This is a genomic window from Pseudomonas lini (assembly GCF_964063345.1).
GTDB lineage: Bacteria > Pseudomonadota > Gammaproteobacteria > Pseudomonadales > Pseudomonadaceae > Aquipseudomonas > Aquipseudomonas lini_B.
In genome coordinates this window covers 4762459-4993144 of record NZ_OZ061318.1, presented here as the reverse complement: position 1 = coordinate 4993144, position 230686 = coordinate 4762459, and the positions used below count along the sequence as shown (strand labels likewise).

The 230686-nt window shown below is 59.0% G+C and carries 203 protein-coding genes, 4 tRNA genes, 2 pseudogenes and 1 riboswitch (2 of these 210 running past the window's edge); of the genes and pseudogenes, 87 read left to right on the top strand and 122 right to left on the bottom strand.

Going from position 1 to position 230686, the window contains the following annotated elements; all coding sequences use genetic code 11:
* Both AB3226_RS22585 and AB3226_RS22580 read right to left on the bottom strand, forming a co-directional pair.
* Positions 1 to 600, bottom strand: partial view of an L-threonylcarbamoyladenylate synthase gene (locus AB3226_RS22585; RefSeq protein WP_367374677.1) — the 5' portion only. It extends 30 nt beyond the left edge of the window; 600 of the gene's 630 nt are visible here — the first part of the coding sequence; the start codon lies at positions 598 to 600; its stop codon lies off the left edge, out of view.
* A gap of 13 nt (positions 601 to 613) precedes the next feature.
* Positions 614 to 1477, bottom strand: a complete 864-nt coding sequence (locus AB3226_RS22580) for a PHP domain-containing protein (protein ID WP_367374676.1) — start codon at positions 1475 to 1477, stop codon at positions 614 to 616.
* 87 nt (positions 1478 to 1564) lie between these two features.
* Here AB3226_RS22580 and AB3226_RS22575 point away from each other — a divergent pair, with 87 nt between their 5' ends.
* The 6 genes from AB3226_RS22575 (at position 1565) to AB3226_RS22550 (ending at position 5949) form a co-directional block, all read left to right on the top strand.
* Positions 1565 to 2161 (top strand): septation protein A, encoded by a 597-nt coding sequence (locus AB3226_RS22575; RefSeq protein ID WP_367374675.1) that lies wholly within the window; start codon positions 1565 to 1567, stop codon positions 2159 to 2161.
* Position 2162: 1 nt separating this feature from the next.
* Positions 2163 to 2462: a YciI family protein gene (locus AB3226_RS22570; RefSeq protein ID WP_007984134.1), complete on the top strand. Its 300-nt coding sequence runs from the start codon at positions 2163 to 2165 to the stop codon at positions 2460 to 2462.
* Positions 2463 to 2572: 110 nt separating this feature from the next.
* Positions 2573 to 2986: a translation initiation factor 2 gene (locus AB3226_RS22565; RefSeq protein WP_258620642.1), complete on the top strand. Its 414-nt coding sequence runs from the start codon at positions 2573 to 2575 to the stop codon at positions 2984 to 2986.
* Between the two features lie 7 nt (positions 2987 to 2993).
* Positions 2994 to 3671, top strand: a complete 678-nt coding sequence (locus tag AB3226_RS22560; protein WP_008010984.1) for a response regulator transcription factor — start codon at positions 2994 to 2996, stop codon at positions 3669 to 3671.
* Between the two features lie 219 nt (positions 3672 to 3890).
* On the top strand, positions 3891 to 4340 hold the full coding sequence (locus AB3226_RS22555; protein WP_367374674.1) for a Spy/CpxP family protein refolding chaperone: 450 nt from the start codon (positions 3891 to 3893) through the stop codon (positions 4338 to 4340).
* 268 nt (positions 4341 to 4608) lie between these two features.
* The gene (locus AB3226_RS22550; RefSeq protein WP_367374673.1) at positions 4609 to 5949 is read left to right on the top strand and encodes a sensor histidine kinase; all 1341 of its coding nucleotides are present in this window, start codon (positions 4609 to 4611) and stop codon (positions 5947 to 5949) included.
* Between the two features lie 107 nt (positions 5950 to 6056).
* On the opposite strand, the gene AB3226_RS22545 is transcribed toward AB3226_RS22550, so the two are convergent.
* Positions 6057 to 6623 (bottom strand): NAD(P)H nitroreductase, encoded by a 567-nt coding sequence (locus AB3226_RS22545; protein WP_367374672.1) that lies wholly within the window; start codon positions 6621 to 6623, stop codon positions 6057 to 6059.
* A gap of 122 nt (positions 6624 to 6745) precedes the next feature.
* Between AB3226_RS22545 and AB3226_RS22540 the strand changes: the two genes are divergently transcribed.
* Positions 6746 to 8200: a TrkH family potassium uptake protein gene (locus tag AB3226_RS22540; protein WP_367374671.1), complete on the top strand. Its 1455-nt coding sequence runs from the start codon at positions 6746 to 6748 to the stop codon at positions 8198 to 8200.
* Here AB3226_RS22540 and AB3226_RS22535 read toward each other — a convergent pair.
* Positions 8157 to 9218, bottom strand: coding sequence for an AraC family transcriptional regulator (locus AB3226_RS22535; protein WP_367374670.1), 1062 nt, complete (start codon positions 9216 to 9218; stop codon positions 8157 to 8159). The two genes, AB3226_RS22540 and AB3226_RS22535, sit on opposite strands and share 44 nt — an antisense overlap.
* A gap of 158 nt (positions 9219 to 9376) precedes the next feature.
* Here AB3226_RS22535 and AB3226_RS22530 point away from each other — a divergent pair, with 158 nt between their 5' ends.
* Together AB3226_RS22530 and AB3226_RS22525 are read left to right on the top strand one after the other, a co-directional pair.
* Entirely contained in the window at positions 9377 to 9688 is a 312-nt protein-coding gene (locus AB3226_RS22530) for an Mpo1-like protein (protein WP_367374669.1), read from the top strand.
* A gap of 98 nt (positions 9689 to 9786) precedes the next feature.
* Complete coding sequence (locus AB3226_RS22525; protein ID WP_367374668.1) at positions 9787 to 10377, top strand: HD domain-containing protein; 591 nt, start codon at positions 9787 to 9789, stop codon at positions 10375 to 10377.
* A gap of 142 nt (positions 10378 to 10519) precedes the next feature.
* Here the strand turns inward: AB3226_RS22525 and AB3226_RS22520 are convergent, their stop codons facing one another.
* Positions 10520 to 11335 (bottom strand): UDP-2,3-diacylglucosamine diphosphatase, encoded by an 816-nt coding sequence (locus tag AB3226_RS22520; protein WP_367374667.1) that lies wholly within the window; start codon positions 11333 to 11335, stop codon positions 10520 to 10522.
* A gap of 136 nt (positions 11336 to 11471) precedes the next feature.
* Between AB3226_RS22520 and AB3226_RS22515 the strand changes: the two genes are divergently transcribed.
* Together AB3226_RS22515 and AB3226_RS22510 are read left to right on the top strand one after the other, a co-directional pair.
* Positions 11472 to 12230 carry an AraC family transcriptional regulator gene (locus AB3226_RS22515; RefSeq protein WP_367374666.1) on the top strand — a complete coding sequence of 253 codons (759 nt, stop codon included), beginning with the start codon at positions 11472 to 11474 and terminating at the stop codon, positions 12228 to 12230.
* Between the two features lie 177 nt (positions 12231 to 12407).
* Positions 12408 to 13301, top strand: a complete 894-nt coding sequence (locus tag AB3226_RS22510) for a DMT family transporter (RefSeq protein WP_367374665.1) — start codon at positions 12408 to 12410, stop codon at positions 13299 to 13301.
* On the opposite strand, the gene AB3226_RS22505 is transcribed toward AB3226_RS22510, so the two are convergent.
* Positions 13295 to 13582 carry a SelT/SelW/SelH family protein gene (locus AB3226_RS22505; RefSeq protein ID WP_192345668.1) on the bottom strand — a complete coding sequence of 96 codons (288 nt, stop codon included), beginning with the start codon at positions 13580 to 13582 and terminating at the stop codon, positions 13295 to 13297. The two genes, AB3226_RS22510 and AB3226_RS22505, sit on opposite strands and share 7 nt — an antisense overlap.
* 71 nt (positions 13583 to 13653) lie before the next feature.
* On the opposite strand from AB3226_RS22505, the gene AB3226_RS22500 reads away from it, so the two are divergent.
* A complete protein-coding gene (locus tag AB3226_RS22500; protein ID WP_367374664.1) occupies positions 13654 to 15843 on the top strand; it encodes a patatin-like phospholipase family protein in 2190 nt (729 codons plus the stop codon).
* 111 nt (positions 15844 to 15954) lie between these two features.
* Here AB3226_RS22500 and AB3226_RS22495 read toward each other — a convergent pair whose 3' ends face one another.
* From AB3226_RS22495 to recQ, 3 genes are all read right to left on the bottom strand, one after another.
* Entirely contained in the window at positions 15955 to 17772 is a 1818-nt protein-coding gene (locus tag AB3226_RS22495; protein WP_367374663.1) for a FimV/HubP family polar landmark protein, read from the bottom strand.
* A gap of 128 nt (positions 17773 to 17900) precedes the next feature.
* Positions 17901 to 18335: a MarR family transcriptional regulator gene (locus AB3226_RS22490; protein WP_007895007.1), complete on the bottom strand. Its 435-nt coding sequence runs from the start codon at positions 18333 to 18335 to the stop codon at positions 17901 to 17903.
* A gap of 119 nt (positions 18336 to 18454) precedes the next feature.
* Entirely contained in the window at positions 18455 to 20584 is a 2130-nt protein-coding gene (recQ, locus tag AB3226_RS22485; RefSeq protein ID WP_038979494.1) for a DNA helicase RecQ, read from the bottom strand.
* A gap of 421 nt (positions 20585 to 21005) precedes the next feature.
* Here recQ and AB3226_RS22480 point away from each other — a divergent pair, with 421 nt between their 5' ends.
* The 4 genes from AB3226_RS22480 to lapD all read left to right on the top strand — a co-directional run bounded on the left by AB3226_RS22480 (position 21006) and on the right by lapD (position 24924).
* Positions 21006 to 21593 (top strand): YecA family protein, encoded by a 588-nt coding sequence (locus AB3226_RS22480; protein WP_038979493.1) that lies wholly within the window; start codon positions 21006 to 21008, stop codon positions 21591 to 21593.
* 10 nt (positions 21594 to 21603) lie between these two features.
* Positions 21604 to 21999 (top strand): YbaN family protein, encoded by a 396-nt coding sequence (locus AB3226_RS22475; protein ID WP_367374662.1) that lies wholly within the window; start codon positions 21604 to 21606, stop codon positions 21997 to 21999.
* A 254-nt stretch (positions 22000 to 22253) separates the two neighbouring features.
* Positions 22254 to 22961, top strand: a complete 708-nt coding sequence (gene lapG, locus AB3226_RS22470; RefSeq protein WP_367374661.1) for a cysteine protease LapG — start codon at positions 22254 to 22256, stop codon at positions 22959 to 22961.
* Positions 22962 to 22983: 22 nt separating this feature from the next.
* Complete coding sequence (gene lapD / locus AB3226_RS22465) at positions 22984 to 24924, top strand: cyclic di-GMP receptor LapD (RefSeq protein ID WP_367374660.1); 1941 nt, start codon at positions 22984 to 22986, stop codon at positions 24922 to 24924.
* A gap of 87 nt (positions 24925 to 25011) precedes the next feature.
* Here lapD and AB3226_RS22460 read toward each other — a convergent pair whose 3' ends face one another.
* The 5 genes from AB3226_RS22460 to AB3226_RS22440 all read right to left on the bottom strand — a co-directional run bounded on the left by AB3226_RS22460 (position 25012) and on the right by AB3226_RS22440 (position 29318).
* Complete coding sequence (locus AB3226_RS22460; RefSeq protein WP_367374659.1) at positions 25012 to 26067, bottom strand: AI-2E family transporter; 1056 nt, start codon at positions 26065 to 26067, stop codon at positions 25012 to 25014.
* A gap of 68 nt (positions 26068 to 26135) precedes the next feature.
* Positions 26136 to 26942, bottom strand: coding sequence for a DUF4892 domain-containing protein (locus tag AB3226_RS22455; RefSeq protein WP_367374658.1), 807 nt, complete (start codon positions 26940 to 26942; stop codon positions 26136 to 26138).
* 8 nt (positions 26943 to 26950) lie between these two features.
* Positions 26951 to 27610: a glutathione S-transferase family protein gene (locus AB3226_RS22450; protein WP_367374657.1), complete on the bottom strand. Its 660-nt coding sequence runs from the start codon at positions 27608 to 27610 to the stop codon at positions 26951 to 26953.
* A 50-nt stretch (positions 27611 to 27660) separates the two neighbouring features.
* Positions 27661 to 28515 carry an alpha/beta hydrolase gene (locus AB3226_RS22445; protein WP_367374656.1) on the bottom strand — a complete coding sequence of 285 codons (855 nt, stop codon included), beginning with the start codon at positions 28513 to 28515 and terminating at the stop codon, positions 27661 to 27663.
* Positions 28512 to 29318: an alpha/beta fold hydrolase gene (locus tag AB3226_RS22440; RefSeq protein ID WP_367374655.1), complete on the bottom strand. Its 807-nt coding sequence runs from the start codon at positions 29316 to 29318 to the stop codon at positions 28512 to 28514. Before AB3226_RS22440 ends, AB3226_RS22445 begins: the two co-directional genes overlap by 4 nt.
* Before the next feature lie 224 nt (positions 29319 to 29542).
* On the opposite strand from AB3226_RS22440, the gene AB3226_RS22435 reads away from it, so the two are divergent.
* A complete protein-coding gene (locus AB3226_RS22435; protein WP_367374654.1) occupies positions 29543 to 32344 on the top strand; it encodes an RHS repeat-associated core domain-containing protein in 2802 nt (933 codons plus the stop codon).
* A gap of 40 nt (positions 32345 to 32384) precedes the next feature.
* On the opposite strand, the gene AB3226_RS22430 is transcribed toward AB3226_RS22435, so the two are convergent.
* From AB3226_RS22430 to AB3226_RS22410, 5 genes are all read right to left on the bottom strand, one after another.
* Positions 32385 to 32828, bottom strand: coding sequence for a hotdog fold thioesterase (locus tag AB3226_RS22430; RefSeq protein ID WP_367374653.1), 444 nt, complete (start codon positions 32826 to 32828; stop codon positions 32385 to 32387).
* Positions 32829 to 32860: 32 nt separating this feature from the next.
* Positions 32861 to 34528 (bottom strand): AMP-binding protein, encoded by a 1668-nt coding sequence (locus AB3226_RS22425; RefSeq protein WP_367374652.1) that lies wholly within the window; start codon positions 34526 to 34528, stop codon positions 32861 to 32863.
* Positions 34529 to 34722: 194 nt separating this feature from the next.
* Positions 34723 to 35175, bottom strand: a complete 453-nt coding sequence (gene sixA / locus AB3226_RS22420; protein WP_367374651.1) for a phosphohistidine phosphatase SixA — start codon at positions 35173 to 35175, stop codon at positions 34723 to 34725.
* A complete protein-coding gene (locus tag AB3226_RS22415) occupies positions 35172 to 35519 on the bottom strand; it encodes a DUF4389 domain-containing protein (protein WP_367374650.1) in 348 nt (115 codons plus the stop codon). Before AB3226_RS22415 ends, sixA begins: the two co-directional genes overlap by 4 nt.
* Before the next feature lie 30 nt (positions 35520 to 35549).
* On the bottom strand, positions 35550 to 36575 hold the full coding sequence (locus AB3226_RS22410) for an NAD(P)H-dependent glycerol-3-phosphate dehydrogenase (RefSeq protein WP_367374649.1): 1026 nt from the start codon (positions 36573 to 36575) through the stop codon (positions 35550 to 35552).
* Positions 36576 to 36771: 196 nt separating this feature from the next.
* On the opposite strand from AB3226_RS22410, the gene AB3226_RS22405 reads away from it, so the two are divergent.
* From AB3226_RS22405 to AB3226_RS22380, 6 genes are all read left to right on the top strand, one after another.
* Positions 36772 to 38895, top strand: a complete 2124-nt coding sequence (locus AB3226_RS22405) for a TonB-dependent receptor plug domain-containing protein (protein WP_367374648.1) — start codon at positions 36772 to 36774, stop codon at positions 38893 to 38895.
* Between the two features lies 1 nt (position 38896).
* Positions 38897 to 39829 carry an ABC transporter substrate-binding protein gene (locus tag AB3226_RS22400; protein ID WP_367374647.1) on the top strand — a complete coding sequence of 311 codons (933 nt, stop codon included), beginning with the start codon at positions 38897 to 38899 and terminating at the stop codon, positions 39827 to 39829.
* A complete protein-coding gene (locus tag AB3226_RS22395) occupies positions 39826 to 41727 on the top strand; it encodes an ATP-binding protein (protein WP_367374646.1) in 1902 nt (633 codons plus the stop codon). The genes AB3226_RS22400 and AB3226_RS22395 overlap by 4 nt, the downstream gene beginning before the upstream one ends.
* 247 nt (positions 41728 to 41974) lie before the next feature.
* The gene (gene fabA, locus AB3226_RS22390) at positions 41975 to 42490 is read left to right on the top strand and encodes a 3-hydroxyacyl-[acyl-carrier-protein] dehydratase FabA (protein WP_007899046.1); all 516 of its coding nucleotides are present in this window, start codon (positions 41975 to 41977) and stop codon (positions 42488 to 42490) included.
* An 11-nt stretch (positions 42491 to 42501) separates the two neighbouring features.
* Positions 42502 to 43722: a beta-ketoacyl-ACP synthase I gene (gene fabB, locus AB3226_RS22385; RefSeq protein WP_367374645.1), complete on the top strand. Its 1221-nt coding sequence runs from the start codon at positions 42502 to 42504 to the stop codon at positions 43720 to 43722.
* 389 nt (positions 43723 to 44111) lie between these two features.
* Positions 44112 to 44300: a hypothetical protein gene (locus tag AB3226_RS22380; protein ID WP_367374644.1), complete on the top strand. Its 189-nt coding sequence runs from the start codon at positions 44112 to 44114 to the stop codon at positions 44298 to 44300.
* 165 nt (positions 44301 to 44465) lie between these two features.
* On the opposite strand, the gene AB3226_RS22375 is transcribed toward AB3226_RS22380, so the two are convergent.
* The 7 genes from AB3226_RS22375 to AB3226_RS22345 form a co-directional block, all read right to left on the bottom strand.
* The gene (locus AB3226_RS22375; RefSeq protein WP_367374643.1) at positions 44466 to 45008 is read right to left on the bottom strand and encodes a DUF2058 domain-containing protein; all 543 of its coding nucleotides are present in this window, start codon (positions 45006 to 45008) and stop codon (positions 44466 to 44468) included.
* 28 nt (positions 45009 to 45036) lie between these two features.
* Entirely contained in the window at positions 45037 to 45870 is an 834-nt protein-coding gene (gene mazG / locus AB3226_RS22370; protein ID WP_367374642.1) for a nucleoside triphosphate pyrophosphohydrolase, read from the bottom strand.
* A 142-nt stretch (positions 45871 to 46012) separates the two neighbouring features.
* Positions 46013 to 48256: a GTP diphosphokinase gene (relA, locus tag AB3226_RS22365; protein WP_367374641.1), complete on the bottom strand. Its 2244-nt coding sequence runs from the start codon at positions 48254 to 48256 to the stop codon at positions 46013 to 46015.
* Positions 48257 to 48383: 127 nt separating this feature from the next.
* Positions 48384 to 49736, bottom strand: coding sequence for a 23S rRNA (uracil(1939)-C(5))-methyltransferase RlmD (rlmD, locus tag AB3226_RS22360; protein ID WP_367374640.1), 1353 nt, complete (start codon positions 49734 to 49736; stop codon positions 48384 to 48386).
* Positions 49736 to 50638, bottom strand: a complete 903-nt coding sequence (gene cysM, locus AB3226_RS22355) for a cysteine synthase CysM (RefSeq protein ID WP_367374639.1) — start codon at positions 50636 to 50638, stop codon at positions 49736 to 49738. The genes rlmD and cysM overlap by 1 nt, the downstream gene beginning before the upstream one ends.
* A gap of 128 nt (positions 50639 to 50766) precedes the next feature.
* A complete protein-coding gene (locus AB3226_RS22350; RefSeq protein WP_367374638.1) occupies positions 50767 to 52233 on the bottom strand; it encodes a histidine kinase sensor domain-containing protein in 1467 nt (488 codons plus the stop codon).
* Positions 52220 to 52942 (bottom strand): response regulator transcription factor, encoded by a 723-nt coding sequence (locus tag AB3226_RS22345; protein WP_367374637.1) that lies wholly within the window; start codon positions 52940 to 52942, stop codon positions 52220 to 52222. Before AB3226_RS22345 ends, AB3226_RS22350 begins: the two co-directional genes overlap by 14 nt.
* 216 nt (positions 52943 to 53158) lie before the next feature.
* On the opposite strand from AB3226_RS22345, the gene AB3226_RS22340 reads away from it, so the two are divergent.
* Together AB3226_RS22340 and AB3226_RS22335 are read left to right on the top strand one after the other, a co-directional pair.
* Positions 53159 to 55909: a response regulator gene (locus AB3226_RS22340; RefSeq protein ID WP_367374636.1), complete on the top strand. Its 2751-nt coding sequence runs from the start codon at positions 53159 to 53161 to the stop codon at positions 55907 to 55909.
* A gap of 74 nt (positions 55910 to 55983) precedes the next feature.
* Entirely contained in the window at positions 55984 to 56973 is a 990-nt protein-coding gene (locus AB3226_RS22335; RefSeq protein ID WP_367374635.1) for a 2-hydroxyacid dehydrogenase, read from the top strand.
* A gap of 5 nt (positions 56974 to 56978) precedes the next feature.
* On the opposite strand, the gene AB3226_RS22330 is transcribed toward AB3226_RS22335, so the two are convergent.
* Positions 56979 to 57365 carry a hypothetical protein gene (locus AB3226_RS22330; RefSeq protein WP_367374634.1) on the bottom strand — a complete coding sequence of 129 codons (387 nt, stop codon included), beginning with the start codon at positions 57363 to 57365 and terminating at the stop codon, positions 56979 to 56981.
* Positions 57366 to 57499: 134 nt separating this feature from the next.
* Between AB3226_RS22330 and AB3226_RS22325 the strand changes: the two genes are divergently transcribed.
* Together AB3226_RS22325 and AB3226_RS22320 are read left to right on the top strand one after the other, a co-directional pair.
* On the top strand, positions 57500 to 57934 hold the full coding sequence (locus tag AB3226_RS22325; protein WP_007899088.1) for a hypothetical protein: 435 nt from the start codon (positions 57500 to 57502) through the stop codon (positions 57932 to 57934).
* The gene (locus tag AB3226_RS22320; RefSeq protein WP_367374633.1) at positions 57934 to 58338 is read left to right on the top strand and encodes an META domain-containing protein; all 405 of its coding nucleotides are present in this window, start codon (positions 57934 to 57936) and stop codon (positions 58336 to 58338) included. Before AB3226_RS22325 ends, AB3226_RS22320 begins: the two co-directional genes overlap by 1 nt.
* A 159-nt stretch (positions 58339 to 58497) precedes the next feature.
* Here the strand turns inward: AB3226_RS22320 and AB3226_RS22315 are convergent, their stop codons facing one another.
* The gene (locus tag AB3226_RS22315) at positions 58498 to 58965 is read right to left on the bottom strand and encodes a TlpA family protein disulfide reductase (protein ID WP_367374632.1); all 468 of its coding nucleotides are present in this window, start codon (positions 58963 to 58965) and stop codon (positions 58498 to 58500) included.
* A gap of 114 nt (positions 58966 to 59079) precedes the next feature.
* On the opposite strand from AB3226_RS22315, the gene arsC reads away from it, so the two are divergent.
* From arsC to AB3226_RS22300, 3 genes are read left to right on the top strand one after another with little or no spacing between them, the layout of a single operon-like run.
* The gene (gene arsC / locus AB3226_RS22310; RefSeq protein WP_367374631.1) at positions 59080 to 59433 is read left to right on the top strand and encodes an arsenate reductase (glutaredoxin); all 354 of its coding nucleotides are present in this window, start codon (positions 59080 to 59082) and stop codon (positions 59431 to 59433) included.
* Positions 59430 to 60026 carry an NAD(P)H:quinone oxidoreductase gene (gene wrbA, locus AB3226_RS22305; RefSeq protein ID WP_008011647.1) on the top strand — a complete coding sequence of 199 codons (597 nt, stop codon included), beginning with the start codon at positions 59430 to 59432 and terminating at the stop codon, positions 60024 to 60026. Before arsC ends, wrbA begins: the two co-directional genes overlap by 4 nt.
* A gap of 1 nt (position 60027) precedes the next feature.
* On the top strand, positions 60028 to 60453 hold the full coding sequence (locus tag AB3226_RS22300; RefSeq protein WP_192345640.1) for a DUF2069 domain-containing protein: 426 nt from the start codon (positions 60028 to 60030) through the stop codon (positions 60451 to 60453).
* Between the two features lie 114 nt (positions 60454 to 60567).
* Here the strand turns inward: AB3226_RS22300 and AB3226_RS22295 are convergent, their stop codons facing one another.
* A complete protein-coding gene (locus AB3226_RS22295; protein WP_007899094.1) occupies positions 60568 to 61242 on the bottom strand; it encodes a DNA-3-methyladenine glycosylase I in 675 nt (224 codons plus the stop codon).
* Between the two features lie 178 nt (positions 61243 to 61420).
* Positions 61421 to 62245, bottom strand: a complete 825-nt coding sequence (gene ttcA, locus AB3226_RS22290) for a tRNA 2-thiocytidine(32) synthetase TtcA (RefSeq protein ID WP_367374630.1) — start codon at positions 62243 to 62245, stop codon at positions 61421 to 61423.
* Between the two features lie 432 nt (positions 62246 to 62677).
* On the opposite strand from ttcA, the gene AB3226_RS22285 reads away from it, so the two are divergent.
* Both AB3226_RS22285 and AB3226_RS22280 read left to right on the top strand, forming a co-directional pair.
* The gene (locus AB3226_RS22285; protein WP_030131100.1) at positions 62678 to 63280 is read left to right on the top strand and encodes a Yip1 family protein; all 603 of its coding nucleotides are present in this window, start codon (positions 62678 to 62680) and stop codon (positions 63278 to 63280) included.
* Positions 63281 to 63438: 158 nt separating this feature from the next.
* A complete protein-coding gene (locus AB3226_RS22280; RefSeq protein ID WP_008011643.1) occupies positions 63439 to 63933 on the top strand; it encodes a SprT family zinc-dependent metalloprotease in 495 nt (164 codons plus the stop codon).
* Positions 63934 to 64069: 136 nt separating this feature from the next.
* Here AB3226_RS22280 and AB3226_RS22275 read toward each other — a convergent pair whose 3' ends face one another.
* Complete coding sequence (locus AB3226_RS22275; RefSeq protein WP_367374629.1) at positions 64070 to 65251, bottom strand: CaiB/BaiF CoA transferase family protein; 1182 nt, start codon at positions 65249 to 65251, stop codon at positions 64070 to 64072.
* 147 nt (positions 65252 to 65398) lie between these two features.
* Positions 65399 to 66733: a dicarboxylate/amino acid:cation symporter gene (locus AB3226_RS22270; RefSeq protein ID WP_367374628.1), complete on the bottom strand. Its 1335-nt coding sequence runs from the start codon at positions 66731 to 66733 to the stop codon at positions 65399 to 65401.
* A 340-nt stretch (positions 66734 to 67073) separates the two neighbouring features.
* Between AB3226_RS22270 and AB3226_RS22265 the strand changes: the two genes are divergently transcribed.
* A complete protein-coding gene (locus AB3226_RS22265; RefSeq protein ID WP_367374627.1) occupies positions 67074 to 68078 on the top strand; it encodes an AraC family transcriptional regulator in 1005 nt (334 codons plus the stop codon).
* A 320-nt stretch (positions 68079 to 68398) separates the two neighbouring features.
* Here the strand turns inward: AB3226_RS22265 and AB3226_RS22260 are convergent, their stop codons facing one another.
* A complete protein-coding gene (locus tag AB3226_RS22260; protein WP_367374626.1) occupies positions 68399 to 68758 on the bottom strand; it encodes a DUF6124 family protein in 360 nt (119 codons plus the stop codon).
* Positions 68759 to 69194: 436 nt separating this feature from the next.
* The gene (locus tag AB3226_RS22255; protein WP_367374625.1) at positions 69195 to 71954 is read right to left on the bottom strand and encodes a hypothetical protein; all 2760 of its coding nucleotides are present in this window, start codon (positions 71952 to 71954) and stop codon (positions 69195 to 69197) included.
* A gap of 226 nt (positions 71955 to 72180) precedes the next feature.
* Between AB3226_RS22255 and AB3226_RS22250 the strand changes: the two are divergent.
* Positions 72181 to 72300: pseudogene (locus tag AB3226_RS22250) on the top strand (helix-turn-helix domain-containing protein); the annotation flags it as partial.
* Between the two features lie 321 nt (positions 72301 to 72621).
* Here AB3226_RS22250 and AB3226_RS22245 read toward each other — a convergent pair.
* The 4 genes from AB3226_RS22245 to AB3226_RS22230 all read right to left on the bottom strand — a co-directional run bounded on the left by AB3226_RS22245 (position 72622) and on the right by AB3226_RS22230 (position 76409).
* The gene (locus tag AB3226_RS22245) at positions 72622 to 72981 is read right to left on the bottom strand and encodes a DUF6124 family protein (RefSeq protein ID WP_367374624.1); all 360 of its coding nucleotides are present in this window, start codon (positions 72979 to 72981) and stop codon (positions 72622 to 72624) included.
* A gap of 520 nt (positions 72982 to 73501) precedes the next feature.
* Complete coding sequence (locus AB3226_RS22240) at positions 73502 to 74848, bottom strand: ATP-binding protein (protein WP_367374623.1); 1347 nt, start codon at positions 74846 to 74848, stop codon at positions 73502 to 73504.
* Complete coding sequence (locus AB3226_RS22235; protein WP_367374622.1) at positions 74845 to 75522, bottom strand: response regulator; 678 nt, start codon at positions 75520 to 75522, stop codon at positions 74845 to 74847. The genes AB3226_RS22240 and AB3226_RS22235 overlap by 4 nt, the downstream gene beginning before the upstream one ends.
* Before the next feature lie 284 nt (positions 75523 to 75806).
* On the bottom strand, positions 75807 to 76409 hold the full coding sequence (locus tag AB3226_RS22230) for a porin family protein (RefSeq protein WP_218394119.1): 603 nt from the start codon (positions 76407 to 76409) through the stop codon (positions 75807 to 75809).
* 147 nt (positions 76410 to 76556) lie between these two features.
* Here AB3226_RS22230 and AB3226_RS22225 point away from each other — a divergent pair, with 147 nt between their 5' ends.
* Together AB3226_RS22225 and AB3226_RS22220 are read left to right on the top strand one after the other, a co-directional pair.
* A complete protein-coding gene (locus AB3226_RS22225; RefSeq protein ID WP_367374621.1) occupies positions 76557 to 77348 on the top strand; it encodes a dienelactone hydrolase family protein in 792 nt (263 codons plus the stop codon).
* 215 nt (positions 77349 to 77563) lie between these two features.
* The gene (locus AB3226_RS22220; protein ID WP_367374620.1) at positions 77564 to 78289 is read left to right on the top strand and encodes a 4'-phosphopantetheinyl transferase; all 726 of its coding nucleotides are present in this window, start codon (positions 77564 to 77566) and stop codon (positions 78287 to 78289) included.
* Positions 78290 to 78429: 140 nt separating this feature from the next.
* Here the strand turns inward: AB3226_RS22220 and AB3226_RS22215 are convergent, their stop codons facing one another.
* Positions 78430 to 80040 carry an ATP-binding protein gene (locus AB3226_RS22215; RefSeq protein WP_367374619.1) on the bottom strand — a complete coding sequence of 537 codons (1611 nt, stop codon included), beginning with the start codon at positions 80038 to 80040 and terminating at the stop codon, positions 78430 to 78432.
* Positions 80037 to 80750: a response regulator gene (locus AB3226_RS22210; protein ID WP_367374618.1), complete on the bottom strand. Its 714-nt coding sequence runs from the start codon at positions 80748 to 80750 to the stop codon at positions 80037 to 80039. Before AB3226_RS22210 ends, AB3226_RS22215 begins: the two co-directional genes overlap by 4 nt.
* 736 nt (positions 80751 to 81486) lie before the next feature.
* Here AB3226_RS22210 and AB3226_RS22205 point away from each other — a divergent pair.
* Positions 81487 to 84381 carry a ribonucleoside-diphosphate reductase subunit alpha gene (locus AB3226_RS22205; RefSeq protein WP_367374617.1) on the top strand — a complete coding sequence of 965 codons (2895 nt, stop codon included), beginning with the start codon at positions 81487 to 81489 and terminating at the stop codon, positions 84379 to 84381.
* 288 nt (positions 84382 to 84669) lie between these two features.
* Here AB3226_RS22205 and flgE read toward each other — a convergent pair whose 3' ends face one another.
* The 6 genes from flgE to AB3226_RS22175 form a co-directional block, all read right to left on the bottom strand.
* Positions 84670 to 85983, bottom strand: a complete 1314-nt coding sequence (gene flgE / locus AB3226_RS22200; RefSeq protein WP_367374616.1) for a flagellar hook protein FlgE — start codon at positions 85981 to 85983, stop codon at positions 84670 to 84672.
* 31 nt (positions 85984 to 86014) lie between these two features.
* The gene (gene flgD / locus AB3226_RS22195) at positions 86015 to 86704 is read right to left on the bottom strand and encodes a flagellar hook assembly protein FlgD (RefSeq protein ID WP_367374615.1); all 690 of its coding nucleotides are present in this window, start codon (positions 86702 to 86704) and stop codon (positions 86015 to 86017) included.
* Positions 86705 to 86719: 15 nt separating this feature from the next.
* On the bottom strand, positions 86720 to 87163 hold the full coding sequence (flgC, locus tag AB3226_RS22190; protein ID WP_007937507.1) for a flagellar basal body rod protein FlgC: 444 nt from the start codon (positions 87161 to 87163) through the stop codon (positions 86720 to 86722).
* 3 nt (positions 87164 to 87166) lie between these two features.
* On the bottom strand, positions 87167 to 87574 hold the full coding sequence (flgB, locus tag AB3226_RS22185; RefSeq protein ID WP_008071783.1) for a flagellar basal body rod protein FlgB: 408 nt from the start codon (positions 87572 to 87574) through the stop codon (positions 87167 to 87169).
* A 367-nt stretch (positions 87575 to 87941) separates the two neighbouring features.
* Entirely contained in the window at positions 87942 to 88769 is an 828-nt protein-coding gene (gene cheR / locus AB3226_RS22180; protein WP_367374614.1) for a protein-glutamate O-methyltransferase CheR, read from the bottom strand.
* Between the two features lie 46 nt (positions 88770 to 88815).
* Positions 88816 to 89748 (bottom strand): chemotaxis protein CheV, encoded by a 933-nt coding sequence (locus AB3226_RS22175; protein ID WP_095051642.1) that lies wholly within the window; start codon positions 89746 to 89748, stop codon positions 88816 to 88818.
* An 80-nt stretch (positions 89749 to 89828) separates the two neighbouring features.
* Between AB3226_RS22175 and flgA the strand changes: the two genes are divergently transcribed.
* From flgA to AB3226_RS22155, 4 genes are all read left to right on the top strand, one after another.
* Positions 89829 to 90590, top strand: a complete 762-nt coding sequence (gene flgA, locus AB3226_RS22170; protein WP_367374613.1) for a flagellar basal body P-ring formation chaperone FlgA — start codon at positions 89829 to 89831, stop codon at positions 90588 to 90590.
* 167 nt (positions 90591 to 90757) lie between these two features.
* Complete coding sequence (gene flgM, locus AB3226_RS22165; RefSeq protein ID WP_367374612.1) at positions 90758 to 91084, top strand: flagellar biosynthesis anti-sigma factor FlgM; 327 nt, start codon at positions 90758 to 90760, stop codon at positions 91082 to 91084.
* Between the two features lie 47 nt (positions 91085 to 91131).
* A complete protein-coding gene (locus AB3226_RS22160) occupies positions 91132 to 91599 on the top strand; it encodes a flagella synthesis protein FlgN (protein WP_008071798.1) in 468 nt (155 codons plus the stop codon).
* A gap of 88 nt (positions 91600 to 91687) precedes the next feature.
* Positions 91688 to 92434, top strand: a complete 747-nt coding sequence (locus AB3226_RS22155; RefSeq protein WP_367374611.1) for a flagellar brake protein — start codon at positions 91688 to 91690, stop codon at positions 92432 to 92434.
* A 65-nt stretch (positions 92435 to 92499) separates the two neighbouring features.
* On the opposite strand, the gene AB3226_RS22150 is transcribed toward AB3226_RS22155, so the two are convergent.
* The 4 genes from AB3226_RS22150 to AB3226_RS22135 form a co-directional block, all read right to left on the bottom strand.
* The gene (locus AB3226_RS22150) at positions 92500 to 93882 is read right to left on the bottom strand and encodes an MFS transporter (protein WP_367374610.1); all 1383 of its coding nucleotides are present in this window, start codon (positions 93880 to 93882) and stop codon (positions 92500 to 92502) included.
* A gap of 71 nt (positions 93883 to 93953) precedes the next feature.
* A complete protein-coding gene (locus AB3226_RS22145) occupies positions 93954 to 95195 on the bottom strand; it encodes a glutamine synthetase family protein (RefSeq protein WP_367375832.1) in 1242 nt (413 codons plus the stop codon).
* Positions 95196 to 95428: 233 nt separating this feature from the next.
* Positions 95429 to 96121 (bottom strand): sensor histidine kinase, encoded by a 693-nt coding sequence (locus AB3226_RS22140; RefSeq protein ID WP_367374609.1) that lies wholly within the window; start codon positions 96119 to 96121, stop codon positions 95429 to 95431.
* Positions 96118 to 97722: a response regulator gene (locus AB3226_RS22135; RefSeq protein ID WP_367374608.1), complete on the bottom strand. Its 1605-nt coding sequence runs from the start codon at positions 97720 to 97722 to the stop codon at positions 96118 to 96120. The genes AB3226_RS22140 and AB3226_RS22135 overlap by 4 nt, the downstream gene beginning before the upstream one ends.
* A 952-nt stretch (positions 97723 to 98674) precedes the next feature.
* Between AB3226_RS22135 and AB3226_RS22130 the strand changes: the two genes are divergently transcribed.
* Positions 98675 to 110467, top strand: a complete 11793-nt coding sequence (locus tag AB3226_RS22130; protein WP_367374607.1) for a VCBS domain-containing protein — start codon at positions 98675 to 98677, stop codon at positions 110465 to 110467.
* A gap of 83 nt (positions 110468 to 110550) precedes the next feature.
* On the opposite strand, the gene AB3226_RS22125 is transcribed toward AB3226_RS22130, so the two are convergent.
* A tRNA-Arg gene (locus AB3226_RS22125) sits at positions 110551 to 110627 on the bottom strand.
* 292 nt (positions 110628 to 110919) lie between these two features.
* Here AB3226_RS22125 and AB3226_RS22120 point away from each other — a divergent pair.
* Both AB3226_RS22120 and AB3226_RS22115 read left to right on the top strand, forming a co-directional pair.
* Positions 110920 to 111153 carry a hypothetical protein gene (locus AB3226_RS22120; RefSeq protein ID WP_367374606.1) on the top strand — a complete coding sequence of 78 codons (234 nt, stop codon included), beginning with the start codon at positions 110920 to 110922 and terminating at the stop codon, positions 111151 to 111153.
* 22 nt (positions 111154 to 111175) lie between these two features.
* Positions 111176 to 111355, top strand: coding sequence for a PA3371 family protein (locus AB3226_RS22115; RefSeq protein WP_007904756.1), 180 nt, complete (start codon positions 111176 to 111178; stop codon positions 111353 to 111355).
* Here AB3226_RS22115 and phnN read toward each other — a convergent pair.
* On the bottom strand, positions 111330 to 111902 hold the full coding sequence (gene phnN, locus AB3226_RS22110) for a phosphonate metabolism protein/1,5-bisphosphokinase (PRPP-forming) PhnN (RefSeq protein ID WP_367375831.1): 573 nt from the start codon (positions 111900 to 111902) through the stop codon (positions 111330 to 111332). The genes AB3226_RS22115 and phnN overlap by 26 nt on opposite strands.
* Positions 111903 to 112290: 388 nt before the next feature.
* Between phnN and AB3226_RS22105 the strand changes: the two genes are divergently transcribed.
* On the top strand, positions 112291 to 112617 hold the full coding sequence (locus tag AB3226_RS22105; protein ID WP_003178899.1) for an Arc family DNA-binding protein: 327 nt from the start codon (positions 112291 to 112293) through the stop codon (positions 112615 to 112617).
* A gap of 101 nt (positions 112618 to 112718) precedes the next feature.
* Here AB3226_RS22105 and mgtE read toward each other — a convergent pair whose 3' ends face one another.
* On the bottom strand, positions 112719 to 114161 hold the full coding sequence (mgtE, locus tag AB3226_RS22100; protein ID WP_367374605.1) for a magnesium transporter: 1443 nt from the start codon (positions 114159 to 114161) through the stop codon (positions 112719 to 112721).
* 321 nt (positions 114162 to 114482) lie between these two features.
* Between mgtE and AB3226_RS22095 the strand changes: the two genes are divergently transcribed.
* Positions 114483 to 114998: a cell envelope protein SmpA gene (locus tag AB3226_RS22095; protein WP_367375830.1), complete on the top strand. Its 516-nt coding sequence runs from the start codon at positions 114483 to 114485 to the stop codon at positions 114996 to 114998.
* 19 nt (positions 114999 to 115017) lie between these two features.
* Here AB3226_RS22095 and AB3226_RS22090 read toward each other — a convergent pair.
* The 7 genes from AB3226_RS22090 to ltaE all read right to left on the bottom strand — a co-directional run bounded on the left by AB3226_RS22090 (position 115018) and on the right by ltaE (position 120982).
* Positions 115018 to 115094, bottom strand: a tRNA-Arg gene (locus AB3226_RS22090).
* A 71-nt stretch (positions 115095 to 115165) separates the two neighbouring features.
* A tRNA-Arg gene (locus AB3226_RS22085) sits at positions 115166 to 115242 on the bottom strand.
* Between the two features lie 107 nt (positions 115243 to 115349).
* A tRNA-Ser gene (locus AB3226_RS22080) sits at positions 115350 to 115440 on the bottom strand.
* Between the two features lie 62 nt (positions 115441 to 115502).
* A complete protein-coding gene (gene csrA / locus AB3226_RS22075; RefSeq protein WP_002554426.1) occupies positions 115503 to 115691 on the bottom strand; it encodes a carbon storage regulator CsrA in 189 nt (62 codons plus the stop codon).
* Positions 115692 to 115877: 186 nt separating this feature from the next.
* Positions 115878 to 117119 carry an aspartate kinase gene (locus AB3226_RS22070; RefSeq protein WP_367374604.1) on the bottom strand — a complete coding sequence of 414 codons (1242 nt, stop codon included), beginning with the start codon at positions 117117 to 117119 and terminating at the stop codon, positions 115878 to 115880.
* A 90-nt stretch (positions 117120 to 117209) separates the two neighbouring features.
* On the bottom strand, positions 117210 to 119831 hold the full coding sequence (gene alaS / locus AB3226_RS22065) for an alanine--tRNA ligase (protein WP_367374603.1): 2622 nt from the start codon (positions 119829 to 119831) through the stop codon (positions 117210 to 117212).
* 146 nt (positions 119832 to 119977) lie between these two features.
* Complete coding sequence (gene ltaE / locus AB3226_RS22060; protein ID WP_367374602.1) at positions 119978 to 120982, bottom strand: low-specificity L-threonine aldolase; 1005 nt, start codon at positions 120980 to 120982, stop codon at positions 119978 to 119980.
* 301 nt (positions 120983 to 121283) lie between these two features.
* Positions 121284 to 121454, top strand: a riboswitch (FMN riboswitch).
* Positions 121455 to 121569: 115 nt separating this feature from the next.
* On the opposite strand from ltaE, the gene AB3226_RS22055 reads away from it, so the two are divergent.
* Positions 121570 to 122079 carry a 6,7-dimethyl-8-ribityllumazine synthase gene (locus AB3226_RS22055; RefSeq protein ID WP_008071834.1) on the top strand — a complete coding sequence of 170 codons (510 nt, stop codon included), beginning with the start codon at positions 121570 to 121572 and terminating at the stop codon, positions 122077 to 122079.
* 124 nt (positions 122080 to 122203) lie between these two features.
* On the opposite strand, the gene astE is transcribed toward AB3226_RS22055, so the two are convergent.
* The 7 genes from astE to AB3226_RS22020 all read right to left on the bottom strand — a co-directional run bounded on the left by astE (position 122204) and on the right by AB3226_RS22020 (position 130111).
* Positions 122204 to 123214 carry a succinylglutamate desuccinylase gene (astE, locus tag AB3226_RS22050; protein ID WP_367374601.1) on the bottom strand — a complete coding sequence of 337 codons (1011 nt, stop codon included), beginning with the start codon at positions 123212 to 123214 and terminating at the stop codon, positions 122204 to 122206.
* 12 nt (positions 123215 to 123226) lie between these two features.
* Complete coding sequence (locus AB3226_RS22045; protein ID WP_030131779.1) at positions 123227 to 123517, bottom strand: hypothetical protein; 291 nt, start codon at positions 123515 to 123517, stop codon at positions 123227 to 123229.
* A 54-nt stretch (positions 123518 to 123571) separates the two neighbouring features.
* The gene (gene astB / locus AB3226_RS22040) at positions 123572 to 124918 is read right to left on the bottom strand and encodes an N-succinylarginine dihydrolase (RefSeq protein WP_367374600.1); all 1347 of its coding nucleotides are present in this window, start codon (positions 124916 to 124918) and stop codon (positions 123572 to 123574) included.
* 169 nt (positions 124919 to 125087) lie between these two features.
* Entirely contained in the window at positions 125088 to 126557 is a 1470-nt protein-coding gene (gene astD, locus AB3226_RS22035; protein ID WP_367375829.1) for a succinylglutamate-semialdehyde dehydrogenase, read from the bottom strand.
* Entirely contained in the window at positions 126554 to 127579 is a 1026-nt protein-coding gene (gene astA, locus AB3226_RS22030) for an arginine N-succinyltransferase (RefSeq protein WP_367374599.1), read from the bottom strand. Before astA ends, astD begins: the two co-directional genes overlap by 4 nt.
* Before the next feature lie 87 nt (positions 127580 to 127666).
* Positions 127667 to 128686, bottom strand: a complete 1020-nt coding sequence (gene aruF / locus AB3226_RS22025) for an arginine/ornithine succinyltransferase subunit alpha (protein WP_007904685.1) — start codon at positions 128684 to 128686, stop codon at positions 127667 to 127669.
* Between the two features lie 204 nt (positions 128687 to 128890).
* Positions 128891 to 130111: an aspartate aminotransferase family protein gene (locus AB3226_RS22020; protein ID WP_123721870.1), complete on the bottom strand. Its 1221-nt coding sequence runs from the start codon at positions 130109 to 130111 to the stop codon at positions 128891 to 128893.
* A gap of 286 nt (positions 130112 to 130397) precedes the next feature.
* Between AB3226_RS22020 and AB3226_RS22015 the strand changes: the two genes are divergently transcribed.
* Entirely contained in the window at positions 130398 to 135239 is a 4842-nt protein-coding gene (locus tag AB3226_RS22015; RefSeq protein WP_367374598.1) for a dermonecrotic toxin domain-containing protein, read from the top strand.
* Position 135240: 1 nt separating this feature from the next.
* Here AB3226_RS22015 and argR read toward each other — a convergent pair whose 3' ends face one another.
* The 9 genes from argR to acs form a co-directional block, all read right to left on the bottom strand.
* On the bottom strand, positions 135241 to 136221 hold the full coding sequence (gene argR, locus AB3226_RS22010) for a transcriptional regulator ArgR (protein ID WP_367374597.1): 981 nt from the start codon (positions 136219 to 136221) through the stop codon (positions 135241 to 135243).
* Positions 136222 to 136467: 246 nt separating this feature from the next.
* Positions 136468 to 137232 (bottom strand): ABC transporter ATP-binding protein, encoded by a 765-nt coding sequence (locus AB3226_RS22005; RefSeq protein WP_007904680.1) that lies wholly within the window; start codon positions 137230 to 137232, stop codon positions 136468 to 136470.
* 27 nt (positions 137233 to 137259) lie between these two features.
* A complete protein-coding gene (locus AB3226_RS22000; protein ID WP_367374596.1) occupies positions 137260 to 138372 on the bottom strand; it encodes a M14 family metallopeptidase in 1113 nt (370 codons plus the stop codon).
* A 1-nt stretch (position 138373) separates the two neighbouring features.
* Positions 138374 to 139072: an ABC transporter permease gene (locus AB3226_RS21995; protein ID WP_038979418.1), complete on the bottom strand. Its 699-nt coding sequence runs from the start codon at positions 139070 to 139072 to the stop codon at positions 138374 to 138376.
* Complete coding sequence (locus tag AB3226_RS21990) at positions 139069 to 139758, bottom strand: ABC transporter permease (RefSeq protein ID WP_007951063.1); 690 nt, start codon at positions 139756 to 139758, stop codon at positions 139069 to 139071. Before AB3226_RS21990 ends, AB3226_RS21995 begins: the two co-directional genes overlap by 4 nt.
* A 91-nt stretch (positions 139759 to 139849) precedes the next feature.
* Positions 139850 to 140623 carry an ABC transporter substrate-binding protein gene (locus AB3226_RS21985; RefSeq protein WP_030131768.1) on the bottom strand — a complete coding sequence of 258 codons (774 nt, stop codon included), beginning with the start codon at positions 140621 to 140623 and terminating at the stop codon, positions 139850 to 139852.
* A gap of 647 nt (positions 140624 to 141270) precedes the next feature.
* On the bottom strand, positions 141271 to 142107 hold the full coding sequence (locus AB3226_RS21980) for an IS3 family transposase (RefSeq protein ID WP_367372336.1): 837 nt from the start codon (positions 142105 to 142107) through the stop codon (positions 141271 to 141273).
* Positions 142104 to 142409, bottom strand: a complete 306-nt coding sequence (locus tag AB3226_RS21975) for a transposase (protein ID WP_229801896.1) — start codon at positions 142407 to 142409, stop codon at positions 142104 to 142106. The genes AB3226_RS21980 and AB3226_RS21975 overlap by 4 nt, the downstream gene beginning before the upstream one ends.
* Positions 142410 to 142659: 250 nt before the next feature.
* A complete protein-coding gene (gene acs / locus AB3226_RS21970) occupies positions 142660 to 144615 on the bottom strand; it encodes an acetate--CoA ligase (RefSeq protein ID WP_367374595.1) in 1956 nt (651 codons plus the stop codon).
* 468 nt (positions 144616 to 145083) lie between these two features.
* Here acs and AB3226_RS21965 point away from each other — a divergent pair, with 468 nt between their 5' ends.
* The 4 genes from AB3226_RS21965 (at position 145084) to AB3226_RS21950 (ending at position 148525) form a co-directional block, all read left to right on the top strand.
* Complete coding sequence (locus AB3226_RS21965) at positions 145084 to 145347, top strand: DUF2790 domain-containing protein (protein ID WP_367374594.1); 264 nt, start codon at positions 145084 to 145086, stop codon at positions 145345 to 145347.
* 186 nt (positions 145348 to 145533) lie between these two features.
* Complete coding sequence (locus AB3226_RS21960) at positions 145534 to 145809, top strand: hypothetical protein (RefSeq protein WP_367374593.1); 276 nt, start codon at positions 145534 to 145536, stop codon at positions 145807 to 145809.
* Positions 145810 to 146329: 520 nt separating this feature from the next.
* Entirely contained in the window at positions 146330 to 147580 is a 1251-nt protein-coding gene (locus tag AB3226_RS21955) for a ribonucleotide-diphosphate reductase subunit beta (RefSeq protein ID WP_048394159.1), read from the top strand.
* Between the two features lie 411 nt (positions 147581 to 147991).
* On the top strand, positions 147992 to 148525 hold the full coding sequence (locus tag AB3226_RS21950) for a Bro-N domain-containing protein (RefSeq protein ID WP_367374592.1): 534 nt from the start codon (positions 147992 to 147994) through the stop codon (positions 148523 to 148525).
* Between the two features lie 206 nt (positions 148526 to 148731).
* On the opposite strand, the gene AB3226_RS21945 is transcribed toward AB3226_RS21950, so the two are convergent.
* Positions 148732 to 149553, bottom strand: a complete 822-nt coding sequence (locus AB3226_RS21945) for a restriction endonuclease (RefSeq protein WP_367374591.1) — start codon at positions 149551 to 149553, stop codon at positions 148732 to 148734.
* Between the two features lie 263 nt (positions 149554 to 149816).
* Between AB3226_RS21945 and AB3226_RS21940 the strand changes: the two genes are divergently transcribed.
* Positions 149817 to 150806 (top strand): hypothetical protein, encoded by a 990-nt coding sequence (locus AB3226_RS21940; protein ID WP_367374590.1) that lies wholly within the window; start codon positions 149817 to 149819, stop codon positions 150804 to 150806.
* A 102-nt stretch (positions 150807 to 150908) separates the two neighbouring features.
* On the opposite strand, the gene AB3226_RS21935 is transcribed toward AB3226_RS21940, so the two are convergent.
* The 3 genes from AB3226_RS21935 to bglX form a co-directional block, all read right to left on the bottom strand.
* A complete protein-coding gene (locus AB3226_RS21935) occupies positions 150909 to 151598 on the bottom strand; it encodes a DUF6933 domain-containing protein (protein WP_367374589.1) in 690 nt (229 codons plus the stop codon).
* Between the two features lie 32 nt (positions 151599 to 151630).
* Complete coding sequence (locus AB3226_RS21930; RefSeq protein WP_367375828.1) at positions 151631 to 151993, bottom strand: hypothetical protein; 363 nt, start codon at positions 151991 to 151993, stop codon at positions 151631 to 151633.
* Positions 151994 to 152276: 283 nt separating this feature from the next.
* Positions 152277 to 154580 carry a beta-glucosidase BglX gene (bglX, locus tag AB3226_RS21925; RefSeq protein WP_367374588.1) on the bottom strand — a complete coding sequence of 768 codons (2304 nt, stop codon included), beginning with the start codon at positions 154578 to 154580 and terminating at the stop codon, positions 152277 to 152279.
* Positions 154581 to 154858: 278 nt separating this feature from the next.
* On the opposite strand from bglX, the gene AB3226_RS21920 reads away from it, so the two are divergent.
* A complete protein-coding gene (locus tag AB3226_RS21920) occupies positions 154859 to 155176 on the top strand; it encodes a helix-turn-helix transcriptional regulator (RefSeq protein WP_305505149.1) in 318 nt (105 codons plus the stop codon).
* Positions 155177 to 155224: 48 nt separating this feature from the next.
* Here the strand turns inward: AB3226_RS21920 and AB3226_RS21915 are convergent, their stop codons facing one another.
* Complete coding sequence (locus AB3226_RS21915; RefSeq protein ID WP_367374587.1) at positions 155225 to 156283, bottom strand: MBL fold metallo-hydrolase; 1059 nt, start codon at positions 156281 to 156283, stop codon at positions 155225 to 155227.
* A 214-nt stretch (positions 156284 to 156497) separates the two neighbouring features.
* Between AB3226_RS21915 and AB3226_RS21910 the strand changes: the two genes are divergently transcribed.
* Together AB3226_RS21910 and AB3226_RS21905 are read left to right on the top strand one after the other, a co-directional pair.
* Positions 156498 to 157106, top strand: a complete 609-nt coding sequence (locus AB3226_RS21910; protein ID WP_367374586.1) for a TetR/AcrR family transcriptional regulator — start codon at positions 156498 to 156500, stop codon at positions 157104 to 157106.
* A 140-nt stretch (positions 157107 to 157246) separates the two neighbouring features.
* On the top strand, positions 157247 to 157792 hold the full coding sequence (locus tag AB3226_RS21905; RefSeq protein WP_367374585.1) for a DUF1003 domain-containing protein: 546 nt from the start codon (positions 157247 to 157249) through the stop codon (positions 157790 to 157792).
* Between the two features lie 6 nt (positions 157793 to 157798).
* On the opposite strand, the gene AB3226_RS21900 is transcribed toward AB3226_RS21905, so the two are convergent.
* Positions 157799 to 158740: a LysR family transcriptional regulator gene (locus tag AB3226_RS21900; RefSeq protein WP_367374584.1), complete on the bottom strand. Its 942-nt coding sequence runs from the start codon at positions 158738 to 158740 to the stop codon at positions 157799 to 157801.
* Positions 158741 to 158755: 15 nt separating this feature from the next.
* On the opposite strand from AB3226_RS21900, the gene AB3226_RS21895 reads away from it, so the two are divergent.
* Positions 158756 to 159463: a CTP synthase gene (locus AB3226_RS21895; protein WP_367374583.1), complete on the top strand. Its 708-nt coding sequence runs from the start codon at positions 158756 to 158758 to the stop codon at positions 159461 to 159463.
* Positions 159460 to 159783 (top strand): antibiotic biosynthesis monooxygenase, encoded by a 324-nt coding sequence (locus AB3226_RS21890; protein ID WP_367374582.1) that lies wholly within the window; start codon positions 159460 to 159462, stop codon positions 159781 to 159783. Before AB3226_RS21895 ends, AB3226_RS21890 begins: the two co-directional genes overlap by 4 nt.
* Before the next feature lie 145 nt (positions 159784 to 159928).
* Here AB3226_RS21890 and AB3226_RS21885 read toward each other — a convergent pair whose 3' ends face one another.
* Positions 159929 to 160255: a DUF2025 family protein gene (locus tag AB3226_RS21885; RefSeq protein WP_367374581.1), complete on the bottom strand. Its 327-nt coding sequence runs from the start codon at positions 160253 to 160255 to the stop codon at positions 159929 to 159931.
* A 229-nt stretch (positions 160256 to 160484) separates the two neighbouring features.
* Here AB3226_RS21885 and AB3226_RS21880 point away from each other — a divergent pair, with 229 nt between their 5' ends.
* The 3 genes from AB3226_RS21880 (at position 160485) to AB3226_RS21870 (ending at position 163446) form a co-directional block, all read left to right on the top strand.
* The gene (locus AB3226_RS21880; protein WP_367374580.1) at positions 160485 to 161612 is read left to right on the top strand and encodes a glycerophosphodiester phosphodiesterase; all 1128 of its coding nucleotides are present in this window, start codon (positions 160485 to 160487) and stop codon (positions 161610 to 161612) included.
* Positions 161613 to 161801: 189 nt separating this feature from the next.
* Positions 161802 to 162107, top strand: coding sequence for a PepSY domain-containing protein (locus tag AB3226_RS21875; RefSeq protein WP_367374579.1), 306 nt, complete (start codon positions 161802 to 161804; stop codon positions 162105 to 162107).
* 160 nt (positions 162108 to 162267) lie between these two features.
* Positions 162268 to 163446, top strand: a complete 1179-nt coding sequence (locus AB3226_RS21870; protein ID WP_367375827.1) for an ATP-binding protein — start codon at positions 162268 to 162270, stop codon at positions 163444 to 163446.
* Here AB3226_RS21870 and AB3226_RS21865 read toward each other — a convergent pair.
* Together AB3226_RS21865 and AB3226_RS21860 are read right to left on the bottom strand one after the other, a co-directional pair.
* Entirely contained in the window at positions 163443 to 163877 is a 435-nt protein-coding gene (locus AB3226_RS21865; protein ID WP_367374578.1) for a hypothetical protein, read from the bottom strand. The genes AB3226_RS21870 and AB3226_RS21865 overlap by 4 nt on opposite strands.
* A gap of 111 nt (positions 163878 to 163988) precedes the next feature.
* Positions 163989 to 165614 (bottom strand): methyl-accepting chemotaxis protein, encoded by a 1626-nt coding sequence (locus tag AB3226_RS21860; protein WP_367374577.1) that lies wholly within the window; start codon positions 165612 to 165614, stop codon positions 163989 to 163991.
* Between the two features lie 275 nt (positions 165615 to 165889).
* On the opposite strand from AB3226_RS21860, the gene AB3226_RS21855 reads away from it, so the two are divergent.
* The 3 genes and pseudogenes from AB3226_RS21855 to AB3226_RS21845 form a co-directional block, all read left to right on the top strand.
* Positions 165890 to 166912, top strand: a complete 1023-nt coding sequence (locus AB3226_RS21855; RefSeq protein WP_367374576.1) for a transporter — start codon at positions 165890 to 165892, stop codon at positions 166910 to 166912.
* A gap of 279 nt (positions 166913 to 167191) precedes the next feature.
* Complete coding sequence (locus AB3226_RS21850; RefSeq protein WP_367374575.1) at positions 167192 to 168808, top strand: inorganic phosphate transporter; 1617 nt, start codon at positions 167192 to 167194, stop codon at positions 168806 to 168808.
* A 125-nt stretch (positions 168809 to 168933) separates the two neighbouring features.
* A pseudogene (locus AB3226_RS21845) lies at positions 168934 to 169020 on the top strand (short-chain dehydrogenase); the annotation flags it as partial.
* 67 nt (positions 169021 to 169087) lie between these two features.
* On the opposite strand, the gene AB3226_RS21840 reads toward AB3226_RS21845, so the two are convergent.
* Positions 169088 to 169525 (bottom strand): multidrug/biocide efflux PACE transporter, encoded by a 438-nt coding sequence (locus AB3226_RS21840; RefSeq protein WP_367374574.1) that lies wholly within the window; start codon positions 169523 to 169525, stop codon positions 169088 to 169090.
* Positions 169526 to 169614: 89 nt separating this feature from the next.
* On the opposite strand from AB3226_RS21840, the gene AB3226_RS21835 reads away from it, so the two are divergent.
* Positions 169615 to 170469: a LysR family transcriptional regulator gene (locus AB3226_RS21835; protein WP_367374573.1), complete on the top strand. Its 855-nt coding sequence runs from the start codon at positions 169615 to 169617 to the stop codon at positions 170467 to 170469.
* Between the two features lie 139 nt (positions 170470 to 170608).
* Here the strand turns inward: AB3226_RS21835 and AB3226_RS21830 are convergent, their stop codons facing one another.
* From AB3226_RS21830 to AB3226_RS21815, 4 genes are all read right to left on the bottom strand, one after another.
* Positions 170609 to 171844, bottom strand: a complete 1236-nt coding sequence (locus AB3226_RS21830) for an RNA polymerase sigma factor (RefSeq protein WP_367374572.1) — start codon at positions 171842 to 171844, stop codon at positions 170609 to 170611.
* A complete protein-coding gene (locus AB3226_RS21825; protein ID WP_367374571.1) occupies positions 171844 to 172335 on the bottom strand; it encodes an SRPBCC family protein in 492 nt (163 codons plus the stop codon). Before AB3226_RS21825 ends, AB3226_RS21830 begins: the two co-directional genes overlap by 1 nt.
* 26 nt (positions 172336 to 172361) lie before the next feature.
* The gene (locus tag AB3226_RS21820; RefSeq protein WP_123360371.1) at positions 172362 to 172706 is read right to left on the bottom strand and encodes a YciI family protein; all 345 of its coding nucleotides are present in this window, start codon (positions 172704 to 172706) and stop codon (positions 172362 to 172364) included.
* A 116-nt stretch (positions 172707 to 172822) separates the two neighbouring features.
* Complete coding sequence (locus AB3226_RS21815; RefSeq protein ID WP_007898742.1) at positions 172823 to 173248, bottom strand: nuclear transport factor 2 family protein; 426 nt, start codon at positions 173246 to 173248, stop codon at positions 172823 to 172825.
* A gap of 141 nt (positions 173249 to 173389) precedes the next feature.
* Between AB3226_RS21815 and AB3226_RS21810 the strand changes: the two genes are divergently transcribed.
* The 3 genes from AB3226_RS21810 (at position 173390) to aqpZ (ending at position 175453) form a co-directional block, all read left to right on the top strand.
* Positions 173390 to 173875: a GNAT family N-acetyltransferase gene (locus AB3226_RS21810; RefSeq protein WP_367374570.1), complete on the top strand. Its 486-nt coding sequence runs from the start codon at positions 173390 to 173392 to the stop codon at positions 173873 to 173875.
* Positions 173876 to 173893: 18 nt separating this feature from the next.
* A complete protein-coding gene (locus tag AB3226_RS21805) occupies positions 173894 to 174499 on the top strand; it encodes a pyridoxamine 5'-phosphate oxidase family protein (protein ID WP_367374569.1) in 606 nt (201 codons plus the stop codon).
* A 255-nt stretch (positions 174500 to 174754) separates the two neighbouring features.
* Entirely contained in the window at positions 174755 to 175453 is a 699-nt protein-coding gene (gene aqpZ, locus AB3226_RS21800) for an aquaporin Z (protein WP_367374568.1), read from the top strand.
* A gap of 20 nt (positions 175454 to 175473) precedes the next feature.
* Here aqpZ and AB3226_RS21795 read toward each other — a convergent pair whose 3' ends face one another.
* The 7 genes from AB3226_RS21795 to aceK all read right to left on the bottom strand — a co-directional run bounded on the left by AB3226_RS21795 (position 175474) and on the right by aceK (position 186639).
* A complete protein-coding gene (locus AB3226_RS21795) occupies positions 175474 to 176598 on the bottom strand; it encodes a GNAT family N-acetyltransferase (RefSeq protein WP_217856798.1) in 1125 nt (374 codons plus the stop codon).
* A 151-nt stretch (positions 176599 to 176749) separates the two neighbouring features.
* The gene (locus AB3226_RS21790; RefSeq protein ID WP_367374567.1) at positions 176750 to 178093 is read right to left on the bottom strand and encodes an OprO/OprP family phosphate-selective porin; all 1344 of its coding nucleotides are present in this window, start codon (positions 178091 to 178093) and stop codon (positions 176750 to 176752) included.
* Between the two features lie 231 nt (positions 178094 to 178324).
* The gene (locus AB3226_RS21785) at positions 178325 to 178561 is read right to left on the bottom strand and encodes an anti-sigma factor (RefSeq protein WP_008071928.1); all 237 of its coding nucleotides are present in this window, start codon (positions 178559 to 178561) and stop codon (positions 178325 to 178327) included.
* Positions 178555 to 179169, bottom strand: a complete 615-nt coding sequence (locus AB3226_RS21780; RefSeq protein WP_367374566.1) for an RNA polymerase sigma factor — start codon at positions 179167 to 179169, stop codon at positions 178555 to 178557. The genes AB3226_RS21785 and AB3226_RS21780 overlap by 7 nt, the downstream gene beginning before the upstream one ends.
* Positions 179170 to 179356: 187 nt before the next feature.
* Positions 179357 to 180478, bottom strand: coding sequence for a beta-ketoacyl-ACP synthase III (locus tag AB3226_RS21775; protein WP_367374565.1), 1122 nt, complete (start codon positions 180476 to 180478; stop codon positions 179357 to 179359).
* 306 nt (positions 180479 to 180784) lie between these two features.
* Positions 180785 to 184696 (bottom strand): ATP-dependent RNA helicase HrpA, encoded by a 3912-nt coding sequence (gene hrpA, locus AB3226_RS21770; protein WP_367374564.1) that lies wholly within the window; start codon positions 184694 to 184696, stop codon positions 180785 to 180787.
* Positions 184697 to 184917: 221 nt separating this feature from the next.
* Positions 184918 to 186639, bottom strand: a complete 1722-nt coding sequence (gene aceK, locus AB3226_RS21765) for a bifunctional isocitrate dehydrogenase kinase/phosphatase (RefSeq protein WP_367374563.1) — start codon at positions 186637 to 186639, stop codon at positions 184918 to 184920.
* Positions 186640 to 186768: 129 nt separating this feature from the next.
* On the opposite strand from aceK, the gene AB3226_RS21760 reads away from it, so the two are divergent.
* The gene (locus AB3226_RS21760) at positions 186769 to 187677 is read left to right on the top strand and encodes a DMT family transporter (RefSeq protein ID WP_367374562.1); all 909 of its coding nucleotides are present in this window, start codon (positions 186769 to 186771) and stop codon (positions 187675 to 187677) included.
* A 267-nt stretch (positions 187678 to 187944) separates the two neighbouring features.
* Here AB3226_RS21760 and AB3226_RS21755 read toward each other — a convergent pair whose 3' ends face one another.
* Positions 187945 to 188808 (bottom strand): DMT family transporter, encoded by an 864-nt coding sequence (locus AB3226_RS21755; RefSeq protein ID WP_367374561.1) that lies wholly within the window; start codon positions 188806 to 188808, stop codon positions 187945 to 187947.
* Between the two features lie 445 nt (positions 188809 to 189253).
* Between AB3226_RS21755 and AB3226_RS21750 the strand changes: the two genes are divergently transcribed.
* Positions 189254 to 189799, top strand: a complete 546-nt coding sequence (locus AB3226_RS21750; protein ID WP_367374560.1) for a hypothetical protein — start codon at positions 189254 to 189256, stop codon at positions 189797 to 189799.
* Positions 189800 to 189834: 35 nt separating this feature from the next.
* Positions 189835 to 189996, top strand: a complete 162-nt coding sequence (locus AB3226_RS21745) for a hypothetical protein (RefSeq protein WP_367374559.1) — start codon at positions 189835 to 189837, stop codon at positions 189994 to 189996.
* Positions 189997 to 190053: 57 nt separating this feature from the next.
* On the opposite strand, the gene AB3226_RS21740 is transcribed toward AB3226_RS21745, so the two are convergent.
* The 4 genes from AB3226_RS21740 to cysK all read right to left on the bottom strand — a co-directional run bounded on the left by AB3226_RS21740 (position 190054) and on the right by cysK (position 193561).
* Positions 190054 to 190992 (bottom strand): aspartyl/asparaginyl beta-hydroxylase domain-containing protein, encoded by a 939-nt coding sequence (locus AB3226_RS21740; protein WP_367374558.1) that lies wholly within the window; start codon positions 190990 to 190992, stop codon positions 190054 to 190056.
* Between the two features lie 249 nt (positions 190993 to 191241).
* Entirely contained in the window at positions 191242 to 192078 is an 837-nt protein-coding gene (locus AB3226_RS21735; protein ID WP_367372336.1) for an IS3 family transposase, read from the bottom strand.
* A complete protein-coding gene (locus AB3226_RS21730) occupies positions 192075 to 192380 on the bottom strand; it encodes a transposase (RefSeq protein ID WP_229801896.1) in 306 nt (101 codons plus the stop codon). The genes AB3226_RS21735 and AB3226_RS21730 overlap by 4 nt, the downstream gene beginning before the upstream one ends.
* A 206-nt stretch (positions 192381 to 192586) precedes the next feature.
* On the bottom strand, positions 192587 to 193561 hold the full coding sequence (gene cysK / locus AB3226_RS21725) for a cysteine synthase A (RefSeq protein WP_367374557.1): 975 nt from the start codon (positions 193559 to 193561) through the stop codon (positions 192587 to 192589).
* Positions 193562 to 193687: 126 nt separating this feature from the next.
* Here cysK and AB3226_RS21720 point away from each other — a divergent pair, with 126 nt between their 5' ends.
* Positions 193688 to 194764 (top strand): DUF748 domain-containing protein, encoded by a 1077-nt coding sequence (locus AB3226_RS21720; protein ID WP_367374556.1) that lies wholly within the window; start codon positions 193688 to 193690, stop codon positions 194762 to 194764.
* Here the strand turns inward: AB3226_RS21720 and AB3226_RS21715 are convergent.
* Complete coding sequence (locus tag AB3226_RS21715) at positions 194761 to 195264, bottom strand: DUF2442 domain-containing protein (RefSeq protein ID WP_367374555.1); 504 nt, start codon at positions 195262 to 195264, stop codon at positions 194761 to 194763. The genes AB3226_RS21720 and AB3226_RS21715 overlap by 4 nt on opposite strands.
* Positions 195252 to 195482: a DUF4160 domain-containing protein gene (locus AB3226_RS21710; RefSeq protein ID WP_367374554.1), complete on the bottom strand. Its 231-nt coding sequence runs from the start codon at positions 195480 to 195482 to the stop codon at positions 195252 to 195254. The genes AB3226_RS21715 and AB3226_RS21710 overlap by 13 nt, the downstream gene beginning before the upstream one ends.
* Positions 195483 to 195685: 203 nt before the next feature.
* Between AB3226_RS21710 and AB3226_RS21705 the strand changes: the two genes are divergently transcribed.
* Positions 195686 to 196531, top strand: a complete 846-nt coding sequence (locus AB3226_RS21705) for a MoxR family ATPase (RefSeq protein WP_007898718.1) — start codon at positions 195686 to 195688, stop codon at positions 196529 to 196531.
* Positions 196532 to 196542: 11 nt separating this feature from the next.
* The gene (locus AB3226_RS21700; protein ID WP_367374553.1) at positions 196543 to 197721 is read left to right on the top strand and encodes a VWA domain-containing protein; all 1179 of its coding nucleotides are present in this window, start codon (positions 196543 to 196545) and stop codon (positions 197719 to 197721) included.
* A 116-nt stretch (positions 197722 to 197837) separates the two neighbouring features.
* Here AB3226_RS21700 and AB3226_RS21695 read toward each other — a convergent pair whose 3' ends face one another.
* From AB3226_RS21695 to AB3226_RS21680, 4 genes are all read right to left on the bottom strand, one after another.
* On the bottom strand, positions 197838 to 198764 hold the full coding sequence (locus AB3226_RS21695) for a biotin-dependent carboxyltransferase family protein (RefSeq protein ID WP_367374552.1): 927 nt from the start codon (positions 198762 to 198764) through the stop codon (positions 197838 to 197840).
* Complete coding sequence (gene pxpB, locus AB3226_RS21690; RefSeq protein WP_367374551.1) at positions 198761 to 199465, bottom strand: 5-oxoprolinase subunit PxpB; 705 nt, start codon at positions 199463 to 199465, stop codon at positions 198761 to 198763. Before pxpB ends, AB3226_RS21695 begins: the two co-directional genes overlap by 4 nt.
* Complete coding sequence (locus AB3226_RS21685; protein WP_367374550.1) at positions 199462 to 200214, bottom strand: 5-oxoprolinase subunit PxpA; 753 nt, start codon at positions 200212 to 200214, stop codon at positions 199462 to 199464. The genes pxpB and AB3226_RS21685 overlap by 4 nt, the downstream gene beginning before the upstream one ends.
* A 78-nt stretch (positions 200215 to 200292) precedes the next feature.
* Positions 200293 to 201576 (bottom strand): MFS transporter, encoded by a 1284-nt coding sequence (locus tag AB3226_RS21680; RefSeq protein ID WP_123360390.1) that lies wholly within the window; start codon positions 201574 to 201576, stop codon positions 200293 to 200295.
* Positions 201577 to 201723: 147 nt separating this feature from the next.
* On the opposite strand from AB3226_RS21680, the gene AB3226_RS21675 reads away from it, so the two are divergent.
* The 4 genes from AB3226_RS21675 (at position 201724) to AB3226_RS21660 (ending at position 208005) form a co-directional block, all read left to right on the top strand.
* Positions 201724 to 202653, top strand: a complete 930-nt coding sequence (locus tag AB3226_RS21675; RefSeq protein ID WP_367374549.1) for a LysR family transcriptional regulator — start codon at positions 201724 to 201726, stop codon at positions 202651 to 202653.
* A 111-nt stretch (positions 202654 to 202764) separates the two neighbouring features.
* Positions 202765 to 204687, top strand: coding sequence for an IucA/IucC family siderophore biosynthesis protein (locus AB3226_RS21670; RefSeq protein ID WP_367374548.1), 1923 nt, complete (start codon positions 202765 to 202767; stop codon positions 204685 to 204687).
* The gene (locus AB3226_RS21665; protein ID WP_367374547.1) at positions 204677 to 205897 is read left to right on the top strand and encodes an MFS transporter; all 1221 of its coding nucleotides are present in this window, start codon (positions 204677 to 204679) and stop codon (positions 205895 to 205897) included. The genes AB3226_RS21670 and AB3226_RS21665 overlap by 11 nt, the downstream gene beginning before the upstream one ends.
* The gene (locus AB3226_RS21660; protein WP_367374546.1) at positions 205894 to 208005 is read left to right on the top strand and encodes a TonB-dependent receptor; all 2112 of its coding nucleotides are present in this window, start codon (positions 205894 to 205896) and stop codon (positions 208003 to 208005) included. The genes AB3226_RS21665 and AB3226_RS21660 overlap by 4 nt, the downstream gene beginning before the upstream one ends.
* A 103-nt stretch (positions 208006 to 208108) precedes the next feature.
* Here the strand turns inward: AB3226_RS21660 and AB3226_RS21655 are convergent, their stop codons facing one another.
* The 3 genes from AB3226_RS21655 to AB3226_RS21645 are packed head-to-tail and all read right to left on the bottom strand — an operon-like array spanning position 208109 to position 209973.
* A complete protein-coding gene (locus AB3226_RS21655; RefSeq protein ID WP_008067554.1) occupies positions 208109 to 208651 on the bottom strand; it encodes a DUF2937 family protein in 543 nt (180 codons plus the stop codon).
* A gap of 14 nt (positions 208652 to 208665) precedes the next feature.
* The gene (locus AB3226_RS21650; RefSeq protein WP_007898710.1) at positions 208666 to 209442 is read right to left on the bottom strand and encodes a class II glutamine amidotransferase; all 777 of its coding nucleotides are present in this window, start codon (positions 209440 to 209442) and stop codon (positions 208666 to 208668) included.
* Positions 209443 to 209475: 33 nt separating this feature from the next.
* Positions 209476 to 209973: an MFS transporter gene (locus tag AB3226_RS21645; RefSeq protein WP_367374545.1), complete on the bottom strand. Its 498-nt coding sequence runs from the start codon at positions 209971 to 209973 to the stop codon at positions 209476 to 209478.
* Positions 209974 to 210275: 302 nt separating this feature from the next.
* Between AB3226_RS21645 and AB3226_RS21640 the strand changes: the two genes are divergently transcribed.
* Both AB3226_RS21640 and AB3226_RS21635 read left to right on the top strand, forming a co-directional pair.
* Positions 210276 to 212330, top strand: a complete 2055-nt coding sequence (locus tag AB3226_RS21640) for a S9 family peptidase (RefSeq protein WP_367374544.1) — start codon at positions 210276 to 210278, stop codon at positions 212328 to 212330.
* Positions 212331 to 212544: 214 nt separating this feature from the next.
* Positions 212545 to 213018 (top strand): cyclic nucleotide-binding domain-containing protein, encoded by a 474-nt coding sequence (locus AB3226_RS21635; protein WP_095051527.1) that lies wholly within the window; start codon positions 212545 to 212547, stop codon positions 213016 to 213018.
* A 158-nt stretch (positions 213019 to 213176) separates the two neighbouring features.
* Here the strand turns inward: AB3226_RS21635 and AB3226_RS21630 are convergent, their stop codons facing one another.
* Entirely contained in the window at positions 213177 to 213467 is a 291-nt protein-coding gene (locus AB3226_RS21630; protein ID WP_095920352.1) for a hypothetical protein, read from the bottom strand.
* Between the two features lie 96 nt (positions 213468 to 213563).
* Between AB3226_RS21630 and AB3226_RS21625 the strand changes: the two genes are divergently transcribed.
* From AB3226_RS21625 to AB3226_RS21610, 4 genes are all read left to right on the top strand, one after another.
* The gene (locus AB3226_RS21625; protein ID WP_007898703.1) at positions 213564 to 214250 is read left to right on the top strand and encodes a spermidine synthase; all 687 of its coding nucleotides are present in this window, start codon (positions 213564 to 213566) and stop codon (positions 214248 to 214250) included.
* Between the two features lie 49 nt (positions 214251 to 214299).
* A complete protein-coding gene (locus AB3226_RS21620) occupies positions 214300 to 214671 on the top strand; it encodes a YajD family HNH nuclease (protein ID WP_007898702.1) in 372 nt (123 codons plus the stop codon).
* 209 nt (positions 214672 to 214880) lie between these two features.
* The gene (locus tag AB3226_RS21615) at positions 214881 to 215351 is read left to right on the top strand and encodes an RNA methyltransferase (RefSeq protein ID WP_123721923.1); all 471 of its coding nucleotides are present in this window, start codon (positions 214881 to 214883) and stop codon (positions 215349 to 215351) included.
* 92 nt (positions 215352 to 215443) lie between these two features.
* The gene (locus AB3226_RS21610) at positions 215444 to 215821 is read left to right on the top strand and encodes a DUF2892 domain-containing protein (protein WP_367374543.1); all 378 of its coding nucleotides are present in this window, start codon (positions 215444 to 215446) and stop codon (positions 215819 to 215821) included.
* A 230-nt stretch (positions 215822 to 216051) separates the two neighbouring features.
* Here the strand turns inward: AB3226_RS21610 and AB3226_RS21605 are convergent, their stop codons facing one another.
* Together AB3226_RS21605 and AB3226_RS21600 are read right to left on the bottom strand one after the other, a co-directional pair.
* Positions 216052 to 217281 carry a hypothetical protein gene (locus AB3226_RS21605; protein ID WP_367374542.1) on the bottom strand — a complete coding sequence of 410 codons (1230 nt, stop codon included), beginning with the start codon at positions 217279 to 217281 and terminating at the stop codon, positions 216052 to 216054.
* A gap of 136 nt (positions 217282 to 217417) precedes the next feature.
* Positions 217418 to 217867: a YcgN family cysteine cluster protein gene (locus tag AB3226_RS21600; protein WP_038979355.1), complete on the bottom strand. Its 450-nt coding sequence runs from the start codon at positions 217865 to 217867 to the stop codon at positions 217418 to 217420.
* A 278-nt stretch (positions 217868 to 218145) separates the two neighbouring features.
* On the opposite strand from AB3226_RS21600, the gene AB3226_RS21595 reads away from it, so the two are divergent.
* Positions 218146 to 218739 (top strand): nitroreductase family protein, encoded by a 594-nt coding sequence (locus tag AB3226_RS21595; protein ID WP_367374541.1) that lies wholly within the window; start codon positions 218146 to 218148, stop codon positions 218737 to 218739.
* A gap of 192 nt (positions 218740 to 218931) precedes the next feature.
* On the opposite strand, the gene AB3226_RS21590 is transcribed toward AB3226_RS21595, so the two are convergent.
* From AB3226_RS21590 to AB3226_RS21565, 6 genes are all read right to left on the bottom strand, one after another.
* Entirely contained in the window at positions 218932 to 219864 is a 933-nt protein-coding gene (locus tag AB3226_RS21590) for a D-2-hydroxyacid dehydrogenase (RefSeq protein ID WP_367374540.1), read from the bottom strand.
* A gap of 120 nt (positions 219865 to 219984) precedes the next feature.
* Positions 219985 to 220278, bottom strand: a complete 294-nt coding sequence (locus AB3226_RS21585) for a YcgL domain-containing protein (protein ID WP_253551560.1) — start codon at positions 220276 to 220278, stop codon at positions 219985 to 219987.
* Positions 220275 to 221408, bottom strand: coding sequence for a ribonuclease D (rnd, locus tag AB3226_RS21580; protein ID WP_367374539.1), 1134 nt, complete (start codon positions 221406 to 221408; stop codon positions 220275 to 220277). Before rnd ends, AB3226_RS21585 begins: the two co-directional genes overlap by 4 nt.
* Positions 221409 to 221586: 178 nt before the next feature.
* The gene (locus AB3226_RS21575; protein WP_367374538.1) at positions 221587 to 222249 is read right to left on the bottom strand and encodes a class I SAM-dependent methyltransferase; all 663 of its coding nucleotides are present in this window, start codon (positions 222247 to 222249) and stop codon (positions 221587 to 221589) included.
* 73 nt (positions 222250 to 222322) lie between these two features.
* Complete coding sequence (locus tag AB3226_RS21570) at positions 222323 to 223972, bottom strand: phosphoethanolamine transferase (RefSeq protein WP_367374537.1); 1650 nt, start codon at positions 223970 to 223972, stop codon at positions 222323 to 222325.
* Between the two features lie 167 nt (positions 223973 to 224139).
* Complete coding sequence (locus AB3226_RS21565; protein WP_367374536.1) at positions 224140 to 225522, bottom strand: glutamine synthetase family protein; 1383 nt, start codon at positions 225520 to 225522, stop codon at positions 224140 to 224142.
* Between the two features lie 477 nt (positions 225523 to 225999).
* On the opposite strand from AB3226_RS21565, the gene AB3226_RS21560 reads away from it, so the two are divergent.
* A complete protein-coding gene (locus AB3226_RS21560; RefSeq protein ID WP_367374535.1) occupies positions 226000 to 227187 on the top strand; it encodes a cyanate transporter in 1188 nt (395 codons plus the stop codon).
* A gap of 51 nt (positions 227188 to 227238) precedes the next feature.
* Positions 227239 to 228150 (top strand): DMT family transporter, encoded by a 912-nt coding sequence (locus tag AB3226_RS21555; RefSeq protein WP_367374534.1) that lies wholly within the window; start codon positions 227239 to 227241, stop codon positions 228148 to 228150.
* A gap of 6 nt (positions 228151 to 228156) precedes the next feature.
* Here AB3226_RS21555 and AB3226_RS21550 read toward each other — a convergent pair whose 3' ends face one another.
* On the bottom strand, positions 228157 to 229572 hold the full coding sequence (locus tag AB3226_RS21550) for an amidase (RefSeq protein WP_367374533.1): 1416 nt from the start codon (positions 229570 to 229572) through the stop codon (positions 228157 to 228159).
* Positions 229573 to 229574: 2 nt separating this feature from the next.
* Positions 229575 to 230686: the 3' portion of an aspartate aminotransferase family protein gene (locus AB3226_RS21545; RefSeq protein WP_367374532.1), read on the bottom strand. The gene runs 229 nt beyond the window's last position; the window shows 1112 of its 1341 coding nt (coding positions 230–1341); its start codon lies beyond the right edge, outside the window — the gene reads right to left on this strand; it ends in the stop codon at positions 229575 to 229577.

Below are 230686 nucleotides of genomic sequence, written 5' to 3'. Positions count from 1 at the left end.
GCCGCAACCGACGCGGATGACTTCCGGTTCGCCGTCGGCGAGGCTGATCACGGTGGAGGCCTTGATCCCGCCGAAACCGCCGTCGATGATCAGGTCGACCTGATGCTCGAGCAACTGGCGCATTTCGTAAGGATCGCTCAACGGATCGGTGTCGCCAGGCATGATCAGGGTCACGCTCATCAGCGGCTCGCCGAGTTCTTCCAGCAATGCCAGGGCAATAGGATGGCTTGGCACACGCAGGCCGATGGTGCGTTTTTTCGGGTGCAGCAACAACCGCGGGACTTCGCGGGTGGCGTTGAGAATGAAGGTGTAAGGGCCAGGCAAGTGAGCCTTGAGCACCCGGAAGGTGCCGGTGTCGATCTTGGCAAACAGCCCCAACTGCGACAGGTCGCTGCAGATCAGCGCGAAGTTATGCTTATCATCCAGCTGACGTAGCCGGCGCACGCGCTCCACGGCGTTTTTGTCGCCGATCTGGCAACCAATGGCGTAGGAAGAGTCTGTGGGATAAATCACCACCCCGCCGTTGCGGATGATCTCGACAGCCTGTTTGATCAGGCGCGCTTGCGGGTTTTCCGGATGAATCTGGAAAAATTGACTCACATTTTCTACCTGTTCAGACGACGGCAATAATTGGGTCATGTTTGAATCGACACCACAGTGGTGGCAGATCCTCCGGGAGCGGGCGGTATTCACCGATCTCGGACCAGCCTCCAGGGCCATGAAAATCACTGCCGGCGCTGACCAGCAGACCAAACTCACGGGCTAGAATCGCCAGGCTGCCCACCTGTTCGGCGGGTTGATGGCCATTGACCACTTCTATCGCGTGGCCCCCTGCTTGAATATAGTCGGCAATCAGGCGACGACGCTTGCTGCGAGTGAAATCGTAGTGCCAGGGATGCGCCAGGCTGACCCAGGCACCCGCGGCGCGCAGGGTTTCGACGGTGTCTTCCAGGGTCGGCCAGTGTTGTTTGACGTCTCCCAGTTTGCCGGCGCCCAGCCATTTGCGGAACGCTTCGGCGCGATCCTTGACGAAACCTTCGCGCACCATCCAGTCGGCGAAGTGCGGACGGGCCGGCGCATTACCGCTGTCGCCCAGCTCCTGTTGAATGGACCGGGCGCCGTCAAGCGCCCCCGGCATGCCTTTCAACGCCAACTTGCGGCTTATTTCTTCGGACCGTAACCAGCGGCCATCGTGCAATTTTGCGATGGCCTCGACCAATGGCGGCGCATTGACGTCGAAACCGTAGCCCAAAACGTGAATGGTCGCCCCACCCCAGGTGCAGGACAATTCGACGCCATTAACCAGTTGCATCCCCAGCGCCGTCGCGGCGCTGCGGGCCTCGTCGAGGCCTTCAAGGGTGTCGTGATCGGTCAAGGCCAGGACTCGCACGCCTTTCTCGAACGCACGCGCAACCAGTACCGCAGGCGCCAGGGCGCCATCGGAAGCCGTGCTATGGCAGTGCAAATCAACATTCACAGGACTGTGTAACCTCAAATCAGCTGACGCTATCGCGCGTCAATATGTTTGTTATTATGCCGCCACATCCTGCTTCTGGCTGCCACTGTGAAACAATTCATCGACTTCATCCCGCTTCTGCTGTTTTTCATCGTCTTCAAAATCGATCCACGGGTCGTCGACATTGGCGGTCATCAACTGACTGTCGGTGGTATTTACAGTGCCACCGCAATGCTGATCATCAGTTCGCTGGTGGTTTACGGCACGCTATTCATCAAGCAGCGCAAGCTGGAGAAGAGCCAGTGGCTGACCCTTATCGCTTGCCTGGTCTTCGGCAGCCTGACCCTGGCGTTCCACAGCGAGACCTTCCTGAAATGGAAAGCCCCGGTGGTCAACTGGCTGTTCGCTCTCGGGTTCATCGGCAGCCACTTCATCGGTGATCAACTGCTGATCAAACGCATCATGGGCCACGCACTGACTCTGCCGGAGCCGGTCTGGACCCGTCTGAACATCGCCTGGATCGGGTTTTTCCTGTTTTGCGGCGCCGCCAACCTGTTCGTTGCGTTCACGTTCCAGAACTACTGGGTCGACTTCAAAGTCTTCGGCAGCCTGGGCATGACGTTGCTGTTCCTGGTCGCCCAAGGCATTTACCTGTCCCGCCACCTGCACGACGCCGACACCACAACGCCAAAAACCGAGGACTGACATGCTTTACGCAATCATTGCCACAGACGTCGCCAACTCCCTGGAAGCCCGCCTGGCCGCACGGCCTGCGCACCTTGAGCGCCTGCAAGTGCTTAAAGGTGAAGGTCGTATCGTATTGGCCGGTCCGCACCCGGCGGTCGACAGCAATGATCCGGGCGCGGCGGGTTTCACCGGCAGCCTGATCGTTGCCGAATTCGATTCGCTGAGCGCCGCACAGGCCTGGGCCGACGCCGATCCGTACATTGCCGCAGGCGTCTACGCCAACGTTTTGGTCAAGCCGTTCAAGCAAGTCCTCCCGTAAAGCTCTCCCGCGCGATGAGCCTTGTCGGTTCATCGCGCGTTCAATCGCTCATTATTCTCGTTTATCGGCCGACAACCTGCCCAATACTCGTATTGGAATCAGGAGTTGCGATGCGCAAAGGTCCGTTGTGTCTGATGCTGGTGACGTTGTCGATCATGGCGCCCGCCCATGGTGAAGAAAGCGCCAATGGCGGTAGTTCGACGCCGCTGTCCTTGAGCGCCGGCAGCCAGATCACCGAGTTGCAGCAGCGCTTGAAGGCAAGCGAACAGCAACGAGAAGAATTGAGTAAACAACTGCAAAATACCGATGGCGAACGCGAAAGCGCCCAGCTGAGCCGGTTGCGCCAAGAGAATCAGCGCCTGAAGCTGCAACTCAAGGAAGCCCAGGCCAGCAGCCCGTTGCCGCGCCTGCTGACAGATCAGCAGCAATGGTTTGTTATCGGTGCCGCAGTAGCGCTATCGGCCCTGCTCTGCGGTATCTTCGCCAGTGGTGCAACCAGAAAACGTCGGCAATGGCTAAATTGAGTGAGTCATGAGCGAGCTGTTATTAATTGATGATGACCAGGAGCTGTGTGAGCTTCTGAGCAGTTGGCTGAGCCAGGAAGGCTTTCAGGTCCGCGCCTGCCACGACGGCCAGAGTGCTCGTCGCGCACTGGCTGAAACGTCCCCCGCGGCCGTGGTGCTGGACGTGATGCTGCCGGATGGCAGCGGCCTGGAACTGCTCAAGCAACTGCGCAGTGACCATCCGGATTTGCCGGTGCTGATGCTTTCGGCCCGTGGCGAACCGCTGGACCGCATTCTCGGCCTGGAACTCGGTGCCGATGATTACCTGGCCAAACCGTGCGATCCGCGGGAACTGACAGCCCGCCTGCGCGCGGTGTTGCGCCGCAGTCATCCGACGGCAGTTTCCAGCCAGCTCGAACTTGGCGATTTGTGCTTCAGCCCGGTGCGTGGCGTGGTCAGCATCGATGAACAGGAGTTCACCCTCACCGTCTCCGAAAGCCGTCTGCTCGAAGCCCTGCTCAAGCAGCCCGGTGAACCGCTGGATAAACAGGAACTGGCGCAAATCGCCCTCGGTCGCAAACTGACCCTGTACGACCGTAGCCTGGATATGCACGTGAGCAACCTGCGCAAAAAAATCGGCCCGCACCCCGATGGTCGTCCACGCATCGTTGCCCTGCGCAGTCGCGGTTACTACTACAGCCTGTAAGAACCGAGAAAGAACTGGATAAGCGCCACCTGTGGCGAGGGAGCTTGCTCCCGCCGGGCTGCGAAGCGGCCCACCACAGACTGGTAGCTGTGGAGTTTTGTCAGCAAGGTAGAAAATCGTCTTTACCCAAGCTTTACGCTCCGCTGACCGCCGCTGACCTAGATCTCCGTAATCTGCACACATCCGGAACGTACCGGGAATGAGACAAGGAGATACACCATGCGCAAGACTCTTATCGCTCTGATGTTTGCTGCCGCCCTGCCGACCGTTGCCATGGCCATGCCTGAAGGCGCGGGTCCGATGGGTGACCACATGGACGGCTCACGCCACGGCGGTCAGATGCACGGCATGCACGGTAAAGGCCCTTACAGCCAGCTGGACCTGAGCCGCGAACAGCGCGAGCAGATCCGCAAGATCATGGGCGAGCAGATGCATGAGCGTCAGCAATTGGTCGACAAGTACCTGGAAAAACTCTCGCCAGCCGATCAGAAAGCCCTGAAAGACGAGATGGAGGCCAAGCACAAGAAAGCTGACGCCGATGTTCGCGCACTGCTGAAACCGGATCAACAGAAGCAATTCGACGAGATTCAGCAGAAAAAAGCTGAGCGTCGCGCCGAATGGGCCGAGTTCAAGGCCTGGAAAGCGCAGCAAGCGCAAAAAGCGCAATAATGCGCTAACCCTGGACCCAACGGCTAAACCCCGTTGGGTCTGTTGCCATTTAAAATGTGGGAGCAGGCCTGTGTGGTGAGGGGGGTTGCCTGTGGCGAGGGGGCTTGTCGGAACGCCGCATCGCCCCGTTGGGTCGCGAAGCGGCCCCGGCATTTCAAAGTTAAACCGCAGGTAACGGGTTTACGACTGCTTCGCAGCCGAACGGGGGCAAGCTCCCTTACCACACAGGCCCGCTCCCACATGAATTTGCGCTAGTTGAGGATTTTCTGTGCGCTCATTGTTCTGGCGTATCCTGGCCAGCTTCTGGCTGGCCATTGCTCTGGTTGCGGGCCTTTCCATTCTGCTCGGGCACATGCTCAACCAGGATGCATGGATTCTCAGTCGCCACCCGGGCCTTAACAACCTGCCCGAACAGTGGACGCAAACCTACGAAAGCCAGGGCGAAGAAGCCGCCCAGGACATTCTGGAGCAGCGCAAGCGCCAGTATCACATCGACGTTCAGGTGCTCAATGAGACCGGTGACCCGGTGGTACGCGGCACCTTCCCTCGGCGGGCGGCGGCGTTCGAGGCACGGCAGCAAAACGATGATCGGCGCCTGCCATGGCGGCGCCTGACCGATGAATACACCAGCGCCAAGACGGGCGACACCTACCTGCTGATCTACCGCATTCCGCACCCGGAACTGGATGCCTGGCACCGTGAAAGCCTGCTCTGGCCGTTGAGTGCGCTGGGTATCGCGCTGGTGGTGCTGACCCTGTTCAGCCTGCTGGTGACCTTTTCCATCACCCGACCGCTGAGCCGTTTGCGCGGTGCGGTGCATGACCTCGGGCAGACGACGTATCAACAGAACAGCCTGGCGCAACTGGCCAACCGTCGCGATGAGTTCGGCGTGCTGGCCAACGACTTCAACCGCATGGGCGCGCGCCTGCAAAGCCTGATCGGCAGCCAGCGGCAACTACTGCGGGACGTGTCTCACGAGTTGCGTTCACCCTTGGCCCGACTGCGCATTGCCTTGGCACTGGCCGAGCGGGCGAATCCTGAGGAGCGGGAAAAACTCTGGCCGCGCCTGACCCGTGAATGCGATCGACTGGAAGCGCTGATCAGCGAAATCCTGGTACTGGCGCGCGTCGATGCCGACAATGCCAGCGCCGAAGAAGTCGATCTAAACGCGCTGCTCAATACCCTGCAAAAAGATGCGCAGCTGGGCTCGCCCGAGCAGAACGTGCGCCTTGAGGCCGAGCCGCAACTGAACCTCAAAGGCTGGCCGACCATGATCGAGCGTGCCGTGGACAACCTGCTGCGTAATGCCCAGCGCTTTAACCCGATCGGGCAACCGATCGAAATGCAGGCGTTGCGCCAGGGCGACAGGATTGTGGTCAGCGTGCGCGACCACGGCCCCGGCGTAGAGGCCGAGCATTTGAATCAGCTGGCTGAACCGTTCTATCGGGCACCGGGGCAAACAGCGGCCGGACATGGCCTCGGGCTGGCCATTGCGCGTAGAGCGGCGGAGCGGCATGGCGGCAGTCTGGTGCTGGCCAATCATCCGGAGGGCGGGTTTATTGCCAGCCTGGAGTTGCCTCTAGTACCGGGGGCCGTGGTTCAACCCTGAACCCTGTGGGAGCGGGCTTGCCCGCGATGGCGGCGGCACATTCAACATCTCAGTGCCTGACACTCCGCTATCGCGGGCAAGCCCGCTCCCACAGGGGAATCGTTTCCTCAGTTACTACCCGGCCAGGCGCTAACGAACTCGGTCAAATCAACTTTCTCCGCCACACGCGGTTCTTTCTGCGGCGTGCCAAGGTAAAGAAACGCAATCACCTCTTCCCCTTCCGCCAATCCCAAGCCTTTAGCCACATGCGCTGAATAAGCCAGCTCACCGGTGCGCCACACCGCGCCAATGCCTTGCGCATAGGCCGCCAGCAAAATCCCGTGAGCTGCACAACCGGCCGCCAAGAGTTGCTCGGACTTGGGATACTTGTCGTGCTCCTGCAAACGCGCAATCACCACAACCACCAGCGGCGCACGCAACGGGCCGTTGCGCGCCTTGTCCAGCAAGGCCTCGGACACATCACTGTCTTGCAGCTTCGCCGCTTCGGCCAGCAACTCACCCATTTGCTCGCGCGCCGCGCCTTCGACTGTCAGGAAGCGCCAAGGCTGCAAGTGGCCATGGTCTGGCGCGCGCATCGCGGCGGCAAACAACACTTCCCGTTGCTCGGCGGTTGGCGCCGGATCGAGCAGTCGTGGGACGGAAACACGGTTGAGCAAAGCGTCGAGAGCCTCCATCGGCCACCTCCTGTAGAAATTGTCTGGCTATTCTAGCGTCAACTGTCGCGACGGCGTCGGTTTACATGCCCTGCCCCGCAGGTAGAATGGCGCCCTTCTTACTATTAGCCCGAGCGGACTTCATGGCGTTGCCGACCTTACGGATCATTGGTTTCATCATCGGCATCTTCCTGATCACGCTGGCCATCGCCATGGTCGTGCCCATGGCCACGCTGGTGATCTTCGAGCGCACCAGCGACCTGCCGTCGTTCCTCTGGGCGAGCATGATCACCTTTGTCGCCGGCCTCGCTCTGGTGATACCCGGACGCCCCGAGCACATCCATCTGCGCCCGCGAGACATGTACCTGCTGACCGTCAGCAGCTGGCTGGTGGTGTGTATCTTCGCCGCCCTGCCGTTCCTGCTGACCCAACACATCAGCTACACCGACTCGTTCTTCGAAAGCATGTCCGGCATCACCGCCACCGGTGCGACGGTGCTCACTGGCCTGGACAGCATGTCTCCCGGCATCCTGATGTGGCGCTCATTGCTGCACTGGATCGGCGGCATCGGTTTTATCGGCATGGCGGTAGCGATTTTGCCATTGCTGCGCATCGGTGGCATGCGGCTGTTTCAGACCGAGTCGTCGGACCGTTCCGAAAAAGTCATGCCCCGTTCGCACATGGTGGCGCGTTTGATTGTTGCGGCCTACGTCGGCATCACCATTTTCGGCAGCCTGGCGTTCTGGTGGGCCGGGATGAGCCCATTCGATGCAATCAATCATGCGATGTCAGCGATTTCCACCGGTGGTTTCTCGACCTCCGACCTGTCTTTGGCCAAATGGCCGGAGCCTGCGGTGCATTGGGTCGCCGTCGTCATCATGATTCTCGGTGCCCTGCCGTTCACCCTGTACGTGGCGACGCTGCGCGGTAACCGTCGGGCCTTGATCAAGGATGAACAGGTTCAAGGCTTGCTCGGCATGTTGCTGGTGACCTGGCTGGTGCTCGGCACCTGGTACTGGTGGACTACTCAGCTGCACTGGCTGGAGGCCTTGCGGCATGTGGCGCTGAACGTGACGTCGGTGGTGACCACCACCGGTTTTGCACTGGGGGACTACAGCCTCTGGGGTAACTTCTCACTGATGCTGTTCTTTTACCTGGGGTTTGTCGGCGGCTGCTCGGGGTCGACCGCTGGCGGGATCAAGATTTTCCGGTTCCAGGTTGCCTATATTCTGCTCAAGGCCAACCTTAACCAATTGATTCACCCGCGCGCGGTGATCAAGCAGAAGTACAACGGCCACCGTCTCGACGAAGAGATCGTGCGCTCGATCCTGACCTTTTCGTTCTTCTTCGCCATCACTATTTGCGTCATCGCGTTGCTGCTGTCGCTACTGGGCGTGGACTGGATGACCGCGCTTACCGGCGCGGCCGCCACGGTGTCTGGCGTAGGCCCGGGGCTTGGCGAAACGATTGGCCCGGCGGGTAACTTCGCCAGCCTGCCGGATGCCGCGAAGTGGATTCTCTCGTTCGGCATGCTGCTGGGCCGACTGGAGATCATTACGGTGTTTGTTCTGTGTATCCCGGCGTTCTGGCGTCACTGATCGGCAGGGGCGCTTCCATCAGCCGCGTCCGGTATTCGCCGGGGGTGGAATCGAACCAGCGTCGGAAGGCGCGGAAAAAGTTGCTCGGATCGGCAAACCCCAGCAGGTAGGCGATTTCCAGCAGGGTCATGTTCGGTTGCGCCAGGTATTGCTCGGCCAGTTCACGTCGGGTGTCATCCAGCAACGCCTGAAAACTCGTGCCCTCTTCCTGCAAGCGGCGCTGCAAGGTGCGTTGCGACAAGTGCAGCGTCTGGGCCACCGCATCGCGTTTGGGTTCGCCCTGGGGCAGCAGACGGCATAACACCTGCCGCGCTTTGTGAGTCACGCGGGTCTCGGAAAACCGCGCCAGGTATTCGCCGGCAAACCGGTCGTGCAACCGCGCCATCGCCTCGTTGGCGGTGGGCAGCGGTGCCTCCATGTCGACGCGCTCGAAGATCAAGGCGTCATACGGCGCGTTGAACATCAACGGGGCATGGAAAGCTTGTTTATAAGGTTCAAAATCAACGGGCTCATCGCCTTGCAGCAAGACTTTGCGCGGCTGGAGCGCGCGGCCGGTCAGCCAGCCGCAAAGTGCCAGGGCGCAGGCCATTGATGCTTCGGCACTCTGCCGGGTCGGTGGCAGGTGATCGCCATGCACCGTCAGAATCAGCGCATACCCCTCATCCAGCAATCGAAAACTCAAGTCGGCACTTTCGGCGATGATTCGCTGATAACGCACCAGACGTTGAAAGCCTTCAGCCAGGGTCTGGCTGGACATCAAGGCATAACCGGCGACATGGAAGGACGCCGGTCGCACGACCTTGCCCATGTTCAGGCCGATCGCCGGGTTGCCGGACAGCTCGACCGCGCGCTGCCAGAGCCGCGTCATGGAATCTTGCGGGAAGCGCGCATCCGGATCATCCAGTGCCGCATAGTCGAGCCCTAGCTGCTTGAACAGAACCCGGCAATCCAGGCCGTCCATTTCCAGTGCTTTGACAATCCCCATCGCCCAGCTTGCAGAAGTCGTTCGTTCGCTCATGGCGTTTACTACGTGATGGCCGCATGCCACGACCCAATACCCAAGGATACTAAAGTGGCGCCTATTGTCACTGGCTGATACCAATGATCACTCTAGACTTAAATAAGCTACCCGCAGAACAACTTGTCGCGTGAACAGCCACCACAGAGACCGCAGTCGTGGAAAACATCAAACGCTTCAACAACTTCGCTGAGTTTTACCCGTATTACCTCAGCGAACATCGCAACAGCACTTGTCGACGATTGCACTTTGTCGGCACCTCGCTGGTTATTTTCATTCTGGTGCTGACCATCGGCAACGGCGCATGGTGGATGTTGCTGGCCCTGCCGCTGGCTGGTTACAGTTTTGCCTGGGTCGGGCATTTCTTCTTCGAGAAGAATCGTCCTGCCACCTTTCAGCATCCTCTTTACAGCCTGCTCGGCGATTTCGTCATGTACCGCGACATGATTCTGGGTCGTGTGGCGTTCTAGGCTCCATTGGCCACAAAAGCGTCTTGGGCAGCCAGTGCAGCCTTGGATCCAAGTCCTACACTCAAACATCCCTTTCGATCAGAACAAGAGGATAGCCGATGAATGCCCATGCCCGTTTTACCCATATGCAGGACGGCACGCAGGAAGACTGGGCGATCATCGCCGCAGATTTCAGCGCCTATGCCCGGCAATTGCCCAAACGGATCGTGGCGCACCTGAAGTTACTGGAGGGGGATTTCGGTGGTTTCCCGGTGGATCGTCTGACCCACTCCCTGCAAACCGCCAGCCGCGCGTGGCGTGATGGTCGCGACGAAGAATACGTAGTTTGCGCCCTGCTCCATGACATTGGCGACACACTAGGCTCCTACAATCACCCGGACATCGCCGCAGCGATCCTCAAGCCGTTCGTCAGCGCCGAGAACCTGTGGATGGTGGAGAAGCATGGGATTTTCCAGGGTTATTACTTCTTTCATCACCTGGGCATGGACCGGCATTTGCGCGAGCAATTCAGCGGTCATCCGCAGTATCAGGCGACCATCGAATTTTGTGCCCGGTACGATGCAGCGGCGTTTGATCCTGCGTACGACACACTGCCGCTGAGCTTCTTCGAACCGATGGTGGAGCGGTTGTTTGCGCAGCCGAAGCATTCGATTTACAAGGCGGCGATGGAAGAGCACGCGCCAGCCTGACAGGTCTCAGGAGACCGCTTCGCGGTCCATCGCGGGCAAGCCCGCTCCCACAGGTTTTTGCAGTGTTCAAAAAAGTTGTGCACCACCACAACCCCGTGGGAGCGGGCTTGCCCGCGATGGGGTCGGCCAATACACCTGATTTTTAAGCCGGCTCCGCAACCTTCACCGTCTTCAACTCGGCCTCCCGCGCTTGGGCATCGGCCAACCGATACAGCTCGATCGACCCATCCCAATGCTCGATCAGCGCCGTGCACGACTCCACCCAATCCCCACAATTGAGGTAATCCACCCCACCGACCTTGCGAATCTCGGCATGGTGAATGTGCCCGCACACCACCCCGTGCAACTCGCGTTTGACGCATTCGTGGGCGATGGCTTCTTCAAAATCGCTGATGAAGCTGACGGCGGTCTTGACCTTGTGCTTGAGGTACGCCGACAGCGACCAGTAGCCGTAGCCATAACGGGCACGCCAATGGTTGAGCCAGCGGTTGAGCGTCAGGGTGAATTCGTAGGCCGAATCGCCGAGAAAAGCCAGCCAGCGATGGTAACGGGTGATCACGTCGAACTGGTCGCCGTGAATCACCAGCAGATGACGGCCATCGGCGGTCACGTGCACGGCTTCGTCCACCAGTTGGATATTGCCCAGCATCAGCTTCGAATAACGGCGCAGGAATTCATCATGGTTGCCGGTGACGTAGATCACCTCTGTACCGCGCTTGCTCATGGTCAGCAGGCGACGAATCACATTGGTGTGCGCCTGGGGCCAATACATACCACTGCGCAGTTTCCAGCCGTCGATGATGTCGCCGACCAGGTAGATCTTGTCGGTGTGGTAGCCCTTGAGAAACTGCGACAGATGTTCGGCCTGGCAATCCCGGGTGCCCAAATGCACATCGGAAATCCACAAGGTCCGTACACGTTGCTTACGGCTGGGTTTGGCGAGCTCGGCGCTGGTCATGGGCAACCCTCAGGACAAGTTTTGGCAAGCTTGCGCCGGTCGGGTGAATTGCCCATGACAGTGGCAAGTCAGTCGTGTGACAGCGCGAGTCGGGCCGCGCCCGGTGTAGACTGGCGACCTGCCCAGGAGACCTGCGATGAGACCGATCCTCACGCTACGCCAGTACACCCACGACCTGATCGTCCATAGCCACGACCATGCGCAATTGGTGTTCGGGCTGTCGGGCGCGCTGGATTTCGAGGTCGAGGGGCATGGTAGTCAGGTGGTGCAGCAGAGTTTCGTGGTGGTGCCGTCGGGGGCACATCATGCCTGCGACAGCGCCCATGGCAGTCGTTGCCTGGTGCTGGATGTGCCGAGCGACCAGTGGGTTTCGCAGTCCCTTGGCGATCACGCCGAAGCCAGTCGCCGCTTGCTCGACAATGCCGGGCGCCTGTCGCTGGACGCAGGGCAAAGCCAACTGGTGAGTTGGCTGGCGGGCAGTCAGATCAGTGATCCGCTGATTGCCCAGCAAGGCGCGGTGCTGTTGCTGGCCAGCCTGAACAACGCCAAACCCGACAGCGTGGGCGGTCGACGTCTGCCTTATGCAGCACTGAATGCGCACATCGATCAATACGCGGCCTATCCACTGCAAGTCGCCGATCTGGCGCGCATCGCCGGCTTGTCCAGCGCTCGGTTGCATGCACGGTTTGTGGCGGAATGCGGGCAAACGCCGATGGACTACATTCGCAGTCGTCGGCTGCACATTGCCGTGAGCCTGTTGCGCGATTCAGCGTTACCCATTGGCGAGATCGCCTGTCGGGTTGGTTACAGCTCGCAGAGTGCCTTCGCCGCGGCGGTGCTACGCGAGTTCGGTGCCTCGCCCGGTAAATTGCGCCGAGAGGCTGGCGACAAATGACGCGAGTCTGGCGACAGACATAACCGGCTCAACGCGATTCAATGTAGGAGCTGGCGAAGGCTGCGATCTTTTGATCTTGATCTCCAAAAGCAAGATCAAAAGATCGCAGCCTTCGGCAGCTCCTACAGGGGCCGACGATGTTGTCGGCCGGACTCGATTCGTTTATCAAGGATTGCAATGACTCCCCGTACCGCCCTTGGCGCTCTGCATATCGGTGCATTGATGTTCGGCCTCACTGGCGTATTCGGCAAACTCGCCGCTGCCTCGCCGGCCATCATCGTGTTCGGCCGTGCCGCGTTTGCCGTCCTCGCCCTGGCGTTTTTCGCACGGTTCGCCAGTAATACCCGTTGGCAGAAACTCGATGCAGTGGACCTGCGCCGCCTGCTGCTTAGCGGCTTGCTGCTGACTGGGCACTGGGTGAGTTTCTTCATCGCGGTGAAGGTCGCCGGGGTGGCGATCGCGACCCTGGGTTTTGCCAGTTTCCCGGCGTTTACCGTGATCCTCGAGGGGCTGATTTTCCGCGAGCGCATCCGCGCCAATGAAATCCTGCTGGTGGTGCTGGTCAGTATTGGACTGGTATTGGTCACGCCGGATTTCGATCTGGCCAGCGGTGCCACCATCGGCCTGTTGTGGGCGGTGGCGTCCGGCTTGTTGTTCGCCCTGCTGTCCCTGACCAACCGCGCCAGCTCCGGACGAATTCCGCCGGTGCAGGCGGCTCTATGTCAGAACGTGGTGGTTGCGATTTGCCTGCTGCCGGTGGCGGTGCCGCAGTTGAGCGAAGTGCGCGCCATCGACTGGCTGTGGATCGGTCTGCTCGGGGTGTTCTGTACCGGCGTCGCCCATAGCCTGTTCGTCGCCAGCCTGGCGGTGATCAAAGCCCGGACTGCGTCAGTGGTGTTTGCTCTGGAACCGGTTTACGGCATCACCCTGGCCTGGCTGCTGTTCGATGAAAACCCGACCCTGCGCATGCTGATCGGCGGCGCACTGATCATCGTGGCTATCGTGGTCTCGAGCCGGTTGTCCGGCAGTTCAAGCAAGAACGCTGTAGCGGCACAAGCCCCGTCTCACTGAGGGCGGTCGTTGTGGCCCAGGTCGCGGTCCGGATCGATCTGATCGCGGACCCGCTGCTTGAGCACCTTGGCCTCGGGAAAACCGCCATCGGCCTTGCGCTCCCAGAGCTGCACATCGTCACAGAAAATGTGAAAAACCCCGCCGGTGCCGGGCACCAGGGACACTTTGCCCAGGTCATCGCCGAAGGTGCTGAGCAGTTCCTGGGCCAGCCAGGCGGCGCGCAACAGCCATTGGCATTGCGTGCAGTAGGTGATGACGATTTCCGGTTTACGTGCGGTCATGATTGGCAAAACTCCTGTGCCAGAGGGGCTCGCTATAATAGCCGCCTTTATCGCTCGCCCCGAGATCCATGATGCGCCGTTTGCTGTCCTGCCTGTTGCTGTGCCTCTTCCCCTTGATCGTGCAAGCCGTCGAAGCCCCTCGACCAAAAATCGGTCTGGTGCTGTCCGGTGGTGCCGCCCGTGGCTTGGCCCACATTGGTGTGCTCAAGGCACTGGAAGAACAAGGCATCAAGATCGATGCGATTGCCGGCACCAGCATGGGCGCGGTGGTCGGCGGCCTGTATGCCTCGGGCTACAAGATCGATGAACTGGAAAAACTCGCCCTGAGCATCGACTGGCAACAGGCGCTGTCCGACGCCCCGCCTCGGGAAGACGTACCGTTTCGACGTAAACAGGATGACCGGGATTTCCTCGTCAAACAGAAACTCAGTTTCCGTGACGACGGCAGCCTCGGCCTGCCACTTGGCGTGATTCAAGGCCAAAACCTGGCGCTATTGCTGGAAAGCTTGCTGGCTCATGCCAGCGATACCCGCGATTTCGACAAACTGCCGATTCCGTTCCGGGCGGTGGCAACCGACATCGCCAGCGGCGAAAAAGTGGTGTTCCGCAAGGGCCACCTGCCTCAGGTGATTCGCGCCAGCATGTCGATCCCGGCGGTGTTCGCGCCGGTCGAGCTCAACGGCCGCTTGCTGGTGGACGGTGGCATGACCGACAACATCCCGCTGGATGTGGCGCGGGAGATGGGCGTCGACATCGCCATCGTGGTCGACATCGGCACGCCGCTGCGCAATCGCAAGCAACTGACCACAGTGGTCGATGTGTTGAACCAGTCAATCACCCTGATGACCCGGCGCAACTCCGAAGAACAACTGGCCACCCTGCACAAAGACGACGTATTGATCCAGCCACCGCTGGCGAGTTTCGGGGTTACCGATTTTGGTAAAGCCCAGGAAATGATCGACGCCGGCTACCGCGCAACCAGAATTCTCGACGCGCGTCTGGCGCGGCTCAAACCTGCACAACCACTGGACGCCGAACTGACCGCCGCCCGGGCGCCGAGCCAGCGCACGCCGATCATCACTGCGATCAAAGTGGAAAACGACTCGAAGGTTGGTGACGATGTAATCCGTTACTACATTCGCCAGCACATCGGCGAACCGCTGGACCTTGGCCGTCTACAAACTGACATGGGCACGTTGTACGGCCTCGATTACTTCGAGCAGGTGCAATACCGCGTGGTCCATAAGGGCGCCGATCACACTCTGGTAATCAGTGCCCGCGGCAAACGCAGCGGCACCGATTACTTGCGGGTGGGTTTGAACCTGTCGGACGATATGCGCGGCGACAGTGCTTTCAACCTGGGCGCCAGTTACCGGGTCAACGGCATCAATCGCCTCGGTGCCGAATGGCTGACCCGAGCACAGCTCGGTGACAAGCAGGAACTTTACACCGAGTTCTATCAGCCACTGGATGTCGGCTCGCGCTACTTCATCGCGCCTTATGCGGCGTTCGAAGCGCAGAACGTCGAAGCGATTCTGGACAACGATCCGATCGCCCAATACCGCGTCGAACGCTATGGTTTGGGCCTGAACATCGGCCGGCAAATCGGCAATAGCGGCGAAGTGCGCTTTGGTGTTGGGAAAGCCTGGGGCAAGGCTGACGTGCGCATCGGCGATCAGGATTTGCCGAGTGAAAACTTCAACGAGGGTTTCTATGAGCTGAAGTACTCGTTCGACTCGCTGGACAATGTCTATTTCCCTCATGAAGGCCAGGACATCGGCCTGTCGTTACGCCAGTTCGAACCGGGCTTGGGTTCGGACAAACGCTATCGCCAATGGGAGTTCAAACTGGACAAGGCCCTGAGCAGCGGCCCGGACACCTTCATCCTCGGCGGGCGCTACGGACGCACACTGGATGAGGCCAACGTGGTCACTTCCAGTTTTCTGCTCGGCGGCGCGCGACAGTTGTCGGGCTTTAGCGAGGATGCGATCTCCGGGCAGAACGTCAGCCTGATGCGCGGTGTTTACTACCGCCGCCTGACGCCGCGCTCGTACCTGCCACTGGACTTCCCGCTGTACATCGGCGGCTCGCTGGAACGCGGCCGGGCTTGGAACAATGACAATGAGTTCGACAGCGGCTACATCAATGCAGCCAGTATGTTCATCGGTTTCGACACGCCGCTGGGACCGCTGAACTTCAGTTACGGCATCAACGATGCGGATGAACAGGCGGTTTATCTGAACCTGGGGCAGACGTTCTAACCTCTGCCCCTGTAGGAGCGAGGCTTGCCCGCGAAGAACGATAATGCGGTTATTCTGATAAACCGCGCCGTCTGATTCGCGGGCAAGCCTCGCTCCTACAGAGGCCAGGTGTTATCGGATACCGGCCAACAGAGTCCGGGCCGTCTCCTTGAGCGGTTCGTCGCCGTCCTTGAGTAGCTCGTTAAGCAGCACGATGGCGCTATCCAGATCGCCGTCGTCGATGCAGGTCTGGGCCTGTTCGAGTTTGCCCGCGCTGCTCGGCCCGACCGGTTCAAGATCCATCAATTCGGCATTCAGCGGCTCAAGTTCCAACGGTTGGGCAGGATCGCTGAACTCGTTGAGAAAGGTATCGTCCAGAGATTGAGCGTCAGATTCGGCGATCCATTCAAGCTCGGGCTCGTCCAGCGTCGGCTCCTCGGGCATTTCGAAGACATCGGGCAACACATGCAGGTTCGAGGTGAACCCGGGGTCGTTTGCCTGCTCTGGCTCATTCGACGGTTTAGCGCTGGATGATGAGTTTTCGAAGGGGCTGATCAGGTCCCAATTCGAATCCATCGACAGGTCATCGAGGTTCAACTGGAACTCATCGCTCGGTGCCGCTTCAGGGATTGCAAGCGTAGGAGGAATCACTGCCACGGCGGCGACCACCGGTGCGGCGCTGATCAGTTTCGGATGGCGGGCGCGGATGTCTTGAAGCTGCTGTGCATCGAACCCGGCGTCTCGCAGGCTGCTTTCCTGCGCGTCATAAGCTTGCACGTCGCCCTGTTTACCGAGGACTTCCAACAGCTGCACGGCCAGATCGGTGCGCTGGGGTTCCCTGACCAACGCATCTCGCAACAAACCGGCCGCCTCGGACAAACGGCCATACGCCAGGTAGATACCAACCCCTTCCAGCACGTCGCCTGCGGGAGTCTCTTCGGCCGATCCGGCTACCGGTTGCGGCTGGGACGCCGGCTTGATCGGTTCTGCTGTGCGGTTGAGTACCGGTTCATGGCGCGACGGCAGCACGGGTAACGGTTCGGGCTGGACCTGAGCCTGAACCTGAACCTGCTGTCGTTGACGGCGAATGAACACACCGAGCAACGCCAACGCCACCACTGCCAGCAACCCGATGATCAGCAGCCACGGAGTCGGTTCAGACTCCTCTGCTACAACGGGCACCGGTGCCGTCACCTGGGGCACGACCGGCTCTAACGATGCCTGTTTGACTTCCGCCAATCGGGTTTGCAGTTCGATCACCTGCTTTTTCTGGCCGGCGATCTGCTCGTCCTGAGCCTGAAGCTTCGCATTGAGTTCATCGAGGTTTTTTTGCAACTGTTGGTTCTGCAGCACGCTGGCGGCCAGTTGTTCGGCAACAGCATCATTCGCAGGCGCGGCAGCTGGTTTATCGACATCAGGCTTGGGCGCCGCCGCCTTCGCAGCAGGTGGCGGTGCAACAGCCGGTTCGACGGACGGGAACGCGGAAGACTGAGGGCGCGGCTCGGGCTCGTCGTTGATGGGAACAATTCCCGGCGAACCCGGCGGATCGATCAGCACTGTGTACTCGTGCAGCAAACGCCCGTTGGGCTGATTAATCTGCACCAGAAAATTCAGGAAGGGTTCCTTGACCGGTTTGCTGGAAGTCACCCGGATCAGGCTGCGGTTGCCCCGCAGGATCGGTGTGAACTTCAGGTCGTTAAGGAAGAACACCCGCTCAACGCCGGCGCGGCTGAATTCGTCCGCCGTCGCCAGGCTGACCGATAACTCGCCCTCCTCCAGACCACCGGCGTCCACCAAGGCGATGTCGGCATTGAATGGCTGATTCAACGCCGAATGCTGGGTGATCTCACCCAACCCGAGCGCAGGGGCCAATGCCGAGTAAGTGACGGCACCACCGACCAGCAGCAGCCTGGTGCAACACCGCAATACAACGTGCCAACTCTCGAGCATGAGCATCCCTTAGATAACCAGAACCAACCTGTACGTGTTCGCACATCCGGTACGAACACGATATTGCCTAGTAGTTCTTTATAGTCTGCCCAACGGAGTATCTCAAAAGTCCGGCGCGAGGTTGTGCCTCAAGATTTTTCCAGGTTGGCCAGAATGTGCCCGTGGACCCGCATGCAGACCTTCAAATCCGCCTCATCAACGCCCTCGAACAGTTCGTGGCGCAATTGAGTGGCGATGGTTTCAATTTGTTCGATCAAGGGCCGAGCCGGGGCACACAGGACGATTTTTTTCGCCCGACGGTCTTCCAGTACGGATTGGCGCTGCACCAGGCCCTGACTTTCCAGGCTGTCGAGCAATCGAGCCAGGGTGGGCCCTTCGACGCCGACGCTTTGCGCCAGTTCGCGTTGAGTGGGGGCATCATCGAAACGCGCCAGGTGCAGCAGCACCAGCCAGCGCGCCTGGGACAGACCCAGGCCAGCCAGTCGGCGGTCCAGTTCGGCACGCCAGCCCCGAGACATCTGGGCCAATTGCATGCCAAAGCGGTGTTGATCGGTTAACGGCATAAAACACTCATGATTAGACTGAAATAGAGAAAAACTAATTATTAGTCAGCTAAGCATGACCTTTGGCTATAGGCAAGGTTTGCTCTGTACTGAATCGTTACATCTATGCCGCAGGTCATTCAGACTTCGAATTCCGACTGCAGGGCGGCACGAACGCAATACAAAACACCTTCCGGAACTCTCCCTGCGAACAGCGCGGCAATCTCCGACACGGGGGGCAGTTCGCCTTCGCCGTCGAGGAATGCATCCTGGACTTCGCCCATCAACTCTTCCGGCAGGTCCAGCGCCTGCTCAAGCGATAACTGCTGCTTGCCGATCGCCTCGGCGAGCATCGCGTAGACGTTCTTTTCCGAGCATTGCAACTGACCGGCGATTTGCAATGGTGTCATGCCGGCCCGGGCCAGAGTGATCAGCTCATGGCGCACATCGGCCACCACTTTCGGCGCCTCGACCTGACCGCCGAGCACTTCGAGGAAGGCCTCGCCATAACGCTCCAGTTTTCGCGCACCAACGCCGCTGACCGTGGCCATTTCCGCCAGCGAGGTCGGCTGGCTGCGGAGCATTTCCAGCAGGGTTGAGTCGGGGAAGATGACGTACGGCGGCACGCCATGCTCTTCGGCCAATTTGCGACGCAGGGCACGCAAGGCTTCCCACTGTTCGCGCTCTTCACCGCGAACCAGTTGGCTGGCCGGGCTCTTGCTGGCGGTCTTGGCTGTGATTTGTGGCTTGAGATCGCGGCGCAATTCCAGGGTCACTTCGCCCTTGAGCAGCGGTCGACAGGTGTCGCTCAGGCGCAGCCCGCCGTAGCCTTCAAGATCGATGTCCGCCAGACCACGGGCAACAAGCTGTCGGAACAAGGAACGCCACTCGCTCTCCCCCATCGCTTTGCCTACGCCGTATACCGACAAATGCTGATGACCAAAGCTGCGAACCTTTTCGTTGTCCTTGCCCAGCAACACGTCGACCAAATGACCGACGCCATAACGCTGACCGGTGCGGTAGATCGCCGACAGTGCCTGACGGGCCGGCTCGGTGGCGTCCCAGGTTTGCACACCGTCGACGCAGTTGTCGCAGTGGCCGCAGGGCTCGGGCATGTCTTCGTCGAAGTACGCGAGCAGGGTCTGGCGACGGCAGCGGGTTTCTTCGCAAAGCGAGAGCATCGCGTCGAGCTTGTGCTGCTCCAGACGTTTGTGGCGCTCGTCACCTTCGGAGTTTTGCAGCATCTGCTTGAGCATCACCACGTCTTGCAGGCCGTACGCCATCCAGGCATCCGCCGGCAGGCCATCACGACCGCCGCGACCGGTTTCCTGGTAATAGGCCTCAAGGGACTTCGGCAAATCCAGGTGAGCGACAAAACGTACGTTAGGCTTGTCGATACCCATGCCGAACGCCACGGTGGCGACCATGATCAGCCCTTCCTCGTTAAGGAAGCGCTTCTGGTGGTGAGCCCGGGTGTCGTTGGGCAGACCGGCGTGGTACGGCAGCGCGGGGAAACCTTGCTCACTGAGGAACACCGCTACTTCATCAACCTTTTTGCGCGACAGGCAGTAAACGATACCGGCATCGCTACGCCGCTCGGCGAGGAACGCCAGCAACTGCTTGCGTGGCTGTTCCTTGGGCACGATGCGATAGAAAATATTGGGGCGGTCGAAACTCGAGAGGAAGCGCTCGGCATCCTGCAAATGCAGACGATCGACGATTTCTTCGCGGGTGCGCTTGTCGGCCGTTGCGGTCAGGGCAATACGCGGGACGTTGGGGAACAATTCCGCCAATTGACCCAATTGCAGGTATTCCCGACGGAAATCGTGACCCCATTGGGACACGCAATGCGCTTCGTCGATGGCGAACAGGGCGATTTCAAGGCTTTGCAGAAACGCCAGCATGCGCGGCTGAACCAGGCGCTCGGGCGCCAGGTAGAGCATTTTTACCTCGCCGCGCTTGATCCGCGCCGCCAGGTCACGCTGTTGCTCAGCGCTCAACGTGGAGTTCAACGCCGCCGCCGCAACGCCCAGCTCTTCGAGGGTGGCAACCTGATCGTCCATCAGTGCGATCAGCGGTGATACCACCACCGCCAGGCCTTCGCGCAGCAGTGCCGGCACCTGGAAGCACAAGGACTTGCCGCCACCGGTAGGCATCAGCACCAGGGCGTCGCCGCCACTGGCCACGCGCTCAATGATTGCACCCTGACGGCCACGGAAACTGTCGTAGCCGAAGATGTCCTTGAGGACGCGTTGAGCCTGTTCGAGCATAAAAACTCCAAAAATCACCGAAACATCCCTGCAAGGCTGGTTCAGAATCACCAAAGCTGCACCGACAAATCGTAAGTGCGCATTGCATGACGCTTCATATCTCAGCCGTGACGCCAGCAGGGCATCACAAAACGCGCGAGTATACCCGACGCCTGTCCAGCAAAGGGCGCCGCTGAGAAGACACATGAAAGCCAATGCAATACAGGCCCTTGTGGGAGCGGCTTGCTCGCGAAAGCTGGGTGTCAGTCGACATTAATGCTGCCTGACACACCGCTTTCGCGAGCAAGCCCGCTCCCACAGGGTTTTCTATTGCCCCAACCGCAGATTCCATCACAAGGGTTCAAATACACCGCGCGGCTGGCCCAAGCGCTCAAGAAGGCCTAGAATTCGCGCATCGTATATTCCCCAAGGTAGCCCTTTAATGTCCTTCGCTGAGCAACTAACCCGCCTGCAAGTCTTCCTCGACGCCGACGAGCTGCATGACGAGGCGCTGGACTACGTGGCCGCCCACGGCTACCTCACCGCGCTGTCGATTTGTTCCGAGAGCGTTCCCGACCGTGAATGGATCGACGCGCTCTTCGCCGAAGAGCCGCATTACGCCGACGACACCGAGCGTGAAGCGATCGAATCCACTCTGTTGCTGCTCAAGGCGCACATCGCCCGCCAACTGGCGTCCGACGAAGAGTTCGAGCTGCCGTGCGACCTCGACCTGGGCGAAGAGCCGGATGACTCCGACCTGCGCGGCTGGTGCATCGGTTTCATGGAAGGCGTATTCCTGCGCGAAGCCGCCTGGTTCGAAACCGCCGAAGACGAAGTCAGCGAAATGCTGCTGCCGATCATGGTCGGTTCCGGTCTGTTCGACGAACAGCCAGAGTTCGAAGACATAGCCAAAGACGCCAACCTGATGGACGACATGATCGTGCAGATCCCGGAAGCCCTGACCGCGCTGTACCTGCTGTGCCAGGCGCCAGACGAAAAACCGGCGATTCTCAAGCCACGTCACCACTAAGGTTTTGCCTATGGACAACCCCATAGGCAACCGCTCCCTGATGTTGCGCTACGTGCTGCTGGCCATCGGCTGGCTGAGCGTAGCGCTGGGGGTGATCGGGATTTTCCTGCCGGTGCTGCCCACCACACCGTTCCTGTTGCTGGCGGCCGCCTGTTTCGCCCGTAGCTCACCGCGTTTCTATCAGTGGCTGGTTGAACATCCACGGCTTGGGCCGTGGGTTCGCGACTACCTGAGCGGCAATGGCATTCCCCTCAAGGGCAAGGTCTACGCCATCGGGTTGATGTGGGCGAGCATCCTGCTTTCCTGCTATCTGGTGCCCCTGCCGTGGGCGCGCGGGTTCATGCTGACCAGCGCTGTGTTGGTGACGGTTTATATCCTCAAGCAGAAAACCCTGCATAAACCCTGATCCCCATTTGTGGCTCAGGGGCTTTTGTGGCGAGGGAGCTTGCTCCCGCTGGGTTGCGAAGCGACCCCAAAACCAGGCACCCAACTTTTCCTGATATACCGCACTTACTGGTTTTGCGACTGCTGCGCAGCCGAGCGGGAGCAAGCTCCCTCGCCACAAAAAGCAATCCGCCGACGTCCATTCGTCCGACGACCTGCCCTTCCTCGCTGAAAACACCGCCTAGACTTCAGACATCTGCACCCGAGCAGCCAGACATGTGCCGCAGTCCGCGTAGTCCAGGATGGTCAACGCTCCGACTTCGGTTCGGCGGATGGCTGCTGCTGACGACTTTTCTGCTGGCAGGGTTGGGCAGCGTATGGGCCGACTGGGACTTTGCGCAGATTCTGCAAACGGCCGAAAAACGCTACGGCCCCCTTGGCCTGGCCCGGGGACGGATCGAGGCCTGGAGTCAAATGCTGCAAAGCGAACGCAACCAGCCTGAGCGCGAACAACTGAACGCGGTCAATCGCTTCTTCAATCAACAACTGAGCTTCCAGGACGACACGCGTATCTGGCGTCAGACCGATTACTGGGCCACGCCAGTGGAATCGCTGATCAAGGCTGCGGGCGACTGTGAAGACTACGCCTTGGCGAAATATTTCAGCCTGCGACACCTCGGAATTCCCAGCGAAAAACTGCGCATCACCTACGTCAAGGCACTGACCCAGAACCAGGCGCACATGGTCTTGACCTTCTACAGCAGCCCCACGGCCGAGCCGCTGGTGCTGGACAATCTGATCGGCGAGATCCGCCCCGCTTCCCAACGCAAAGACCTGTTGCCGGTGTACGCCTTTAACGCCGAAGGCCTGTACTTGCCGGGAGCCAATGGCGGCAAACGCAGCAGCGACTCGAAAAAATTGTCGCGTTGGCAAGACGTGTTGAAAAAGATGCAATTTGAAGGGTTCGCCGTGGGCGAAGGCTAGCCGCTACTGCAAGGAGCGTTTTATGTCACTGCGCAAACAATTGTTTCTCGCCATTTGCCTGTTCTTGCTGGTGGCCTTCGGCGGCAGTTTTTTTGTCAGCCTGGAAAGCTCTCGCGAACAGATGCTCAGCCAGTTGCGCTCCCACGCCCAGGACGCCGCCACGGCGCTGGGCTTGTCATTGACAGCCCAGATCGACGACCCGGCGATGATCGAGTTGATGGTCAGCTCGATTTTCGACAGTGGTTATTTCAGCAGCATTCGGGTCGTCAATATTGTGGATGAACGAGTGTTGGTGGAACGCAGCGCACCGCCGCAAATCGAGGGTGTTCCCGGCTGGTTCATCAGCCTGGTTAACCTGCGCCCACAGGGTGGCGATGCTCTGATCATGCGTGGTTGGGAGCAAGCGGCGCGGGTCGAAGTGTTAAGCAATCCGCAGTTTGCCTTGGCCAAACTCTGGGACAGTACCCTCGGCAGCCTGATCTGGTTGCTGATTTGCGGACTGCTCAGCGCTGTGTTTGGTGGCTGGCTGTTGCGCCGGCAATTGCGCCCGCTCGACAACATGGTCAAACAGGCTGAAGCCATCAGCAAACGCGAGTTCCGCAGTTTGCCGAAACTGCCGCGCACGCCGGAACTCAAACGCGTGGTGCTGGCCATGAACCAAATGGTCGAGAAGCTCAAGGCGTTGTTTGCCGAAGAAGCCGCGCGCAGCGAAAAACTGCGCTCCGAATCTTATCAGGACAACCTCACGGGCCTGGCCAACCGACGCTTGCTGGATGAACAACTGGCCGACCAATTACTGGTTTCCGAGCAAAGCCGCGACGGCCATTTACTCATGCTGCGGATCAATGACCTGATCGGCCTCAACCAGCGTCTGGGCGGCCAGCGCACCGATACCCTGATTGGCGCCGTCGGCGAATTGCTCAAACGCCTGACGCAGCTACCCGAACGTCGAACCTGGCTCGCGGCGCGCAATCGCGGTGGCGAATTCAGCTTGCTGACCCCGGGCCTGGACAGCAAGGATGCTGCACGCCTGGCTTCCGAAATCAGCGCCACCCTGGAAAACCTGCGCCTGACCGGTGCCAGCGACTGTATGCCCGTGGCACATCTGGGCGTGGTCGCCTATCACCCCGGAGAACCGGCGAACGACGTGCTGGTGCGCCTCGATCAAGCGCTGACCCAGGCCCGGCAACACCCCGAGCGGCCGTGGATACACATGACCCATTCCGATACCCCGCCGAACCAGTCCCAACACGACTGGCGCAGCTGGATCGACGACGCGCTGACCGAGGGCAAGATGCAGCTGTATTTTCAACCGGTGGTGCAGTGCGCCGATACCAGCCAGGTGTTGCATCACAAAGTCCTCGCGCGCCTGCTCGACCCGCAAGGCGAGGCGATTGCCGCCGGGCATTTCCTGCCGTGGATCGAGCGCCTTGGCTGGTCGGCGCGATTCGATCTGGCGATGCTCGAAACCACTCTCGAATATCTGGCCGCCAACCGTTGGCCCCTCGCGTTGAGCCTGTCCGGCAGCACTCTGCGCGATCAGACCCAGCTAAAACTGATCTGCGACATACTTGAATCACTGCCGGAACTGGCGCCGCTGCTGACCCTGGAAATCGACGAACGCCAACTGCCGCCCCCCGAAGAACTGCAACGCCTGAGTCACAGTCTGCTCAACACCGGTTATCGCATCGGACTGCAGCACTTCGGCGGCAGCTTCAGCCAGATCGGTAACCTGACGCAGTTGGGGCTGGCTTACCTGAAAATCGACGGAGCCTACATTCGGGGTATCGATGAACAGACTGACAAGCGCCTGTTCATCGAGGCGATTTTCCGGGCGACCAACAGCATTGATTTGCCGTTGATTGCCGAGATGGTGGAGACGCAGGGGGAACTGGAAGCGATTCGGGAGCTGGGGTTGTTTGGGGTTATGGGGAGACTGATTGGGCCGCCGGAGCCGATGTGAGTCGCAAGGCCCGCACGATCAGATACACCGCGTCATCGTTCATCGCGAGCAAGCTCGCCCCCCCCAAAGGTGTTCAGTGCCGACGCCTCAGGGCCGGCGATCCTCGACCCGAGCCTGACTCTTGCTCCAATCGGTCAGCAGGCTATAAGCCACGGCCAACAACGTCGGGCCGATGAACAGACCGATAAACCCAAACGCAATCAACCCGCCAAACACCCCGAGCAGCACAATCACCAACGGCAAGTTCCCGCCCCGACTGATCAGGTACGGCTTAAGCACGTTGTCGACACCGCTGATGATGAACGTCCCCCAGATCCCGAGGAATACCGCCATCCCGTACTCGCCCTTCCAGGCCAGCCACGCCGTGGCCGGAATCCACACCAACGGCGGCCCCATCGGAATCAGGCTCAGCAAAAACGTCACAATCCCCAGCACCAACGCCCCAGGCACGCCGGCAATCAGGAAGCCGATCAACGCCAGCACTGCCTGAGCCGCCGCGGTGCCGATCACCCCGTTGACCACCCGCTGTACGGTGCCCGCTACCAAATCGATGTAATAGCCTGCGCGGTCACCGATCAACCGTTCCAGCAACCCATGGACAAACACCGCCAACCGCGGCCCGTCCCGGTAGAAAAAGAACACAAAGACAATACTCAGCGTCAGCTCGAGGATGCCGCCGCCGATCTGCGCACTGCGCGCCAGCAACCAGTTGCCGACCTGCCCCAGATAAGGCTTGATCGCCAGCATCATCGCCGCGCCTTGCTGATCGATGCTGTTCCAGATACCCACCAACCGCTCGCCGACCAAGGGAATACTGCCCAGCCAGGTCGGTGCTTCAGGCAGACCATCGACTTGCACATCCTTGATGAACGCCGTGGCATCGCGTACATGGTCCGCCAGGTTGAAACCCAGCCACACCAGCGGTGCTGCCACCAGCAGCATCCAGCCCAGCGTCAGTAACAGCGCCGCCAGGGATTCACGGCCATTTAGCCAACGGGTCAACAAACGCATCAACGGCCAACTGGCAAACGCCAGCACCGCGCCCCAGAACAGCGCCGACCAGAACGGCGCCATCACCCAGAAGCTCGCGCCAAACAGCACCAGGAGCAGAATCTGCACCAACAGCCGATCGTTATTGGGCATGTAATGTCTCGAAAAAGTCAGTCAGCAAAGAGTAGGCGAACGCGCGAAACGCGCTCGCCCAATGAAGCTTATCGCAACAGCTCGAAGTGCAGGCCAGAGCCTTCGACGTTGCCGGTTTCCATCCGTGCCGACCGCACACCCTGGCCGATCAGCGCCTGGCGCCAGACTTCGGCATTGGGCCCCGACACATTGACGCGCAATGTGGTGTCCAGGTTGAGACCTCGAGAAATCAAACGCAGCCAGGTGTCGTCAGGGTCGCCGTTGAGTTTGGGGAAATCGAGTTCACCAGTGCTTTTGAGCTGTCGCAGCAAGGTCGCGGACGTTGGCAGCAAATCGCCCAATGGTGCGGCAGCGTCGAACTGCTCGACGTGCAGATAGGCTTTGCGATTGCCGCGAGTGATGCTGTAAAGCGCCACCAGCGTGTTGTCTTGAGGGGCTGCAAGACGCAGCAGCAAATAAGCCTGCTGGTTATCGGCGCCATACAGCTTGGCGTTGCCGAAGACTTCATTGGCCCACAGGCTGCTTTCGCCGCAATCACGTGCCTGACACCAGAACAGCAACTCGGCGCCCTGCTTTTGCAAGGCTTCGCGGGCGGCGGTAAAGGCATCGGTAGAGGAATGCTCCGGTGGCAGCTCGTAGGTCACCGAGGTGGCGTGCCCACGGGCGCTGACCTGACCGTCGAAGCGCAACTGACCGCTGATCTTGCGGATAGAACCCAGCGGGTAGATCCGCTCAAGCTCGACAGCCGGGCGATAGTCCACGATCTGCGCATCGGCCATACGCGGCACGATCGGCAGGTCCTGACTGCCAGGGATATCAGCAGCAAATAGAAGAGGACTGAAACAACACAGCGCCAGCAGAGTGAGTGAACGCATGGATAGACTCATCGAATCAGCATGGCCTGGGCACCCTTGATGACACTGGCGTCATCGATGCGCTCGGGCACCAATAAACCGCGTTGTACCGCAGGGCGCGCCTCCATGGTCGCCATCCAGCGCTGCAGGGCTGACAAGCCTTCCACCGCGACACCGGACCATTCATGGCCACGGACCCACGGATAAGTGGCAATGTCGGCAATGCTGTACTCGCCCGCCAGAAACTCTACGGCTTGCAGACGCGTGTCGAGCACTTCATACAGGCGCCGGGTTTCATGTTGATAACGGTCGATGGCGCCCTGAAGTTTTTCCGGGAAATAGCGGAAAAACACGTTCGCCTGGCCCTGCATCGGGCCGATTCCGCCCATCTGGAACATCAGCCACTGCAACACCACCGAGCGCCCCTTGGGGTCCTGGGGCAGCAGTTTGCCGGTCATCTCGGCGAGGTAAATCAGGATCGCGCCGGACTCGAACACGGCGAAATCGCCATTGGCACGGTCGACAATCGCCGGAATCCGCCCATTGGGATTGATCTTGAGGAAGCCCTTGGACTTCTGTTCCTTTTTGTCGAAACTCAAAGCATGCACCGTATAGGGCAGGCCGAGTTCCTCGAGCACGATAGAGACCTTGTGGCCATTCGGGGTCGCAGCGGTGTACAGATCTATCATGGTTGTCTCCCATTTCAACCCGCCCAGCCTCGACAGTTGCCGGGCGCAAGTCAAGGAACGGCGAAGAACCGATTGAAACAGTCTGCGACAAGGTCGGCACCGGGTTCGTCATTCAGGTGCAAATGATGGCCGCCAGGCAACTGTTCACGGCTAAAGGGTAGACGTTCCAGCAACTCGGGATGTTTGGCCAGCATGCCGTCAGCCGCAACCACCAGGTGTGCAGGACAACTGACACGCTGGACGAAGGCCATCGCCTGTTCAGTGGTCAGACGTAGCGGCGACGGCAGGGTCAGGCGGTTGTCGGTGCGCCAGGTATAACCGCCCGGCACCGGCATCAAGCCGCGTTGCGCCAGCAGTTCGGCGGCTTCACGACTGACCGCCACCAAGCCTTTCATTCGCGCCTCGATGGCGCGGTCGAGGGTGCTGTAGACCGGTTTTCGTTTTTCCCGCAGATCCAGCTGCGCTTGCAGGGCCATGCCCATGCGCTCGGCGGCGTTTTCGCCTTTGTCTGTAGGAGGAATGATGCCGTCGATCAAGGCCAGATGAGTTACCCGTTCCGGCAACGAACCGGCCAGCACCAGCGAGACGATTGCCCCCAGGGAATGCCCCAGCAGTGCAAAACGCTTCCATCCCAACTGCTCGGCCACTTGCAGCACGTCGTGCGCGTAGTCCCACAGCGCGTAACCGGCGCCGTTCGGTCGATGCCCCGAGTGACCATGCCCGGCCATGTCCAGTGCGATAATGCGCAAGCCCTTGAGCTTGGGCGCCAGCCGGGCAAAGCTGTTGGCATTGTCCAGCCAGCCATGCAAGGCGATCACCGGCAAACCGTCCTCGGGACCGAACAGGTGCGCCGCCAACTCGATATGCGGCAGGCTCAGACGAACTTCTTCGACAACGTTGCTCATGCGCAATCCTGTTGACTGCGACCTTCCCAGCGGCTGAACAGATTCTTCAGCAGGGTGGCCGTGTCTTGTGGACGTTCGAGGGGAAACATATGCCCGCCGGGCATGGTCAAGGACTCGCCCAGGGGCATGCGCCCGACGGATCGGGCGTGATGGCGCATCACCACGCGGCTCTTGTGGCCACGGACCACCGCCAGCGGCACTTTCAACTGCCGTGCACGACCGGGGCTGGTGTGGGGCACGCCACGATAGATGCTGATTTCCGTGGCCGGATCGAAACGCAGGCGCAGCTTGCCGCCGACATTGTGCAAACCATGTTGCAGATAGGCGTCGAAGCATTCTGGATCGAAGCCACGAAACAGGGTTTTACCGGCGAAATACAATCGGGCCGCGTCCAGATCGGCAAACTCTTCCCGTCGGCCCAACGTACGGCCGGCCGGGGTCAGCCGATCGATGAAACCGAAGCGCTTGGCGGCACGGATCACCCATTGATCGGCGCGGGTCAGTACCGGTGAATCGAGCATTACCACGCCGCGATACAACTCAGGGCAACGCAAGGCTGCGTGCAGGTGCAGCACGCCGCCAAAGGAGTGACCGACGCCCCAGACCGGCTCGGGCTGCTGCTTGAGGTGATGAATCAGCTCATCCACCAGATTGTTCCAGTTGTCGTCCGCCGGAAAACGCGGGTCGTGGGCGTGCTGCTCCAGATGCGTCACCTGATACTCGGGCGCCAGCGCCGCGAACAACTTGCCGTAGGTTCCCGAAGGAAAGCCATTGGCGTGGGCGAAAAATATCTGTTGCGACATACCTGCAAATCCATGAGCGAGAACGGAGGTTGATTGTCCGTAAGACCGTGTCCTACAGCAATGACCGTAACTGACAGGAATGATGACAGCGTCGTTTCATCGATGGAAAACAATCCGGGCATTCTTCGAACGCCTCACTTACCTGTTATTTCTGACAGTTGACACGTCGGGAGCAACCGAGAATAACTGTGCCCGACACGAAGCTGTTTCAGGAGCCTGCTTCCATGCACAGAAAAACCCCGACAGTCTCCGTGAAGGATCCGCGAGGGCTCAATGTCGCCACTGTGTCCTACTACCGCGACACACTCGGCAAGCCAGCAGAGCCTCGAATTTACCGTCAATCCTATAATGCCGCAGGTCGCCCGACGATCAGCCGCGACCCTCGTCTGTACAAGCTGCTTGAGACCGAGCCAGACGCCCGGCCAAACCTGCTGACAGTTTTCAGCCTCACGGGTGCGCCCCTCTACAGTGATAGTGTGGACGCGGGCAGTCGGCTGGCCTTGTTCGGCATGGCTGGTCAAAATCTCATGAGTTGGGACAGTTTGCTCACTCAAGTCAGGACCGACTATGACCTATTGCTGCGCCCCGTCAAAACTGTCGAGCAAGCTCCAGACAAACCAGCCAGAACCCGTGCCTTTTACACCTATGGTGACGCGACCCAGGAAACTGCCTCACGCAATCAATGCGGTCAGCTGATCCGTCATGATGACAGTGCCGGCACCGTGCATTTCACAGCCTACGCGCTGACCGGTGGAATCAACTCGCAGGTCCGGCATTTTCTCAAAAAATTAGACGAACCAGACTGGCCGATTGATGAAGCCGAAAGAAACCTGTTGAACGAAACAGGTATCGGCGCGATCACCCGCAATCACTACAACGCCCTAGGGTTCGCCATCAGCCAGGAAGATGCCCGAGGCAACGTCCGGTTCTCACACTTAAATATCGCCGGCCAACTCAGAGAGACAGGTCTGAAACTCGTCGCACAAACACAAGAGAAATCACTGCTGAGCTTCATCGACTACAACGCTTTTGGCAGCATCGAGCGGCAGATCGCCGGCAATGGCTTGATCAGCGAAGCCTGTTACTCCCCACTCGACGGCCGTTTGCTTGAGTTCAAGACCCGACTGCCCGGCAAATCATTGCTGCAACACTTCAGTTACAAGTACGACCGGGTCGGCAATATTCTCAGCATCAATGATGCGGCACTGCGCACCTATTTCTTTCGCAACCAGAAAGTCGAACCAACCCGTACCTTTGCCTATGACTCGTTATATCAACTGATTGAAGCAAAGGGCTGGCAGCGGGCCAACAGCCAGATGGGTCCACAACCGCCAGACTTCGAGTCACCACCTGACCCCGGGCAATTGGAAAACTACTGCCAGACCTACACGTACGATGCAGGTAGCAATCTGACCAAGCTGATTCACAGCGCTGCCAGCCGCAGTCAGACGCAGCGCATAGGCCTCTCCAAATACAGCAATCGGGGCCTGCCGCAAAAGGACAATGGCGAATTACCCACCGAGAACGAAATAGCCGCAGGATTCGATGCCAACGGCAATAAGAAACTACTGCAGCCAGGTCAGAATCTGACCTGGAGCTTGAATAGCCGTCTGCAGCAAGTCGATCAGGTGGTACGCGAGAACGCTCCAAATGACACCGAAATCTACATTTATGACGAAGCCGGTCAGCGTCAACGGAAAATCCGCATCGCTTCCGCCGGCACTTTAACGCGTACTCACGAGACGCGATTTTTACCGGGGTTGGAAATCCGCACGTCGGCTGATGAAGTTTTGCACGTTATCTCTGTGCAGGCCGGATGCTGCACAGTGCAAGTTCTGCATTGGGAAAAAGGCGGGCCATCAGCCGTTGCGCAGAATCAATATCACTACAGCCTGAATGATCACTTGGGTTCCAGCACTCTGGTATTGAACGATCAGGCAAAGCTGATCAGCCTGGAAAGTTACTATCCGTACGGAGGGACTGCATGGTGGGCCGGAAACGACAAAATTGAAGCCAGTTACAGAACCATTCGCTACAGCGGTAAGGAGCGCGATGCTACCGGCTTGTATTACTACGGTGCCAGGTACTACTCGCCTTGGTGGCAACGCTGGCTCAATCCGGATCCTGCCGGAACCGTTGATGGTCTGAATCTTTATCTGTTTGTCCGAAGTAATCCTGTGACCTTTGTCGACTCTGATGGTCAGGCGCTCACAGACGCTATAGAGGCTTTCGATCACATGTTGCGCAATGGGTCAGCATGGAAGCAGATTGATAACGGGCAAGACGGCCTGACTACCTTCCAGCAACAGTCCAGGAAAAATATCAGGCAACTTGAAGAGCGCCTTGGCGAATCAATCGAACTGGACTCTGCCGAGACTCTTTTTCTCCAGGAATTCAGCGAGAGCCCATTCCATATCGTTCACTTTTCCAACCAGGATCTGCGCAATAACGATGTGGTCGAACTCTACTCCAGAAAACAACTGATCGAACGGCAGTTGGTATTCAATGAAAACAACACAGCGGAGGGAGACTTGACCTCATTGGGAACTGACGATTTTGTTTTCTTTTCATTGGAAGCACAAAACGAGCCGGCCAAACCCAGCAGCCGGTTCGGTGACAAGCGCTACAGAGCACCCTTTTCAATGCTGCAGGAAAGCGGTCAGGCCGAGCATTCCATGCTCCAGAGTCTCGATATCATATTGCCTACAAGCAGACCAAGGGCAGCCCCTGCCTGGGTAAAAAATGCCCACGCGTACGGAAGAGACTTCGCGTTGAGGGACAACGAGAATGAAGATACCCAACGTCACGGAGCGATGTTCGTGGGGCAGCAAGACATGATTCGCGGAATGGGACTCAACGTCATGATTGATGTTTTAACCTACGCGGAAGAGCCGGGAGACACACTCTATGACGTGTCTGCCGACGCCTTGATGAACTCCCTTTATCGCCCTCAGGTGTTGGTTCCAAACAAAGTCCGATTGAAACCGTCTCAATACAGCTATCAACAAACACGCAAGCCGCCTTGAGTCTCTACACCCGAGGTCTCTTTCGCTGGTGCAATGATTCTCACCGTGCTGGCGGTTGTTCCCCCAATGGAACAACCGCCATGGTCAGCCGCGACACGCAACTGGCCTTGCCCTCATCGCTGGTGAGGCGGATATCCCAGACATGCGTCGTGCGCCCGATGTGAATCGCCTTGGCCACCGCCGTCACTCGCCCACTGCGCAGGCCGCGCAAATGGTTGGCGTTGATTTCCAGGCCCACGCAATAAAACTTGCTGGCGTCGATGCACAGGTAACTGGCCATCGAGCCAACGGTTTCGGCCAGCACCACGGAGGCGCCGCCGTGCAACAAACCATAGGGCTGGTGCGTGCGATGGTCGATGACCATGCTGGCGGTCAGGGACTCGTCATCGAAGGCTTCGAAGCGAATATCCAGCACTTCGCCGATGGTGTTTTTCTGGATTGCGTTCAACTGCTCGACGTTGGGAGTGGTGCGCCACAGACTCATCGTTACGTTCCTTTGTTGGAGTTGTTCGTGGCTCAATCCTGCCACAGCACCGCCTCGCTGCGCTCGCTCCATTCTGCAAACCGAGCACCGTAAGCCGCTTCGATCATGTTGCGCTTGATCTTCAGGGTCGGTGTCAGGAAGCCGTTTTCCACCGCCCAGCTGTCCTTGACCACCACCAGCCGACGCAAGCGCTCATGCCTGTCGAGAACGCCGTTGACCTCCTCCAGCAGTTTTTCCAGGCTTGAATGCAAACCCGCCCGGGCCGATCCCTTCGCGTCCTGTTGACCGACCGCCGACAACACGCATAAACCCAGTGGCGCGCCCAGCCCATCGCCGACCACGCACACCTGTTCAATCCGCGAATGCACTGCCAGGCGATTTTCAATCGGTGCAGGGGCAACGTATTTGCCTTTGCTGGTTTTGAAGATTTCCTTCAGGCGCCCGGTCAGGCGCAGATTGCCTTCGGCGTCTTCCTCGCCCTTGTCACCGGTACGCAAGAAGCCATCCTCGGTGATGGTTTCGGCGGTTTTCCCGGGTTCCTTGAAATAGCCGAGCATGGTCGCGCCGCTGCGCACCAGCACTTCACCAGACGGTTCGATACGCACTTCGACTTCCGGGCATGGCTTGCCGATCCAGCCGGGTTTGTTCTGACCCGGCAGGCCGATGTGGGAATAACCGCAACTTTCGGTCATGCCGTACACCTCCAGCACATCCAGCCCCAGTTTTCGGTACCAGAGCAGCAACGTCTGCGGCACGGGCGCAGCACCCGACAAGGCGATGCGCAAGGCGTCCAGTCCCAGCCCGGCGAGAACTTTGTGCCCTACTCGCTTGCCGATGAAGGGCAGGCCGAGCAGGAAGTCGAGGCGTTTTTCCGGGATCTTGCTGTAGACGCCCATCTGGAATTTTGTCCATATCCGCGGCACGCCGAACAGCGCGGTGGGCCGGGCACGTTTTAAATCAGTGAGGAAGGTATCGAGGCTCTCGGCGAAGAACACCGTTTGCCCGGTGTAGATCGACGCCAACTCGACGAACATCCGCTCGGCGACGTGGCACAGCGGCAGGTAGGACAGCAGGCGATCCGACTCATTCAGGCCGAATAACTGCGTGCCGCGAGTAGTGGCAAATCCCAGCGTGCCGAAACTGTGCATCACGCCTTTGGGCTGGCCCGTGGTGCCGGATGTGTAAATGATGGTCGCCAGTTGATCGGCGGCGGGTTTGGGGTCGTCCTGAATCGGCGAACTGCGTTGCAGATCGGCCCAGCTGAAATCGAAGTTGCCGGCCGGGCACAGCGGCAGGCTGATAGTTGGCAGGTCGGGGCTGACCCCGGCGGAGATGCCCGGCCAGTCATCCAGCTTGCCAATGAACACCAGCGCGGCTTCGGAATGATTGAGCACCTGGGCGACGGAATCGGCGGTCAGATTGGGATACAGCGGCACCGAGACATGCCCGGCCATCCAGATTGCCAGGTCGGCGATGATCCAGTGGGCGCAGTTTTTCGAAATCAGCGCGATGTGGCTGCCTTGTGGCAATTCGCGAGCCCGCAGCCAGTGGGCGGCACAGCGCGCCTGATGGCCGACGTCGGCCCAGGTCAGCGTCTCGACCTGGCCGCCTCCCATTGGCTGGACCAGAAAACGCTGACGGGGATGACGCGCTTCACGCTCGTAAAAGGCGTCCAATGGCAAACGGGAAGCAGCAGACATGCGACTTGCTCCTTTATTTTTTGTCTGGAGCAAGCGTAGTCAACCAAGCAAGTGCTTGGTTGACTATTTCACACAAAAAACAAGAATGCCGCCGCCCCTGTGGGAGCGTGGCTTGCCCGCGATGGCATCAACGCGGTTTCACCGAGACACCGTGGTGTCTGCATCGCGGGCAAGCCACGCTCCCACAAAAACGGTCAAGGGTGCTTGATGCCCTTGAGCTTCATCGCCCCGACCAGCAGTTCGTCGCCCTCAAGCTCCGCCAACCCGGCAGTGCCGACTTTCTCCGGGTCCTGCACATGACCATGCTGCAAATAGCCCAGCAGGTTACCGACCAGCGGGTTATGGCTGACCAGCAGCGCGTGATCCACGGACACCAACTGCTCCGCCACTGCTTGCGGATAGTTGTCGGGCTTGAGCCAGTCGACCGTGCGGATCTCCGGCGCGAAACCCAGCGCCGTACGCACAATTTCTGCCGTCTCCTGCGCTCGATGATAAGGACTGGCATAAATGGCGGTTAACGGCTGGCCGATCAATTGAGCGGCAGTGCGCAACACCTCTTCACGCCCCTTGACGGTCAATGCCCGCTCGGAGTCGGGGCGAGTACCGTGAGGTTCGGCTTCACCATGACGCAATACCCAGAGTTTCATAGCTTCGGTTCCTCATCTCGGGCCGGATGCGGTGCTGGCGCCACAACGTGCGGGGCTTCACCTTCCGGTGTACGCGGCGTCGGCCAGTCGGCGAACGGCCAGGGTTTCTGGTCGCTGTGAAAGCTGCCGAAACGACCGATCTGCGCCAGAAACTGGCTCAGGCTGTCGCCGAAATTCATCAAGCTGGCGCTCGGTGCGCCATAAATCAAACGATAGATCAGCTGCACAAATACCACCGCACCGAGGATCAATTGCGTCACTTGCCAGACCAGCACATAGACAATCATCCACAGCACTCGCAGCAGGATGGATTCGTACTTGGCTTCTACTTTCTGATCGTTCATGTCTCACTCCGTTCCTGTTGAGTAGAGGGTTCAGTTGAAACCGCTGGTTGAAATAAAGTCGACGTCGGTTTTCGGCTCGCCACGCATCAGCAGTGCGATCACCTGATCAAGCGTGCGTCCTTCGAACAGAATCGCATGCAATCCAGCGACCAATGGCATATACACGCCCGCATCCTGAGCCTTGGCCTTGAGTACCTTAAGGGTGTTCACGCCTTCGGCGACTTCGCCCAGACGCGTCACCGCGTCCTCCAGGCTCAAGCCCTGACCGAGGGCAAACCCGACTTGGTAGTTGCGGCTTTTCGGCGACGAACAAGTGACGATCAGATCGCCGACACCTGCCAGGCCGAGGAAAGTCATCGGGTTGGCGCCCTGATTCACCGCGAAGCGGGTCATTTCCGCCAGCGCCCGGGTGATCAGCATGCTCTTGGTGTTTTCACCCATGCCCAACGCCACCGCCATGCCGGCGATGATTGCGTAGACGTTTTTCAGCGCCCCGCCCAGCTCCACGCCAAAGCGATCAGCGCTGGCGTACACGCGAAAGGTCCGGCCATGCAGTGCTTCCTGAACCTGCTGGCAAAGCTCTTCGTCTTCACTGGCGACCACGGTGGCGGTCAGCGCGTGTTCGGCGATTTCACGGGCCAGATTCGGGCCCGACAGCACGCCGATGCGCGCTTGCGGGGCGATTTCTTCGAGGATCTCGCTCATCAGTTTGAACGTATGGGCTTCGATGCCTTTGGTCAGACTCACCAGCAATTTGCCGCTCAAACGTTCGGCGTGAGGAACCAATACCGAGCGCAGCGCGCTGGACGGCAGCGCGACAAAGCACAGGTCGCAGGCCTCCAGGGTGGCTTGCAGGTCCGTGACCGCCTCCACCGCCGGAAGAATCTTGATGCCTTTGAGGTAACGCGGGTTCTCACGATTGATCCGAATGGCCTCGGCCTGTTCGGGGTCTCGCATCCACAGCCGGACCTGATGCCCATTCTCGGCCAGCAGATTAGCCACGGCGGTACCAAAACTTCCGCCTCCCAGGACCGCAATCGGGCGCTGTTCAGTCATATGCAATCCGTTAATCCATACCAGTGGCGATGTCGGCATTATACGGAGCAGCCCGGTGGCGGCCAGCCCCAGCATCAATTACCGACACTTGTAGGAAGAAGACCAAGAAAACCGAGGAAAATGCCCACAACGTGACTGGAAAAGTCTTTGCCCTCGGTTAACATGCGCGCCAACTAATCGCTATCAAGGCCGTGCCGTGTCTTTTGGCTTTCCCCGTCCTCGCTCGCCGCTGGTATTGGCGCTGATCTTTAGCTCGCCATTGCTGGCCGACGACCTGTTCCTCGACAATGATCCGTTGCCGCAAGTGCTGACGGCGACGCGCTTGAAGCAGTCGCCTGCGGCCGTGCCGGGGAGCATGACAGTGATCGACAGCGAACTGATCAATGCCAGCGGCGCGCGGGACATCAGCGAGTTGCTGCGGCTGGTGCCGGGAATGATGGTCGGTAATATCAGCGGCAATCAGGCGGCGGTGAACTACCACGGCACCAAGGCCAGCGAAGCGCGGCGCATGCAGGTGTTGATCGACGGCCGCTCGGTGTACCGCGCAGGCCTGGCCACGGTGGACTGGAGTGATATTCCGGTGGCCATGGAAGACATCGAGCGCATCGAGGTTTTCCGTGGCCCGAACACCGTCAGCTACGGCGCCAACGCGCTGATGGCTGTGGTCAATATCATCACCCGTAAACCCGCCGACAGCCACGGCACGCGGCTGAAAGTCACCCGTGGCCAGCGCGGTATCAACGATTTCTACGCCAGCCAGGGCATGGGCTGGGACAGCGGCGATTTGCGCCTGTCGTTGTCTGGCCAGCAAGACGACGGCTTCGACTCGGACCGCACCGGCACCGATTACCGCGACAGCCGTCGCTTGAACCGCTTCAGCCTCGCCGTCAGCCAGACGCTCAATGAAAACCAGAGCATCGACTGGCAACTGAATGCCAAGGACGGGACTAACCAGCGGCCCTATACCTACCGTCCGGTGTTCTCGGGGATTACCGCCGCCGGGGACAATTCTGACGTCATCGCCAAGGACTATGCCGGCTCGATGCGCTGGAACCTGGACATCAATCCCGATCACAGCCTTTATATTCAAGGCTCGGCGCAACACTGGGATCGCCAGCAGACGTGGCGCGCCTGCGATGCCGAGGTCTCGTTCAGCCCGGAGCTGACCCAACTGTGGCAACTCAACCCCAATTACACCGAACGTCTGGCGCGTAACATGCTGCGCTACACCGGTTCCGGCGCACCGGCGGGCACTGAGGCGGAACGTGCGCTGGGCAATCAGGTATTGAGGCAATGGCAAAACGGCGCCCGGCAAACCCTCTGCGGCGACATTGACCAGAGCGCCCGGGAATCGCGCTACGACCTCGAACTGCAAGACACACTCAGCCTGTCCGACAGTCTGCGGTTGGTCAGTGGCATGAATTATCGTTACGACCGGGCAAATTCAGAGACCTACTTCAATGGCACGCTCGACGACACGACCTGGCGAGCGTTCGGCCAACTCGAGTGGCGAGCCACCGAGCACTGGTTGCTGCAGGGCGGGGTGATGTACGAAGACTCACAATTGACCGGCAACTCGCTGACCCCGCGGGTGGCGGTCAATTACCTGATCAATCCGCGCCATGGCTTGCGCGCGGTGTATTCGGAAGCCATCCGTTCGCCGGACATGTTCGAGAACAACGTCAACTGGAGCTACCAGGTAACCAACTTGCGACCCAGTGCGTACGGCCAGACCAGCGCCCGCTATTTCGTCAAGACCCGCGGCCCGGGCGACCTCGAACAGGAACGCATGCGCTCCCGGGAATTGGGCTATAACGGTTACTTCGCCGAATGGGGGCTGGCGGTCGACGTGAAGCTGTTCTATGACGAAATCACCGGCATGATCAGCGAACCGCTGCGCAACAACCAGTACATCGCCAGCAACTCGAACAGCTCGCGCTTCACCGGGACTGAAACCCAGCTGGATTGGCGCCTCAGCAGCGCCGATCGTTTGCGCCTGACCTATGCCTATGTCGATGCCGAGGCGAGCAACCCGCTGGATGCACAACAGACTGCCCGCAACAGCGGCTCAGCCGGTTGGCTACGCAGCTGGGGCCATGGCTGGAACAGCGCGCTCTTCTACTATGGAGCCGACGCTCTCAACGGTTACCGCTTCGAACGGGTCGACACCCGCATCGCCAAACGCATCGGTTTGGGCAAGGCCAATCTGGAGCTGGCCGGGGTCCTCCAGCAACGCCTCGACAATCAGCCCACCACCTTCGTCGACAACCATTACGACGAACGCCGGGTGCTCTACTTCAGCGCGGAGCTGGAGTTTTAAGATGCAGCATCGCCCGTCACCGAAGACGCCAACCCTTGGCCGCCTGCTGGCCGGGTTGTGCCTGGTGTTTACCTGTTTGCTGTGCAGTCTGCCGGCACGGGCCGCCGACATTCTGCTGACGGGTGCCGAGGACAGCCCCGGCGTGGAGTCTTTCGTTCAGGCCCTCAGTGAATTGCGCCCCACCGACAGCGTGCGCTTCCAGCCTGTCGCCAGCCTGCCGTCCCCAGGCCAACTGCCCGTCGACATCCGCCTGGTTCTGCTCGACTTGCCCAGCCTCGACTGGCGCCTGCAAGACCCTCAGGGCCCGGCAACGCTGGTGCTGCGCATCAGCCGCCTGCAAGCCCGCCAACGCTTGGGCAACGACCTGCCCCCGCACCTCAGCCTGCTCTGGAGCGATCCGCCGCTGGATCGACAGTTGCGCCTGACCCGACTGCTCCTGCCTGAGGCCCGGCGGGTCGGTGTGCTTTTCGACAGCCACAGCGAATTCCTTTTGAAAGAACTGCGCCAGGCCGCCCTGCCCCTGGGCCTTGAAGTGGTCACCGAGCGTTGGGATAACACCCATGACAGCCGCCCCTTACAGGCCCTGCTGAAACGCAGCGATGTGCTGCTGGGCCTGGACGACCCTGATCTGTATAACCCGAAAACCGTGAAAAACTTGCTGCTCAGCAGCTATGCGCGGCAACTGGCGCTGATCGGTCCGAACGCAGCCTTTGTCAGGGCCGGCAGTCTGGCCAGTACTTACAGCGACCAGAACGATTGGCTGAAGATTCTCGACGAGCTGCTCGACCGCCCCTCGAACACCTGGCCACGCGCACTTTATCCGCAACACTTCAAGGTCTTAAGCAATCCGCAAGTGGCTCGTTCACTCAGTATTGAACCGATGAACGAAGCCTCTGTCGCAACACAGCTGGCCGAAGGAGAACGCCGCCCATGACCTTTCGTCGCGGTTGGGACATCAATACCCGCACCCAGATCATCAGCCTCGGCCCGGCCCTGCTGCTGACGTTGCTGCTGATCAGTTTTTTCACCTTCGTGCGAATCCAGGACTTGCGCCAGGAACTCAATCACACCGGCCAGCTGATTGCCAATCAACTGGCGCCGGCCACTGAATACGGGGTAATTTCGGGCAACAACGAAGTGCTCGAAAGTTTGCTCAAGGCCACCCTGGCGACGCCTAACGTACGTTTTCTGGAAGTACAGGACAGAGCCAACCGGATTCTGGTGTACGTCGAGCAACCGTCGCAAGCCCACAACCGCTCGCATCAGGTCGAAGTGTTCCAGGCACCGGTACGCCTGCAACGCATCGCGCTCAACAATGACTTTTTCCAGAACAGCCGTACCGTCGCCAGCGCGCCGGGCGAGGATTATCTGGGCCGGGTGATCGTCGGCCTGTCCAATGACGCCTTCAACCAACGCCAACAGGAAATCCTCTTCAAGGCCGGGATCCTGGCCTTGTTCGCTCTGTTATTTACATTTTTGCTGGCTCGGCGCCTGGCCGGCAGCCTGTCGCAACCGATCCACGACATCGGCAATGCGGTCAAGGCGATCCAGAAAGGCGACTACAAAACACCCCTGCCGATTGTCGACGACACTGAACTGGGCGCCCTGTCGCAACACATCAACAACCTTGCCCAAGGCCTTGAACAAGCCAGTCGCGAACAGCATCAGGCCATGGCCCAATTGATCCAGACCCGCGAGGAAGCGGAAAAGGCCAACAGCGCCAAATCCAATTTCCTCGCAATGATGAGTCACGAATTGCGCACGCCGATGAATGGCGTGCTGGGCATGCTGCAGCTGCTGGAAACCACGACGTTGACCGAGGAGCAGATCGAGTACGCGGCGCTGGCCTCGGAATCCACCGAACACCTGCTCAAAGTGATCAACGACATTCTCGATTTCTCGCGCATCGAGCGTTCGGAACTGGAGCTGGAGCACATTCCGTTCAACCTCGCGGACCTGATTGGCAGTTGCGCCCAGTCATTCCAGCACAGCGCGGTGCAACGCGGGCTAGAACTGCAACTGCGGGTACCCGAGGACATGCGCGCCCTTCAGGTTCAGGGCGATCCGACGCGGATCCGGCAGATTCTGGTTAATCTGATCGGCAACGCGCTGAAGTTCACCGAACGGGGCAGCGTCGCGATCGAACCGCAGTGGCAGTCCCTGGATCACCAACTGCTGTGGTTCACTTGCTCCGTGCGCGACAGCGGAATCGGCATCCCGCCCGCAAGCCTGGAATTGATGTTCAATGCGTTCCAGCAGGCCGACAGTTCTATTTCAAGACGCTACGGCGGCACAGGATTGGGGCTGCCGATTGCCCGCACGCTGGCTGAGCGGATGGGCGGCACCTTGCGCGCTCAGAGCGAAGAAGGCGTTGGCTCGGTGTTCACCCTGGAAATCCCGTTGGCTCTGTATAAGCAGCCACTGCCGGTGCGGACCCCGAGAGGTCATACCGGCAATGACCACGGCGAAGGTCGCAATGTGCTGCTGGTGGAGGACAATCCGGTCAACCGCACTGTTGTTGAAGCAATGTTGCGCAGTCTGGGCTTTACTGTCAGCGTCGTCACCGATGGTGCACAAGCGGTGCGTAGTGCCGAGAGCCTGATTTTCGAAGCGATTCTGATGGACTGCCGACTGCCGGTCATCGACGGCTATGAGGCCACCCGACAGATTCGCCGACTGCCCGGCTGCGCTGACGTGCCAATCATCGCTCTGACGGCCAACGCCTTGCAGGGCGACCGCGAAGCCTGCTTATCGGCGGGAATGAACGATTACCTGGCCAAGCCCTTTAAACGCACTGATCTACAGCAAATTCTGCAGCGATGGGTGCAGTAGTACAGGCCTTTCGGCTATCTGCGACTGGCGTGAACGACGAAAGTGCGGCAGTCTTAGGCACCCGAACAGGCCCGAAAAGGGGCTTGAATAATAATTTCAGTGCACAAGTGTACATTCATGTCCTTGGTGCTGTGACTTTCACCACAACGCAATAGTCTATGAGTAGGCTGCTGACTCGAGGCATGAACGCTTCGATCGGCCGGGAAGATTCGCCCCACCCTGCCGCATGGACTATTGAGGAGCTCGCATGACCAAACAAAACGCCTTTACCCGGGAAGACCTGCTGCGCTGCAGTCGCGGTGAGCTGTTCGGCCCAGGTAACGCGCAACTGCCCGCCCCGAACATGCTGATGGTCGATCGCATCACCCATATCAGCGAAGAAGGTGGCAAGTACGGCAAAGGTGAATTGGTCGCCGAGCTGGATATCACTCCAGACCTGTGGTTCTTCGCCTGCCACTTCGAAGGTGATCCGGTGATGCCGGGCTGCCTGGGCCTCGATGCCATGTGGCAACTGGTCGGTTTCTTCCTCGGCTGGCAAGGTCTGCCGGGCCGCGGTCGCGCCTTGGGTTCGGGCGAAGTGAAATTCTTTGGCCAGGTACTGCCGACCGCCAAGAAAGTCACCTATAACATTCATATCAAACGCGTCCTCAAGGGCAAGCTGAACATGGCCATTGCCGATGGTTCGGTGACCGTCGACGGTCGCGAAATCTACACCGCCGAAGGCCTTCGGGTCGGCGTTTTCACCTCCACTGACAACTTCTAAGGGTTATCCGCATGCGCCGCGTCGTTATCACTGGTCTGGGCATCGTTTCGTGCCTGGGCAATGACAAAGAGACCGTCTCCGCTAACCTGCGTGCAAGCCGCCCTGGCATCCGGTTCAATCCGGAATATGCCGAAATGGGTCTGCGTAGCCAGGTTTCCGGCTCCATTGACCTTCCCCTCGAAGAACTGATCGATCGCAAGATCTTTCGCTTCGTCGGCCACGCGGCGGCTTACGCCTACCTGGCCATGAAAGATGCCATCGCAGACTCCGGCCTGACCGAAGAGCAAGTTTCCAACGTGCGTACCGGCCTGATCGCCGGCTCCGGTGGCGCGTCGACCTTGAACCAGATGGAAGCGCTGGACATCCTGCGCGAGAAAGGCGTCAAGCGCGTCGGCCCGTACCGCGTCACGCGGACCATGGGCAGCACCGTCTCAGCCTGCCTGGCCACGCCGTTCAAGATCAAGGGTGTGAACTACTCGATCTCCTCCGCTTGCGCCACCAGTGCTCACTGCATCGGTAACGCCATGGAACAGATCCAGCTGGGCAAGCAGGACATCGTTTTCGCCGGTGGTGGTGAAGAAGAACACTGGAGCCAATCGTTCCTGTTCGACGCCATGGGCGCCCTGTCCACCCAGTACAACGAAACCCCGGAAAAAGCTTCCCGTGCCTACGACGCCAAGCGTGACGGTTTCGTCATTGCCGGCGGTGGCGGCATGGTCGTGGTCGAAGAGCTGGAACACGCTCTGGCCCGCGGCGCGAAGATCTACGCGGAAATCGTTGGCTACGGCGCGACCTCCGACGGCTACGACATGGTCGCCCCAAGCGGCGAAGGCGCCATCCGCTGCATGCAGATGGCCATGTCCACCATCGACGCACCGATCGACTACCTGAACACCCACGGCACCTCGACTCCGGTCGGCGACGTCATGGAAATGAAAGGTGTGCGCGAAGTGTTCGGCGACAAGGCTCCGGCCATCAGCTCCACCAAGAGCCTGTCGGGTCACTCCCTGGGCGCCGCTGGTGTTCACGAAGCGATCTACTGCCTGCTGATGATGGAAGGCAACTTCATGGCGGGTTCGGCCAACATCGACGAACTGGACCCGGAAGTGGCAGACATGCCAATCCTGACCAAGACTCGCGAAGACGCCACCATCAACACCGTGATGAGCAACAGCTTCGGCTTCGGTGGCACCAATGCCACGCTGGTACTGAAGCGTTGGGCAGGTAAGTAATTACCCGCTGCTGAGCCGCACATGAAAACGCCCCGACTGGTTCGGGGCGTTTTTTTTGGGCCTGAAATAATTGATCGGGCACGGCACGAAACCTGTGGGAGCTGGCTTGCCAGCGATGGCGGTGGGTCAGTCGACATCAATGTGGAATGATAAATGGCTATCGCAGGCAAGCCAGCTCCCACAGGTTATGCGGTATCACAAACATGAAACATTTGTCATGAAACTCAATGGCCTGCGACTGAATGTCGCGTATTTCGCGGGCTGCAGGACTTTTGCCGATTCTGCAAAAATGGGTTGCCGAACTCTGCCATTTACTTAGCCAGCTAACAAAATATATAACAAAGGCCTGCACACGCCTTGCTGCAGATAACAGAGATGGGAGCTAGCAGATGACTGTAAAAGTAACTGAACGCGACGATTCACACATGTCCCATGAAGGCATCGCCGCCGGTATCCGCATCTGGGATGTACATCAACAAGACCTGCTGGTCGGGATGTTCCAGTCCGAGACCGAAGCCCACCAATACAAGGCCGAACTGGAAACACTGGAGCAGCAGCGCGAAGCGCGCTCTGCATAATTCACCGCATTGCCCTTGAATCAGTAAGAACCTGTGGCGAGGGAGCTTGCTCCCGCTTGAGTACGTAGCACTCACAAAAATCGGCAATTGCTGGCAGATTTTAAGGGCCGCTACGCAGCCCAACGTCGGAACGCCGCCCGGAGCAAGCTTGCTCGCCACAAAGGTTTACCACATCAGATCATCAGGGATCTGATAGGCCGCGTACGGATCGTCTTCGACGCTGACTTCTTCGGTCTTCACATTCAGCTGCACGATGCGCTGTGGATCGCGTTCCTGGATCTTCAGGGCCGCCTCACGCGGGATCACTTCATAACCGCCGGCGTGGTGCACGATCGCCAGGAAGCCATTGCTGAGCTGGTTGCGCATCAGGGTATTGACGGAGATGCGCTTGACCTTCTTGTCATCGACGAAGTTGTAGTAGTCCTCGGTGGTCAGCTTGGGCAGGCGCGAGACTTCGATCAATTGCTTGATCTGAGCGGCGCGGGCTTTCGCTTCGGCCTTCTCCTGCTGCTGGCGGTTAAGCTCCTGGTCGCGCTTGACCTTCTCGGCCATGGCTTCCTGAGCGGCACGCTGCTGGGAGTCATCAAGTTCGATCTGACCTTTGTGGGCCAGACGTTGCTGCTTCTGCTTCTCTTTGCCGACCTGTTTGGCCTGCTTTTGATTGACCAGCCCTGCTTTGAGCAACTGGTCGCGAAGGGAAATGCTCATGGTGCTTATTTCTCACTTAGGCAACTGCTCAACCGCAGCTGGGCAAATTCTTTTCCTGACGTTTGGCTTCGCCCCACAAGGCGTCCAACTCTTCGAGGGTGCAATCTTCTATGGGACGGTGGGTGTCGCGCAATGCCTGTTCGATAAATCGGAAGCGTCTTTCAAATTTTGAGTTCGCGCCGCGCAGTGCGGTTTCCGGATCGACCTTAAGATGTCGCGCCAGATTGACCACGGAAAACAGCAGGTCGCCGACTTCATCGGCAATCGCTACCGAGTCATTGTCGGCCATGGCTTCGAGCACTTCATCGAGCTCTTCGCGAACCTTGTCGAGTACCGGCAAGGCGTCCGGCCAGTCGAAACCGACCTGCCCTGCGCGCTTCTGCAGTTTTGCCGAACGGGACAGCGCCGGCAACGCGGCAGGCACGTCGTCGAGCAAGGATAACTGTTCCGGCGCCGAAGACTTCTCGGCGCGCTCTTGCGCCTTGATCTCTTCCCAGCGTTGCTTGACCTGTTCTTCATTCAAACGCGGGATGTCCAGCGGCGCATACAGATCACCGGTGGGGAACACGTGAGGATGACGGCGGATCAGCTTGCGCGTGATGCTGTCGACCACGCCATCGAACTCGAAGCGCCCTTCTTCCCTGGCCAGTTGGCTGTAATAAACCACCTGGAACAGCAAGTCGCCCAACTCACCCTGCAGATGATCGAAGTCCCCACGCTCGATCGCGTCAGCGACTTCGTAGGCTTCTTCCAGGGTATGCGGGACGATGGTCGCGTAGGTTTGCTTGATGTCCCACGGGCAGCCGTACTGCGGGTCGCGCAGACGGGTCATCAAGTGCAGCAAGTCTTCAAGTGAATACATCTTTTATCAATCTCTGCGAGAACCTGTGGGAGCCGGGCTTGCCCGCGATGGCATCACCTCGGTCATCCTGAGAAACCGAGGGGATGCCATCGCAGGCAAGCCAGCTCCCACAAAAGCCCGGCGACCACAAAAAATGGTCGCTTTACGGCGTGCGGTTACGGCGGGTTTCGATGATGTTCGGCAACTGGGAAATCCGCCCCAGCAACCGCCCCAGCGCATCCAGCCCCGGAATCTCGATGGTCAGGGACATCAACGCCGTGTTGTCCTCTTTGTTCGAACGGGTGTTGACCGCCAGCACATTGATCCGCTCGTTGAGCAGCACCTGCGACACGTCACGCAGCAGACCGGAACGGTCGTAGGCGCGAATGATGATGTCCACCGGATAGGTGAGCACCGGCACCGGCCCCCAACTGACCTGGATGATCCGCTCCGGCTCGCGCCCGGCCAGTTGCAGCACCGAGGCGCAGTCCTGACGGTGAATGCTCACGCCACGGCCCTGGGTGATGTAACCGACGATCGCATCTCCCGGCAGCGGCTGGCAGCAGCCGGCCATCTGGGTCATCAGGTTGCCGACGCCCTGGATCTGAATGTCGCCACGCTTGCCCGGTTTGTAGCCGGTGGCTTTGCGCGGGATCAGTTCCAGCTGTTCGTTGCCGCGTTCCGGCTCGACCAGTTGCTGCGCCAGGTTCACCAGTTGCGCCAGGCGCAAATCGCCTGCGCCCAATGCGGCGAACATGTCCTCGGCGGTCTTCATGTTGGCCTTCTCGGCCAGCTTGTCGAAGTCCACCTGCGGCAGACCGAGGCGATTGAGTTCGCGCTCGAGCAAGGTTTTACCGGCCGCGACGTTCTGATCGCGCGCCTGCAATTTGAACCAGTGAACGATCTTCGCCCGCGCCCGCGAGGTGGTGATGTAACCCAGGTTCGGGTTCAGCCAGTCGCGGCTCGGAGTACCGTGCTTGCTGGTGATGATCTCGACCTGTTCACCGGTTTGCAGGCTGTAGTTGAGCGGCACGATGCGCCCGTTGATCTTGGCGCCGCGGCAGTTGTGACCGATTTCGGTGTGCACGCGGTAGGCAAAGTCCAGCGGTGTCGCGCCCTTCGGCAAGTCGATGGCGTGACCGTCCGGGGTAAAGATGTAGACCCGGTCCGGCTCGATATCGACCCGCAGTTGTTCGGCAAGGCCACCAATGTCACCGAGCTCTTCGTGCCACTCGAGGACCTGACGCAGCCAGGAAATTTTCTCCTCGTAGTGATTGGAGCTGGACTTGACGTCGGTGCCTTTGTACTTCCAGTGCGCACACACCCCCAGCTCGGCTTCTTCGTGCATCGCGTGGGTGCGGATCTGCACTTCCAGCACCTTGCCTTCAGGGCCGATGACCGCGGTGTGCAGCGAGCGGTAGCCGTTCTCTTTCGGGTTGGCGATGTAGTCGTCGAATTCTTTCGGGATGTGCCGCCACAGGGTGTGGACGATGCCGAGCGCGGTGTAGCAATCGCGCATTTCCGGCACCAGCACGCGAACCGCACGCACGTCGTAGATCTGGCTGAACTCCAGACCCTTGCGCTGCATTTTGCGCCAGATCGAATAGATGTGTTTGGCCCGGCCGCTGATGTCGGCATCGACGCCGGTGGCCTGCAACTCTTCTTTGAGTTGGGTCATCACGTCGGCGATGAAGCGCTCGCGATCCAGCCGTCGCTCGTGGAGCAACTTGGCGATCTGCTTGTACTGGTCGGGCTCAAGGTAGCGGAAGGACAAGTCCTCCAGCTCCCACTTGATGTGACCGATACCGAGGCGGTGGGCCAGCGGCGCGTAAATGTCGAAGACTTCACGGGCGACGCGGTTGCGCTTCTCGTCGTCAGCGGTTTTCACCGCGCGGATCGCACAGGTGCGCTCGGCCAGTTTGATCAGCGCGACGCGCACGTCGTCGACCATGGCCACGAGCATTTTGCGCAGGTTTTCGACCTGGCCCTGAGTGCCCAGCACCAGCGATTGACGGGGGCTCAGGCTGGCGCTGATCGCCGCCATGCGCAACACGCCGTCGATGAGTTTGGCGACCACCGGACCGAAACGCTGGCTGACCGCCGGCAATTGGATCTGGCCTTCGCGCACGCCGCGGTACAGCACGGCTGCGACCAACGAATCCTGGTCGAGTTTGAGGTCGGCGAGAATCTCGGCGATCTCAAGGCCCGTGCGGAAACTCGAGGTCCCTTCGGACCACAGATTCTTCGCCGCATTGGCTTGCTGTTCGGCCTCGCGAGCGTACTCGCAGGCTTCCTTCAAGGCTTCGCGATCCAGTGCCAGATCGACACTGACCGCATGATCGAGCCAAGCCTCGAGGTTGATACTGCCGTCAGTATTGATCGGCTGGTGTGCTCTCACCTGTACCATCTTGCTTTACCTTCCCTACGACGCAGATTCAATGCGTCAAATCGCTGACCTTCGCTGCCCGTGTGCGCTCGCGGGGCTAAGACGAATGCATGTGCACGGGCGGGTCAGTCGGACCAGACGAGCCGTCCTAGCTCGCTTCAAATAACGCCATGGCCTCGACATGTGCCGTCTGAGGAAACATATCGAGAATCCCGGCACGTTTTAACCGGTAGCCCTGCTTGATCAATTCGACCGTGTCGCGCGCCAGCGTTGCCGGGTTGCACGACACATACACCAATCGTTTGGCGCCCAGGGACGCCAGCTTGCGCACCACCTCAAAAGCGCCGTCGCGAGGTGGGTCCAAGAGTACCGCACAAAAGCCTTCATCGGCCCATTCGGCATCGGCCAAAGGCCGGGATAAATCGGCCTGAAAAAACTTCGCGTTATGCAGATTATTGCTGACAGCATTCGCGGCGGCACGCTCGACCATCGCCTGCACGCCCTCCACCGCCACCACTTCGCGAACGGTTTTGGCCAGCGGCAAGGCAAAGTTGCCCAACCCACAAAACAGGTCCAGAACCCGTTCATCAGATTTCGGCGCCAGCCACGCCAACGCCTGGGCGACCATCGCTTCGTTGACCTCGGCGTTGACCTGGATGAAATCTCCCGGCCGATACGCCAGGTTCAAGTCCCACTGCTCAAGGCGATAACCCAGCGACTGATCGGCCTCGACCGGTTGTGGCTCGCCGTCACCATGCAGCCACAACTGAGCTTCATGGAACGCGCAGAATTCCTTGAGGATGGTCATGTCGGCTTCGGACAACGGCGCCATGTGCCGCAGCAACACCGCCAACGACGAACCGCTGAACAACTCCACATGCCCCAGCGCCTGAGGTTTGCTCAAGCGCCGCAGCATCTCCGGCAAGCGGCTCATGATCGGTTGCAAGGGCTGTACCAGCACCGGGCATTCGTTGATGGCGACGATGTCCTGACTGCCGGCAGCGCGGAAGCCGACTTCGAGTTTTTTCGCTTTCATGTCCCAACGCACCGCCACTCGGGCGCGACGGCGGTAACCGAATTCCGGACCGCTCAACGGCGCTGCCCACTCTTCAGGTTCGACACCGGCAACCCGCGACAATTGCTCGGCGAGCATGCGCTGTTTCAGGGCGAGCTGTTCGTTGTGGGGCAAATGCTGCACGCTGCACCCGCCGCAGCGAGCGGCATGAGCGCACGGTGCCGGGCGACGCAAATCACTGGCCTGGAACACGCGCTCAGTGCGCGCCTCGACCACTTTGCCGTGGGCACCCAAGACTCGCGCCTCGACGTCTTCACCGGCCAATGCGCCGATGACGAACCAGGTGCGACCTTCGAAAAACGCGATACCGCGACCGTCATTAGCCAGGCGCTCGATGGTCAAGCGCTGCTTTTTGCCGGTCGGGACTTGCGGTGCCTTGCTGCCGCCCGTGGGCTGGAAGCGCAGGCCTCTCTCTTGCTTGGCCATCAGTTGGGCGCGTCGAAAATGCCGGTCGACAAGTAACGGTCGCCACGGTCGCAGATGATCGCGACGATCACCGCGTTTTCAACTTCTTTGGACAGACGCAGCATCGCCGCCACGGCACCGCCCGAAGACACGCCGCAGAAGATGCCTTCTTCGCGCGCCAGACGACGCGTCACGTCTTCGGCTTCGCTTTGCGCCATGTCGACGATCCGGTCTACGCGATCGGCCTGATAAATCTTCGGCAGATATTCCTGCGGCCAGCGACGGATGCCCGGAATCGCCGAGCCTTCCATCGGTTGCAGGCCGATGATCTGAACGTTGTCGTTCTGCTCTTTCAAGTAGCGCGAAACGCCCATGATGGTGCCGGTGGTGCCCATCGAGCTGACGAAATGAGTGATGGTGCCTTCGGTCTGCCGCCAGATTTCCGGACCGGTGGTGGTGTAGTGCGCCTCGGGGTTGTCACCGTTGGCGAACTGATCCAGCACCTTGCCGCGGCCTTCGGCTTCCATTCGCTGGGCGAGGTCGCGGGCGCCTTCCATGCCTTCTTCCTGGCTGACCAGAATCAGCTCGGCGCCATAAGCCGTCATGGCGGCTTTACGCTCGGCGCTGGAATTGTCCGGCATGATCAGGATCATCTTGTAACCCTTGATCGCGGCAGCCATCGCCAGGGCGATCCCGGTGTTGCCCGAGGTCGCTTCGATCAGCGTATCGCCGGCGTGGATCTGCCCGCGCAATTCGGCGCGGGTGATCATCGACAGCGCAGGACGGTCCTTGACCGAACCCGCCGGGTTGTTCCCTTCAAGCTTGAGCAAAAGGGTGTTGCTGGTGGCGCCAGGCAGGCGCTGCAAACGGACCAGCGGAGTGTTGCCGACGCAATCGGCGATGGTTGGGTACTGCAAGGTCATGGCGTATTCGCAATCCAGACTGCGGGGGCGCCTATCATACCGGCAAACGCGCGCAGGCCATATCACGCAAAGTAAGGGGCTTATGGCGAATGGGAATAAGGGTTGGTTTCGTATTGAATGTGAGGGCCTCATCGCGGGCAAGCCCGCTCCCACAGGGTTTGGGGTTGATCACACAATTTGTGGCAGACAGATATCAACTGTGGGGGCTTGCCCGCGATGGCGTCATCACTAACACCGTTATCATCCGCCAATAACCGCATATTCAGCCGCAACCCTGCCCCGCTATTCTCCGCCCACAACCGCCCACCCTGGCGCTGCACCGCATTCCTCGCGATGCTCAAACCCAATCCGAATCCACCATCCCCCGGCCGCGAACCATCGAGCCGGATAAACGGCGAAAAAATCCGTTCAAGATCCTCGTCAGCCACCCCGCCGCCCTCGTCTTCCAGCCACAAGTGCCAGAAATCGCCATCACGCCGACCACCGAGCGTCACGACACCGCCCTTGGGTGAATGACGAATGGCATTGCGCAGAATGTTTTCCAGCGCCTGGGCCAGGGTATTGAGATGGCCACGCACCCAGCAGGATGCATCCACTGCACAGTGCAACTGACTCGCCGGCCAGCCACTTTCATAGCAGGCGTTTTCCGTGAGCATTTCCCACAAGGCCTGGACCTGGATCGCTTCATCGGGCAACCGCGCGCGCTCGGTGTCGAGCCAGGCCAGTTGCAGGGCGTCCTCGACCAAGCGCTGCATGCCGTCGACTTCCCGGCCAATCCGTTCGCGCAGTTGCCCCAGGTCTTGCTCGCTTTCGCTGGCTACCCGCAGCCGGCTCAGTGGTGTGCGCAATTCGTGGGACAGGTCGCGCAGCAGTTGCTGTTGCAGGGCCACCGTGCCTTGCAGACGCTCGGCCATGTGATCGAAAGCCCTGCCCAGTTCACCCAATTCATCCGAACGATTGGTGGTGCGACTCGATAAACGCACAGTCAGTTGGTCGGCGCGCCAGGCGTTGGCCTGCTCGCGCAAGCTGTTCAATGGCACGACCAACAATCGATACAGCCCCACGCACAGCAGCAGGGTGAACAGCCCGGGAATCACCCCATTGGTGATCACCCGCCAAAACACCCGGTAGCGTCCGGGCATGAAACGTTGAGGCAACTCGATCACCAGGCTGCCGGCAGACGGGTCGTTGGGAAATGGAATTTTCAGCCACGGCAGGCCTTGGTGACGCCGACTGACTGGCCAATCCAGACCGCGCAAAAAGGTCAGGCGCTGGATTTCCTGGTTGGCCAGCGGATGATTACTCAGCGATTGCAAGTCGGCGCCGATGACACCGACCCAAGTCGACTCACGCTGGCGGACACGCTGCAACCAGGCATCTATGCCTGCACTCTGCTGTTCGTTCCACGCCCGCTCCGCCTCGGCGGCGTAGCGCATCAGGGTGCCCCGGGCCTCGTCGGACAGGAACAGGTTTTTCTTTTCCATGTAGCGGCCCCAGGACCAGCTCAACCAGATCATCAGCAGACAGAACGCCACCAACAAGCAAGCCAGTTTCCAGAACAGTGAATGCCTGCCCGGCACGTCAGACCATTTCATCGGCCGCACTCAAGACATACCCCTTGCCCCAGACCGTACGCACTTCACGCTCGGTGTAACCGATGGCCTTGAGTTTGCGGCGAATCTGACTGATGTGCATGTCGAGGCTGCGGTCATGGGGCGCATAACCGCGCTGCAACACCTGCTGATAAAGGAACGCCTTGCTCAGTACTTCATCGCCGTTGCGATTCAATGTATCCAGCAACCGATATTCGCTGCGAGTCAGGCCGGCCGCGTGCCCGCCCAAAAAGACCTCGCACCGCTCATCGTCGAAACGCAGGCTGTCCATCGCAGGAGTAATCGGTGCCGGCGCCGGCCGCCGGTCGAGCGCCACCCGCCGCAGGATCGCCTCGATGCGCACTCGCAACTCGGCCATGCTGAAAGGTTTGGGCAGGTAATCGTCGGCGCCGAGGCGAAAGCCACTGATGCGATCCGCCTCCGCGCCCAGCGCCGACATCAGCACCACTGGCGTGGAATGGCTCTGGCGCAGTTGGGTCAGCACCGCCAGGCCATCCAGCCCCGGCAGCAGAATATCCATCAACACCACATCGAAGGCTTGCTGGCGGGCAATGGCCAACCCTTCCTGACCGTTCTGGCACCAGGTCACCTGAAAACCGCAGCGCCCCAGATGCTCATGGACATAAGCACCGAGCACCAGATCGTCTTCGATGGAGAGGATTCGGGGATGGCCAACAGAGATGGGAGTCATGAGTATCTGCAAATAATTCTCAGTCGCCGATTATTCAAGATTGCCTCGACAGGGGCAAGCCAAGGTTTGCCCCTCCGCGACCAAAGCATTGAACTGGCCGACGAATGACGACATCAATTTTACGAAGATTGCCCGCATGCAAATCGCTACACTGCGCAGGTGGCGCGTGCCGGACGCATGTGCAGGTCAATAAACAGCTGGATGCGGGAGAGATGCGTGCTCAAGAAACTGGGAATTAAAGGCCGCGTGCTGTTGCTGACTCTGTTGCCGACCACCCTGATGGCGCTGGTCCTGGGCGGCTATTTCACCTGGATGCAGCAATCGGACCTGCAATCCCAACTCATGCAGCGCGGCGAAATGATTGCCGAGCAGCTGGCACCGCTGGTGGCCCCGGCCATGGGTCGCAAAGACAGCGACCTGCTGGAACGCATTGCCACCCAGTTCCTGGAACAAACCGACGTGCGCGCGGTGACTTTCCTCGCCCCCGACCGCACACCGCTGGCCCACGCTGGCCCGACCATGCTCAATCAGGCCCCTTTGGGCAACGGCTCACAGCTGTTGCGCCGCAGTGGCAATGACGCCACGCGCTACCTGCTGCCGGTGTTCGGCAAGCACCGCAACCTGGCCGGCGACCTGATCCCCGATGAAGCCGACCGCCTGCTGGGCTGGGTCGAACTCGAACTGTCACACAGTGGCATGTTGCTGCGCGGTTACCGCAGCCTGTTCGCCAGCCTGCTGCTGATCGGCGCAGGCCTGATCGGAGCGGCGCTGTTGGCGTTGCGTATGGGCCGGACGATCAACCGGCCATTGAGCCAGATCAAACAAGCCGTGGCACAGCTCAAGGATGGTCATCTGGAAACCCGCCTGCCACCCCTCGGCAGCCAGGAGCTGGATGAACTGGCGTCCGGCATCAACCGCATGGCCGGGACCCTGCAGAACGCTCAGGAAGAATTGCAAAACAGCGTCGACCAGGCCACCGAAGACGTGCGTCAGAACCTGGAAACCATCGAAATCCAGAACATCGAGCTCGACCTGGCACGCAAGGAAGCCCTGGAGGCGAGCCGGATCAAATCCGAGTTCCTGGCCAACATGAGCCATGAAATCCGCACGCCGCTGAACGGCATTCTCGGCTTCACCCATTTGCTGCAAAAAAGCGAACTGACGCCGCGCCAGCTCGATTACCTGGGCACCATCGAAAAATCCGCCGATAGCCTGCTGGGGATCATCAACGAGATTCTCGACTTCTCGAAAATCGAGGCCGGCAAACTGGTGCTCGACCACATTCCGTTCAACCTGCGCGACCTGCTGCAAGACACCTTGAACATCCTTGCCCCGGCCGCCCACGCCAAAGAGCTTGAGCTGGTGAGCCTGGTCTATCGCGATACGCCATTGTCGCTGGTGGGCGATCCGCTGCGACTCAAGCAGATCCTCACTAACCTTGTGAGCAACGCGATCAAGTTCACCCGCGAAGGCACCATCGTCGCACGGGCCATGCTCGAAGAGGAGCATGAAGACAGCGTGCAACTGCGCATCAGCATTCAGGACACCGGCATCGGTCTGTCCAATCAGGACGTGCGCGCCTTGTTCCAGGCTTTCAGCCAGGCCGATAACTCGCTGTCCCGACAACCTGGCGGCACCGGCCTGGGGCTGGTGATTTCCAAACGCCTGATCGAGCAGATGGGCGGCGAGATCGGCGTCGACAGCACACCGGGTGAAGGTTCGGAATTCTGGATCAGCCTGAGCCTGCCCAAAACCCGCGACGACGCCGAAGACCTGCCCGGTCCACCGTTGCTCGGACAGCGGGTGGCGGTGTTGGAAAACCATGAGCTGGCCCGTCAGGCCTTGCAGCATCAACTAGAGGACTGCGGCCTGGCAGTCACGCCGTTCAATACCCTGGAAAGCTTGGCCAACGGCGTGACCGGCGCCCATCAGACCGATCAGGCCATCGGTCTGGCAGTGCTCGGCATCACCAGCAATGACATGCCGCCGGAGCGCCTCAACCAGCATATCTGGGACCTCGAACACCTGGGCTGCCGAGTGTTGGTGCTGTGCCCGACCACCGAACTGACGCTGTTCCACCTCTCGGTGCCCAACCCCCACAGCCAGCTGCAGTCCAAACCGGCCTGCACGCGCAAACTGCGCCGGGCCTTGTCGGATCTGGTCAACCCGCGCCAGCAGCGCAGCGACCCCGGCGAGCCACTTTCAAGCCGCGCGCCGAAGGTCCTTTGCGTCGATGACAACCCGGCCAATCTGCTGCTGGTACAAACCCTGCTCGAAGACATGGGCGCCAAGGTGCTCGCGGTGGAAAGCGGTTATGCCGCGGTCAAGGCCGTGCAGAACGAGACCTTCGACCTGGTGCTGATGGACGTGCAAATGCCCGGCATGGACGGCCGCCAGAGCACCGAAGCCATTCGCCAATGGGAAAGCGAGCGGCATTGCACGCCGCTACCGATCGTTGCCCTTACCGCCCACGCGATGGCCAACGAAAAACGCGCGTTGCTGCAAAGCGGCATGGACGACTACCTGACCAAACCCATCAGCGAACGGCAACTGGCACAAGTGGTGCTGAAATGGACCGGCCTGGCGTTGCGTAATCTGGGGCCGGAGCGCTCCAGCGAAAGCCACAACGGTCATGAGTTGCAGGTGCTCGATCACGATGAAGGGCTGCGCCTGGCGGCCGGCAAGGCCGATCTGGCGGCGGACATGCTGGCAATGTTGCTGGCTTCCCTGGAAGCCGACCGCGAGGCCATCCGCGTCGCCCGTGAAGCCAATGACCAGAATGCCCTGATCGAGCGGGTCCATCGCCTGCATGGGGCGACCCGTTATTGCGGCGTCCCGCAGCTGCGCGCCGCCTGCCAGCGCAGTGAAACCCTGCTCAAGCAACAGGACCCGAAAGCCCCCGGTGCGCTGGAAGAACTCGAACGAGCCATCAATCGCCTGGCGGCCCAGGCGCGCATCAATGCCTGATGCAGCGCAATAACGCTGGGCGCCTTGAAGGCTAAGCTCACCGCATTCCGGTTTGAGACTTCCAGGAGCACAGCATGCGCACGATTCTTTTCAGCAGCCAGACTTACGACCGCGACAGCTTTCTGAGTGCCGACCTTCCTGTCGGCATCGAGCTGCATTTCCAGTCGGCGCGACTGAGCCTCGACACCGTGGCGCTGGCGGAGCATCACGAAGTGGTCTGCGCCTTCATCAATGATGACCTCAGCGCTCCGGTACTCGAACGTCTGGCGGCGGGCGGCACACGCCTGGTTGCCCTGCGCTCGGCCGGTTACAACCATGTCGACCTGACGGTGGCGAAGCGCCTGGGGCTGGCGATTGTGCGGGTTCCGGCCTACTCGCCTCACGCGGTGGCCGAACATGCGGTGGCGCTTATCCTGGCGCTTAACCGCCGACTGCACCGTGCCTACAACCGTACCCGCGAGGGCGATTTCAGCCTGCATGGGCTGACCGGTTTCGACCTCGTGGGCAAGACCGTCGGCGTGGTCGGCACCGGGCAGATCGGCGCGACGTTCGCGAAAATCATGAACGGCTTCGGCTGCCAGTTGCTGGCCTGTGATCCTTACCCGAACCCGCAGGTCGAGGCGCTCGGCGCGCGCTACCTCAGCTTGCCGCAACTGCTGGCCGAGTCGCAGATCATCAGCCTGCATTGCCCGCTCAACGAACAGAGCAAACATTTGATCAACAGCGAGTCACTGGCGCACATGCAGCCCGGCGCGATGTTAATCAATACCGGGCGTGGCGGTCTGGTGGATACGCCGGCGCTGATCGATGCGTTGAAGGACGGCCAATTGGGCTATTTGGGGCTGGATGTGTATGAAGAGGAGGCGCAGCTGTTCTTCGAGGATCGCTCCGACCTGCCGCTGCAGGACGATGTGCTGGCGCGCCTGCTGACCTTTCCGAACGTCATCATCACGGCGCACCAGGCCTTCCTCACCCGTGAAGCGTTGGGCGCGATTGCCGCGACCACTCTGCACAACATCGCGGCCTGGGCGGCTGGTTCGCCACAGAATCAGGTCGAGAGCTGATCGGCTCAGGCCTTGGACAAAAGGTACATAAACGCCAGCCAGCCGAAACCCAGCAAGCGCTGCCCCAGCGAATGCCCGCGACGTAGCAGGAACCAGACAAAAAACGGCGGAAGCAAGAAAATCATCAGTTTCAGCCAGAGTTCCACCGGACGCGGCCCGCCGGGTGCCGGTGCCGGGATCTCTGCCTCGACTTCGGCTTTACGGTTGCGCCCGAAAGCGGCCGGGGTCACCCTGGGCACGTTCTCATTGGTCGGTAAACGCCCGAAAGAAAGAGGCGCCTGCGTTGCCGTCGACGTGGCGGGCTCTGCCACCGCAGGTGCACCGCAATGAATGCAAGCAGGCGCCGTGGAACTGATGCGTTGCTTGCATTCAAAACATTCGATCAACGCCATTTCTGTTCCTTAGAGATGCAAAAGCGGCAGTGTGCCATGACTCGACAGGTAATTCGAACCAGATCGAAGGTCACATGCCCGCGCCATGCTGCGTTCATGCCCGTGCTAGCATATCGCGCATATTTGGAGGACCCATGGTCGAACACGATTTCCGCTACAGCCTGATGAACCCGCAACACACCCTCACCGAATGCCGCGCCCTCGTGCCGGGGCGTTATCAAGTCACCGGCAACGGCGGCTCGATTCGTAATAACGACGTGCTGGTAGTGACCCTTAAAGGCAGCAAGGACTTGTCCATGCGCCTGACCGTCGAAACGGTTCGCCATCTGATCAACCCGCCGGGCCAATGGGTCGCGGTGGCCAGTGGTCCGGTGTTCGGCGAACTGGCGATCCATACCTGGAAAGTCAACTGCGACAGCTGTGCCAAAGAGCTGAGCTTTGAGTTCGCGGTCGACGCCAAACTGGGCAACAAGGCCGAAAAACCGGCGGCCACGGCACGGATTGCCGAGCTGGGGTGGGCCACTGTTGCTGACAAGCACCTGTGCAAGAAGTGCCAGGAGCCTGCGTGATGAAACGCCTTGCTCTGACCGCCATGGCCGGCGCCAGTCTGTTGGGCTGCGCCGCCGAGCCGGTGCAATTGCAACACAACCGCAGCTACATTCTGGAGTGGATCGGCGAGCGTCCGCTGATGGACTACAGCCACCTGACCATCACCCTCGATGATGACGGTCGGGCCTATGGCAACGGCGGCTGCAACCACTGGTTCGCGCCGTATACCCTGGAAGGCGACAAGCTGAGCTTCGGCAAGATCGGCAGCACCCGAAAAATGTGTGCGCCGGCGTTGATGGAGCAGGAAAAACGCTTCCTGCAGGCGCTGGAAAACGTGCAGCGCTGGGATGTTTCACCGATCGACCAGATGCGCTTCTGGCCAGCGCAAGGCAAGCCGTTGCGTTGGTGGCTTGAAGAGGGTTGATCAGGTAGCCAAGTGAGTGACTGTGGCGAGGGAGCTTGCTCCCGCTGGGCTGCGAAGCAGCCCTAAACCCTGAAGTGCACAGGTTTTGCGACTGCTGCGCAGCCGAGCGGGAGCAAGCCCCCTCGCCACAAAGTTCCCTCACCACAGGTCGGCGTTCGATCAGTTAATCGCCTGCAACGCCTCAAGCTTCGCCATCACCCCCGCCGCCGTCTGCTCCCCCATCAACTGTTCCCGCACCTTGCCCTTGTTATCGATGATGTAAGTCACTGGCAGCGCTTCACTGCGCGGCAATTCGAAAAGGTCGGCCGGGTCCTGCGCCAGCACGGTGAAAGCGATCCCCAGTTTCTCGCTGGCACTTTTCAGCTCTTCGCCCTGCACATTGTCGAAATTGACCCCGAACACCCCGATCTTCTTGCCCTTGAGCTGCTCGGACAAAACGTTCAACTCGGGAATCTCGGTACGGCACGGACCGCACCATTCGGCCCAGTAATTGAGCACCAGCCATTGTTTGTCCAGACGCTCGGCGGCGACTTTGTGACCATTTTGGTCGGTGCCATAGTCGTTGCCGCAGCCCCCCAGCAACAACGCCCCCATGATCGCCAATGCCGCTGCCAGTCGCCTTGTCATGTCTCGATCCTTGTCAAAAATAGAATGCACCTGCGACCCATCGCCTCCCAAGGTTCTGGATTACGCGCCGCACAGTTAGAATAGCCGCCACCTTACGCAAGATGCGACCCGCACATGACCGATCTGACGCTTTATCACAACCCGCGCTGCTCGAAATCCCGCGGTGCGCTCGAACTGCTCCAAGCTCGTGGCGTGGCTCCGACCGTGGTCCGCTACCTGGAAACCCCGCTCGACGCCGCGCAAATCCAGAGCCTGCTGAGCAAGCTCGGCATCAGCGCCCGGCAACTGCTGCGCACCGGCGAGGACGAGTACAAAACCCTCAACCTGGCCGACAGCAGCCTGAGCGAGGCGCAATTGATCGCCGCCATCGCCGCGCACCCGAAACTCATGGAGCGACCGATTCTCGAAGTCGGCGACAAAGCCATCATCGGCCGTCCGCCGGAAAATGTGCTGGAGTTGCTGCCGTGAGTGCGCCGTACATTCTGGTGCTGTATTACAGCCGCAGCGGCTCGACCAATGAAATGGCCCGGCAGATCGCCCGTGGTGTCGAGCAGTCCGGTATGGAAGCGCGCCTGCGCACCGTGCCGGCGATCTCCACTGAATGCGAAGCCGTGTCGCCGGACATTCCCGATGAAGGCGCGCTGTACGCCAGCCTCGACGACTTGAAGAACTGCGCCGGCCTGGCCCTCGGCAGCCCGACCCGGTTCGGCAACATGGCTGCACCGTTGAAGTACTTTCTCGATGGCACCAGCAACCTGTGGCTGACCGGCGCCCTGGTGGGCAAACCGGCTGGCGTGTTCACCTCCACCGCAAGCCTGCACGGCGGCCAGGAAACCACGCTGCTGTCGATGATGTTGCCGTTGCTGCACCACGGCATGCTTATTACCGGCCTGCCTTACAGCGAGTCGGCGCTGCTGGAAACCCGCGGTGGCGGCACGCCTTACGGCGCCAGCCATCACGCCGGTGCCGATGGCAAAAGCGGCTTGAATGAACACGAAGTTGCGCTGTGCCGGGCCTTGGGCCTGCGGTTGGCGAAGACTGCGCAAAAGTTGGTGAGCTGATATGGCCAAAAAGCCGAAGATTCTGCCTTCCATCGAATGGCTCGAACCGCGAGTACGGGCGATGCGCGTCATCAGCCTGCTGTGCTTTTTCGGCCTGGTGGGACTGCTTTGCGCCTACTACCTGATATTCGCCGACCTGCACGGCGCGCGGCCGTGGGTGATTCTGCTGATCGAACTGGTGCCGCTGCTGTTGCTGGCGCCGGGGATGATCGTCGGCAGCGCCCGCGGGCATTCGTGGATGTGCTTTGTGGTGAATCTGTATTTCATGAAGGGCGCATTGGCCGCGTATGACCCGAACCGGCAGCTGTTCGGTTTACTGGAGATGGGCGCGAGCCTGGCGGTGTTCTGCTCGGCAATGTTGTATGTGCGGTGGCGGTTTCAGTTGAACCGCAAGTTGGCGGGTGAAGGCGAAACCTCCGTCGCCTGACATACCGCCATCGCGGGCAAGCCCGCTCCCACAGGATCTCTGTTGAAACACAAATGTGTGATCGACGCAAAAACGTGTGGGAGCTGGCTTGCCTGCGATTGGGGCAACGCGGTCTCAATGATTCACTGTGTAAGCCAGCATCATCGAAATCTGGCTCATCGGCCGCCCACCGCTCTCTTCATGCCACTGGTTGAACGCATTCTGCACCGTGGCCATGTCCCGCAGGCTGGTCGGCACCTTGTCGACGATCTTCTGCGCACTCAGCGCAGCCACCACGTCGTAGCTCGGCACGAAGGTGTCCTTGCCGACCATCCGCAAGAATCGCGGTGCCGATAACCCGCCCAACTGATGCCCGTGTTTTTTCAGGTAAGTCCACAAGCCAACGATATCGGTCACCGGCCATTCGGCGATCAACGCGCCAAAACTGCCTTTCTCATGGGCGACGTCCAGAATGAACTGCGCATTGCGTGGCACGCTCTTGAGCTTGCCCAGGTGGCGGATGATCCGCGCGTCCTGCATCAAACGCTCCAGATGTTCGGCGCTCATCAGCACGACTTTTTCCGGGTCGAACTTGAAGAACACCTCTTCGAACGCCGGCCACTTGGCGTCCACCAGGCTGTGCTTAAGCCCGGCGCGGAACACCCGCAACGCCATGGTCGAGAGGTAACGGTCGTCGCTGATCTTGCGCAATTGCGCCGGGGTCTTGGGAACGGGCAGATGGGCTTCCAGTTCAGCTGCCGAACCGAAGCGGTTCAAGCAGTATTCGTTCAGCCACTTGTAGTCGCGCATGCCCTCTCCTGAGGATTGAAGCGAAAAACCAACTGTGGGAGCGACCCGTGGCGAGGGGACTTGTCCCCGTTTGAGTGCGTAGCACTCACAAAATCTTTGGTGTATCAGCGATTTTGGGGCCGCTTCGCAACCCAACGGGGGCAAGCCCCCTCACCACAGGCTCGCTCCCACCATTTGTTCAGAGGTTTACTACGTTGACGAACCGCGATGCGGCGGTTTCATCGATGCGCAGATTGGTGAAGTCAAACAAGTTACGGTCCGCCAGTTGCGACGGGATCACGTTTTGTAAGCTGCGGAAAATGCTTTCGGTACGGCCCGGCGTCTTGTGTTCCCATTCCTGCAGCATCTCTTTAACCACCTGGCGTTGCAGGTTTTCCTGGGAGCCGCAGAGGTTGCACGGGATGATCGGGAATTGTTTGAAATCCGAGTAGGCCTGAATGTCTTTTTCGTTGCAGTAGGCCAGCGGACGGATCACCACGTTGCGACCGTCGTCAGCGCGCAGCTTCGGCGGCATGGCCTTGAGCGAACCGTTGAAGAACATGTTCAGGAAGAACGTCTCGACAATGTCGTCGCGGTGGTGACCGAGGGCCATTTTGGTCGCGCCGATTTCATCGGCAAAGGTGTAGAGCGTGCCACGACGCAGGCGCGAGCACAGCGAGCAGGTGGTTTTTCCCTCAGGAATAAGCTCCTTGACCACCGAATAGGTGTCTTTCTCGACGATGTGGTACTCGATGCCCAGTTCTTTGAGGTAAGCCGGCAACACGTGCTCGGGAAAGCCTGGCTGCTTCTGGTCCATGTTCACGGCCACGATCTCGAACTTGATCGGGGCGACCTTCTGCAAATGCATCAGCACGTCGAGCAGGGTGTAGCTGTCCTTGCCACCGGACAGGCAGACCATGACCTTGTCGCCATCTTCAATCATGTTGAAATCGGCGACAGCCTCACCCGCCTGGCGGCGAAGGCGCTTTTGCAGTTTGTTCTGGTTGACCGTAAGAGTGCCCATGACGCGAAATCCGTGAGGTGTGACGAAAGGCCGGCATTTTACGCAAAAACCCTTTCGGGGCGAAGCCTGCGCTTATATGACTTGAGCATACCCCTGTGGCGAGGGAGCTTGCTCCCGCTCGGCTGCGCAGCAGGCGCAAAACCTGCCGCCGCCGGTTTGCCTGACACGACTGGGGTGGATGTCTTGGGGCCGCTTCGCGCCCCAGCGGGAGCAAGCTCCCTCGCCACAGAGGTCATTCGGCACAGACCCGGCGGCGATTAACAAGCGTGTTTACAGCGCGATTTGCTCTAAGCCCCTCGCACTATTACCGGTAACTCCTTTCTATACTGCGGCATAAGGTCGCACACACATTCAGACCTGTACTTACCTGGCCACTTTGGCCCGTAAGCGCTCCGCTGGGGGGCGATGGCAACAACAAGAGGAGTGACTGGCATGATCCATCACGTAGTGGGGCTCTTCACCCACCCTGACCAGGAATGGAAAGAAATCCGTGGCGACCAGGAGGAAAGCATCAGCCACATGTACCTCACGCACACCCTGATTCTGGCGGCGATCCCTGCCGTGTCGGCGTTTATCGGCACCACGCAGGTCGGCTGGGTCATTGGTAACCGGGCGCCGGTGATGCTGACCATGGAAAGCGCGCTGTGGATGACCATCATGTCGTACCTGGCGATGCTCGGCGGTGTCGCGGTGATGGGCGCGTTCATCCACTGGATGGCCCGCACCTATGACGCCAATCCGAGCCTTGCACGCTGTGTCGCGTTCGCCACCTATACCGCAACGCCACTGTTCATCGGCGGTCTGGCGGCGCTGTACCCGCATATGTGGCTGGGAATGATCGTCGGTACCGCAGCCATTTGCTACACGGTGTACCTGCTGTATGTGGGCCTGCCAACGTTCATGAACATTCCGTCGGACGAGGGATTCCTGTTTTCAAGCTCCGTACTCGCCGTAGGACTGGTGGTGCTGGTGGCAATCATGGCGTTCACCGTAATTGTCTGGGGACTCGGCGTGGGGCCGGTCTATACCAATTAGCAACACACCAACCAAAAACTAGATCTGCCAACACAGGCCGCCGCAAGGCGGCCTTCTACTCTCTAAGAAAGAGCAGGAGCAACGACCATTCGGCGCCTGAGCGATTCGCAAGTCCCGAGGGTTGCGGCATACTCGACGTCTCTGGAGATCCATCAAGCATGCCCGAGCAACTCAATACCCGCGTCGAAGACTGTTTCCAACAAGCCGAATCCTTTTTCAAACGACCTTTCAAACGCCCCGTGGTGAGCCTCAAGCTGCGCGGGCAAAAAGCTGGTGTCGCGCATTTGCACGAGAACCTGCTGCGCTTCAATCCGCAGCTGTACCGGGAAAACACCGAAGACTTCCTCAAGCAGACCGTGGCGCATGAAGTCGCGCACCTGATCGCCCATCAACTGTTCGGCGACCGCATCCAGCCTCATGGCGAAGAGTGGCAACTGATCATGCGCGGTGTTTACGAACTGCCGCCCAACCGCTGCCACACCTACGACGTCAAACGCCGCAGCGTGACCCGCTACATCTACAAATGCCCGTGCGCCGACAGCGATTTCCCGTTTTCGGCGCAGCGTCATGGTCTGGTGAGACAGGGGCGGCGGTATTTGTGCCGGCGTTGTCGCAGCACGTTGGTGTTTAGTGGCGAGATGCGGGTCGAATAAGTCAGATTTGTGGTGTTTGGGCCGACCTCATCGCGGGCAAGCCCGCTCCCACAATGATCGGATTCGTTCACAAATTTTGTAATCAAAGCTGATCCCTGTGGGAGCGGGCTTGCCCGCGATGGGGCCGATACAGCCGCTAAAGAATTACCCTGGCACGGCGCAATTCCTCGATCCGCTCAACACTAAACCCCAACTCCCCCAACACCTGATCGGTATGCTCACCCAGCCCCGCACCGATATGCCGGGGCTCAGGCAAGCCATCCGAAAACTTCAACGGGCAAGCCATCTGCGCCTGAGTCGAACCATCGCCTCGCGGCACTTCCGTGACCAGTTCCCGGGCCTGTAACTGCGGGTGCCGGAGCGCTTCACCCAGGCTCAACACCGGCTCGACACATGCATCGAGTTCGGCAAACAACGCGCACAACTCGTCAAAGTCATATTTTTCGAATTCAACTTTCAACGCCTCCTTGAGTGCCTGTTGCCGGGCGGGTATGGGCGACAAGCCCTGGACCGCCAGTTCCTCCACACCCAGCGCCGTACACAGCTGCTTCATGAATGCCGGCTCCAGACTGCCCACCGACAACCAGCGCCCATCGCGCGAGCGGTAGTAGTCATAGAAGCTGCCGCCATTGAGCATCTGCTCTTCCCTGCCCGGCTCCACGCCACAGGCCAGATACCCGGCACCGGCCATAGCATTCAGGCTGAAGGCGCAGTCGGTCATGCTCACATCCAGATGCTGCCCCTGCCCTGTCTGTTGCCGCGCGATCACCGCCGCCAGCAGGCCGATCACCCCGTGCAGTGAGCCACCGGCGATATCCGCCACCTGCATGCCCAACGGCACTGGCCCGCTGTCGGCGCGACCGGTGTGGCTCGAAAGCCCCGCCAGCGCCAGGTAGTTGATGTCGTGCCCGGCGCGATCCTTGTAGGGACCGGTCTGGCCATAACCGGTGATCGACACATAAATCAGCTTCGGATTGATCGCCTTCAAGGCTTCATACCCCAAACCCAACCGGTCCATCACGCCGGGACGAAACTGCTCCAGCACGATGTCGTGGTCCTGCAGCAATTGCTTGATCACCTCCAGCGCCTCGGGCTGCTTGAGGTCCAGCGCCAGGCTGCGCTTGTTGCGGTTGAGGTACGCGTGGCTGGCCGACACGCCTTGATCATGCGGCGGCAATACTCGCAGCAGGTCCATGCGGGTCGGCGATTCGATGCGCAGCACTTCGGCGCCCATGTCTGCCAGCAGCAACGAGGCGAACGGCCCCGGTAGCAGTGTCGAGAAATCCAGAACCTTGAGTGATGCCAGTGGACCGAGCATGAGATGTTCTCCAGTGCGATCCCCCAAGCCTAGGCAGCCGAGGACATTGCAGCAATCACCTTATGTGTCAGCGGTGGTGACCGTTGCGCTCAAATCGCAGGCATGAAAAAACCCGCCGAAGCGGGTTTTTCAGTGCAGCCAGAGTGTTTACTTGACGTTGGCCGGGGTTGGGCCTTCAGCCACACCCAGGTCATCTTCCTCGCGAGTATCGGAGATACCGCGACCGCCGGAAGCCAGCTCGACTTGCAGCTTGTCTTCGTCCAGCTCTTTTACCCACTTGGCGACCACGAGGGTGGCCACGGCGTTACCCACAAGGTTGGTCAGCGCACGGGCTTCAGACATGAAGCGGTCGATACCGAGGATCAGCGCCAGGCCAGCAACCGGCAGAGTACCCACGGCCGACAGAGTGGCCGCCAGCACGATGAAGCCGCTACCGGTCACACCCGCCGCACCTTTGGAGGACAACAGCAGCACCAGCAGCAAGGTGATCTGGTGAGTCAGGTCCATCGGGGTGTCAGTCGCCTGAGCGATGAACACAGCCGCCATGGTCAGGTAGATCGAAGTACCGTCGAGGTTGAACGAGTAGCCAGTCGGGATCACCAGACCCACAACCGATTTCTGCGCACCCAGGCGTTCCATCTTGATCAGCATGCGTGGCAGCGCGGATTCCGAAGAGGAAGTGCCCAGCACGATCAGCAGCTCTTCACGGATGTAGCGAATCAGTTTCAGCACACTGAAGCCGTGCGCGCGGCAGATGGCGCCCAGTACAAAGACTACGAACAGGATGCAGGTGATGTAGAAGCAGATCATCAGCTGACCCAGTTGCACCAGCGAACCGACACCGTAGGCACCGATGGTGAAAGCCATCGCACCGAATGCGCCGACTGGAGCGAGCTTCATGATCATGTTGATGATGTTGAACATCACGTGAGCAAAGCGATCGATGAAGTCCAGCACCGGTTTGCCGTAGGCACCCAGGCGATGCAGGGCGAAACCGAAGATCACCGAGAACATCAGCACTTGCAGGATATCGCCGTTGGCGAAGGCGCCGACGATGGTGTTCGGGATCACGTTGAGGATAAAGGCAATGATGCTCTGGTCTTTACCGGCCGAGATGAAGCCAGCGATTTTGCTGGTGTCCAGAGTGGTTACGTCGATGTGCATGCCGGCGCCCGGTTGCACGACGTTGACCACGACCAGACCGATCAGCAAGGCAATGGTGGAGACGATTTCGAAGTACAGCAGCGCATAGCCGCCGGTCTTGCCGACCGATTTCATGTTCTGCATGCCGGCGATGCCGCTGACAACGGTACAGAAGATGATCGGTGCGATGACCATTTTGATCAGTTTGATGAACCCGTCACCCAGCGGCTTGAGGGCTACACCGGTCTGCGGGTAGAAGTGACCGAGCAGGATGCCGATAGCGATGGCAACGATCACCTGGAAGTACAGGGATTTATACAGTGGCTGACGAGTCGTCATTGCAAAGTTCCTCAAGAGTGCCCCAGTAACAACATCCAACTGTTGTCCCTGACACCTCATTTGCGAACCCTCCTGCACTGGAGGGATTTGTTTTGTCGAGCTGCGCGATAGCAGACCTCTGCGGCTTGTATCGCAAGGCCCGTGCCACCTTCGAAAAAAAAGCTGCCAGCCTTGTGACATCAAGGGTTACAGGTTTTTTTTCGTCACCGCCCCATTACAACGATGTGGCGGATATCCGCCCATCAACCAAACCTCGTCCTGCAATTTGGCGGATATCCGCCTTGTTCATCATCGACCGGCACCGCTACTCTCCAATACTCAGTGGACGGACCTGCCCTCTATGCGTGAACGCACCATCGCCAGCCATTTCGCCCGTGCCGCCCTCGGTGGCGCGCGTCGGCGTGGCTATGACTATTCGAGTCTGTTGCAGCAACTGGGGATCAGCCCAGAGTTGCTCGAGGAGCCGCGCGCCCGAATCGCGCCCGAGCAGTTCGCCCGATTGATCCAAGGGCTGTGGCTGGCTCTGGATGATGAATACCTGGGCTTCGGGCTGGCGCCGAGCAAACCCGGCAGCTTCGCGATGATGTGCCACGCGGTGATTCACTGCCGCACGCTGGAGAAAGCGCTCAACCGCGGCTTGTTGTTCTACAGCCTGTTCCCCGGCGCGCCGCGTCTGACGCTGAGCCACGAAGGCGACATGGTTCGCCTGAGCCTCGACGATTCGCTGCTGTGGGACCCGGACCACTTCCTCAGTGAAAGCCTGTTGGTGATCTGGCATCGGTTTGGCAGCTGGCTGATCGGCCAGCGCATTCGTCTGGAGCAGGCCACGTTCAGCTACCCGAGGCCCGAACACGGGGCCGAATACGATTTGCTGTTTTCCTGCCCGCTTGAGTTCTCGAGTGCCCCCGCGCCAAGCAGCCTGCTGTTTCACAGTCGCTACCTGAACATGCCGCTGTTGCAGGACGAACGCACCCTCAAGCACTTTCTCGAACGCTCCCCCGCCGACCTGTTATCACGCCCCGACGAAGGCGACAGCCTGAGCAGCCAGTTGCGCCGCTTGCTCAGCCGCGACAGTGCACACTGGCCGGACCTGGAAGCCGTGGCCGCGCACCTGCACATCAGCCCGCAAACGTTGCGTCGGCATTTGCGCGAAGAAGGCACGAGTTTTCAGGAATTGAAGGATCAGCTGCGGCGGGACATTGCGATTTATCACCTGGGGCGTGCGGATCTGTCGTTGCAGCAGATTGCCGAGCAGCTGGGGTTTTCCGAGCCGTCGGCGTTTCACCGGGCGTTCAAGAAATGGACGGGGTTGACGCCCGGCGCTTACCGCGCGCAAGAGAACTGATTTTTGCGTTGAATTGACTGGCCTCATCGCGGGCAAGCCCGCTCCCACAGGGGGCCATGTTGTTCACAAATTTTGTGTCAGAAGTCGAAACCTGTGGGAGCGGGCTTGCCCGCGATGAGGCCCGAAAGAACACCGCAAAACTTGCAGTTAACCGAGCTGTTGTGGCGAGGGAGCTTGCTCCCGCTGGGTTGCGAAGCGGCCCCAATTCCGGCAATCACGGTTTTTCAGACATACCGCATGCTCAGGCTTTGCGACTGCTGCGCAGCCGAGCGGGAGCAAGCTCCCTCGCCACAACAAGCCACTTTTGCCATAGATCCTGACTAGCCTTGCGGGTCGAGGTTATCCAGCACCCGATTCACCGCCAGCTCGCCGAGCATGACCACCGATTGAATCCCCAACATCATGTTGCGATGTGGCATGTCCACCAATCCGGCGAACTCAGTGAGCATCATGCTCGCTGACGCCAGGGATTCGCAGGCGTTGACCAGCAGGGTTTCGTTATCGACCTTCGCACCCACATGGTAGATGGTGCTGGGTTTGCGCTTGGTGTCTTTGGGGATGGGCGGTTTGAGGTAGTAATCGAGGGCGCGGTCGGCGGCTTCGTGGAGTTTTTGGGAGTCGAGGGATTCGTAGGGGGAAACGTCGTCGGTTTCGGGTGGGTTGGGTGTGATCTTGAACATGGTGAAGCTCCTTATACCTGATGGAGCCACCAGAACCTGTCGCTAAACAAGTAAGGGTGGCGGCTGTACGCAGGTTAGCGAACCGAGAGGTATAAGACCCGGCAGACCCGAGGGTCTCCCGCGCACAGCCGCCATATCGAAACTGCAGACGTTCGCCTGCAGCAAGACTGAAGTGTTGCGCTTATACCTGGTCGGGTCGCTAAACCCGATCGCTGATTTGTCAGCGACCGGGAAACAATAGAGATCCGGCCCAAGGCACACAAGCCGGCGGATTCTGGCGCAGTCGTAGGCAACGGCGCAAGGATGTGTAGCCTGAGTGAGTATCTGGAGGTGTCTTTTTAAACATCTCCGTTTAATACTCACTCAGGCCTCACGGGGTGCAAGATCGGCTAGATAATTAAATGCGTCCGTTTTTCTGTGCTCTGGATCGAATCAATTAATCTGCTGGTCTATTAATCCAATAGTGAACAGCTGTTGTTCCGTTCGCATTGAACGTAGATACACCGAATCGTACTGACGCTCCTAAAGTTCGCGAAATTGTAACCTGACCGTGGTAACTATTTGACGCTGGAATTCCTATGGCGATGGCGAACTGACTTGAACGTCTAGATGCTATTTGCACCCGGCTATCTGCCAAGTTGTTAGCAATCATAGTGCCACCTACCTGACTTATGTACGTTCTTGCATTCGCGAGAGTTAATTGTGGGGTGTATTCGACGTGGGTGACATTCGCCGTTTCGACATCAAATGACTTTTGTTGACCCGCAGTATCGCGAACCACTATTGTCGTTCTGCCATTTCCTTCGCTTCGGACCCTCCCTTTGGCATCGACTGACGCGATTAATGGGTTATGTGACTCATAGGTAATCGTACCCACTCCACCTTTTGCGCTCCGATCTGCAGCTGTGCCGGGGGCATCGTCACCGGTGTAATAAAAATTATATCTGAACGTAAAGTTCTCTCCTTTCAAACTGAGCAGCGAAGGATCCACAATAAGCTCCGGAATATCGGGTTCAGCCTTAACCATATAAGTACGTACAGGAAAAGCCACCGCCGTTAGCAAGTCGCGTGCTCCGGAATAGTTGACCCTGAACGTGATCGTCGCAGGAGTGCCATGCTTGAGTGTTTTAAACCAATCCACCAACGCCTGCCCGAGCGACTGCGTCAGCCCCTGTGTTTCGTTGTGAAGTACACCATCAAGGACATCAAAAAATATCGGCGCACCGCTGTTGTTAAACCCGTCACACCGCAACCACACATACCGCCCCGCCACTTGAAGCAACCATTGCGCAATACTTAACGTATCGCCCGCCACCAGTTGGGTGACATCCAGTTCCGACCCCGTCCGACCCTCAATGGTCGGTGTAGGCAAGCGTGAATCCCCATCCGCAATCCGGTTCACGGTCAACACCAATGGCCCCGATTCGGCAACCGGCTGCTCGCCCTTGATCAACTTCCAGGCCAACTGCGGCACCTTGCCCTGCCAAAGCCCGAGGAAGGTGGCATCGAGGGTGAACAGGGCAAATTTCTGATCCAGCGGTAGATCGACAAACGCGGGCGAACCCGGCAATGGATTCAGCAAATATAGTCGTGCCTTGTCACCGGGAACGGCCGCGGCATGGTCAACTCGTACGCTCACATGCGTATAGCGCAGCGGGTCAAGGGGATTTGTGGCTGGGGAAACCAGCTTGGGTGGCTCCACTGCAATTTGTGTCGCATCACCAAACATCAACTGCAGCAATCCGGAAAACACCTCCACTTCACCCGCATTGGTCACCGTGCATTGCACGGTCAACGGCGTACTGGCGTAGGGGGCGATGTATTTGGCGGGCACTTGGAAAATGATCGGTTGTGCCGGGTCGGTGACGAGCAGTTGGAAAATGAACAGCGTCGCAATCCCGTCTTGATCGGTGGTTTGCCATTTGAGTTTGACGGTCGCGCCAGTTTTCAACGGCCAGTATTCGGCGACCTGCACCGTGGCCGTGGCGGTGTCGACCGGTAGTTTGTTGTCTACCAACGGACTGACAATCGGCGGCCCCAATGTCAGGGACGTACCGGTGAAGGTGGCATCGGCGGGTTTCGAGCGCTGGAGCTTGCCGGCCCTGGTCAAGGTATAGGAGGCCCGCGCCGAACCGCCAATCAGGTTGCGTACCCACTCGTTGGGCACCGGAAAGTCCAAAGCTCTGCTCGCGGCAGCCAACGTCACGCTGAAGGTGCGGGTGGCGGGGTCGCCACCCTTGGTGAGCCCTTCCACGGTCAGCTTGATCAGATCATTTATTGCAAATACCCCGGTGACCAGGATCACCATGGCACCGCCCGCCAGCCCATCGTGATTCACCACATTGTCGGGGTCAGCCTGTTCAAAAATCGGTGCGGCCAGCAACACCATGCCGGGTTTGAAGGTGAGGATGAGTGCATCCGACCAGCCGCTGGAGTTTTCCACGACGTCGAACACCTCCCAGCGCACCACCAGGCTGCTGGTGGGCGCCAGGGTGGCGAGCATTTCTGGTGTCAGTTCAAAGACCACATCCCCCAATTCGGTGACAGTGCTCTCCAGGAGTAAAGACCCGAAGGCAAGCACCACCACGTCACCGATGTGTTGATTGAAATACGCCGGCACGGTCACGAACAGGCCGTCGTTGATCACAGTCTGATCGACGACACTTTCCGAGGCGACGGGCAATTTAAGGCCCTGGTTGAATGGCTTGCCGCCGTCGGTATCCGCTTCGCCCGGCGCCGGGTATTTATAAAGCAACGGAACCGGTGGTGATTCTTCGGTGTTGCCACTCACGCGTTTGATCTCGACCCAGAAGTTCTTGTTCGCTAACTGCAGAGGTGAAAATTTGGCCAGCAGGGTGTCGGCCGAAATATAGAAAGGAATGTTTTTCCCACCCCCTTGAGCATCGAAATGCGCTTCGGTGACCGGGAATTGAGCGACGGGAGTGTTTTTTGTTTCGATGAAAACCTTGATGTAGTCGCCGACGGCCATGTTCAGATAGGCCAGGATGTAAACCAGCAGTCCGTCACGATCACCGTGCACCATGTTGATGTTGATCCCCAACGCACCGTCGTTCTGCGGTTTGAAACCAAGTGGATAGGGGGCGGTGATAGCCAGCACGCCGATGCCGCGATCGGGCGGAAATACAACGACTTGTCCATTGGAAGCAGGGGCAGCGTTGGTGATTGGGCTGTTCATGAATGCGTACCTTCCATAGAGGCGCCTGGCGGTCTGAATGGGCGGCACCGATAGGGTCGATTAGATAGTCGGCAAGCGGGTTTGCCTACTGTCAGATCTGACAGGTACACACAGCTTTAAGACGAGCGGTCGGCGAAGTAGGTGCCTTCGCGGGAACCCTCAAACCACCGGAAAATGAATCCTGAACGCCGCCCCGCCCATCGGCGAATCCCCCAGCGTCAGCGCGGATCTGTCGTTGCAACAGATTGCCGAGCAGCTGGGGGTATCCGAGCCGTCGGCGTTTCATCGGGCGTTCAAGAAATGGACGGGGTTGACGCCCGGGGCCTACCGGGCTCAGGAGAACTGATTTTTGCGTTGAATTGACGGGCCCCATCGCGAGCAGGCTCGCTCCCACAGGAGGCTGTATTGTTCACAAATTTTGTGTCAGAAGTCGAAACCTGTGGGAGCGGGCTTGCCCGCGATGTGGCCCCAAAGAACACCGCAAAACTTGCAGTTAACCGAGCTGTTGTGGCGAGGGAGCTTGCTCCCGCTGGGTTGCGAAGCGGCCCCAAACCCGGCAATCACGTTTTCTTCAGACACACCGCATGCACCGGTTTTACGACTGCTGCGCAGCCGAGCGGGAGCAAGCTCCCTCGCCACAACAAGCCCCTTTTGCCATAGATCCTGACTAGCCTTGTGGATCGAGGTTATCCAGCACCCGATTCACCGCCAGCTCGCCGAGCATCACCACCGATTGAATCCCCAACATCATGTTGCGATGTGGCATGTCCACCAATCCGGCGAACTCAGTGAGCATCATGCTCGCTGACGCCAGGGATTCGCAGGCGTTGACCAGCAGGGTTTCGTTATCGACCTTCGCACCCACATGGTAGATGGTGCTGGGTTTGCGCTTGGTGTCTTTGGGGATGGGCGGTTTGAGGTAGTAATCGAGGGCGCGGTCGGCGGCTTCGTGGAGTTTTTGGGAGTCGAGGGATTCGTACGGGGAAACGTCGTCGGTTTCTGGTGGGTTGGGCGTTACTTTGAACATAGATGAATCTCCAAATCAGAAAAGAGGAGCCATCATCTTTCGCTACCAAACGAAGGGGTGGTGGCCATACGAAGGTTGGTAGACCGGTGACTTGGAAAACCGGCGCGCCCGAAGACGCCCTGCGCATGGCCACCATAAAGACAAAAGCCCAAAAAAGGCCTGCATTCAGGTGGCGCTCTGCGCCAAGTCAAAAACCGGGCTACCAAACCCGATCGCTGTTTTTCAGCGACAGGGAAACGATAGAGCCCGGCCCTTAGGCGCACAAGCCGGCGGATTCTGGCGTAGTCGTAGGCAACGGCGCAAGGATGTGTAGCCTGGGAGAGTATCTGGAAGTGTCGTTTAAACAGTGCTTGTTTATCCGTCTGACACTGAGTCTTGTGGTGGCTGAACCGGCCTCATCGCGGGCAAGCCCGCTCCCACAGGTATCTGCTTTGACCGAAAGATTTGTGAACGACACCGATCACTGTGGGAGCGGGCTTGCCCGCGATGAGGCCCGAAAGAACACCATCAATCCAAGGGATCAAACCACCGGAAAATGAATCCGGAACGCCGCCCCGCCCATCGGTGAATCCCCCAGTGTCAGCTTGGCGCTGTAGCTTTCAATAATGTCCTTGACCACCGCCAACCCGATCCCCTGCCCCGGATGCTGGCGATCCAGCCGCTCGCCCCGCTGCAGAATCCGCGCACGCTGGTCCGGTGGCACGCCTGGCCCGTCATCTTCAACGCACAACTCAATCCCGCTAAGGCTTTCGCGCACGCTGATGCGTACTTCACCGAGGCACAGGCGATAGGCGTTTTCCAGCAGGTTGCCCATCATTTCCAGCAAGGCGCCCTGTTCGATCGGCACGTAACACTGCTGCGGCAGATCAAAAGTGACCCGCACGGGCTTGTCGCGATAGACCTTGCCCAGCGTGTCGCAGAGGCTTTGCAGCACCGGGCGCAGGCGTACCTGATGGCGTACCAGACCGCTTTTGCGCAGGCTCGCGCGTTGCAGCTGATAGCCGATCTGCTGGCTCATGCGTTCGATCTGGGTTTGCAGCACCCAGGCCTGCTCGCGTTCTTGCGGCTTTTGCGCCATGTCTTCGCTGAACCCTTGCAACACCGTCAGCGGGGTTTTCAGGCTGTGGGCCAGGTCGTCGAGGGAATCGCGATAACGGCTGCGCTGTTCGCGTTCGCTGTGCAACAAGCGGTTAAGCGAGCCGGTCAGTCGCAGCAGTTCACGCGGGTGTTGTTCGCTGAGGCTTTCCCGGGTGCCGCTTTCGATCTGGTCCAGCTCCTGGCTCAGCCGACGCAACGCCTGCAAGCCCCAGGTCAGGCCGATCCACAGCAAGGCGAGCAACACCAGCAAGGCTGCGCCGAAACCCAGGTAAAGATTTTCCCGCAGGCCTTCGAGGGTGACTTCATATTCACGCACCGGTTGCAAAGCGACGATGCTGAACGCCGCACTTTTGCCGCCCAGCAGTTTGACCTCGACGTCATAGACGAAGAACTCTTCGCCATTGGCTTCGCGAATTCTCGCGAACTCATTACCGCGCCCGTCGTAACGCGGCTTGTAGTTGATGTTCTCTTCCTGGGTGGCTTTCGAGCGCCAGACCAGATGAGCTTCGCGGTCATAGATGTAACCAAGCAAATGGCTGTCGGTCAGGTTGAAACGCTCATCAGGCAACTGCGCCGGCATCTGCAAGCGGTTGTTATCCACCCGCGCGGCGGAGATCAGCGTGGTGACGTCCGACGCCAGGCGTTGTTCGATGGAATCCTGCAACGCCAGGCTGAACGCGCCCTGCATCGCTGGCAGCAACGCCAGCATGAACAACACCGCCAGAATCGTGGCGGCGAGCATCAAGCGGACACGAAGGGAACGAATCAAGTGCAGCGCTCGTTGAACAGGTAGCCGAGGCCACGCACGGTATCGATCGGCTTGAAGCCGGCCGGGCCTTCGAGTTTGCGGCGCAAGCGGCCGACCAACACTTCGATCACATTCGGATCGCGCTCGCCGTCATCCGGGTAGAGCTGCTCCATCAAGCGGTCTTTGGCCACCACTTGCTGGTGATGGCGCATCAGGTACTCGAGGATCCGGTATTCGTAGGCGGTCAACGCCAGCGGCTGCTCATCGAGGGACGCCTGCTTGCGATTGAGGTCCAGCAACAAGGGACCGGCGACGATGGTCGACTGGGTGAAACCGCTGGAGCGGCGCAGCAAGGCATTCAGGCGGGCGTCCAGCTCTTCGAACTGGAACGGCTTGACCACGTAGTCGTCGGCACCGGCGGCGAGGCCTTCGACCTTGTCTTGCCAGTTGCCGCGCGCGGTGAGGATCAGGATCGGGAAGGTCTTGCCTTGGGAGCGCAGCTGACGAATCAGGTCGAGCCCGCCCATGCCCGGCAGACCGAGGTCGATCACCGCCAGGTCATGGTTGAACTGCTCGGCCTGGTACAGCGCCTCCTCGGCGTTGGCCACGGACTCGACCACGTGGCCGCTATCCGTCAGGCGGGTTTGCAGGTGATGGCGCAACAGCGCTTCATCTTCGACGACCAGCAATTTCATAACGCTCTCCTGGGCAAATCAACATCTCCAAAGGCGCAACACATACAAAGGCATGCGCACCTCGATGGCTAACATGGCGACGCCGGATCAACCTTGGGTTGATCCGGCGTGTGCACTAATGCCAGTCAGTTCGACCGCAGAACCTGTGGGAGCGGGCTTGCCCGCGATAGCGATCTGCCTGACACATCAATGGTGAATGTGCTGCCGTCATCGCGGGCAAGCCCGCTCCCACAGGGATTGCGTTTAACAGACGGGCCTCGGCGCATACCCTCACGAAACGCTTTTTAGAAAGCGTAGTTGGCGGACAGGTAAGTCTGGGCGCTGCTGGTCAAATCCAGCGAGCCCTGTTTGCTGCCGCCGCGCTCGCTCATCTCGGTGCTGGCGTTGCTGCGCAGGTAACGGTAACCCAGCTCGACCGAGGTGTTTTGCGAAACTTGCTGCAATACACCAACCTGGCCGCCAATGGCGTAACCGATGTCGCTGTCGCGGCTGAAGCCTGGCGAATCCTGGGTCAGTTTGGTCAAACCAGCCGTGGCACCACCGAACAATTTGGTGCTGCCACCCACCGGGTAGAACAGATCGTAGCTGCCCAGCAGGTTTTCCTGACGCAGTTTAATGCCATTGTGCGAGCCCGACACGTTGTCGTAAGTGGCGTAGTAGCGGCCCTTGCTGTCTTGCTGGCCCAGACGCACACCCCAGGTGTTGTCCTTGCCGATCACGCCGTCGGCGTTCGGGTGGTTGAGGTTGTCGTTCAGGGCGCTGGATTTTTTAACCTTGTCGCTGGTCTGGCCAAAGGTCAGCCCGGCGAAATTGGTGGTATCGGCGTGGGCCGCAATACTGGCGCCCATCATGGTGAAAGCCAGAAACAGTTTTTTAAAAGTAGTCATTCGGGAGTTTCCTCATGCGCTATGTGCTTTTTGGGTACGGGGCAAGGTTACGCACCCCTCCCTGTACTGCCCCTGAACGCACTCTGAACCTGAGCTGAATCAAATCGACTACGCTGTTCAGACAACTCTTAATAAGGAGGTTTGATCATGCGCGCGTTTCTCGCCCTCGTATTACTGGCTCTGAGCGGGGCCAGCCAGGCCGCCATCCAGACCCAGGAAATTCCCTACCAGAGTGCCGATGGCACCAAGCTGATCGGCTATTACGCCTACGACAACGCCATCAAAGGCCCGCGTCCGGGCGTGGTGGTGGTACATGAGTGGTGGGGCCTCAACGATTACGCCAAGCGTCGCGCCCGTGATCTGGCTGGTTTGGGTTACAGCGCGCTGGCGATCGACATGTTTGGCGACGGCAAGAACACCGAACACGCCAAGGACGCCATGGCCTTCATGCAAGCAGCATTGAAGGACAGCGCAGCGGCCAGTGCACGGTTTCAGGCCGGGCTCGATTTACTGAAGAAACAACCACAGACCGATCCGGACAAACTGGCGGCCATCGGTTATTGCTTCGGCGGCAAGGTGGTGCTGGATGCGGCGCGTCAAGGCGTGCCGCTGGCAGGCGTGGTGAGTTTCCATGGTGCGCTGGTGACCAATACGCCAGCGACGCCGGGCAGTGTGAAGGCGAAAATCCTGGTGGAGCATGGCGCCCTGGACAGCATGGTCACGGCGGAAAACGTGGCAGCGTTCAAGACGGAAATGGACAAGGCCAAAGCCGACTACAAGTTCGTCACCCTTGAAGGCGCCAAGCATGGGTTCAGCAATCCCGAGGCGGATCGCCTGAGCCATGGCGACCATGGCGGGCCGGACATTGGTTACAGCAAGACCGCGGATGAAAAGTCGTGGGCGGACATGCAGGCGTTTTTCAAGAAGATATTTAGCTGACACACCGACAGCACTGAGCCGAGCATTGCTCCCTGTGGCGAGGGAGCTTGCTCCCGCTGGGCTGCGAAGCGGCCCCAAACCCGGCAATCACGTTTTTCAGACACACCGCATTCACCGGTTTACGACTGCTTCGCAGCCGAGGGGGAGCAAGCTCCCTCGCCACAAAAGCGCTCAGCTACTACCCAGCCTCAAGGCAACCCGGCAAAATGCCGGTCATGAATCCCGTCCCCGCCCTACCCGTCTGCTGTACCCCACTCGACGCCCATTGGCCGCTGCCGTTTGTGCTGCCCGATACGGTCTTGTTGGGTACCCACTTCGATACCAAACAACTGGCCAGCGATGACTTCCAGCGCAGCGCCATCGAGCCGCCTGCGAGCATTCAGCGTTCGGTGGCCAAGCGCCAAGCCGAGTTTCTCGCCGGGCGAGTCTGCGCTCGGGCGGCGTTGCAACAACTGGAAGGGCTGAGTTTCATTCCGGCGATTGGCGAGGACCGCGCACCGGTGTGGCCGGCGCATATCACCGGTTCGATCACCCACAGCACCGGCCGGGCCGCGGCGATTGTCGCGAACAAGGCGCACTGGCGCGGCTTGGGGATGGACCTGGAAAACCTGCTCGACACGGAGCGCGCCGAACGCCTGGCCGGGGAAATTCTCACCGGGCCTGAGTTGCAGCGTATGGCTGGCGGCGCTCGTGATCAATTGGCACTGTGGGTGACGCTGACGTTTTCGGTGAAAGAAAGCCTGTTCAAGGCGCTCTACCCGATTGTGCAGAAGCGCTTCTATTTCGAACACGCCGAAGTGCTGGAGTGGAGCGCGGGTGGTGAAGTGCGATTGCGGTTGCTGACTGACCTGTCCAGTGAATGGCGTAGCGGCATTGAGCTGGATGCGCAGTTTGCAGTGATGGATGGGCAGTTGTTGAGTCTGGTCAGTATCAAGGCCTGAAGGCTTTCAGTGTCCTTTAGGGCCTCATCGCGGGCAAGCCCGCTCCCACAGGGTCCGTGTCGTACACAAAATCTGTGAGCATCACTGAAACTGTGGGAGCGGGCTTGCCCGCGATGAGGCCCTAAAGCACACCAACAATCTCAACGCCGCTCCTGATTCCTCGGCCAGCTCAAACTGAAACAGGCCCCGCCCAGGCTTTTGCTCTTGCCGATCAATGCTCGCCCGTCATGCCAATGGATGATCCGCCGCACGATCGATAACCCCAACCCATGCCCGCCCGAGGCGCGGGTGCGGCTGTCATCGAGGCGCAGAAACGGGGTGAAGATTTTCTCCCACGCGGTTTCCGGCACACCCGGTCCGTCATCCTCGACATCCACCCGACAGCGCTGCTGCCCCACCTGATAACTGACGGTCACCCGTGAATGAGCATGGCGCATGGCGTTGCTCACCAGGTTCTGCAACGCCCGGTGCAAGTAACGCGGCTCGGCCTCGACCCAGGCGTCGTCGCAATCGGCGGCCGACAGGCACAAGCCTCGCTGTACCGTGACCTCGGCGCGCAGTGGCGCCAGTTCTTCGATCACCTGATTGACCAGCGCATCCAGATCGATCCGCTGAAAGTTCAGCGCCGGCGAACCTTGCTCCAGCCGCGCATAGGTGAGCATCTCGTCGACCAGCCGATCGAGGTCCTCGATGTCGTGATCCATCCCTTCGCGGTATTTTTCCAGCGCCTCAGGCGTGGTGGCCGAGCCGATCATCTCCAGGCCAAAACGCAAACGCGCGACCGGTGTGCGCAGTTCATGGGACACGGCACGCACCAGTTCTCGCTGAATCGCCAACAATTGCTGCAAGTGCTCGGCCATGCCGTTGAACGCCGAGGCCAGGCGCCCCACCGAGTCCGCGCCGCGTGCCGGTACGCGAGTTTCCAGGCTGCCCTGGGCGATCCGTGTGGCGGCGGCTTCCAGACCGCGCAAACGGCGCTCGAGTTGACGCACCAACAGATAGACGATCAAACCGATCAGGCTCAGGCCGAGAGCCGCGATCAGCACCAGCCACTCGGGCGGGTAAGGATTCATCTGATACAGCGGGCCGATTTCCAGCACCCACGGCGTACCGACCATGCCGGCAAACACCCGGATCGAGTCACCGCCCTTGCCCAGCGCCATTACCGTGTCGCCTTCGGATACACGGCGGCTCTGATCTTCGTCCATGTCGGCCTGATCGATCGTGACCAATTGCAGATCGAAGCCGAAACCCTTCTCTTCCTTTAATTGCGCCAGACGCTTGGGCTGCTCGGCCACCGGGTAGCGCACCAGTTCGTCAGCCAGCAGATAAATGGTCGCTCGCGCCAGTTGCTCGCTGATCTGCTGGACTTCCCCCGTAAGCACCAGTTGTTCCTTGTCGCTGACCAGGCGATAAACCTTCGCCGCGTGCGGACCGGTCTGCTCCACCAGGGCCTGGCCGCGCAGCACGCGGGTGCGCTGGGTGAGGTCGAGGTCGGTTTGGGGGAATGTCTTCAGCGCCAGCGGAATCCCGAGCAAGCGCTCCCACACCAGCAAGGCCCGATGGCGCTCGGTTTCGTTCATCGGTTGCAGGTTGTCGGCCATCAGCGAGAACGTGCCGTGGGCCAGGCGCTCACGGTATTGCTCGCTGCGCACCTGATTGAGCAAGTGCAAGGCCAGCACGCCGAGCACGGCCACCAGAATCAGCGCCGCGCACATGCCGCCGTAGATGCGCAGGAAGATCGAGTTCACAGGGTGCAGGCTTCCGGAACGAACAGATAGCCTTTGCTGCGGATGGTTTTGATCAGTCGCGGATGCTCCGGGTCATCGCCGATCTTCGGCCGGATGCGTGAAATGCGCACGTCGATGGAGCGGTCCTGGCCGTCATAACCGATACCGCGCAGTGCGGTGAAAATTTCTTCGCGAGACAGAATACGCCCGGCGTTGGCCACCAGCAGCCAGAGCAAATCAAACTCGGCGCTGGTCAACTCGATGCCTTTGTCATGCAGCCAGGCCTCGCGCAACGCGTTGTCCACCACCAGCGGGCCGAACTGCAGACGCCGTTGTTTCTCCGGAGCGGTTTCAGGGGTTTCACTGCGCCGCAACAAGGCCTGGATGCGCGCCAGCAGCAGGCGTGGGCGAACCGGTTTGCAGACGTAGTCGTCGGCGCCGAGGTCCAAGCCGAGGATTTGATCGGTGTCATCGGTGCGCGCGGTGAGCATCAGGATCGGGCCGTCATACTTGTCGCGAACCTTGCGGCAAATGCTCAGGCCATCTTCGCCGGGGAGCATCAGGTCGAGGATCACCAGGTCCGGTTTTTCCTTGATGATGCGTGCCGCGGCAAGGGCGCCGTTGCCCTCGATCGAGACGCGCAGGCCATTGGCTTCGAGGTAGTCGCGGGTCAGTTCGGCCAGACGCTGGTCGTCCTCGACAATCAATACCTGCCAGACTTCTTGCTCCACGGTGACCTCTGCTTGCCAACATCACTTTATAGGGAAGGATCCGCCCGTCTTTTTGTAATGATTGGGGAGGATAAGAATGCATCTGCATTGGCCGATTGTATAAACGGCGCACGTCTGGAACACAAGCGCGTAAATGCGTTCGGACACAGCGGTTTTTTGTGATAGGGTTCGCGCCCTTAAAAATCCGAATGACTGTTTTCAATCGCTGAAAATCAGTGAAAAACAGTCCGCTCCAGCTAGGTCGCGGCCTACACGCTTGTTCCACCTTTCACACACAATTTACGCACAGGTTTATCCACAGGTAGTACGTTGCAACACCCTCAAAAACGCATTATCTTGTACCTCGGCGCTAAAAAAACCCTACATGTAGGGTTTTCACTAAAAAGCCCAACCACATTTCAGACCAGAAACTCAAGCGCTTTATTGCCTGTTTATGGTTGAACCAAGCACGATTTTACAAGCCCAAACCGCCTGTGCGGATGGCACCGTTTTTTCAGGCCAGAACAGCCAGAACGGTACGGGTGTTGCAGTCAAAACTGGCACCCCAGAAAGGAATCCGGCTTCGAGCCCAGGCTCGCGGCCAAAGACTTCGGCAAGGAAGCGGCATCATTAGCCTTTTTCCTACTGTCCCGAAGTTGTTATGCCCGACGCCACGTCGGTTGTAGTGCTTCAGGACAGAACGGTGGGCACCGTGATGGTGCCCAAACAAACATAGAGAATGTGGAGACAACCCCCCATGCAAACCGACACAACTCGCGAGAACCCGCAGGGCACCTTGCCGCAGGCCGCCGATTCGAATTCGGATCTGTCCGCCACCGCGCCTGGCCAACTGCGCGTGATCAAGCGTAACGGGACTGTCGTTCCTTACACCGATGACAAAATCACCGTCGCCATCACCAAAGCGTTTCTTGCAGTTGAAGGCGGCACCGCTGCCGCTTCGTCGCGCATCCACGACACCGTTGCCCGCCTGACCGAACAGGTCACCGCGACCTTCAAGCGTCGCATGCCATCGGGCGGCACCATCCACATCGAAGAAATCCAGGACCAGGTCGAACTGGCCCTGATGCGTGCCGGCGAGCAGAAAGTTGCCCGCGACTACGTGATCTACCGTGACGGTCGTTCCAAAGAACGCGCTGCCCACGCACCGGCCGAAGAAGCAGTTAACGCTCACCCGTCGATCCGCATCACTCGCGCCGATGGCAGCCTTGCACCTCTGGACATGGGTCGTCTTAACACCATCGTTACCGAAGCGTGCGAAGGTCTTGCAGAAGTCGACGGCGACCTGATCCAGCGCGAAACCCTGAAGAACCTGTACGACGGCGTGGCCCTGACCGACGTCAACACCGCTCTGGTGATGACCGCCCGTACGCTGGTCGAGCGTGAGCCGAACTACTCGTTCGTGACTGCTCGCCTGCTGATGGACACCCTGCGTGCCGAAGGCCTGAACTTCCTGGGCGTCGCCGAGAGCGCGACCCACCACGAAATGGTCGATCTGTACGCCAAGGCGCTTCCAGCCTATATCGCGAAGGGTATCGAATTCGAATTGCTGAACCCGGTTCTGGCGACTTTCGACCTGGAAAAACTCGGCAAGGCAATCAACCACGAGCGCGATCAGCAGTTCACGTACCTGGGCCTGCAAACCCTGTACGACCGTTACTTCATCCACAAGGACGGTATCCGCTTCGAACTGCCGCAGATTTTCTTCATGCGCGTGGCCATGGGCCTGGCAATCGAAGAGAAGAACAAAGAAGACCGTGCGATCGAGTTCTACAACCTGTTGTCGTCCTTCGACTACATGTCGTCGACCCCGACCCTGTTCAACGCCGGTACTTTGCGTCCACAGCTGTCGAGCTGCTACCTGACCACCGTGCCGGATGACCTGTCGGGCATCTACCACGCGATCCACGACAACGCCATGTTGTCCAAATTCGCAGGCGGTCTGGGCAACGACTGGACCCCGGTTCGTGCGCTGGGCTCGTACATCAAGGGCACCAACGGCAAATCCCAGGGCGTTGTTCCGTTCCTCAAAGTAGTGAACGACACCGCCGTTGCCGTTAACCAGGGTGGCAAGCGCAAAGGCGCTGTCTGTGCCTACCTGGAAACCTGGCACATGGACATCGAAGAGTTCATCGAACTGCGCAAGAACACCGGTGATGATCGTCGTCGTACCCACGACATGAACACCGCCAACTGGATCCCTGACCTGTTCATGAAGCGCGTCTTCGATGACGGCCCGTGGACCCTGTTCTCGCCATCCGAAGTTCCAGACCTGCACGACCTGACCGGCAAGGCTTTCGAAGAGCGTTACGAGTACTACGAAGCCCTGTCCCAGTACCCAGGCAAGATCAAGCTGTTCAAGACCATTCAGGCCAAAGACCTGTGGCGCAAAATGCTGTCCATGCTGTTTGAAACCGGCCACCCATGGCTGACCTTCAAAGACCCGTGCAACCTGCGCAGCCCGCAGCAGCACGTCGGCGTGGTTCACAGCTCGAACCTGTGCACCGAAATCACCTTGAACACCAACAAGGACGAGATCGCCGTTTGCAACCTGGGCTCGATCAACCTGCCGAACCACATCACCAACGGCAAGCTGGACACCGCCAAGCTGGAACGCACCGTGAACACCGCCGTTCGCATGCTCGATAACGTTATCGACATCAACTACTACTCGGTGCCACAAGCGAAGAACTCCAACTTCAAGCACCGTCCGGTCGGTCTGGGCATCATGGGCTTCCAGGACGCTTTGTACCTGCAGCACATCCCTTACGGTTCGGACGCTGCCGTCGAGTTCGCCGACAAGTCGATGGAAGCGGTCAGCTACTACGCGATCCAGGCTTCCTGCGACCTGGCCGATGAGCGCGGCGCCTACGAGACGTTCCAGGGTTCGCTGTGGTCCAAAGGCATCCTGCCGCTGGATTCGCAACAGATCCTGATCGAGCAGCGTGGCCAGAAGTACATCGACGTTGACCTGAACGAATCCCTGGACTGGGCACCGGTTCGTGCCCGTGTGCAGAAAGGCATTCGTAACTCCAACATCATGGCCATCGCACCGACCGCGACCATCGCCAACATCACTGGCGTATCGCAGTCGATCGAACCGACCTACCAGAACCTCTATGTGAAATCGAACCTGTCGGGCGAATTCACCGTGATCAACCCGTACCTGGTTCGCGACCTGAAAGCTCGCGGCCTGTGGGACTCGGTCATGATCAACGACCTGAAGTACTACGACGGTTCGGTACAGCAGATCGAGCGCATTCCGCAAGAACTCAAAGAGCTCTACGCAACTGCGTTCGAAGTGGACACCAAGTGGATCGTTGACGCGGCCAGCCGTCGTCAGAAGTGGATCGACCAGGCTCAGTCCCTGAACCTGTACATCGCCGGCGCTTCGGGCAAGAAGCTGGACGTGACCTACCGCATGGCTTGGTACCGTGGTCTGAAAACCACCTACTACCTCCGTGCCCTGGCCGCGACCAGCACTGAGAAGTCGACCATCAACACCGGTAAGCTGAACGCTGTTTCCAGCGGCGGCAACCACGGCGACGATTCGGTTCTGGCAGCGCCTGCCGGTCCGGCGCCAGTGCCTAAGGCCTGCGCGATTGACGAGCCGGATTGCGAAGCTTGCCAATAAGCTGAGCGGGTGAGCGCTGAAAGGCGCTTACCTCGATAACCCCCGATCAGTCCTCTGGATTGGTCGGGGGTTTTCTTTTGCCTTGATGAATGTGGTAGCGGGTCTGACGCCATCGCGGGCAAGCCACGCTCCCACAGGATTTTGCGTTTTCATGGTTTCCACTAACGACACAAAACCCTGTGGGAGCGGGCTTGCCCGCGAAGGGGCCAGCACAGACAACCACTGACAAAAATCCCGGCCATAAAAAACCCCTCTTGCGAGGGGTTTTTTATGCAGCGATACCCAGTATCAGGTCATCTGAATGATGGTCTGCATGATGGTGCTCTGGGTGGAGATGGTCTTGGCGTTTGCCTGGTAGTTGCTCTGCGCCTTGATCAGGTCAACCAGTTCGTTGGTCAGGTTAACGTTGGACTCTTCCAGGGAGTTGGACACGACCGAACCCAGGGTACCGGTCTTCGGCGCATCGACGCCGGCCACGCCGGACGCAAAGGTTTCTTTCCAGCGGGTACCGCCCACTGGCTGCAAGCCTTGCTCGTTGGCGAAGCTGGCGACCGCCACCTGGCCGATAGCCTTGGTTTGCTGGTTGCTGAAGTTGGCTGTCATGACGCCACTGGCGTCGATGGTCAGGCTGGAGATCTGGCCAGTGGCGTAGCCGTCCTGGAATTGGGCGGTACGAGCGGTTGGCGAGTTGTAAGAGGTGGTCAACGCCATGTTGAACGCAATACCACCCGTGGCCGCGACGGAACCGTTCGGGCCCCAGGTCACAGGAGTCGTTGCGGCGTTGGTCACGGCACCAGGCACCCAACCGGTCATGGTCAGCGTGTTGCCAGTCTGGGTCCAGCCAGCACCCGCCGTCAGCGTATTGATGCTGCCGTTGGAGTTGAATGTGATGTCGGCGGTGATCGCCACTGGAGGCGTGGTTGCAGGGTTGGCCGGGGAACGACCGTCCATGTAAGTGTGAACACGCCAAGCGTTGGTACCCGTTTTCACGTAGTACTGATCCATGGTGTGCTCGTTACCCTGGCTATCGTAGACCTTGGTAGAAATGGTCTTGTTATAGCTGTTGGTATCGGTGGGACTGAACGGCGTCACCGTCGGCGTTGTTTCAGCCGAGTTCAGGTTCATCGTCTGATCAACCTTGGTCGTCGGGTTCGGTTTCAGACTCGAAGTATCGATCTTCAAGTCAGTCAACACGCCGTTGATGATCTTGCCGTTGGCATCGACGCCATAACCCTGCAGACGGTTGCCGTTGTTATCAACCACATAGTTTTCAGCATCGGTCTTGAACGCACCGGCACGGGTGTAGGTCAGGGAACCGTTGTCGCTGAGGATGAAGAAGCCGTTGCCCTGGATGCCCATGTCGAGCACGTTGCCGGTGTTGTTCACGTCGCCCTGGCTGAACTGCTGGGAAACGTTGGCCAGACGCACGCCATTACCAATGGTCTTGCTGCCGGTACCCAGGCGAGTGGCCGAGTACACGTCTTCGAATTCTGCACGGGACGATTTGAAACCGGTGGTCGCGACGTTGGCGATGTTGTTGCCGGTCACGTCCAGTTGTTTGTTGGCTGCATAGAGACCGCTAAGGCCGATATTGAAAGACATATTCCACTCCTTTGTGCCGTGCTAGTCGGCTCTATATACCAATGGTTTGAACTTTGGACAGGGCAACGCTGCCCATGCCTGCCAGGTTCAGCATCAACTCACCGCCGGTCTGGCTGATGGTCACGCTGTTGACCGTTGCCGGCAGGTAAGTAATCAGTGAGGTGTTCGTGCCGTCGATGGTGGTCGTCGCGCCGAAGGTGTAAGTACCCGCCGGTGCCACCGCACCCGCATCGTCCTTGCCGTCCCAGATGAAACTGGCGTTGCCGGCGCTTTGGCTGCCCAGGTCGAGGGTGCGGATGGTTTTGCCTTCCGAGTTGGTGATCTTGACGGTGGCGGCGGAAACCGATGTCGGTACCACGACGGTACCGTTGAGGCTCTTGGAGGTGTCAACCATCGTTTTGTCGGTCTGCGCGATAACCGAACGACCCACCAGCGAAGAAGCCTGCAAGGCTTGCGAGGAGCTGTAGCTGCTGGCAAGGCCGCTGACGGTATCATTGAGCGTGGTGATACCTTCCAGGCTACTGAACTGCGCCAGCTGTGCCACGAACTCGCTGTTGTCCTGAGGATCGAGCGGGTTCTGGTTTTTCAGCTGGGTAACCAGCAGTTGCAGGAACGCGTCTTTGCCCAGTTTCTGCCCGCCGGTAGCGGCCGAGGTCAGGCTGTCTTTGGTGGTAGGGGTCTGGACCGAAGAGTTGGCCAGAACATCGCTGATAACGCTCATATGAATCGCCTCTTATCACTGACCGAGGGTCAGGACCTTCTGCATCATGGTTTTGGCGGTGTTCATCATTTCGGCGTTGGTCTGGAACGAACGGCTCGCGGAAATCATGTCGGCCATTTCTTCGACGACATTGACGTTCGGGTAGTAGACGTAGCCCTTGGCATCGGCAGCCGGATGGTTCGGCTCATAGCGCGCTTCAAGGTTGCTCTGGTCTTCGACCACGCCCAGCACTTGCACGCCTTGACCGGCCGCGTCCTGGTTCTGGAACAGCGAATCGCTGCCGCCGCTCTGGCCGCCCTGGAACATGGTGGCGAACACCGGGTGACGGGCACGGTAGGTCTGGTCGATGCTCGACGAGACGGTCTCGGCGTTGGCGATGTTCGAGGCGACGGTGTTCAAGCGCGTGGTCTGAGCACTCATGCCGCTACCGGCAATGTTGAAAACACTGGATAGGGACATGGATTACTCTCCGCGCAGGGCTGACACCAGCCCTTTGAATTTACTGTTGAGCAGGGTGAAGCTGGCCTGGAAGTTGACCGCGTTTTCCGCGTAGTTCGACTGTTCCAGCTGGGCGTCCACGGTGTTCTGGTCGATCGACGGTTGCATCGGCGTGCGATACATCAGCGACTCGTCGCCATTACCCATGCCTTCAGCTTCGATGTGACGGCTGTTGGTCATGTTCAAGGCGAACTTGCCGTTTTTGGTTTTCTCGTTCTGCTCGGCGAGCACTTTCGAGAAGTCCAGATCCCGAGCCTTGTAGTTCGGGGTGTCGGCGTTGGTGATGTTGTTGGCCAGGACTTCGGCACGCTGGGCGCGAAAGCCCAAGGCTTGTTCGTGGATACCGAGCGCTTTATCGAAGCTGATGCTCATGTCGGGAAACCTTCGGGTGACCTGATTTTTCGTACGATGGACATAGCAAGCGGCGTGCCAATTCAAAAAAGCCCGTAAACCGGGGCTTTGCGCGCGGTGGCAAGGCGGCAATGCCAGAAAAGCGGCAACCGATTTCCGCCGCCTGCCGCTTTTCTGCCGCTTATCACCAATCGCCAGAACAACAACTGACCCTGTGGGAGCGGGCTTGCCCGCGATTGCGGTGTAACAAATCAAATTGATGTCGACTGATACGACGCTATCGCGGGCAAGCCCGCTCCCACAGGGGTTGTGGTGATTTTGAGAGATAATTACAGGCACAAAAAAACGGGAGCCCCTGAGGACTCCCGTTTTTTGATGAAGCAACGAATCACTTCGCCTTGTAAATGATCCCCGGGCTGCACTGGACCATTTGATAATGATCCGGCAAACCGTTCAGCGCTTCGGACGCGCCAAGGAACAGATAGCCGCCGGGCTTGAGCGTGCTGTGGATGCGCAACAGGATGTCTTTCTTCACCTCGGCGGAGAAGTAGATCAGCACGTTGCGGCAAAACACGATGTCGAACTTGCCCAGGCTTGCGTAGCTGTCGAGCAGGTTGAACGAACGAAATTCCACGCGACTCTTGATCGGTGCCTTGATGGCCCAGCGTCCCGGCCCTTTCGGGTCGAAGTAACGCTGAAGGCGCTCGGGCGACAGACCGCGGCCGATGGCCAGGCTGTCGTATTCACCGGTCTTGCAGTTGGTCAGCATGGTGCCGGACAGATCCGTGGCAACGATCTGCACGCCCATCTTCAACTGGCCCATGTTGACCCGCTCGAACTCATCGATGGACATCGACAGCGAATACGGTTCCTGACCCGACGAACACGCCGCCGACCAGATCCGCAGGCGCTGTCCGGGGCTTGCCTTGATCGACTCAGGCAATACCTTGTTCTTCAAGACTTCAAACGGATAGGTGTCACGAAACCACAGGGTTTCGTTGGTGGTCATGGCATCCACCACCAGCTCGCGCAAACCGCTGCGCGGTTGGGTCTGGATGCGCTGAACCAATTCACCCAGCGATTTGATGCCCTGCTGTTCCATCAGTTTGTTGAGACGGCTCGAGACCAGGTATTGCTTGTTCTCACCGAGCAAAATGCCACAGGCTTTTTCCAGGAAGACCCGGAACTGTTCGAAATCCAAATTACCCGTAGACAATGATGCGGCCTCTTAAATCGTGTTGACCGCCAGGGGCAAAACGCCCCTAGCTGATATCTGCTGCTTTGATCCGGTCGACCACCCGGGATGCCAAGTCATCAGGACGGAACTTGGCCAGGAAGTCATCGGCACCGACTTTCTTGACCATCGCCTGATTGAACACACCCGACAACGAAGTGTGCAGGATGATATGAAGCTTTTGCATGCGCGGGTCGGCGCGGATCTCGGCCGTCAGGGTGTACCCGTCCATCTCCGGCATTTCGATGTCGGAGATCATCATCAGGAACTCGTCTTCCGGCTTCTTGCCCTCATCGACCAGCTTGCGCAGGTAATCCAGCGCTTGCCGACCGTCGTTCAACGCCACCACTTCGACGCCGATCGTTTGCAGACAACGCGTGACTTGCTTGCGCGCCACCGATGAATCATCGACCGTCAACACGCGCAAGGACAACGCCTTGTGCTGAGTCTCGACATCCACCACGCCCACCGAAATCGCTTCCGGTGTCGGTGCCACTTCCGCCAGCACCTTCTCGACGTCAATGATTTCGACTAACTGATTGTCGACCCGAGTCACAGCCGTCAGGTAGTGATCGCGCCCGGTGCCCTTGGGTGGCGGATGAATCTCTTCCCAGTTCATATTGACGATGCGCTCCACCGAGCGCACCAGGAAACCCTGGGTCTTGGTGTTGTACTCCGTGATGATCACGAAGGGATTGCTTTGATCTTTCAGCGCTCCGGAACCGGTCGCCATCGCCAGATCCAGAATCGGAATGGTCGCCCCCCGAATATTTGCCACACCGCACACGACAGGACTGGACTTGGGCATCAGGGTCAGCTTGGGGCATTGCAGCACCTCACGAACCTTGAATACGTTGATCCCATACAGCTGCTGGCCGTCGAGACGGAACAACAACAGCTCAAGGCGATTCTGCCCTACCAGTTGCGTGCGCTGGTTCACCGAATCCATTACACCAGCCATGCCAGACTCCTACACCAACGCTAAGTGTGTTGCGACGCACATTCATCACTAAACGGCACGGCGCTTGCTTTTTAACTCTCATGAACACAGAACCGACATTTTTCCGACGCCTGACATCAACCTGCCGCAGATTGCTCTGCGTGATGTCGGCCGTTTGCCTGTTCAACGCTGGCAGCCCTGCCCTTGCTGACGCGGTTACCTTGCCTGACATGCTTATCGGCGTCACTCAGGGCTTTCTTGAATTCACCGTAGAAGACTATCTGGCCACGAGTCAAACACAAGGACGCTACGAGATCGAGGTCAACCAGCTCGATCCACGCCTGCGCATGCCCATGTGCGACAAGGAATTGACAGCCACCCTCGAGAGCCCCGCCAGGCCTCTGGGCCGGGTCACGGTCAAGGTTCGCTGCGAGGGCGCCTCCCCCTGGACAGTCTTCGTACCCGCTCAAGTACGGCTGTTTCGCGACATCGTGACCACCACCCGCCCCCTCAAGCGCACAGGGATTATCGAGTCTCAGGACGTGACCCTGCGCGAGCGTGATATCAGCCTGATAAATCAGGGTTTTCTGACCTCCGTGGATCAGGCGATCGGACAGAAACTTACCCGACCAATGGTCGCCGATCAGGTCATTACCCTGGTGCACCTCGAACAGGCGGAAGTCATTCGCAAGGGCGATCAGGTGGTGATTACCGCCCGCAGTGGTACGCTCAGTGTACGTATGCCGGGTGAAGCGCTGTCCAATGGCGGCATGAGCGAACAGATTCGCGTGAAGAACCTTAACTCCCAGCGGGTCATCAAGGCGCAAGTCACCGCGCCCGGCCAGGTGGAAGTAGCTATGTAGGGAATCTCTGTTCGTGAATATATGGCGCGTAGCCTGGCTGTTCCCTAAACTGTGCCGCATGCGGAACACGCGCTGGCGCATGCAAGCTCATTGATAAATGGGCCTAAAGTTTTCCGGGGAAGAGCCGAAAACATGGCAAGCGTCCAAATACCCAGAGGTTTTTTGTCATGGTCATCGATTTCAGTCGTTTAAACAGCTCCTCGTCACTTACGGGCAGTACACGTACCAGCGCTGCGAAGGAAACCGCCGAAGCCGGCCAATCCGCGCCGCTGAATACCCCGGCCGAACAGGCCAGTACCACCAAAAGCGGGGAATCGGTACACCTCAGCAATGAGGCTCAACAGTTGCAGAAGGTCACTGACAAGCTGCGCGATCAGCCTGCACTCGACAAAGCCCGCGTGGCCGAGTTGAAAGCAGCGATTGCCGATGGCAGCTATAAAGTCGACAGCAACCGTGTAGCCAGCAAACTGCTCAACTTCGAAGCCCAGCGCTAGGCCACGGCCCGCGCCGGCTTTTGGACGCTTAAAACCCAAGGCCAGCCATGCACGACACTAATTTACTGCAACTGATCATCGACGACTTTGCACCGGCGCAACACCTGCTGGAGCTGCTGCAAACCGAGTCCCTCGCGTTGCATGGTCGCGACATGCCACTGCTCGAAGAGATTCTGGCGCAGAAACAGGCATTGATCATTTTGCTTGAGCAGCATGGCCGCAAACGCAGTGAAATCCTCGCCAGCCTCAACCTGCCGACCAATCGCCAGGGCCTGGAGCAACTTGCCAGCCATTCGAGCATCGGTGACCAGTTGCTGGCACAGAGCGACGTGCTGACCGACCTCCTGGCCCAGTGTCAGGCCGCCAATGTCAACAATGGCCAGTCGATTCTGGTGCAGCAGGCCGCCACGGCCAACCAGCTGAAAATCCTCACCGGCGGCGAGCCACCAGCGCTCTACGATGCCCGCGGTTCAACCTCCAAACTCGCAAAACCACGTCCGCTCAGTCAGGCTTGAGCCTTTCAATGAGCCCGCTCTATCAAGACGCGAAACATGCTGGCAGAATGCCGGCCAGTAGCCATATTTGTCTGGAGATTGATACCCCGTGTCCAATGCCTTAAGCGCGGAAGATGCTCCGCAGCCACCCAAGGTGCTCACCACGCCCCTGGAAATCTCCGGCAATCTGCGTCAGCTGCAAGACAGCCATGACCCGCTGATCATCACGTTCCATGAGCGCAGCCAGCGCTTCCAGAGTTATCTGGTGGACATCGACCGTGACAGCAAGATGATCGCCCTGGACGAAATGATCCCGCGCGACGGCGAACGCTATCTGCTGGCTGGCGAACCGTTCAAGGTCGAAGGCTTCCACGACGGTGTACGCATCGCCTGGGAAAGCAATGGCCCGCTGACCATCGACGAATCCGGCGATGGCCGCTGCTACCGTGGCGCGCTGCCCGATGAGGTGGTTTACCACCAGCGCCGCAATGCTTTTCGCGCTGCGTTGAAGCTGGCACAACTGGTCAATGTCGAACTGGGGGGCGACAAACTCAAGTCGCCCATCAACGGCAAACTGCTGGACATCTCCGCCACCGGCTGCAAGTTGCGCTTCGAGGGCGACATCACCGCCAAGCTACAACTGGGCCAGGTCTATGACCGCTTCGTTGCGGCCCTGCCCTTCGGCAACATGACGGCACCGGTCGAGTTGCGTTACCTGCACTTCGAAGAAAAGATCAACACCACTTTTGCCGGCGTGCGTTTTCACAACATGAGCGGCCTGGTGCAGCGCCAGGTCGAGCGGTTCGTCTATCAGCTTCAGCGCGAAGCGCGGCGCTTCGATAAAGACGACTTCTGATACGTCGCTCCCATAAAAAAACGGGCAGTCCCTTGCGGTGACTGCCCGTTTTTTTTATGCCTTGATCAAGGCCTTGCTTCGGTAAAACTTTGCTCGCGACCCGCGTCAGGGTCTGACGATTCCGAATCTGTTGCAGCTTCGGTTTCCGGCTCGGCATCCGGATTGAAGTCAGCCTCAGGGTTGACCGGATTCTGCATCTGATCCTGCACCACCTGCTCATCGACTCGCGGGTCAAGGCAAGCGACCAGTGGTGAACTCGACATGCTGTCCGGCATGGCCACGTGATGCAGCGGAGCATCGTCCACCTGATGCAGGTTGGTAACCGCTTTCGGACGAATTCGCCATACCAGCACCAAGGCGAAAAAACTGAAGAAGGCATAGAGCATCTGACTGCCGAACAGCTTCATCAACACCCCGGCCACCAGCGGCCCGATACTCGCGCCTACACCGTAGGTCACCAGCAGCATCGCCGTCAGCGACACCCTGCGATCACCCTCGACATGGTCGTTGGAGAACGCCACCGCCAACGGGTACAGACAGAACTGCACCAGCGAACAGAAAAACCCGGCGATGAACAGCACCTCCAGCGGCACTTGCCGCATGATTGCCAGGGGCAACGCTGCCAGCGCCAGGCTAAACGCGAAACAGCGGATCAACAGCGCCCGGTCATAGCGGTCCGACAGCCAACCCAACGGCCACTGCACCACCAGCCCTGCAAAAATGCAGCTACCCATGAACAGACCGACCTGTTCGGTCGATAACCCTTGCTGCGAGGCATACAGCGGCGCCAGACCGTAGAACGAACCGACGATCAAACCCGACCCCAACACCGTACTCAATGACTGCGGCACGCGCTTGATGAAGAACCGTGGTTCCATCGGCGCCGGGTGCAAAGGCGCCGGGTGAATCCGCCGTGTCAGGGCTACCGGCACAAGGCACAGGGCGAAACACAGCGCGACCAGCATCAGCAATTCCAGGCCCAGGCCCGGGTGCATGACCAGAATCAGCTGACCCAATACCAGCCCCAGGTACGAGGCGATCATGTAGCCGCTGAACACGACCCCACGCTTATTGGCTTCTGCCTGCTCATTGAGCCAACTTTCGATCACCATGTATTGGCACATCATGCCCAGGCCGACGATCACCCGCAGGAACAGCCACGCGGGCAGCCAGTCCACCAGGCCATGACCCAGCACCGCCGCGCCGACGATCCCGGCGCAGGCTGAATAAGCTCGAATATGCCCGACCCGGGCAATCAGCCGGTGGCCGATCTTGCCGCCTAGCACCAGGCCGAAATAGTTGGCGGCCATCAACGCACCGACCCACAGGCTGTCGACTTTATCGGCTGCCAGGCGCAGGGCAAGGTAAGTACTCAACAGGCCCGAGCCGATCAACATCATCAGCGAGGCGAAATAAAGCCCCCGGAAAGATTTCAAGATTTGGCGCATCGGCGTTCCGAGCGGCTCCTTGCAGTGAGTATCGGACTATCGACAAACGATAGCCCGACGGCGACGGGTCGTCAGGCCTGGGCTGCTAGAACACGCCGTTCCCAGGGAGTAATTTCATCAAAGAAGCTGGTCAACTCCATGGTCTTCGAAGCGATGTAGCCTTCGATGAACTCCTTGCCGAACAGTTCCTTGGCCAATTGGCTACGTTTCAGACGTTCGAGAGCGGCATGCAAGGTACACGGCAACGAAAGATTATCCGGCACAACGAACTCACCCTGGATCGGCTCGCTCGGCTCCAGTTTGTTCTCGATGCCATACAACCCCGCGGCCAGACTCGCGGCGATCGCCAGATACGGATTGGCATCGGCCCCCGGCAAGCGGTTTTCGACCCGACGAGCGACCGGTGAACTGGCCGGAATGCGCAGCCCGGCCGCGCGATTGTCGTGGGACCAGCAGGCATTATTCGGCGATGCGAAAGGATGGCACAGGCGCTGATAAGAGTTCACGTTCGGCGCAAACAGCGCGGTGAAATCCGCCAGCCCGGCCTGCTGACCACCGATGAAATGACGGAAGGTCGCGGTCGGCTCACCGGCCTTGTCGCTGAATACGTTACGCCCGGTGCCAATCTCGACGATGCTCTGGTGAATATGCATCGAGCTGCCCGGCGTATGAGCCAACGGCTTGGCCATGCAAACCACGGTCAGGCCATGCTTGAGCGCCACTTCTTTGAGCAGATGCTTGAACAACAAAGTCTGGTCGGCCAACAGTAGCGGATCACCGTGCAGCAGGTTGATCTCGAACTGGCTGACGCCCATCTCGTGCATGAAGGTATCGCGCGGCAAGCCCAGCGCCGCCATGCATTCGTAGACTTCATTGAAGAACGGCCGCAAGCCGTTATTGGAACTGATGCTGAACGCCGAATGACCGTCCTCGCGACGACCGTCCAGGCCCAGTGGTGGCTGGAAGGGTTGCGTCGGGTCAGGGTTGGGCGCGAAGACGAAGAATTCCAGCTCGGTCGCCACCACGGGCGCCAGACCGAGAGCGGCGTATCGAGCGATCACGGCCTTGAGTTGGCCGCGGGTCGACAATGGCGAGCTCTCGCCAGTCAGCTCGTGCGCATCGCAAATGGCCAGCGCCCGAGGCTGCGAGCTCCAGGGCAAGCGGTGGATCTGCGCGGGATCAGGCACCAACGCCAGGTCGCCATCATCACTGCCGTAAAAGCGCGCTGGCGGATAACCGCCCATGATGCATTGCAGCAGCACTCCCCGCGCCATCTGCAAACGCCGCCCTTCAAGAAATCCTTCGGCGGTCATCACCTTGCCGCGTGGTACGCCGTTCAGGTCCGGCGTGACACATTCAATCTCATCAATGCCCGTCAATCGCTGCGCGAGTGAACGATGGCCATCGGTTGTCATGACGCAATCCTTGTTGTTGTACGAGCCGCGAACGGCGACTCGTACAAAATAGGCTCCGGCTGTTCGGAATATCAAGCAGCGTCAAACAAAAAGGCGCAATCCTGTGGGAACAACCGAAGGGGTTGTGTCATTCAGGGGAGATAGAGGCTGAACACACCGCCGCCCAACGGGCCGCCATTACTGATTTCGGTGCGTCCGCCGACACCATTGCGCTGATGCAACGCGGCAATCCGCCCGGCAAAGTACAGGCCCAGGCCGGTGCTGCCACTGCTGTGGTTGATGCCCTGCACGTAATCGGCTTGACGCTCGATCATCTCGGGCGGGTAACCCTCACCATCGTCATTAATGGTCAGCACCAATTGCCCGGCCTCATCGCTGACGCTAATCAACAAGGCATGGCGGGCGTAACGAATGGCGTTGTTGATGCAATTGGCGAGCACCGAGGCAATCAGCTCACGGTCGAAGAAACCCAGCGGGCTCAACGGGTCCACTTCATACGTCGCGATGATGCCGCGGCTGGCGAATACTTCTTGGTGAGCCGCCAGTTGCGCTTCAATGAAATCATCCAGCTCATGGTAGGCCGGTTGCAACGGCATCTGGTTGACGCCGAGTTTGTACAGCCCCAGCAACTGCACCAGCATGCCATTGAGGTGGGCAAACTCGAAGTCGATTACGCCCTGCTCGGGGGTGTGCTGCTCGGGATCGGGCAAGCGTGCCAGCCATTGGCTGTGCGCCTGCATCAGCATGGTCAGAGAGTTCTTCATGTCATGCACGGTGGAGGCAATCACCGTGGAGAAGTCGAGTGACGGTTCGCTGTCTATCATTCGCCGAACGCCTTGATTTTCAGTTTCTGGTAGCGCGGATAACGCGCGTCGGTATCGGGCATCAGGCCGACGGTTTTCAGGCAGGCGCGACACTCTTCCAGTTCGGCCGACGGTACGCTGGTGTCGGTGCCATGCAGCAACGATTGCGCCATGTTCAGGGCAATACTGATGTTCTTCGGTTGCAGTGCCAGAGCTTTGCGAAACACATCCCGGGCTTCCACCAGGTTGCCGGTCTTGTACACCCGCACGCCCTGACGGTTGAGGTCGGCGGCCGCGTTGCCGGAGTTGAGGATGGTCGGGTCGTCGGTCAGCTTGGCGATGCCTTTCATCACCGTCGGGTCGTCGCCGTAGATCTCCGCACAATTCTTCAGCATCGAAGCGCCGGCATCCGCCTGCCCGAGCATTTGCAGCTGCTTGGCCACCAGCAGCGCCGCTTCGGCGCTCATGAACTGCTCCATGCCATCGAGGCGCATCATCGCCTGCTCGGTGAGCTTCTCGGCGGTTTCGGCATCGTTGAGCAGCAGGCTGGTGGCTTTCATCAGGCGCGCGCGAATTTGCAGGCCGGGGTCGGAAGGGTTTTCCTTCGCCACCGCACTCAGCGTCGTGTTGATTTCGAGACGGGTCCGGGTGTCCAGGCCCTTCTCACTGCCTTTGCTGATCAAGGCATGGGCCAGGCCGAGGTTGCTTTCCGCATCCTTGAAACGCGACTGCGCCCCTTGAGACACAGCCTGACGATAAGCTTTGGAGGCAGTATCGAAATCCTCGTTGGCCATCGCCAGTTTGCCCAGCAATGCCTGCCGGCGCACCGCCAGCGGCGACAGGCGAATAGCCTCTTCCAAGACTCTCTGCGCCCCCTTGGTATCGCCTTCGGCGACCAGCACATCGGCCATGCCGTCGTAGAGCGCCGGCATCATCGGGAAGACTTTCAGGGCTTTTTCGTAAATGCCTTTGGCCTGGCCGATCTGGCCGCGCTTGAACAGCAACTGGCCCAACCCGGCAAACGCCCAAGGCAAAGGTCGATCAGCAATGATGCTGTCGTACAGGCGCTCTAGCGCTTCGTTCTGGTTCAAGTCGCGCAACGCATCGGCGCGGTAACGCAGGCACAGCGGCGAATAACGAATGTCTTGTTTGCACAGGGCGATGCAGGCATTGAGCACTTCAACCGGTTTACCCCGGTCAAGGGCTTGCAGGATCGGTTTAAGCAAGGTCTTGCGCTGTTCCAGACGCTCCAGACGCTGGGCCAGGCCGGAACGGTTGAACGGCTTTGTCAGGTAAGCATCAGGCTCGTGCTCCAGTGCGCTGAGCACCATGGCCTGACTGGTTTCGGCGGTGACCATGACAAACACACTTTCATGGCTGATCAGCTTCTCGATCATCAGGTCTTCGAGCACCTGCTGACCGTTCTTCTTGCCATCGCCCAAGTGGAAGTCCTGCAGGATGAAGTCGTAGGACTTCTGCGAGCACATGCGCAGCGCCTGTTCACCGGTATCGGCGGTGTCGACGTCCTTGACGCCCAGCTCCCGCAGCATGGACCTGACGGAACTGCGGAAATCCGAGAAATCATCGACGATCAAAAAACTCTTTTGGTGATACGACAGCATCGAAGATTTCCAGGCAATTTAAGAAGAACAACCCAAAGGCAACGACACGGGGCGAGCTCAGCTTCGCGGCCTTTTTTGGCGCGCAGATGATAGCGGGAGGCCATAGGCTATCAAGCAATTTCGCATAAACCCGTGATGACCATTGCCGGCCGCCAGAGATAAAAATGACAACGACCGTTCGGGTTATCGGCCAGTAGTCGCGTTCCCTTGAAGCGACGGGAGTGCATTTGCGCATTTGGCTGTCATGACAGGCTCTTCACGTAAGTCGTCGGGTGGTTCTGGGGTAAAAAATCCCGCCAAAGCAAATGCCTTGGCGGGCGTTTTTAACAGCTGAATGCTGAGATTTTATGGAGTTTCAGGGCCGACACGATTCAGCCAGCCCGCGCGCCACTTGGGTTTCAGCCCATTAGAGCCGCGTCTGTGTCGAGTATTCATGGCCCTTCCCCGCCCCCTTCGCCAAAAACAAATCGACGTAATATTGACACCTAAATACCCGCCTGTCGGAATATTGGCACGTCGCACTGTTAGCTGCGGTTAACACCTTTACAAAGCCTGACCCCCCAACTAAACACACATCAAACTGATATCAGGAAAGGCCGTATCCCTGGGTCAGTGCTACCTCAAAACACGGCCTCATCCAGCCATTATTTCAGGAGTCCCTGCCACATGGGTGCTCTCAGTCTATTGCGTGCCATGTGCAGCGCAGCACCAGCCTCGGGCTCACATTCGCCCGACCTGTCCTGCGATCCGCTCCTCAAGCGCGACGAACTTTTCCATCTGCGCAATACCCGCGCGCCTCTGCCGGCAGCGCCCGGCCCGTCAGGCCGACGATGTCCGGCCGCCGCCTCGCACCACTCCTGAACTACCTGAGCGGTGCAAGAACGGGACGTCGTCCTGTTAGCAGTCCCAAGCGATTCTAAAAATAAAAAATTGGCATTTTCGGGAGAAAGACATGGCTACCACCACAACTACCAGCGGCGGCACCGTTACTTCGTTTTCCAACACTCCGCAGGCGCAGGACGACATTTTCACGACCGGTGTTATTGGCGCGGGCAGCGCGGCCATCACTGAAGACCTGCTGGGGGTCGTGTACCTGGACGTCATGTCCAATGATCTCGGCGGCAACGCAAAGACACTTTGGTCACTCGATAACGCGACCAGTCTTTCTACTGCCACCAAGGTTTATGCGCCGGCCGATCTCCTGATCCAGGACACTGGCAGAATCGAGGCGACGAGTACTGACACCAGTTTCAACGGGGCAAAAATCTGGATTACGTCGGATGGCAAGGTCGGCTACGACGCCGCAACGTTGTCGACTGCTTTCAAGGCACAACTCCAATCGCTTGCTGCTGGAGGGTCCCTGACGGACAGCTTTACCTATGCGATTCGTCTCGGCAACGGCACGCTTAGCTGGGCCACTGCGCAGGTGCAGTTCGCTGGCATGAATGACAGTGTGACGATGAACATCGGCGTTCAGGCTGGCACGGTAACCGAAGATGCGAGCACGACGCCGAGCACGACCGACTCGCTGAGCACGACGGGCACTATTGCCTTTAGCGATGTTGACCTGAGTGACACGCATACCGCCTCTTTCGTCGCTGCGGGAGGCAATGCCACAGCGCTGGGCAACTTCACCCTTGCATCGGTAGCTGAAGGGGCCAACGCAGCCAACGGCACCGTTAACTGGACTTACACCCTGAATAATGCGGCAGCCCAATACCTGGCTCAGGGGCAGACAGTTACTGAAACCTATGTGGTCACCATCAATGATGGGCATGGTTCGTCAACCACACAGAATGTGACTGTCTCCATCACCGGCACCAACGATCAGGTGCAGATTACCAGCGGCGTGCAAGCCGGCGATGCCAAAGAAGACAGCGGCGACTACGCGGCCAGCGGCAGCATCACCTTCACCGACGCCGACCTGATCGACACCCACAGCGTCACCGTCACGCAGGGCGCTTCCGGCTATCTGGGCAGTTTCACCACCAATCCCCTGAGCGACAGCACCGGTACAGGCAGCGGTTCGCTGGGCTGGAACTTCGCGGTGAACAACTCAGCCCTGCAGTTCCTCGGCGAAGGCCAGATTGTCACCCAAACCTATAACGTGGCGATCGGCGACGGCGCGGTGCAGACCGTGACCATCACCATTACCGGCATCAACGATCAGGTACAGATCACCAGCGGCGTGCAGGCCGGCGATGCCAAAGAAGACAGCGGCGACTACGCGGCCAGCGGCAGCATCACCTTCACCGACGCCGACCTGATCGACACCCACAGCGTCACCGTCACGCAGGGCGCTTCCGGCTATTTGGGCAGCTTCACCACTAATCCACTGAGCGACAGCACCGGCACGGGCAGTGGCTCGCTGGGTTGGAGCTTCGCGGTGAACAACTCAGCCCTGCAGTTCCTCGGCGAAGGCCAGAGCGTCACCCAAACCTATAACGTGACGATTGGCGACGGCGCGGTGCAGACCGTGACCATTACGATTACCGGCACCAACGACCAGGTACAGATCACCAGCGGCGTACAGGCCGGCGATGCCAAGGAAGACAGCGGCGACTACGCAGCCAATGGCAGCATCACCTTCACCGACGTTGATCTGATCGACACTCACAGCGTCACTGTCACGCCGGGCGCTTCCGGCTATCTGGGCAGCTTCACCACTAATCCACTGAGCGACAGCACCGGCACGGGCAGTGGCTCGCTGGGCTGGAACTTCGCGGTGAACAACACCGCCCTGCAGTTCCTCGGCGAAGGCCAGAACGTCACCCAAACCTATAACGTGGCGATCGGCGACGGCGCGGTGCAGACCGTGACCATCACCATCGTCGGCACTAATGACCAAGTGCAGATCACCAGCGGCGTGCAAGCCGGCGATGCCAAGGAAGACAGTGGCGACTACACAGCCAGCGGCAGCATCGCCTTCACCGACGTCGACCTGATCGACACCCATAGCGTCACTGTCACGCCGGGCGCTTCCGGTTATCTGGGCAGCTTCACCACCAATCCACTGAGCGACAGCACCGGTACGGGCAGCGGTTCGCTGGGCTGGAACTTCGCGGTGAACAACACCGCGTTGCAGTTCCTCGGCGAAGGCCAGATTGTCACCCAAACCTATAACGTGGCGATCGGCGACGGCGCGGTGCAGACCGTGACCATCACGATTACCGGCACCAACGACCAACCAACCCTGACGATTGCCGACACTACCGGTGCGATGAGCGAAGGCAACGGCACGGCCACCCTGAGCGACAGCGGCGCACTGAGCTTCGCCGATCTGGACAGCACCGACACGGTGACCGTGTCGCAGACCACCAACGGCGATATCGCCTGGAGCGGCGGCGTGCTCAATGTTGGTGTGGCCTCGGCACTGGTGGCTGGTTTCTCGGTCGACCAGAACAGCTGGGACTACAGCAGCAATCAGAACCTCGACTTCCTCGGTGCGGGTGAAACCATCACCTTCTCGTACGCGGTAGTTGCGACCGACGACAGCGGCGCGGCTAATGCTGCCTCGGCGACGCAGACCGTCACCATCACTATAACCGGCACTAACGATGCGCCGGTGCTCAGCTTCGCGACAGGCAATGATGCCGGTGCGGTACAGGAAGACACCGCGCTCAGCGTCAACGGTCAGTTCAGCTCGGCTGATATCGATCATGCTGCTACGGCCACCTGGACAATCAATGGCTCGGCTTCGGGCATCTACGGTTCGATCGCGGTGGATAGCACTGGCCAATGGACGTACACCCTCGCCAATGGCACCGATGGTGTCGCCAGTGCGGTGCAGTCGCTGGGGGCTGGCGAAAGTCACGATGAAGTGTTCAGCGTGCAGGTCAGCGATGGCCTCGGCGGCGTGGACACTCAACTGGTGACCGTCTCCGTCAGCGGCACTAACGACGTGCCGGTACTCAGCTTCGCGACAGGCAACGATGCCGGCGCGGTGCAGGAAGACACCGCGTTTAGCGTCAGCGGTCAGTTCAGCTCGGCTGATATCGATCATGCTGCTACGGCCACCTGGAGCATTGCCGGTACGAATACCGGCATCTACGGTTCGATCGCGGTGGATAGCACTGGCCAATGGACGTACACCCTCGTCAATGGCACCGATGGCATTGCCAGTGCGGTGCAGTCGCTGGGGGCGGGAGAAAGTCACGATGAAGTGTTCAGCGTGCAGGTCAGCGATGGCCTCGGAGGCGTGGACACTCAGTTGGTGACCGTCACCGTCAGCGGTACTAACGACGCGCCGGTGCTCAGCTTCGCGACAGGCAACGATGCCGGCGCGGTGCAGGAAGACACCGCGTTTAGCGTCAGCGGTCAGTTCAGCTCGGCTGATATCGATCATGCTGCTACGGCCACCTGGACAATCAATGGCTCGGCTTCAGGCACCTATGGCTCAATCGCAGTCGACAACACCGGCAAATGGACTTACACCCTGGCCAATGGCACCGATGGCATTGCCAGCGCGGTGCAGTCGCTGAAGGCGGGAGAAAGTCACGATGAAGTGTTCAGCGTGCAGGTCAGCGATGGCCTCGGCGGCGTAGACACTCAGTTGGTGACCGTCACCGTCAGCGGCACTAATGATGCGCCGGTGCTCAGCTTCGCAACGGGCAACAATGCCGGCGCGGTGCAGGAAGACACCGCGCTCAGCGTCAGCGGCCAGTTCAGCTCGGCTGATATCGATCATGCTGCTACGGCCACCTGGACAATCAATGGCTCGGCTTCAGGCACCTATGGCTCAATCGCAGTCGACAACACCGGCAAATGGACTTACACCCTGGCCAATGGCACCGATGGCATTGCCAGCGCGGTGCAGTCGCTGAAGGCGGGAGAAAGTCACGATGAAGTGTTCAGCGTGCAGGTCAGCGATGGCCTCGGCGGCGTAGACACTCAGTTGGTGACCGTCACCGTCAGCGGCACTAATGATGCGCCGGTGCTCAGCTTCGCAACGGGCAACAATGCCGGCGCGGTGCAGGAAGACACCGCGCTCAGCGTCAGCGGCCAGTTCAGCTCGGCTGATATCGATCATGCTGCTACGGCAACTTGGAGCATTGCGGGTACGAATACCGGCACCTACGGCTCGATCGCGGTGGATAGCACTGGCCAATGGACGTACACCCTCGCCAATGGCACCGATGGCATTGCCAGCGCGGTGCAGTCGCTGAAGGCGGGAGAAAGTCACGATGAAGTGTTCAGCGTGCAGGTCAGCGATGGCCTCGGCGGCGTGGACACTCAACTGGTGACCATCACCGTCAGCGGCACTAACGATGCGCCGGTGCTCAGCTTCGCGACAGGCAATGATGCCGGCGCGGTGCAGGAAGACACCATGCTCAGCGTCAGCGGCCAGTTCAGCTCGGCCGACATCGATCATGCTGCCACGGCCACCTGGAGCATTGCCGGTACGAATACCGGCATCTACGGTTCGATCGCGGTGGATAGCACTGGAAAATGGACGTACACCTTGGCCAATGGCACCGATGGCGTCGCCAGTGCGGTGCAGTCGCTGGGGGCTGGCGAAAGTCACGATGAAGTGTTCACCGTGCAGGTCAGCGATGGCCTCGGCGGCGTGGACACTCAGTTGGTGACCGTCACCGTCAGCGGCACTAACGATGCGCCGGTGCTCAGCTTCGCGACAGGCAACGATGCCGGCGCCGTGCAGGAAGACACCATGCTCAGCATGAGCGGCCAGTTCAGCTCGGCCGACATCGATCATGCTGCCACGGCAACTTGGACAATCAATGGCTCGGCTTCAGGCACCTATGGCTCAATCGCAGTCGACAACACCGGCAAATGGACGTACACCCTGGCCAATGGCACCGATGGTGTCGCCAGTGCGGTGCAGTCACTGGGGGCTGGCGAAAGTCATGACGAAGTGTTCACCGTGCAGGTCAGCGATGGCCTCGGCGGCGTGGACACTCAACTGGTGACCGTCACCGTCACCGGCACTAACGATGCGCCGGTGCTCAGCTTCGCGACAGGCAACGATGCCGGCGCGGTGCAGGAAGACACCGCGCTCAGCGTCAGCGGCCAGTTCAGCTCGGCCGACATCGATCATGCTGCCACGGCAACTTGGAGCATTGCGGGTACGAATACCGGCACCTACGGCTCGATCGCGGTGGATAGCACTGGCCAATGGACGTACACCCTCGCCAATGGCACCGATGGCATTGCCAGCGCGGTGCAGTCGCTGAAGGCGGGAGAAAGTCACGATGAAGTGTTCAGCGTGCAGATCAGCGATGGCCTCGGAGGCGTGGACACTCAGTTGGTGACCGTCACCGTCAGCGGCACTAACGATGCGCCGGTGCTCAGCTTCGCGACAGGCAACGATGCCGGCGCCGTGCAGGAAGACACCATGCTCAGCATGAGCGGCCAGTTCAGCTCGGCCGACATCGATCATGCTGCCACGGCAACTTGGACAATCAATGGCTCGGCTTCAGGCACCTATGGCTCAATCGCAGTCGACAACACCGGCAAATGGACGTACACCCTGGCCAATGGCACCGATGGTGTCGCCAGTGCGGTGCAGTCGCTGGGGGCTGGCGAAAGTCATGACGAAGTGTTCACCGTGCAGGTCAGCGATGGCCTCGGCGGCGTGGACACTCAGTTGGTGACCGTCACCGTCACCGGCACTAACGATACGGCCGTGCTGTCCTCGGCCAACGTCACGCTGACCGAAACCAATGCCCCGCTGACCACCAACGGCACCCTGACCATCAGCGACATCGACAGCGCTGCAACCTTCGTCGCCCAGTCCAACACCGACGGCAGTTACGGCCAGTTCTCCATCGGCACCAATGGGGCCTGGACCTACGTCGCCGATAGCGCCCACAACGAGTTCGCCGCCGGCACCACCTACACCGACACCTTCGCGGTGAGCAGCGCCGACGGCACCCTCACTTCGGTCACCGTGCACATCACCGGGACAAACGACGCCGCCGTTCTGTCCGCCGACATCGTGAACCTCATCGAGACCAATGCCGCCGTCGACATCTCCACCAGCGGTACGCTGACCATCAGCGACGTCGACAGTGCCGCGACCTTCGTCGCCCAGTCTGGCACCGACGGCAGCTATGGCCAGTTCTCCATCGGCACCGATGGCGCCTGGAGCTATGTCGCCGACTCCGCGCACAACGAGTTCGCCGCCGGCACCACCTACACCGACACCTTCGCCGTGAGCAGTGCCGACGGCACCCTCACTTCGGTCACCGTCAACATCACCGGGACTAACGACGCCGCCGTGCTGTCCTCGGCCAGCATCAACCTCACCGAAACCGATGCCCCGCTGAGCACCAACGGCACGCTGACTATCAGCGATGTCGACAGTGCCGCAACCTTCGTCGCCCAGTCCAACACCGACGGCAGTTACGGCCAGTTCTCCATCGGCACCGATGGGGCCTGGAGCTATGTCGCCGACTCCGCGCACAACGAGTTCGTCGCCGGCACCACTTACACCGACACCTTCGCCGTAAGCAGCGCCGACGGCACCCTCACCTCGGTCACCGTGCACATCACCGGGACTAACGACGCCGCCGTGTTGTCCTCGGCCAGCATCAACCTCACCGAAACCGATGCGCCGCTGAGCACCAGCGGCACGCTAAGCATCAGCGACGTCGACAGCGCCGCAACCGTCGTCGCGCAGTCCAATACCGACGGCAGTTACGGCCAGTTCTCCATCGGCACCGATGGCGCCTGGAGCTATGTCGCCGACTCGGCGCACAACGAGTTCGCCGCCGGCACCACCTACACCGACACCTTCGCCGTGAGCAGCGCCGATGGCACCCTCACCTCGGTCACCGTGAACATCACCGGCACAAACGACGCCGCCGTCCTGTCCTCGGCCAGCGTCACCCTGACCGAGACCAATGCCGCCGTCGACATCTCCACCAACGGCACCTTGACCATCAGCGATGTCGACAGTGCCGCAACCTTCGTCGCCCAGTCCAACACCGACGGCAGTTACGGCCAGTTCTCCATCGGCACTAATGGTGCCTGGAGCTACGTCGCCGATTCCGCCCACAACGAGTTCGCCGCCGGCACCACCTACACCGACACCTTCGCGGTGAGCAGCGCCGATGGCACCCTCACCTCGGTCACCGTGCACATCACCGGGACTAACGACGCCGCCGTGTTGTCCGCCGACATCGCCAACCTCATCGAGACCAATGCCGCAGTCGACATCTCCACCAGCGGCAACCTGACCATCAGCGATGTCGACAGTGCCGCAACCTTCGTCGCCCAGTCCAACACCGACGGCAGCTACGGCCAGTTCTCCATCGGCACCAATGGTGCCTGGACCTACGTCGCCGATAGCGCCCACAACGAGTTCGCCGCCGGCACCACCTACACCGACACCTTCGCCGTGAGCAGTGCCGACGGCACCCTCACTTCGGTCACCGTCAACATCACCGGGACTAACGACGCCGCCGTGCTGTCCTCGGCCAGCATCAACCTCACCGAAACCGATGCCCCGCTGAGCACCAACGGCACGCTGACTATCAGCGATGTCGACAGTGCCGCAACCTTCGTCGCCCAGTCCAACACCGACGGCAGTTACGGCCAGTTCTCCATCGGCACCGATGGGGCCTGGAGCTATGTCGCCGACTCGGCGCACAACGAGTTCGCCGCCGGCACCACCTACACCGACACCTTCGCCGTGAGCAGCGCCGATGGCACCCTCACCTCGGTCACCGTGCACATCACCGGCACAAACGACGCCGCCGTCCTGTCCTCGGCCAGCGTCACCCTGACCGAGACCAATGCCGCCGTCGACATCTCCACCAACGGCACCTTGACCATCAGCGATGTCGACAGTGCCGCAACCTTCGTCGCCCAGTCCAACACCGACGGCAGTTACGGCCAGTTCTCCATCGGCACTAATGGTGCCTGGAGCTACGTCGCCGATTCCGCCCACAACGAGTTCGCCGCCGGCACCACCTACACCGACACCTTCGCGGTGAGCAGCGCCGATGGCACCCTCACCTCGGTCACCGTGCACATCACCGGGACTAACGACGCCGCCGTGTTGTCCGCCGACATCGCCAACCTCATCGAGACCAATGCCGCAGTCGACATCTCCACCAGCGGCAACCTGACCATCAGCGATGTCGACAGTGCCGCAACCTTCGTCGCCCAGTCCAACACCGACGGCAGCTACGGCCAGTTCTCCATCGGCACCAATGGTGCCTGGACCTACGTCGCCGATAGCGCCCACAACGAGTTCGCCGCCGGCACCACCTACACCGACACCTTCGCCGTGAGCAGTGCCGACGGCACCCTCACTTCGGTCACCGTCAACATCACCGGGACTAACGACGCCGCCGTGCTGTCCTCGGCCAGCCTCACGCTGACCGAAACCAATGCCCCGCTGACCACCAACGGTACCCTGACCATCAGCGACATCGACAGCGCCGCGACCTTCGTCACCCAGACCAACACCGCCGGCGCCAACGGAACCTTCGCCATCAATACCGCAGGCAACTGGAGCTATACCGCCAACTCGGCCTTCGACGCACTCAGTGTCGGTGACAGCCTGACCGACACCTTCACCGTGCTCAGCGCCGATGGCACCGCGACCGCGGTGACGGTAACCATCAACGGCAGCAACGACGCGCCGACGATCACCTCCAACGGTGGTGGTACGACGGCCTCGGTCAGCGTGGCGGAGAACACCACGGCAGTTACGACGGTGGTAGCAACCGACGTTGATCTTCCGGCACAAACCCTGAGTTACAGCATCGTTGGCGGAGCAGATGCCGCGAAGTTCTCGATCGTTTCAGGCTCGGGCGTGCTGAGCTTTGTCTCTGCACCTAACTTTGAGTCCCCGACTGATTCAGGAACGAACAACGTCTACGACGTGATTGTGCGGGCATCGGACGGCACGCTATTCGACGACCAAACGCTCGCGGTGAGCGTGACAGGCATCAACGACAACACCCCGACGATCACCTCCAACGGGGGTGGAGCGACCGCTTCGGTCAGCGTGGCGGAGAACACCACAGTAGTTACGACCGTGGTGGCGAGCGATGCTGATCTTCCGGCACAAACCCTGAGCTACAGCATTGTCGGGGGAGCAGATGCCGCGAAGTTCTCGATCGTTTCAGGCACGGGCGCATTGAGCTTTATCTCTGCGCCCAACTTTGAGTCCCCAACTGATTCGGGAACGAACAACGTCTATGACGTGATCGTGCGGGCATCGGATGGCACGCTGTTTGACGACCAGGCGCTCGCGGTGAGCGTGACGGGCGTCAATGACAACACCCCGGTGATCACCTCCAACGGTGGTGGTGCGTCGGCTTCGGTCAACGTGGCGGAGAACACCACGACGGTCACGACAGTGACCGCGACCGATGCCGATCTGCCGGCGCAAACCCTGAGCTACTCGATCCTGAATACGGCCGGGACGGACTTCAGCAAGTTCTCGATCAGTTCGAGCGGGGTGCTGACGTTCAATTCGGCGCCGGATTACGAGAATGCCCAGGATGTCGGTGGTGCTGACGGTGACAACGCCTATGTTGTGGACGTTTTGGTGGCCGACGGCAATGGCGGAACCGACACCCAGACAATTACGGTAAACGTGCAGAACGTAGTTGAAACCCCAGTTGATACCGTGGCCCCGACGGTGACAGTGACGGGGACGGCCTTAGGGGGTTCGAACGGTTCAACGTCGACGGTCACATTCCAGTTCAGTGAGGTTGTGAGCGGCTTCAACCTTTCGGACGTCACGGTGACTACAACGAGCGGAACGCCCCGCGGAACCTGGAGCAACTTCACGCAGGTAGACGGCGACACCTACACGGCAACGCTGACCAGAACGCAGGGCGGTAGCGTGAAAGTCGACGTTACCGCGAACAGCTACACCGACCTGGCGGGCAATGCGGGTGCTGCCGGGAGCAGTGCAAACCTTCCGGCAGGCGTTGCCGGCGAACCCATCAATTTAGCCCTCAACACCCCGTCAGCTGATATTAGCGGCCCGATAACCGTGTCGATTAGCGGTGTTCCCTCGGGATGGATATTCAATGCGGGGACCGACAATGGAGACGGCACCTGGACCGTGCAAACCAGCGATCCTGGCGCATTGACTGTGACAACCCCAAGCGACTTCACGGGAGCGTTGGTGCTTGATGTCAACATGTACTGGAGCAATAGTGACGGCAGCGACGGTAGCGCTTATGTGTTCAACAACATCGAAGTCTATGTACCCGGCGCGCCGATTTTCGCCTTGTCCGCTGACGACAACCTGACCGGCTCATCCGGTGCCGACACGTTCGTCTTCGCCCAGCCGATCGGCAACAACCAGATCTACAGTTTCGATGTCACGGCAGACAAAATCGACTTGATCGGCTTCGCGGGCGTCAACGGTTTTGCTGATTTGAGTATCACTAACGACGCCAACGGCAATGCGCTGGTCAGCATCGGCTCCGGCCAGTCGGTCACCCTTAAAGGTGTCGATGCGGCGGACTTGAGCGAAGCGAACTTCCAGTTCGATGTGGATCCGGTCATGACCAATACCGGCATTCTCAGTATTGCCGACGGGGCAATCATGCCGTTCGGTGGCAGCATTCATAACAGCGGCACCATCGAACTCGGCTCCACCGGCAGCGAGACCAATCTTGAGATTCTGTTCCGTGGGGCAACCTTGACCGGTGGCGGCCAGGTACTGCTATCCGACAGCGCGCAAAATGTTATTTTCGGCGGCAGCGCCGACACTGTGCTGACCAACGTCGACAACCGCATTTCCGGTGCCGGCCAGTTGGGCGCCGGGCAGTTGGTATTGGTCAATGCGGGGCTGATCCTGGCCAGCGGGCTGAACAGCCTGGTGCTCGACACCGGCAGCCACACCATCACCAACAGCGGGGTGCTGGAGTCCACGGGTGAAGGCGGCATGACGGTGGCCAGCACAGTCGATAACTCCGGCCACTTGTGGGCCAACGGTGGCGACCTGCGCCTGCTGGCCGACGTAATGGGCAATGGCAGCGCCACCATCGACGGCGACGCGACCCTGACCTTTTCCGGCGCTGCACACGGGTCCGTCGCCTTCCACGGCGAAGGCGCGGGCACGCTGGTGATCGCACAGGCCGAAGCGGCGGGTTCCCTGGTCGGCATCCTCGGCCTGGAAAGCGATGACATGCTGACCTTCAGCGATCTCGCCTTCGGCGCCAACACCCAACTCAGCTACAGCGCCAACGCCTCTGGCACCGGCGGCCTGCTGACAGTGGACGACGGCGCGCATCGGGCCGAGGTGAACTTGCTGGGGCACTACACAGTGGATGACTTCCAGGCCACCGACGGCGGCGAGACCGGTACCCAAGTCAGTTACAGCGGCGAATCCAGCGGCACGCTGGTGGGCAGCATGGCGGCGGACGTACTCAGTGGCGGCGACGGCAATGACATCCTCGCGGGTCGTGGCGGGGAGGACACGCTCAGCGGTGGCGCGGGAGCCGATATGTTCGCCTATCTCAACGTGGCTGAAGGCGGGGATACCATCCTCGACTACAACTTCGCCGAAGGTGACGCGCTCGACCTCTCTGCACTGCTCAGCGCCAACTTCGTTAGCGGTGTCAGCCAGGCGTCCGACTTCGTCCAACTGGCGCAGTCCGGCAGCGACATCACCGTGAAGGTGGATGCCGATGGCGCAGCCAATGGTACGAACTTCGCCGATGTGGCGGTCCTTGCCAACACTGGCACGAGCGGTACCGATCTGGTGCGCACCTGGTTTGGGGAGGGTGACCATACGCTGACGGCTTGATGCGGGGCTGGAGTTGAATCCACCGTTGCAGACAGTCACAAAAAAGCCCCACCAGATCACTCTGCGTGGGGCTTTCAAATAGATGGTGTCCCAGGGCAGGTTCGAACTGCCAACCTTCCCCTTAGGAGGGGGATGCTCTATCCAATTGAGCTACTGAGACACAAGTCGCTCCGCATGGAATGCGCAGCGATAGACGGCGTGCATGTTAACGGGCAGGCCCGCTTTTGTCATGTCGTCCGTAGGGCTTTTTAAGTGTAGGCAGACGCCTCACAGTAGCGTGGCTTTGTTTACCGTGCAAATTGCATAACTGCAAAATGACATCATTGCAAAATGCAATGCAGGCATTTTGCAAAAATATCTTAATTCATTGTTTTTAAAGGATTTAATAGCCGTTAAACTTTTGGCATGCAGGCTGCTTCGGCTGTTCTCACAGAACACAGGAGGTCAGCCCCATGAACAGCGCTCTGTTAGTCGCAAACGCGGTCGCTTTGGCGGTTCTGGTGGGTTTTAATTTCTTCCCCGAAAACGACGTTGCGACGATTGCTCAACGCATCCCCCATTACCTGCAACTGCAAAAAACACCGCAGTTGGCAGTCACGAGCGATCAACGCGGTTTTGTCAGCCACGAGGTGAGCCAGGAGACTATTCAGCTGCGCACACAGTCTTTTGAACGCTTGGTATTTTGAATCACCCCATCAGGAGCACAGCATGTCCAAATCAGCCGCAGGATTTTTCATCCTCGCTTTACTGAGTGGCATCCTTCATCTGTCATTGGTTCAGGACACGGTCGTCACCCTGCCCCTGATTGCTTGCGGCGTATTCGGTGCACTGTTCGTGCTGGCGCTGATCGCCGGGCGCAAGATCAAATTCGATCCGGTGTTGCGCTAAGGCTCAGCAGCTTCAGAAGATTGGCGACGGTGCCAGCAAGGTCGCCGGAGTTATCGAGTCGGCGGATCTGCGTATCACCGATTGAATCGTCAGCCATGAACAGCCTGTTACGGCGCAGTCTTGCTTCGATTTCTGCCGGGCTCTCACGCCCCCGCCGTAGCAGACGCTCGCGCAGGGCTTCATCCTTGACCGTCAACAGCACCGGCAATAGCGTGGGATAACGTTGTTGCGCTTCTGCCAGGTGCCCGCGAGAACCGTTGATCAAAACATCGCGACCGTCCGCGAGCCATTGCTCTATGCGCACTGGAATACCGTAACTCAGCCCATTGGCTTGCCACGACAATGCAAAATCCCCATTGGCTCTGCGTCGCTCGAACTCTTCGCGGGAAACCTCGATGGCGTCTTCACCCACGGATTCTGCCGACCGCGTGATAACGCGGCGCACGACTTCACAATTACCTGCGCGCAACGGCTCGCGAGCGGCTTCGATGAGGCTGTCCTTGCCGGATCCCGAAGGCCCCATTAAATAAATCAGCCTGCCATCCATCCTTAAATCATCCCGCGCCACGTGCCCACACTAGTATTTCGGCCATTTGCCACTATCCTTGTACAAGGTAAGGAACAAGGATCGAATCCGCATAGCATGCACCTTCAGGCGTCTTCGGGCATCACCTGTCGGGCAAGAGGACGCGGTTCAGCGATACGGACTCATGGATTATTTTCAAACCAGTCCGCATTTCTGATAATAGGTGCTGGCATTAAGCCTTTACCCAGATCAATTTTTGTCACAGAATTGACGCCAATGATCTGGCTAATTTGAGGCATGATGCGCGCCTCTATCAATTCAGGTTGAACATTTGGTCGGAGTGCTTGTCCTATCTGACATCCTGCGGCCTATCCCGAGAACCGCTCCCCTGAACTAACCGGTTAAATATATGCGCCCATTGAAACAGGCAATTTATTCCAGCCGTACGGCTGACAAGTTCGTCGTACGTCTGCCAGACGGAATGCGTGAACGCATTGCCGAGGTGGCTCGCAATCATCATCGCAGCATGAACTCCGAAATCATCGCGCGCCTTGAGCAGAGTCTTATTCAGGAAGGCGCGTTGGGTGAAGAATTGAGCATGCGCCTGGACAGCCCCGAGCTGTCATTGCATGAACGCGAACTGCTGCAACGTTTCCGCCAACTCTCCCACCGTCAGCAAAACGCTCTGGTTTCGCTGATTGCCCATGACGCCGAAATGGCCGCAGACGCTTCCTGATTCATCCCGAAAGCTCAAGCCAGCGTAATTGCTGGCTTTTTTTTACCTGAATTTTGGCTAAAAAACCCGCCGATCAGGCGGGTTGTTTTTGAAGCAAGACGTCAAAGCAGGAAAATCGTCGCCAGCCCGAGGAAGATGAAAAAGCCACCGCTGTCGGTCATGGCTGTGATCATCACACTGGCGCCCATTGCCGGGTCGCGCCCAAGCCGCGCCAGGGTCATTGGAATCAAAACCCCCATCAATGCCGCAAGCAACAGGTTAAGCGTCATGGCGGCGGTCATCACCACGCCCAGGGACCAACTGCCATAAAGCAGATAGGCCACCACACCAATCACGCCGCCCCAGACCAAGCCATTGATCAAGCCTACCGCCAACTCCTTGCGCATCAGCCGCGACGTATTGCCGGTACTGACTTGGTCCAGCGCCATGGCTCGAACGATCATGGTGATCGTCTGGTTACCCGAGTTGCCACCGATACCGGCAACGATCGGCATCAATGCCGCAAGTGCTACCAGTTTCTCGATAGAGCCTTCGAACAGGCCGATCACCCGGGACGCAATGAACGCGGTGATCAGGTTCACCGCCAGCCAGGCCCAACGGTTACGCAGGGATTTCCAGACTGACGCGAAAATATCTTCTTCTTCACGCAGACCCGCCATGTTGAGAACTTCGTTTTCGCTCTCTTCACGAATCAGGTCGACCATTTCATCGATGGTCAGACGACCGATCAGCTTGCCGTTCTTGTCGACCACCGGGGCCGAGATCAAGTCGTAACGTTCGAATGCTTGAGCGGCCTCGTAGGCGTCTTCGTCCGGATGAAAACTCACCGGGTCACTGGCCATGACTTCCGACACTTGCTTTTCCGGGTCGTTGACCAGCAGACGCTTGATCGGCAACACGCCCTTGAGCACGCCATCGTAATCGACCACGAACAGTTTGTCGGTGTGGCCCGGCAGCTCCTTGAGACGGCGCAGGTAACGCAAAACCACTTCGAGGCTGACATCCTCACGGATGGTCACCATCTCGAAGTCCATCAGCGCACCGACCTGATCCTCGTCATAGGACAACGCGGAGCGGACGCGCTCACGCTGTTGGCCATCGAGGGTTTCCATCAGCTCGTGGACGACGTCTCGCGGCAGCTCGGAGGCCAGGTCAGCGAGTTCGTCGGCATCCATATCCTTGGCCGCCGCCAGGAGCTCATGATCGTCCATGTCGGCGATCAGGGTTTCACGAACCGAATCGGATACTTCGAGCAGAATGTCGCCGTCGCGATCAGCCTTGACCAATTGCCAGACCGTCAGACGATCGTACACCGGCAAGGCTTCAAGGATGTAGGCAACGTCGGCGGAGTGCAGATCATCGAGCTTGCGCTGCAACTCGACGAGGTTTTGCCGGTGAACCAGGTTCTCGACCCGGTCGTGATGCGGACCTTCCTGGCGATGAGTCAGGTCTTCGACCACCCGCTGGCGCTGCAGCAGCTCAACGACTTGAGCGAGGCGATCCTGCAAGCTTTCCTGCGTTTTCTTTACTTCAACTTCAGACATAGGCGAACTCCACTCCCAGCAGCGGGGCACGCCGGAAGGATCAATCAGTCAATTCATGATTGTAGAAACGGGGTACTGAGTAACTACTGGGTAAGTCCATGGAGGTATTCCACAAGCCCCGGCGGGGCTGACGGGCGCAATGATAACACCGCCTGACGGTTTTAAACGTTAAAAAATCGCGGCTGAAACAAGTGCTTGCGAGACAAACTTGAGCGCCATCCTGACCCATGAAACTGCGACGACTTATCCTGAAAAGAAAACACACCGCCGCCTGAAAATGTAATGACTACCCTTGATGGAGACCGTCATGGAGGACGTCGAATGCCATCAAATGCTCGTTACTTGCTTGCCACCCTGCTCTGCCTGCCGCCCCAGGTGCTCGCCACGACCGTTCACCGGTGCGAAGCCGCCGATGGGCACATCACCTTCACGACCTTGAGCTGCACGGCCGGAGAAAGCCTCTCACTTCAGGACGTACACACGTTTTTGCCGGGCAGCGCGACGCCCCTGATGCCAGAAGCCGAGTTTCGCGAAACATCAGGTACGAAATCAAAAAGGAGAGAGCCGACGATCGTTGGTCAGTCCGAGGGCAAATGCGGAGATCTGCTCAGCGCGAAGGAACGCCGCATAGCGATCATCAATCAGCGGGTCGTTGCCGGCATGAGTCAGCAGGACGTCGAAAGCGCTCTCGGCAAGCCCGACAAAATCAGCACCCGCAATTCAGCCACAAGCTATCGCTACGACAACAAGCGAGGGCGCAGTGCTCATATCGAGTTCGACGAGAAAGGTTGTACCAAAGGAAAAGCCAAATCGCAGACGGCAAAAAGCCCGCGTTAAACGCGGGCTTTTTGGTGTTTGGTGCACTCGACAGGATTCGAACCTGTGACCGCTCGGTTCGTAGCCGAGTACTCTATCCAGCTGAGCTACGAGTGCATTTGTGTTTTTATACCAGATCACAACTGGTTGAAGCCAAGTTATTCACATTACTGCAAATAACTCTTAAATGGTGCACTCGACAGGATTCGAACCTGTGACCGCTCGGTTCGTAGCCGAGTACTCTATCCAGCTGAGCTACGAGTGCATTTGTTGCCGCGCATTATAGGCCGTCTAATCTCTATGTCAAACACTTTTTCTAGTAATTTCAAACACTTACCGAAGAAGCCAGATTACAACGTACTACGCAAATAATGGCGGAGAACGGGGGATTCGAACCCCCGACACCCTTTTGAGGTGTACTCCCTTAGCAGGGGAGCGCCTTCGGCCACTCGGCCAGCTCTCCGCAACACGGGGCGTATCTTAACCAACCTTTTCCCCGTTTGCAAACATAAAAAACGATAAAAATTAATGGCTTGGTTCTTCGTCCTTCTCTTTCTTTATACGCAGGTAAATTTCTTCACGGTGCACAGCAACCTCTTTCGGGGCGTTAACACCGATACGCACTTGATTTCCTTTAACGCCGAGCACGGTCACAGTGATTTCGCCATCACCAATAATCAGGCTTTCTGCGCACCGACGAGTCAGAATCAGCATACCTTTCTCCTCACGCATTTCATTTCAGGGACAACAGTCTGCAAAAAAAAGGCATTCGACCTACAACCAGAACGATCGCAGCCCTACATGCCTGAGTATTGACTAGCGCGGGCAAAAGAACAGCTTTGGGCCGCGCCATTCAAAAAAACAAAGGGCGCGGTCAGACCGCGCCCTTCGGGAAACGCATTACTCGCCCTGTCGGGCCGGCGCATCCAGTTCGAAAGCCGTGTGCAGAGCGCGCACAGCCAGTTCCAGGTACTTCTCTTCGATCACCACGGACACCTTGATTTCCGAGGTCGAGATCATCTGGATGTTGATGCTCTCTTTCGCCAGGGATTCGAACATACGGCTGGCCACGCCTGCGTGGGAGCGCATGCCGACGCCGACGATCGAGACCTTGGCAATCTTGGTGTCGCCAACGACTTCACGAGCACCGATCTCGCGAGCGGTGTTTTCCAGCACGGTTTGCGCCGCCTGGTAGTCGTTGCGGTGCACGGTGAAGGTGAAGTCGGTGGTGTTATCGTGCGCAACGTTCTGCACGATCATGTCGACTTCGATGTTCGCGGCACTGATCGGGCCGAGAATCTTGAAAGCAACGCCCGGGATGTCTGGCACGCCACGGATGGTCAGCTTGGCTTCATCGCGATTGAAAGCGATACCGGAAATGATCGGCTGTTCCATGGTTTCCTCTTCATCAATAGTAATGAGGGTGCCCGGCCCCTCCTTGAAGCTGTGCAGTACGCGCAGCGGAACGTTGTACTTGCCGGCGAATTCCACCGCACGGATCTGCAACACCTTGGAACCGAGGCTGGCCATTTCCAGCATCTCTTCAAAGGTGATCTTGTCCAGGCGCTGAGCCACGGACACCACACGCGGGTCGGTGGTGTAGACGCCGTCGACATCGGTGTAGATCTGGCATTCGTCAGCCTTCAAGGCCGCCGCCAGCGCTACGCCGGTGGTGTCGGAACCGCCACGACCGAGGGTGGTGATATTGCCGTGCTCGTCGACGCCCTGAAAACCGGCGACAACCACCACACGACCGGCCTTCAGGTCACCGCGAATCTTCTGGTCATCAATCTGCAAGATACGCGCTTTATTGTGCGCGCTATCCGTCAGAATCCGTACCTGATTGCCGGTGTACGACACCGCTGGCACGCCGCGCTTGATCAGCGCCATGGCCAACAGTGCAATCGTCACCTGCTCACCGGTGGATACGATCACATCCAGCTCGCGAGGAACCGGTTGGCCGTCGCCACTGATTTGCTTGGCCAGATCGATCAGACGGTTGGTTTCGCCGCTCATTGCAGACAGCACAACCACCAGGTCATCGCCCGCATCGCGGAATTTCTTAACCTTGTCAGCGACCTGCTCGATTCTCTCGACAGTGCCGACTGAGGTGCCTCCAAATTTCTGTACGATCAAAGCCATTTCAAAGCCGCCTCTGCCCATGAAGGGCGCCCAATAATCACTCAAACAGCGTTCTGGCCCGCCACTAGACCGCGGGCCAGGCACACGGCCTTATAAACCCTGCTCTACAAATGGAACAGTCAGGGCCAATGCGGCATCCAGTGCGCCAGCGTCAATACCACCGCCCTGCGCCATGTCTGGACGACCACCGCCCTTCCCGCCCACTGCCGCAGCAGCCTGTTTCATCAAATCACCGGCTTTGAGTTGGCCAGTCAGGTCTTTGGTTACGCCTGCAACCAGAACGACCTTTTCCTCATGGACACTGCCGAGCAGGATCACTGCGCGGCCGAGTTTGTTTTTCAGTTGATCGACCAGCGCCAGCAGCGCCTTGCCATCCTGACCGTCCAGACGCACGGCCAGCACTTTCACGCCTTTGACGTCCAGGGCAGAGGCCGACAGATCGTCGCCCGCCGCACTGGCCGCCTTGGCCTGCAACTGCTCGAGTTGCTTCTCCAGCAGACGGTTGCGCTCCAGCACAGCCGACAGCTTGTCGATCAGGTTATCGCGGCTGCCCTTGACCAGGTTGGCCGCTTCCTTGAGTTGTTCTTCAGCCGCGTTCAAGTAGGCCAGCGCGGCTGCGCCGGTGACTGCCTCGATACGACGCACACCGGAGGCCACACCGCCTTCGCTGGTGATTTTCAGCAGGCCGATGTCGCCGGTACGGTTGGCGTGAATACCGCCGCACAGCTCGACGGAGAAATCGCCCATGCTCAACACGCGCACGCTGTCGCCGTACTTCTCGCCAAACAGCGCCATGGCGCCTTTTTGCTTGGCGGTTTCGATGTCGGTTTCTTCGGTTTCAACCGGCGAGTTCTTGCGAATCTCGGCGTTGACGATGTCTTCCAGCGCCTTCAACTGCTCAGGCTTGATCGCTTCGAAGTGGCTGAAGTCAAAGCGCAAGCGCTGACTGTCGACCAACGAACCTTTCTGCTGAACGTGCTCGCCCAGTACCTGGCGCAATGCGGCGTGCAGCAAGTGAGTGGCGGAGTGGTTCAACGACGTCGCGTGACGCACGTCGGCATCGACATGAGTCTGCACCGGAGTACCCACGATCAGGCTGCCCGAATCCAGCACACCGTGGTGCAGGAACGCACCGCCGGTCTTGGTGGTGTCGCGCACGTCGAAACGTGCAGCGCCAGCCTGGAGGAAGCCGCAGTCGCCGATCTGACCGCCCGACTCAGCATAGAACGGGGTCTGATTTAGAACGACCACGCCCGCTTCGCCTTCGCTCAGCACGTCAACCGATTGCCCTTCTTTATAGAGAGCAACGATTTTGGCGGAACCGCTGTGAGCGGTGTAACCGGTGAATTCGGTGGCCACATCAACCTTGACCAGGCTGTTGTAGTCCATGCCGAAGGAGCTGGCGGAGCGAGCACGCACGCGCTGGGCCTCCATTTCACGCTCGAAGCCTTCTTCGTCGATGGTCAGGCTGCGCTCGCGAGCGATGTCGCCGGTCAGGTCCATCGGGAAGCCGTAAGTGTCGTAGAGCTTGAACACCACGTCGCCCGGCACCACGTCACCTTTGAGTTCGGCCAGATCCTGCTCGAGGATCTTCAGGCCCTGCTCCAGGGTCTTGGCGAATTGCTCTTCTTCGGCTTTCAGGACGCGCTCGATGTGCGCCTGTTGGGATTTCAGCTCTGGGAACGCTTCACCCATCTCGGCGACCAGGGCCGCAACGATCTGATAGAAGAAGCTACCCTTGGCGCCCAGTTTGTTGCCGTGACGGCAAGCGCGACGAATGATCCGGCGCAGCACATAACCGCGACCTTCGTTGGACGGCAGCACACCGTCGGCAACCAGGAAGCCGCACGAACGAATATGGTCAGCCACGACTTTCAGCGAAGCCTGAGCGTCGTTGGTGCAACCGATGGCTTTGGCCGATGCGGTCAGCAGGCTCTGGAACAGGTCGATTTCATAGTTCGAGTGAACGTGCTGCAGCACGGCACTGATCCGCTCCAGGCCCATGCCGGTGTCCACCGACGGCGCTGGCAACGGGTGCAACACGCCATCGGCGGTGCGGTTGAACTGCATGAACACGTTGTTCCAGATCTCGATGTAACGGTCACCGTCTTCTTCCGGCGAGCCCGGCGGGCCACCCCAGATGTCGGCGCCGTGATCATAGAAAATCTCGGTGCAAGGACCGCACGGGCCGGTATCGCCCATGGTCCAGAAGTTGTCGGAAGCGTACGGCGCGCCTTTGTTGTCGCCGATGCGAACCATGCGCTCGGCTGGCACGCCGATGTCTTTGGTCCAGATGTCGTACGCCTCGTCATCGCTGGCGTAGACGGTGACCCAGAGCTTTTCTTTCGGCAGGTTCAGCCACTTCTCGGAGGTCAGGAAGTTCCAGGCGTAGGTGATGGCGTCACGCTTGAAATAATCACCGAAGCTGAAGTTACCCAGCATTTCGAAGAAGGTGTGGTGACGGGCGGTATAACCGACGTTTTCCAGGTCGTTGTGCTTGCCGCCGGCGCGCACGCATTTCTGGCTGCTGACAGCGCGGGTGTACGCGCGCTTTTCCTGGCCCAGAAAGCAGTCCTTGAACTGGTTCATCCCCGCGTTAGTGAACAGCAGGGTTGGGTCGTTGCCCGGAATCAAAGAGCTGGAGGCTACACGGGTGTGGCCTTGCTCTTCGAAGAAGCGAAGGAAGGCTTCACGGATTTCTGCGCTTTTCATTAGGTTCTTCCACGGAGGCTGCGGCCAAAGGCCTGTACGAAACGTCAACAGACGAAGCGACGGCAAAGGGCCGCATTATATCGGCCCTGCGCGCGGGGTACAGCGTGTTTATACGATAGAAACGGTCAATTGGACCGCTAACGCGATCAGTTGCGGGAAAAGTCGACGAATGTAGCGACGACTTGCTCGATTTGCGCACGGCTGACGTCCATGTGCGTGACCATTCGCAGGCGACCGGCAGCGCTGAGTTTGATCCCGTGCGTCGCGGCGAAGGCCTTGATCGCTTCAGCCTTATCGCCTATCTGCACGTAAACCATATTGGTCTGCACTGGCTCGACCTCATAGCCCGCCGCTCGCAGGCCTTCGGCCAGCATTTGTGCGTTGGTATGATCATCTGCCAGGCGCTGAATATTGTTATCCAGCGCATAAAGCCCTGCCGCGGCGAGAATCCCGGCCTGACGCATACCGCCGCCGACCATCTTGCGCAGACGTCGCGCCTTGGCGATCAACTCGACCGAGCCGCACAACACCGAACCGATCGGCGCACCCAAGCCTTTGGACAGGCAGACTGACACCGAATCGAAATGCTGAGTGATCTCCCGGGCGTCGACACCTAACTTGACCGCCGCGTTGTAGAGCCGAGCACCATCCAGATGCAGCGCCAAACCGTTTTCATGAGTGAAGCTGCGAGCCCGGGCGAGATACTCCAGCGGCAGGACCTTGCCCTGCATGGTGTTTTCCAGCGCCAGCAAACGGGTACGGGCGAAGTGGAAGTCATCGGGTTTGATCGCGGCGGCGACCTGCGCCAGGTCCAGCGAACCATCGGCCTGCACTTCCAGCGGCTGCGGCTGGATCGAACCGAGCACTGCCGCGCCGCCACCTTCGTACTTATAGGTGTGGGCCTGTTGACCGACAATGTATTCGTCACCGCGATCGCAGTGGGCCATCAGGCCCAGCAAGTTGCTCATGGTGCCCGTCGGAACGAACAGCGCAGCAGCAAAACCCAACTGATTTGCAAGCTCGGCTTCCAGTCGGTTGACCGTCGGATCTTCGCCATAAACGTCGTCACCGGTGGCCGCATTGGCCATCGCGTCGAGCATCCCTGCGGTCGGTTGGGTGACGGTGTCGCTGCGAAGATCGATAACGCTCATGAATCTGGCCTCGGAAAGCAGGGGAAAATCCCTTTCAGGAAGGAATTACTGCGGTCATGTCGGCGAATAATCAAGCCTTGAACGAGGAAAAGGCACGTTACTCCTTCGAGAAAGCACCATCCATGTGGGAGCGGGCTTGCCCACGATAGCGAACTGTCAGTCGATAACCAAGGTGACTGACACAACGCTATCGCGGGCAAGCCCGCTCCCACAGGTTCTGCGTTTTGATTGACCGGTATTGGACATGCACGCCCCGAAAATATGTGTTAAAAACGCTTCGCCGCCAAACAATCTGGCGGCAAAACGTTCTCAGGGCGGGGTGTAACTCCCCACCGGCGGTAATTGCGCGCAATGCGCATAGCCCGCGAGCGCTTGGCGACAGGCACGGCAATGGCTGTGATGGCGGCAAGGTCAGCAGACCCGGTGTGATCCCGGGGCCGACGGTCATAGTCCGGATGAAGAGAGAACGGGATTGGCGCCGCCTAGGCTCTGTACCAAAGCGCCGTCCGTAGGCATTTGTGCCTGCGTACCCTTAAATCCCATTCGATTCATAACGCCCTGTTTTTCACACAAACAGGAGTCAGAACATGCAACCCACCGCAATCGATAGCAAAAGCAAAAACCATCAGGGCGAGCGCGTCGCGTTCATCCAGGCCTGCTGGCACAAGGAAATCGTCGATCAGAGCCGTAAAGGCTTCGTCGCCGAAATGATTGCTCAGGGTTATCAGGAGTCGGACATCGATTTCTTCGAAGTCGGCGGTGCCTTTGAAATTCCGCTGCATGCCAAGTTGCTGGCCAAGTCCGGCCGTTATGCCGGCATCGTCGCCGCGGGCTTGGTGGTCGACGGCGGCATCTATCGCCACGAATTCGTCGCTCAGTCGGTGATCAGCGGTCTGATGCAGGTTCAACTGGAAACCGAAGTGCCGGTGTTCTCGGTGGTTTTGACCCCGCACCACTTCCATGCTGGCGAAGAACATCAGAAGTTCTTCTTCGAGCATTTCGTGCATAAAGGCCAGGAAGCGGCGAAGACTTGCGCGGATACGCTGCACAAAATGCGGGCGTTGCGTCGCAGTGAGCCACGCGCGGTAGCGGTCTAAACACAAAACCTGTGGGAGCGGGCTTGCCCGCGATAGCGGTGTGTCAGTCACCCTAGTTATCGACTGACAGTCCGTTATCGCGGGCAAGCTCCCACAAGGATTTATGTCGAGCCAGAGATCAGGGTCAGGCCAGGTTTTTGTCGGTGGTCGGCACGATCAGGATGCCGGCGCGCAGGCCGTTCTTGACCTTGGGGTTCGGGAAGATGATCCGGGCGCCCTTCTCTTCGATGACCCAGCGGGTATTGGCGATATCCTCGGCCAGCACATACCCCACTTTCAACTCCGAAAAGTTTTCGATATCCGCCGGCAGGTTCAGGCGGAAGTTATCACTGTGCTTGATGATTTCCCGCGCAACGCTGAACAACTGCAACCCATCCAGCCCGTCGTCGGTCATTGGCGGCTCGGTGCCTTCGATGATCTGCTTCAGACGGGTTTCAAGAAGGCTGACGTTGACCCCATCGTTCTGCCCGAAAGGCCGGGCCTTGCCCAGTTCCAGGGTGAAGGACTCGGCATCGAGCTTGTCGTAGGTATAGGAGCTGAAGACGATGGAGGGTTTGTTCTGCAACAGCACCGCCTCCATGCCGGCCGCGCGCAAGCGAGCCAGTTCCAGGCGTGAATGCTGACGACCTTCTTTCCAGGGATACAGGGCGAACTGCTCGATTTTCGAGCCACGGATCGCCGTGTGCAGGTCGTAGTGCAGGCGATTGCGGTCCGGCAGGCTGAAGAAAGTCGCCGCCAGCCGCTCCAGCTCACAAGCGCGCAAGGCCTCGGAACCGCTGGTTTGTTCGTGTCGACCGTTGAACAGCCGATTGACGTCCTGCTCGATAAAACGCTCACCGCGGCGGATAGCCTCGGGGTTGCCGAACAGAAACAGAATACGTGCGCGCGGCTTCAAGTCACCGCGGGCGATGTCATGCAACAGACGATCGAGCAGCTCGATCGGCGCTGTTTCGTTGCCATGGATACCGGCCGATAGCAGCAGGTCCAGGCCATTGTCGCGGGCTTCAGGTGGCCGGACTTCCAGCGCACCTTCGCTCAACCAGCGCATCCGCACGCCTTCGACAGTCAGTTGAGTCTTCTCCGCCGGTTCGCGACCGGCGAGGGTCAGTTCAAGCAGTTTGCCGAGGGCGAGCATAGAGCGGTTTCCTTAGTGGTCGTGATTGCAATCCGGGCCGTGTACGTGGTCCTCATCATCACCGACTTCAGCCGGTTCCATCTCCAGTTGCAGACTTACCAGATTAGTCGCCAATGGGCGAAGAAGCAGGTTTGCGTATTCAGCGTCACCTTCTTCGACGTCCACGCCGATCAGCAACTGGCCGCGGCCGTCCTGCTGGATCCACAGCTCTTTACCTTGCCACATGACCGCGACGCGGGTGCAGGAAGTTTCCAGTTGCGTGCCGTCGGTGTCTTCAAGGATCAGCTGCAGGGTATCGCTCATGTTTTACGCTCTCGTCTGGAGATAGCGCGGCGCATTCAATTCATGCGCCGACTTTCAATTGATCTGGAATGGATAAACCGCGCCCAGTTTAAGGATTTGCGTCAGTTCATCCAGTGCCGTCCGGCACTCAAGCAGCAATTGCGGGTCCGCGAGATCGTTTTCGGTCATGCGGTCGCGATAGTGCTTGTCGACCCATTCGGTCAATGTGCCGTACAACGGTGCCGTCATGATAACTCCTTGGTTGACGGCCGCCAGTTCGGTTTCGTTAAGTGCGACGCGTAACCGCAGGCAAGCCGGGCCACCGCCGTTCTGCATGCTCTGCTTGAGATCGAAAACTTTTACTTCGCGGATCAGGCCGCCAGAGCCGGTCAGGCCTTGCAGGTACTGCCAGACACGCTCGTTGCCACGGCATTCTTCCGGCACGATCAATAGCATGGAGCCGTCAGGACGCGACAGCAGCTGGCTATTGAACAGGTAGGAACGAACAGCGTCTTCCACGGTGACCGCGGAACGCGGTACGCAGATCGACTGAAATTTCCCACCGACTTTTGCGAGTTTGCCGTGCAGTTCAGCGAGCATCTGCTCGGTGTCGAGGAAGGCGTCTTCGTGATAGAACAACACTTCGCCGTTACCCACCGCGATCACGTCGTTGTGGAACACACCCTGATCGATCACCGAAGGGTTCTGCTGGGCATAGACCACGCCGTCATCGCTCAGACCGTGCAGACGCGCGACAGCCTGGGACGCTTCGAGCGTCTGGCGTGCCGGGTACTTCTGCGGATTCGGGTAACGGGTGTCGAACGCGCTGCGACCGAACACGAAAAACTCGACGCCGGCTTCACCGTATTCACGGCAGAAACGGGTGTGGTTGGCCGCGCCTTCGTCACCGAACTGCGCCACGGCCGGTAAAGCGGCGTGGTGAGCAAAGTGCTTCTGATCGGCGAACATCGCCCCCAGTACGCGACTGGTGGTCGGGTGTTCGATGCTGCGGTGGTATTTGCAGTTGAGGTTGGCGGCGGTGAAATGCACGCGACCATCCGCAGTGTCAGCGCTCGGGCTGACCGTGGCGGCGTTGGCCACCCACATGCTCGACGCCGAGCAACTGGCAACCAGCAGCGGCATGGCCTCTTTGGCGGCGCGCTCGATCACCTGAGCATCGGTACCGCTGAAACCAAGGCGGCGCAGTGCTGCTACGTCCGGACGTTCTTGTGGCGCCAAAACGCCTTGCTGAAAGCCCATTTCCATCAGCGCTTTCATTTTCGCCAGGCCTTGCAGCGCGGCTTCCTTCGGGTTCGAAGACTGCTGGCTGTTGCTCTGGGACGCGACGTTGCCGTACGACAGGCCGCCGTAGTTATGGGTCGGCCCCACTAGACCGTCAAAATTGACTTCATAGGATTTCATCAGCGAGGCTCCACGAGAATCTGTTTTTTATAGGCATCAGTAACTAACTGTTCAGTGCGACCGAGTCGCGGCCATCGCGGGCAAGCCCGGCTCCCACAGGTTCGGAGGTGTTCACAAATTTTGTGTTCCACTCAATCACTGTGGGAGCGGGCTTGCTCGCGAATGGGCGTCACGCCATCTTCACGCCAGGCGTCAAAGCAGCAGGCAAGGTCAGGCTCGGGGTTTCCAGCGAGGCCACCGGGTACGCGCAGTAATCGGCGGCGTAGTAGGCGCTGGCGCGATGGTTACCCGATGCGCCGACACCGCCGAATGGCGCGCTGCTCGCCGCACCGGTCAGCTGCTTGTTCCAGTTGACGATACCCGCACGGCTTTCCAGCCAGAACTGCTGATAACGCGCTTCGGAATCCGACAGCAGACCGGCCGCCAGGCCATAGTCGGTGTCGTTGGCTTCAGCGATCGCCGCTTCAAAATCAGCGTAGCGGATCACTTGCAGCAGCGGACCGAACAGTTCTTCGTCCGGGCGATCGGCCACCGCCGTCACGTCCAGAATGCCCGGGGTCAGCAAGGCTGCCTGAGCCTGAGGCTGAGTCATTTCCAACAGCGCCACGGCGCCGTTGGCCAGCAGATGTTCTTGCGCATCCATCAGCGCTTTCGCAGCGCCGAGGGAAATTACCGAGCCCATGAACGGCGCTGGTTGCTGATCGAACGCACCGACTTCAATCGTCGAGCTAACCGCTACCAAACGCGCCAGCAGCGTATCGCCCCAAGCGCCTTGCGGCACCAGCAAGCGCCGGGCACAGGTGCAACGCTGACCGGCAGAAATGAACGCCGACTGAATGATGGTGTAAACGGCGGCATCGAGGTCCGCGACCTGATCCACCACCAATGGATTGTTGCCGCCCATTTCCAGCGCGAGGATTTTGTCCGGACGACCGGCAAACTGCTGGTGCAGGTGATTGCCGGTACGGCTGGAACCGGTGAAGAACAGACCGTCGATGCCCGGGTTCGCCGCCAGGGCGATACCGGTTTCGCGAGCGCCTTGCAACAGGTTCAGCACGCCGGCCGGCAGACCGGCTTCGATCCAGCATTTGACCGTCAGCTCGGCAACTTTCGGGGTCAGCTCACTTGGCTTGAACAGCACACTGTTACCGGCCAGCAGCGCCGGCACGATGTGACCGTTCGGCAAGTGGCCGGGAAAGTTGTAAGGACCAAACACTGCCACCACACCGTGTGGCTTGTGGCGCAACACCGCAGTGGCGTCGCCCAGCGGGCCGCTCTTCTCGCCGGTACGTTCGCGGTAGCTCTGCACCGAGATGGCAATCTTGTTGACCATGCTGGTGACTTCAGTCGCCGCTTCCCACAGGGGTTTGCCGGTTTCTTCGCCGATGGTGCGAGCCAGTTCGTCAGCATGATTCTTCAGCGCGGCGGCAAAGGCTTCCAGCACGCTGATGCGCTCTTCCAGGGTACGGCGAGCCCAGCCCGGGAACGCTTGACGCGCAGCTTGCACAGCCGACTCGACCTGACCGGTCGTGGCGCCTTCGCCGGCCCACAGCACTTGCTGGGTCACCGGGTTTACCGATTGAAAGCTTTCACCCTGACCGGCCAGCCATTCACCGGCGACGTATAGCGAATTCATTATTTCGACTCCCGAGCAGCGGACAACGGAACGGCGCGCACTTGATCGCCGGCGTTGAGTTGAAGACGTTTGGCGGTCAGCGGATCGACCACCAAAGTGCCGGCGGCGAAGCGTGCTGGCGCGGCGGTGATCCGGCAGTCTTCACGCTTGCGGTTATGAATCAGGAACGGCGTGGCATCGTCACCCGGGGTGCCGATGGCCAGCACCAGCGCCTGACTGTCACGCACCGCGCGGATCTTGGCGGTTTCGCATTCCACCGCAGGACCGGCATCGAAAATGTCGACGTAGCCTTGGTAGCTGAAGCCTTCGCTCTTGAGCATTGACAGCGCCGGCTCGGTGTCCGGGTGAACCTGGCCAATCACGTTGCGCGCATCTGGCGACAGGAAGCAGGTGTACAGCGGGAATTTCGGCATCAGTTCGGCGATGAACGCCTTATTGCCCACGCCGGTGAGGTAATCGGCCTGGCTGAACTCCATCTTGAAGAAATGTCGACCCAGGCTTTCCCAGAACGGTGAACGTCCGGCGCCATCGGACACACCGCGCATTTCGGCGATGATCTTGTTGCCGAACAGTTGCGGGAACTCAGCGATGAACAGCATCCGCGCCTTGGCCAGCATGCGGCCGTTGAGGCCAGTGCGGAAATCGGCGTGCAGGAACAACGAGCACAACTCGGAATTGCCGGTCAGGTCGTTGGCCAGGAACAGCGTCGGAATCTCGCGGTAGATATTCAGCTCTTGCGAGGCGCTGACGGTCAGACCGACGCGGAAGTTGTACCACGGCTCACGCAGGCCGACGGCGCCGGCGATGGCGGAAATACCCACCACACGGCCGTCGTCATCTTCGAGCACGAACAGGTAGTCCGCATCACCGCGCCCGGCGTCGCCACGGAAGGTCTTCTCGGCCCAGCCGACCCGATGGGCCAGACGCTCTTCGTTGGCCGGCAAGGTGGTCAGGCCGGTGCCGGTGCTGCGGGCCAGGTCGATCAGAGCGGGTAAATCGCTGCTGCGTACGGGACGAACGATCATGCTATCTCCTCAAACGGGCCGCTTGAGCCACCCGTGAAACTCGCTGCTTTACTAAGCATTCACTCTTTATAGGCATAGCAGCAGGCGTTAAACCGCCACCAGGCGCACGCTGGCACCTTCACCGACGCCCAAGGCTTCGGCCGCTTCCAGATCCAGGGTCACGGGTTTGCCTGGCGCGTAATCGAGTTCGAGCAAAACGGCGCGGTAATCCTGCAACTGGGCGTTGGCCACCAGGTACTGACGACCGGCACCTTTGACCGGCTCACCGATTTTCACCGGGACTACACGGCTCTGGGCGATCGAACGGATCCCCGAGACGCGGGCATGCAGGGTCGGGCCACCGTCGAAAATGTCGATGTAGTGATCGGTCTCGAAGCCTTCGCGCATCAGGATGTCGAAAGTGATCTGCGCCCGCGGATGCACCTGGCCCATCGCTTCTTGAGCGGAGTCCGGCAGCAACGGCACGTAGATCGGGTAATGCGGCATCAGCTCAGCCAGGAACGTGCGGCTTTTCAAGCCACACAGACGCTCGGCGGCGGCGTAGTTGAGGTCGAAGAAGTTGCGACCGATGGCATCCCAGAACGGCGAGTCGCCGTTTTCGTCGCTGTAACCGACGATCTCGGTGACCACCGAATCGGCAAAGCGCTCCGGATGGCTGGCCACAAACAGCAGGCGACCACGGGAATTGAGCTCCGCCCAAGGCGAACCTACCAATTCCGGCTTCACGTAGAAACTGGTCAGCAAGCTGTTGCCGGTCAGGTCGTGGCACTGGGAGAGCACGTGGATCTTGTTGTGAATCTTCAGCTCGCGGGAGGCGTGCACGAAAGTTTCGTTACGAAAGCTGTAGAACGGCTCGGAATAACCGGCCGAGGCAACGATGGCCGAACAGCCGACCAGTTTGCCGGTGGCCGTGTCTTCGAGGACGAAGAAATAACTCTCTTCACCGTTGAAGCTGACTTCGGCGGCGAATGAGGCTTCGCTCGCCGCGATCTTGTCGCTCAGGCGTTCAACATCATCCGGCAAGGAAGTGACACCAATCGGGCTGTCTGCAGCCAGACGCTGTACCTCGCCCAGATCAGCCATTTGCGCGGGGCGCATCACCAGCATGGTGTCACTCCTTTCTCGAAAAATATTCATAAGAAAAATGCCCGGCTCATGTGGGAGCGGGCTTGCCCGCGATAGCGTCCTGTCAGATAACAATGAAGTCGGCTGTCAGGTCCTCATCGCGGGCAAGCCCGCTCCCACATTTACTGTGCCCGGCACATAAAAATTGGGTTCGACGCTTGAACAGTTCAGGCGTCGAAGGGACTATCAGGCTTGCGTCAGTTTCGCCGCGGCGCGCTCGAAACGGTCCAGACCGGCATCGATATCGGCGTCTTCAACCACCAGGCTTGGCGCGAAACGAATCACGTCCGGGCCGGCTTGCAGAATCATCAGGCCTTCACGCTCGGCGGCGTTGAAGATGTCCTTGGCCTTGCCTTTCCAGGCATCGTTCAGTACGCAACCGAGCAGCAGGCCCAGACCGCGGACTTCAGTGAAGAGGCCGTACTTCTCGCCGATCTGCTCAAGACGGGTCTTGAACTTGTCGTGCTTGGCGTTGACGCCGCTCAGCACTTCAGGCGTGTTGATCACATCGATCACCGCTTCAGCGACAGCGCACGCCAGCGGGTTGCCGCCATACGTGGTGCCGTGGGTGCCGACGACCAGGTGTTTGGCCAGGTCTTCGGTGGTCAGCATCGCTGCAATCGGGAAACCGCCGCCCAGGCTCTTGGCGCTGGTCAGGATGTCCGGGGTCACGCCGTAATGCTGATAGGCGAACAGCTTGCCGCTGCGGCCCATGCCGGTCTGAACTTCGTCGAAAACCAGCAGCGCATTGTGCGCATCGCACAGTTCACGAGCACCTTGCAGGTAAGACAGCTCGGCCGGCAGTACGCCGCCTTCGCCCTGGATCGGCTCCAGAACCACCGCGCAGGTCTTGTCGGAAACAGCGGCTTTCAGCGCGGCCAGATCGTTGTAAGGCACGTGGGTGATGCCGGTGATCTTCGGACCGAAGCCGTCGGAGTACTTCGACTGGCCGCCAACGTTCACGGTAAACAGGGTACGACCGTGGAAGCTGTTGAGCGCGGCAACGATTTCGTACTTCTCGGTACCGAAACGGTCATGGGCCACGCGACGGGCCAGCTTGAAAGCGGCCTCGTTGGCTTCGGCGCCAGAGTTGCAGAAGAACACGCGCTCGGCAAAAGTGGCGTCGACCAGCTTATGGGCCAGGCGCAAGGCCGGCTCATTGGTAAACACGTTGGATACGTGCCACAGCTTGTTCGCTTGCTCGGTCAATGCAGCGACCAGCGCCGGATGCGCATGGCCCAATACGTTAACGGCAATCCCGCCAGCGAAGTCGATCAGCTCGCGGCCAGACTGGTCCCAAACACGGGAACCGGCACCACGCACAGGAATGAAAGCGGCTGGCGCGTAGTTGGGAACCATTACCTGGTCGAAATCGGCGCGTTCTACCGCAGCGTGCTCAACGGACATCGGAGTCTCCTGAAGAGGAACACTCGCCTGAAACTGGCGAGCGATGAGGGGATTGTAAGGACAGTTTTCAGCCCGGCCTTGCCGCCAAGCGACAACTTCTTATAGCGCAAACACCGGTTTTGACCGGGTTTACGGCAATGCGACATATAGGGTCGCAAAGGCGCAGTTTAAACCGACAGCACAGGTTAAAGGCAGGCTTGATGAACGGTGCGGTAAATATGTACCGCACGCAGTGGATCGTCGTCTGTTTTGCTGAGGCTCAATCCAAACGCTAAGGGAATAGCGCATGAATCAAGACGATATTGAGCACGGCCAACCGGACACCCACTTTCATCACGTTTACCGAAACCTGCCCACGTGGCTGTTGGAATCTTCAGTCGAAACGCGCAGCGCCCTGAAAAACGCCAGCCTTGAAATGCCGCACTGGCACCGCACGGCGTCCCGACCGCAGCATCAGATACTGAAAACCTCAAGCCAGGCGCACTTGACCCAACGAAACCGACTGGGTTCGAAACTGGCAAAACTGCAAAACGCCCAGGATTTTGCCGAGTCGATTCTGACACCGGCCCTGAAAGCCCGGTTCGACCTGGAAGTGGATGTAAAAACCACTTTCCTGCGCCTGTACATTCCTCAGACCACGCCCTTTTTTGCGATCAAGACCGGCGCTGCCCGCACATGGACGGTATCGCTGCTTGATGCCGCGCTGCACAACTTTCAGGCATCAGAGACCGAGGTGGATGCCTACGAGCCGGCTTCGACCTTTATCACCAAACCGTCGTCTACGGGGCAGTTCGATACCCTGCCGTTGGTTTCCCGAAAGATCACCATTCAGAGCTTTACCCGGTTGTGCCGGGAGTTGGACATGGGGGGACAGTACAACGCCTATCTCAAAGAAAACCTGGGATTGACCAACCCGGTGGCCGGGGCCGTTTTGAAACACAATGTCATGAGTGCGAACAAAGCAGCACTGCGCTCTGCACTTCACCTGGCCCATGCACGCCAGGATATTGATAGCGACGCCTTTAACGCGATTTACCGCGTACTGGAAGGACGCCCGGCCATGCTCCGGGACGGTCACCCCTTGCATTGTCATGACCTGACGATGATGTCTTCATCGCTGACCGGCATTGTCATCTTTGGCGCCAGATCAGAGCGGGCAACCAAGGCTACCCGCATCATCGCCTACATTCCGGACGATCCGGAGCATCCGTTCAAACAGTACTCCGACACCGTGGCGTTCATGAACGAACTGACCCGCAAGCTACGGACACCCGCTTATCAAACCTTCTTCAGCCGCTTCGTCGATCACGCGGAACGCGGGCACTTTTTTGCCAATCTTAATAGCCGCTTGCGAACGGTGACCTGGCATCAACACACTCACGGCGATCCACTGCCCAACTGGCGCGAAACACCTATCGACAAGCCAGACCTGCAATTTTCGATGAACCCGTTCAGAGCGGATCTGTGGAATCACCTGTACCAGCGACAATTGAACAAAATCATCAACGACGCGAGCACACTCGCCGTCTCCACCGCCCGTGCCGATCAAGCTACGCGATGGGCGCTGTGGGACGCGTTCAGCAAAATCGCCTCCACGATCCTTGAAGTCGCGACGTTCGTTGCCCTGCCCTTTGTGCCATTCCTGGGTGAGTTGATGCTGGCTTACATGGCCTACCAGCTACTCGACGAGACGTTCGAAGGGATCATTGACTGGGCGCAAGGGCTGAAAAAAGAAGCGTTCGGGCACCTGATCGGCATCGTCGAAACGGCGGTTCAAGTGGGAACCTTCGCAGTGGGCGGTGCCATCGCCGCCGGCACCTTCAGTCGCCTCCTTTCTCGCGAAACAGTGGCACTTATCGCCCCTCTCAAACCCGTATCAACACCAGAAGGTAAAACCAAATACTGGAAGCCGGACTTGGCGCCGTACGAACAAACCATCGAACTGCCAGAAGAGAAACACCCCGATCACTTGGGCCTGTACCGCCACGAGGGCAAAACGCTTCTACCCCTCGAAGGAAAGCTGTACGCCGTACGGCCAACTCGCGATGCCCGTCAATTTCAGATTGAACACCCAAGCAGCAATGACAGCTATAAGCCCTCATTGCGGCACAACGGTCATGGCGCCTGGCAAACGGAACTGGAGCAACCCCTGCATTGGGACCGGGAAACCGTCATGCGCCGTCTTGGCCACAGTGTCGAATCGCTCTCCAGTGCCGAGCGTGAGCAGGTCCTGCGGATCAGCGGTTATCACGACAACGTGCTGCGAGAAATCCATGTCGAAAATCATCGCCCGCCATCGCTCCTGACCGACACGATCAAGCGCTTCAGGATCGATCGGGATATTCAGACGTTTATCGAACAGATTGACAGCGACCAGCCTGAGCAATACCGCAAGGCTGATCCGGTCATGCAAAAACAATTGCTGACCCGGTTCGACTCATGGCCTGCTGACACCGCCCTGCCGGAACCGGTCGCCCAGAGGCAAGCCTTGCGAAAGCAGACCGCGGACATCGCCCGAACCTATCGCAAGTCGCTGTTCGAGCTTCGCTATCGCGAACATGAAAAGACCGCCGATCTACCGACCCAACGGCTACTCGCCGACTTTGAGGGATTACCCACCGATATCGCCCAGGAACTGGCGAGCAATGCATCGGGCAACGAACTGAGGCAGTTGCACAACGGGGTAACACCTCAACGCCTGAAGGATGTCGCAAGGAAAGCCCTGGAGGCGGTGCGCGCATCCCGTGCTTATGAAGGACTCTTTTCTGATGCCCTGATGAGCGCAGACACCCACATGCTCGCCTTGCACAGCCTGGATTTGCTACCCGGATGGCCGGCCGATGTACGCATCGAGGTGAGAGATTTTGCCCATGACGGGATCGTGCGCGACAGCATTGGCCCCGTCGACGCATCGATCCGAAAAACGCTGGTGCGTAGCGAAGATGGTTTTTATCAAGCGCTTGATGAAAAGCAAACGCAGCAGTTCTCGGGTGATTTTTATCAGGCCATCCTTCAAGCGCTGCCGGATATCGAGCGCACCACACTGGGGTTTTCCATTGGGGAAGGACAAATGCTCAAACAGCGCATTGCCGCGCAGGCTCTGGACCACCCACAGCTTCGTGCACTTTTTGCGAAAAACCCTCATCGAAAACCCTTCTATGACCCAACGACCATGCGTCTGCCCGGAGGTTCGGAGGGTTACCCGCGCATTGGTCCCGCAGCACCAACGCTCAACGAAAGGGTGCGCGAGATTTACCCGAGCCTCACCGAGGACGAAATCCAGTCCATGGTCCTCATGCTGCAGAGTCATCCCGCTGGCGCCCGCATTGAACTGTCACGCCAGGCAAACGAACTGGCCCGCCTGCACCTGGACCTGGGGCGCTGGATAAACGACGCCCCGACCGTCCACCCGCAAACCCGAGTTGCATTGAGCGACCTGGACCGCGAGATCGCGCGCCGCAATCGCACACAGCTAGCCCAGGAAATTCAGCGCAGCTGGCGCCGCCAGTCTGAGCGCGATTTCGATGCACCAGATGGCAGCGAGCAGTATGTGCTGAGGTTTGCAGAACCGATCCTGGGCAACCTGCCGACACTCACCGCCGACTTCAGTCATGTGTCGCTGCTTTCTCTGGAAGGCAATCATGCTGCGCAGGGTGTGTCGGACTTCCTGAACCGCTTCAATGGACTTCGCCGCCTGGAACTGCGTCGTTTCGCCCTGACCACCCTCCCCGATGCCATCACCCGAATGCCGAACCTTGATGCGCTGGTGTTAAGTCATTGCGGTATCAGATTGAACACTGCCACGTGGTCGAAACTGACAGCATTGAACAAACTGGTCATGTTGGATCTGTACAAAAACCCGTTCGAAATCGTCCCTCGCATCGACTCGATGAACGAGCTGGTTCACCTTGATCTAAGCGATACCAACCTGACCGATATTCCGACCGGAGCCCTGCAACATCCAAAGCTCGACACCCTCCTGTTGATGAACAACAAGATCAGTGAATTATCTGTCGAGTTATTCGAGAGTTCGCTTTACGACAAACGTGGTGTGCACCTGACCCACAACCCGATTTCCAACCGTTCGCGGGATCTCGTCAAACGGCATCACTTCGATACCGCTTACGACATGGGCGTCTATGCCCCCGAGGCGGACATTGATCGCGTCAGGGCGCTGTACCCAGGTATGGAAGTCGAGCAAGCGAGCGAGTTTGTCTACGAGTTGCCGGGCACCCTGGAGGATGGCCGGGCAGACCTGACACGCCTGGAAGAGGAGCTGACTCGCTTGAGAGCCGATTTGTCTGCCTGGACCGCCGACCTTCCGGCCCGACATCCTTTAACGGGTCAACCCTTCAGTCCCCTGCAACTATTTGCCGAACAAGCCAATCGCGACGAGTTCAAGCAATTGCTGGAGAATTGCTGGCAGCGTGAGGCCGAGCTGGATGATTTCAGGGACAGCCTGGAACCCGCCTACGAATTGAATTTTCGCTCGCTCATCATTGGAGAACTGCCCACCCTGAGTGCAGATTTCAGCCATGTGTCAGCACTGGAGTTGCTGAGTGCGGATGGCGTGACACGCATCGGGCGTTTCCTGGAGGCCTTCCCGAACCTCAAAAGTCTGAGGTTGCGCAACTGCACGCTGGGCGACATTCCCAATACCGTATTCAACATGGGAAAACTCAGGTCACTGTCGCTTCCCAACTGCCGCGTCAGCTTGTCGGCAGAATCGGCAAACGCACTGGCCGGAATGGACCAGCTCGATTATCTCGACCTGGGCTATAACCCACTGACACAAACGCCTGATCTTTCGCAAATGCCGGGGTTGGCGACCGTCCTGCTCAACAACACCCACATCAACGAAATACCCAATGGCCTGCTCAACCTGGAAGAACTGGATTGGGCAGACCTGAGTTCGAATGCAATCACAGAAGCGCCCAGCGACTTGACGGAACTGCCCGTGGAAACGGCAGAGAACATTACGTTGCGAGACAATCCGCTATCGGAGGAAAGCCTGTTAAGGCTGATCAGTTACTACGAACGTACGGGAGCAGATTTCGGCGTGGACGAAGTCATCAACCGGGGGCAAATGGAAATTTCCACCTCTGAGGACTCCGAGATCGACGAGTAACTCAGCCGCGCTCGGGCGGCACCGACGACAACTCGAACGGGCTGCTGCTACGCCGCTGGTTGCGATCTTCCCGAGGCGTGGCGCCGAAGAAGTTGCGGTAGGCGCTGGAGAAATGCGGCCCCGAAGAGAAGCCACACGACAGGCCGATCTGGATGATCGACTTGCTGGTTTGCATCAACATCTGTCGGGCCTTGTTCAGGCGTAATTCCAGGTAATACTGGCTCGGCACACGGTTGAGGTATTGCTTGAAGATCCGCTCCAATTGCCGACGCGATACGCACACATGCTGGGCGATTTCGTCGGTGGTCAGGGGTTCTTCGATGTTGGCTTCCATCAGCAACACCGCTTGGGTGAGCTTCGGATGACTGGAGCCCAAGCGGTTCTGCAATGGAATGCGTTGACGCTCGCCGCCTTCACGGATGCGTTCGACAACGAGTTCTTCTGAAACCGCCCCGGCCAGTTCAGCGCCGTGGTCACGGGCCAGCACCGCCAGCAGCAAATCGAGCACCGACATGCCGCCGCACGCGGTCAAGCGATCGCGATCCCAGTCGAACAGATGACTGGTGGCGATCACCTTCGGGAAACGCTCGGCGAAATCGTCCTGCCAGCGCCAATGCACGGCAGCGCGGTAACCGTCGAGCAAACCCAACTGCGCCAACGGGTAAACACCGGCCGACAAACCACCGATCACACAACCGGCTCGCACCAGTTGTTTCAGCCCACTGCTGAGCGCCGGCGCAAGTGAAGTCGGCGGCTCGTCGGCGAGCAGGAACAGTTTCTGGAAGTTTTCGAGCTTGCCGGCCCAGGGCTCACCCGGCAATTGCCAGGCGCCTTCGGTCGCCGGTTCGGCCTGCAAGAACGACAGTTCGTAAACAACGTCCGGGTGCACACGCTGGGCAACACGCAAGGCCTCCTCCGCCAGCGCAAGCGTCAGAGCTTTAGTGCTGGGCCAAATCAGGAAACCAATTCGATGGGCAGTCATGGCGGGCAATCCGAAGCGAAAACAGCGATGAAGGCATGGACCAATGCTAGCCCGTAAATAAACACAATTCTCAAAACCAGCAGAGATCTAAATGTGGGAGCTGGCTTGCCTGCGATGGCGGTGTGTCTGTGCCAGAGATGCAAACTGACCCACCGCCATCGCAGGCAAGCCAGCTCCCACAGGGGATCGGGGCCAGCCTCGAGGCTGCGAAGCATGCACTATCCCTGTGCACAACGGCAGTTCTGATTATTTCAAGCTGCCGGACAAAAATTGTTGCAAACGCTCAGACTGCGGATTGACCAGCACTTCGCGCGGGTTGCCGCTTTCTTCAACAACACCTTTGTGCAGGAAAACCAGCTGGTTCGACACTTCACGGGCAAAGCCCATCTCGTGCGTCACCACCACCATGGTCCGGCCTTCCTGTGCCAGGGCCTGCATGACTTTCAGCACATCACCGACCAACTCAGGGTCGAGGGCCGAGGTCGGTTCGTCGAACAACATCACCTCAGGCTCCATCGCCAGCGCACGGGCAATCGCCACACGCTGCTGCTCGCCGCCGGACATGTGGCCCGGGTAGGCATCCTTGCGATGAGCAACGCCGACCTTGTTCAGGTAGTGCTCGGCCTTCTCGCGGGCTTCGGTCTTGGACATGCCGAGCACGTGGACCGGCGCTTCCATGATGTTTTCCATCGCGGTCATGTGCGACCACAGGTTGAAATGCTGGAACACCATCGACAGGCGCGAACGCATGCGTTGCAGCTGTTTCGGGTCGGCGGCTTTCAGCGCGCCGTCCTTGTTGGCGACCAGTTTCAGCTCTTCATTGTTGAGCAGAATCTTGCCGGCGTGCGGCTGCTCAAGCAGGTTGATGCAGCGCAGGAAAGTACTTTTGCCGGAGCCACTGGAGCCGATGATGCTGATCACATCGCCAGCCGCCGCTTTCAGGGACACACCCTTGAGCACTTCGTGACTGCCATAGCGTTTATGCAGGTCTTGGACTTCAAGTTTGTACATGCGGTCGGTTCTCACAAAAACAGTCAGTCAGTCGTTGAGCAAGCGCCCGTGACGCAGCGCTTCGCGCCCCGCCACCTTGGCCAGCCAGAAACCGGGTTGGGCATAACGCAGCCGTTCAATGGCAAACAGCACCCCGGACGTACCAGCACACACCGTGCTGACCCGATCCGATAACGGATCGATCACTTCAAAAATCTCGTCGCCCGCTTCAACCCACTCACCGGGTTTGCGCAGAAAACTCACCACACCAGGATGCGGCGCGAACAGGAATTCAGTGCCTTCGAACGGCAGGCCTTCGCAAGCGTCTTGCGCAGGTTTCGGCCATTCGCCGCTGATCAAGCCTTGTTCAGCGAGGAATGCCAGAATGCCTTCGGCGTGAGCCTGCGCCTCTGGGCGACCGGTATCGGATTGGCCACCCAACTCGAGGGTCGTCGCCAGGCAGGCCAGTGGAATCCGGGCATCCGGAAACAGACGCGACAAACGCAGCCATGGCAGCGAGCACGCTTCGTCAAAGGAGCTGCCGCCGGAATCTTCCGCCAGCAGACCGACCTTGACGTTCAAGTGTGCAGCCAGTGAACGCCAGTGCGGCCAGTGTTGCGGCAAGGCGTACATGTGCAGCGCCGCTTCGCAATCGCAATGCAAATCCAGCACCACGTCGGCAGTGCAGGCATGGCTGAGCAAGATGCGCTGCATGCCTTGCAACTGACTCTCGGCAGGCGGCAAGGCAGCCAGCACGTCGCTCATGGTTTCACGAATCAAACGGATATTGGCGTGAGGATCGTCACCCAGATGCCCTTGCAGCTCAGCGGCCACGGGCTCGCTCAGCTCGACAAAATCCCGGTTGAAGTTCTTGCCGCTGCCGGCTTCGAAACGCCCCTGATGGTTACCCTGAAGCAGTTGACCCAGGCCCAATGGGTTGGCCACCGGCACCAGTTCGATCACACCGTTCAGCAAGCCTTGGGCTTCGAGTTCGGTCAGGCGTTTTTTCAGCTCCCAGGCCGTGCGCATCCCCGGCAGTTCATCGGCGTGCAGGCTGGCCTGGATGTAGGCCTTGCGCTCGCCAGCGCCGAAGCGGAACACCGAAATCCGGCGTTCGCTGCCCAGGTGGCTCCATGGCAATGCATGATCGATGCGTTCCATATCAGTGCTTCCGCGGGGCCAGATAGCCCAGCCAGCGGTGCTCGGCCATTTTGAACAGGCGCACTAGAATGAACGTCAGGCACAGGTAGAACACGCCGGCGGTGATGTAGGCTTCGAACGGCAAGTAGAACTGCGCGTTGACCGTGCGCGCGGCACCGGTGATGTCGATCAGGGTCACGATGGACGCCAGACTGGTGGTCTGCAGCATCATGATCACTTCGTTGCTGTACTGCGGCAGTGCCCGGCGCAGGGCCGACGGCAGCAGGATCCGCTTGTACATTTTGAAGCGCGACATGCCCATGGCCTTGGCCGCTTCGATCTCACCATTTGGGGTGGCGCGCAGGCTGCCGGCAATGATTTCAGCGGTGTAGGCACTGGTGTTGATCGCGAACGCCAGGCATGCACAGAACGTGGCGCTGGACAGCCATGGCCAGAGGAAGCTTTCACGCACCGCTTCGAATTGCGCCAGACCGTAGTAGATCAAAAACAGCTGCACCAGCATCGGCGTGCCGCGGATCACGTAGGTGAACAGCCAGGCACTCATGTTGACGACTGCATTCTTGGAAACGCGCATCAGCCCTAGGGGCAGCGCCGCCAGCAAACCGAAGAACAGCGACAGCGCGAGCAGTTTGAGGGTGGTCACCAGGCCGCCGAAGTACAGCGGCAAGGCCTCCCAAATGACGTTGTAGTCGAAGATCATAGATCAGCCGCCCTTACGCCTACCGAGTAGCGCTTCTCAAGGTGACGCAATGCCAGCAACGAGACGCTGGTGATCACCAGGTACATCGCCGCCACTGCGAGGAAGAAGGTGAAAGGCTCACGGGTAGCGTCTGCCGCCTGCTTGGCCTTGAACATCATGTCTTGCAGACCGACCACCGAAATCAGCGCGGTCGCCTTGGTCAATACCAGCCAGTTGTTGGTGAAGCCCGGAATCGCCAGACGAATCATCTGCGGCACCAACACCCGGAAGAACACCTGAAAACTGCTCATGCCGTACGCCATGCCGGCTTCTGCCTGCCCCTTCGGGATTGCCATGAAGGCGCCACGGAAGGTTTCCGACAAGTACGCACCGAAGATGAAGCCCAGGGTGCCGATACCGGCGGCCAACGGGTTCAGGTCGATGTAGTCGTCATAACCGAGCATCGGCGCGACGCGGTTGAGCAGGTCCTGGCCGCCGTAGAAAATCAGCAGAATCAGCACCAGATCGGGAATACCGCGGATCACCGTGGAGTACAGATCGCCCAGCCAGGCCAGCCAGCGCACCGGCGACAGACGCAGCGCAACGCCGATCAGTCCCAGAACGATGGCCAGGGCCATGGACGACAAGGCGAGCTGAAGCGTCAACCATGCGCCATCGAGGATGACAGCCCCGTAGCCTTTCAACATGATTCAGGTCCTCGAAAGTTGGGATGAAAAAATGGCGCAAACCTCAGAGATCCTGTTGCTTGCGCCATTTCGGACTTGTCGCGGGGACGTATTACTTGCCGTAGATATCGAAGGCGAAGTACTTGTCCTGGATTTGCTTGTACTTGCCGCTTGCACGAATGGCAGTGATCGCGGAGTTGATCTTGTCTTTCAAGGCGTCGCCCTTGCGAACTGCGATGCCGATGCCGTCGCCGAAGTACTTCTCGTCGGTGAAGGCCGGGCCCACGAAGGCGAAACCTTTGCCGGCGTCGGTTTTAAGGAAACCGTCATCCAGCAAGGTCGCGTCTGCCACGGTGCCGTCCAGGCGACCGGCGGCCACGTCGAGGTAGATTTCGTTCTGCGAGCCGTAAGGCTTGATCTCGGCACCCAGCGGGGCCAGGACTTCACGGGCGAAACGCTCATGGATCGAACCACGTTGCACACCGATGTTCTTGCCCTTCAACTCAGCCAGGTTTTCACTGACCTGAGTGCCGGCCTTCATGACCAGGCGAGCCGGGGTGTTGTAGTACTTGTTGGTGAAGTCCACGGACTTCTTGCGGTCTTCAGTGATCGACATGGACGACAGGATCGCGTCGATCTTGCGCACTTTGAGTGCCGGGATCAGGCCGTCGAATTCTTGCTCGACCCACACGCACTTGACCTTCATCTCTTCGCACAGTGCGTTGCCGATGTCGTAGTCGAAACCCACGATGCTGCCGTCCGGCGCCTTGGAGGCGAACGGAGGGTAAGCCGCTTCGATACCGATTTTTACGGGCTTATCATCGGCGAAGGTCGGCAGGGACAGCACGGACAGTGCCAGGGCGCCAAGCAGCACAAGTTTCTTCATCTTGGGACTCCATCGGTAAAGGGCAAAAACGGCAGAGTGAGCGACAGCCCAATATGCGAATGGGTTAAACAGCGAAGCAGTGCTGCGTCCTGGGAACCGCGGGCTGATTTCAACATTGATTTCAACACCGGCAACGACGAGCGAGTGATCGGCATTCTAACGACAGGCCCGAAGCCGATATTTCTTCAATGCGACAACAAATTACAGATGCACCGAGAAAGCCGCTTGAGCACGTTGACAGCCTTGCAATTTCATGCAAGAGCAAAAGACAGTTAACCGATCTATATTGCAAATTGCGGGCCTATTATTGGCAAACCCTTCTAATCCGGCAAGCGCAGCGTAATGTCTTATTTTTCATACCGGGCTGAGAGGCCCTGAAACGGGGCTTTGCGTTTCCCTATGCCTCGTTGCCGGGCGTGAGGTTACACATTCAGTTACTTGAAGGGTGATGGGTAACAGTGGGAAATGGCCTACGGCGGACATCGATAATTATTGGGCGTTGTTTATGTTGCGTCTGACAGGCCGCCATCGCGGGCAAGCCCGCTCCCACAAGGATTTGTGGCGTGCACACAATCTGAACCACCTCCCGAAAACCTGTGGGAGCGGGCTTGATCTGGTCAAGTAATCCCGGACACCAGTTACGGTGTTTATGCCGCTTTTAGCTCCATAGCTATTGGCGACAGGTAGTTGTTGTAGCTGTGGAGCCTGGTGCGGTTGTAGTACATGAAGAAACGCACCATATCGGTTTGTGCTTCCTCGCTCGTGCTGTAGCCGTTGCGAGGGACCCATTCTGACTTCAGGGTGCCGAAAAAGCGTTCCGTTGGAGCATTGTCCCAACACTGCCCGCGATGACTCATGCTCTGCAAAATGCCATGGCGCATCAGCTCTTCTTGAAACTTGCGACTGGTGTACTGACAGCCCTGATCCGAATGGAACATCAACCCAGGTGGGCAGGTTCGAAGCTCTGTCGCCATGCGTAGCGCTTTACTCACCAAGTTGGCGTCATTGACCAGCGAAAATGCCCAACCAATGACCCGACGAGCAAACAAATCGATCACGATGGCCAGATGAACCCAGCGCTTGCCTACCATCAAGCTTGTAACGTCGCCACACCAGACTTGATTGACCGCGGTCGGCTTGAAATTGCGCTTGAGCAGGTTGGGCGCGACAAATGCTTCAACTCCTTTGGACCTGAATGGATGAGGCTGGCGTTGTTTGCTGACAATGTTGGCTTCCCTCATCAGGGCTTTAACAAGGCTTCTTCCGACCGCTATGTTTTGGGCCTGCAGATGCTTGCTGATCGTTCTGGACCCCATGGCTTCCCGGCTTTCGCTGTGCAGTTCGACCACCTTCCCCTTGAGCTCTTCGCGCTCGATCTTAGGCCGCGAGAGACGCTGTAGCCATTCGTAAAAGCTGCTGCGCTTCACATCGAAAACGCGACACAGGATGGCGGTCGGGAATGACTCTCTTAGCTCCGCGATCATCGAAAACGATCGGGATCCGACATCAAGAGAGCGGTAGCCTTTTTTAAGATTTCGGCTTCCATTTCCATGCGTTTGATCTTGGCTTTCAAATCCTGAATCTGGCGCTGATCCTCAGTAATGGCCTTGGTGCCTTGAACCGGTTGCCCCTTGTGTTCCTTGCGAACCTGATCCACCCAGCGCCGCAACGCGGTGGCGCTAATGTCCAGCGACGCGCAGACTTCCTGTACCGAACAACCGTCATCAATCACCATGCTGGCTGCACGATGTTTGAACTCGCGGGAAAAGACTCTTCTTTCTTTCATGGAACCTCCAAATTGGCGAAATCATATCGCCCTTAAGAGGTGTCCGGAATTATTAGGCCAGATCAGCTTGCCCGCGATGAGGCCGCTCCCACAAGGATTGGTGGCGTGTACACAATCTGAACTACCTCCCGAAAACCTGTGGGAGCGGGCTTGCCCGCGATGAGGCCCGAACGGCCACAAAACCATCAGCCAATAAAAAACCCCACCAGGCTCAACACCTGGCGGGGCTTCGATGACTCAAGAACCGCTGTTAAGCGACGTTCATGGTCTTGTGCGTATCAATCAAATGCTGCACCACACCCGGATCGGCCAGAGTCGAAATATCCCCCAACCCATCGTATTCGGCCGTCGCAATCTTGCGCAGAATTCGGCGCATGATCTTGCCCGAACGGGTTTTCGGCAGCCCCGGCGCCCACTGGATGACGTCCGGCGAAGCAATCGGGCCGATCTCTTTACGCACCCAGTTTTTCAGTTCCAGGCGCAGTTGCTCGCTCGGCTCTTCGCCACCGATCAACGTGACATAGACATAGATGCCCTGCCCCTTGATGTCGTGCGGCACACCGACCACCGCCGCTTCGGCGACTTTCGGGTGCGCGACCATCGCGCTTTCGATCTCGGCAGTGCCCATGCGGTGTCCGGAAACGTTGAGTACGTCATCCACACGCCCGGTGATCCAGTAGTAACCGTCCTCGTCACGACGCGCACCGTCACCGGTGAAGTACATGCCACGGAAGGTCTTGAAGTAAGTGTCGACGAAGCGGTCATGGTCGCCATACAGCGTGCGCGCCTGGCCTGGCCACGAATCGAGAATCACCAGGTTGCCCTCGGCAACGCCTTCGATGATGTTACCGAGGTTGTCCACCAGCGCTGGCACCACGCCGAAGAACGGACGTGACGCCGAACCCGGCTTGAGCGCGTGAGCGCCCGGCAGCGGGCTCATCATGTTGCCGCCGGTCTCAGTCTGCCACCAGGTGTCGACGATCGGGCAACGGGATTGGCCGACATTCTTGTAGTACCAATCCCACGCTTCCGGGTTAATCGGCTCACCGACCGAACCCAACAGACGCAGGCTGCTGCCATCGGCACCTTCTACAGCGGCGGTGCCCGAGGCCATCATCGCGCGAATCGCGGTAGGCGCGGTGTAGAGGATGTTGACCTTGTGCTTGTCGACGATCTTCGCCACCCGGGTGATGTCCGGATAGTTGGGCACGCCTTCGAACAGCAGCGTGGTCGCGCCGTTGGCCAACGGGCCATAGACGATATAAGTGTGGCCGGTTACCCAACCAACGTCGGCGGTGCACCAGTAGATTTCGCCCGGACGGTAGTCGAACACGCGCTCGTGGGTCATCGCCGCATACAGCAGATAACCGCCGGTGGTGTGCTGCACGCCCTTCGGCTTGCCGGTGGAACCGGAGGTATAAAGGATGAACAGCGCTTCTTCGGCGCCCATCTCTTTCGGCGCGCACACACTGCCCGCCACTTTCATCAGGTCTTCGTACCAGATGTCGCGATGCTGGTTCCACTTGATGTCGCCACCGGTGCGCTTGCACACGATGACTTTCTGAATGCTGCTGGTTTCCGGGTTGGTCAACGCGTCGTCGACGTTGGACTTCAGCGGGATTTTCTTGCCCGCACGAATACCTTCGTCAGCGGTGATCACCACTTTCGAGCGGCAGTCGATGATGCGACCGGCCAGGGCTTCCGGCGAGAAACCGCCAAACACTACCGAGTGAATCGCGCCGATCCGGGTGCAGGCCAGCATGGCGACCACGGCTTCGGGGATCATCGGCATATAGATTGTCACCACGTCGCCGCGGTGCACATCCTGGCCGCGCAAGGCGTTGGCGAACTTGCAGACTTGTTCGTGCAGCTCGCGGTAGGTGATGTTGCGGCTTTCGGCAGGGTCATCCCCTTCCCAAATAATCGCGATTTGATCGCCGCGCTCGGCCAGATGACGGTCGAGGCAGTTGTAGGAAACGTTCAGCGTGCCGTCGGCGAACCATTTGATATCGACATGGTGATCGTCGAAGGACGTCTGCTTCACCGTGGTGAAAGGCTTGATCCAGTCGAGGCGCTTGGCTTGTTCACGCCAGAAGCCGTCCGGGTTGACGACCGACTGCTGGTACATGGCCTTATAAGTGGCCTCGTCAGTCAGCGTGTTGGCTGCTACCTCGGGACGAACGGGATACAAAGAAGCCGCACTCATCTTTCTTACCTCGGTGGAATAGTTGTTTTTGTATGACCCCAGTTGTAGCCGGGCCGGGCCTATAGAACCATTCGACGATGGTAGTAACAAGCCCCTACAAAATGTGGCTATACCGCGACAAGGCGCTCAAACGCGGCTATCAGGGCCCTCGTGGGAGCTGCCGAAAGCTGCGATCTTTTGATCTTCAGTTTTTTAAAGTCGAAAGATCGCCATCTTCGGCAGATTCTGCGCAGTGGTTACGGGCGGGTTCTCGGGGATTGTTACCAAATCTGCCAAAGGTGTTTATCAAAAGCACGGCTATATGCACGCCGCCCCCAGGCCTAAAATCAGCCTCGCCAACACGGCAACGCGATTAACCCAGTTGCAGCCCCCACGAAGGCAGTTAATCCAAGACTCTTTGTTAAAGCTCCACACGCAATCCCAAAAAGATTGCGTGACCCCCTTCGACTTCAGAAAGGTAAATTTGAAATGAAAGCTTTATTGGTTCTGGCCCTCAGCAGTCTGTGCGCAACCGCCATGGCAGATGAGGTCCCGACTGATGTCGCACTGCAACAAACCGTCATTGAGGAATACACCTACTCCACTCACCTGGACATCGCCAAAGTTATATCGATGAGCGAAATCCCGAACGTCTGCGAAGTGGTTCCGGCAAAAATGGAATACGACGACTCCAAGGGTCAGCGACACATTCTGCGCTACAGCGTCATGGGTAACGGCTGCTCTAACGGCTGATCCGCCCACTCTTATTTATCAAGGCTCGACCCATCCGCCCGCTTAAAAGGCAGATGAAGCGCCGAGCCTTACATCGATAAATACGATTCTTTTAAGCATTTATTTGCGCCTTTTAATCAAAATAGTTGGCGTAGTATGAATTTCACACCCAAGGCACAAAACGCCAACGAACCTGGAGCCACTACCATGAAAACCAAACTGATCCTCGCCCTGACCCTTTCCGTCCTGGCCGCTAACACCTTCGCCGCCGATGGCTACGACCGCACTGGCTCGTCTGCTTTCACCACTGAAGCGGCTGTCGCTTCCGATGGTTATGACCACACCGGTTCGGCGTCTTTCGCTGCTGATGGTTCTGATCACACTGGCGCTGCCAAGGTTGCTGCTGATGGTTTTGATCACACTGGCGCCGCCAAAGTCGCTGCCGATGGCGCAGATCACGTGGGTGCCGCTCGCCTCAGCTGATCATCAAGCGTGACGTTACAGCCCGACTTCGGTCGGGCTTAGTTGTGTCTGAAGCCTTCGAAAAGCGACTTAAAACACAACATGTAGTGAAAATCGTGATTTTTTGGCTATTTTTTGAACAAAAAATATTCCAGGCAAAAATTATGAAAAAAAATCTTCACCCGTGATATCCAGCCAAAGCCCTGTAAACCCTCGCTCTGACCGAAAAAACCTGCCTTCTCGACCGCTCCATGCGCGGATTCGCCCCACCACGGCCGCAAAAATTTCCCTATAATGCCGGCTTAAACGGGCCTGCAATATTCCCTTACAGGGATAACAGCCAGTCTGAAGCCCACGCCGAAGTCTTCACCGATTTCTGCGCCCGTCAGAGGCTCTCGGAACCCCGTACAAAATTATGTTTATTTGCCTGCGTGTACCGCTGCAAAAAACGCTATCCAACGCGGCCAGTACGGCCGTGTGAAAAACCAACCTATCAGTTTTCACACGGGCAATCTGGCCCTCACGCAGGAGACGACACGTCATGCTGAGCTGGGACGAATTCGACAAAGAAGACAGCGGCGAAACCGTTGTAAAAGGCGCCAACGCTGGGCACGCAACTGAAGCCAACATGGACCGCCTCGACACCGCTGGTGGCGTCGCTGCGCAAGAAGCCCGCGCTGTAACCGCGTCCGACTCCGCCGCAATCGCCCGTGCCAAAGCTGCCCTGGACACCCTCGACGTCGCCGAAGGCCTCGCCGAACTCGAAGGCGCCTCCGCCCGCGTTGCTGTCGATGAAAAGCGCATGATCAACTGCCGCGCCGACCTCAACCAACTCGTACCGTTCAAGTACGACTGGGCCTGGCAGAAGTATCTGGACGGTTGCGCAAACCACTGGATGCCGCAAGAAGTCAACATGACCGCCGACATCGCCCTCTGGAAAGACCCGGAAGGCCTGACCGACGACGAGCGCCGCATCGTCATGCGCAACCTCGGCTTCTTCTCCACCGCCGACTCCCTGGTTGCCAACAACCTGGTCCTGGCCGTGTACCGCCTGATCACCAACCCGGAATGCCGCCAGTACATCCTGCGCCAGGCCTTCGAAGAGGCGATCCACACCCACGCCTACCAGTACTGCATCGAATCGTTGGCCATGGATGAAGGCGAGATCTTCAACATGTACCACGAGATCCCATCGGTCGCGAAAAAAGCCACCTGGGGCCTGAAATACACCCGTTCGATCTCCGATCCGAAGTTCGAAACCGGCACCGTCGAAACCGACAAAGAGCTGCTGCGCAACCTGATCGCCTACTACTGCGTTCTGGAAGGCATCTTCTTCTACTGCGGCTTCACCCAGATCCTCTCCATGGGCCGTCGCAACAAAATGACCGGCGTCGCCGAGCAGTTCCAGTACATCCTGCGCGACGAATCCATGCACCTGAACTTCGGCATCGACGTGATCAACCAGATCAAAATCGAAAACCCGCATTTGTGGGATGCTGAAATGAAGGAAGAAGCGAGCCAGATGATTCTGCAGGGGACTCAGCTGGAGATTGAATACGCTCGTGACACCATGCCTCGTGGGGTGTTGGGCATGAATGCGGCGATGATGGAGGATTACCTGAAGTTCATCGCAAACCGTCGTTTGAGCCAGATTGGTTTGAAGGAAGAGTATCCAGGGACTACGAATCCGTTCCCTTGGATGAGCGAGATTATGGACTTGAAGAAAGAGAAGAATTTCTTTGAGACTCGGGTTATTGAGTATCAGACGGGTGGGGCGTTGAGCTGGGATTGATTCCCGAGCTCACCGCGATTTGATGATCGCGATCTGAATCGTCAAACCGAAAAACTGAAAGCCCCGATCTGATCGGGGCTTTTTTATGGGTGATGAGTAGTCCTTTTACGCCCCTACGTCACAGCGCTAAATCTCCTACAACACTTACAGCCTCTTCTGCATTGAAGCCTGCCACAAGCACCTCTAAGCTATTTTGCAGGTGCCTAAGAAACGCCCAACGTAGAAAGCTTGGCCTATCATAATCCGCGACTCCCCATTGGTGACTTGTGGTTTGAATGAGATGACTTTGCTCGTTGGGATTTCTTGCATCCACTCTACGTTGGGGTCAGGCCCTCCAAAATCTAAACGTAGAGGTCACGGATATGCCCGAATACAACCTGCTCCGCACTCTCCTCATTTCGGAGGTCGGTGATGCTTGATACTTTTTCTGTGACAGTCTTCCCTCGCCACAACCTCGTTCTGCATGCCCTTCTACTCGAAAATCAGCCATGGTTCTGCGCCCGAGATATCGGTCGTTTGATGGGTGTCCATCTGAGTGATCGCATGGTCAACAAGTTAGATAAGGATCAGCGCCGAGTTTTGTGGATTGAGTATTTCCGGCAACCGGAAAAACAGTTGTTGCTCAGTGAGTCTGGTGTGTATGCGTTGTTGGTGTATCACTACGTTCCGGGGAATCGGTTGTTGCGTGAGTGGTTAACCCATCAGGTGGTGCCGGCCTTGCGCGATGCGGAGCAGTCGGAAAATTCGGATCGGCCAATGTTGAGCTTGTTGGATTGGCCGGAGATGTCGTTGAGTCTGCTGCATTGGCAGGATGAAGATTGGATTAGGCTGCGGGACATGCCGTATCTGTTGCACGATCAGCCGCAACGAAGGGTGACGACGGTTAAGCCTTGGTGGCGGAGGTTCGTGCAGGTGTTTCAGTGGTCGAAGCATTCAATGGGTTAGGTGCTTTAGGTGCTGGGTTCATAGGATCGCTTGCGAGATCCGGAGCTATTCGTAGACAGCCTTCATGACCACTCAGTATCGTCCGAGGGTTTCAACCCTCGGCAATTGTTTGGATATCCAAATTTGGAGTGATCTGGAACTGGAGGCTTCGGTCGTATCACAAGTGAATCCCCCTAAATTTCGCTGCAAGCCTCCTTTTACACCACCTAACTAACTTTGATTAAATCGTCGAAAATCCAATGACCATTGAGAAGGCCTTTCAGTTGCTCAACGCTCAGTAACTGTCCGGGCTTCCTATGAACAACAGCGTGGCAATTTGCACAGAGTGGGATCAAGTCAGTCGCGGGATCGACAACCTGGACCTCGTCAAATTCGGAAATGGGCTTCACGTGGTGTACATGGATAAAACCTTTTGCATGCGCGCCATACGCTGTCTCAAAGTCGAAATCACAGGCTTTGCATCGAAGCCCATGAATAGCGATTGCCTGACGCCTAAGCTTTGGACAGCGTTCATACCTCACACCGTAATAGGTGATTTTTTTCCCTTCAGTCCCAATAACTCTCGTCTCAAACTCGTGTGCAATATCGATTGGACTGAAGTCGTTGATCTGCTCTGACTTCAGCACCGCATGAGAGCAGATGTCGTCGAACACCGTCTGGTCAATTAACCGGACCCCATTACGCCAATAATTACTCTTCAGTTTTACAGGAATCTGCTCGAGGTATTCCCCGTCAAGCTTGATTGGAACTGCAGACTCAAAAGGCCTGTAGCCCTCAACAACAGCGAACAAATCACCCTGCGTGCTGTTCTCATCCGCATGAACCTTTCCTATTCGAGCAACCCCAAAATAATGGGGATTGGTACTCAGACGCTGATTCGAAAAAGCCTTGTTTGTCATCTTCCCTTTGTAATACAGCACCGCCGTTCCTTCGGTAAGAATCGATCGGTACTGCTTCGGGAAGTGGTAACAGACTCCTGTTTCATCAGCCCACTTCGACTCATCATTTTCGGCAATGACAGCTGGCATCCACTTATCCTCTTATCAGAGGATGAAGACTACCAAATTTAACGAAAACTCCTACACGATTGGCGGAACATCCTCACAGCCAATTCGAAATAAAACTTCGAGACCAGCGTTGATAGATTTACCGTGCCTGCATTCCTCACAAGGCTATGACGTTGTCCGGAAATGAAGATGTTGGCGCGACCATGATGAGAATTAACAGGTGCACCATCACGCACCTCCCGCTATTAATACGCCACTCTTCTCTCACGGACCCGAGCCCCGCCATGAAATTCGACCTCGCCTACTGCCTCAGCCTCGACGACAAGCTGTCGATCTATGACGTGCGCGATTTGAATTTCGACGAGACGATGGAGTTCGATTCCGCCAAGGAGCATTTCCAGTGCCCGAACGATGCCTGCCGTTCGGCGTTTGATGCGGCCAACGTGTTGGGGACGTTCAACGCCAAGAATGTGAATTACGTGCGTACGCCGCACTTCAAGAACATTCCCAGCACGCGGCATGTCGAGGGTTGTCCTTATGTCAGCCTGAAAACGCCGGCGTCGGGCCTGGAGGCGGACGGTGCGGAATCGGATGACAGTCGGGAGGAGCATTTCCCGTCGGAGTTGTTGCTGACTCGGCGTGAGTATGTGCGTAAGCCGTCGAACCCAGCCGTGGCGGCGGATGTCATGCGGGATGGCCCAAAACCAACTTCAGCGGCCAGTAACGTCGAGCATCCGAACCGAGAGTCTGCACCGGACAAGACCAGTGTCTTCGCCCACCCGGTGGAGTGTTTTGTGTCGAACTTCGAGGACAAAGAGCTGCTCAAGCGCATGCCGCTGAAGATTGGCGAGCACTCGGCGCCTTATGGGTCGTTCTTCAAGAAGATCGAGTATCTGCAGGACAACAAGGGGCTGATTTACTGGGGCAAGATCAAGGAGATCAAGGATTACACGCAGAGCTTTCGCATCGACTTCGAACAGAAGGTCTGGTTCAAGCAACCGGACGAGGCGAAGAAGAAGCCTTACTCGGTGAACGTTTACTTGAGCAAGAAGCTGATCGACAACTACCGCAAGCGCAAAGCGTTTCTGGAAGAGATCAAGCATGCCGTCGACAGTGAGGCAGAGTTGTATTGTTTCTTTTATGGGGTGACGCCGGAGTTGAAGCAGGTGCCGAGCAAGAAAAACCCCGAACAAACGTTCGGGGTGTTCAGTGCCAATATCGAGAATCTGGATCACTTCATTATTCGTGAGGCGCCGGGGTTGGCGCTGAAGTAATCGATCTGACAAGCCTGGGTAGAATTTTATAGGCAATTATAGAGCGATTATAGAAAGGCCCCAGATCGCCGCATCGCGGGCATTTGCTGGATATTCAAGGTTTCAACCTTCACGCAGCTGACTCTCCAACTCCCGAATTTCCTGCTTCACCTCTTTGAGCCGATCACGTGCACCCTGGATGCCGGACTCGTCGAGGCCGCAGTATTGGCGTAACCAGTGAGCCATCATTTCTTCGCTCGGGTAGTAATAGTCTTTATGACCTTTACTGCCTCTGAGGAAGTCGTTCATCTGCGCGTCGAAGCGGCCGGCCGCATACTCATCCGGCGGTAAGGTGCCCCACTCTGCTGCGCAATCCTGGAAGAACCAGGCGATATCGTCGATGTGTTTTTGCGCACCGCGATGTCGGCGCTTGTACAGTTGGTACTCGCGATTGCTTTCCTCAAAGCGCTCCATCATCGGCTCATCTTCGACCCAGCGAAGAATGTCGTGCTGACCCGCATGATGGATCAGGCCGTTTATCCATCGCTCGGAAAACCGATGAACAAAACCCTCGACGTCAGCCTTTTTAGCGTCGGCGAAGATCATGCAGTAACGGGTTTGCACATGGATGACGAATAACACGTGCTTGCGTTGGACGGTGATGGCGTGGACCAGCCACTGTTCGGTGAACTCACCTTGCTCGTCATCCTCAATGGTAGGCGAAGGTGGTTTGTCCACTGAGCTGATTTTTTTACCTTTGTGCACGCGACTGAAGAAGTTACTGGCCGCTTCGGTGCAGTTGAAGATCAGCATCCCTGGTCCTTTGATAAATAAGGTAGTGTCGCTCAGTCCGGTCGCTCAATCTCTTCAACCCACTCAAGCTCGTAAGGCTGACGAACAACATCGGCAACTTCCTCACGGGCTTCTTCGCTGAGAACCGATAGCTCCGCGTCGGTCAGCAAGTCGTGCTTGACCATCCATCTCAACGCTATGAGCGCGCTGGAGCGGCTATACAGGTCGAAGGTCTCAACGATGTCTTTGTCCCGATCACGGGTGAGGCGATAGAGCATTTTGTACCGGGCGTGAGGCGACAGCGCACTGTGTTGGGCAATAGTTTCGGCATCGGTGAGAACACCCAGGCAGAAACGATCAAGTGCAAGCTTGCGCAATTCCTTGAATTTCTTCCAGTCGCTTTCGAGGATCGACATGACATTCTCCTGCGTGAAATCTTGAACAGCGCGCATCGGAGCGGCGACCTGCGCGGATTGCGCTGGATTTTGGCTATGACAGCCCGGCATTCTCAATGATGTTTCGTCCCGTTTGGTTGAAGGGGGCGAAATAATGAGTTCGCGACTACTAAAGTCAATCACGCGGCAAGCGCAGAACCTGTGGGAGCGTGGCTTGCCCGCGAAGAACGATGACGCGTAATACCTGAAAAACCGCGGTGCATTTTTCGCGGGCAAGCCACGCTCCCACAGGTTCTGCGCTTGTTCACTGATCGGTTTTAGCCACTGCTTGTTCTGGCAGCAACTCAAAACTCTGCTCCTTCACATCCTGCGAATCCAGACCGATTTGCACCCGGAATTCGCCCGGCTCGGCGGCGTATTCCAACTGGGTGTTGAAGAACTTCAGGTCGTTCTCATCAATGCTGAAGTGGACTGCTTTCTCCTCTCCGGCCTTTAGCATGATTTTTTGAAAGTTCTTCAGTTCTTTGACCGGACGGGCGACGGAGCCAACGACATCGCGGATATACAGCTGAACCACCGTTTCGCCGTCGCGCTGGCCGATGTTCTTCACCATGACGCTGGCAACGAGGTTGCCGGTCGTGTTCAGTGTGGTCGAAGACAGGGCCATGTCGGTCAGGCTGAAATCGGTATAGCTCAGCCCATAGCCGAAGGGGTAAAGCGGACCATGGGATTGATCGAAATATTGCGACGTGTAGTTGCGAAGCGCACCCACGATGTAGGGGCGACCGGTGTTCAAGTGGCTGTAGTAATTGGGGATCTGCCCCACGGAGCGTGGAAAGGTGATGGGTAACTTGCCGGACGGGTTGTAGTCACCGAACAACACATCGGCAACGGCATTGCCTCCCTCGGAGCCGCTGTACCAGGTTTCCAGAATCGCATCGGCCTGTTTCTGCTCCTTGCCGATGGACAGCGGCCGGCCGTTCATCAATACCAGTACCAGCGGCTTGCCGGTGGCTTTCAGGGCGGTGATCAATTCACTCTGGCGCCCCGGCAGATCGAGGCTGGTTCGACTGGCCGCTTCATGGGACATGCTGCGGGGCTCACCCACCACGGCAATCACAATATCGGCTTGCTGTGCAGCCTTGACCGCTTCGTCAATCATTTCTGCTGCCGGACGAGGGTCGTTCGCGATTTCGGACACGCCCTGGTATTCCAGGTATTTAACGACTTCCTGATCCTCCTCGAGATTGGCGCCTCGGGCATAGATCAGCGAGCCCGTGTTCATCGCGTTTTTCAGCCCGTCGTAGATCGTCACCGATTGCGCGGGCACGCCGCTTGCGGACCAACTGCCCATGATGTCGACGGTACTTTTTGCCAACGGGCCTATGAGCGCGATCACGCCCTCTTTTTTTAGCGGCAAAAGTCCGTTTTCATTCTTCAGCAGCACCAATGTCTTGCGTGCCACCTCTCGGGCCTGGGCTCTGTGCAGACGGTATTCGGCATTGTTGTCAGGAGGGTCTTCACTGGCAACGCCGATGCGCCGGTAAGGGTCCTCGAACAGCCCCATGTCGTACTTGGCACCCAGCACTTCACGCACTGCATTATCAATATTGCTCTGGGAAATAGCGCCTGACTCAAGCAGCCCCGATAGCTCCGGCCCATAGGAGAAATCGTTCATGCTCATATCAACGCCAGCCCTGATCGCGAGCCTGGCCGCTTCGCGGGGATTCTTCGCAACACCATGCTGAACCAGATCGTTTATCCCGTTATGGTCGCTGATGACCAACCCCTTGAAGCCCCATGCCTTGCGAAGCAGGTCTTGCATCAACCAGGCATTGGAAGCGGCTGGCACGCCATTTATCGAGTTAAGCGCCACCATCATCGCTCCCGCGCCACCCTCAATCGCCGAACGATACGGCGGCAGGTAGTCCTGGTACATTCTGGCCAGGCCCATGTCGACGCTGTTGTAGTCGCGCCCACCCTCGACAGCCCCATACAAGGCAAAGTGTTTGGCGCTGGCCATGATGCTGTCGGGTGCATTCGGGCTTGCGCCCTGGTAAGCCTGAACCATCGCTTTGGCAATGCGCGAAACCAGATAGGTGTCTTCGCCGAAGCCTTCGGAGGTGCGCCCCCAGCGAGGATCCCGGGCGATATCTATCATCGGGGCGAAGGTCAAATCGATACCGTCGGCACTCGCTTCTTTCGCCGCTGTTCGACCGCTCAACTCGATAGCGCCAATATCCCAGCTGGAGGCCAATGCCAGACCAATGGGAAAAATGGTTCGATGGCCGTGTATGACGTCCCAGCCGAAAAACATCGGTATTTTCAGGCGGCTTTGTTGAGCCGCGTCCTGCATGGGTCGGTTTACGTAACGGGATACGGAGCCGTAGGTACCACCGATTCGCCCGGCGGCAATTTCTTCGCGTATCTTTTCGGGCGTCATCTTTTCATCAATGGCGATCAGCCGCAGTTGGCCGATTTTTTCCTCCAGGGTCATCTGATTTATCAGGTTGCTGACAAAGGCCTCTTTACTTAACGATGCCATATCAGCCACGACGGGCAGACTTGTAAAACCGATCAGGGCACATAGCAGACGTAGTCTTTTCATGATTCCCTTCCCCGCGTAACGCTGTGACGCACTGCGTCATAAACGCCACTTTCCTTGTATTGAATATCAGAAAGCTGACGTTCAATCATTGCTGCTGACGGGAGTTGAAAGCTCTTTGAGCGTTCAGAAGCCCGCATAGAAATAGCGTAGTCGCTCCCACGCTCCTGTCTGAGCAAAAAAATAGAATCAATCAAAAAAATGAGGTTGATCCGGGCTCAAAACAACTGTACAAAAACACAGTATATTTTGAATCAGCACTCTCGAGCCCGGAGAACACCATGGCCACTCTTGCGATGAAAATCACCCTGGAACGTATCGCCCTCTTCCAGTTCACCCCCGCCCACTGCGCCCAGGCCCGAGCGATGCTGGGCTGGAGTGTTGAAGAGTTATCCGGGGAATCCGGGGTTTCCGTTGACGCGATTCAACGTTTCGAGGCTGAACGCGATGTGCTGGATGTCACCCGGCTGGCGTTGGCGTATCGGTTTGAGTCGCAAGGTCTGGTGTTCTTCCCGGGATTTGCGCCGGGCAGAGGGATGAATGTGCGAGGGTCGACGCCGGATCCGGTGGGGCGGGCGGATTATGCGATGGTTGAGTGAGGTGTCAGTACGGGCCGCTCCCATGGCAAGCGGCCCGGCAGCACAACATCAAGCGTTCTGAGGCGCCACCTGATCGCTTGCATCTTCCAACCCTAGCCACCATGCGCGACCCTGCTGCGGATCCATCACATTGAACGCTTCGCCCATCTGCGGCGTGGTGATCGACACGTTCCGCTCCCAGGCCAACGCCAAAATGCGGTCGAAGGGTTCGTACCAGGCGTGCATTGACAGGTCGAAGGTGCCGTTGTGAATCGGCAGTAACCAGCGCCCTTTAAGGTCAATGTGCGCTTGCAGGGTTTGCTCGGGCTGCATGTGAACGTGCGGCCACTCGACGTTATAAGCGCCGGTTTCCATGAGCGTGAGGTCGAATGGGCCGTACTGTTCGCCGATGCGTTTGAAGCCGTCGAAGTAGCCGCTGTCGCCACTGAAGAAGACCCGCGTGTCGCCGTCGATCATCACCCACGACGCCCAAAGGGTGCTGTTGCCGTCGAACAGCCCACGACCTGAAAAGTGCTGCGAAGGTGTGGCGACGAATTGAACGCCATCGACCTCGGTGCCCTGCCACCAATCCAGTTGGCGCACTTTACTGGCATCGATACCCCATTTGATCAGGGTGTCGCCCACACCCAGCGGTGTGAGGAAATATCGGGTCTTGTCCGCCAGTTTGAGGACGGCCTGATAATCGAGGTGGTCGTAGTGATCGTGGGACAGGATCACCGCTTCAATCGGCGGCAGGTCTTCGAGGCTGATCGGTGGCTGGTGGAAACGCTTCGGGCCGGCCCATTGCACCGGTGAGGCGCGCTCGGCGAAGACCGGGTCGGTGATCCAGAATTTGTCTCGCAGTTTCAGCAGAACCGTGGAATGGCCGAGGCGATAGACGCTGTGGTTGGGCGCGGCGATCAACGCAGCCTGGGTCAGGGGTTGCACCGGGACCGGGGCGGACGGCCGTGTGTCGCGTGGTTTGTGGAAGATGAAGTTCCAAATGATGCGCACGGTTTTGCGAAAGCCTTCGCGCTGCACCGGCACATGGTTTCGGTACTGCCCTTGAGCCTGTCGTGAAGCTTCAGGCGTTGAGGTGTTATCCGCTGGAGAAGTTGAAGTGGCCATGACTGAATGACTCCAGAAAAACCGCACGATTGACGATTTTCTACTTGGGACGATAAATGGCCAAGGCACGCACGCATCAGCCGGAGATTCTTTTTGCGCTGCGCAGGATTAACAAAACATTACACTGCACAGTGTAGTTCCAAGGTTGCATCAAAGCCGATCACAAGTAAACTACCAAGTGTAGTTCTCCACTTTTTTCAGCCTAAGCGTATTTATGACAGCCCTACAGCGCCTCACTGACCGTAAACGCGAAGCCATCATCCAGGCGGCGATTGCCGAATTCCGTGCCAACGGTTTCGACATCACCAGCATGGACAAGATCGCCGCCACCGCGGGCGTGTCGAAGCGCACCGTGTACAACCACTTCCCGAGCAAGGAAGAGTTGTTCGCCGAAATCCTCAATCAATTGTGGGCGCGGGTAACGGCTGAACAGGAAGCGGCTTACCGCCCTGACTTGCCCCTGCGTGATCAGTTGCGCCTGATGTTGCAGGCGAAACTGCAGATGCTGGCCGATGACAATTTTCTCGACCTGGCGCGGGTGGCGATAGCCGCCACCATCCATTCTCCCGAGCGTGCGCAAAACATGGTCGCCCGAATGAGTGAACGCGAGGAAGGCCTGACCGTGTGGATTCGCGCGGCCCAGGCCGATGGTCTGTTGAAACCGGTCGCACCCGAGTTCGCCGCGCAACAGGTCCAGGGATTGCTCAAGTCGTTTGCGTTCTGGCCACAGATCTCCATGGGCCAGCCAGGCTTGTCGCCCGAGATGCAGCACACCGTTGTGGAGTCGGCGCTGGACATGTTCCTGGCCTGTTATGAGCTCTGAATCGAGCTGCAAAAAATGACAATGCCCGCGCCTTTATCGCTGACCGGTCGCTCTGAGTAGAAACACCGAAATGTGTTTCAGAATGAAACTGACGCTGGAGCTATAGTGAGCCTCAGTCCCAGCGCCATGCAGAGAGCACCATGAGCACCCCGACCCGCGAAACCGAAACCGAGCTCACCGGCCCCGTCGATCACCTGCGCTTCCATCGCCCTCACGCTCACCTGGCACCTACTTTCGGTACCGACCGTTTTGCCCTGCGCGCCGAGGCCTTTGCGCGATTCTTCGGCACGCCGACTTTTCTCGGCGCCCAGACCCTGATTGTAGTGGTCTGGATTTGCCTGAACCTGTCCGGCGTGACCGATTTCGATGTGTACCCGTTCATCCTGCTCAACCTGGCGTTCAGCCTGCAAGCAGCCTATGCCGCACCGCTGATTCTGCTGGCCCAGACGCGTCAGGCGGCGCGGGACAAAGCCCAGTCAGACGCCGATGCGCGACATCGTGAAGCCTTGGCCGTGGCCAACAGCGAACGTCAGGCCCAAGCTGCGCGGAACACCGCGCAACTGATGGAACTGCTGGAGCAAAACACCCGGCTCACCGAAATCACCAAGACCCTGACCGAGCGCATCGAAAGCCTGACGTCGCAAATGCATCAACACTTCGTAGGCAAAGAGCCGCCGAAGGCGTGATCCGACTCAAGGCAACTTCAGCGCCCGCCCCAACTCATCGAACAACGTCACCACCGAGCGTAATGCGCGGCAGTCTGGGCGAGTGAGCAACCACAGTGCGGTGTCGTAACCGTGCAAGGGCTCGGTCAACGGTTGCAGTCCGTCACCGATGAGGAAGTCCGGCAATGCCGCTACACCGAGCCCGGCCCGTACCAACTCGGTCACCGACAACATGCTGTTGCAGCGATAGCTCGGTGTCACGCCAGGCAATCGTTGACGTCGCCAGGCGACGGTGGGGTGATCGGGCAGGAAGTCGTCCGGAGCGATCCAGGTCAATGCAGCCAGGTCGTGGGAATCAACCGATTGCAGATAGGCCGCGCTGGCACAGACCCGGTAGGAAATATCCGCCAACCGCCGGCCAACCAAATGCTCGGGCGGTGTGCGGGTCAGCCGCAAGGCGATGTCGGCATCGCGACGGCTGAGGTTGGCGAAGTCGTTGGAGGTGCAGAGTTCAATAGTGAGCGCCGGGTAAGAGGGCATGAACTGCGTCAGCGCCGGCAACAACAAACTTTGCAGGACCGAATCGGTGCAGGTCAGGCGCACGGTGCCACTGATGACTTCACCGCCCTGCTCCACGCCAATGCGCGCGGCCTCCAGCGCTTGTTCGGCGCGCTCAGCCTGCTCGGCCAGGCTCTGCGCCAGCGTGGTCGGCAGGTAACCGGTACGGCTCTTTTCGAACAATTGCTGGCCCAACGCGGCTTCCAGTCGGCGGACGGCGCGAAACACCGTCGAGACATCGACTTTCAACAACGCCGACGCCCGGGCCAGAGAGCCGCCGCGCACCAGGGCGAGGATCAGGGACAGGTCTGGGTAGTCCAGTCGATAGTGCGTCGGTGCATTGATCACTTGGGATAACGCCAATATTGATTGCGTGAACGCCAATCTATAGTGGGTGCCAGGAATCAACAAGCGTCGAGATCACTCATGGAAACCAGCGCCATCCGCATCGCCCTGATCGGCGATCACGACCCACAGGTCACCGCCCACCAAGCCATTCCCGTCGCCCTCGGCATGGCCACCGAACACTCAGGTAATGACATACAGTTTCAATGGCTGGCCACCGACACCATCAATGCCGATACGCCACTGGATGACTTCGATGGTTTCTGGTGCGTGCCTGCCAGCCCTTATCGCGACATGGACGGTGCGTTACGGGCGATCCGTTTTGCCCGCGAGCAGCTGCGACCTTTCCTCGGCACTTGCGGCGGTTTTCAGCACGCGGTACTCGAATTCGCCCGCAACGTTCTGGGCTGGAAAGATGCCGAACACGGCGAGACCTCACCCGACGCAACGCGGGCGTTACTCACGCCGCTAGCCTGTTCGCTGGTGGAAGCCGTCGACAGTATTCGTTTGGTTGAAGGCTCGTTGATCGCCAAGGCGTACGAAAACGCTGAAATCCGCGAGGGATATCACTGCCGTTATGGTGTGAATCCTGAGTTTGAACGGGCGCTACTGAAACAACAGTTGCACGCGGTTGGCCACGATTCGATGGGGGATCTGCGGGCGGTGGAGTTAAAAGATCATCCGTTCTTCGTCGCGACGTTGTTCCAACCGGAACGCGCCGCGCTCAAGGGCATACTGCCGCCGTTGGTCCGTGCGTTGATCGAGGCTTGTGCGAGGCTAAAATCATGATCGCCCAGACACCGGCAACGCCTTACTACGCAGTGATTTTCACCTCGCTGCGCACCGACGGCGATCACGGTTACGAACAGGCCGCCGAACGCATGGTGGAACTGGCCCGTGAGCAATCCGGCTTCCTTGGCGTGGAATCGGCCCGGGGTGCGGACGGGCTCGGGATTACGGTGTCCTACTGGGCCAGCGAAGCGGCGATCCTGGCCTGGAAACACCATCCCGAGCACAGCGCGATTCGTGAGCGCGGGCGATCGACCTGGTATTCGGCGTGTCATACGCGGGTGTGCAGGGTTGAGCGGGCGTATGCGTTCAAACAGTAAATGATGCGGTGTTCTGGAGGCCGTCTTCGCGGGCAAGCCCGCTCCCACAGGGGATCTCCTGCACACCCAAGATTTGTGCCCAACAGGGATCAAATGTGGGAGCGGGCTTGCCCGCGAAGAGGCCCGATCTGACACCACAAAACCCTCAACCCCGCACCAAACTCCGCACCGCCGTAATCTGCGGCACTTCCCGACGATTCATATACACCCGCAACGGTTCGGTAATGTTGATCCGGTCGTCAATGTTCTGGTCCAGCAACAACTGGATCAGTTCACGCTTGAGCGTCATGGTCTGCTCGGGGCCGGATACCCAGACGAATTCACTGCTGGGGATGATGCCGTCGTCGGCCACGTCCATGCCGAACGAGTCTTCGCTGAAACGAACGATGTACTGGCCGGTCTTGCGATTGAGGCCGACGAAGCCTTTGAGTTGGTCGGCGGCCTGGCAAATGAGCTGGGAAGTGATGCGCATGATAAACCTCAAAAGGTCAAAGGACCGGTGATCGATGGTTTACACGCAGGGCAAGCGAACGGGTTTCCCTCTGCCGGGGAAATGCCTCGGCCAAGCGTACTGCAAAGAACCGCACAAAAGCGCTGAAAAATCTGCTTTAAACACGTTTATGTCGGTCTTGCGATAGCGCAAGCGGCGTTCAGTTGTTAAAAGAGACGTCTTTGAAATCTATCGCAAAAGGACTTCGACCATGCCTGCCACCTTCACCAAAAGCGCCCTGCTGCTAAGCCTGATGCTCGGACTCGGCCAGGCACAGGCCGCCAGCGAGCCAAGCCCCACCGCACTGGCGACCCGTCTGGGCATTCCGCACCCGGCGGTAATTGCCCACCGCGGCGCGTCTTTCGACGCTCCGGAATCCACCGCCGCAGCCTACAAACTGGCTCGCGATCTGGGTGCCGACTACCTGGAAATGGACCTGCAGCGCAGCAAGGACGGCGTGTTGTTCGCCCTGCATGACAACAACCTGCAACGTACCACCGACGTCGCCACCAAATTCCCTGAGCGCAAGGACAGCCTGGCCAACGAGTTCACCATCGCCGAGCTCAAAACCCTGGATGCCGGCAGCTGGTTCAACAGCGCTTACCCGGATCGCGCGCGTCCGGGCTACGCGGGCCTGAAGATCCTGACCCTGGACGAAATCATCGACATTGCCCAAGGCAATCCGCTGCACAAGCCTGGCCTGTATATCGAGACCAAAGAGCCGAAGCAGTTTCCCGGCATCGAGCGTGACCTCAAGGATAAATTGCAGGACCGCGGCTGGCTGAGCCCTACCGGTTCAAAACTGGCGAAGAGCAATCTGGCAGTCGGCCAGGGCAAAGGCAAAGTGGTGCTGCAAACCTTCGAGAAGAGCAGCCTCGAATTGCTTGAGAAGGAAATGCCGCGAGTGCCGAAAATCCTGCTGCTGTGGGTGGGCGAAGGCAGCATCGAGCCGAAATCCAAAGTGACGTTCGCCGAGTCCGGCGACAAGGATAAAGCGACTTACTACGCCAAACAGGAACCAAAAGACAAAGCCGAATTCCAGCAATGGGTCGAGTACGCCAAGGCCCAGGGCGCTATCGGCACCGGCCCTTCGGCTGCGTTGACCAAGGGGGGCGATCAGAGCTATTCGGACCTGGTGAAACCCTGGATGAACCAGTTCACCCACGATCAGGGCCTGCTGGTACACGTCTACACCATCGACGATGCGGTGGATTATCAGAAAGTGGCGGATGCCGGGGTCGATGGCATCTTCACCAACCGCGCCAGCGAACTGCTGAAGTTCTATAAGCGTCCGGCGGCGGCGAGTGTTGCGCAGTTGTTGCAGAACAACGGGTATTGATCGGTACCAGACACGACACCGCGTTGTCCCCATCGCGGGCAAGCCACGCTCCCACAGGTTTTGCGCAGACCTTGTGGGAGCGTGGCTTGCCCGCGATTGCTTTCAGGCCGCATCAGGCAATTAAGGGTGAATTAAGTTGCGCGAGCTAACCTGATCCCACTTAAACAGCTCATCCAAGGAAAGAACTTCATGAAAACCTTAACTGCCCTGTTCACCGCTGCTGCCCTGACCCTCACCGCTGGCCTGGCCCAGGCTGACGTTCGCGTCGACCAGATCCCTGAGTTGGTCAAGAGTGGCAAGATCAAACCCCTGGAAGAAATGAATCAGGCCGCCTTGAAGTTGCACCCGGGTGCCACGATTACTGACACCGACCTGGATAACCACTTCAACGGTTACGAATATGAAGTTGAACTGCGCAGGGCTGACGGCACCGAGTGGGACGTGGACTTCGATGCCACTACCGGCAAGGTTCTGAGCAACAAACAAGACACGTGATTCAACTGCAAAAAAAGCCGCACGACTTTCGGGTCGTGCGGCTTTTTTGCGTTCGGCGTCAGGCCGCTCGCTGAAGCGACGAACGAAGTCGCGCCATTTCGCGCAAGCCCGCTAGAATCCCTCAAAACCATTTGGCATGTTGAAGCAGAGAACCAAGGATATGGGGCAAACAGCGGCAGCAGACATCGCCACAATCAGCCGGATCAGTGCGGTGCCGGCGATTCTTCAGGTGATCAGTGAGTTGACCGGTTTGCGGTTCGCGGCGGTAGCCCGTGTTACTGAAGGTTCCTGGACTGCCTGCGCGGTGCTCGATCGACTGAATTTCGGTTTGAAGGTCGGCGATGAACTGGATCTGGTCTCCCCCCAGTGCAACGAAATCCGCCAGGGCCACCACTCGGTAGTGATCGACAAGGCCAGTGAAGATCCGCTCTACCGCGATCACCACACGCCCCGCACCTATCAATTCGAAAGCTACATTGCCGTCCCGATATTGCGCACTGACGGGCGCTTTTTCGGCACCATTTGCGCCCTTGATCCCAATCCGGCGCCGCTCAAGTCCAGCACGATCCAGAGCACCATGGAGTCGTTCGCCCGGATGCTCGCGCTGCAGATCGAAGCCGAAGAAAACCTGCAACGGACCGAAGTGGCGCTGATCAAGGAACGCAAAACCACCGAACTGCCTGAACAATTCATCGCCGTGCTCGGCCATGACCTGCGCAACCCCTTGTTCGCCATCAGCGCCGGCGCCGAAATGCTCCTGCGTAAAGTCTCCGACCCGGCGAATGAACAACGGGCCCGGCACATCCTCACCAGCGCTCACCGGGCAACCAAACTGGTGGACGATGTGCTGGACTTCGCGCGGGGCTCACTGGGCCGAGGCATCCCGGTGAACATCGAGCCGTGCCCGGACCTGGGGGATGCATTGCGCCATGTGATTTCAGAGATCCAGTGCATTCACCCTAAACGCATCATTCAGTCGTCGATTGGCGACCTGAGCAACGTTCATTGCGATCGAGAACGGGTCGCGCAATTGCTATCCAATCTGCTGGCGAACGCCGTTGTCCACGGAGATCCCAACGGCCCGATCGAGGTCAGTGCGCAGGTCAAGGAAGGACATTTTGTGTTGGGCGTGAAGAATCAGGGGCTGATTGCCGAAGATGCGCTGCCGCATCTGTTCCAGCCCTACTCGAAACCAGCCAGCGCAACACCGCAGGCCGGCCTCGGGTTGGGTTTGTACATTGCCAGTCAGATTGCGCAGTCCCATGGCGGGAAGCTGGAGGTGGTATCGACCGAGCAACAGGGCACGACGTTTACCTTCAGTTTGCCCTCTCGAACTTAAGCGGTGGTGCTGACCACCGAACCCGACGTACTCCCCCCCTCATCCTGCAATGCCTGCAACAACGCCGCCATCACCGTCTGCAACGAAGCCGAAGTGGCCGCAACCTGCGATTGAGCCGCCGCAACGTTCGCCGCTTTGGCTTCGGCGCTGTCTTGCCTGGCCTGGGCTGCTTGCAGTTGCTGCTGTTGTTCCTGCAATTGCTTTTGCAGCTCGGCGAGCTGCTTGCGCAGTTGTTTCACCGTATCGGATTCGCTGCTGCTGGAACTGCTTTCGTTCGAGGCGGGGGCACCGCCAGCGGCAACCTTGGTGGTATCGCTGGACGCCTCAGTCGTCGCTGCGACAGAGGTGTCTTCGGTGCTGTCGTTGATCGCGACTTTACTTGAAGAGGTCGACAGGGTCTGATTGATCGAAACGGAATTGATGCTGACCATGGGATTTATCCAATGTGGAGTTTGGGTCAATTCGTCATCGACGGGCGCGGCATAAACTTGAGAGCGACTGTGTACCGATTCGGTGACCGAACCGATACACAGCCCATTTCACTAGGCGCTCAACCGCGCCGTCACTTCATTCAACTGCCCCGACAAGCCATGCAGATTGTGGCTGGCCGCTTCGGTGCGCTGCACGTTGTCCAGGTTGGTAGTGGCGATGCTGGTGATTTCGGTGAGGTTGCGCGAGATGTCTTCGGCCACCGAGGTCTGTTCTTCGGCGGCGGTGGCGATCTGGCGGTTCATGTCGCGAATGGCTTCCACGGCATGGGTGATGCGCTCGAGCATGGCGCCAGCCTGAGTCACTTGTTCGACGCTTTCTTCGCTACGCGACTGGCCGCTTTCGATAGCCTGAGCCGCGTCCACTGCGCCGGTTTGCACGGTTTGAATGATCTGGTTGATCTCGATGATCGAGGCCGCTGTGCGCTGGGCCAGGCTGCGTACTTCATCGGCGACCACCGCAAAACCACGCCCGGCTTCACCGGCGCGGGCCGCTTCGATGGCGGCGTTGAGCGCCAGCAGATTGGTCTGTTCAGCGATGCCGCGAATCACTTCCAGCACTTTACCAATGCGTCCGCTGTCGGCTTCCAGACGACGGATGACCGTGGCGGTGTTGGCAATTTCGCCGCGCATTTGAGTGATGGTGTGAATAGTGCCCTGCATGACTTTTTCGCCCTGCTGGGCGGACTGGTCGGCATCATCGGCCGCACGTGCCGCGTCGGCTGCGTGGCGCGCGACTTCTTGCGCAGTGGCGGACATTTCGTTCATCGCCGTGGCCACCTGATCGGTACGGCTGAACTGCTCGTTGGTGCCGCTGGTCATGAGGCCGGCAATCGAATTCAGCTCGCCGCTTGCGGTGTTCAGATCCGTCGCACTGCGCTGCAAACGATTGAAGGTTTCGGCGAGGAAATCGCGCAAGGTGTTGGCGGCCTTGGCCAGGTTGCCCAACTCGTCCTGGCGGGTGCTGGCTACGCGTTCGGCGAAGCGCCCTTGGCTGAGTTGTGCCACGTAGTCGATCAGTTTGCGGATCGGCTCCACCAGGTTGCGGTTGACCAGCCACAGGCTCAACAGGCCAATCAGCAGACCCGACACCAACATCACGATGATCCCCAGCAGCACCGTTTCATCTGCACTGGCGCTGATCAGCTTCGATTGCTCCATGCCCTGCTTGCGCAGATCGCTGACCAATTCATTCATCTGTTCGCTGGCCGCACGGTCCACACCTTTGACCGCGTTGTCGCCGGCCGTGGGGTCGGCCCCGGCAGCCACGTAGGCATCACGGCCCTTCTGATAGGCCGCACCTAATACACGATGCTCTTCACGCAGGCGTTCGATGCGAGTCTTGAGTTGCGGCTCGATGCCCTTCTGCCCGGCCAGCTCGCCGAGGACGCCCTGCACGTTGCGCTGACCGTCCTCGAACTGCTTCCAGTATTTATCCAGGTCCGCTGGCTGCTTGCCGCGCAGCAGAACGTTTTTCCACTCCTGAACCTGCACCTTGAATTGCAGGTTGGCTTCATCGATCAGTTGCGAGGTGTGCAATGGACCTTCAATCAGGTTCGCGTAGTTCTGAACGCCATTGGACAGAAAGTGAAAGGAGGCCAAAGCGATCAGCAACATCGCCAACAGGCTGCCGCTCAACAAGGCAAGAATTTGTGCTCGCAGGGACTTTTGCAAAAACATCGAGTGATATCTCATGACGAGGTTGAAGCACGACTTATAGACGTGCAAGGTGTCCGGACATCCCTGTCAGCGACGCTGGTTTATGACCGGAATCGGAAGATCGATACCAGCCTCATCGGCGGACCAGAGCCTTTCTTGAGTTTCTTCCGACCACTGGCAGCGGGCGGTTTTTCGGCGCCACTCAACTGTCACAAAACCTTCAGAATAGCTTGCGATGATGAGGCTCAAGTGAACCTGGGAAACCTGCAACAGGCGTCCCCTCACAGCGAGACCTCATGAACCACAGCATCGACCAGCGCCATCGCGATTCCGACCTGTTCGGCCTGCTTTACGGCTTCAGTTTTCGCCCCGGCGAGCGCGGTCGGGAAATCGATTCGGCCAAGGCGCTGCACTGCCTGCAACAACCGGACGACAGTGATGAATTCGTCTGGCTGCACCTGAACCTGGCCCACGCCGCGTGCGAGCGCTGGATGAAAAGCCATCTGGCATTGCCCGACGAGTTTTTCGAAGCGCTGCACGAAGGCTCCCGTTCGACGCGTATCGAGCATGTCGATTCGGCGTTGCTGGCAGTGGTCAACGACGTGGTGTTCAACCTCAGCAGCATGGTCTCCTCGGATGTCTCGACGCTGTGGGTCTGTGCCCGCAGCCGGCTGATCATCAGCGCGCGCCTGCAGCCGCTGCACTCAGTGGACAAACTGCGCTCTTCGGTGAAGGCCGGCGAATGCTTTCGCTCGCCGCTGGAACTGCTGGTGCATTTGCTGCGCGATCAGGGTGAAGTGCTGACGCAGATCGTGCGCAAGACCAGCCTCAGTGTCGACCAGATCGAAGATGAGTTGCTGTCGTCGCGCCTGTCGACCAACCGGGCTGAGCTGGGTGCCAACCGCCGGGTGCTGGTGCGCCTGCAACGGTTGCTGGCGCTGGAGCCGGGTTCGTTGCTGCGCCTGCTCAATCGTCCGCCGCAATGGTTGCAGAAAGAGGACGTCAAGGAGCTGCGCAAGTCCACTGAGGAGTTTGCGCTGATCATCAACGACCTCACGGCCCTCGGTGAACGAATCAAGCTGTTGCAGGAAGAAATCGCCGCCAACCTCAACGAACAGAGCAACCGCACGCTGTTCACTCTGACCGTGGTCACGGTGCTGGCGCTGCCGATCAACATCATCGCCGGTTTCTTCGGCATGAACGTCGGCGGCGTGCCACTTGCCGGTGATCCGGAAGGGTTCTGGATTCTCGTGGCGCTGGTCGCGACGTTTACCCTGATTGCCGGACGCTGGGCGTTTCGCAAGCGCCAGGATTATTGAGTCTTTCGGCCCCTCCGATACATTGTGGCGAGGGAGCTTGCTCCCGCTGGGTTGCAAAGCGACCCTAAATCCTGCAAGCCGGTTTCTTCAGACAGAAACGCGGTTGCCTATTTGACGACTGCTTCGCAGCCGAACGGGAGCAAGCTCCCTCGCCACAGATGTTTGCCTGCATTAGCACCCAGCCCCACAAAAAACCCAAACACTGACCCAGCGCAGTCTCTTTGTAATATTTAGCAACGATCATGGGAGACACTCCTTCTCTGCTCAGGATTGTCTGGCATGGCTACGCCTTCCTTTACCGCCGCTGCCCAGGTTCCCGCCAGCAGTGCCAAGCCGCAACTCGATAAAAAACCTGGCCTGCTCACCATTGTGCTGTTCTTTGCGGTGCTGAGCAGCGGGCTGTTGTTCACCGCCTACAGCCTGATGCACGACATGAGCGAACTCGGCACGGTGGTCACCACCTGGACGCCGTTTCTGCTGTTGGGCGTCGCGCTGTTGATTGCCTTGGGCTTTGAGTTCGTCAATGGTTTTCACGACACCGCCAATGCCGTGGCGACGGTGATTTACACCAACTCCCTGCCGCCGAATTTCGCCGTGGCCTGGTCCGGGTTCTTCAACTTTCTGGGGGTGTTGCTGTCGAGCGGCGCGGTGGCGTTCGGTATCATCGCCCTGTTACCGGTGGAGCTGATTCTGCAAGTCGGTTCCTCCGCCGGTTTCGCGATGATCTTCGCCCTGTTGATCGCTGCGATCCTGTGGAACCTCGGCACCTGGTGGTTGGGTTTGCCGGCGTCTTCGTCGCATACCCTGATCGGCTCGATCATCGGGGTCGGCGTGGCCAATGCGCTGATGCACGGCCGTGACGGCACCAGTGGCGTGGATTGGGCCCAGGCAACCAAAATCGGTTACGCGTTGCTACTGTCGCCGCTGATCGGTTTCGCGTTTGCCGCGTTGCTGTTGCTGGCATTGCGCGCCTTCGTCAAAAATCGCGCGTTGTACAAAGCGCCGAAGGGCGACACCCCGCCACCGTGGTGGATTCGTGGCATGTTGATTCTGACTTGCACCGGTGTGTCCTTCGCTCACGGCTCCAACGACGGCCAGAAAGGCATGGGCCTGATCATGCTGATTCTGGTCGGTACCCTGCCGATGGCGTATGCGCTGAACCGCACCATGCCGGCGGATCAGGCCTTGCAGTTCGCCGCCGTGGCGGAAGTTACCCAGCAAGCCCTGATGAAAAACTCGCCGGTGCCGGCGCCCGCCGATCCACGCCCGGTGCTGACCGATTACATGCGCAGCAAGGAAGCCACGCCGCAACTGATCCCCGCCCTCGCCGCGCTGGCGGGCCACATCGGTAACGAAGTGAAGGGTTACGGCTCACTGTCGAAAGTCCCGGCCGAAGCGATGGGCAACGTGCGTAATGACATGTACCTGACCAGCGAAACCATTCGCCTGATGGACAAGAACAAGGTTGGCAACTTCGATGCCGACACCACCGGCAAGCTGCAATTGTTCAAGCAACAGATCGACAACGCCACACGGTTTATTCCGCTGTGGGTGAAGATCGCGGTGGCCATCGCCCTGGGGTTGGGCACCATGGTTGGCTGGAAACGCATTGTGGTGACGGTCGGCGAAAAAATCGGCAAGACGCACCTGACCTATGCCCAGGGCGCCTCAGCGGAAACCGTGGCGATGCTGACCATCGGCGCCGCCGACATGTTCGGCCTGCCGGTGTCGACCACCCACGTGTTGTCTTCAGGCGTGGCCGGGACCATGGTCGCCAATGGCGGCGGTTTGCAGATGAAGACCATCCGCAACCTGCTGATGGCCTGGGTGCTGACCCTGCCGGCGGCGATTGTGTTGTCGGGCAGTTTGTATTGGTTGTTCACAAAACTGTTCTGAAGCACCGCACTACCCTGTGGGAGCGGGCTTGCCCGCGAAGGCGGACTGGCAGTCGACATCATCGTTGAATATAAAACCGCTATCGCGGGCAAGCCCGCTCCCACAGGTCATGTGTTGGACAGGATGCCATCGAAACCGATTTGGGTGGTGGGACGGTGCGCGACAACAATGACGTGAACAACTTCATCGCTGGCAATACAGCGTTGGGGCGCCGATCGGGTACAACCATTATTACAGGTGTACCCGACACTGAGCTGCCGAAGGCTGCGATCTTTGCTTTTAAACCTCGCAAGCCCTGCGCACCAACATCCGCTCACGCATCACGTCATAACCCCAGTGATAAACGTAGGTGTACGGCAGGAAAAACAGCAGTACGCCGATGTCCAGCAAGAACGCCTGCCACAGGCTGACCTTCAGCCACCAGGCAATCAACGGCACGCCGAACGCGACCAGACCGCCCTCGAACAACAGCGCATGCACCACGCGGACCCAAGCGTTACGCACAATGGCAAAGCGCTTGAGCAACCGGTCGAACAGACCGTTGAAGACCACGTTCCAGGCCAGGGCCAGGGCTGCAATGGCCATGGTCACCGCGCCCATTTCCAGCATGGGTTTGTCCATGACCCAAGCCAGCAGCGGGGTACAGATCAATATCGCCAGCAGCTCGAAACCGATGGCCTGGAAAATTCGTTCAGTGATGGATTTGTTGGCGTTCATGGCCAGACTCCCTGAGTGACTATGGTTGCCATGATCCGTCATCACACCGATACTTCATAACCAATAACCATCGATCAAGGCGATACTTCATGGCCTCTCACGAAGTGCTGTTGGCGTTTGTCCAGGCGGCGACTCAAGGCTCGTTTTCTGCTGCGGCGCGCAAGCTCGGTCGCAGTCAGTCGACCATCAGCGCGGCAGTGGCCAGCCTGGAAATCGACCTGAACCTTGCCCTGTTCGACCGCACCAGTCGCAAGCCGAGCCTGACCCCGGCCGGGCACGTCATGTTGCAGCGGGCCGAGGAGATTCTGGCCGCCACCAGCCGTCTGGAAATGACCGCCAGCCAACTGTCCCAAGGCGTCGAGCCGAAGCTGACCGTGGCGATATCCGACACCTATCAGTCCGACCGTTTTGAAGCGGCGCTCAGTGCTTTCGAGCAGCGTTATCCCGACCTGGAATTGGAATGCCTGATCGCCGAATGCGATGACTTGGTGGCGCTGGTGCAACGCGGTCGAGCGCATGTCGCCTTCGCCGAGATGCAAGACAGTTACCCTCCGGACCTGGTCAGTTCAACGGTGGACGAGCGCACGGAAATCGCCCTGTTCGTGTCCCACGCTCACCCGTTGGCGAAGCTGAAGGGAATCGATCAGGACGTGCTGCAACAGCACCGCGAGTTGCGTCTGGCGACGATCGTCAATCCGTATGAAAGCCGGGCGAAGGGGCGTGTCTGGTCGGCACCGAGTTACCTGATGCTGCTGGAAATGGCCCAGGGCGGATTCGGCTGGGCGCCGTTGCCCCGTTGGTTGGTGGGGCGGTTCGGGGCTGGCTTGTTGGTGGAATTGAATGTGCGCGGCTGGCCGAAAGCGGTGTACGTCGATGCGCTCTGGTCGCGGCTGCATCCGCCGGGGCCGGCGGGGAGTTGGTTGCTTGGCAAGATGCTGGAGTGAAGGTCCTGCGGCCCTTATCGCGGGCAAGCCTCGCTCCCACAGGGTTCTGTGTCTGACACAGATTTTGCGCACATCATCAATCCACTGTGGGAGCGGGCTTGCCCGCGATGGGGCCAACTGCCGCACTGCACATCCATGATCACTCCAACGCCCTGAGCCGCCCCTCGATAAACCGCCGCTCCGGCACTTGCTGCGTCAATTCCAGCGCCCGCTCATACGCCGCCCGCGCCTCATCCACCCTTCCCAACTGCCGGTAAAACTCTGCCCGCGCCGAGTGCGCGAGGTGATAATCCAGCAATTCGCCCCGCGCCAGAATCCCTTCGATCAACGTCAACCCGGCCAACGGGCCATCGCGCTTGGCCAGCGCCGCCGCACGGTTCAGTTCAATCACCGGTGACGGCACAGCCCGCAGCAGCACGTCATACAGGCCGACAATCTGCAGCCAGTCCGTTTCCGCCGCCGTGGACGCTTCGGCATGCACCGCCGCAATCGCCGCTTGCAGGCAATAAGGTCCGAAACGCCCCATCGTCAGCGCCCGCTCCACCAGTGCACAGCCTTCGGCAATCAGTTCGGCGTCCCACAACGAGCGATCCTGCTCGTCCAGCACGATCAGCTCGCCGTCGGGCGAGGTTCTGGCCGGGCGCCGCGATTCATGCAACAGCATCAGCGCCAGCAACCCCATCACCTCCGGTTCGGGTAGCAACTCCATCAACAACCGACCGAGACGAATCGCTTCTCGCGTCAGGTCTTCGCGGGTCAATTCATTGCCAATAGACGCCGAGTAGCCTTCGTTGAACACCAGGTAAATCACCCGCAACACGCTGTCGAGACGCTCAGGCAGTTCCGTCAGGGTGGGCACCTGATAAGGGATTTTCGCATCTCGAATCTTGGCCTTGGCCCGCACGATACGCTGGGCAATAGTGGCCGGTGCCGCGAGAAAGGCCCGGGCGATTTCTTCAGTGGTCAGGTCGCAGACTTCACGCAGGGTCAGCGGCACTTGAGCATCCGCCGCCAGTGCCGGGTGACAACAGGTGAAAATCAGCCGCAGGCGATCGTCTTCCACATCTTCATCACTCCAGTCAGCCTGCTCCAGCTCTTCCAGTTGAGCGATCAACATCGGCCGGGACGCGTTAAAACGCGCACGCCGACGCAACACATCAATAGCCTTGAAGCGCCCGGTGGACACCAGCCATGTACGCGGATTGTCCGGCACACCGTCGCGCTGCCAGCGCTCGACCGCGACGAAGAACGCCTCGTGCAGCGCTTCTTCGGCGAGGTCGAAATCGCCGAGCAGACGGATCAGGGTCGCCAGAATCCGCCGCGAGTCTTCGCGGTAGACCTGCTCGACTCGCGCCCGTACCGACTCGCCAGGCATCAGTCCGGCATGCCTTCAGTCACCAGCGTCTCCAGCCGATCGAGGCTTTGCCCCCAACCGTCGTGAAACCCCATGGCCTCGTGCGCCTGACGATCTTCTTCGCTCCAGTGCATGGCGCGAGCGGTATAGAAGGTTTTGCCGTCCCGGTCTTCGAGCGTCACTTCGGCGGCCATGAACGGTTTGCCGGAGGGAATCCAGCCGGGAAGAAAAGCGTCGGTGAACACCAGGCGCTCCGGGGCGACGATCTCCAGAAACACGCCCATGGTTGGGTACTCGGAGCCATCTGGTGCCCGCATCAGGGTGCGAAACTGACCGCCCACCCACAGGTCCATTTCGCACTCGGGCGTGGTCATGCCGTGAGGCCCCCACCATTGGGCGAGCAGCGCGGGCTCGGTCCAGGCGCGGAAGATTTTGCTGCGCGGCGCATCGATCAGGCGACTGATGGACAGCTCGAATTTGGCCGGTTTTCGCTGGACGGATTGCGAACTCATGAAAGAACTCCTGTTGTGATTGTTATTCAGGGATTCAACTGGCGAACGGGCCGCACCTCGACACAGCCGACCCGGGCCGCCGGGATGTTGCCGGCGACCTGGATGGCTTCATTGAGGTCCTTGGCGTCGATCAGGTAGAAGCCGGCCAACTGCTCCTTGGTTTCAGCGAACGGGCCATCGGTAACCGACATTTTGCCGTTGCGCATGCGCACGGTGGTCGCGGTCTGCACCGACTCCAGCGCTTCGGCGGCGATCATCCGGCCGCTGCCCTGGATCGACTCGCTGTAGGCCATGCACTCGGCGTCATTGGGGCTTTCGGGCAGCGAGTGCAACTCGTGTTCGTTACTGTAGACCAGGCATAAATACTTCATGAGGACTCTCCATTCTTTGGGGCTCTCCATCTCTTGGAGCTCTGCCCTGATCGAACTGATCAACTATGGCTGCAGATGGGTGCTTTGGCGCTGCTTTCCGATAAACAGCCCGACCATCAGGGTTCCAGATTGAACAGCGCCGCGCCGCTCGTCATGTCGAACGGTGCCGACCAGTGTTCGTGGACGATCTGCCAGAGCCCCGCTTCCTGGCGGTAGCAGGCGGTGACGCGCATCCAGCAGGCCTGGGTTTCACCCTTTTCATTGGTGCCGCCGCAATGCGCCAGCCAGTGAGCGAAAGCGATCTCCTGCGACGGCACGATGTCGATCTCGTGGAACTCGAAAATGTGCGGACCGGGGCACATCTCCATGCATTCCTGCCAATGCGCACGGTAGGCTGCCTTGCCCTTGAATTGCAGGGCCTTGACCGCGTCGAAGGAGACGATGTCGTCGGCGTACAGGGCCATGACCTTTTCCACGTCCTTGGCGATGACCGCCTGGCGATAGTTCTCGATCAGGTTATGGATTTGTGTCTGAGCATTCATGATAGTTTCTCCGTGTTTTTTTGTTGAAGACACCCTTAGTCGTCTGGCGAAAAGCCAAATCGACAACCGAAATAAAAATAATCCATGGGTGCAAATTCGCTAGAATCCGAGGCTCATTTCCGTTGGAAAAAGGACACTCCAGTGACTGCCCGACTCGTGCCTTACGAAAGCCTGAACGCCCTGCAGCGCCAACAGGTCGAGGCCATCGAAATCCATTCCGAACAAATCAAATTCTCCGGCGACATACATGGTGCGTTGCACACCTTGCTGTCCAAGCCTGGCCCCGGCGTCAAAGGCTTTGCCCTGCTGGTGGAGGATGTTCCGGTGGCCTTCCTGCTGCTCAAGCGCCCGCCGGTGCTGCCGGCCTGGGCCGATGAACACAGCGCCACCCTGCACGCCCTGCAAGTCGATCGCCGCGCCCAGGGCAAAGGCTATGGCAAAGCCTGCCTGCAAGCCCTGCCCGAGGTTGCGCGCCAAGCCTGGCCGGAAATCAAAGGGCTGGAGTTGTCGGTGGATGCAGACAACGAATCGGCCATCGCGCTGTATGCCAAATATGGCTTTGTCGACAGCGGCGAAGCGTACAAAGGCCGGATCGGTTACGAACGGCGGATGGCGCTGGTTCTCTGATTCGTAGAGGGATGAACGATGTTGAATTCAATCGAAGCGCTGGAAGCGATCTACGGCCTGCCCCATGAGCGCGCGGTGCGCAAGCAGATCCCGTTTCTGAACGAGGACTATCAGGCGATGGTCCGCGCCGCGCCGCTGGTGATTATCAGCTCGGTCGGCCCCGATGGCATGGACGGCTCGCCGCGTGGCGATACGCCGGGTTTCGTGCGGATCGTCGATGAGCGCACGCTGGCGATTCCGGATCGACCGGGCAACAACCGCATCGACACGCTGCGCAATGTCGTGCTCGATTCGCGGGTATCGCTGCTGTTCATCATTCCGGGGATCGGCGAGACATTGCGGGTCAACGGCACGGCGCAGATCAGCGCCGAGCCCGAGTTGCTGGAGAGTTTTGCAGTCAACGGCAAACCGGCACGCACGGTGATGCTGGTGACGGTGGAAGCGGCGTATTTCCATTGTTCGAAAGCGATAGTGCGTTCGGATTTGTGGAACCCGCAGAAACACCTCGAACGCTCTGCGCTGCCGACCGCCGGGGCGTTTCACAAGCGCCTGAACGATGGGCAGTTCGATGCCGAAGCGTATGACCGGGCAGCACCGGCGAGAGTGCGCGATAGCCTCTACTGAGCACCTGACACCACCATTCAATGTGGGAGCAACTGTCTTGATGGTCTTTATTTTGAAGGCATATTGATAGACAGCCGAACTCCCACATTAGATCGGCGAACCGCCACAACCCTTTGAACACGGGCTCTGGTGGTTTTTTATGGTCACTGGAATTTCATTAAAACCCTGCTGTACTCAGCCAAGGTTCTGGAGATGGTTCTGTAGTCCATCTGCTGGATGCACAACTACAGTGTTATCTCTGCAGGGAAATTCGCTATGTCTTTGTTCAAACGCTCGGCGACAGAATTGGTGGGGACGTTCTGGTTGGTGTTAGGAGGGTGCGGCAGTGCGGTCCTGGCGGCGGCATTTCCAGAGGTGGGGATCGGTTTGCTGGGGGTGTCCTTTGCATTCGGTTTGACGGTGCTGACGATGGCCTTCGCCATCGGCCACATTTCGGGCTGTCATCTCAACCCTGCGGTTTCGGTCGGGCTGGTGGTCGGCGGACGATTCCCCGCCAAAGAACTGCCCGCCTACATCATCGCCCAAGTGATTGGCGCGATCATCGCAGCGGCTCTGCTGTACTTCATTGCCAGCGGCAAACCCGGCTTCGAACTGGCCAGCGGCCTTGCATCCAATGGCTACGGCGAACACTCGCCAGGCGGCTACTCGATGGCGGCGGGGTTTGTCAGTGAACTGGTGATGACCGCCATGTTCATCCTGATCATTCTCGGCGCCACCGACAAACGCGCCCCGGCCGGACTGGCGCCCATCGCCATCGGCCTGGCGCTGACCCTGATCCACCTGATTTCGATTCCGGTCACCAACACTTCGGTGAACCCGGCCCGCAGTACGGGCCCGGCGCTGATTGTCGGCGGTTGGGCGATTCAGCAACTGTGGCTGTTCTGGCTGGCGCCGATTCTGGGTGCGGTCATCGGCGGCGTGATGTATCGCTGGCTGGGCAAAGAGGACAGCTGACAAGGGACATAACGCGAAGATCAGCCTTGGCGGTAGGGCAAGGCTGTCTTCGCTTCTTCTGCATAGCCCATGACCCCGACCCGCTCACGCTCAAGGAAGTCTTTCACCGCCGACTTCAAGCCCGGGTGGCGCAGGTAATGCCAGGAATGGGTGATCACCGGCTCAAAGCCGCGAATCAACTTGTGCTCGCCCTGAGCACCGGCGTCGAAACGTTGAAAGCCGTTGGCAATCGCGTAATCCATGCCCTGATAGAAACAGGTCTCGAAGTGCAGGCGATCGAACTCCGCCAGGCAACCCCAGTAACGACCATAAAAGCTGTCGCCACCGACCAGACTGAAGGCCATGGCCACCGGCCGTGAGCCTTGTTTAGCCAACACCACACGAATCGATTCCGGCATGCGCTCGGCCAGCAGACTGAAAAATTCCCGCGTCAGGTACGGCGCTTGCCGACGCACCGCGTAGGTATTGGCGTAGCAGGCATACACAAAGTCCCACTGCGCCTGATCCAGTTGTCGCCCTTCCAGCCATTCGAAATCGATGCCCTGCCCCGCCACTTGCTCACGTTCCTTGCGCATTTGCTTGCGCTTGCGCGAACTGAGGGCGTCGAGGAAGTCCTGAAAATCCCGATAACCGCGGTTCTGCCAGTGGTACTGACAGCCAATGCGCTGCAACCAGCCTGGCTGTTCGGCCAATGCCGCGTCGGTGAATGGATCGGTGAAGTTGATATGGGCGCTGGAAAGTCCTTCGATCTCCAGATAACCCGGCAGGCTCTGCAGGAGCTCGAAACCGTCCTCGATCGTCGCCGCCAGCAATCGCGGCCCGCTGACCGGGCTGAACGGCACCGCCGTCAACAGCTTGGGGTAGTAGTCGATGCCGGCACGCTCACAGGCTTCGGCCCAGGCATGGTCGAACACATATTCGCCGTAGGAATGCCATTTGCGGTAACTGGGTAACGCGGCGATCAGGCGATCGCCTTCAACATGCAGCAGATGCTCGGGCTGCCAGCCAGAATGCGGGCCGAGGCTGCCGCTGTCTTCCAGCGCGCTCAGAAAGGCATGGCGCAGAAACGGCTGAGTTTCCGGCACCAGCGCGTCCCAGGTGTGCGGCGCGATTTCGGACAGACTTTCCAGACGTTGCAGCGGCATTAGTATCCCCGACCATCATTTTTCTACAGATGGAACGAGTATCGCTTATCTGATTGCCTAACCCGAAACAAAAAAAAACCCGCCGAAGCGGGGTTAAAACGAGAGGAGCTTTAACGGATGAAGAAAGAGCTCTTACAGCGTTTACTGCAATTTAGAACACGTATTGAGCGCGGACCACAAAGCCGTCACCGTTGTCATCACCGGTACGACGTGCCGGGGTAGTACCGCTGGCAGCAGTGGCATTGGTCACGTTGTCCGTCTTGGCCTTGAGGTAGGCGCCAGTGATTTTCACCGCTTCGTTGGCGTACCAGTTGACGCCCAGGGTGTGCACCTTGGCTTCGGCATCGCCGACATCGCGGGTCAGGCTGGCGGTGGTGATGTTGTCGTCTTCGACAGTCAGGCTGTCGTAACGATAGAACAGCTCCCAGGCGCCGATGGACTTGTTGGCGGGCTTGATCGCATCGAACTTGCCGACTTTATAGCCACGGGCTTCGCCCGTGAGGGTGTAGGCACCCTGAACGTAGAAACCGTCGCCTTTGATGTCTTCACGGCTGCTGTCATCGGCCTTGGTCTTGCGGGCGACGTATTCGCCCTGGATCGAGGCCGGGCCCATGGCGAATGCGACTTCCAGACCGTAAGCGTCGTCACGGTCATAGGAGCCGGCAGGCGAAGTGGAACTGCCACCCAGCACCGGACGGTTGCCGTTGGTGCCAGCATCGTTGCCGCCGAGGGTTTCAACGCCGCGCATGCCCATGCGGGTGCGATAACGCGAATCGAAGGCCGTGTCGGAGACATCACGGGAAGCCACGTTCACACCGAAGTGCAGCACGTTGCCGGCATCATGCATCGGGGCGAATACAAAGCGGCCGTTGACCTGCTTGACGCTGTTGCCATCGGTATCGTCGGTGTCTTTGCTGAACACGCCGGCGGACGCATAGAACGAATCAGCGAAGGTGCTGGAGGCTTGCAGGCCCAGACCATTCTGGTGGCTGTTCGCCCAATCGACCATGTCGTACGCCATGTTGCGTTCTGGCGCGGTGACCCACTTGGAGCTGGTGGCTTTTTCCAGGCCGAAGTCCGGGTCGAAACGACCGACTTTGATCGAGACCGGTTTGAAGCCGTTGTAGGCCAACGACGCTTCGTCGAAGTAACCGTTGTCGGAATCACCGCTATTGTGGGAGAAGTCGTAGTTGATGGTGTAAGCCCAATCCGTGTACAGCACACCAGACAGCTCCAGGAAGCCACGACGGATGTAGGCCGCGTCGGCGGTATCACCGTTTTTGGTGTAGACGCCATCGAACTGGCTGTAGTCAGCCTGCAAGCGACCGCCGAGTTTGAAGCTGAATTCTTTATCGGTGGTGGCGACTTCAAGGCCGCCCTTGGTTTTTACTACGATATCGGCGCCGTCAGTGGTGACGGTGCCAGCGAAAGCCTGGGCGGTTACTGCCATGGCCAATGCGCTGGCGGCAAAACCGGCGAAGTGCTTACGGATCATCGAAGAGTTCCCCTAATTGGTGGTCTGTAGCTTGGAAACACGCGGGTCTGGCCCGCTTGTGTTGGGAGGGAATCTTGGAGACGAGGTATTTCAGCCGGGTTGCTGATAGATAAAGATTTTATGACAGGGGAACTTTTTACTTCGAATTGAAATAACAGAAAAGCAGCCACGGGAGATGAGCTGCAAGCCGCACGCTAGAGCGGCTGGAGGGATATGTTAAGCGTGGAAAAACTACGGTTTGTTTTTCAGATGCTCGTTAGCAAGCCGTTCAGCCAGCGCATCCAGGTCAGCCACAGGCGGCTCGGGCATCACTTTCAGCGTGGCCTGCATCAAGCGCATCTGCCGAATGAACCGTCGGCAATTGGGGCAGAACATCAAATGATGCCGCACCATCAGTCGCTCGCGAAAACTCAACTGGCCATCGAGATAATCACTGGAGCGCGCCACTTGTTCCTTGCAGGTCAACATTCGCCGGTTTCCTCAAAATGCTCCACGGTCGCAAAGACCTTCAACCGTGCCCGATGCAGCAGCACACGAACATTGGAGAGCGAAATCTCCAGAAGATTACAGATCTCCTCCAGCTCCAGCCCTTGTCGCTCGCGTAACAGCAAAACACTGCTTTGCAGTTCCGACAGGCTGAGCAACGTGTGCTCCAGACATTCGCGCAGCTCGTTTTCGGTCAACAGGGCCTCTGGGGTGTCCTGATGCCAGGCGTACGGCGCCACCAGCCAGTGCCCATCAGTCGATGAAAAACGATCGTCATCGATCGTGCCGTGAGGCGACGGCAGGTCATCGAGCAGCACTTCCCGACGGTTTTGCTTGTAGCGGCTTTTGGCCGAGTTGGCGGTGATGGTCAGCAGCCAGGTCTTGAGGCTCGAACGCCCCTCGAACCCGCCGAGATTGCGCACCACCGACAGCCAGGCATCCTGTACCACCTCGTCGACGTGTCGGTTGCCGACGATGGCATAGGCCACCGCGCGCATGGCGCTCTGGTAAGTGCTGACCAGTTCCTTGAAAGCCCTCTGCTCGCCCGCCAGCAGGCGTTCGATCAATAGGGTGTCGTCAGCTGCGGCCATGCAAACCTCGTTTTAGAACCATCTATGTTCCAGCATCAGACAACATTGTGGCGAGGGGGCTCGCCCCCGTTGGGTGGCGAAGCCGCCCCAAACCTGCGGCCCCGGTGTATCCGTAATACCGAGTGCGCTGGTTTTACGACTGCTTCGCAGCCGAACGGGGCAAGCCCCTCGCCACAATCAGGCGAACTCAGCGTTTACGCAGAATCACGCTGCCAATCGAGTAGCCAGCGCCGAACGAGCTGAGCACAGCCAACGAACCGCTGACCAGATCGTCCTGATTTTTGTGAAACGAAATCACCGAACCGGCCGAACTGGTGTTGGCGTAGGTGTCGAGAATCACCGGGGCTTCTTCTTCGGTGGCTTCGCGGCCCAGCAGCTTCTTGACGATCAAGTGGTTCATGCTGAGGTTGGCCTGGTGCAGCCAGAAACGCTTCACGTCGCTGACGTTGAGCTGGTTTTCTTCCAGGTGCGTGGCGATCAGCTCGGCAACCATCGGGCAGACATCGCGGAACACCTTGCGGCCTTCCTGGACGAACAGCTTGTCGGGAGCACCGATGCCCTCTTCCGCGGCGCGGTTGAGGAAACCGAAGTTGTTGCGGATGTTGTTGGAGAATTTGGTCAGCAGTTTGGTGCTGAGCACGTCGAACTGATACTTGGACGTCGCGAGATCCGCACGTTCGATGATCACCGCCGTGGCGGCGTCGCCGAAGATGAAGTGGCTGTCGCGGTCACGAAAATTCAGGTGACCGGTGCAGACTTCCGGGTTGACCATCAGGATCGCCCGGGCCTGGCCCAGTTGCACGCTGTTGGCCGCAGCCTGGATGCCGAAGGTCGCCGAGGAACAGGCGACGTTCATGTCGAAACCGAAACCCTGAATGCCCAGTGCTTCCTGAACTTCGATGGCGATGGCCGGGTAGGCGCGTTGCAGGTTGGAGCAGGCGACGATCACGCCGTCGATGTCAGCGGCGGTTTTGCCGGCACGCTGCAAGGCTTGTTCGGCCGCACCGATGGCCATCTGGCAAAGCACCGACCACTCGTCGTTGGAACGTTCTGGCAGGCGTGGTGCCATGCGCTGCGGATCGAGAATGCCGTCCTTGTCCATGACAAAGCGGCTTTTGATGCCAGACGCTTTTTCGATAAACGCTGCGCTGGATTCGGTCAATGCCTGGATTTCGCCGCGCGCGATGGCTTCGGCGTTGTCGGCGTTGAACAGCGCGACGTAAGCGTTGAAAGACTGCACCAGCTCTTCATTGGAAATGCTGTTGGCCGGGGTGTACAGGCCGGTGCCGCTGATGACGACGTTATGCATGGTCGTTTCTCTAATCCGTTCAGGCAGAAAGCGCTGGCACCGACGTACCAACACACAAAGGGTCTATTCCAGGTCCAGACGCAAACCTGGCATCGCTTTATTCCGATCCGCCCGGCCCGTGAAGGCTCAAAACCGCGGGGCTGGCGTTTATAGGCGCGAAGTTTGCCATAAACGCTGGCATTTGGCGCCTTTTGCAAGAGCAACAGCGTACCTGTGGGAGCGGGCTTGCCCGCGATGAGGCCATCACATCCAACATTTATATCGAATCGCAGGCCGCCATCGCGGGCAAGCCCGCTCCCACAGGGTTTATGGTTCGACCTGGCTCCATTGCTTATTCAGGCGCTTGTCGGAGATCGGTACCTTGGTTCCCAATTGCTGCGCGAACAGCGAGACCCGGTATTCCTCCAGCCACCAGCGATAGAGTTCCAGCTGCGGATCGCGCTTGCCTTCCTGGGCGTGTTTGTTGGCGCGGGTCTGGTATTGGCTCCAGAGGCCGGACAATTCGCCGCTCCAGACCCGGTCTTTCTGCACCTGAGCGCCGAGTTTTTCGAACCGTTGCTCGACAGCCTTGAGGTAACGCGGCAGTTCCTTGAGCCACGGCATCGGCGTTTCGCGCACGAACCCCGGATACACCAGATGGCTGAGCTGCTGCTTGATATCGTTCAAGGCCACGGCTTGCGCCAGGTCGATCTTGCCCTTGAAGCGTTTTTGCAGGCCATGCCACAGCTTGAGAATCTCCAGCGTCAGCTTGGCCAACCGTTCGGCGTGCTCGGTCCAGCCGCCGCGTTTGCGCTCGGCCAGTGACGCCAGCCCGGCGCCATCGCGCGGCAATGGGTCTTCGCCGTCGAGGATGCAGCTGTCGAGACTGGCCAGCAGAATGTCTTCCACCAGGCTATCAACACGCCCCATGTCGCGGTACATCAGGCCCAACTCGGTCAGCCCCGGCAACTTGCCGCGCAGGAACTTCGCCGGCTCCGCCAATTGCTGCATCAGCAAACGCTGCAAGGCCCGGCGATGCTGGAACTCGGCTTCGGCCGGGGTCGAGAATCGACCTTCCTTGACCGTACCGCCCTCTTCAACCAGCGCCGGATACACCGTCATCGATAGCCCGGCGATTTTCTGCTGGGTTTTCTCAGCCACGGCGGCAAAGACTTTCGGCTCCACCGGTTGTTGGCTCTTCGCCGTTTGCGGCACCGCCAACGCAGCCTGGCTGGCCTCGGCAAAGCGTGCGGTCAGCTCGGCCAAGTCACGGCCTTCGCCGAGGAACTTGCCCTGACCGTCGACGATTTCCAGGTTCATCCGCAAATGACTTTCGACCTGCTGCGAGGCTTCGGACCAGGCTTCATCGCTGACCCGCGCGCCGGTCATGCGCAGCAACTCGCGGCCCAGCGCCAAAGGCAACGAGCCTTCGGCAAACGTGATGCGCTGCAACGCAGCTTTGACGAAATCCGGCACCGGCACGAAATTCTTGCGCAAGGCCTTGGGCAGGTTGCGCACCAGCGCAATGCACTTGGCCTCGATCACGCCCGGCACCAGCCATTCCAGACGTTCCGGCGGCAACATCGGCAACAGCGGCGCCGGCACGCGCAAGGTCACGCCATCACGCGGATGGTTGGGCTCGAAGTGATAACTCAGCGCCAGTTCCAGATCGCCGATGTGCAGGGTGTCCGGGTAATGCGCGGCGGTGACTTCGCTGGCTTCGCGGGCCAGCACGTCTTCTTCGCGCATGATCAGCAGCTGTGGGTCTTTCTGACTGTTGATCCGGTACCAGCTGTCGAAGGTCGCGGTCTGGTGGATCTCTGCCGGCAACCGCGCATCGTAGAAGGCGAACAGGGTTTCTTCGTCAGCCAGAATGTCCCGACGACGGGCCTTGGCTTCCAGTTCGTCGAGCTGTTCCAACAACTGTGCATTGGCAGACAAACACTTGGCTTTGGATTGAATCTCGCCGCGCACCAGGCCTTCGCGAATAAAAAACTCACGAGACACCACCGGGTCGATCGGCCCGTAATGCACCGGCCGCCGTCCGACCACGATCAGCCCGAACAGGGTGATTTGCTCGAAGGCCACGACCTGACCGCGCTTCTTCTCCCAATGAGGTTCGAAGTGGTTTTTCTTGATCAGGTGCCCGGCCAGCGGCTCGATCCAGTCAGCGTCGATCTTGGCGACCATCCGCGCGTAAAGCTTGGTGGTTTCCACCAGTTCGGCGGTCATCAGCCATTGCGGGCGTTTCTTGCCGATACCCGACGAGGGGTGTATCCAGAAACGTCGCTGACGGGCGCCGAGATAGTCGCCATCTTCGGTCTTCTGGCCGATCTGACTAAGCAGCCCCACCAGAACCGCTTTGTGCAGTTTCGGATAATCCGCCGGCTCTTTGTTGAGGCTCAACTGCATGTCGCGACAGATCAGGCTCAACTGACGATGGGAGTCGCGCCACTCGCGCAGGCGCAGGTAATTCAGAAAATTCTTGCGGCACCAGTTGCGCAGCGGACTGGCCGTCAGAGCCTGGCGCTGCTCTTCAAAACCACGCCACAGATTAACCAGCCCGGCGAAGTCCGAGTCCACGTCTTTCCACTGGGCGTGGGCCTGATCGGCGGCTTGCTGACGCTCCGGCGGACGTTCGCGCGGGTCCTGAATCGACATGGCGCTGGCGACAATCAGCACTTCCTGTAAGCTGCCAAGTTTCGCCGCTTCCAGCAGCATGCGGCCCATGCGCGGGTCCACCGGCAACCGCGCCAGTTGGCGACCGAGCGGCGTCAGCTGACTGTTGCGATCCACCGCCGAGAGTTCTTGCAGCAGATTGAAGCCGTCGCTGATGGCTTTGCCGTCAGGCGGCTCAATAAACGGGAAATCGGTGATCTCGCCGAGGCGCAGATGAAGCATCTGCAGAATGACTGCTGCGAGGTTGGTCCGCAGGATTTCCGGGTCGGTAAACTCCGGGCGGCCGATGAAATCTTCCTCGCTGTAGAGGCGGATACAAATGCCCGGTTCGACCCGTCCGCAACGGCCTTTGCGCTGGTTGGCACTGGCCTGGGAAACCGCTTCGATGGGCAGGCGCTGAACCTTGGCGCGGTAGCTGTAACGGCTGATGCGCGCGGTGCCGCTGTCGATCACGTAACGAATGCCCGGCACCGTCAGCGAGGTTTCCGCGACGTTGGTCGCCAACACGACGCGCCGGCCTGGGTGCGACTGGAAAATCCGCTGTTGCTCGGCCGGCGATAGTCGCGCGTACAACGGCAGAATCTCGGTGTGTTTGAGTTGGGCCTTGCGCAGCATGTCGGCGGCGTCGCGAATCTCGCGCTCGCCGGGCAGGAACACCAGCACATCGCCGGGACTCTTGCGCTCGCTGCGTTCGAACGCGGCAATTTCGTCAAGGGTGGCGAGGATCGCCTGATCCACGGTCAGGTCATCCTCTACGCGGTTGCCCTCCTCGTCCTGCTCCAGGGTCAGCGGGCGATACCAGGTTTCTACCGGGAAGGTACGGCCGGAGACCTCGACAATCGGCGCATCATCGAAGTGCTTGGAGAAACGCTCCAGGTCGATGGTCGCCGAAGTAATGATGACTTTCAGATCCGGACGACGTGGCAGCAGGGTTTTCAGGTAACCGAGCAGGAAGTCGATGTTCAGGCTGCGCTCGTGGGCTTCGTCGACGATGATCGTGTCGTAGCGTTCGAGGTAGCGGTCGTTCTGGGTTTCCGCCAGCAGGATGCCGTCGGTCATCAGTTTGATCAGGGTGTTGGAATCGCTCTGATCCTCGAACCGCACCTGATAGCCGACCAGCGCGCCCAACGGCGTCGCCAACTCTTCAGCGACCCGGCTCGCTACGCTGCGCGCGGCGATTCGACGGGGCTGTGTGTGGCCGATCAGTCCGTGCTGGCCGCGGCCGATTTCCAGGCAGATTTTCGGCAACTGGGTGGTTTTACCCGAACCGGTTTCGCCGGCAATGATCAGCACCTGATGCTTGAGCAGCGCCGCTTTGATTTCGTCGCGCTTGGCGGCGATCGGCAAACTGTCGTCGTAACGAATCACCGGCAGGCTGGCGCGCCGCGCCAACACCTGATCACAGGACGCCTGCGTGCGCGTCACCCACTGGGCCAGTTTGGCCTCGTCCGGTTTCTTGCGCAGCTCAAGCAACTGCCGCCGCAGCCGGTGGCGGTCGGCGAGCATGGCGTGATCGAGGTTTTTCAGCAGTTTGTCGATTGAAGGCGATTCGTCAGTCATCAGGTACGCAAAAGTCGTCTAGTGGCGCAGGGGGCGGATTGTCGCAGATTTGGGGGACGGAGTGACGCGCTTTTGTGGCGAGGGAGCTTGCTCCCGCTCGGCTGCGAAGCAGTCGTAATCCTGTCATCGCGGTTTACCTGAAGCTCCGAGATGAATGGTTTTGGGGTCGCTTCGCGACCCAGCGGGAGCAAGCTCCCTCGCCACAGGGGTCACTCGGGGCCTTATTCGTTATCGAGGCCTTTGCGCCGATACGGAAACACATCAATCACCTTCCCCGCCCGAATCGCCTCCTGCAAACTCTTCCAGTAATCGGCGTTGTACAACTCGCCGTGCAACTGATCGAACAACCGTCGTTGCCCCGAATCGGCAAACAGAAACGGTGGAAACTCCTCGGGAAACACATCCAGTGGCCCGATCGAGTACCACGGTTCGGAGGCCATTTCGTCTTCCGGTGTACGCGGTTGCGGGATGTGGCGGAAGTTGGCTTCGGTCAGGAAACAAATCTCGTCGTAGTCATAAAACACCACACGACCGTGACGGGTGACGCCAAAGTTTTTCAGCAGCATGTCGCCGGGAAAAATATTCGCCGCCGCCAGTTGCTTGATCGCCAGACCGTAATCCTCCAGCGCCTCGCGAACCTGCGCCTCGTTGGCGTGTTCCAGATAGAGGTTCAACGGCGTCATCCGGCGTTCGGTCCAGCAGTGGCGGATCAGCACCGTATCGTCCTCCACCGAGACCGTGGACGCGGCCACTTCAAGCAATTCTTCCAGGCATGCCGGCTCGAATTTGCTCAACGGGAAACGGAAGTCGGCGAACTCCTGGGTGTCGGCCATGCGCCCGACCCGGTCGACGCTTTTCACCAGGCGATACTTTTCGATAACCGTGGCGCGGTCGACGTTTTTCGACGGTGAGAAACGGTCCTTGATGATTTTGAAAACGGTGTTGAAGCCCGGCAGGGTAAACACGCTCATGACCATGCCGCGCACGCCGGGGGCCATGATGAACTGATCGTCGGTGCTGGCCAGATGATTGATCAGCGCCCGATAGAACTCGGACTTGCCATGTTTGTAGAAGCCGATCGAGGTATACAGCTCGGCGATGTGCTTGCCCGGCAGGATGCGTTTGAGAAAGCCGATGAATTCCGCCGGCACCGGCACATCGACCATGAAGTACGAACGGGTGAAGGAGAAGATGATCGACACCTCCGCCTCGTCGGTAATCAGCGCATCGATCTGGATGCCCCGGCCTTCGCGGTGCAGCAGCGGAATCACCAGCGGCCACTGTTCGTCCTGGGTGTAAATGCGCCCCACCAGATAGGCACCCTTGTTGCGGTAAAGCACTGAGGAAAACAGCTCGACACTCAGTTCCGGGTCCTTGCAGACCCAGTCCGGCAGGTTCTCGCGCAATTGCGCTTCGAGGCGACGCAGGTCGCCGGACAGATCGGCGTAATCTTCACTGAAGCGATAATCGGAAAAAATGCTCGTGAGCATGCCGGACAACTGCCCCTGCGGCTTGTAGGTGCGGGTTTGCGCGGCCCGGGCCCGGCGCAGGCTTGGCCGAGTCGTGTGGATGAACATGCAGCCGTCACTGATCAGGTCATGGCTGAACAGCCCGCAGAAAATCGAGTTGTACCAGGTCTCGGACAGTTCATCGTCAAAACGCAGGTCGATCAGGCTGATGTAAGCGCTTTTGACCAGCGGCCAGTTGCTGACGTCCATCAGCACATCGGTCGCGAACGACGCATGCAAGCGCCCTACCGTTTCGGCGACCTTTTCTTCGTAAAGGTTGATTCGCGCCGCCGACGCGACTTGCGTCTCCTGCCATTGGGCCTGCTCGAAGCGAGCTCGGGCGCCGTCGGTGATCTGACGGAAATGCTCGCGGTAATCGTCAAAGCCATCGAGGATCATTCGGGCGATGTCGGCGGCTGGCCATTGCTGCGGCATAGGTAAAACCTCGGCGGCTGTTCTTATCGTTGGAGCCTGAGCTTAGTGGCCCTGTGTGACGCAACGCAACCATTGCCTTGTGCCCTGACTGGCGCGACACTTGCGCGCCAATCAAGGAAGGAAAGCGCTGTGAACCCCGTCGATATCCTGCGTATGTTGTCGCTTGCCGCCATTTGGGGTGCGAGCTTTCTGTTCATGCGCGTGATTGCCCCAGTGATTGGCACAATCCCCACCGCTTTTTTTCGCGTATCGATTGCCGCCGTCGGGCTGCTGGTGATCCTTGGGCTGATGCGCATCAGCTGGGATTTCAAAGGCAAACTCAAGACGGTGATGCTGCTCGGGATGATCAACTCCGGGATTCCAGCAACCCTCTATTGCGTTGCGGCCCAAGTGCTGCCGGCCGGTTATTCGGCAATTTTCAACGCCACCACGCCTTTGATGGGGGTGTTGATCGGCGGCCTGTTCTTCCATGAAAAACTCACCGCCGCCAAGTTGGGAGGAGTATTTCTCGGCCTGTTAGGCGTTGGCATCCTCACCCGGGCCGGGCCGGTGGCGTTCAACATGGAACTGCTGATGGGCGCACTCGCGTGCCTGATGGCCACCACCTGCTATGGCTTTGCCGGGTTCCTCGCCCGGCGCTGGCTCGACCATGCCGGCGGCCTCGACAGTCGCCTTTCGGCGCTGGGCAGCATGCTCGGCGCGACGTTGTTGTTGCTGCCACTGTTTGGCTACAGCGTGATCAGCCAGCCACCGGCGAGCTGGGGCGGCTGGAGTGTCTGGCTGTCGTTGCTGGGGTTGGGTTTGGTATGCACGGCCTTTGCCTACATTATTTATTTCCGTTTGCTCAGCTCGATCGGCCCGGTGAAATCGATGACCGTGACCTTCATGATCCCGCCGTTCGGCGTGCTGTGGGGGGCGCTGTTGCTGGATGAGCCTCTGTCGATGGCGCACCTCTATGGCGGGGTGTTGATTGCGGTGGCGTTGTGGCTGGTGTTGAAGCCGGCGGTGGTGAAGACGGCTGAGGTGGTTGCCAGGTAGTGATGTGCTGCCGCTGATAACGCCATCGCGGGCAAGCCCGCTCCCACAGTAGTTTGTGTCGTACCCATATTCTGTAAGCAACACCTAATCCTGTGGGAGCGGGCTTGCCCGCGATGGCGTCGGCTCAGACCACTACAAAGGCAACTGACTCACCTCCCCATCCACCAACCGCCGAATCCCCAGCGGATTAGCGTTCTGCAGTGCCGGGGGCAGCATTCGCTGACCAAATAAACAAGGCCCAGAGCTCATGCCCCGGGCCTTTCGGTTTCAAGCGCTCTTACGGAACACAAACACCAGGCCGACGATGATCAGCCCCATGCCCAACAGACTCAACACCGCCAATCGATTACCGAAAAACAGGTAATCCATCACCGCCGTCACCGCCGGTACCAGATAGAACAGGCTGGTGACATTCACCAGATTGCCCCGGGCGATCAGTCGATACAGCAGCAAAGTCGCCAGCACTGATACCACCAACCCCATCCACAACACCGGCACGATGAACCCCGTACTGTGTTCAAGGTGAAACGGCTGGAACGGCACGAAAACCCCGCAGAGCAACAACCCCGCCAGGTACTGCACCGGCAGTGTGCCGAGGGGGTTATCGGTGATGCGTTTCTGCATGATCGAACCGAACGTCATGCTCGCCAGCGCCAACAGACCGAAGAGCATTCCGGCCAACGACATGCCGGCCAGACCGATGCCCTGATAGACCACCATGATCAACCCGGCCAAGCCCAACGCCAGACCGAACATCCGGCTTATTGATCGGTGCCGCTCCATGATCACTACGGTGAGAATCGGTTGAACGCCCATGATGGTTGCCATCATCCCCGGCGTGACTTTGAGGTCGAGAGCCAGCAGATAGAAAATCTGATAAGCCCCCAGCAACACCACGCCTGTGGCCATCGCATACAACATCGGCTTGCCGCCCTTGGGCAGTTTCAGCTTGAGTAACGGCACCAGCAGCACCAACCCGCACAGGGCAATGGCGAAGCGAACCAGCAGAAAGGCAAAGGGTGACGCATGGGCCAGGCCCCATTTGGAGAAGATCGCCCCGCTGCTCCACAGCAAAACGAACAGGCTCGTGGACGCCGCCGCGAGCGCGGATTTTTTCGAAAGAACAAACATGAATACCACCTGTAGTCAGGCAAAAAGCCAACTCAGCCGAAGCTGAAATTCAGTAGTTTTTTCAGGCGCTTTTCAGATGGGCATGGGGACAGCAGAAAAAAGCTGATCAGCCCGAAAAGCCAACGCCTGGCGGTGATACGACTGCGCACACCGGCGTGCTACTGACAGGTGGGGGGTAATGACTGATCTGCGCAGGCTGCTGATTCCCGCACGGCACGACGCCAGCGTTGACCGCTGAATCGACTACCGCATTGATGGGGGAAGCTGGCATGGGCTGATCTTTTTTGATGGGTGAAAGAGTGGCTCAGGAAACCACAGAGGGCCGACTATAACCAGCGTGTGACATGGATTGCAATGACTTGGACAAAGGGCCAGTAAAGACAGCTGCTTACTCTGGGAGAAATGGAATCGCCCGTGATGGGGGACATGGAATGCAAGAGATCGAATGCCAAGGGAACGGACACATCTTCGGTATCAGTTGTATCGGTCAAGGGCTAGAAAGCTTGCAGGCGTTCACACTGCCCACCTGCAAAATCAACTGGATCTGGCTGGCCCAACAGTTCTCGATTTATCAAAGGTACGCTTCGAAGCCATTGACGCGCAGGCACTGGATGCTTGTGAGCACTGGCAAGATCCACACTTCTCATGGGGTGAGGTCGTTGAATGGAAAGCGCGGGAGCCCTTGGCTCTGGACATCGCTATCTGGTTTGAAGAAGAACTGTGCGGACTATGCTTCGTCAATCCAAACAATAGCCGGCGACGAATCCGCATCGTGCGATTGGAGGGGCGACCGAAGGAGGCACATCCTTTGAAAAACCGTATTGCGACACTGGCGATGTTAGTCATTGAGCAGTACGCGCAAATCATTGGTAGTCGGCTTCTCGAAGTTCAGGAGCCATGCGTAGGCGCTGTTTCAATTTATCAACAGCTCGGCTTTAACTTCGATACAGAAGGCCGACTTGTCAAAACCCTGGAGAGCCTAGTATCGTGACAACTGTTCAATTAATGACCAGCTTCGGAGGGAATATGCGCAAAGTGATCAAAAAATCTCACACAAAGAAAAGCTCTCCCTCCAGCGACAACAAATCCGATGATGTGAAGTTGACGGCCAGTCAGCAGCGCCTTCTACAGATACTCATTACGGGCACCGAAACCGAAGAGCCTAGTCTGCTTGCCGGGCGCCCCTAAAACTCGCAGATAAAAAAACCGCTCCCAAGAAGCGGTTTTTTCATTCAGCAATCGGCCTCAGCCAACCAACCAATACCCCAACAACGTCAACACCACCACCGCCAGCACCGGCCGCAGTACGCGGTAGGCTTTGGGATTGTGGCGTTTCCACTGTTTGACCACACCGCTGAATTTGTCACTTGAGTTCTTGCTCCAGGCATAGGCCTGATTGATCCCGCCCACGCGTTCATCGTCAAGGTTCTGGGGTGCAGTGGCGCGCCCCAGCAAGCCGCTGATCGAGCGGTTGATGCGGGTCATGAGGCGATTGCTCAGCGGTCGCTCGATGTCGCAAAACAGGATGACCCGGGTTTGCTCGGTTTCGTTCTTGACCCAGTGCACGTAGGTTTCATCGAACATCACGTCTTCGCCATCACGCCAGGCATAGACCTGCCCGTCGACAAAGATGCGGCAATCGTCGGAGTTCGGTGTCGACAACCCCAGGTGATAACGCAGGGAACCGGCGAACGGGTCGCGATGCGGGTTGAGGTGACTGCCTCCGGGCAGCAGCGCAAACATGGCGCCTTTGACGTTGGGAATACTGCTGACCAACGCCACGGTTTTCGGGCACAAGGCTTCGGCTGACGGCAGCGGTTTGTCGTACCACTTGAGGTAGAAACGCTTCCAGCCCTTCTTGAAGAACGAACCGAAACCGGCATCGTTGTTCTTTTCGGCGGCGCGAATGTAGCCCTCGTCGAACAAGTGCATGGCTTCGTCGCGGATAACTTCCCAGTTGTCCCTGAGTACGTCCAGTTCCGGGAACTTGCTGCGGTCCAGGTAGGGTTTGGACGGTACGCCGGAGAACAGGTACATCAAGGCGTTGTAAGGCGCGAACAGAGCCGAATGATTGACGAACTGACGCAGGACCGGCAAACGCGCCTTGCCACGCAAGTGCACATAGAGTGTGCTGCCCAGGAATAGCAGCAACACCGACGCCTTCGCGACAAAAGAAAAGCTCATCTACGACTCCTTGAGGATAGGTAACTCCGCACAACGCCATTTACCCGACGTGGCAGTCGGCCATGATAAACACTACCGGCCTCGGGAAAAACCCGCATAACTCAACATTCAGCGTTAAGGATTGCGCAATAAAGCACTTCTTAACATAGGGTTCCTGAACAGGGGCTGACCTGAATCAACCCCTGTGACACAGAATCTGTAGGAGCGTGGCTGATCTGGTCAAGTAATCCCGGACACCAGTTACGGTGTTTATGCCGCTTTTAGCTCCATAGCTATTGGCGACAGGTAGTTGTTGTAGCTGTGGAGCCTGGTGCGGTTGTAGTACATGAAGAAACGCACCATATCGGTTTGTGCTTCCTCGCTCGTGCTGTAGCCGTTGCGAGGGACCCATTCTGACTTCAGGGTGCCGAAAAAGCGTTCCGTTGGAGCATTGTCCCAACACTGCCCGCGATGACTCATGCTCTGCAAAATGCCATGGCGCATCAGCTCTTCTTGAAACTTGCGACTGGTGTACTGACAGCCCTGATCCGAATGGAACATCAACCCAGGTGGGCAGGTTCGAAGCTCTGTCGCCATGCGTAGCGCTTTACTCACCAAGTTGGCGTCATTGACCAGCGAAAATGCCCAACCAATGACCCGACGAGCAAACAAATCGATCACGATGGCCAGATGAACCCAGCGCTTGCCTACCATCAAGCTTGTAACGTCGCCACACCAGACTTGATTGACCGCGGTCGGCTTGAAATTGCGCTTGAGCAGGTTGGGCGCGACAAATGCTTCAACTCCTTTGGACCTGAATGGATGAGGCTGGCGTTGTTTGCTGACAATGTTGGCTTCCCTCATCAGGGCTTTAACAAGGCTTCTTCCGACCGCTATGTTTTGGGCCTGCAGATGCTTGCTGATCGTTCTGGACCCCATGGCTTCCCGGCTTTCGCTGTGCAGTTCGACCACCTTCCCCTTGAGCTCTTCGCGCTCGATCTTAGGCCGCGAGAGACGCTGTAGCCATTCGTAAAAGCTGCTGCGCTTCACATCGAAAACGCGACACAGGATGGCGGTCGGGAATGACTCTCTTAGCTCCGCGATCATCGAAAACGATCGGGATCCGACATCAAGAGAGCGGTAGCCTTTTTTAAGATTTCGGCTTCCATTTCCATGCGTTTGATCTTGGCTTTCAAATCCTGAATCTGGCGCTGATCCTCAGTAATGGCCTTGGTGCCTTGAACCGGTTGCCCCTTGTGTTCCTTGCGAACCTGATCCACCCAGCGCCGCAACGCGGTGGCGCTAATGTCCAGCGACGCGCAGACTTCCTGTACCGAACAACCGTCATCAATCACCATGCTGGCTGCACGATGTTTGAACTCGCGGGAAAAGACTCTTCTTTCTTTCATGGAACCTCCAAATTGGCGAAATCATATCGCCCTTAAGAGGTGTCCGGAATTATTAGGCCAGATCAGGCTTGCCCGCGAAGAACGATGACGCGCAATACCTGAAAAACCGTGGTGCATTCTTCGCGGGCAAGTCGGATCGCCGCACCGCTCGCTCCTACAGGACTTTGGGGCTTGCCCTCGTTCGGCTGCAAAGCAGTCGTAAAATGTTACTGCTGATTTTCCTGTTCGGTGAACAGGTCACTAAACAGCATGCTCGACAAGTAGCGTTCGCCAGAGTCGGGCAGGATCACCACGATGGTCTTGCCCTGCATCTCTGGGGTTTCGGCCAGCCGCACAGCCACCGCCATGGCGGCGCCGCACGAGATACCACTCAAAATCCCTTCTTCCTGCATCAGGCGCAGGGCCATCGCCTTGGATTCGTCGTCGCTGACCAGTTCGACCCGGTCAACCATCGACAAGTCCAGGTTCTTCGGCACAAAACCGGCGCCAATGCCCTGGATTTTATGAGGGCTCGGTTTGATCTCTTCCCCGGCGATTGTCTGGGTAATCACTGGAGACACCAGCGGCTCCACCGCCACCGAGATTATCGGCTTGCCCTGGGTATTCTTGATATACCGCGAAACCCCGGTAATGGTTCCACCTGTCCCGACGCCTGCCACCAATACGTCGACTGCGCCGTCGGTGTCGTTCCATATTTCCGGGCCGGTGGTTTTTTCGTGGATGGCCGGGTTGGCCGGGTTTTCAAATTGCGCCGGCATGAAGTAAGTGGACGGGTCGCTGGCGAGGATTTCGGCGGCCTTCTCGATCGCGCCTTTCATGCCTTTGGCCGGTTCCGTCAGCACCAGTTCGGCGCCAAGGGCCTTGAGCACCTTGCGTCGTTCGATGCTCATGGACGCCGGCATGGTCAGCACCAGCCGGTAACCGCGGGCGGCGGCAACGAACGCCAGGCCGATGCCGGTGTTGCCCGAAGTCGGTTCGATGATGGTCATGCCAGGCTTGAGTTTACCGCTGCTTTCAGCCTCCCAGATCATGTTCGCGCCAATCCGGCACTTGACCGAATAACCGGGGTTGCGCCCTTCGATCTTGGCCAGGATGGTGACACCGCGCGGGGCAATACGGTTGATCTGCACCAGCGGCGTATTGCCAATGGAATGGGCGTTGTCAGCATAAATACGGCTCATGGCTGGGTCCTTATACAGCGTTGAATTAGCTGTCCAAGGTATGCCTGTTACCCGTGGTCGTCCAGTCAGTCGAACGTCCGCTTACCCCCGCAGTCAATCGCTTTATACCGCCAGAGATTTGCCGCCATGAAGCGTCGATACAGTTGGCCCCTGTGGACCCTCGCCGGCCTCGTTCTGCTGCTGGTTGCCCTGCACATTGCCCTGCCCTACATGGTGCGCGATTACCTCAATGAGAGATTGGCGAACATGGGTGACTACCGCGGGCAGATTACCGACGTGGACCTGGCTCTGTGGCGCGGCGCCTACAAAATCAACGGACTGAAAATCGTCAAGGTCAATGGCAAGGTCCCGGTGCCTTTCGTCAACGCGCCATTGATTGACCTCTCCGTCAGCTGGCACTCGCTCTGGTATGACCACGCAGTGGTGGCCGAGGCGCAGTTCGACAAACCCGAGGTGAACTTCGTCGACGGCGGGGCCAACAAGAAAAATTCCCAGACCGGTGAGGGCACCGACTGGCGGGCACAATTGGAAAAATTGCTGCCGATAACCCTCAACGAAGTGCGGATCAACGACGGCCGGGTCACCTTTCGAAATTTCAATTCAAAACCGCCCGTGAACATGAATGCTACCCAAGTCAATGCCAGCATTTACAACCTGACCAATGTGGTCGACACCAAAGGCAAACGCGACGCCCGTTTCGACGGCAAGGCGCTGTTGCTGGGGCATGCGCCGCTGGAAACCACGGCAACCTTCGATCCGCTGAGCGACTTCCAGGATTTCGAGTTCCGCCTGCGCGCCAGGAACCTTCAACTCAAACGCATGAACGACTTCGCCTCGGCCTACGGCAAGTTCGACTTCAATGCCGGCCACGGTGACCTGGTCATCGAAGCCGAGGCCAACAAGGGCCAACTCACTGGCTACATCAAGCCGCTATTGCGGGACGTCGATGTGTTCAATTGGCAACAGGACGTGGAGAACAAGGACAAAGGGATTTTTCGCTCCATTTGGGAAGCACTCGTCGGGGGCACCGAGAACGTATTGAAGAACCAGCCGAAAAATCAGTTCGCCACTCGCGTCCAGCTCAGAGGTAGCGTGCATCAGAAAGATATCAGCGCGTTCGAGGCTTTTTTGCAGATTTTACGCAACGGTTTTATCCAGGCATTCAATGCCCAGTACGAACGACCCAAGCCGGATACCGATTAAGATTTGCGTGTGATGGTGTAACGACCGGTTTCTTCGGCTGCCCGCGCCGGATTTGATTGCTGCTGCAAGAAGTCCCAGCCCAGACATGCCAAGGCCAACGACCGCGGCACAGCTTCACGACCACTGCTGTAGCGACTGATACTGCGGGCACTGACGCCCAGCGCTTCGGCCGCCTGATTCAGCGGCAATCCGGTGCGAGCACGCCAATCGATGAAAATACGGGTGTTTTCATCTGCCGCATTTTGCGCAAGGGCATCCAGATACAGCGTGTCTGCACCAATCTGGATATCCAGCTCGGGCCACTCCACGCTCCAGCCATCGTCACCCAAGGCTGCGCCTTCAAAAGCACGGTCTTCCAACAATGGTTGCAGCCCTGGGTACGAATGCAGGTCGCGACTTAAATCGAGGCTCAGTTGCTGGCCATCGATAAAAGTCAGCGCCAGCCTGTAACCCGGCAGTACCTGCACAGCCGACAGCCGTGGTCGTTTCATGGGTAACATCGTTTCCAATCCTCCAGCAATTGCGCCTGATGGGCCCTGACCCAGTCCAGCGCTTCCTTGATGATCAGCGGCGGCGCCTTGCCCACCATCACTTCGACGGTTTCCAGGCTGAGCATCACGTCCAACCCGCCACCGGTCAGATGCACATGGGGCGGCGGATGATCCTTCTCGCGCAACTGAATACGGTACGTATCGCGAAATCTGTATTTAGTAGACATACCCCGCAAGCTATCGCCAAAATGGCGATAGCTCAATACTGGCCAGCAGCCGAGACTGAGTCAAGATGTGACGCCCCATTCAGAGACTGAATAAGCCGTCTGCGTTCACAGTCGACCGGGCAGCGCGTTATAGTCGAGTCTGAATATTTATTGCGCCCCGCCCTGCCTCGTTCAGGTCGGCGTTACCGTTCGAGGATTAGCAGATGAAGTTCGAAGGCACCCAGGCCTACGTCGCCACCGATGACCTGAAGCTGGCGGTCAACGCCGCCATCACCCTGGAACGGCCATTGCTGGTCAAGGGCGAACCAGGCACCGGCAAGACCATGCTCGCCGAGCAACTGGCCGAGTCCTTCGGCGCCAAGTTGATTACCTGGCACATCAAGTCCACCACCAAGGCGCATCAAGGTTTGTACGAGTACGACGCGGTCAGTCGCCTGCGGGACTCGCAGCTGGGTACGGAGAAGGTCCACGACGTTCGCAACTACCTCAAAAAGGGCAAGCTCTGGGAAGCGTTCGAGTCCGAAGAGCGGGTGATTCTGCTGATCGACGAAATCGACAAGGCCGACATCGAGTTCCCTAACGACCTGCTGCAAGAACTCGACAAGATGGAGTTCTACGTTTACGAGATCGACGAGACCATCAAGGCCAAGAAGCGCCCGATCATCATCATTACCTCCAACAACGAGAAAGAGCTGCCGGACGCTTTCCTGCGCCGCTGCTTCTTCCACTACATCGCCTTCCCGGATCGCGTCACGATGCAACGGATCGTCGACGTGCATTATCCGAACATCAAGAAAGACCTGGTCAGCGAAGCGCTGGACGTGTTCTTCGACGTACGCAAAGTGCCGGGCCTGAAGAAGAAGCCATCGACCTCCGAACTGGTGGACTGGCTGAAGCTGCTGATGGCCGACAACATCGGCGAAGCGGTGCTGCGCGAGCGCGATCCGACCAAGGCCATTCCGCCACTGGCAGGCGCTTTGGTAAAGAACGAGCAGGATGTGCAACTGCTTGAGCGCCTGGCGTTCATGAGCCGTCGCGGCACTCGATAAGGGCAAATGCCATGCTGCTCAACCTGTTCAATGAAATGCGTGCAGCCAAGGTGCCGGTCTCGGTGCGTGAACTGCTGGACCTGATCAACGCGCTGAAACAGCGCGTGACCTTCGCCGACATGGACGAGTTTTATTACTTGTCGCGGGCGATTCTGGTGAAAGATGAAAAGCATTTCGACAAGTTCGACCGGGCGTTCGGGGCCTACTTCAATGGCCTGGAAAAGCTCGACGATCACCTTCAGGCATTGATTCCGGAAGACTGGCTGCGCAAGGAATTTGAGCGTTCCCTGACCGATGAAGAGCGGGCCGCGATCCAGTCCCTGGGTGGGCTGGACAAGCTGATAGAAGAGTTCAAAAAGCGTCTGGAAGAACAGAAAGAACGCCATGCCGGCGGCAACAAATGGATCGGCACCGGTGGCACCAGCCCGTTCGGCTCCGGTGGCTTCAACCCGGAAGGTATTCGGGTCGGCGATGCCGGCAAGCGTCAAGGCAAAGCGGTCAAAGTCTGGGATCAGCGCGAGTACAAGAACCTCGACGATTCGGTCGAACTGGGCACTCGCAACATCAAGGTCGCCCTGCGTCGCCTGCGTAAATTCGCCCGTCAGGGCGCGGCGGAAGAACTCGACATCGACGGCACCATCGACCACACCGCGCGCGATGCCGGGTTGCTGAACATCCAGATGCGTGCGGAGCGCCGCAACACCGTCAAGTTACTGTTGCTGTTCGACATCGGCGGCTCGATGGACGCCCACGTAAAGATCTGCGAAGAACTGTTCTCGGCCTGCAAGACCGAGTTCAAGCATCTGGAGTACTTCTACTTCCACAATTTCATTTATGAATCGGTGTGGAAGAACAACATGCGCCGCACTTCCGAGCGCACCGCCACCCAGGACCTGCTGCACAAATACGGCGCCGATTACAAAGTGATCTTCATCGGCGACGCCGCCATGGCGCCCTATGAAATCACCCAGGCCGGTGGCAGCGTCGAGCACTGGAACGAAGAAGCCGGGTACGTGTGGATGCAGCGCTTCAAGGAAAAGTACAAGAAGCTCATCTGGATCAACCCGTACCCGAAAGACACTTGGGGCTATACCTCGTCGACCAACATCGTGCGGGATTTGATTGATGACCAGATGTTCCCGCTGACGTTGCGGGGGTTGGAGGAAGGGATGCGTTTTTTGTCCAAGTAATCTCTGTTGTCTGGACTGACGCCATCGCGGGCAAGCCCGCTCCCACAAGGATTAGCGTTGTTCACACATTTTGTGAGCACCATCTACCCTGTGGGAGCGGGCTTGCCCGCGATGCTTTAGCGGCCTAAAAAACGGCGTAAATACTCGACCTGTTCCCGATGCGCGACATCCTGCACCACCGGTTTCAACCGCACCTTCGCCCCCGGCAAACACTGCGCCAGTCGCGCCAATGCCAACGGCGTCAACGCTCCCAATCGCGGATAACCGCCAATGGTCTGCCGATCATTGAGCAGCACAATCGGCTGCCCGTCCGGCGGCACCTGGACCGCGCCCAGCGGGATGCCTTCGGAAATCATCGGCTTGCCCTGATACTGCAACGCCGTTCCAAGCAGGCGAATGCCCATCCGGTCGGCACGGCTGTCGAGGGTCCAGACGCTGTTGAACGCGTCGAACGAACTCTGTCCACTGAACTCGCCGATCTGTGCACCGAGCACCAGGTCCAGCGGCGCATTGAGTTTGAAGTCCGGCACTTGTTCGGGCGCCAACGCCCGCAGCAGTAACAGCGAGCTCCCCGAATAGCTCAACTGCGCATCTTTGGCCAACGCCCGACCCATGCCATCCAGCCCACCGAGCTCCTCACGGACCACCGTTGCGCTACTGCCCAACACCTTTGGCGCATCAAATCCGCCCGGGGCCGCCAAATAAGCCCGAGCGCCAAGCAGCGGCTGGGTGAATTGCAATTGCTGACCTTTGTTCAGCCTGAAACTGCGCCACGGTGCCAATGCCTCGCCATCCACCTGCGCCCCCAGATCCGCTCCGGCTAACGCCAGCACGCAATCTTCCTGGGCAACGACCGCAAACCCGCCGAGGGTGATTTCGAGCACCGATGCATCCAGCCCATTGCCCAGCAGCCAATTGGCCCACGACATCGAACGCCAATCCGCCGCCCCGCCCTGGGTTACGCCCAGATGCCGCACGCCAAACCGCCCGGCGTCCTGCAACAGGCACAGCGGTGTACTTGCTTCAATCGTCAGTCGGCTCATGCCAAGGACTCCAACGGCGTGTCATCACCGCCAAGATTGATGAACTCGGCATGGCTGACCGCTTCGAAGCGCACGGTGTCGCCCGGTCGCATCAGGCTGTAGCCGTCGCGCTCGCGGTCGAACAATTTGGCCGGGGTGCGGCCGATCAGGTTCCAGCCGCCGGGGGACACCACCGGATAAGCCGCCGTCTGGCGTTCGGCGATACCAACACTGCCGGCAGCGACTTTTTTGCGCGGAGTATTCATACGCGGTGCAGCCAATATTTCCTCTACCAATCCCATGAAGGCAAACCCCGGCGCGAAGCCCAACGCGAACACTTGGTACTCGCGTCCGCTGTGGCGTTGGATCACCTCTTCCACCGTTAATCCGCTGCGCTGAGACAGCAACGTCAGTTCCGGGCCGACACTCAGGTCATACCAGACCGGCAACACATGACATTTACCGCTAGTGCGGGCGTTGGGCGACAGATCGATCAAGGCTTGCGCGATCAACTCCCGCGCCTGGGCCGGATTCAGTGCCATCAAATCGTAGTGCACCATCAACGTCGTGTAGGACGGCACCAGATCGATCAAATGGCTGGCGAACGCTTCTCGCAGACGCTCGCTGGCGGCGAGCATCCACGGCATGTTGGCTTCGCTGATTTCATCGAACAGACGCACCATCAGGCAATCCAGCGCCACCACTTCTACCCGTGGTTTCATGATGCACTCTGCTGATTCAAGGCTTCGCGAATGCGCTGCACAGCGGCCACCGAACTGGCGTTATCGCCGTGTACGCACAAGGTGTTGGCCTGCAGGTGCAAGGCGCGGCCATCGCTGGCCGTAAGATTGTCACCGCGGGCAATGATCAACGCCTGTTCGATGATTTTCTCGGGATCGTGATGCACCGCGCCCGGCAGTTGCCGCGAGACCAGCCTGCCTGCGCTGTCGTAAGCGCGATCGGCGAAGGCTTCGAACCACAACGTCACGCCATATTCATCGCCGAGTTGCTGCGCAGCGCTGTTGTCGCGGGTCGCCATCAGCATCAATGGCAGCGTCCGGTCGTAGGCTGCCACGGCCTGAATCACCGCGCGCAGTTGCGCCGGATTGGCCATCATGTCGTTGTACATCGCGCCGTGGGGTTTGACGTAGCTCACCCGCCCGCCCTGAGCCCGGCAAATGCCGTCGAGGGCGCCGATCTGGTAATGCAACAGATCCTGCAGTTCCTGGGCGGTGTACGCCATGGATCGGCGACCGAACCCCACCAGATCCTGATAGGCCGGATGAGCACCAATCTGCACGCCGTGGCCCAGGGCCAGGCTGACGGTCTTGCGCATGATGCTCGGATCGCCGGCGTGGAAGCCGCAGGCAATGTTGGCGCAGTCGATGAAGGGCATGACCTCGGTGTCCAGACCCATCGTCCAGTTACCGAAACTCTCGCCGATGTCGCAGTTCAATAGCAGGCGGTTCACGGTGAACACTCCTGTAGGCTTTTATCTTCTTAGCTGAAGGACATATGCCCCTCAGATTATCAGTTACCGGATATTCGGTTATTGAGCGTCGAGTTGCTTGCCACGAGTTTCCGGCAGGCTCAGGGCCGCCAGGATCACTACCCCGTAGGACACCGCCGCGAAGGCACCGATTCCCACGCTCAGTGGCACCTTCTGGCTGAGCAAGCCGATCAGCAGCGGGAACAACGCCGCCAATGCCCGACCGATGTTGTAGCAAAAACCCTGGCCCGAGCCGCGAATCCGCGTCGGAAACAGCTCAGTCAAAAACGCGCCCATGCCGCTGAAGATCCCCGAAGCGAAGAAGCCCAGAGGGAAACCCAGCCAGAGCATCACGCCGTTGCTGACCGGCAATTGGGTGTACAGCAGAACAATGGTGAACGAGCCGACAGCGAACAGAATGAAATTCTTTTTACGACCGAGGATGTCAGTCAAATACGCGCTGATCACGTACCCGACGTAGGACCCGACGATCACCATCGCCAGATAGCCGCCGGTGCCGAGTACGCTCAAGCCCCGTTCGTTTTTCAGAAAGGTCGGCAACCAGGAAGTGATCGCGTAGTAACCGCCGAGGGCGCCGGTGGTCAGGATCGATGCGCGGATTGTGGTGAATAGGATGCCGGGGGCGAAGATCTCGTAGAACTTGGCCGGGTTGCTTGGTTCTTGCTTAGCCTTGGCTTCGCGGTAGATTTCCGGGTCCTTGACCAGGCGACGGACGAAGATCACGAAAATCGCCGGCACGATGCCGAGGATGAACAACGCCCGCCACGCGTCTTCCGGCGGCAGTACGGAAAATAGCAGCGCATACAGGATCGCGGTAAGCCCCCAACCCAACGCCCAACCCGATTGCACCATGCCGACGGCTTTGCCACGGTCCTTGGCGCGAATCACTTCGCCCATCAGCACGGCACCGGCGGTCCATTCACCGCCGAAACCGAAGCCCATTAACGTACGGCTGATCAACAGTTGTTCGTAGTTCTGGGCGAAGCCGCAGAGGAAGGTGAAAAAGGCAAACCATAGAACGGTCAGTTGCAGGGTGCGCACCCGGCCGATGCGATCAGAGAGAATCCCCGCCACCCAACCACCGATGGCCGAGGCAATCAGGGTGCTGGTGTGAATCAGCCCGGCTTCGCCAGTGGTAATGCCCCACATGGCAATCAGGGTCGGCACCACAAAACTGAGCATCTGGGTGTCCATGCCGTCCAGGCCATAGCCGATCTTGCAGCTCCAGAACGTACGACGTTCCTGCTTATTGATGTTGTGGTACCAATCGAAGGGTCCCGGGCGAGCCGTGGCTTTGGGAATGAGGGTGTCGGGCGCACTCATGGCAAGTCTCCGTGCAAATTTTATTGGTATTGTTCTGAGCCCCGACGACGCCTATCGTGGGAACCGGATGCGTCGATTTTTGGACGCTTGGCCCTGCTGCGTCCAACTAATAAAAACCCGGCCAAGGCATAAGAAAAAGTTGATCCCATGAACCTGAAGTTTCTCGAGACCTTTGTCTGGGTCGCTCGACTCAAGAGTTTCCGCCTGACGGCAGACAAGCTCTTCACCACCCAGGCGTCGATTTCCAGCCGTATCGCCGTGCTCGAAGGCGAGCTCGGGGTGAAGCTGTTCTTGCGCGATTCTCGCGGCGTGAGCCTGACGCCTGAAGGCCTGAAAGTGCTCGAATACGCCGAGCAGATGATGGACACGATGCAGGCGCTCAAGCAGTCGATCGAGACACGTTCGAGTAAGGTCGGACGAATCCGGATCGGCGTGATGGACACCGTGATCCACACCTGGCTCAGCCCGTTGGTGGCGCAGATGATGGATCATTACCCGCTGGTGGAAATCGAGCTGGTGGCCGATACCGCACTCAACCTCTGCGATCAGCTGCAAAAAGGCTTTCTCGATCTGATCCTGCAAACCGACCTGCTACGCCAGGAAAGCGTACGGAGCCTGGAGCTGGCCAGTCATCCGATGGGCTGGATCGTCGCCAGCAATTCCATCTACAACCGCGAGTATTCAGGTGTCGCCGACCTGGCGCGGGAGCGGATCATTACCTATTCGAAAAACTCCCATCCTCATCAGGACATCTTGAGCCTGATGCAGGCCAATGGGGTTATGGCGCCACGATTGAACTGTGTGAATTCAGTGTCGGCGATTACCCGATTGTTACGGGACGGATTTGGCATTGGCGCGTTGCCGCCAGTGCTGGTAGCCGAAGAATTGGCACGGGGGGAATTGACCTTGCTGGCCATCGATCAGCGACCTCCGAACTTGCAGGTGGTGGTGTCGTGGCGGGTTGGCGTGGAATGGGTCGAAGAAATCGTGGCGTTGTGTCAGCACGTCGTGGAGCGCTATGCGCAAAAAGTGGGCGAGCAGTACATCGTCTTGAGCAAACCACAGGCCAGCATCTGAAGGATACTTCTCAAAGTCTAAATCTGAACCACTATCATTTGCATTATTTTTTCAAGGAGGTATTCTTTGCGCGCTTTCAGTTAATCAACTGTCCAGAAGGAGTCGGACCTGATGCGCGGTCACACGCAAAAACAGCAACAATTGCTCGCTCACTGGAGCGAAGCGCTTGGCACTCAGGCTTTCCAGTCCCACCGCATCACACTCGATCATTTGAGCAATGCACTGGAGCCCGCCGCCCAACGCTGTTTCCAACGCCTGATCCAGGCGCTGTTTCGTGAAGATCTGATCAACCCCGACGCCTGCGAATACGACGACTCCAGCCGCTGCTGGCTGCCACTTGGCGATGGCGCGCATCTTTGCTTCGAGCACTTGTCCGGCGGCAGAATGAACAGCTGGGAGGTACGCGGCAGCATCGTTTTGCACACCCCCGACAGACTGCCCCACAAAATCCAGTTGCCCAGCGAACTGCTCGCACACCTCAGCACTCAGCTCAACCCGCCAGCCTCCCCGCAAGTACTGGAACGTCTGGCCCGGGAGCTGGATGACAGCTTCAGCAACGACACCCTGTGCCTGGCGTTTCACCATGGATGGACCGAGCGCCTGAGAGAGCAGATCGATACCGAGTACGACGACAATCTGCTCGCTTGGCTCAAAGCCGACCCTAGCCACCAGAACCCTACGTCATTGCTCGAACAGTGGGGCACGCTCGGCCATCCGTGGCACCCCAACTACAAGACCAAACTGGGTTTGAGCGCCGCTCAGGTCATCGCTTTCTCGCCAGAATTCGAAGCGAGTTTTCCGATTGTCCTGTGCGCTCTGCACCGCCAGTACGCACACGTCGAAGCGCTGGCTGGCACCGCCGATTACTGGGACTGGTGGCAAGGTCACTTCCCACAGGCTGCCGAGCAATTGCAACGCCATTTGCAGCAATTGGGTCTGGATGCAAGGGACTACCTCCCGCTACCGTCGCACCCATGGCAAGCCCATGAAGAACTGCCACATTCGTTCGCCAACGAGATCGCCGACAACCTGCTGATCGTCACTGACATCGTGGCTTTTACCGGCCACCCGACCATGTCGTTCCGCACGGTTCTACCGCAGGCCAGTCGCGTGGCGCCGATGGTCAAACTGCCGGTGGCTTTGCGCCTGACCAGCGTGCAGCGCACCGTGTCGCCGCGCTCGGCCCGAATGGGTCCGCGCATCAGCCAACTGGTATTGGATATTCTCGATCAGGAGCCGCAGATTCAGCGTTTGCTGAACATCGTTCCAGAGCGCATCGGCGTGCACTACGCCCCACTGCCGGCCGATGACGAGCGCTCCCGGCATGCTGCCGTGCTGTATCGCGACAACCCGCTTACCCTACTGCAAGAAGGCGAGTTGGCGGTGCCGGTCGGCAGCCTGTTCGCCGTCAACGAATTCGAACAACCGCTACTGCGTGATTGGGTAAAACTGGCTCAGGGCAGTGACGACAGCGAGGCCATGTTGACGTTCTTCGATGATTACCTGTCGATTGCCGTACCGAGTCTGCTGGGCATTTACCTGATGTATGGCGTGGCGTTCGAAGCGCATCAGCAAAACAGTTTCATGGTGATGGGCGCTGACGGGCAATTGAATCGGCTGCTGTTGCGCGATTTCGGCGATGTTCGTATCGATCGCAAAACCCTGCACGCCAAGGGCCTGGATATCCAGTTGCACGATCCGAAAATGACCCTGTATGACGACTCCGGCTTTGTCCGCGACAAGCTTCTGCACACCACCTTCATGTGCCACCTCGGTGAGCTGACTTTGCTCTGTGCCCGCCACTGGAATGTGCCGGACAGTACCCTTTGGGAGCGATTGGCATCGCACGTTGCGCAGTGCTTCGAGACCTTGCGCGAGCGCGTCGATCCGGCACGTTGGGAAAGCGAGCGCAAGGCCTTGCTGGAACAGGATTGGCCTGCCAAATCATTCATGCGCATGCGCTTGCTCGACAGCCATGCCGACATCGTCGGACGCCTGAGTAACCCGCTGCGACCCAACACCCATGCTCGCTGACGGTCGCGCCTTGCGACTGCTGATCGTCATCCAGTTTGTCTCCATGGGCGCAATGGAAATGAGCGGCCCGTTCTGGCCCTTGCAGATCCAGCATCTGCTCGGGCCAGCGGGCGCAGGCTACACCGCGCTGTTATCGGCGCTGGTCTATGCCGGTCCGATGCTGGCGGCCATGCTCCTGACCCCTATGTGGGGCCGGCTGGGGGATCGCACCGGACACAAACCGATGATTGTTCGGGCGTTGCTGGCACTCGCGCTGTGCCAAGGGTTGGCGGCCATCACCCTCGACCCGTGGCTGCTGGTAGGTATTCGCGTGATGCAAGGTGCATTGGCCGGTTTTCTCGCTGCCGCGCAAGCCTACGCCTTGGCCTGCTGCGACAGTTCCAGACGGGGTCACACCCTGGCCCGCCTGCAATCGGCAACCGCCGTCGGCTCATTGATCGGCCCGGTGTTGGGTGGCTGGCTGATGGACGTCTCGGGATTTGCCCTGCTCTGCTATGGCGCAACGGCGATTTGCCTGCTGTGTGCTCTGGGGAGTTTTTTCCTGCCGGCCGACAAGGCCCGGACCTCGAAGAAAAAAGCGGTTGAACCGGTTGCCCTGCCCAAAGGCTGGCTCGGTGGAATCCTGTTGGTGATCGTGTTGATTCAGGCCGCGAAGATGATGCCGCAGTCGTTCTACGCCCTGTACGTCGCGAACATTCTGCATGCCCCAGGCTGGCTGATCGGCGCCACCTACGCGGCGAGCGCCGCGACCCTGGCTATTTCCGCACCGCTGTGGGGACGTCTGTTCGACCGCTGGCAGCCCGCCTACACCTTGCGCGTCATTGAAGGCGTGGCCTGGCTGTGTGCCCTGACGCTGGCGGCCACGGCATTGGCCAACGAATGGCTGGGGTTTCTCGTCAGTCGACTCGTCTGGGGCATCTGGCAAGGCGCCCTGCTGCCCGTCGCCTATGCATTGATCGCCAACACCATTTCCATCACCCAGCAAGGGTTCGCGCTCGGCCTGGGCAACAGCGCGGCAAAGGCTGGCGCTCTGCTCGGTGTCGTCCTTGGCGGGATAGGCATGGGCGTGGTTGGCCTGGCTCACAGTTTCTGGCTGGTGGCGCTGACCTACGCCATCGCCGCCATCGGGATCCGCTGGGTGCGCTCGTTCAACGCCGCGCCTGACCTTATCGCCCCACACTTATCACAACTAAAAAAGACCACGTCATGATCCGAACCAAGCTCTCCCTGCTGATCCCGCTGCTCGGTACCTTCAGCGCCCAGACCTGGGCAGAGGATACCGAGCAGCAGCCCGGCACCTTGAACATGCAAGCCACCGTCGTCTCCGCGACTCGTAGCGAAGCGAGCATTGCTTCGATTCCGGGCTCGGTCCAGGTGATCGACGAACAGCAGGTCCGTGAGCAGAGCGGCGCGGGTCGCCGCGTCTCCGACATCCTCGGGCAATTGGTCCCCGGTCTTGCGCCGTCCAGCGGCGGAATGAGCAACTTCGGTCAGACCCTGCGCGGGCGCAACATGCTGGTGTTGATCGATGGCGTATCGCAGAACGCCACGCGCGACAACTTCCGCCAGCTCAACAGCATCGCCCCGGCCAGCATCGAACGCATCGAAGTGATCTCCGGCGCCAGCAGCATCTACGGTGCCGGTGCTTCAGGCGGCATCATCAACATCATCACCAAGCGCAATCAGGGCCAGGACATTGCCTACAGCAGCAAACTGGGCCTGACCAGCGGCAACAACCTCAACCGCAAAGGCTTCGCCTACGAAGCCTTCCAGAGTGCGACGGGGCGCAAGGATGCCCTTGACTGGTACGTCTCCGCCGACCTGACCCAGCGTAACGATCAGTTCGATGGCAACGGCGACCGCATCCCTCAAGACACTTCCCAAGGCAGCAACATGGACACCGAAACCTATGACCTGCAAGGTCGTTTCGGTTACGAGCTGGATGCCGACAAAAAACTCAGCCTGTCGCTGCAGGACTACAAGGATCAGCAGGATACTGGCTACACAAAAGACCCGACAAACCGGCAGGAAGCCGTGGCGGTCAAAGGGCTGAAACTCGACGACCAGCCCTACACCCATAACCAGGCGGTCAACCTCAACTACACCGACAAGGACTTCTACGGTCAGGGCCTGCAACTGGAAAGCTACTGGCGCCGCGCCGATGCGTTGTTCTTTCCAGACCTGTCGCGAGGCCGGGCCGGGATTTCCGACAACAACAGTATTCAGGATGTCTACGGCCTGCGCGCGGCCATCGACACGCCGCTGCCGGCGATCGGGAGTGCCACGGGCAATCTGGTCTGGGGCGCCGACTATGATAATGAGCGCTCTCGCCAACGAGGTGATCAATACAGGCTCAATGGCCTGAATTACACCAAGACCGGCACCACCTACGAGCTGGGCCCGGACATCGAAACCACCACCAAATCGCTGTTCGGGCAGATGTCCTGGGACATCGGTGACTGGACCTTGCGTGGCGGTGTGCGCCGTGAATGGATCGAAAGCGACGTCTCCGACAGCATCGCTTATGGTCAGATCGTCCAGACCGGCGTACGCGCAACGCTGCCCGGTGACACCCTCAAATACGATGCCACGCTGTACAACCTGGGGGCGGTCTACCACCTGAGTGAAAACCAGGACGTCTTCGCCAATTACAGCCAGGGGTTTTCGCTACCTGATATCCAGCGCTTCATGCGTGATGTCAGCAGCACTTTCGACATTCAGAGTCTCAACGCCCAGGCCATCAAAGTTGATAGTTACGAGCTGGGCTGGCGCGGTAACTGGGACCAGTGGCAGGCCGACGTCACCGTGTACGAAAACACCTCGGACGTGACCCAGTTCTACGATGCCAATGATCGCGTATTGCGCCTGATCAACCAGAAAGAGCGAGTTCGCGGTATCGAAAACAGCCTGACCTACCGCGCGACCGATCGCTGGTCGGTGGGTGGCACTTATGCCTGGGCCAAAGGCGAAACCGAGCAGAACGGCAAATGGATCGATCTGCCGGCTACGCGCATCTCACCGGCCAAGACCACACTGTTCGTCGGCTACACCGAAGACGACTACACCCTGCGCTTGCAAGGCATGCATTTGTCCAGTTACGACGCCGCCGCCAAGGACGACAACGGACGCGAGATCGAAGGCTATACGCTGGTGGACTTGCTCGGCTCCGTGCAACTGCCGGTCGGTCGTCTTGAAGGCGGCGTGTACAACCTGACTGATCACACGTACCAGAACCTGTTCACCCAGGCCAACGCCAGAGCCCCGTACGCCAATGCTGAAGGCCGCACGCTGAGCATGAGCTACTCGGTGGATTGGTAAAAACAGGAACCTGCTTGCTGTAGGAGCGGCGGTGCAGCGATCCGACTTGCCGGCGAAGGCGTTCTTAAGAGCGCCTTCGCCGGCAAGCCTGGCTCCTACAGTGTTACAGGCCGCGCACATCCCGGTCTTCGATCGGCCGGCTCTGGCGCAAACGCTTGCCGCCCAGCACCACCCAGTCGATCAGTCGGAACAGGCATTCAATGCCGAACGACAGCAGCAACGCGCCACTCATGCCCCATATCATCGCTTCCGGCGTCAGCAGGATCTGGTAGCTGTAGCCGTTCCAGGTTTCCTTGCGAATATCCGGATCGGCGGCCAGGGCCACTTGCAGGACGCGGATGTACCACGGGCCCTGCATGGCCTGGAATTGCTTGTCGAGGGCCAGTTGACGGGTGAGCAAAGTGCTCAGGCTGTCGGCATCGCTGCGAAAGATCGGGTCTTCGCTGGCACGGTAATGGGCCACGAGCGCCTGCATATCACCTTTGAAAAATTGATTGGCGGTGCCCTGAAAACCGCTCAAACCGGTCTGCGCCTCGATCAGATGCGCCTCGACCCGCTTGGCATAGTCACTGATGAACCCAGGCACCTGGACACCGATCAACAGGCCCGCCGCGAACAACACCAGCCGTAGATAACTGAGCAACATGGGGGAAGGAATCCTTATTCGGTCTTGCCCTGACTGACGCATTCACCGCGTCGCCAGAGGCTCCATTGGCCCGGCTCGTAGCGGGTCCAGGTTTCGTTTTCGGTCAAGGGTTCGGTGGCAATCACCGTGACCACGTCGTTGGGTGTGGTTTCGGCCTGGAAGTCGACGATCACATCGACGTCCTTCAAACGCGCCGGGCCGAACGGGGCACGGCGGGTGATCTGCGCCAGTTTGCTCGAGCAGTAGCAGAACAGCCAGTCACCGTCGCTGAGCAAGCAGTTGAACACGCCTTTGCTGCGGTACTCGGCGCAGGCGGCCACCAGGTCCGGCAACAGTGCTTCGATCTCTACCGGCTCGGGGAACGCTGCACGCACCCGATTGAGTAAATCGCAAAATGCCGCTTCGCTGTCGGTATCGCCAACGGGGCGGTAAAAACTGGCGGTCGGGTTGAAATCGGCCAACTGGCCGTTGTGGGCGAAACACCAGTTGCGCCCCCACAACTCGCGCACGAACGGGTGAGTATTGGACAGGCAGACCTTGCCGACATTGGCCTGGCGGATGTGCCCGATCACCACTTCGCTTTTGATCGGATAGCGCTGCACCAGGTTCGCCACTTCCGACTCGCTGCTCGCCGCCGGGTCCTGGAACAGCCGCAGGCCACGGCCTTCATAAAAAGCGATGCCCCAACCGTCACGGTGCGGCCCGGTACGGCCGCCGCGCTGCATCAACCCGGTGAAGCTGAACACGATATCGGTCGGGACATTGGCGCTCATGCCCAATAACTCACACATGCTCGGATTCTCTATGAAAAGGCAGGGGCAAGGTTACAGACGCGGTTCGACCCGCAAACGCTGAGGGTTACTCGGCACCGGTGGCCGGCCGTAACGATCATCGCCGGCACCGCCGAAAGGCTGATCGTCGTCAGGCTCGTCGGCCCGCGCCGCTGCCTTGGCGGCAGCCGCCTGTTCCTTGCGAGCGTTGGAAGCGCGCTCGATGGGAAAACGGATCGCCACGAAAACCAGGTAAATGCCGAAGACAATCATGCCGTACATGAATAGATCGGAAACCGCGCGCCAGGCGTTGTTGCCGACCTTGAACAGCAAGTCGAGGGCAGTAATGGCGATGGCCGGGGCGACCTTTTCCTTCACTGGGTCGATGATGGTCGGGCTGAACAGCAACACCGCCATCAGAAGCCGCAACGGCTCACGCAGCCAGCGCCACATCCAGCGGGTGATGCGCATCCACACCAACAGGCAGCCTAAAGCGGCAAAGGCGTAGAGGCCCCAAGCGATCAGATAGTCGTTCTCGGTCATGGTGTCCATGGCAAGGCAGGCAAAGAGGCGCTTATAGTAACGACTTTTCGCACGTCAGGCTTGTCCCAATACCAGTCGGGCAAGACACAGACCCTGTGGGAGCGAGCTTGTGTGGTGAGGGGCTTTTGTGCTCGGGAGCTTTTGTGGCGAGGGAGCTTGCTCCCGTTGGGCTGCGAAGCGGCCCCAAAAAAAAGGAACTGCTGCGGCAGTTCAACGGGAGCAAGCTCCCTCGCCACAGACAAGCCCCCTCACCATAAGCCCGCTCCCACAGGTTGCGAGCCCCTATTCCGTACATTGTTCGAGAGCCATTCATGCCCCTATCCGCCAACGTCAACAGCGCTCCGATTGCCCACAAGGCCGAAGGTTCCGACCCGTATGCCTGGCTGCAGGAGCGCGACACCGACGCGGTGCTCGATTACCTGAAAGCTGAAAACCGTTATCAAGAGGCACAAACCGCCGATCAGGCCGGGCTGCGCGAAACCCTGTTCGAAGAGATCAAGGGGCGGATTCTCGAAACCGATCTGTCGCTGCCCTCCCCCTGGGGCCCGTACCTGTATTACACCCGCACCACTGCCGGCGACGAATACGCCCGCCACTACCGCTGCCCGCGTCCGGTCGATGGCAGCCTGCAGATCGACGAAAGCCAGGAACTACTGCTGCTTGATCCGAACGTGTTGGCCAAGGGTGGCTTCTTTTCCCTGGGCGCGTTCAGCATCAGCCCGGACCACCAGCGCCTGGCCTACAGCATCGACTCCAGCGGCGAAGAGATTTACACGCTGTTCGTGAAGGAATTATCCAGCGGCCGCGTCAGCGAACTGGAATTCCAGGATTGCGACGGCAGCATGACCTGGGCCAACGACAGCCTGACGCTGTTCTTCGGCGAACTCGACGACACCCATCGCCCGCACAAACTGTTCCGCTATCGGCTGGACGGCACCGCGGCCGAAGAAGTGTTCCACGAGCCAGACGGCCGATTCTTCCTGCATTGCTACCGCTCAAGCTCCGAACGGCAACTGCTGTTGTCGCTGGGCAGCAAGACCACCAGCGAAGTCTGGGTGCTCGACGCCTCGCTGCCGCATCAGGCCTTTACCTGCCTGGCGCCGAGGGTCGAAGAGCACGAGTACGATGTCGACCACGGCAAACTCGATGGCGAGTGGACGTGGCTGATCCGTACCAACCGCGACGGCATCAACTTTGCCCTGTACCAGGCCGCCGATACTGGTGTCGCGCCGACCGAAGCCGATTGGCAGAACCTGATTCCCCACAGCGACACGGTGATGCTCGAAGGGATGAGCCTGAACGCCGAGGCCATGACCCTGAGCCTGCGCGAAGGTGGCCTGCCGATCATCGAAGTGCGCCCACGGGACTTGGTGCCATATCGCGTGCAATTGCCGGACGCGGCCTACAGCCTGCACGTGCAGAACAGCCTGGAATTTGTCAGCGACCGGATCCGTCTGCGCTACGAAGCCTTGAACCGTCCGGCGCAGATCCGCCAACTGATTCTGACCACCGGCGAGCAGCAAGTCCTCAAGGAAACCCCGGTGCTCGGCCCGTTCGACGCCGATGCGTATGTCAGCCAGCGTCTTTGGGCGACGGCACCGGACGGCACGCAAGTGCCGATCAGCCTTGTGGTCAAACGCGAATTCCTCGGCAAGCCGACGCCGCTTTATCTGTACGGCTACGGCGCCTACGGCGAAAGTCTCGACCCTTGGTTCTCCCACGCGCGCCTGAGCCTGCTGGATCGCGGCATGGCGTTTGCCATCGCTCATGTACGCGGTGGCGGTGAGCTGGGCGAAGCCTGGTACCGCGCCGGCAAGCAGGAGCACAAGCACAACACCTTCAGCGACTTCATTGCCTGCGCCGAACACCTGATCGCCAACGGCTTTACCACCCCATCGCAGCTGGCGATCAGCGGCGGCAGCGCCGGTGGTTTGCTGATCGGCGCGGTACTCAATCAGCGGCCGGAGCTGTTCGCTGCGGCGATTGCCGAAGTGCCGTTCGTCGACGTGCTCAACACCATGCTCGACCCGGAACTGCCGCTGACCGTCACGGAATACGACGAGTGGGGCAACCCGCAAGAGCCGGACGTCTATGATCGGATCAAGGCCTACGCCCCGTACGAAAACGTCACTGCGCAAGCCTATCCGGCAACGCTGGTGATCGCCGGCTACAACGACAGTCGCGTGCAGTACTGGGAAGCGGCCAAGTGGGTGGCGAAATTGCGCGCGACCAAAACTGACACCAACGCCTTGTTGCTCAAGACTGAACTGGGCGCCGGGCATGGCGGGATGAGCGGTCGCTATCAGGGATTACGTGACGTAGCCCTCGAATACGCATTTGTTTTCAAGGTTTTGGGCATCGCCTGAGGAACTTGGCCCGGCGTGCAGGTCTTAACACCAGACACCGGGCCCCGAGACAACACATCCCCTGTGGGAGCGGGCTTGCCCGCGATGAGGCCATCACATTCAATATCAACATTGGCTGTGACATCGTCATCGCGGGCAAGCCCGCTCCCACAGGGAATGATGGGTGACGGAAGGCCCGGAACAGACACAGACACAAAAAAAAGACCGTGACGACATGTCAGAACCGACCTTATTGAACAAAGAAATTCGCGACTGGCTGATGGACTGCGGCCTGTTCGATCAACTGTTGCCGGCAGATTTCGTGGCGGCTTCGGGTTACTTCAGCATCAGCACCATCGCCGAAGGTGAAGAGATTTTCCATGAGGGCGATGCCGGCAGTTTCATGTGCATCATCCATACCGGCCAGGTCGCGGTGCAGAAGACCAACAGCGACGGGCAGCGGGTGACCATGGCCACCTTGCGCAGCGGTCGGGCGTTCGGCGAAATGGCCGTGCTCGATGGCGAAAGACGCTCAGCCAGTTGCGTGGCCGCGAGCAATTGCCAGTTGCTCAACCTGGGCAAGGACTCCCTGGAAAAGATGCTCAACGACGCGCCGAAAATCGCCGCCAAAATCATCCGCGCCCTCGCCGTTTCCCTTTCCAAACGCTTGCGCATGGCCGATGGACAACTGCTCTCGCAGCAGATTTAGTGTCCTGCCTCACAAATACGTTCTTCTTTTGACGAGTGGCTGTTGTCGTCAGGCAAGGCGCCGCGACGAGTCATAGCCCGCTATGGCGAGGAGCAGCAACGCAGCCCGGCGGCAACAGACGCCGTCAAAAAAGAACAGTATTTGTGAGACAGGACACCTTACCCGCCCGGCGTTTTGATTTTCGTTGTACTCGGCTCAAGGCCCGGCAAGGTCTGGTCTTTGGGTGGGTTGGGCATTTCGATCGGCGGCAACAGCGGTGGCCCGCCACTGCCGGAACCGGCCTTGGGCACGCTGGTCGGGGTGATCTGCGGGTACGGCGTCGGGGTGGCGGTGCCGGGTGAACCGGGCATCGGCACGGGGCTGGTGGGGATGGTTTGCAGCTCCTGGGCCTGCACTGCAGTTATCGAGAGCGCGGCCAAGGCAATGACCGTTAGAATGGTGCGCTTCATCAATGGCTCCGTTGGCCTTGTTGTCTTTTTGCAGGCTACTCCCAACTGCGCGTGTTTGCCTTCCTCCGTATATCAATTTCTCCTCAAGAGAGCCCCATGAAACGTTTCGTTCTGCTCGACACCACCCCCATCCCTGAAAACGGCGGTGCCCTGTGCCTGTTCGAATACGGCGAGGACTTCGTCATCAAGATTCAGGGCGGTGACGGCGGGCAGTTGATGAACACCCGCATGCACGGCTCCGAAGATGCCCTGGCCGAAATCCCCTGCCGCAAGGTCGCCGGCCGGCCGAATTCGCGCGTGTTGATCGGTGGCCTGGGCATGGGCTTCACCCTCGCCTCGGCGCTCAAGCATTTGGGTAAAACGGCCGAAGTGGTGGTCGCCGAATTGGTACCTGGCGTGGTGGAGTGGAACCGCGGACCGTTGGGCGAGAAAGCCGGCAACCCGCTGCTTGACCCGCGCACCGTGATCCGCATGGAAGATGTGGCCAAGGTTCTGCAAGCCGAGCCACAAGGTTTCGATGCGATCATGCTCGACGTCGACAACGGCCCCGAAGGTTTGACCCAGAAAGCCAACAGCTGGCTCTACTCCGCCGGCGGCCTGAGCGCGTGCGCCAAGGCCCTGCGGCCAAAAGGCGTGCTGGCGGTGTGGTCGGCCAGCGCTGACCGGCAGTTTTCCGACAAGCTGAAAAAAGCCGGTTTCAAGGCCGAGGAAGTGCAAGTGTTCGCCCACGGCAACAAGGGCACCCGCCACACCATCTGGATTGCCGAGAAGCTCAAGGGCTGAGCTAAACTCACGTCATAACCGTCATTAGTCTTTTTACAAAGGTGAACCCATGAGTTCGTCCACCCCAACCAATACATCGAAGCTGGACCGCATCCTTGCCGACAACCAGCGCGACAAGGAAATGGGTTACCGCGACAAAGCCCTGAAGATGTACCCGCACGTGTGCGGCCGCTGCGCCCGTGAGTTCTCCGGCAAACGCCTGAGCGAACTGACCGTGCATCACCGCGACCACAACCACGACAACAACCCTCAGGATGGCTCGAACTGGGAGCTGTTGTGCCTGTATTGCCACGACAACGAACACTCGCGTTATACCGATCAGCAGTATTTCGATGAAGGTTCGCTGAGTACGCCGAAGATTGCCAAGGCGACGCACAACCCGTTTGCGGCGTTGGCGGGGTTGATGAAGAAAGAAGACTGAAGACTTTCAGCGCCTGAACCGGCCCCATCGCGGGCAAGCCCGCTCCCACAGTGATTGGCGGTGGAACACAGATGTTGTGTACACCGCGGCCCCTGTGGGAGCGGGCTTGCCCGCGATAGCATTTGTCCGAGCACCACCAATCTCCAAACTGAACACCCCTCCCCCAATCCCCGTATAATCGCCGTTTTTTCCCCGAAGGCACCCCGCTCGTGGCAGATAAACGGTACAGCTGCATTGGTTTGTATAACCCCAAATCACCGGAGAACGTCGGTTCGGTAATGCGCGCCGCCGGCTGTTATGGCGTGGCGTCGGTTTTTTACACCGGCAAGCGTTATGAACGCGCTGCCGATTTCGTCACCGACACCAAGAAAGTCCACTGCGACATTCCACTGATCGGCATCGACGACCTGAAAAAAATCCTGCCTCTTGGCTGTGTGCCGGTCGCCGTGGAACTGGTCGACGGCGCCCGCTCGCTGCCGGAATACACTCACCCGGATCGCGCCCTCTACATCTTCGGCCCCGAAGACGGCTCGCTGGATAAAGAAATCCGCGACTGGTGCGAAGACGTGGTCTACATCCCGACCACCGGCTGCATGAACCTGGCGGCCACCGTCAACGTTGTGCTGTATGACCGCATGGCCAAGGGCAACAACACCCGCTCCGGTCCGAAATTCCGCTGAATTGCCGCCTATTCGATGGAACAAGCCGCTCGCCCAGGCAGTCAGCTAAGTATCTATTGCTGAAGCAACCCTTCCCTGCCTGGAGACAGATCATGCGCGAGTTCAATCCTGTAGAACGTATCGAAACCACCCCGTTCCAGAGCCCTTCCGTACAGAACGTTCATGGTTGGGAACGCGCTGGCTCCCTGGCGGGTGGCGTGGTCATGCTGAGCAAGGGCCTGCGACGCGGCGGCGTGTTCGGATTGATCGAAATGGCTATCGGCGGCATGGCCCTGGCCCGTGGCATTACCGGGCATTGCTCGGCGAAAAGGCTGTTGGAAAAGAACCGTCAGGACATGAAAAACGCACGCGCGAGAATCGAACGCGCCGGGGATGAGCTGAGCCGCATGAAAGCCAATGCCGAAGCGGCGACCAGCACGGCGACCGTGACGGGAAATGATTCGTTGAACTCGCCGAAGGCTGGCGTCTGATCCGAACATTTCGGTGGGGTCAGGGCCTCTTCGCGGGCAAGCCCGCTCCCACAGGGTTATGCGGCCTACACAACATTTGTGATCACCGCCAGTTACTGTGGGAGCGGGCTTGCCCGCGATGACGACAGCACATTCACCATTGATGTGTCAGAGAGGTCGTTATCGCGGGCAAACCACGCTCCCACAGGTTCTGAACTGACTGGCATAGGGGCTTGCCCGCGATGGCGGTGCTACTGAAGCAACCCGCTATCAAGCACCTTGGAAGACTCGCCAATTACGCTTTCCACGAGCTGAACGAATGCCTTGGTATCCACACTTTCCAACTGCATCGCCCCACGCAGCACATCATCCAGCGAGCGCTTGTTGCGGGTTTTCAGGCGAATCTCGCGATCCAGTTCCTGTAACAACACTACCGCTTTGGCCACCTGCGCCGGGTTGATCTGCTCACCGCGCAACGTGCTGACCTTCTGGCTGTCCTTGACCAACTTGCTGTGTAGGCTTTCATACCGCTCATCACTCATGCCGCCTGCGCGGCGCACCAGTTCGATGGCGTAATACTCGGCAAACCCTTCGCTGATCCAGTCGCTGCGCTGGCTGTCGTTGATCCGCCCGAACACCTGAGCCAATTCACGCACCAAGGCACTGCTGCCGCTTTCGCTGACCAGCGGCAGACGCGTGTTCAGATAGATCGATTCATGCGCGGCCGAGCTGCCGCGCCACATCGGGTCGTTGGCGCCGACAATCAGCAACTTGCTGGGATGACGCGGAAAAGTTTCCTGCACTTGCGGCCAGACAAAGGTCAGCAGCGTCAGCACGTCCATGCGGCGCATGCCCTGCCCCTGTGGCGAGGCGACGGTGACTTCGGTTTCCCCCAGCCGCGTGCGACGGCTGCCTAGATGGCCGGCGAGCATCCAGCCAGTGGGGCGGTCGAACAGACGCGAGACGTTATCGATCCGGAACTTGTTCTTGCCGATCCGCGGCCAGGCGGTTTCGACGCTTTTCCAACCGGTGGGCAATTCGAATTCAAGGCGTGAAACCAGTTCGATGCCGTCCTGCTGATCGAGTTTGGCCGCGGGCACCAGGTCATCGCCGCGCATCAGCGCCCAGTTCGGCGTCATTCGGGTGTCGAAGCTGCCGCTCTTGCGCCCATGGCTGATGCTCACGCGGTAGGTCAGGCTGGCCTTGTCGGCGGTCGGGCGCCAGACACCACGGGCCTGTTTGCCGGGGGTGAGTTGCCATTGGCCATCGGCCTTGAAATCACTGTAGTGACTGCCGTCGCCCAAGTCGAAATCCAGACTGCGCACCGCCGAGCCCTGGGCCAGAGTCAAGCGCACTTCGGCCTGATCACTTTGCGGCAACAGGCGCACGTGATAATCCAGATCGACTTTCTGCGCCGCCCACACGGGCAAACTCAGGGCCAAAAGCCCAAAGGCCAACACCCGCCGCACTCCCACAGCCATACCCACTCCTAGTGTGGCGAGCGAGCTTGCTCGCGCTGGGCTGCGTAGCGGCCCCAAATTCTTGTAATCACTGCCGATTTTGTGAGTGCTACGCACTCAAGCGGGAGCAAGCTCCCTCGCCACAAAGCAATGGGAATCAACCCGCGCGAAAAATCAGATGGTCTTCCCAATCGTCTTCGGCCACGCTGCCTTCGGCGAGCATGCGCCCGGACTGGGAAATACGTTCGTGATGCACCGCCTCGCGATCACCGCACACCAGGTGATGCCAGAGCGGCAAATCCTTGCCTTCGCTGACCAGGCGATAACCGCAGGTCGGCGGCAGCCATTTGAATTCATCAGCCTTGCCCGGCGTGAGCTGGATGCAATCGGGCACAAAGTCGCGGCGGTTGGGGTAATCGGTGCACTGACAGGTTTTGAGGTCCAGCAATTTGCAGGCGATGCGCGTGTAGTAGACGGAGTTGTCGTCCTCGTCCTCGAGTTTTTGCAGGCAGCACAGGCCACAGCCATCGCACAGCGATTCCCATTCCTCTTGATCGAGTTGATCGAGGGTTTTGCGTATCCAGAACGGTTCGACTTTGGCGGCCATGGTTCAAGCATCAACATCAGGTGGTGAAAAGGCCGCCAGTCTAGTGCCAAGGCACCGGCGGGCCAAGCATTGGCGACTGCCGGTACACGGCACTTGTGAGTTTTTGCGCCGCCCGGTAGCTTTGCCAGTCACAAAGAGCCCTGCCCAAGTGCCATTAACGCTCAACCGCGTTGCATTCAGGTGAATGGCCCAGGCGCTCGGAAAACCCCATCGCTCAGCCCAACTGCGCCCGCCGGTTTTTAGACGACCCTCACTTTCAAACGTAAAGGAATCTCTTGATGAGTGCTAACCCACGCGTTGCCGATTACGCCATTCATCCTCAGTTCACCGATCGCTGGTCGCCCCGTGCCTTCACCGGCGAAACCATTGCCGAAGAGACGCTGCTGAGCTTCTTCGAAGCCGCACGCTGGGCACCATCGGCGTACAACTCGCAGCCTTGGCGGTTTCTTTATGCGCGCCGCGACACGCCGAACTGGGAACGTTACCTGGGCCTGTTGAATGAGTTCAACCGCAGCTGGGCTCAGCACGCCTCGGCACTGGTGATCGTGGTCTCGAAAACCACCTTTGCGATACCTGGCGCCACCGAAGAAACACCGGCGCTGTCGCACACCTTCGACACCGGTTCGGCCTGGGGCCACCTGGCGCTGCAAGCGAGCATCAGCGGCTGGCACACCCACGGCATGGCCGGCTTCGATCAGGACCTGACCCGAAAAGAGCTGAATATTCCTGAGGGTTATGCGCTGCACGCGGCGGTGGCGATCGGCAAGCTGGGTGATAAGGCGACGCTGGCCGAGTACCTGCAAGCTCGCGAAGAGCCGAGCCCGCGTCGTCCGCTGAGCGAGTTGGCGGCTGAAGGTGATTTCACCCTCTAACCAACAACATAAAACCCCATGTGGGAGCGAGCTGTGGCGAGGGGGCTTGCCCCCGTTGGGCTGCGAAGCGGCCCCAAAATCGACTGCCTTGATGCATTTGTAAACCGTGTTTACCGGTTTACGACTGCTGCGCAGCCGAACGGGAGCAAGCCCCCTCGCCACAGTTGCTCCCACATTTTGATCGGGGTGGATTCAATAGCCGCGATTGAAATCCACTTCCCCACGCAACGCTTCACCCGCCTGATACGCCCGCAGGTTTTCGACGAACAACTTCACCATCATCGGTGGCGAAGTCGGTGCCGAGCTGTGACCAGTCAGCAGCAGGCCCCACGCGGTCCAGAACGGATGGCGTTGCGGCAACGGCTCCTGACGACAGACGTCGATCACGGCCCCGGCCAGATGCCCTTCCTTCAAGGCTTCCACCAGATCCGCATCGACCACCGCCACACCGCGCCCGACGTTGATGAACAACCCGGTCGGCTTGAACTGCTTGAACAGTGCGGCGTCGTACAGGTCGTGAGTATTGGGGGTATTGGGCAGCAGATTGATCACGTAATCCACTTCACCGACCAGGCGCGGCAAGTCGCTCAGCGCGCCGATTTCGACAAAGGGCGCCTGCTCACGGGCTTCGCTGGCGATGCCGTATAACTCGACGCCAAACGGCAACAGAAACTGCGCCACGGACTGACCGATGTCACCGGTACCGACGATCAACACCTTGCGTCCGGCCAGGCTTTGACCCTGGCGGTTGTCCCACTTGCGCTCGACCTGGCTGACCAGCCGCGGCAGTACTTCGCGCTCGTGGCCGAGCATGTAGGTCAGTACGTATTCGGCCATGACCTGACCGAAAATCCCTACCGCCCGAGTCAGGCGATAGTGCCGAGGCAGGCCGTCAGCCAGCAACGGCGTGATGCCGGCCCAGGTCGATTGCAGCCATTGTGGTTCGTGGCCCTGACGCAGCAAGGTCGCCAGCAGGTCCGGCTGACCGAGCCAGACTTGGCACTCGGCGGCCTGACGGGCCAGTTCGGCGGAGTCGCCGCTGGTCAGAACTTCCAGATCAGGCGCTGCCTGACGCAACAGTTGGGCATACACAGGGTGGTCGTGTTCAGCAATCAGAACGCGCATGGTTCAAACCTTTCAAAAACAGTGCAGACGGCCCCCGACGGAGTATCACTCCATCGCCCTGGCCATCGCCAAAATCATTCCAGTGTTTCATAAAGGCTCTGAACAGAGCCTGTCTGCCGATTACATCGGGTCGTTGCGTCGCAGCAGTTCTTCCGGCAGATGCTCGATATATTCATCTTCGGCCGGCGGCATTTGCAGGTGGTAGCCCTGCTTCTCGAGGTTTTCCAGCACGACGACGATGTCTTCACTGGCCAGTTTGCGCTCGGGCGACAGCACCAGATCGAAGGAATGTTTCGGCTTGCCGAAGGCCAGCTTCAGCGCTTCTGGCACACGTTCAAGCGCATCGCTTTTGAGCACATAAAGGTACATGCCGCTGCGCTTGGAGCTTTGGTAGATGGAGCAAATACGTTTCAAGGCTGTTCTCCGGCGGTGGCCAGGCTGTCGAGCAGCGCCTGGCCCATCAATTCGCGGCGCCAGCCACGCAGCGAATCAGGCAATTGGTAAGGACCATTGGGGAAGCCGCTTTTTAGCAGGGCTTCCAGAGTTTTCTTGCGCAGCATCAGCTCCGGCGCGATGTTCAGGCGTTCGGCTTCGGCCTGGCCTATGGCGCGCAGCTGTTTGACCAGCGCGGCGGCGTCCACCGGCAACGGCTCCGGCACCGCAGGTGGCCATTGATCAGGCGACACACTGCCAGAGCGCTTGATCAGATCAAGCAGAAATTCGCCGTCCTGACGCACGGTACGCGGGTGCATGTCTTCGATTTTCGCCAGCGCGCCGAGGTTGTCCGGTTGCGTGCGAGCCAACGGCCACAGGGAATGTTCACGGACGATGCGGTTGCGCGGCAGATCACGGGCACGGGCTTCGCGTTCACGCCAGGCGCAAAGTTCACGCAACACGGCGAGTTGGGCGCGGGACAGTTTCCAGGCCAGTTTGGCTTCGCGATAGACCTCATACGGGTCGACCTCGCGACGCAGATTGGCCACCAGCTCGGCACCGTCTTCCAAAACCCAGGCGTATTTTTCGTCAGAAAGCTTCGGACGCAGCTGTACGAAAACTTCCGCCAGGTGCAAGGCATCTTCGGCGGCGTAGCTGATCTGGGTGTCGGACAGCGGACGTTGCAGCCAGTCGGAACGGGTCTCGCCCTTGGGCAGGTCGATGCCGAGCACTTCCTGCACCAGCCGCGAATAGCCCATGGAGAAACCGAGGTTCAGGTAAGCGGCGGCCAATTGGGTGTCGAACAGCGGTGCCGGCAGACTGCCGGTCAGGCGCAACAGGACTTCGAGGTCTTCGCTGCACGCGTGGACGACTTTGACCACGGCCGGGTTTTCCAGCAACGCCGCCAATGGCTGCCAATTGTCGATGGTCAGCGGGTCAATCAGGTAAGCGCGTACGCCATCGCCGATCTGCAGCAGGCCTGCGATCGGGTAAAAGGTGTCGACCCGCATGAATTCGGTGTCGAGGGCAACGAATGGCAGCTGCTGCCACTCGGCACAAAACTGACCGAGGCTATCGTTGTCGCGAATCCAGTGAATATCGATGGCCACACGGCTCTCCCTTGAAGAATGGCGCGCAGTATATATCGCGCCCGGCGATTTCCGCGCATCCACTGAACAAGAGCTTTAGCGAAAATACCTGCTGGACTGCAAGAATAGTCTGACAGGAGGAGACCAGGGGGCGTTCTCAATTAGTTTCCCCGGTGTGGAAACTAATTGAGAACATCCCCTAGCCGCCCTTACGCAGCACGTAGACCCGCATCCGCGCGCACCCCGGCAGGAAGTCCTGATGGCTGAGCAAGTGGAAACCCGCCTGCCTGAACTCGGCCTCAAGCTCGGCCTTGCTCGCCTGTGGCTGGACCTCTGCGCGCCCCCCATCCGATCGGCGGAGCTTGAAACGCCCATCAATCCGCACCGCCACAATCACGGTATCGCGACTGACCCGGTGGAACTCGCCCAGCATGGCCAACCGATGCTCAGGACTGGTGATGTGTTGAAACAGTTGCATGCAAAAAATGCAATCAACCGCGTTCGCCGACAAACCGATAGTGAAGGCTGAACTCTGAAAGGTCTTGACCCGTTCCAGCAAGTGCTGCGGATGGTGGGTGCGGGCATGATCGAGCATGTCCTGAGACGGATCGGTCGCAAGAATCACCCGATTCGCATGCTCGGCCAGTATCGACCAGAAGCGCCCCGCACCGCAGGCTACATCAAGAATCAATCCCGGTTCGCCTGCGACCTGAAGCGCGTTACGCACCAGTTGCTCGTCGCGCCAGAACGTCAAACGCCCTGCCAGGCCACGCGGTCGCGACTGAAGGCAGACGCGAGCGTGTTCCTGATCGTAGCGCCGGGCGAACTCGAGTTCGATGGCGGATGGGGGCTGCGCGGACATGTGCAAGGGCTCTTGTTGGAATATCGACTGACGGCAGGTTAACGACTGGCGCGTGAAAAAAAGGTCGACGGACTCATTCTTTGGCCAGCACACCGTCGATCACCGCACCGCGACAACCGGCAAACATGTCCAGCCCCGGGTCGTAGACCTTGCTGTTGACCTCCAGCAGGCCAAGCATGGAATGGAACAGGTTGTCCTGGCTCAAGGGCTTTTCGCGACTCAGTTGCAGGCAATGGGTGTCCACCGAGAACGATTTTTGATAGCTGTCGGAGAACCACGCCAGCATCGCTACATGCTTCTGTTGTTCCGGCGCCAGCATGTAAGGCGTGCCATGAAGGAACAGGTTGTATTCGCCCAGCGATTCGCCATGGTCCGACAGATAAAGCATCGCGGTATCGACTTTGTCCTGATTACTGCGCAACAAATCGATCAAGGTCGACAGCACATGGTCGGTGTACACCAACGTGTTGTCGTAGCCATTGACGATACTTTCGCGGCTGCAATTGTTCAGTGCATTGCTTTCACACACCGGGGTGAAGTGTTCGTACTCTTTCGGGTAGCGCTTGAAGTATTCCGGACCGTGACTGCCCATTTGGTGCAGTACCAGCACGGTGTCTTTATCCAGCGTGTCGATAAAGTGCTGCAAACCTTGCAGGAGAATTTCATCGCGGCACTCGCTATTGGCACACAACGCCGGGTCTTTCAGGTTACTCACGTTGTCGACAGTGACTCGATCGCAAGTACCTTTGCAGCCTGACTGGTTATCCCGCCAGATCACCTCCAGACCCGCGTGTTTGAGCACGTCCAGCAGACCTTCCTCGTTCTTCGCCTTGCTGGCGTTGTAATCCTTGCGACCCATGTTGGAGAACATGCAGGGCACCGACACGGCCGTTTCCGTGCCGCAAGAATGCACATCGGTGAAGGCAATCAGGCCGGCCTCTTTATCCAGTTTGGGTGTGGTGTCGCGGCCATAACCCAGGATCCCGAAGTTCTCGGCCCGAGCACTTTCGCCCACCACCAGCACCGTCAGGGATTTACGGCCGTGGGTTTGCCAGATCGGGTTTTTCCGAGCGTCTTCACCGATGTTGATGAAGGGCTGCCGGGCAGAAACCACTTGCTCGCGCAGATAGCCGAGCGAGGCACCGATGTAGTTGCTTGGCACCACCATCAGGCGCAATTCATGGTGATTGCGAAACAATGACGACAGGCCCTGATAATTGACCAATGCGACACCGCCGATCACTGCAACCGATGCGACACTCACCAGCACTTTACTTAATAACTCACGGTGCCAACGACGATAATTAACCGGCGTTTTCCACAATAACCACGACGGTAAAACACCGAGCAGTACAATATAAACAAACAACTTCAACGAGAGTAGATCGCGCACTTCCGTGGCATTGGTTTCGGCAAAGTTACGCAACATACCCGCGTCGATCAGCACACCGTATTGGCTCATGAAGTAAGCCACGCCAGCACTGATCAAAAAGATCAGCGTCAACACGGGTTTCATCACAGGCCGGAATGCCAGCAAGGTCAGCACAATGTTGAAGATTGCCAGGATCATCGCCCCGAACGCGACACGCATGGCGATGCCTTGACCGTCTGTTGCGGTGATATCGAAGAGGTGTTGCCAGAGAACTGAATTGAACCCTGCCAATAAAAAGGTGCTGGCAATCAACGTCACCCACTCGGGGCGCACGGCTTTGAACTTCAACATGATGAACGGCTGTTCCTGAAAAGAAGTGCCCACGGCAAATGTGAAAATTTCATTTACCGCGACAACACAAATCTTAAGCAGACAACCATCAATTTTTCGTGAAAAAGAAGCCAACGATTAGTTGGCTCATGGCATTAGGCCAAAACTTTCGGCAGTGAAAACCAGTTTCACGCCTGATGCAGATACCAGCGCCAGTCCTGCTCACCAACTTCACCCATGAACTGCCGGTATTCGGCACGTTTCACCGCCAGATACACGCCAAGAAACTCACTGCCAAATGCTTCCCGCGCCCAGTTCGATGCCTCCAGCGCTCGCAACGTGGTCAACCAGTCGGTCGGTAACAATTCCGTGGCCTGGGCATACCCGTTACCTTCCACGGGAACCCCAGGGTCAAGCTGCTCGCGGATGCCGCGATGAATCCCGGCCAGGATCGCCGCAGCCGCCAGGTACGGGTTGGCGTCGGCACCACAGATGCGGTGCTCGATATGCCGGGAGAATGCCGGCCCGCCGGGCACCCGCAAACTCACGGTGCGGTTGTCCACGCCCCAGGTGGCCGCCAATGGTGCGTAGCTGTTGGTCTGGAAACGGCGGTACGAGTTGGCGTTCGGACAAAACAGCAGCAATGAATCGAGCAACGTGCCGAGCAGTCCGCCGACCGCTTGTTTAAGCAGCGGCGTGCCGTCTGGGGCAGCGCTGGCGAACAGGTTATTGCCCTCCTTGTCCGCCAGGCTGACGTGCATGTGCATGCCGGTGCCGGCCAGATCATCGAAAGGCTTGGCCATGAAACACGCCGCCATCCCATGCTTGTGGGCCACGCCCTTGACCAACCGTTTGTAGCGCACTGCTTCATCCATCGCCTGCAAAGCATCGGTGCGGTGTTCGAGGGTGATTTCCACCTGCCCCGGCGCGTATTCGGAGATCGCTGTGCGCGCCGGAATGCCTTGCAGCTTGCAGGCGCTGTAAAGGTCGGCCAGAAACGACTCAATCTGCTCTAGTTCCCGCAAGCCATAAACCTGTGTGGCGCGTGGCCGCCCGCCATCGACATCGCGTGCAGGCTGCGGCCGACCGTTGCTGTCGCGCTGCTGATCCAGCAAATAGAACTCCAGCTCCGCCGCCATCACCGGGTAATAACCGTCGGCCTGCAAGCCTTCGATGACCTTGGCCAGCAGGTGCCGTGGGTCGGCGATGGTCGCGGGCATGCCTTCTTTTGGATGCATGCTGACCTGCACCGCCGCCGTGGGAATCAATCGCCACGGCATGCGCTGCAAACTGCCGCTAATCGGGTAGGCCCGGCAATCGATATCACCGACGTCCCAGACCAGCCCGGAATTTTCGACGTCATCGCCATTGATGGTCAGGCCCAGAATGGTACTCGGCAGCGGTCGCCCGCTCTCGTACACCGCCAGCAGTTCATCGCGATGCAGCAGCTTGCCCCGTGGCACACCGTTGTTGTCGAGGATGAACAGCTCGAACATCTCGATATCCGGATTGTGTTCCAGAAAGGACTGGGCTTCTTCTTTCGTGGCGAAGGATGTCGTGGCACAGCTCATGGGAATTCTCGTCTATCCGCGTCAGGCAAACGCACAGGCGCCGCCGGTTTGATCCCGGCGCACAGCGCGGGACCTGTCAGAACAATCAGCGGGAGATGCAGGAATCCGGCGGGCGGGCGTGGCGGCAATGCCACAGTGCCCAGAAGGCCAGTTCAGAAGGGAGTACAGACAGGCTCGGCACGCTGGCAGGCCTGTATAGGTGACATGGCTGAAGGCTTGAAGTGGCACCCGATGCCCCCTCATGTTTGATTCCGATCAGCCAGATGTCCATGGAAAAGACCGCGGTAAACAGATGCAAAGCAGCGTCACACGGGCAGATAAGCCGTTAAATCCAGACTTGATGAACCTTGGTTACAGACTGGCTAAACATTCCTCCCGGCAACCAACCTAATTTCTCGATAGCGCCAGCGACTTTTCAGTTTGCCCCTGCTGGCTTGGAGCGGCCTAATCAAAGTCTTGTAAATTTGGGGCTCCGTCATGGAAAACGTTCGTACTTCAAGCTCCTATGCCGGATGGCTGATGGTCAGCGTGGTATTGGTGGCACTGAACCTGAGGCCATCGATGGCCGCTGTCGGGCCATTGCTGTCGGCCATTCGCGGCGACGTTCCATTAAGTTTCAGTACCGCCTCGCTGCTGACCATGCTGCCCGTCATGGCGATGGGCCTGGCGATGTTCCTGGGAATGCGCATCGCACAACGGGTTGGCGAACACCGCACCATCATCCTGTCCTTGTTGATCATCGGTGTGGCCACGGTCTCGCGGCTGTATCTGGACAGCACCCTTGAGCTGATCCTCAGCGCGGTACTGGCCGGGCTGGGGATCGCCCTCATCCAGGCGGTGATGCCGGCGTTGATCAAGTCACGCTTCAGCGACAACGTTTCGCTGTTCATGGGTTTGTATGTCACCTCGATCATGGGCGGAGCGGCGATTGCGGCATCGTTCTCGCCTTTCGTCCTGGCGCAAACCGGTAGTTGGCGGATGGGCCTGGCAATCTGGGCACTCCTGACGCTGGTGGCCTTGGCGTTCTGGCTTGCCCAGCGCTCGGCAATCGCGCCATTGCCGGCGGCGCCGATGGGGCGCCAGGAGTCCTTCGTCGGTAACTCACGGGCCTGGTTGCTGGCGATTTTCTTCGGTTTGGGCACGGCCTCCTACACCTGTGTACTGGCCTGGCTAGCTCCGTATTACGTGGAAAAAGGCTGGAGCGAACAGAATGCCGGTTTATTGCTGGGGTTTCTCACGGCCATGGAAGTCGTGTCCGGGCTGATAACACCCGCGATTGCCAACCGCAGCCAGGACAAGCGTCTGGTACTGGTCGTTCTGCTGGCCTTGATCATGGCCGGCTTCTGCGGCCTGATCCTCAGCCCGGAACGCTTTAGCCTGCTATGGCCGTGCCTGCTGGGCCTGGGCATTGGCGGTCTGTTCCCGATGAGCCTGATCGTGTCCCTTGATCACCTGGATAACCCGCGTCGTGCCGGCGGCCTGACGGCCTTCGTACAAGGCATCGGTTACCTGATCGCGGGCCTCTCGCCGCTGATTGCCGGGATGATTCGCGACCAATTGGGTAGCTTCGAATGGGCCTGGTGGTCACTCACAGCGGTGATGGCGGTGATGATTGTAATGGTGCTGCGCTTCAACCCAAGGCAATACGCGCAGCATATCCAATAGTCTGTTTTCCTACATGTCCGGTTTACCGCTCAAACGCAGGGTAAGGAACTCATGAAACAAGTCGGTTTTGCAGAAGCTCACTGGGGCATGCTGATCTGGGCGATGCTGATCGCATCGTCTTTCTTTGCAGCGGCAGAGGTCAGCCAATCGATAGATCCAATCCTGTTGACCGGGCTGCGTTTGTTGTTTTCAGCCTTGATGTTCTTGCCACTGCTGTTATTGAAAAACACCTCACCGATCTCGGCCAGAGGCTTGCTGGCGCATGCAGTTCTTGGGCTGCTGCTGGCAACGTATTTTGGTTCGCTGTTTGAAGCGCTGCGCCATACCACCGCGGTCAATACCGCGACGCTGTATACGCTGGTGCCGCTGATGACGTTATTTTTCGAGGTGTTCCTGCTGCGGAGCCCAAGCCTGAAGAGCCGCTTGTTACCGATGTCGATTGCAGCGATCGGTGCCCTGCTGCTGATTTTCAAAGGGACGGCTCCAGGCGAACTGCCTGCACTGTACCCGGTACTGGTCTTCGGCGTCGGCTGCCTGGCGATGGCGCTTTATTCGCCTCTGAGCCAGCGATTCAAGGTCAAGACCTTGAAGGGGCGCGACCCGGTGGCGATGACCTTCTGGAACATGCTGTTCGGCTCACTGTTTTTGTTAGTGTTCTGTCTGTTTAACGGCGGTTGGCGCAGCGGCGCGCAGTTGTCGGCGAGCGATATGTTCTGGCTGGTATACCTGGCGCTGTTTGGCACCCTCGCGACATTCTGGCTGCTGCATCGGGCAATCGGGGTGATTTCACCGTCTACGGTGGTTTCCTACGTCTACCTGAACACCTTGTTTGTCACATTGTTTCACTGGTTCTGGCTCAGACAGCAACCGGTGCTGATAGAACTCACCGGTGCCGTGCTGGTGGGTGTCGGCATTCTGGCATTGGTGATCACCAGCCGTAACGCCAGAACCGTTACGGCTTGAGATCCGTCAGAGAGTGACTGCGTCCAATGGGGCCACCGGACTCCAGCGCTCCAGTTCGCGCTCAAGGAAACTGGCCACGGCCAGCAGCCGCTCTTCCTGCCAGTGCGGGCCGACTATCTGGATGCCGATCGGCATCCCGCTGACTGGATCATGCCCCGCGCGAATGACCACCGCCGGTGAACCGGAGAGGCTGAACGGAAACACAAAGGCATAGCGATCACGATCCTGCAAAGACTCGCCATGAGCAAATGCCACGTCCGGGAATACCGGACAAATGAACAGGTCATGCTGATTGAAGAACTTCGCCAGGTGATAGCGAAACGTATCAATCAGAATCCAGTCGCGCTTCAATTCATCCACGCTCAATTCGACCTCTTCGCTCAAGCGAATCAACGCTGCGGTGGCGGGCGCATAGGTCTGTTTGTCCATGGACTGGAACAGACGCTTCCAGCCACGCCCGGCATCCGCGCCCGTGATGAAAACCCGCCATAGCACATCGCAAGCCTCGTCGAGCATCTGCGGAGCCGTCGGTGTAACCTGCGCCACCACACTGCTCAGGCAACTCTCGACCCGTTGCAGAACCTGCTGCACCGCCGGGCTCACTTGGGTTCTGGTGGATTCCCAAGACAGTGCGACACGCAATTGGGCCAAGGGCTTACTCTCGGCGAAAGGCACATCGACGGTGTCTGGATCGTGGCCGTCAGCGCCGCTGATCAGTTGCCCGAGTAACGCCAGATCGTCGACATAACGCCCCATCACGCCAAACGCCGACGTCAGATGAAACAACCCGGAGCGATCACTGGGAAACTGGCCGGTCAACGGCACACGCCCCTGGGTCAGCTTCATGCCGCAGATACCATTGAAATGCGCAGGAATGCGCACGCTGCCGCAAGCATCCGAGGCCAGCCCGGCCGGCGAGCAACCGGCCGCGATGGCCGCCGCTTCACCGCCACTGCTACCGCCAGCGGAGCGCTGCCCGTCATAGGGATTGAGCGTGCGGCCATACAACAGGTTGTTGGTATCAAACGCCATGCACAACTCGGGAACATTGGTGATCCCGAGGATGATCGCACCCGCCTGCCGAAGCCTTGCGACGACCGTGGCATCCTCCTGACTGGCCTCGCCCAGCAATTCCTTCAGGCCTCGCGACATCCGGAAGCCGCGCACATGGCAGACGTCCTTGATGGTCATGGGGATCCCGTGTAAGAGGCCGCGAATCTTTCCGGTGCGGGCCATCTCATCGGCCTCCCGGGCCTGTCGACGCAGTTCGTCGACAGACTCCAGTTGAATCAGGGCATTGATCTGCCGATTGCGCTCGGCAATACGCTGCAGGTAGAACTCCAGCAAGTCGACACTGGTCAGCACACCACGGCGCAGCAACCCGGCCATTTCGCGCAGGGTCAACGTGTCGGGATTGAACATACTCAGGGCTTTCCTTTGCTGCGCAGTAGCTTGTTGGGGATGTGGTACATGTTTCTGACCACCAGAGAAAACGCCTTGACCGCCAACTTCGGACGCCGGGCGATCGCCTCAAGGGCTTCCTCGGTCATCGTCAGGACATGCCGAAGCGCTTCGGGCGTGATGTTCAGCGGCGGGTAAAACCGCAGAACCGGGTGCGCGGCTTTTTCATTCATGGAATGCCCGGCATGCACGCCACGCTTGCCCAACTCCATGCTCATCAGTGCTTCGTAGACCGAACCGCGCAAACGCAAGCCGGTCATCAAGCCCACACCGGGCACATCCTCGACAATCTGCGGATAACGCTGAGCCAGCCGTTGCAGGCCATGGCGCAGCAAACCGCCATTGATCCGTGATTGCTCGACCAGGTTGTGCTGCTCGATGTAATCGATAGCGGCCAGCGCCGAGGCGCACGCCACCGGATGCCCGCCATTGGTCCGCTGGTCAGGCTCGATCTCGCTCAGCGGGTATTGCGTGGTCAGTCGCTGGCTGTACATCGCGCAGGCAAACGAGGTGTAGCCGCCTGTCAGGCCTTTGGAGAGGATCATGATGTCCGGCACGATGTCGTCATACTGCACGGCGAACCACTTGCCACAGCGGCCGAAACCGGTCTGGATTTCGTCGGCCACCAGCAAGGTGTCAGTGGCATCGCACAGGGCGCGGATATTCGCCATGTAACCCACGGGCGGAACCTGTAAGTGGGCGCCCCCCAGAATCGGCTCGACATACACCGCACGCACACCTTCGCCAACCGCTCTCTGCAAGGCAGCGAAATCACCGTACGGCACATAAGTCACTTCCGAGGCCGCGGTGCCATAGCTGCGATGGTGCTGTTTTTGCCCGAGAATGCTCATCGCCGCCATCGTCTTGCCGTGATAGGAATCGCTCATTATCACGATTCCGCGCCGGTGCTGCTGCACCTTGAGCACATAACGCATGCTCTGTTCGATGGCTTCGGCACCCGAGACCATGAATTGCACGTCCCCCCAATCACCCGGCACCAGACTCCGAAGACGCTCGGACAATGCGCCTTGCAGCGGATGCACCCGACCTTCCGGAACCCAGGCCATCTGGTTCA

What these genes read in the sequence shown, in the direction of transcription:
- AB3226_RS22570 (WP_007984134.1), top strand. Translation starts at nt 2,163, where the DNA reads ATGCTTTACGCAATCATTGCCACAGACGTCGCCAACTCCCTGGAAGCC.
- AB3226_RS22565 (WP_258620642.1), top strand. Translation starts at nt 2,573, where the DNA reads ATGCGCAAAGGTCCGTTGTGTCTGATGCTGGTGACGTTGTCGATCATG.
- AB3226_RS22560 (WP_008010984.1), top strand. Translation starts at nt 2,994, where the DNA reads ATGAGCGAGCTGTTATTAATTGATGATGACCAGGAGCTGTGTGAGCTT.
- AB3226_RS22555 (WP_367374674.1), top strand. Translation starts at nt 3,891, where the DNA reads ATGCGCAAGACTCTTATCGCTCTGATGTTTGCTGCCGCCCTGCCGACC.
- AB3226_RS22545 (WP_367374672.1), bottom strand. Translation starts at nt 6,623, where the DNA reads ATGGAGGCTCTCGACGCTTTGCTCAACCGTGTTTCCGTCCCACGACTG.
- AB3226_RS22540 (WP_367374671.1), top strand. Translation starts at nt 6,746, where the DNA reads ATGGCGTTGCCGACCTTACGGATCATTGGTTTCATCATCGGCATCTTC.
- AB3226_RS22535 (WP_367374670.1), bottom strand. Translation starts at nt 9,218, where the DNA reads ATGAGCGAACGAACGACTTCTGCAAGCTGGGCGATGGGGATTGTCAAA.
- AB3226_RS22525 (WP_367374668.1), top strand. Translation starts at nt 9,787, where the DNA reads ATGAATGCCCATGCCCGTTTTACCCATATGCAGGACGGCACGCAGGAA.
- AB3226_RS22520 (WP_367374667.1), bottom strand. Translation starts at nt 11,335, where the DNA reads ATGACCAGCGCCGAGCTCGCCAAACCCAGCCGTAAGCAACGTGTACGG.
- AB3226_RS22515 (WP_367374666.1), top strand. Translation starts at nt 11,472, where the DNA reads ATGAGACCGATCCTCACGCTACGCCAGTACACCCACGACCTGATCGTC.
- AB3226_RS22510 (WP_367374665.1), top strand. Translation starts at nt 12,408, where the DNA reads ATGACTCCCCGTACCGCCCTTGGCGCTCTGCATATCGGTGCATTGATG.
- AB3226_RS22505 (WP_192345668.1), bottom strand. Translation starts at nt 13,582, where the DNA reads ATGACCGCACGTAAACCGGAAATCGTCATCACCTACTGCACGCAATGC.
- AB3226_RS22500 (WP_367374664.1), top strand. Translation starts at nt 13,654, where the DNA reads ATGCGCCGTTTGCTGTCCTGCCTGTTGCTGTGCCTCTTCCCCTTGATC.
- AB3226_RS22495 (WP_367374663.1), bottom strand. Translation starts at nt 17,772, where the DNA reads ATGCTCGAGAGTTGGCACGTTGTATTGCGGTGTTGCACCAGGCTGCTG.
- AB3226_RS22490 (WP_007895007.1), bottom strand. Translation starts at nt 18,335, where the DNA reads ATGCCGTTAACCGATCAACACCGCTTTGGCATGCAATTGGCCCAGATG.
- recQ (WP_038979494.1), bottom strand. Translation starts at nt 20,584, where the DNA reads ATGCTCGAACAGGCTCAACGCGTCCTCAAGGACATCTTCGGCTACGAC.
- AB3226_RS22480 (WP_038979493.1), top strand. Translation starts at nt 21,006, where the DNA reads ATGTCCTTCGCTGAGCAACTAACCCGCCTGCAAGTCTTCCTCGACGCC.
- AB3226_RS22475 (WP_367374662.1), top strand. Translation starts at nt 21,604, where the DNA reads ATGGACAACCCCATAGGCAACCGCTCCCTGATGTTGCGCTACGTGCTG.
- lapG (WP_367374661.1), top strand. Translation starts at nt 22,254, where the DNA reads ATGTGCCGCAGTCCGCGTAGTCCAGGATGGTCAACGCTCCGACTTCGG.
- lapD (WP_367374660.1), top strand. Translation starts at nt 22,984, where the DNA reads ATGTCACTGCGCAAACAATTGTTTCTCGCCATTTGCCTGTTCTTGCTG.
- AB3226_RS22460 (WP_367374659.1), bottom strand. Translation starts at nt 26,067, where the DNA reads ATGCCCAATAACGATCGGCTGTTGGTGCAGATTCTGCTCCTGGTGCTG.
- AB3226_RS22455 (WP_367374658.1), bottom strand. Translation starts at nt 26,942, where the DNA reads ATGCGTTCACTCACTCTGCTGGCGCTGTGTTGTTTCAGTCCTCTTCTA.
- AB3226_RS22450 (WP_367374657.1), bottom strand. Translation starts at nt 27,610, where the DNA reads ATGATAGATCTGTACACCGCTGCGACCCCGAATGGCCACAAGGTCTCT.
- AB3226_RS22445 (WP_367374656.1), bottom strand. Translation starts at nt 28,515, where the DNA reads ATGAGCAACGTTGTCGAAGAAGTTCGTCTGAGCCTGCCGCATATCGAG.
- AB3226_RS22440 (WP_367374655.1), bottom strand. Translation starts at nt 29,318, where the DNA reads ATGTCGCAACAGATATTTTTCGCCCACGCCAATGGCTTTCCTTCGGGA.
- AB3226_RS22435 (WP_367374654.1), top strand. Translation starts at nt 29,543, where the DNA reads ATGCACAGAAAAACCCCGACAGTCTCCGTGAAGGATCCGCGAGGGCTC.
- AB3226_RS22430 (WP_367374653.1), bottom strand. Translation starts at nt 32,828, where the DNA reads ATGAGTCTGTGGCGCACCACTCCCAACGTCGAGCAGTTGAACGCAATC.
- AB3226_RS22425 (WP_367374652.1), bottom strand. Translation starts at nt 34,528, where the DNA reads ATGTCTGCTGCTTCCCGTTTGCCATTGGACGCCTTTTACGAGCGTGAA.
- sixA (WP_367374651.1), bottom strand. Translation starts at nt 35,175, where the DNA reads ATGAAACTCTGGGTATTGCGTCATGGTGAAGCCGAACCTCACGGTACT.
- AB3226_RS22415 (WP_367374650.1), bottom strand. Translation starts at nt 35,519, where the DNA reads ATGAACGATCAGAAAGTAGAAGCCAAGTACGAATCCATCCTGCTGCGA.
- AB3226_RS22410 (WP_367374649.1), bottom strand. Translation starts at nt 36,575, where the DNA reads ATGACTGAACAGCGCCCGATTGCGGTCCTGGGAGGCGGAAGTTTTGGT.
- AB3226_RS22400 (WP_367374647.1), top strand. Translation starts at nt 38,897, where the DNA reads ATGCAGCATCGCCCGTCACCGAAGACGCCAACCCTTGGCCGCCTGCTG.
- AB3226_RS22395 (WP_367374646.1), top strand. Translation starts at nt 39,826, where the DNA reads ATGACCTTTCGTCGCGGTTGGGACATCAATACCCGCACCCAGATCATC.
- fabA (WP_007899046.1), top strand. Translation starts at nt 41,975, where the DNA reads ATGACCAAACAAAACGCCTTTACCCGGGAAGACCTGCTGCGCTGCAGT.
- fabB (WP_367374645.1), top strand. Translation starts at nt 42,502, where the DNA reads ATGCGCCGCGTCGTTATCACTGGTCTGGGCATCGTTTCGTGCCTGGGC.
- AB3226_RS22380 (WP_367374644.1), top strand. Translation starts at nt 44,112, where the DNA reads ATGACTGTAAAAGTAACTGAACGCGACGATTCACACATGTCCCATGAA.
- AB3226_RS22375 (WP_367374643.1), bottom strand. Translation starts at nt 45,008, where the DNA reads ATGAGCATTTCCCTTCGCGACCAGTTGCTCAAAGCAGGGCTGGTCAAT.
- mazG (WP_367374642.1), bottom strand. Translation starts at nt 45,870, where the DNA reads ATGTATTCACTTGAAGACTTGCTGCACTTGATGACCCGTCTGCGCGAC.
- relA (WP_367374641.1), bottom strand. Translation starts at nt 48,256, where the DNA reads ATGGTACAGGTGAGAGCACACCAGCCGATCAATACTGACGGCAGTATC.
- rlmD (WP_367374640.1), bottom strand. Translation starts at nt 49,736, where the DNA reads ATGGCCAAGCAAGAGAGAGGCCTGCGCTTCCAGCCCACGGGCGGCAGC.
- cysM (WP_367374639.1), bottom strand. Translation starts at nt 50,638, where the DNA reads ATGACCTTGCAGTACCCAACCATCGCCGATTGCGTCGGCAACACTCCG.
- AB3226_RS22350 (WP_367374638.1), bottom strand. Translation starts at nt 52,233, where the DNA reads ATGAAATGGTCTGACGTGCCGGGCAGGCATTCACTGTTCTGGAAACTG.
- AB3226_RS22345 (WP_367374637.1), bottom strand. Translation starts at nt 52,942, where the DNA reads ATGACTCCCATCTCTGTTGGCCATCCCCGAATCCTCTCCATCGAAGAC.
- AB3226_RS22335 (WP_367374635.1), top strand. Translation starts at nt 55,984, where the DNA reads ATGCGCACGATTCTTTTCAGCAGCCAGACTTACGACCGCGACAGCTTT.
- AB3226_RS22330 (WP_367374634.1), bottom strand. Translation starts at nt 57,365, where the DNA reads ATGGCGTTGATCGAATGTTTTGAATGCAAGCAACGCATCAGTTCCACG.
- AB3226_RS22325 (WP_007899088.1), top strand. Translation starts at nt 57,500, where the DNA reads ATGGTCGAACACGATTTCCGCTACAGCCTGATGAACCCGCAACACACC.
- AB3226_RS22320 (WP_367374633.1), top strand. Translation starts at nt 57,934, where the DNA reads ATGAAACGCCTTGCTCTGACCGCCATGGCCGGCGCCAGTCTGTTGGGC.
- AB3226_RS22315 (WP_367374632.1), bottom strand. Translation starts at nt 58,965, where the DNA reads ATGACAAGGCGACTGGCAGCGGCATTGGCGATCATGGGGGCGTTGTTG.
- arsC (WP_367374631.1), top strand. Translation starts at nt 59,080, where the DNA reads ATGACCGATCTGACGCTTTATCACAACCCGCGCTGCTCGAAATCCCGC.
- AB3226_RS22300 (WP_192345640.1), top strand. Translation starts at nt 60,028, where the DNA reads ATGGCCAAAAAGCCGAAGATTCTGCCTTCCATCGAATGGCTCGAACCG.
- AB3226_RS22295 (WP_007899094.1), bottom strand. Translation starts at nt 61,242, where the DNA reads ATGCGCGACTACAAGTGGCTGAACGAATACTGCTTGAACCGCTTCGGT.
- ttcA (WP_367374630.1), bottom strand. Translation starts at nt 62,245, where the DNA reads ATGGGCACTCTTACGGTCAACCAGAACAAACTGCAAAAGCGCCTTCGC.
- AB3226_RS22285 (WP_030131100.1), top strand. Translation starts at nt 62,678, where the DNA reads ATGATCCATCACGTAGTGGGGCTCTTCACCCACCCTGACCAGGAATGG.
- AB3226_RS22280 (WP_008011643.1), top strand. Translation starts at nt 63,439, where the DNA reads ATGCCCGAGCAACTCAATACCCGCGTCGAAGACTGTTTCCAACAAGCC.
- AB3226_RS22275 (WP_367374629.1), bottom strand. Translation starts at nt 65,251, where the DNA reads ATGCTCGGTCCACTGGCATCACTCAAGGTTCTGGATTTCTCGACACTG.
- AB3226_RS22270 (WP_367374628.1), bottom strand. Translation starts at nt 66,733, where the DNA reads ATGACGACTCGTCAGCCACTGTATAAATCCCTGTACTTCCAGGTGATC.
- AB3226_RS22265 (WP_367374627.1), top strand. Translation starts at nt 67,074, where the DNA reads ATGCGTGAACGCACCATCGCCAGCCATTTCGCCCGTGCCGCCCTCGGT.
- AB3226_RS22260 (WP_367374626.1), bottom strand. Translation starts at nt 68,758, where the DNA reads ATGTTCAAGATCACACCCAACCCACCCGAAACCGACGACGTTTCCCCC.
- AB3226_RS22255 (WP_367374625.1), bottom strand. Translation starts at nt 71,954, where the DNA reads ATGAACAGCCCAATCACCAACGCTGCCCCTGCTTCCAATGGACAAGTC.
- AB3226_RS22245 (WP_367374624.1), bottom strand. Translation starts at nt 72,981, where the DNA reads ATGTTCAAAGTAACGCCCAACCCACCAGAAACCGACGACGTTTCCCCG.
- AB3226_RS22235 (WP_367374622.1), bottom strand. Translation starts at nt 75,522, where the DNA reads ATGAAATTGCTGGTCGTCGAAGATGAAGCGCTGTTGCGCCATCACCTG.
- AB3226_RS22230 (WP_218394119.1), bottom strand. Translation starts at nt 76,409, where the DNA reads ATGACTACTTTTAAAAAACTGTTTCTGGCTTTCACCATGATGGGCGCC.
- AB3226_RS22225 (WP_367374621.1), top strand. Translation starts at nt 76,557, where the DNA reads ATGCGCGCGTTTCTCGCCCTCGTATTACTGGCTCTGAGCGGGGCCAGC.
- AB3226_RS22220 (WP_367374620.1), top strand. Translation starts at nt 77,564, where the DNA reads ATGAATCCCGTCCCCGCCCTACCCGTCTGCTGTACCCCACTCGACGCC.
- AB3226_RS22205 (WP_367374617.1), top strand. Translation starts at nt 81,487, where the DNA reads ATGCAAACCGACACAACTCGCGAGAACCCGCAGGGCACCTTGCCGCAG.
- flgE (WP_367374616.1), bottom strand. Translation starts at nt 85,983, where the DNA reads ATGTCTTTCAATATCGGCCTTAGCGGTCTCTATGCAGCCAACAAACAA.
- flgD (WP_367374615.1), bottom strand. Translation starts at nt 86,704, where the DNA reads ATGAGCGTTATCAGCGATGTTCTGGCCAACTCTTCGGTCCAGACCCCT.
- flgC (WP_007937507.1), bottom strand. Translation starts at nt 87,163, where the DNA reads ATGTCCCTATCCAGTGTTTTCAACATTGCCGGTAGCGGCATGAGTGCT.
- flgB (WP_008071783.1), bottom strand. Translation starts at nt 87,574, where the DNA reads ATGAGCATCAGCTTCGATAAAGCGCTCGGTATCCACGAACAAGCCTTG.
- AB3226_RS22175 (WP_095051642.1), bottom strand. Translation starts at nt 89,748, where the DNA reads ATGGCTGGTGTAATGGATTCGGTGAACCAGCGCACGCAACTGGTAGGG.
- flgA (WP_367374613.1), top strand. Translation starts at nt 89,829, where the DNA reads ATGAACACAGAACCGACATTTTTCCGACGCCTGACATCAACCTGCCGC.
- flgM (WP_367374612.1), top strand. Translation starts at nt 90,758, where the DNA reads ATGGTCATCGATTTCAGTCGTTTAAACAGCTCCTCGTCACTTACGGGC.
- AB3226_RS22160 (WP_008071798.1), top strand. Translation starts at nt 91,132, where the DNA reads ATGCACGACACTAATTTACTGCAACTGATCATCGACGACTTTGCACCG.
- AB3226_RS22150 (WP_367374610.1), bottom strand. Translation starts at nt 93,882, where the DNA reads ATGCGCCAAATCTTGAAATCTTTCCGGGGGCTTTATTTCGCCTCGCTG.
- AB3226_RS22145 (WP_367375832.1), bottom strand. Translation starts at nt 95,195, where the DNA reads ATGACCGCCGAAGGATTTCTTGAAGGGCGGCGTTTGCAGATGGCGCGG.
- AB3226_RS22140 (WP_367374609.1), bottom strand. Translation starts at nt 96,121, where the DNA reads ATGATAGACAGCGAACCGTCACTCGACTTCTCCACGGTGATTGCCTCC.
- AB3226_RS22135 (WP_367374608.1), bottom strand. Translation starts at nt 97,722, where the DNA reads ATGCTGTCGTATCACCAAAAGAGTTTTTTGATCGTCGATGATTTCTCG.
- AB3226_RS22130 (WP_367374607.1), top strand. Translation starts at nt 98,675, where the DNA reads ATGGCTACCACCACAACTACCAGCGGCGGCACCGTTACTTCGTTTTCC.
- AB3226_RS22120 (WP_367374606.1), top strand. Translation starts at nt 110,920, where the DNA reads ATGAACAGCGCTCTGTTAGTCGCAAACGCGGTCGCTTTGGCGGTTCTG.
- AB3226_RS22115 (WP_007904756.1), top strand. Translation starts at nt 111,176, where the DNA reads ATGTCCAAATCAGCCGCAGGATTTTTCATCCTCGCTTTACTGAGTGGC.
- phnN (WP_367375831.1), bottom strand. Translation starts at nt 111,902, where the DNA reads ATGGATGGCAGGCTGATTTATTTAATGGGGCCTTCGGGATCCGGCAAG.
- AB3226_RS22105 (WP_003178899.1), top strand. Translation starts at nt 112,291, where the DNA reads ATGCGCCCATTGAAACAGGCAATTTATTCCAGCCGTACGGCTGACAAG.
- mgtE (WP_367374605.1), bottom strand. Translation starts at nt 114,161, where the DNA reads ATGTCTGAAGTTGAAGTAAAGAAAACGCAGGAAAGCTTGCAGGATCGC.
- AB3226_RS22095 (WP_367375830.1), top strand. Translation starts at nt 114,483, where the DNA reads ATGCCATCAAATGCTCGTTACTTGCTTGCCACCCTGCTCTGCCTGCCG.
- csrA (WP_002554426.1), bottom strand. Translation starts at nt 115,691, where the DNA reads ATGCTGATTCTGACTCGTCGGTGCGCAGAAAGCCTGATTATTGGTGAT.
- AB3226_RS22070 (WP_367374604.1), bottom strand. Translation starts at nt 117,119, where the DNA reads ATGGCTTTGATCGTACAGAAATTTGGAGGCACCTCAGTCGGCACTGTC.
- alaS (WP_367374603.1), bottom strand. Translation starts at nt 119,831, where the DNA reads ATGAAAAGCGCAGAAATCCGTGAAGCCTTCCTTCGCTTCTTCGAAGAG.
- ltaE (WP_367374602.1), bottom strand. Translation starts at nt 120,982, where the DNA reads ATGAGCGTTATCGATCTTCGCAGCGACACCGTCACCCAACCGACCGCA.
- AB3226_RS22055 (WP_008071834.1), top strand. Translation starts at nt 121,570, where the DNA reads ATGCAACCCACCGCAATCGATAGCAAAAGCAAAAACCATCAGGGCGAG.
- astE (WP_367374601.1), bottom strand. Translation starts at nt 123,214, where the DNA reads ATGCTCGCCCTCGGCAAACTGCTTGAACTGACCCTCGCCGGTCGCGAA.
- AB3226_RS22045 (WP_030131779.1), bottom strand. Translation starts at nt 123,517, where the DNA reads ATGAGCGATACCCTGCAGCTGATCCTTGAAGACACCGACGGCACGCAA.
- astB (WP_367374600.1), bottom strand. Translation starts at nt 124,918, where the DNA reads ATGAAATCCTATGAAGTCAATTTTGACGGTCTAGTGGGGCCGACCCAT.
- astA (WP_367374599.1), bottom strand. Translation starts at nt 127,579, where the DNA reads ATGATCGTTCGTCCCGTACGCAGCAGCGATTTACCCGCTCTGATCGAC.
- aruF (WP_007904685.1), bottom strand. Translation starts at nt 128,686, where the DNA reads ATGCTGGTGATGCGCCCCGCGCAAATGGCTGATCTGGGCGAGGTACAG.
- AB3226_RS22020 (WP_123721870.1), bottom strand. Translation starts at nt 130,111, where the DNA reads ATGTCCGTTGAGCACGCTGCGGTAGAACGCGCCGATTTCGACCAGGTA.
- AB3226_RS22015 (WP_367374598.1), top strand. Translation starts at nt 130,398, where the DNA reads ATGAATCAAGACGATATTGAGCACGGCCAACCGGACACCCACTTTCAT.
- argR (WP_367374597.1), bottom strand. Translation starts at nt 136,221, where the DNA reads ATGACTGCCCATCGAATTGGTTTCCTGATTTGGCCCAGCACTAAAGCT.
- AB3226_RS22005 (WP_007904680.1), bottom strand. Translation starts at nt 137,232, where the DNA reads ATGTACAAACTTGAAGTCCAAGACCTGCATAAACGCTATGGCAGTCAC.
- AB3226_RS22000 (WP_367374596.1), bottom strand. Translation starts at nt 138,372, where the DNA reads ATGGAACGCATCGATCATGCATTGCCATGGAGCCACCTGGGCAGCGAA.
- AB3226_RS21995 (WP_038979418.1), bottom strand. Translation starts at nt 139,072, where the DNA reads ATGATCTTCGACTACAACGTCATTTGGGAGGCCTTGCCGCTGTACTTC.
- AB3226_RS21990 (WP_007951063.1), bottom strand. Translation starts at nt 139,758, where the DNA reads ATGTTGAAAGGCTACGGGGCTGTCATCCTCGATGGCGCATGGTTGACG.
- AB3226_RS21985 (WP_030131768.1), bottom strand. Translation starts at nt 140,623, where the DNA reads ATGAAGAAACTTGTGCTGCTTGGCGCCCTGGCACTGTCCGTGCTGTCC.
- AB3226_RS21980 (WP_367372336.1), bottom strand. Translation starts at nt 142,107, where the DNA reads ATGATCGCGGAGCTAAGAGAGTCATTCCCGACCGCCATCCTGTGTCGC.
- AB3226_RS21975 (WP_229801896.1), bottom strand. Translation starts at nt 142,409, where the DNA reads ATGAAAGAAAGAAGAGTCTTTTCCCGCGAGTTCAAACATCGTGCAGCC.
- acs (WP_367374595.1), bottom strand. Translation starts at nt 144,615, where the DNA reads ATGAGTGCGGCTTCTTTGTATCCCGTTCGTCCCGAGGTAGCAGCCAAC.
- AB3226_RS21965 (WP_367374594.1), top strand. Translation starts at nt 145,084, where the DNA reads ATGAAAGCTTTATTGGTTCTGGCCCTCAGCAGTCTGTGCGCAACCGCC.
- AB3226_RS21960 (WP_367374593.1), top strand. Translation starts at nt 145,534, where the DNA reads ATGAAAACCAAACTGATCCTCGCCCTGACCCTTTCCGTCCTGGCCGCT.
- AB3226_RS21955 (WP_048394159.1), top strand. Translation starts at nt 146,330, where the DNA reads ATGCTGAGCTGGGACGAATTCGACAAAGAAGACAGCGGCGAAACCGTT.
- AB3226_RS21950 (WP_367374592.1), top strand. Translation starts at nt 147,992, where the DNA reads ATGCTTGATACTTTTTCTGTGACAGTCTTCCCTCGCCACAACCTCGTT.
- AB3226_RS21945 (WP_367374591.1), bottom strand. Translation starts at nt 149,553, where the DNA reads ATGCCAGCTGTCATTGCCGAAAATGATGAGTCGAAGTGGGCTGATGAA.
- AB3226_RS21940 (WP_367374590.1), top strand. Translation starts at nt 149,817, where the DNA reads ATGAAATTCGACCTCGCCTACTGCCTCAGCCTCGACGACAAGCTGTCG.
- AB3226_RS21935 (WP_367374589.1), bottom strand. Translation starts at nt 151,598, where the DNA reads ATGCTGATCTTCAACTGCACCGAAGCGGCCAGTAACTTCTTCAGTCGC.
- AB3226_RS21930 (WP_367375828.1), bottom strand. Translation starts at nt 151,993, where the DNA reads ATGTCGATCCTCGAAAGCGACTGGAAGAAATTCAAGGAATTGCGCAAG.
- bglX (WP_367374588.1), bottom strand. Translation starts at nt 154,580, where the DNA reads ATGAAAAGACTACGTCTGCTATGTGCCCTGATCGGTTTTACAAGTCTG.
- AB3226_RS21920 (WP_305505149.1), top strand. Translation starts at nt 154,859, where the DNA reads ATGGCCACTCTTGCGATGAAAATCACCCTGGAACGTATCGCCCTCTTC.
- AB3226_RS21915 (WP_367374587.1), bottom strand. Translation starts at nt 156,283, where the DNA reads ATGGCCACTTCAACTTCTCCAGCGGATAACACCTCAACGCCTGAAGCT.
- AB3226_RS21910 (WP_367374586.1), top strand. Translation starts at nt 156,498, where the DNA reads ATGACAGCCCTACAGCGCCTCACTGACCGTAAACGCGAAGCCATCATC.
- AB3226_RS21905 (WP_367374585.1), top strand. Translation starts at nt 157,247, where the DNA reads ATGAGCACCCCGACCCGCGAAACCGAAACCGAGCTCACCGGCCCCGTC.
- AB3226_RS21895 (WP_367374583.1), top strand. Translation starts at nt 158,756, where the DNA reads ATGGAAACCAGCGCCATCCGCATCGCCCTGATCGGCGATCACGACCCA.
- AB3226_RS21890 (WP_367374582.1), top strand. Translation starts at nt 159,460, where the DNA reads ATGATCGCCCAGACACCGGCAACGCCTTACTACGCAGTGATTTTCACC.
- AB3226_RS21885 (WP_367374581.1), bottom strand. Translation starts at nt 160,255, where the DNA reads ATGCGCATCACTTCCCAGCTCATTTGCCAGGCCGCCGACCAACTCAAA.
- AB3226_RS21880 (WP_367374580.1), top strand. Translation starts at nt 160,485, where the DNA reads ATGCCTGCCACCTTCACCAAAAGCGCCCTGCTGCTAAGCCTGATGCTC.
- AB3226_RS21875 (WP_367374579.1), top strand. Translation starts at nt 161,802, where the DNA reads ATGAAAACCTTAACTGCCCTGTTCACCGCTGCTGCCCTGACCCTCACC.
- AB3226_RS21870 (WP_367375827.1), top strand. Translation starts at nt 162,268, where the DNA reads ATGGGGCAAACAGCGGCAGCAGACATCGCCACAATCAGCCGGATCAGT.
- AB3226_RS21865 (WP_367374578.1), bottom strand. Translation starts at nt 163,877, where the DNA reads ATGGTCAGCATCAATTCCGTTTCGATCAATCAGACCCTGTCGACCTCT.
- AB3226_RS21860 (WP_367374577.1), bottom strand. Translation starts at nt 165,614, where the DNA reads ATGTTTTTGCAAAAGTCCCTGCGAGCACAAATTCTTGCCTTGTTGAGC.
- AB3226_RS21855 (WP_367374576.1), top strand. Translation starts at nt 165,890, where the DNA reads ATGAACCACAGCATCGACCAGCGCCATCGCGATTCCGACCTGTTCGGC.
- AB3226_RS21850 (WP_367374575.1), top strand. Translation starts at nt 167,192, where the DNA reads ATGGCTACGCCTTCCTTTACCGCCGCTGCCCAGGTTCCCGCCAGCAGT.
- AB3226_RS21840 (WP_367374574.1), bottom strand. Translation starts at nt 169,525, where the DNA reads ATGAACGCCAACAAATCCATCACTGAACGAATTTTCCAGGCCATCGGT.
- AB3226_RS21835 (WP_367374573.1), top strand. Translation starts at nt 169,615, where the DNA reads ATGGCCTCTCACGAAGTGCTGTTGGCGTTTGTCCAGGCGGCGACTCAA.
- AB3226_RS21830 (WP_367374572.1), bottom strand. Translation starts at nt 171,844, where the DNA reads ATGCCTGGCGAGTCGGTACGGGCGCGAGTCGAGCAGGTCTACCGCGAA.
- AB3226_RS21825 (WP_367374571.1), bottom strand. Translation starts at nt 172,335, where the DNA reads ATGAGTTCGCAATCCGTCCAGCGAAAACCGGCCAAATTCGAGCTGTCC.
- AB3226_RS21820 (WP_123360371.1), bottom strand. Translation starts at nt 172,706, where the DNA reads ATGAAGTATTTATGCCTGGTCTACAGTAACGAACACGAGTTGCACTCG.
- AB3226_RS21815 (WP_007898742.1), bottom strand. Translation starts at nt 173,248, where the DNA reads ATGAATGCTCAGACACAAATCCATAACCTGATCGAGAACTATCGCCAG.
- AB3226_RS21805 (WP_367374569.1), top strand. Translation starts at nt 173,894, where the DNA reads ATGTTGAATTCAATCGAAGCGCTGGAAGCGATCTACGGCCTGCCCCAT.
- aqpZ (WP_367374568.1), top strand. Translation starts at nt 174,755, where the DNA reads ATGTCTTTGTTCAAACGCTCGGCGACAGAATTGGTGGGGACGTTCTGG.
- AB3226_RS21795 (WP_217856798.1), bottom strand. Translation starts at nt 176,598, where the DNA reads ATGCCGCTGCAACGTCTGGAAAGTCTGTCCGAAATCGCGCCGCACACC.
- AB3226_RS21790 (WP_367374567.1), bottom strand. Translation starts at nt 178,093, where the DNA reads ATGATCCGTAAGCACTTCGCCGGTTTTGCCGCCAGCGCATTGGCCATG.
- AB3226_RS21785 (WP_008071928.1), bottom strand. Translation starts at nt 178,561, where the DNA reads ATGTTGACCTGCAAGGAACAAGTGGCGCGCTCCAGTGATTATCTCGAT.
- AB3226_RS21780 (WP_367374566.1), bottom strand. Translation starts at nt 179,169, where the DNA reads ATGGCCGCAGCTGACGACACCCTATTGATCGAACGCCTGCTGGCGGGC.
- AB3226_RS21775 (WP_367374565.1), bottom strand. Translation starts at nt 180,478, where the DNA reads ATGCATAACGTCGTCATCAGCGGCACCGGCCTGTACACCCCGGCCAAC.
- hrpA (WP_367374564.1), bottom strand. Translation starts at nt 184,696, where the DNA reads ATGACTGACGAATCGCCTTCAATCGACAAACTGCTGAAAAACCTCGAT.
- aceK (WP_367374563.1), bottom strand. Translation starts at nt 186,639, where the DNA reads ATGCCGCAGCAATGGCCAGCCGCCGACATCGCCCGAATGATCCTCGAT.
- AB3226_RS21755 (WP_367374561.1), bottom strand. Translation starts at nt 188,808, where the DNA reads ATGTTTGTTCTTTCGAAAAAATCCGCGCTCGCGGCGGCGTCCACGAGC.
- AB3226_RS21750 (WP_367374560.1), top strand. Translation starts at nt 189,254, where the DNA reads ATGCCAAGGGAACGGACACATCTTCGGTATCAGTTGTATCGGTCAAGG.
- AB3226_RS21745 (WP_367374559.1), top strand. Translation starts at nt 189,835, where the DNA reads ATGCGCAAAGTGATCAAAAAATCTCACACAAAGAAAAGCTCTCCCTCC.
- AB3226_RS21740 (WP_367374558.1), bottom strand. Translation starts at nt 190,992, where the DNA reads ATGAGCTTTTCTTTTGTCGCGAAGGCGTCGGTGTTGCTGCTATTCCTG.
- AB3226_RS21735 (WP_367372336.1), bottom strand. Translation starts at nt 192,078, where the DNA reads ATGATCGCGGAGCTAAGAGAGTCATTCCCGACCGCCATCCTGTGTCGC.
- AB3226_RS21730 (WP_229801896.1), bottom strand. Translation starts at nt 192,380, where the DNA reads ATGAAAGAAAGAAGAGTCTTTTCCCGCGAGTTCAAACATCGTGCAGCC.
- cysK (WP_367374557.1), bottom strand. Translation starts at nt 193,561, where the DNA reads ATGAGCCGTATTTATGCTGACAACGCCCATTCCATTGGCAATACGCCG.
- AB3226_RS21720 (WP_367374556.1), top strand. Translation starts at nt 193,688, where the DNA reads ATGAAGCGTCGATACAGTTGGCCCCTGTGGACCCTCGCCGGCCTCGTT.
- AB3226_RS21715 (WP_367374555.1), bottom strand. Translation starts at nt 195,264, where the DNA reads ATGTTACCCATGAAACGACCACGGCTGTCGGCTGTGCAGGTACTGCCG.
- AB3226_RS21710 (WP_367374554.1), bottom strand. Translation starts at nt 195,482, where the DNA reads ATGTCTACTAAATACAGATTTCGCGATACGTACCGTATTCAGTTGCGC.
- AB3226_RS21705 (WP_007898718.1), top strand. Translation starts at nt 195,686, where the DNA reads ATGAAGTTCGAAGGCACCCAGGCCTACGTCGCCACCGATGACCTGAAG.
- AB3226_RS21700 (WP_367374553.1), top strand. Translation starts at nt 196,543, where the DNA reads ATGCTGCTCAACCTGTTCAATGAAATGCGTGCAGCCAAGGTGCCGGTC.
- AB3226_RS21695 (WP_367374552.1), bottom strand. Translation starts at nt 198,764, where the DNA reads ATGAGCCGACTGACGATTGAAGCAAGTACACCGCTGTGCCTGTTGCAG.
- pxpB (WP_367374551.1), bottom strand. Translation starts at nt 199,465, where the DNA reads ATGAAACCACGGGTAGAAGTGGTGGCGCTGGATTGCCTGATGGTGCGT.
- AB3226_RS21680 (WP_123360390.1), bottom strand. Translation starts at nt 201,576, where the DNA reads ATGAGTGCGCCCGACACCCTCATTCCCAAAGCCACGGCTCGCCCGGGA.
- AB3226_RS21675 (WP_367374549.1), top strand. Translation starts at nt 201,724, where the DNA reads ATGAACCTGAAGTTTCTCGAGACCTTTGTCTGGGTCGCTCGACTCAAG.
- AB3226_RS21670 (WP_367374548.1), top strand. Translation starts at nt 202,765, where the DNA reads ATGCGCGGTCACACGCAAAAACAGCAACAATTGCTCGCTCACTGGAGC.
- AB3226_RS21665 (WP_367374547.1), top strand. Translation starts at nt 204,677, where the DNA reads ATGCTCGCTGACGGTCGCGCCTTGCGACTGCTGATCGTCATCCAGTTT.
- AB3226_RS21660 (WP_367374546.1), top strand. Translation starts at nt 205,894, where the DNA reads ATGATCCGAACCAAGCTCTCCCTGCTGATCCCGCTGCTCGGTACCTTC.
- AB3226_RS21655 (WP_008067554.1), bottom strand. Translation starts at nt 208,651, where the DNA reads ATGTTGCTCAGTTATCTACGGCTGGTGTTGTTCGCGGCGGGCCTGTTG.
- AB3226_RS21650 (WP_007898710.1), bottom strand. Translation starts at nt 209,442, where the DNA reads ATGTGTGAGTTATTGGGCATGAGCGCCAATGTCCCGACCGATATCGTG.
- AB3226_RS21645 (WP_367374545.1), bottom strand. Translation starts at nt 209,973, where the DNA reads ATGGACACCATGACCGAGAACGACTATCTGATCGCTTGGGGCCTCTAC.
- AB3226_RS21640 (WP_367374544.1), top strand. Translation starts at nt 210,276, where the DNA reads ATGCCCCTATCCGCCAACGTCAACAGCGCTCCGATTGCCCACAAGGCC.
- AB3226_RS21635 (WP_095051527.1), top strand. Translation starts at nt 212,545, where the DNA reads ATGTCAGAACCGACCTTATTGAACAAAGAAATTCGCGACTGGCTGATG.
- AB3226_RS21630 (WP_095920352.1), bottom strand. Translation starts at nt 213,467, where the DNA reads ATGAAGCGCACCATTCTAACGGTCATTGCCTTGGCCGCGCTCTCGATA.
- AB3226_RS21625 (WP_007898703.1), top strand. Translation starts at nt 213,564, where the DNA reads ATGAAACGTTTCGTTCTGCTCGACACCACCCCCATCCCTGAAAACGGC.
- AB3226_RS21620 (WP_007898702.1), top strand. Translation starts at nt 214,300, where the DNA reads ATGAGTTCGTCCACCCCAACCAATACATCGAAGCTGGACCGCATCCTT.
- AB3226_RS21610 (WP_367374543.1), top strand. Translation starts at nt 215,444, where the DNA reads ATGCGCGAGTTCAATCCTGTAGAACGTATCGAAACCACCCCGTTCCAG.
- AB3226_RS21605 (WP_367374542.1), bottom strand. Translation starts at nt 217,281, where the DNA reads ATGGCTGTGGGAGTGCGGCGGGTGTTGGCCTTTGGGCTTTTGGCCCTG.
- AB3226_RS21600 (WP_038979355.1), bottom strand. Translation starts at nt 217,867, where the DNA reads ATGGCCGCCAAAGTCGAACCGTTCTGGATACGCAAAACCCTCGATCAA.
- AB3226_RS21595 (WP_367374541.1), top strand. Translation starts at nt 218,146, where the DNA reads ATGAGTGCTAACCCACGCGTTGCCGATTACGCCATTCATCCTCAGTTC.
- AB3226_RS21590 (WP_367374540.1), bottom strand. Translation starts at nt 219,864, where the DNA reads ATGCGCGTTCTGATTGCTGAACACGACCACCCTGTGTATGCCCAACTG.
- AB3226_RS21575 (WP_367374538.1), bottom strand. Translation starts at nt 222,249, where the DNA reads ATGTCCGCGCAGCCCCCATCCGCCATCGAACTCGAGTTCGCCCGGCGC.
- AB3226_RS21570 (WP_367374537.1), bottom strand. Translation starts at nt 223,972, where the DNA reads ATGTTGAAGTTCAAAGCCGTGCGCCCCGAGTGGGTGACGTTGATTGCC.
- AB3226_RS21565 (WP_367374536.1), bottom strand. Translation starts at nt 225,522, where the DNA reads ATGAGCTGTGCCACGACATCCTTCGCCACGAAAGAAGAAGCCCAGTCC.
- AB3226_RS21560 (WP_367374535.1), top strand. Translation starts at nt 226,000, where the DNA reads ATGGAAAACGTTCGTACTTCAAGCTCCTATGCCGGATGGCTGATGGTC.
- AB3226_RS21555 (WP_367374534.1), top strand. Translation starts at nt 227,239, where the DNA reads ATGAAACAAGTCGGTTTTGCAGAAGCTCACTGGGGCATGCTGATCTGG.
- AB3226_RS21550 (WP_367374533.1), bottom strand. Translation starts at nt 229,572, where the DNA reads ATGTTCAATCCCGACACGTTGACCCTGCGCGAAATGGCCGGGTTGCTG.